Raw genomic sequence first — 224,846 nt, 5'->3', positions numbered from 1 at the left:
TCGTCAAAAGCGGACCTTGAGAGCGCCTGCAGAAGGCACCGGGAGCAGTACTATCACACCCTCAGCACAAGTGCCCCGGTTGTCCTCCTAGCCTCGAGGTCGCGATGAGCGTCGGCAGCCCGCGCCAGATCATATTGCCTGGGCGCGCCGATCTTGATCACACCTTGGCGCAAAGCGGCGAAAAACCGGTTTACGTGAGGCCCCAGCTTCTCAGGACTGTCCGTGTAGTGAGCGTAGTTCGGGCGGGAAATGGTGATCGACTTCGAAGAGAACCTGCCAATGTCCCAATTCCCCACAGGTCCTGAAGCTTGGCCAAAACTGACGAGATGGCCACGAACGCCCAAAGCCGCCAGCGACCCGCCAAACGTGTCATTGCCGACGGCGTCATAGGCCACATCCGCGCCCTTGCCGCCGGTCAGATGCATGACGGCCTCTGCGAAATTCTCTCTGGAGTAGACGATGACGTGATGGGCGCCGAGCCGTTCCGCGATCCGGGATTTGTCATCGCTCGAGACAGTGGCGATCACCGTCGCGCCGAGATGACGTGCCCATTGCACCAGCAACTGGCCGACGCCGCCTGCTGCCGCATGGATGAGCACAACTGACCCGGGTTTCACAGGATAAACGTCGTTCAGCAGGAAGCTCGCAGTAATGCCTTTCAAAAGACCCGCCGCAGCCGTTAGGTCTGAAATGTCGTCCGAAAGTTGAACCAAAAGGTCCGGTGCCATGTTGCGTCGTTCGCAGTAAGCGCCGACCGGCGGACATGCATAGGCAATCCGGTCGCCGACTGAAAAGCCCGAAACCTCCGGGCCGACCGCTGCGATGACGCCGGCGGCTTCCATGCCCGGAACGCCTGGCGGCTGCAGGAGGTCGAAATAGCCGGTCCTGCAATAGACGTCGATATAGTTGACACCAATGAACGTGTGACGGACCTGGATCTCGCCACGCGATGGCGGCGCCAGGCCGATCTCCGCAAGCTGCAGAACCTCGGGGCCTCCGTGGCGCTCGACAAGGATTGCCTTGGTCCGTGTGCCCTGGTCGTCGCCTCTAGGCAGCTCCCGCTCGCGCCTTTTGGGGATCAACTCCGCCGCCGGTTGCTGTGACCTGGCCTTGTTTGGTTCGCCAATAGGCCTTCCGGTCAAGAGCCGGCGAACGGCCTCAAAACCGGATTGGTAGATGCCTTCGGTGACCAGCTTGACCAGTTCATCACGGCGATGCGCGGGCGGATGGAACTCCGAGGACCATTCCCAGAAGGTAGCGTTGCCGTCTGTTACCGGCTTCAGCCGGATCGACGCGACATACCCCATCAAGGGCAACGGCGCCTCCAACAGACAATAGCTCAGCCGCCGGTCTTTGTCGGATAAGGCCAGGAGTTGTTCGCGCAGTTCGCTCCCATCGGTGAGACGGAAATGGCGAACCGCGCCGATCGCATCGGCCGGGTCGCCGCTCTCAATCTCGCTGAAGGAGATCGCCGGATGCCAGCGCTCATGCCCATTGAAATCGCGCAGAACAGACCAGACGTCCTCTACAGGCGCGTTGATGATCGTGCTCTGGCAAACCTTGACCATTCGTCGATGTCAGCGCGCGAAGCGCTGTTTGAGCGCCGTGAAGGCGCTCTGGAATACGCCTGTGCCGATCTGCTGCACCAATGCGCTTTCCCGCTCGGGTGCACAGTCGAACTCGGCCCGCCATTCGGCGAACGTCATGTTGCCATCGGTCACAGGGGTCAGGGAGAGCGTGGCTATGTAGTTCTCTACCCCCATCGGGCTCTCCAGCATCGCATAGCTGTAGGAGAGGTCGTAGTCAGACAGAGCCAGCAGTTTCTCCCGGATCCGGCCACCGTCCTTCAGCATGAAATTGCGTATGCAGCCGATCTGGTCCGGATGCGCGTTCTGTTCGATGCGGCTCTCCGCGACGAACGGTGTCCAGCTCGGCAAGCCATTGAAGTTTCGGACAAGTTTCCAAACGTCCACAGCTGGCGCATTGATCGTCGACGACACATAGATCTTCGGCATCGGGTGACCCTACGGCTTCACTGGTCGCGATCGTCATCGTCGGTTTCCTTGCCGCTCTTTGCTTTGCCTTTCTTGTCGCGGCTGAGGCTGGCTATGTCCTTGGCGTCTCGCAAAACATCGGTCATGCGGCCAAGCGATCCGCCCTCGATGCCGATCTCCTTCATCAGATTGTCGATCATTGGCGCCTGCACCCTGTAACGCAGCGCTGAATCGATGACCTCGTCGGTGACGTTGCGGCTGCCGCCTTGGCCACCGTTGATCCCGTCGACATGCAGGATTTTGATGCCTTCGATCTTCTCCATCGGTTTGACACTCTCGCGGATGATGCCTTCCATGTGGTCCAGCAATTTGCCGCGGAGGCGCCCGGCGCGAGCCTCGTCCGAAAGCAGGTTCTCGGCCTCGTTGAGCTGCCGGTGACCGGCGGCGTCGACCTCGTAGCGCTGGGCTGCGGCCAGGGCATGGATCTTCTCCGCTTCCGCCGAAGCGACAGCAGCGATCTTCTGTGCTTCCGCCAGGCTCTTTGCCGCTTTCATCTCAGCGTCAGCAGCCGAGGTGATGCGCAGGGCATCGCGCTCGGCTTCCCGGGCGGCACCGATAAGGTCGGTCAGCTTGCGACGCTCGGCAATCTCGCGCTCGCGGGCGGTGAAGGCCTGTTCCTCGGCCTGAATGGCCTTTGCACGAACGGCTTCCGAGGCTGCAATCGCGGACGAGCGTTCCTGGGTCTTCTTGGCGATGTCGATTGCCTTCTGAATCTCGGCGATTTCGATCTTCTGATCACGATCGACGCCCAACTGGCGCATGTCGCGGTCCTTGATTAGGCGGGCTTCCTCAATGCCACGCTCTGTAGTGATGCGGGCACGCTCCACCTCTTCGCCGGCAGAAATCTCGGCTTCCTCGAACGCCTGGCGCTTGGCGATCTGCAACGCTTCAAGGTGGCGCTCGCGAGCAATCCTCACCTCGTCAATGGCGCGCTCCTGCGCGATGCGCGCGGTTTCAGTGGCCTGGTTCTCAACAATCTCGGCGCGGCGCTTTTCAGCCTCTGCCTTCGTGACTTCCAGCGCCTTCTCCGCCAACGCGATCTGACGCTCAAGCTCCGCGATCTCGAGCACCTTTTTGCGCTCGATCTCCAGTCCGCTCTGCGCGCCTTCGCGCTCGATGCGGGCCTTTTCCAGCGACAGTTCCAGAGCGATCTGTTCGCGCTCTGTCAGTTCGCGCATTTTCATCTCAGTTTCATCGAGGGATCGGCGGCGGGCGATCTCGCGGCGTTGCGTGTCCTCTTCGCTCTTGATGCGCTCTTCCGTAATGTTCCTTTCCTGGTTCAGCCGAGATTTCTCGACGGCTTCGCGCGAGGACAGCTGCGCTTGTTCGGACTCCTGGTCGCGGAGCGCGCGCTCGATGGCCAGCTCAGAACGCTGCGAGGCACGACGGATTTCGACCTCGCGTTCCTGTTCGAGCCGGGCATATTCGGTGTCGCGGTCGATCTCCAAGACCTTGCGCTGCGTATCGAGGTTCTGGTTGCGGATATCGACGAGGGTGCGCTGTTCAATCTCGTTGCGCATGCGGCGGCGAGTTTCGATGGATTCCGTCAGTTGCGTCAGACCCTCGGCATCGAACGCGTTGGACGGGTCGAAATACTCCAGGCTGGTCTGGTCGAGATCGACGATGGCAACACTCTCAAGTTCGAGACCGTTAGCAGCAAGCGATTCAGAGGCGAGGGTGCGGACCTTGGCCGCGTAGTCGCCGCGCAACTCGTGCATTTCCTCTAACGTCATCTGGGCAGCGATCGTGCGCATAGCGCCGGCAAATTTACCCTCGAGTAATTCGCGCAGGCTTTCAGGCTCCAACGTGCGACGACCAAGTGTCTGCGCGGCGGCGGCGACCAGTTCGCGACTTGCTCCAACCCGAACGAAAAACTCGGCTATCAGATCGACGCGCATCCGGTTCTTGGTGATCAACGCGTGAGCGTCTTCGCGGCGCACCTCGATACGCAACACGTTCATGTTGACGGGCGTGATTTCGTGGAGGACCGGTATGACGAAAGCGCCGCCATTGACGACCACCTTCTCGCCCATGAAACCCGTTCGGACGAACGCTGTTTCCTTGGTGGAGCGGCGATACAGCCATCGCAGGATATAGACAGCAATCACAACGATGATCGCTGCAACGATCAACCATAAAAGGAACGTGCCAAAAGTCTGCGCGGCCATTTTTCTACCCTCCCAAACAGGATGCGATCGACCGAAGCCGACCGGCTTGATTTTCGTGAAGCTGTGGAACTGCAGATCGGGTCATGCGCGCCTCTGCAGTTTCGGTGCGATTGCATGGAATGCAGTGATCACCGCATCGATGAATGGCGCATCGTTGATGTTGGATCGGACCCGCTGAACCACACGCAGTGAGGTCTGGCGCACGGTTTTCTCGATCGCCTCGAAAAGCGCATTGTCGGCTTCCGGATCGTGGAATGGTTGCCCAGGTGCATCGAGCATCGAGATGCCGCCTTCAGGCAGAAGAAAGCGCACAGGCCCATTCATGGCATTCAGCCGCGTGCCGATCCATTCGCCAAACTGCCGGTTTTCATCCCTGGTGGTGCGCATCAGGGTGACATTGGGATTGTGCACAACGAACTTTCGGCTTTTGAATTTTTCCGGCACACTGTCGCGCGGGCCAAAATTGACCATGTCCAGCGCGCCGGTGGACCCGACATAGGGCAAGCCAGTGCGTATCGCCGCTCCGAAGCGATCATCGCTTGCCGGGAACACGCCACCGACCACCATGTCGGCGACTTCCGTCGTTGTCAGGTCGATGAAAGCCGACAGCATTCGGGAGTCGGCGAGGTTCTCCATGGCCCGGCCACCGATGCCGGTAGCGTGGAAAACCAGGCAGTCATAATCCGCTTCCAACCGTTTGGTTACGGCCTGCACAGCGGGCGTGGTGACGCCAAACATGGTGATGCCGACAGAAGGACGTGCCAGCTTTCGCTTGGCTTCCCAGACTTCGCCGGAAGGCAGCTGCGCGACCATACCCGCCATAGCGTGAGCAGCGTTGCCTAGGACGGCCTCAGTGATCGAGTTAAGGCCCTGAACATCCGCGACCGAGTGGAACATCATGATATCGGCGCCACCGACATACTTGCCGACGTCGCCGGCTGCCACGGTGGATACCATCAGTTTGGGGACACCCACCGGCAGGACGCGCATACCGGCGGTGGCCATTGTCGTTCCACCTGAGCCGCCGGCTGAAATCACACCGCCGAGATGTGGCTCGCGTTCGATCCAGCGAGCAAAGGCCTCGGCCATTGCGGCGACCGAGCCGCCGCGGTCGTTCGAAAACACAGCGGATGATCCTCGCGCATGCATGCCTGCGACCTGCATAGCGGGAACGTCCGCGCTCGACGGCTTTCCCGAGGTCGAGAGGTCGACTGTGCGAACGGGGATCCCCAGCGATTTCAGACGGTCGGCCACGAACCGCAATTCCTTCGCCTTCGTGTCGAACGTTCCGGCGACAAGAACGGTGCGGCCGATCCGCTCGGCGAAGGGGATAGCGAAGACCTTTTTCAGTTCGTCTTGAGGATTGTGTTTTTCGACTGCCGCTTGCCGCATGGCTGCAACCGGCACGTTCCACCGGTTTGGCAGCTCGGTGACCGGACGATAGACCCCATTCTGAACCGCCGGCTCTGTGCGTGTGCCTGCCCGATCAATGCGGTAGACCTCCGCCAGTTGCTCTTGCGCTTCGGCAATTGCGGCTGGAGTAACAGCAGGTTCATCGGAGTGGCGGCCAACGCCGAGCAGGCGTTGCTGCAAGTCGCGATCGGCAGCAAGCGCCGAGGCTTCCATGACCCGGTTGATGCGCCCGTTGACCATGATCGCGACGCGGTCCGACACGGCCGTTGCAACACCAATATTCTGTTCGATGACGAGGATCGCCATCTCGCCTTCTTCCGCCAGGCTGACAAGCATGCGCTCGACCTGTTCGACAATGACCGGCGCCAGCCCTTCGGTTGGCTCGTCCATGACCAGCAGTTTGGGGTCGCTCAGCAGCGCACGCGAAATGGCCAGCATCTGCTGTTCGCCACCCGACAGTTGAGAGCCGCCATTGCTTTTGCGTTCCGCCAGGCGTGGAAAGGTCTGGTATACACGCTCGACCGTCCAACTGGCGTCACGTTTCGACGACATCCGCAAGTGCTCGTCCACGGACAGGCTTGGCCAGACTCGCCTGCCTTGGGGGACGTAGCCGACGCCAAGGCGGTGGATCTCGTGCGGCTCGAGCGAGGATATCTCTCGACCGTTGACCCGGATGGAACCGGATTGTGCGCGCTTCAGGCCAGTGATGGTGTTGCACAGGGTCGTCTTGCCCATGCCATTGCGGCCGACGACCGACAACACGCCGGTTTCTAGAGTCAGTGCCACGCCCTGCAGCGCGTGGCTCTGGCCATAGTAGACCTGGAGGTCCTCGATCTTGAGAACCGCCTTGCCTGAGGAAGCGGCGCGCTCAGCCATGCTTGCCTCCAAGGTAGATTTCCTGGACCTCAGGATCGGCTTCGATCTCCTGGGGTGTGCCTTCCTTGAACAGGCGGCCATTGTGCATCATCGAGACGTATTCGGAGACCCGAAGCGCCACGTCGAGATCGTGCTCGATAATCACATAGCCGATGTGTTTGGGTAGGCCGTTGAGGATCGCGACCAGATCGCGGCGCTCGGTCGGAGACAAGCCCGCGGCGGGCTCATCGAACAATATGAATCGCGGCGCCCCTGCAAGCGCCAGCGCGATCTCCAGCTGTCTTTGCTGACCATGGCTTAGCGTCGCCACCAAGACATCGCGATCGCTGTCCAGGTGCACCGCGTGGAGAATTGACTCTGCTTGAACCCTGTTGACGTCGCTGTTACCGGGCCGAAGTAACGAGAACCTCCGGCGCGATACGCCCCGACACGCAAGGAAGATCGAATCGAGGACCGAGAGACCCTTGAATAGCTGTGAAATCTGATAGGTCCGCCGCAAGCCACGCCTGATGCGTTCATGTGGGGGAAGGTCGGTTATATCTTCGCCGAAGAAACGGATGCGTCCGGCGGTCGGCAAGAAGTCGCCGGTCACCGCATTGAAAAGCGTGGTCTTGCCGGCGCCGTTTGAGCCGAGGACCGCGCGCCGTTCGCCGGCCGCGATCCTCATATTGATGCCGGAAAGCGCCACCAGAGCACCGAAGTGACGCGCGACGCCGTCCAGTTCCAGAGCGTAAGCACCGGTTCCTTGCAGACGGGAAGCCATGTCATTCTCGGCCACTGGTGCGCGCTCCTGCGTTCGACCGATTACGGGCAGCTCGGATTGTCGCGGCTCACTGCGCCCAGCGCCGTGAAGTCCGCTTCAGCAATGCCGAGTGTCTGGTTTACCTGCGGAACCACCTTGATCAGCTTGTTCAACAGCGTCCCGTCTGCGTTTTCAGTCACTTCCGTCAGGAAGATGTCGGCAATCGCATTGCGGTTCTTGTCGAGCGAAACCTTGCCCGTCGGCGTCTCAAAAGACAGCGACGAAAGGGTTTCGCGAAGCTTCGCACCACCATCGGACACATCGCCACCGACCTTGTCGAGGCCAAGCAGCGCGGCTTTCATGTTGATGTAGTAGGCATGGGCAAACAGCGACGGCGACGGGAATGCACCTGGCTGCTTTTTGTAAGCCTCGACAAACTTGGTCCAGGAGGGGGTGTCATTCGTATCGGCCGTCGGACCGGCCGAAGGCGTTCCAACGAGCACGTCACGCAGCTTGCCCTTGGCCGTGAGCACCGTCTGATCGACAGTGATCGAGCCTCCGATTAGCGGGGCTGCACCGCCGGACTGTTGGTATTGAGTCAGGAAGTTCACGGCATCTGCACCGCCGAGTGCCACATAGATTGCGTCGACATTGTCGGGGATGGCAGCGATGACCGAGGAGAAATCCTTGTTACCGATCGGCACCCAGGATTTCGATGGCACGTGTCCGCCTGCCTTGCAGAATTCAGCCATAAAGCCGAACACCTGCGTGTAGGGGAAGGAGTAGTCCTCCGCGACGGTCGCCACAGTCTTGTAGCCCTTGTCCTTGAAAGCGTAAGAGCCGAGGCCTGCCATCCATTGCGCGCCATCGGTTCCAAAGCGGAAGAAATTCGGGGCAGGATCCCGGAAAGTCGTGTCCTGGGCAGCGGATGCGCCATTCAGGAACGTGACCGTCGGCTGGGTCTTGGCATAGTCCTTGACGGCCAGGCCTTCGTCACCAGAAAGCGGACCGATCAGAACCTTGACGCCATCCTGTTCGACCAGCTTGCGGGCCGCGCGCACCGCACTGTCGGGCGACGCGTCGGACGACCCCTTGATGATCTCGATCTTTTTGCCGGCCACGGTGCCGGCAACCTCTTCCACGGCAGTCATTGCGCCTCGCTCGCTGTCTTCGCCAAGCACCGTGAAGGGTCCTTCGAACGTTGCGAGCAGGCCGATCTTGATGGTGTCGTCAGCGGCGAGAGCCAAGGACGGAGCGGTCAGTCCGCTCGCCAATGCCAAAGCCAGTAATGTGCGTCTGTGCATCCTCATTATTTCCTCCCTTGATTGACAGAGTTGTGCAGTTCATTCCGCCCGGCCGTCACAGGCCGGGGCGCAAGGACTCCTGAGAAAAGTTGGGCTTGAACTTTGCCCACAACCCAAGAATTCCGTCTGGTGAAATGAAAACGATCACCAGGAAGACGAGGCCGATCAGCGTGTTGAAACGCTCGGCCCCGACGAGATCGATCGCGAACGTCTGCATCAGAACGACGACGAGGGCGCCAAGGAACGGCCCGATCGGATGCCGCAGGCCGCCAATGACAGCGATGATCAGAACATCGATTGCAGCGTCGACACCGATGGTGCCGGGCGATACGCGGCCGTTGAACCAGACCAGGAGCACACCGGCCAAGCCACCTATGATGCCGGCCAGAAACCAGGCGAACACCTTGTGCGCGGTGACGTTGAAGCCCAGAGCGCGCATCCGGCGCGGATTGTCGCGGATCGCCTGCAGGGTCAGCCCAAACGTTGACCTGGAGCCGTAGAGGATCGCGGCATAGGCAAGCACCGAGAACCCAAGGCACAGGTAGTAAAATGCCTTTGGATCGCGCCAGTTCACCCCCCAGAAGGCTGGCGCGCGAATGCCGGCATAGCCCGAATGGCCATTGAAGATCGCGTAGTTCTGCTGCGCGAAGTAGAAGGTGGCGGTGGCAATCGCCAGCGTGATCATGATGGTGTAGATGCCTTCGGTGCGGACCGATATCCACCCGATCAAGGACGAGGCGATCGCCGCGATCAGGATCGCAACCGGAGCCGCGATCCACCAGGGCCAGCCAAAGCCAAGAAGGTGGCTGTTGTTGTCGCCGAAGATCGCGATGCAATAGGCCGCGATGCCCGCGACGGTGATCTGAGCCAGGCTGACCATGCCGCCGTAGCCGGCGAGCATCATCAACGACAGGCCGAGCATGCCAAAGATCAAGGAGTAGCCGCCGATCTGCGTCAGGAAGAAATCCGTCGCCACCATCGGATACAGAACCAGCGCGATGCCGAGCAGGATATGTCCGGCGCCAATCTTGTCTACCCAAGTTGGCTGGCTTGCGGCAGGCATGGAATGGACGCTCATGGTCATCGTGATTTGCCCATGATGCCTTGCGGCCGGATCGCAAGTGTCACGACCATGATGATGAAGGTCAGCACGACGCCGTAGGTTGGGAAATAAACGAGACCGAGCTGCTCGGCCAGACCAATGAGAAGCGCACCAATGGCAGCGCCTGAGATCGAGCCCATCCCACCGACGATGACGACGACGAGCGAGGCCAAAAGATAGCGAATGTCTTCACCCGGAGCGACGGACAGCGCCGATCCACCGACGACTCCAGCAAAGCCGGCAAGTCCAGCACCTACCGCAAAGACGATGGCAAAGACAGCATGCACGTTGACGCCGGACGCTGAGAGCATTGCGCGGTCGTCGACGCCGGCGCGGATCATCATGCCCACGCGGGTCTTGTTCAGCATCAGCCACAGGCCGATGCCAATAACGACGGCTGCGGCCAACACGGCAATCCTATAGAAAGGATATGTCAGAAAGACCGATACACCATTGGATCGGACTGCCGTTATGATAGGCAAGGTCACTGCACCATCCAGCCATTCCGGCACGGCGATCTGGTAAGTGCCGCCTGCCCAGACGGCAAGCATCAGGTCAGCTGCGACAATGGAAATGCCGATGCTGACCAGGGTTTGCCTGAGATCGTCGCCCTCAAGGCGGCGGAACACAACGACCTGCATGACGACGCCGATCGCGGCTAGCACGATGAAGCCGGCGGCTACCCCCAGCAACCAGTAGCCGGTGCGGCTTGCCACTTCATAGCCGATATAGGCCCCTAGCAGGTAGAGCGAGCCATGCGCCAGATTGACGTTGCGCATGAGGCCGAAGATCAACGTGAAGCCGCTGGCAACCAGGAAATAGAGACCTGCCAGGGTAATGCCATTGAGCACCGCGCTGACGAAGGCTTTCTTCGAGATCAGGACTGCATTCAACCAATCCGGCCAGGGCGCGAAAACCAGCCAGGCGACGACCGCGGCAATCAGGAGCCAGAAAAGGCCCCATGCTTGCCGGCGCGTCACGCCACCGCCGGAAATTCCGGATGGGGATGGCCGGTCCAGGATGCTCATGCGGTCAGCCGCCGGCGCTGCTCGTTGATGCGCGGCGCCTTGTGGAATTTGCCATCTTTCATGATGGCGAGGATACGGTTCTTGTCCTGCAGGATGCGCACGTCAGAGATCGGGTCACCGTCGATCAGCAGCAGGTCGGCGAGATAGCCTTCCTTGATCAGACCGAGTTCGTCGCCCATGCCCATGATCTGGCCACCGAACTTGGTTCCGGCCTGTATCGCTTCCATTGGCGAGTAGCCAAGCATCTCGACAAAAGTCTGGATGTCCTTGGCGTTGGTGCCTTGCGGCGTCCATGCAAAACCGTAGTCGCCGCCAATGCAGACGCGGATACCGCGACGGTGCATCTTTTTCATCGTGTCGATGCACATTTCGAGCTCACGCTCATATTCGAGCGAAAGCGGCGAGCCCGGCTTGATGCCCCATTGCTCGGCATGGCGAGCGGTGTTGATGAGCCAGGCAATGCCGGGCGCTACGAAGTGCTTGTCCTTGGCAGCTTCGAGCATGTCGAGCGCCTCTTCGTCGGCGAAAGAGGCATGGTAGATGTTCTGGATGCCGTGGCGGATGCACTGCTTGACCGATCCGGACGAGCGGGCATGGGCCGACAGGACCTTGTTACGGCATCGTGCCTCCGAGGCAGCCATGGCAACCTCTTCTTCGGACATTGGTGTCTCTTCGGCGCCCATGCCGGTGATGCTCTCACCGGACAGGTTGAGCTTGATCGAGTCCACGCCATACTTAATCAGCTGGCGCACGGTGCGCCGAATTTCTTCCGGGCCTGAGACGACGATGCCAAGGTTGAGACCCTCATGCGGGATATGCGACGGCGATGAATCGCCAAGGCCGCCCACCGTGGTGATCTCCGGTCCCGCCGCGAGGTAACGCGGCCCGGGGAACCGGCCCTGATTGATGAACTTCTTGCACACGACGTCCAGCCTGGGCTTGGCTGCCGCAGCACCTCGGCCGGCCGTAAACCCCGCGTCCAGAACCAGCTTGGCCATTTCCATGGTGACCAGCATATGCTCCTCGATCTCCATCATCTGGATCGGGTCGATGCCGGGCGCATTGTTCCAGGATAGGTGCAGATGCGCATCAATCATGCCGGGCATCAGCGTCGCGCCCATGCCATCAATGACCGTCGCACCGCCGCCATATGATGGCGACGAAGACGAGCCAAACCGCGACGAACCCTTGGTGATCTGCTTGATCCGGTTGCCCTGCACCAGCACTTCACCCGTGTAGGGATACTCACCGGTCGCATCGAGCACGCGCACATTGGTGAAGAGCGTGCCGCTCGAGCCGTTTCCGTTCCAGCCGTCTTCTGCCATCATAACCTCCCAAAAACTTTCGAACGCGCAGTTTTACGCGCTGTTCAGGTCCTCACCTATCAACGCGTCGCAAAAAATCGGCGAGCTTCTGGCTGCTTTCGCGGGGGCACTCAACGGTAGCCCAGTGTCCGCACCGATCGAGTGATGAGATTACGGCTCCCTTGATCCCATCGGCAAGCGACTGCCCGACGCTCAGGGGATTGACCGTGTCGGCGTCGCCTGTGACCAACAATGTCGGGGCCGCAATCCGCCTGAGGTCGACGGCGACCGCCTTCGCCAGCGCCTCGCAAGTGCGTGCATAGGATTCGGGATCCTGCCGCGTTATCGACTCGCGCACGAAGGCAATCGCCGCAGGCGACGCTTCTCGCGTATGCGCCGAGAGCGCGTTGGCGACGATCTGATCGGCAATGTCAGCAATGCCGCCCGACCTGGCCAGCTGCGCACGCTTAGCAAGGCCTAGCCGTGTCGCTTCCGCAGGCTCCGCCAAAGCCCCGAACAAGGACAGCGAAGCGACCAGCAAGGGCTGCTTGGCAGCTATCTGCTGACAGACGATGGTGCCCATCGAATGGCCAACGAAATGTGCCCGCGTTACTCCCATGCCGTCCATGGCGCGGGTAACAGCCTCACTCATGATTTCCATTGTCAGCGGCTCAAACGGCCTTGGCGAGCGTCCAGAACCCGGAAGATCGAGCCGGACTATACGATAGGCCGAGAGTGCCGCCATTTGCGGCTGGAACATGTTCGACGTTCCGCCAAGGCCATGGATCATCACCACCGGCATGCCTTCTCCGGTGACTTCGGCTACGATCGGTCCGATCGTCACTGTTGTCATTGCGCACGCTCCGCAAACCGGTTCTCTAGGGAACCGATGCCATCGATCTCGACGCGGACAACGTCGCCGGCTTTCAAGTATCTAGGCGGATCAAACCCGATGCCGACGCCTGCTGGGGTTCCCGTTGCGATGATGTCGCCAGGGTTGAGTGTGATGCCTTGCGACAGCGTCGAGATGATCGTCGGAATATCGAATATGAGCAGCGAAATCTTCGAGTTCTGGCGCAGGTCGTCATTGACGAAACAGCGGACAGAAGCATTATCGAGGTCGAGTTCGTCCTTGGTTATGGCCCAAGGCCCCATGGGGCAAAACGTGTCCTGGGACTTGCCTATCAGCCACTGGCTGTATTTGCCCTGCAGATCGCGCGCGGTGACGTCGTTGACGATTGTGTAACCCCACACGTGATCGTAAGCGTCTTCCTTTGATATTCCGCGACCGCCTTTGCCGATGATGACGGCAAGCTCAGCCTCATAGTCGATGGCCGTCGACACGGAGGAGTCGATCAGTACATTGGTGTTGGTCGGTATCACCGACTCCGGAACCTTGGTGAAGATGATCGGGTACTTCGGGATGGTTCCCGCGGCAGCGCTTGAATCGAACCCGCTGCGGGAAAATTCGTGGGCATGCTCGTGGTAGTTCTTGCCCACACAGAAGATGTTGCGAGCCGGCAGCGGGATTGGCGCTTCTATCTCGACCTGTGCGAGCGGTATCGGCGAAAGAGTTCGAGGTATCCCCGCGCCATTGCGACGGATCAGGGCCAAAAGACCTGTCTTTGCCTGCTCGACGGGTAAGTCGAAAGGCGAAACAGTCTGCTTGTCGAGATCGACGTTGCCGACGCGACGCTCTCCGGCAATCGCGAATGTCGCAATTTTCATGCCTCTCTCCCTGAACCTTTTATGAGCCAATATGCGGCCTTTGAAGACAAAATTGCCACGATTGGTTGGGCTTGGCAATGGGTTGAGCGCAAGAATCTTTGCGTTTCTGACTGAAAAGGTCGTTTTTCGGCCTCTGGCGACTAGACCGAACGCCCATTGACTGATACTAATGGTCCACAATTGGATCAGATAGAAGCTTGATATGCCGAAGCTCGTAGCGAACGATATTGCCTTGATGCTCAAGAAGCGGATTTCATCCGGCGAATGGCTTGAGGACGGGCGGATGCCTCCTGAGCGTGACCTGGCGGTCGAGTTTGGGGTGGCGCGCAACACCGTGCGGCGAGCCGTTGGTTTCCTGGAGGGCGATGGGACGGTTGTTCGCCACGTCGGCCGCGGGACATTTCTAACCGCGACAAATCCCCTGTCGATTGCCTCGATGGTTGCGCGAATGGAAGGCACCAGCCCGGCCGATATGATGGAGATCAGGCAATTGCTGGAACCGGCCGCCGCTGCTTTTGCAGCGACGAATGCGAGTGCGGCCGAGCTAAATGCAGTGCGCGAAGCACATAAGACCGCCTGCGAGTCGCAAGACATGCCCACATTCGAGCATTGGGACGCGGAATTCCATCATCGCGTCTTCGCATGCTGCCGCAATGATTTTTTGAAGGAGATTCATAACCTCATGCGTGCGATCCGAAACCAGTCGCCTTGGTTCGAGATGAAGAAGCGGTCATTCTCCGAAGAGCGCCGTCAGGTGTATTGCGATGAGCATCAGGCCCTCCTGGATGCGTTGCTGCGTCGCGATCCCGACGGCTCCAAGACGGCGATGTTGATCCACCTTAGAACCGTCGAGAAGAACCTCCTGGGACGTTGAAGTCGGCCAAAGTCAGCGTGCTTGGCCATTCATCGCTTGTCTCTTCGACCCTTCAGTCTGTGGAGCGCGTCCACACGGCAGCTTTTGAACTGAACCGTGACTCAGCGGCCAGTCCGGTTACGGCCCCATTTCGGTCATTCATCACCAGGCAGTTCCTGACGACCTGCGGCTACATCGACGATATCTCGAAGCCTGTAATTAGTCGCGTTCATCGTCCTTAGGTTCGCCAGACCATACGAGAGAATACGAAGGAAACGGCTTGGCGAACCATCCGCTAACGTATTGATTTTGTGTAGAAAACGCTGACCCTCCGGGCCCACCATAACTATTGATTTTTGAGGCGGCAAATCACGGCTGCTTCATGCCACAATCATTCTCTGACGCAGCTGCGGAATAGAGAAGCAGAGAGAATGCTAAGCTTGGACGTCAAATCGCGCCGAGCAGACTCTGTTGTGGACAAGAAAACCCGGCGGCAACCCGCCGGGTTTCGGTTTCGCCGAAGCGAGACCTGTTAGAAGTCGCGCTGGAAGCGGAGCATACCACCGACGCTGTTCTCCTTGTCGGCAGGCGTAAACGCGGGGTTGACAAAGTCAACATCGCCAAACCGGCCTGCATGGAGATAGTCGACTTCGGCCGTGACCGTGAAGCCGGGAACAACGTTATAAGCGACGTTCGCTGCAACGCCGAGGTTCTTCCAGTCGTCAGCAGACACCTGAAGGTTGAACGAGGTCTTCTCGTTGAACTTGTAGGTGCCACCGCCCCACACTGCCCAGTTGCCGCCCCACTGCTTGTAGAAACCGCGACCGTTGGCCGGGAAAGCCAAGGTCGTGTCGCTGAGGTTGTCGTCGGTGCCGTAGCCGGCCATGACCCACAGTTGCAGAGCGTCAGACACGTTCACGTCCAAGCGGGCCTTGAAGGCGACTTCTTCGTAGTTGCTGTCATAAGCGACGACACCGGTGATGGCGCCCCAGCCCTGCGTCCACTTCACACCGCCGACGACATGCGGAACGTAGCTGTCGATCGTGTAGGCGCCATAGCCTTCTTCGAGCGAGACGACGGCTGAGAAGCCGTTGCCAGCGTCGAAGTAGTACTGGATGACGTTGGTATCGAAAACGCCGTAGGGAACCAGCGTATCCTGGAGGACGTTGCCGGCGTAGCCGATGAACGTATCGAAGGCCGATTCGTCCTTGCCGACGCGCAGACCACCGAGCTGGATCCAGGCGAAGTTCAGCTCGAGGTCCTTATTGTGAGCCTCGTTGCCGAACTCGTCACCGAAGCCGTTGGAATTACCGAATTTGAAGCGGGTCTCGGTGTAGGTCTTCAAGGTACCGAGTTCGGTTTCCTGGCCGGTCCAGGTCTTCAGCGTGAAGCGGGTGTTCTTGAAGTACGTGCTGTTGTCATCTCCATCCTGATGATCCGCAGATTTCGCACCGTCGAACGAGCCGGTGTCACCGATGCCGATGTCGTAGCGGACATAGCCGCCGATGCGCAGGCAGGTTTCGGTGCCGGGGATGTAGAAGTAGCCAACGCCGTAGACGTCGCAGATCTTGACGTATTCAGCGGGTTCCGGCTCGGCGACGACGACGGCGTCGGCGGCGCGCGCACCGGAAACAGCGATTAGAGCCGCAGCGGAGCTGAGAAGAAGGCTCTTGATGTTCATTTTCAACCTCCGGCTTCAAAGTGGGTGCCGTGGATCTACCGGCCTCCGAAAAGATGAGTCACACCCTTTCCAAGTGCGAGATTTACGCTCGCGCTTAGTCACCACAATCGAAATCGGCCGCAACGAAATCAGTCGAGACGACATTGCCCAAACGATGTGACAAAAAAGGCACTATTTCGTTTCAACCCTAGGTCGCAGTAACGATTTAACTATCTGAGCCAGATAGCGATAGCGGCGCGTTTAACGAAGAAGCCCATGAAGTTGGCCAGCAGCTTGTCGTAGCGGGTTGCGACACGGCGGAACTGCTTGAGCTTCGGAGAATGGCCCGCCGTCTTCGGCGACGCCAAGATGACGACAGCGCTCCTCGACCGTCTCACCCATCATTGCGAGATCATCGAGACCGGCAACGAGTCCTGGCGCTTCAAGAACCGCGCCTGATCACCCAATCAGCTGCCAAGCGCAATCCGCGCTCGCCGGGGCTGCGCAACCCTGACCAGGTCCGCCCGGGCGAACGTTGACCGCTCCGCACTACATAAAGGGGATCAAAATTGGACGCCGATCGGGGGGCAGTTTTGGAAGCCGTTTGACAAACGGGATCTGGCGGAAATGTGTGACCGAACCAACAGGCGGCGAAAAGTTCGCATTTGAAGGTGGAATTGCGCCGACAGCATTCCTCAAAAATCAGTGTTGCAAGTCATATGCTTGACCCGTCGATCGTAGTTGCTCAAGTGTTTTTCCTGCGCAACTTCCCGACCCGTCTGCGCCCACCGGATCGGCCTTGCCTCTTACAGTTATGGTGCCGGCCAGCCTGTCCGGCGAAATATAGACGGCAACCCCGTCTTGGCTAATTGTGGACAAATAGAAAGCACGATGCAGACCGCTAACCTCGCAATGCACCAAGAAGGGAAAGTCATCAAATGATCCCTCGCTGGAATGCGCGATGGCCGCAAACTGCGATAACGCAATGGCAGCAAAAGCTGCTCTTACGCGAGGATTCCGCCAAGACGCGACATATGCCATTGATTGGAACCCCGCTTGCTCGCCGTTATCCTTGATCGCCCGGTCGTGACGGTGGTGGTGCGGACAACAACGCCATTCCCGCATCCGCCCTATGAGCGGCTCTTCGAAAACCAAGTTCCGCACATAACAAGTTTCGCGCATATAGTGTCATTTGGCAAGTTCAGGCCCAGCGAGTGCAATCGGAAAATAGCGCTTCATGGTATGTGTCGTCCCAAAAATCCCCGCCTCAGTTGGGGCGCCTTCGGCTGCCTAGTGTCTCGCCCTTACTCTAAAAGTTTGGACCCTTGTTCCAGGGGCGCCGTGCCTGGGGTGTCGCCCAGAACGCTTCACCGTATCTGCCTTATCTAGTCGTGCGGCGAACAATGCCTGGATCGGCTCTGCATCGCGGATTGTGCGGGCATCGTGGATGTCCTTGATGGGCGATCAAGTCAATCACACGTGGCCGCAGCCTCAAGCGCTTCGGCACGGGAAGGTTTGTGCAAATCCGCGATCCGCCGAACAGAAGCGTAGAACCTTGGATAGTCGCCGGAACACAGATCGAACAAGCGAAGAAACGCCGGAACCTGTTCGCCATAGACAGTGGTCGCGGCGAGCTTTGCGTTGTTGATCGGGGCATCGAACCACGCGTCGTACCCCCGGTATCCGCCCCAGCGCCTGTCGCGCATTTGCCTGTAGCGCGTCCGGAGCTTGTCGATCGTGGCTGCCTTGGCAGCCGCCATCTGCTCCGGGGTACGGGGACTTGCATAGACCTGCCCCAACTCGTCCCGCGTTTTCGACAGCAGTCCAAGAAAATCGGCACGGCGCTTGCGATCGGCTTCGTAGCGGCGCAATCCGGCGCGATCGCCAGCAGCGCGCAGCCATTTCCTTACGCCGGTGGTTTCGACGGCAACCGCGAAAGCCTCATTGAATGCGGAATCGTCATTCACATAGATGCGCTGATGCGCCAGCTCATGAAAGACAAGGCTTGCGAGATACGTGTCATCCTGACGAAGCATGGTGCTTAGCAGCGGGTCACTGGACCAGCCCAGTGTGGAATAGGCGGTGATGCCTGTGACATAGACGTCCAGCCCCTGTCGATGAAGCTCGACAGCGGTGTCAGTCGCGGATTTCCGAGCAAAGTAACCCCGGTACGGAACGCAGCCGAAAACCGGAAAGCACCAGGTTCGTGGCGTCAGGGAGAATTGTGGCGCCGCAAAAACGGCCCAGGTCACAGCGTCCCGACCGATGTCAACATAGCTGCGGTAGCTGCTGTTGTCGGGCAGTGCCAGTTCATCTGTGGCAAACCGTCGTATGGCGCTCGCCGACGTCAGCTTGGCGCGCAATGCCTCGGGCGTCGAAGGATCATGGATCAGTTTTCCAACATTTTCGCGCGCCGCCATGATCTGCACATGACCTTCCAACGACTGCGCGTAGTAGGAAATGCTTGTGCAGCCGGACACCCCGGACGCCATGATCATCGCGGCAAGCAATCGAAAAACGCGCTTCACCAGCTTGCCCACCGCTTGCTCTTCTCCCCATGGAGCAAATATCCCCATTGCCCCGGTCTCAAACAGGCGCACCAATTTTCGTCAAGGTCTGGAAGGGGTCGCGGGGTCGAAATTTCGACTTTGGCAGGTTTGGCAAATGCGGGCCATTCGCCTGCGAGTTGACGGATGTCCCACCGCGGGACGGAGTCCGCAAGATGCGGACTGTCCACTGGGATGCTACATTCCCCCAAGCTGCCGGTCTGCTGCCGGTCCTACCTCAGTCCTTCGATGTTACCAGTAGTGTGGCTTTTCTGAGCGCGGAGCAGACAGGACGTTACGATGCGGATGCCGCGACCTTGGAAGGCACACCGCGTCCGAACTCGACGTCCCAGCTACGCTCCAAAGGTGCGGCTTCGCCACTCAACCCGAGTTTGGGGAAAAGCAGTTCGGCGACGTTGAACGCCTCTTCCAGGTGCGGGTAGCCGGACGCGATGATCGTTTCGATGCCGATGTCCTGATACTCGCGTATGCGCGCTGCAACATTGTCGGGATTGCCGACCAGCGCCGTTCCCGCGCCGCCACGCACCAGCCCAGGTCCAGCCCACAGATTCGGGCCGACAACCAGCCGGTCGCGCCGGCCCTGATGAAGTGCCGACATGCGCTTCTGCCCAACGGATTCCGAGATGTGGATAAATCCGTTCTGGGCTTCGGCGATCAGGTCGTCGGTGACGTGGCTGATCAGCCGGTCAGCGGCAGCCCAGGCCTCATCCTCCGTTTCGCGTACGATCAGATGAATGCGAAGGCCGAAACGGATCGTGCGGCCTTGTGCAGCCGTTGCTTTCCTCACGCGATCGATCTTCTCGGCAAGCTGGTCCACCGGTTCGCCCCAGCTCAGATAGGCGTCCACATGCTTGGCGGCGATCGCAATGCCGGCGTCGGAAGAGCCTCCGAACCAGAGTGGCGGATGGGGTTGCTGAACCGGCGGGAAGGAAATGTCGGTGCCGTGGGCAGAAAGGTACTTGCCCTCGAAATCCGCTGGCTCACCCGAAAGTATCCGCCGCCAAATGGTCAGGAACTCGTCGGTTTGCGCATAGCGCTCGTCATGGCTGAGCTTGTTGCCGTCGCCGGCGAGGTCGGCTGGATCCGCACCGGTGACGACATTGAGCAGGATGCGGCCGCCGGAGATGCGGTCCAGGGTGGCGGCATGACGGGCAAACAGGGCCGGCGTTCCGCTGCCCGGCCGAAGCGCGACGAGGAACTTCAGCCGCTCGGTAAGCGGGATCAGCCCGGCCGCCACGATCCAGGCGTCCTCACACCGCGTCCCGGTGGGCAGCAGCACGCCCTTGAAGCCAAGCCGGTCGGCGGCCTGGGCGATCTCCTTGAGATAGCCGAAGGTTGCCGGCCGGTGCCGCTCGTCGGTGCCGAGATACGGTCCATCGCCATGCGTCGGCAGGTACCAGTAGAGGTCGAGCGGCTTGCTGGGCATCGGATTGTTCCTTCAGCGACGGGGAATGTGTGGGCAGGCAAGCGTCAGAGCTTGCCCTTCCAGGGGATGAGACGGTGCTCCAGCCAGCGCATGCCGCTGGTGAAGGCAAAGGCAAGGATGGCGATGACGATGAGGCCGACGAAGACGACGTCGGTGGCGAGGAAATTGGCGGCCGACATGATCATGTAGCCAAGGCCTGACTGGGCCGCGATAAGCTCGGCCGCGACCAACGTCGACAATCCGGCACCGATGGCAATCTTCAAGCCGGTCATGATTTCCGGCAATGCGGACGGCAGGATGATGCTGGTGAACAGTTGCAGCCGGCTGGCGCCGAGCGACAGCGCGGCGTTGATGCGTTCAGCCGGCACTGACCGGACACCAGCCTGTGCGGCAAAGCAGATTGGGGCAAAGGTTGACAGCGACAGGAGCACGATCTTGGAAGTCTCGCCGATGCCCAGCCAGATGATCAGCAGCGGCAGGTAGGCCAGCGGCGGCAACCCCCAGTAGAGATCGATCGGCACGCTGAAGATGCCCTTGACCCAGCGATTGAGGCCCATCAGCAGGCCGAGCGGAATGCCAAGGAAAATGCCGACGCCGAGCGCCGCGGCGATGCGGCCCAGGCTTGCCAGTGTGTGGTCGAGAAGCGTGCCGTTGGCATAGCCGTCGGCCCAGACGGCGCTGAATTGGGTCAGCACCTCGGCCGGCGACGGCAGGAACAGCGGCGACGCCCAGCCAAAGCGCGCGGCGATGAACCACAACGCGATCAGTGCAGCCAGTGTGACCAGGCTTATGCCGAGCGTGCCTGTCGACGCGAATCGGCGTGGCTGGAGGGACGGCCTGCGCTGGGTCGTCGAAGGTGGGAACGAAGTCGGGGAATTGGCGGCAAGCGTCATTGCAAGGTTCCTGTGCGGGCGCCTTCCGGCTGGTGGATCAGCGAGCGGATTTCCTGACGCAGTTCAATGAAACGCGGGTGGGACTGGATCGGCCCGATGTCGCCGCTCCTGGCAAACTCGCGGACGAAATCGGCCTCGAACCGGGCAACGATACGGCCAGGCCGAGGCGACATCACAACGATGGTCGTGCCGAGCGTGAGGGCTTCCTCGATGGAATGGGTGATGAACAGGATCTGCTTGCCAGTCTTGGCCCAGACCGAGGCCAGAAGCTGCTGCATTGTCTCGCGCGTCAGGCTGTCGAGGGCGCCGAACGGCTCATCCATCAGCAGGATCTTCGGATCGGTGGCCAGGGCTCGCGCGATGCCGACGCGCTGGCGCATGCCGCCGGACAGTTCATAGGGCGGCTTTTCGGCGAAATCGGCGAGCCCGACCAGTTCCAGCAGACGCCTCGATCGCTCATGGCGTTCACTGCGCCGCACGCCCCGGTATTTCAGGCCGAGAGCAACGTTGTCCAGCACATTGGCCCAGGGCAACAAGGTATCCTTCTGGAAAACGACACCACGATCGCCGCCGGGTGCGACGATCTCCTTTCCATCCAGTGTGATCGTGCCCTCGGTGAGCGGCAGGAAGCCGGCGATCGCGTTGAGCAATGTCGACTTGCCGCATCCGGAAGCACCAACGGCGACGACAATGGAATCAGGTGCAATGTCGAGCGAGACGTGATCGAGCGCGTGAACGTCCTGGCCGTCGGAAGCTGGAAAGGTGACGCTGGCGTCGCGAATTCGAAGCATGGTGGCCTCCAGGCAGTTTGGCTGGCGAGATTGCCGCCAGCCAGAGCCGAATGTCGTTCAATGATTTTTAGTTGGAAGCCTTGGCGGCCTGCGCATATTGCGGATCGGCGGCTGAGGCGTAGCTGTCCTTGATGGCGGTGATCTTCTTCTGGTCCTTCAGGAAGCCCGCAGTGTCCTTGAGGATTTTCGCGACAGCACTCTTGTCGCCACCGCCCAGCCATTTGTCGGAAGCCTGTTCATCGAGTAGCGGAACCACCGTCGTCTTCAACTGCTCCGAATTCTCGGCCGCCGTGCCACCCTGCAATTTGGCGATCGCCTTGGCGCTCTCGGAGTCCGGTCCCCAGGAAGCTGGGTTGGTCAGGTATGACGTTGTGTAGCCGTCGATCAGCCGGACATACTGGCCGAGGAAGTCGGGATTGGCCTTGGCAAAATCGCCGGTCACGACAAGTGCGCTGAAGGTCGGAGCCCCACGATCAGCGACCTGGCCGGCTGTGAGCAGGACCTTGCCGTTCTTCTTGAGTTCGGAGAGTGCCGGATCCCAGACGAAGGCGCCATCGATGTCACCGCGCTTCCAGGCCGCGACGATTTCGGGCTGAGGAATGGCGATGACCTGGGTTTCCTTCTCCGTGATACCTTCCTGCTTGAGTACGGCGAGAAGCTGGTAATGGTCAGTCGAGACGGGTGCTGCGGCGAGCTTCTTGCCCCGCAAGTCGGCCGGCGACTTGATCTCGGGCCGCACCACCAGGGCTTCGCCGTCACGAGAGACCGAGGAGATGTAGAACGCCTTCACGTCGATGCCCCTGCTGACGGCGGCGGCGAACGGGCTCGATCCGACATCGCCGATCTGAACGTCGCCGGATGCGATGGCGGCAAAGATGTCGGCGCCTGAATTGAAGCGGCGGAATTCGATGTCCCAGCCGGTCTTCTTGGCAAGATCGCCATTGGCAATGCCGAGATTGTACGGATTGGCACCCGTCTGGTAGGCGATGACGACTTTCTTGTCGGCGGCAAGCGCTGCGGCGGAGCTGGCCGCCAGGGCAAGCCCAACAAGGGCAGCGGAAATCAGTTTTCGCATGGTATCTTAATCCTTTGGAACAGAGGGCACAGCTTCGATTGCCAGCCCTGAGCGAGGGGCTGAGGATTAAAGTCCACTAATGTTATAGACTTAGACAGGAATGAAATTCCGAAAGGCCGATCCTCCATAAAAAATTCGGCTTCGACGCGAACCGGCCCCAAAGGATAATTCTCACGCAACCCGAGGAGCCGGTCCGACGCACTATTTGTCGGGATCAGCTCGCTGTCGGCGGGTCGAATTTCTCTCGACTGCCGCGGCCGCCCTAGCTTGAACTATTGCTTGCTGTTCACCGGCTTGCGATTATGGTTGGCCAGGTTTTCTGAGGCGGCAGGGGAAACAGCATTTTGCCTCGTCGATCAGCTCGATCGCACCTGCTTGGTCTGATCGCGGCCGCGGTGATACCGGTCTGGCTCTTCGCGGCCTATCTGCTGGTCCAATATGCTGTGCATGAGCGGTCCCGCTTCGAACAGGACGCTCGCCAAACCGCCCGGCAGGTTTCGCTCGTTGTCGAGGGCGAACTAGCCAATCTTCAAACGACTCTCAACGGTCTGTCGAAATCGCCTGCTCTGGCCAATGGCGATCTGGAAACCTTTCGCGGCGAGGCGCTCAGCCTGGTCGAAGGGACGGACCGGATCATCGTCCTGCGCGATTTAGGTCGCAATCAGTTGTTGAATACAGGGATCGGGCACGGTGAAGTTCTGCCGCCGGTCGAACCGATGCCGGCAGGGGATCTGGAGAAACTCAGAGCGTCCGGCATTTTCGTCAGCGACGTCTTTGCCAGCAAGGATTCCAAAAACTACCGCATAGCCGTTGCCATACGGGTGCCGGCGCCGACGGGCGAAGATCTGGTCCTTTCGATTTCCATCCCGACCGCGCGCATCCGGGATGTGTTGATGCCTGCTGTTCTCGAGGGGTGGACGGTTGGTGTTGGAGATCGCCACGGAAGTTACGTGGCACGTTCCAGGTCGCATCAGGAGATGAGCGGCAAGCCTGGATTGCCGGAATATCTGGAAAAAATCGTTGGCCGCTCCGGCAGCTTCACATCCCGCAACTTCGAGGGCACCACGCTGCTGGCGGGCTACTACCGATCCTCCTTTTCCGATTGGTTCTATACCGCCAACGTACCGCTTTCCGAGGTGCAGGCGCCGCTATGGCGCTCGCTCGCGGCAATTTGCGGGATCGGCCTGCTGGCGCTTCTTGTGTCGATCGCTCTCGGCTACGTCGTGGGAAAGCGCTTCACTGGAGCGACCACCGACCTAGCTGCCCGCGCTGAGGCGCTTGGTCAGGGCCGCGCAGTTGAGCCCATGTCCACCACGGTTGCGGAGTTCGGCGCCATTGCGCAGGCGCTGGTAGACGCCGAGCGCGCCATCGCCGAGCGCCGGTATGAATTGGAGACAGTACTGGAGACGGTGCCGGCAGCGGTCTGGTTCACCTATGACCCCCAAGCCCTCCAGGTCATTCGCAATCGCTTCGCGGCGGAACTCATGGGTTTGCCGACCGACGCCCGCAAATCGTTTGGCGCGCCCGACCTCGTGATCAACACCGTTGCGGTCAAGGACGGGCATACGGTGAGCCGAGAGGACCGGCCTCTGAGCCGGGCCATGCGTGGAGAGCTGACAGACAACGAAGAATTCGCCTATACGCTTCCGTCTGGCGTGGAGCGCTTTCTGCTCTCGAGCGCGCGTCCGATCCGCAACCCGGGCGGCAGCATAATTGGTGCCGTGCAGATCAGCCTTGATATAACCGACCGCAGACGCGGCGAAGAGCATCGCAAATTGCTGGTCAACGAACTCAACCACCGCGTCAAGAACACGCTTTCGGTGGTCCAGGCAATCGCCAGCCAGACGATCCGCAACGCAACCACTTTGCCCGAGGCAGGACGGGTCCTGTCCGACCGGCTCATCTCGCTGGCGAAGGCGCACGATATCCTGACGCAGAAGAACTGGAGCGGCGCCGATCTCCATGATCTGGTCACAGCCTCGATCAAGCCACACGCTCCGATCGAACGATTTCAAATCAGCGGAGGCAAGGTTTGGCTTCCGCCCAACGTCGCCCTTTCATGTGCTCTAGCACTTCATGAACTTACGACAAATGCGATCAAATATGGGGCGCTGTCGAATGCAAACGGCAGGGTTTCGCTATGCTGGAAGCTTGTTGGTCAAAAACAGCAACGCCAACTTGAACTCGAATGGCGAGAGACTGGTGGCCCGACCGTCGGCCCTGTCGAGCGCAAGGGGTTTGGAACCCAGCTCCTGGAGCGCATATTCGACTCCGATTCCGCGGGACGCGTGGTGCTGACTTTCGAAAGGTCGGGACTGGTCTGCCTTTTCCAGGTGAACCTGTCTGAGCCGAATGAGGCTGAAGCCCATTTTCCAGGCAGCGAAACTTAGACCTCGCTGTTCAGTCCAAACTATTTTCGGGTGCGCCAATGGCGCATGGCGGACCCTTGGAAGTCATTCGCTTGAGGTGATTGCCGGCGTGTCGCTTCTGGCACCGTGTGATTTCAGGCTGCGTCGCAAGAACGGCGACAGATGGGATCGTCAGACCATCAATCCGCAGTCTTGCCCAATGTGTCGGCGACAACCGCACCGCGCTTGCCCATGGGCAGGGCAGGGCCCGTGGTCGAGTCGACGGCCGTCTGATGTTCCATCTCCGCGTTGATGGCGGCGCCGGCAATAAGGATGATGACTGAAATCCAAGTCCACATCATCAAGCCGACCACCGCGCCAAGCGATCCGTACGTGGCGTTGTAGTTGGCGAAATGCTGCAGATAGAACGAGAAGAGCCACGATGCCCCGATCCAGACAGTGGTCGCGATCAAGGCTCCCCAACTCAGCCATCGCCACTTGGCATACTCCCGACTCGGCCCGAAGCGATAGAGCAGGGAAATGCCGGTCAGCGTGGTGCAAACCAGGATCGGCCATCGGGACGCCGCAACAAGCGCTTCGGTCCAGGCATCAAGGTAGAAATAGCGCAACAATGCCGGAACGACGCCCACGGTTAGCAACAGCACGATGCCAATCAGCAAGGCTCCGACCGTAAACAGGATCGACATCAGGTTGAGGGTGATGAAGCTGCGTTTCTCGCGCTCTTCATAAGCTATGTTCATGGCGTCGAAGAGCGCCTTCATGCCGCTGTTGGCGCTCCATAGCGCGATGCCAAGGCCGATGAAGAAGCCGGTTCCGAGAGCACCCGGTTTCTGCTTGGCCAGGGCCTGCAATTGGTCGCGAATAAGATCGAGCCCGCCCGATGGCAGCAAACCGCCCAGATAGGCGACATGATCCGCGACCGTGACAGGATCCGCGACGAAACCATAGATCGAAATGAAGGCCGCCAGCGCCGGAAACAGGGCGAGCAATAGATAGAAGGTCGCGCCTGCCGCGACCAGCAGGACCCGGTCCTTGTTGAATTCTTCCCACAGCCGCCAGAAGATATCCTTCCAGCCCAGCGCCGGGATCTGTGATGGCCAGGCAGCATCGCGTCCACGGCCTCTAGGCTCCGATCGCAGGGTGGCTTTGCTGCCTTCTGTGGTTGATGCAGCACGACTGGCCGCTTCCCCATCGATGAGTGAGGGCTTCGTTCCGGTCGGCTGCTGTTTCCCTTCCGCCTTCGAAGCCACTGTGCGCGCCTTAATCAATCCCGCGTTCAACAGATGTCGTTGGGCGCCGCCAGTGCGGCATAGTACCTCTCGCCTGATCTGCCTTTGCTTTGCCGTCCAGCACCGCCTGCACCGCTATCCCTTGGCTTTGAAATTCTTTGCCCTTTCGGCGGCCTTCTTTTTGTCGCCGTTGTGCACGCGCAAAAGATCCTTCGCCTGGGATTTGATCTGGTCCTTTGCCATGGTGCTATCTCCGGTGTGTGAAGGACAACAACAGACTTGCAGGTCGGTTCCCCTTTGCTTTCAGATCGGCGCAGCTACGTCCCTTTCTGCGCGCTCTATTAGGCGACAAGCTATCCCCTAAGGACGGCCCGTCGCTGCCGTGAATGGAGCGACGGGCGTTATGATCAGTCGCGCTTGCGCGGGTCGGAGAATTCGAACCTACCACCCCTGCCGGCCATACCAGTCATCGATATCGCGACGGGCTCGATCCTTCTCGATGCCGTAACGCTCCTGGATCTTGCCTTCGAGCTGATCGCGTTTACCGGCGATTCGATCAAGATCATCGTCAGTGAGTTTGCCCCATTGTTCCTTGATCTTACCCTTGACCTGCTTCCAGTTTCCTTCGACGCGGTTCCAGTCCATGACACAGGGTCTCCTTCGTTTCACACAAGGCCAAACGTCGTCCGAAGAGGGAGGTTCCACGATGTCCTCGCCGTTCGGACTTTCTCAAAACGCTGTGTAGATGGCCGGAGCCTGTTGGGCTGGGCGGGCGGCAGGAACCATCCACCTCGCGGGCCGTTGGGTCACAGGAAGGGACATCCGACAGATGGTTGACGAGCAAGGAAGGCCACCGGCTGCGACGGACGGCATGGCTCGTCGTCTGGCTAGCGAGACCGGCATCACCGAAGCACAGGCCCGTGAGCTGATCGACTTCCTCGGGCTCAATTGGGCATCGCTTTTGCGGGAAGCGCGGATGCTGAAAAACAGGAAGCCTTAGACCGCAGCTTTCTGACTGGGATCATGTGGTGCCTGTCGGCAGCCAAGACAAACGGCCGAGCTTTGAGCCGTGTGATCCCGCTGACGGGATCACACGGCTCGATAGTATCAATATCCGTCGGGACACCGTGCGATGTAGACACGCCCATTGCGATCTCTGTAGCGGCACTGACCGGCTTCACTGGCATGCCCGATCACCGCGCCCGCGATGGCTCCAGCGGCACCGCCAACGATCGCGCCTTTCACGGGATCACCGGCTACGGCGGCACCAATTGCCGCTCCGCCCAGACCACCGACTGCAGCGCCCTGCTCGGTGCGCGAGCATGCTGCGAGCGGAATGATAAGGCTCAATATGAGCAATGTCTTTTTCATGAGTTGTCCTCCAGCGGCCCGACATTGAGCCCGGTGATAAATGCGCGATTTGTTTTTTCGATCCATCGATTTGCTAAATTAGCTTTTGATTGCGCGAGCCATCTTCAGCGAGGGCAGAAACGGAAGACCACGTACTGGCTCAAGCACGGGCTGCTCGGCGCATCTGTCCGGCGAGGAAAACCTTCGCATCTGGAAAAGGCGGCATGGGCATTGGAACATTAGACAGTTCCAAGTGTTCACTCGGTGCGAGGGTTGCCACCAAATCCTCAAAGACCGGGCAAGAGAGCTTGGTCTGCCAAATCATTTTGAGGAGATCGAACCGTGCACAGCATTATCTATCTCGTCGGGCTCGTCGTCGTCGTCCTTGCCGTTCTGAGCTTTTTTGGCCTCAGGAGGTAGCGCAAAGCCGACATGACCCAGACTGTTGAACCGCCAATATTGCCAGAGGGTAGCCCGGATCGGGAGATCAATTGTGAAGTCGCACTGGAGACCGCATTTGCTGCTTTGGTAACTGCCTCACAGGCGCAGGGATGGACACCCCACGAAACGGCCGTGACCCTGTTGAAGATTGCCACACAACATGGCCAGCAGGTCCAGGCTCTCGTTGCGGCAATCAAGAGCGAGCCGAAATGAGTCAATGGGTTGGCAACGCGGTAGTGGATCAGTTTGAACTCTGAAGCGCTGGCTATTTCTAGCGGCTTCGACCGCCGTCAAAGGTCGCCAATTTATGGATGTCTGCATCGCCCGAACACGGGACGACAATATCAAAACCGGCAAGAGCGGCTTGCTGCTCATCTCAGACAACTATGATGCCTTCGCCGCGCGTGTGTTGGCGGCAAGAAGCGCGGTTCGCACTCTCGATCTCATGTACTACCTCTGGCATGACGACCACACCGGCCGCTTGCTTCTGCAGGAAGTTTTCCGGGCCGCTCAGCGGGGCGTGCGCGTGCGAATGCTGCTTGATGACGTCAACCCGCGCAAAAGTGATTCTGCATATCTGGCGTTGAGCAGCCATCCAAACATCGAGCTGAAGCTGTTCAATCCGAGCGGCGTCAGAGCACGCGGCATTGTACGCAGCATGGAAGTTCTCCTGCGGCTTTTTGCATTGACGCGCAGGATGCACAACAAGGCGTGGATAGCCGACGACGACATCGCCATTGTCGGGGGGCGCAATGTCGGCGATGCCTACTTTGATGCGGCAGAAACAAATTTCCGCGACCTCGACGTTCTCCTCCTCGGCCCCGCCGTCCAGCAAACCGCCGAGATTTTCAAGGCTTTCTGGACGTGCCAGGACGCAAAACCAATTGGCGCGCTCGGTCCAGCCGCTGCGACCACGCAGGCCGAATTGTTTGGAGGAAGCGATGCTGAAACCGAGTCAAAACTTTTGAACGGGATCGGCGACCATGGGACCGTCGCTGAGTTCATTGCGGCCGGCAACGATGTGCACTGGGTGGAACGTGTTCGAGTGATTTCCGACCCTCCAGAGAAAGTGCGCGGCTGGAGACGTCGCAGTTGGCTGTTGAAGGAATTGCTTCCGATCATTCAGTCAGCGCGCAATTGCCTGGAAATTGTGTCTCCCTATTTCATTCCTGGCAAAAAGGGTTCCGCAATCTTGTCGGACCTCGTCAGCAACGGCGTTGAAGTTGCGGTTCTGACCAATTCATTGGCAGCCACTGATGTCGCAGCGGTCCACGGCGCCTATGCAAATTATCGCAAGCGATTGCTCAGGAACGGCGTCAAGATTTTTGAGCTTCAGCCCTTCAGCCGGCGGCAGGCGATCTCGGTATTTGGGTCCAAGGGCGCCAGCCTGCACACGAAGGCTTTCAGCGTCGATGACAAGACCGGTTTCGTCGGCTCCTTCAATTTTGATCCGCGGTCGGTGTCGTTGAACTCGGAAATGGGAGTGCTTTTTGAGGATGAGGAATTGGTCGCTGAACTGCGGCGCAGGTTCCAGGCAGAGATATCACCGGAAGCGAGTTATCGGCTCGAACTGAAAAACAACGCGCTCCACTGGCATGGATGCGACGAAGGCAGGTCCCAAAATTATTCTCACGAACCTGAAGCGGGGATTTTCCGCCGCATCCTGGCGATCCTGGTCCGCCATCTCCCAATCGAGTCCCAACTTTAGGCAGCAAAGCGACCATCGAGTCTCACCCTGCTACCGGTCACTCGCCCACGGTGCTCGAGGCATGTGCAGCGTAGGGTGAGCCCAAGCGCGTAGATCCCTGCGTTAACGCGTCTTCGTGCCGAGGGCAGCAGCCGGGTTGCCTACACGGAGTACACAACGATCGAACTAGACCAGAGCCCACAGCGCGGTCGGCGCGTCAGAGTCAAAGCTCGACTTTGGCGACGTTGTCTTTGTATTCGTCTTTGGGATCGAACCCGAGCAACATCTTGATCCCTGCCATTACGCTCGATCCATCCAGCCAAATCTCTGCCTCCCGCGGATCGAACCGCAGCAACGCTAGCCTCGGATCATCTTTCCCGCCCTCAAACCATGCGGCCACAAAGCGATTCCAAAGCCGATCGATCGTTGCACGGTCGTTGTCGAGCCAAAGATTCCCCTGCACAGTGGCGAACAGATCGTGGCCTTTGGACGTGAAGGTCGCGGTCGCTTTGCTGCCATCCGTCAGACCCTGAACGAGTTCGGTGTCTTTCGCCGTAAAGAACCAGACTGGACCATTTCCGTCAGTCTCCATTTGTGCAGTCATCGGACGAGGAATGACCTTGGAGTTATCGAGTCCGATCATCATCGTCATATCGGACTTCAAGGATGCCCAGAACTTGGATTTGAGTTCGGCGGGGGCTGGCATAGGCGTTTCCTTTCGAATTGGCGAAAGGGGACAAACGACTGTTGGGCATGTCGGTTCCGACGGGGCCGGCGATTGGTCCGGTGGTTCGTGTGCTTTGAGCACCACGTCTACGCGGCCGTGAGTACACACGAAGGTGGTCCGCCGCGTTCCAGGGCAGCCTTTCTGCAGTTTTCGCTTGCGAGAAAATGCTATGGTAGCTTATCAATTGGCTATGCCTTGGCGATGCCTTCTGTCCTCTTAATGAGCGTCCATCGGCGCAATTGGGATGGCCGAAAATAGAAGGTCCTTGGCCGCCACGGGGTGCGTAAGTTCGAATGCGGGAGATTGCGAATTGAGCCAGTCAGCGCCGAGACGCTTGGTGATCGGAATAAGTGGCGCTTCGGGAGTCGTGTACGGTGTACGACTGCTTGAGCTTGGACGAGAACTCGAGTTGGAGACGCATCTGGTCATGACGAAGTCAGCCAAGATTGCAACCGCTCACGAATCTTCAACGAAGGTCAAGGACATAGAAGCACTGGCCAGCGTCGTTCACTCGGCTGACGACATAGCGGCTTCCATTTCGAGCGGGTCCTTCAAGACCCTTGGTATGATCGTTGCGCCCTGTTCCATACGAAGCCTTTCCGAAATTGCCCATGGCACGACATCGAGCCTCTTGACCCGAGCGGCTGATGTGGTCCTGAAAGAGCGTCGCAGACTGGTGCTCATGGTGCGCGAAACGCCACTCCACCTTGGGCACCTGCGCAGCATGACCCTGGCGACCGAAGCCGGCGCTATCATCATGCCGCCGGTCCCGGCCTTCTACTCAAAGCCGGAGACCATCGCCGACATCGTCGACCACACTGTTGGGCGAGCACTTGACCTGTTCGGTTTCGATGTCTCGGGACTTCGGCGCTGGTCCGGACATTGACGCGACTGGTCCCAAGCAGATCCTAAGCTGCGCGCCGATCAATCCAAGGTGACATTGATGTTCTTGAGCTGCGTGCAGGCCAGAAGTTCCTCGATGGATTCCTCGCGGCCGAGCCCCGATTGCTTATAGCCGCCAAACGGTGCGCCCAAATAGTGTGCGCTGCTGTTGTTGATCCAGATGTAGCCGGCTTCTATACGCGCGGCCGCTTTATGAGCGGTTGATAGATCGCGGGTCCAGATCGAGGCGGTAAGGCCGAGGTCGGAGTCGTTGACGGCCTCGAACATCTCCTCCTCGTCTTGCCATTTGATCACCGACATCACTGGTCCGAAAATCTCCTCGCGGGCGATCCTCATTCCGGGATGCACATTCACGAAGACCGTTGGTGGATAGAAGAAGCCGCCCGAGAATTTCGGATCAACAGGCGCGAGACCGCCTGCAATCAGGGTGGCGCCGTCCTCGTGTCCGTACCGGACATATCTCTCAGTTTTCTCCAATTGCTGCTGGCTGACCAAACAGCCCATTTCAGTTGTCGGGTCGGTGGGAACACCGTAGGAAAACTTGGAAACTGCCGCGGTTATTTGTTGGACGACCGCATCGTGAATGGACTCATGCAGGAATATCCTCGATGTGGATCCGCAGGACTGACCGCACCAGGTGAAGTTCATTCCTTGGACGGCTCCCGCGGCGACCTTGGCCGGGTCAGCGTCGGGAAACGCGACAAGCGCGTTCTTGCCGCCGAGCTCCAGGCTCAACTTCTTCAACGTGCCGGCCGCAGATCGGGCAATCGCCTTGCCGGTCTCGACGGAACCTATCAGTCCGACCATCGCGACCTGTGGATTCTCGACGAGCGCCTCGCCGCATTCACGCCCGCCAGGAAGTACGCTCAACACACCGTCCGGAAACAGGTGGCCGATCAACTCGGCGAAGAGCAGGGTCGACAAAGGAGCCTGTACTGGCGGCTTGATGACAACAGCATTTCCAGCCACGAGAGGCGCAGCGGCACGTTGCGCGGCGAACAGGAAGGGGTGATTGAAAGCATTGATACGCACCACCACGCCCAATGGCTCTCGGACGGAATAATTGAGCGAATCGTGGCTGAACGGAATCGTGTTCCCTTTTAACTCGGTTGCCAGTCCCGCAAAAAACTCGAATGTCGCCGCACCTGCCTCGGCATCACGGATCATTCTCTTGAAAGGACCACCGGAATCGGCCGAGTCCGTCAGGGTAATCCTCTCCGAATTCGCGCGGATGATCCTCGCTGCCTCCCTGACAATAGCCGCTCTTTCAGACAATTTGACCTGCCGCCAGACCTTGAATCCCGCGGTGGCCGCGCGGACTGCCTTATCAACATCCGCTTTGCTCGCCGCTGCGGCATTTCCCAAACTTTCCCCCGTAGCCGGATTGATGATCTCGTCAACAGCGCCATCCAGCGCCTCGTGCCATTGGCCGCCATAAAAGAGGGTTCGGTGGGTTGGTAGAGCAGCCATGTACGACGTCATTCTGGTTCACTCCGCGCTGATTGGGTCGTGCCAGAACATGGTCCCGGCGAAAAATGTCGGCTTCGTCGAACCTTTCGAGTTCACCATAGCCTACAAAATGTATATTAATTCATAAGGCTTACCCGCGTCAACTCGTGGCTCGATCGCGGCTCGTGACCATAGGTCCGTGGTGAAGCGACCAGTTGATAAACTGGCTCGCAGGTTGAGAAGCTGACCGCTCTCAAGGCGGCGCGGCAAGATAGGAGACGCCATCCGAGTTTTCATCATGTCTGGCTGTACAACGAATTTCAGTGTGGAAAATGCTCCCACCGTAGCCGTCGAAATTGCTATCCGAAAGATTACCCTATAAACATATGTTTCGAATGTATTGTCTTCTTTGTTGTTTCACGGAGAGCGCGGTGGTCAAGCCTGCCTTTCACGATAGAGCTTATGCGATGAAGAATGTCATGGAGATGATTGGATAATGGCGGCGCTGAAGAAGAATTCCGTCGAGCGCCCTGCGAAGAAAGGCCCGCCTCCCAAGAGGAAGACCAAGCGTGCGTTCGTTCCTCCTGTGACGGTTTCCCATGCCGAGTTGCTGGTCGACGGAAGCGACGACAATTTTCGGCAAGTGATCTACCTGTTTGTCGAGGTGCTCGGCAGGCTGGCGATGTGCCGGGAAGCCTTTGGCCGGGCAATCGGGCTGACTGGGTCACAATTTGCGGTACTCGTTGGGGTTGCTTACCGCCAAGGCGAAGGCGGCGTCACCATCAAGCGGCTCTCGAACTATGTCCATCTCGCTTCCACGCATGTCACGACGGAAGTTGGACGCCTCATTCGCAAAGGGTTGCTGAACAAGGTTGCGGCAGACGATGACCGTCGCAGCGTCCTTGTCAGCCTCACGCCCGAAGGCGAAGCCGCCGTCATATCCGTGACCGCGTTCGTCCGGCAGGTAAACGACGTGCTGTTCGCGGGCATCACTTCGGCGGACCTGGCGTCCGCGCAATCCATGTTCACCAGATTGTCACGCAACAGCGAATTCGCCGTCGCCGAACTCAAGGTTGCCGAGCGCGACGACAGGTTCTTCGACAAGGATTGATGCGATGGTTTGTTGCTGTCGCAGCATTGACCTCACGGCATCAGTCGGACGTTTGTGCAGCGCGCTGGGACGGAATCCACAAATCGGACAGCTCGGTGCACACCACGCTGTCGTAGGCCAGATCTGCGTCGATGATACCCAGGTCGCGTGCAAAGCGGCTCATACCTTCAACAGCACGTCTTGAGATGGAGGCATCGTAAAACGGCAGGTCGCGACGAATGAGATCGACGATGAGGTCCGCCGCTCTGCCGGGGAAAAGCCTACGTCCGACTTTGCCTGCGAGGTCGACGTCCTGTTTTAGCGCCGCGTGGGTTTCAACGATCGCTGACACGATCGCGGCCGCCTCCTGTGGCCTGTCGGCAGCAAAGGACGCCCGCGTGGCGATCGACGCAAATGTGAAATCAAATGCAGAAGTTGGGCCGTCTCGCCGAACATCGGCAACGACCGTTCCTATCCCATCTCGAACAGCCAGTTCGGCGGCCATACCGTTTGCCCAGAACCCATCGATCAGCCGCTCTTCGAGCGCCTTGGCCGCGTTCAATCCGAAATTCACCGTCTGACCAGGCTTCGATGGAACCGGCATGATGGTCACGGTGTCGGTCTCGATCCCGCTCTCGACCAGCAGCCGACGCAACCCCATCTCGACCCACGGTGCAGCGCCAATGCGCTTGCCTCTCACCACCGACAAGTCGTGGCGTGATGCCTTGAAATCCGTATGCATGACCAGGAACCAGTACATGCCCTGGGCTTGGGCGCAGAGCAGCTTGGCACCTTCGAATCCTGGAAATGCCGCCAGCGCCGAATGCGCGGAACCGGCCACGATGTCGACGTCGCCGTCACGCAAGGCGTGGTAGGCCCGGTCGACCGGGAAGATGAGCTCGAGCGATACGTCGAGCCCAGCCTTCTTGAAGAAGCCGAGTTCGATCGCCGCTTCTGCGGGAAAGTACGAATTCGACACCAGATCTGGAACGGCGAGCTTCAACATGCGGCATTTCCTGTCCAAGGAGGCGACAGCCAAGTGGGTGATGTCACCCCGGTCGCATCCTAGTAATAGTGGGTCTCGAGAAGCAGGCAGCCGTGCTTCGACTTGAACGGGCCGTGGTAGACGCCGGGCGGGCGAACCGCATAGGTGTAGCCGGTGAATTCTTCTCCGCCCTCTCCGTTGATGTCGTTACCAACGATCAGGTCGCCCGCAAGGAGAAACACCTCTTCCCAATAAGCGTGAACGAACGGGGCGGTCGTATAGACACCAGGGTCGAAGCGCAGAAGGCGGGTGCGGTTTCCCTTACCCGCCGCCTCGTCCAGACTGCCGGCGACGATCTTCTGCTTGATGCCCGACGGATAGCCTTCGGGCGTGTGCCAGCCTTCGTCCAGGTCGAGCTTGAAGAATTCCTGATGAACCTTGGTCGTCGACATGCCGATTATCCTCGTTCGGGTAAGCTTATGGTCGAATAAGAGGCGGTCAGGCTCTCTCCGGTCAGCGGATCGCGAAGTGTCATCTCGAAACGCTCGGATGCGCCGATCTCTCCGTGCACCGCGAGCGTTCCGCAAAACATCGCAGAACCATCAGCCATCGTTTCCTTGCCCGTCCCAAGTCGGATCAGTTCCGCTGGCGGTCGCATCGTGCGCAGTGTTCCCTCCTGGTAGAGGCGTCGCTCGCCTCCAACGACGACATGAGATTGAATCTCGAGGTCGTCCCATCGATCGGCGACGTCGGCGAACCGCCACAGAATGCGCCCGACGGGTTTGGCGCACATCTGCTTGGACAAGGTGACGCCGACCGTCTCGGCCTTGCGGTCCGTATGATCGGAACCGATCCCCACCCAGAGTTCACCGGAAAGCGAGAAAATCACCGGTTCGACTTCGCCGCTGGAAGCTGTCCCCATCACCTCGATGGTCTCGTTCGTCGTCAGCAGGGACGACGCGACGCGATAGAAGATCGGGGTTGTTTCTGGACGCCGTACACCGAGCGCCTCAAGTTCGAGGATATGCTTTTCGACCGCCTCCTGATTGCGCCCGGTCCAGCCCGCGATCGTCAGGTGGGTGATCTTCTTCGGATCCAGTGCCCTTGTCTGTATCATTGGAATTCTCCGCCCGTGGCCGATTGCTTCGATGGATTGTCGCCAAGGCCTGCCAAGCAGGCCTCGACCGCGCGTGCGATGGAAAGAAGCCTGTCGTCCTGGCCGGCTCGACCGACCAACATGAGGCTGGCGCTTGAGCCTATGCCCGTCAGCGGCAGCGCTATGGCCGGACAGTCGAAGAAGTTCGCGACCGCCGTGTTGCGCAGCAACATAAGATTGCGCTCCGAGAAACCTTCAGCCGTGCTGACTTGATCGAAGGTCGGCGCGACAATCGGCACGGTCGGCATTACCAACACGTCCAATTCCTCGAAGTGCTGATCGAAGCTTCGCGCCAAGGACTGCCGTTCACCGATCATGTCGATATAGTCGGCAGCACTGATCGAGTTTCCTCTCTGAATGCGGCTCAGAATGTTTGGATCAATGTCCGGGTTCCCGTCCAAGCGATGCCGGTGAAGGGCGAAGGCCTCGGCCGCGGCGATGCCGCCGCGCTGGTTGACAGCGCGCATGCCATCGAACTCAGGTACCGCGACATCCCTGACCAGCACGGATGCGCATGAGAGCGCCGCAAGCGCTGCGTCGAAGCCTTCCGACACCACACCATCAAGACCATCGAGAACAAGGCCCTGAGCGACGCCAACGCGCAAGCCAGCCAGAGACGTCGCGCGGGACGAATGCGGCTCCTGACCCGACATGATTGCCACCGACACCGCGCAGTCGTCGATCGTGCGCGCGATCGAACCAACGGAATCGAGCGTCATCGAAAGAGGGTACGCACCCAGGGTCGGAATACGGGCCTTGGTCGGCTTGAACCCGACAAGACCACACAAGGCCGCTGGAATCCTGACCGAACCACCAGTGTCGGTTCCGATGCCGATGTCGCAGAACCCGTCCGCCACCGCGACCGCAGCCCCCGATGACGACCCTCCGGGTACACGATTCCTGTCGAGTGGGTTGCGCGGTGTGCCGTAATGGGGATTCGTGCCGATGCCCGAAAATGCAAATTCGCTCATGCTCGTCTTGGCGACGATAACGGCGCCGGCCGCTCGGAGCCGATGGATGGCCGGAGCGTCTGCCCTTGCCACTCGTCCCTCTTGCAACAGGGCCTTGGATCCCGCCCGTGTTACTTCGCCCCTGACGTCGAATAGATCCTTGATGCTGACGATGACACCATCGAGTGGACCCAAGGGCGTTCCTGTGCGCGAACGGGCGTCGGCAGCATCCGCGGCCTCCCTCGCGGCGTCGGCATAGACCGTCAGGCAGGCGCGGGAGCCTTCACCCGACGGATCGCCGATCCGGGCGAGTGCCTCCTCCAATCGCTCTCTTGCAAGGGTTGGACCGCTATGCATGGGGTCTGTTCCGTCGAACTTATTTGTATTAGATTGTTATCTACATTAGATAGCTTCATTGAACATATAAAAGCATGAGGCCAGTCTGTCCAGCCGTTTTCGCTCGGGGCTGGTCGCGGCGGGCCGACGCCAGGGCCCGTTGCGGTGGCTGCATGGCGTCTCTAGAATCGGATCGCCTGCTGTTGGGACGCCGGCCTCCAACTGCGCCGGAGAGAGGCTATCGATCGATGACCGGGAAAGCCGACAATTCCGACGAGAATGGGCTTTTCGCACCGCATCCGTTCTGGAGTTTCTCGCTCGAAATCTATGGTCGGCCCGAAATTGGCAGCGCCTGTCTGAAACTTCAGGAGAAATTGGGCGTCGACGTCAATCTGCTGCTCTTTTGCGTCTGGTGGAGCGCGCAGCCCAGGCCAGATCTCGACCGAGAGACGTTCGGCAACATCGTCGAAAGGGCCGATGCCTGGCATAGAGAGGTCGTCCTTGTCATGCGCGCTGCTCGCCGTGCCTGCAAGGCGGGAGCCGCGTCGCTCACTGCGGATGAGGCAAAGGGGCTGCATAGGCACGTGCTTGCCAGTGAGATCGAGTGTGAGCACGGCGAGCAACTCATCATCGCGAGGACTGCTGAGGAATTGACTGCAGGGAGGGCGCCGACAGAGGACAGCCGCCTCGCCGCACTGCATAGCAACCTACGGCACTACTTCACGCTTGCCGGCATTCGGCCTGATCGGGATGACCTCAAGGAATTGGAGCGTGTGACCGGCTGCTCCTTCACGGCGTGGTGAAATCACTCGGTTTCGCGCGAGGCCTGGCTTAACATAAGCTTCATAAAAAACATAAATTTCGTATGTTTTAATTGACTTTCGCGATGATGAAACGCAGACTTCTTCCAGCCGGTTAACGAGCCGAAAGACGCAAATCGCCGCGGACATAAGGCCCGGCGCGCGACCATCAAGATACATTCCGAGGAAGCGATGACGAACGAAGCCGGCATCTCCTATCCGTCAGTGCAGCTGTTCATCGGGAACACATGGCGCAACAGCGACGACGGAGGAACCTATTCGGTCGTCAATCCGGCGACGGGACAACCAATCGGCCATGTTGCCAGCGCAACTTCGACTGACCTCGAGCGCGCGGTGGAGGCGGCACGGTTGGGCTTCGCCGAATGGCGCGCCGTCGCACCTTACCAGCGATCGAAGATCATGCGCGCCGCGGCAGGACTGCTGAGGGAGCGTACTGCGATTATCGCGCGGCTTTTGACGCTCGAACAAGCAAAGCCTTTGGCCGAATCGTCCGCGGAAGTGCAGGTCGCGGCCGATACGATCGAATGGTTCGCCGAAGAAAGCAGGCGCACCTACGGCAGAGTCGTGCCGTCGCGGGCGCCTGCAACACAGCAACTCGTCCTGAAGGAGCCAGTTGGCCCCGTGGCCGTTCTGACGCCATGGAACTTTCCCCTGAACCAGGCTGCCCGCAAGATCGCCGCAGCCATCGGTGCCGGTTGCTCGGTGGTAGCCAAGCCTGCAGAAGAAGCGCCAGCATGCGTCGCGGAATTGGCCAGGGCTTTTCTGGATGCCGGGCTGCCGAAGGGTGTGCTCAATCTTGTCTACGGCAATCCTGCCGCCATTTCCGAATTCCTGATCGCCCATCCGGCTATTCGCAAGATTTCCTTCACCGGATCGACGGCCGTCGGCAAGAAGCTTGCTGCCCTTGCCGGCCAACACATGAAGCGCACGACGATGGAGCTTGGTGGACATGCGCCCGTCCTCGTGTTCGATGATGCGAACATCTCGGCGGCCGCCAAGGTCCTGGCGCAGGCCAAATTCCGGAATGCCGGACAGATCTGTGTTTCGCCGACCCGCTTCCTGATCCAGCAGGGCGCCTATGACGATTTCCTGAGCCACTTCGTGGCAGAGGCATCGACGCTGCGCATCGGCGACGGCATGAACGCCGACACGACGATGGGACCTCTCGCCAATGAGAGGCGTCTGCATGCGATGGAAGCTCTCGTCCAGGACGCGCTGGAGCAAGGTGCGCGGCTCCGCAGCGGGGGCCGGCGCCACGGGAATATCGGCTACTACTTCGAACCGACCATCCTCTCGGAGGTGCCACTTTCAGCGCGAGCAATGAACGAGGAGCCGTTCGGGCCGATCGCGCTGTTCAGGCCGTTCGAGACGCTGGACGATGCGGTGGACGAGGCCAATCGGCTACCCTATGGCCTCGCGGCCTTCGCCTTCACACGATCGAATACAATCATATCGCAACTTGGATCGCGACTTGAGACTGGGATGTTGAGCGTCAATGACAATCTGCTGGCCCTGCCGGAAGTACCATTTGGCGGGGTCAAGGATTCTGGCCACGGTTCGGAGGGCGGGAGCGAAGCGATGGAAGCCTACATGGTCACCAAGTTGGTCAAGGTGACCGAGGCCTGACCTTTTACGGGGCGCACAGCGCGGACCGCATCCAATGACGCTGCAGCCTTCGGCGCTGCCGATGGTATTCAGGGCGACCCCGTGCTGCCTATGCGTATGGTTCCCGCATCTACGTCGCCGGATTTACCAGGTTCTTGGCGAATGCGGCTTCAACAGCCGATACGATTTGTTCGCATTCCTCGCGCTGGATAATCAAGGCCGGTGAGAAGATCATCATGTGCCCGACGATTCTGACCAGAGCGCCGGCGTCATAGGCCAGTTGACCGAGCGCAGCCATGTACTGCTTTCCGGCGGGCGTCTTGGCCGCGCGGTCACAGACGACCTCGATCGCGAACATCAGACCCTTGCCACGGACGTTTCCGATCGTCTCGTGGCGATCAGCCATCGCCCGCATGGCTGGGATCAGGAAGTCACTTTGCACACGCGTGTTCGTGACCACGTCGAGCGCGACGGTTTCCTCGAGGCACGCAAGTGCTGCAGCGCAGCCGACCGGATGGCCTGAGTAGGTGTAGCCATGGGATATGATGCCCATTGCGTCTGTGTTGTTTCTGAAAGCCCGTTCGAGACGCTCGTTGACGACCAATGCGCCCATCGGAAAATATCCCGACGTGATTGCCTTAGCCAGGCAAATCATGTCCGGCTTGACGCCCCACCCCCGGCAGCCGAACCAGCTGCCAGTGCGGCCGAAGCCGGTGACGACTTCATCGGCGATCAGCAAGATGCCGTGACGATCGAGGATCTGCCGCAGCCGAGGCCAATAGATTTCCGGCGGAACGACGACGCCGCCGGCACCCAGCACTGGCTCGGCGATAAAGGCGGCGATCGTATCGGCGCCCTGGAACTGGATTTCGTCCTCCACGGCGGCCAGGCACAATTCCGCGAGCCTTGTCGGATCGGCCTCATTGAAGGCATTGCGATAGTCGAACGGGACCGGAACATGGAAACAGCCCGGTAGAAGTGGTTCATATGCCCGGCGAAACGTAGTGTTGCCGTTGACGGAGGCGCCGCCGAAATGGGTCCCGTGATAGCCGCGCTTGATGGACAGAAACTTGCTGCGATCCAGGTGACCCATCATCTTCCAGTATTGTCGCGCCAGCCTGAGCGCGGTCTCGACGGAATCCGATCCGCCCGACGTGAAAAAGGCCCGTCTCATGTCCTCGGGCTGCAGCATCTCCACGAGCACATGGCTAAGTTCGATCAGGCGCTCATTGGTTGAGCCCTTGAACGCGGAATAATACGGCAGTTGCGCCAGTTGTTCGGCGATAGCATCCTTGATGGCCTGGTTCGAATAGCCCAGATTGACGTTCCATAGGCCTGCCCCGGCGTCGACCGCTTTGCGTCCGTCGTCATCGAACACATAAACCCCTTCGCCGCGCGCGATGATGCGGGGAGGGTGGGCCTCCATATCATTGGGATGCGCCATAGGGTGGTAGACGTGCTTCGCGTTGCTATCGCGCAGAAAGTTCTTGCTGGGCTGTGGCCGCATGGTCTGCTCCTTGAGCGAAATGTTGGATCTGTCGTTCTGCGTTGGATCCGTCCAGCGCGAATGGGCACCGCGCACGGCCGTCACAGGGATAGGTTTGCCCCAATCAAGAGTAGTGGCCAAAGCCCGTTAGCTCGAGTTGATTGCGGGCCCGTTCGACGGGCTTCGGGGATTTGACCACCTCGTTTGGTGCAAGCACGGGGCGCGGCTCCTCTTTAAAGGCGACGCAATCTGTCCAGTCCCAATGCGCCGTGACGTCCTGTCCCGCGCGGTGGCCCCGGCTTTGACTGCTCGTCGGCATCTTGGCGATGAGGGCCTGGCCACCCTTGAGCCGCATGATGAGCTTCGTCTGGTCGCCGAGATACACGACCTCCTCCACCACGGCCGGAAAACTGTTCGCCGACTCGCTGCCGTCTTCGGGCAAAGCCAACCTGACCTTCTCCGGCCGGATTGAGACGACGGCATTCACGTAGTTGTTGCGGATATCGCCGACCCGCGCGACGAGCCGCCCGGATCCTGATACCTCCACTTCGCACGCGTCGCCGCGAAATTGGGTCGCCAATCCCGGGAGCAGATTGTTCTCGCCTACAAAACGCGCCACGAAGGCATTCTCAGGGTGCTCGTACAGCGTTTCCGGGCCCGCCAATTGCTCAACGACGCCGTTGTTGAAGATGGCAATTCGATCGGACATTGTCAGCGCTTCCCCCTGGTCATGCGTGACGTAGACAACGGTCACGCCAAGCCGCTTGTGGATGGCCCGAATCTCAAGCTGCATCTCCTCCCTCAGCTGCCGGTCGAGCGCGCCCAAAGGCTCGTCCATAAGGACGATCTTGGGCTCGAAGACGAGAGCACGGGCCAGGGCCACGCGCTGCTGCTGACCGCCGGACAACTCGGCAGGGCGCCGTCCCGACACCTGCGGAAGGCGGACCATGTCAAGGGCACGTGCAACGTGGGCATCGATCTCGCTGCGCGACATGCCTCGGATGACAAGGGGAAAGGCGATGTTCTGGCCGACGGTCATGTGCGGAAACAGGGCGTAGTTCTGGAACACCACGCCAATGTCGCGCCTATAGGGGGGCTGGCTGGAAAGCGACTTGCCTTCGAGCAGGATTTCGCCGGAGGAGGGCGCTTCGAATCCCGCCAGCATCATCAGGGACGTCGTCTTGCCCGAGCCTGACGGTCCGAGCATGGTCAGGAATTCGCCTCTAGCAACCTTGAGATCGAGGTTGCGAACGACCCTCGTCCGCCCGTCGTAGGTTTTCGTGATGTTGAGGAATTCGACAATCGTGTCCAAGGAAGTCTCCGGTTCTTTCATTCCGATCCCGGCCGGGGGGCCTTGGGTCAGAGATGTGGATTTGGCTTGTTTCACCGAGAGCCGTTCGCGGTCGGCGGAAGCCTCTCGCGCCTCTTGAGGAATTCGAGCGCCGTCATCAGCAGCACCGCGATGACCAGCATCACCGTCGCCGCGGCAGCGATCGTGAGTTCGAACAGATCCGTCGCCCGACTGTACATCTGCACGGGAAGGGTGCGCTGGCTCGGCCCAGCGATGAACAGGGCGGCGATGACGTCGTCGAAAGAGATTGCGAAGGCAAAAATGGCCCCGGTGACGATCCCAGGGAGGATGAGTGGAAAGGTGACGCGACGAAACGCAGTCAGCGGTCCCGCACCCAGGCTTCCGGCGGCGCGAAGCAACGTGGCGTCGAAGCGGGCGAGCGTCGCTGAAACTGTAACGACGACCATAGGCGAAGCGAGCGCCGTGTGTGCGAAGATCAAGCCCGTGTAGCTGTTGTCCAGCCCGACTTGTACCAGTGCTAGATACATGCTTACGCCGGCAATGACGCTAGGCACGATCATTGGTGTCAGGAAAATGACCATCAAGACATTCTTGCCCGGGAACCTTGCCTTCCAAAGGCCGACCGCGGCACTGACGCCCAATGCTGTCGCGAGCAATGTCGAGGCTGTGGCGACCACGACGCTGTTGATCAATGCCCGGCGCCACTCGAGCGACCCGATCAATTCCCGGTACCATCGGAGGCTGTACGTCTCGATGGGGTAATGGAAGAGCGCCAGGTCATTGAAGGACAGGGGGACAAACACAAAGATCGGTCCGATCAGGAATAGGCAAAACAGCACGCCAAAACCACGCAGGGCCCAGAAGGTAAATTTTTGCCCATTCGTTTCAAAGGGACGCGTCGACATAGGACTTACCCCACACTTAGTTTCGTGGTGCCGGCGAGCTTCGTGAACAGCCAGTAAAAGAGGTACACCGCGACGAGCAAGATCACGGATAGCGCCGCTGCAAGGCCCCAGTTCAAACTGCGGTTGACGTAGAAGACGATCATGTAGGGGATGCCTTGGTCATTCGGGCCGCCAAGAATGGCCGGAATAACGAAGACCCCAAGGCATTGTATGAACACCAGCAGAGCGCCTGCAGCGACACCCGGTCCGATCTGGGGCAGATAAACGCGACGAAAGGCGATCCAGGGGGGCGCACCCAACGATGCTGCGGCGCGCATGTGCGATTGCGGCACGGACTTCATGGCGCTGTAGAGCGGCAGCACCATGTAGGGAACGAAGATGTGCAACAACGAGACGTAGACCGCGAAGCGATTGAACAGGAGCTCAAGCGGCTGGTCGATCAATCCGAAGTCCATCAGGGCCTGGTTGACGATGCCATTTCGCTGCAACAGCACCATCCAGGACAAAGTGCGAACGAGGACGGCCGTCCAAAACGGCAGCAGGACCATGAAGATCAGCAATCGGGCCACGCGGTCTGAGACGCTCGCGGTTAGATAGGCAAACGGAAATCCAAACAGGAATGCCAGGACTGTGACGACGAGCGATATTTCGAAGGTGCGCATGATTGTGGGGACAAACACGCGATCCGATACGTCCACCAGCCGGACGTGATCCTGTGGATCCCGCCTCAGGTCCAGTGATGAGAGAAGATAGAAATCAGTCAGAGGCCCACCGGCCTGCCGAATGACCGACCAAGTCGCCACCTCTTCCCATTTGGGCGAGATGCCGGCCAGAACGTGCCGGGCGTCGGCGGAGGGGGAGGTACCTTGGACAGCCGTACGCGTTCTCATCAGCAGGGCGCGCATGCCTGGCAGGCCGTAGTTGAGACGCGTCCCGGCGCGCGCGACGATTTGCGTTGCTCCGCCACTCTTCAGGTCAGCAACGAGCGCCACGAAGGCGGCATCGGGAATGGGCTCGGCGTTGCTGGGGTTCCAGTCGGCGAGCGCGGCAATGGTTGCGGGAAGGGCCTCGGAGACCCCGCTGTCCACGACACTGCGGGTTAAAAGGTTTGCGACCGGCCCGATAAAGACCAGAACCAGAAAAACAAGGAGCGGAGCAATGAGGGCAAACGCGCGGATCTTGCCCGCGCGCTGCGATCTTTTGAGATCCCGGATCAGGTGCTTTGTATCGTCGGAGACCGTGGCATCGACCTCGACAAGCACTTGATTTCCCGAACCGTACAATGTCACTGACCTGCCACCCAGGTATCGAACCTCTTGGCGAGGGCGTCATAGTTGTTGATCCAGAAATCAGCATCCGATTTAAAGGTGCTTTTCAGGTTTTCAGGATCGGTGGACACGAACGGACGGATGTCGTCTGAGGTCAGCGGCAATGCGTTGCGGTTGGGAACCGAAATGGCGAGCATATTGGTGACCGCGGCCTGCGGTTCGGGCTGCGAAGCATATTCGAGGAACTTGTAGGCATTGTCGATCTGCGGGCTCTCCGTGATGATCGCCCAATAGTCCACATGAGTGATGGCATCCTTCAGCACCGCGCCCAGATTTGTTTTCTGTGTCTTGTTGAAAAAACGAATGCCGTTGTCGAAGGTAACCGTCATGACAACCTCGCCCGATGCCAGCATCTGCCTGGATTGGCCGACATTGGTCCACCACACGATGTCCTTCTTGAGTGCGTCGAGCTTCTTGAAGGCGCGGTCCACGCCCTCTGGCGTTGCCAGAACGCTGTAGACATCTGCTCCGGCGACACCATCAGCCAATAGTGCTATCTCCAGTGCATCGACCGGCGATTTGGCCATAGCCCGTTTCCCAGGCCACTTTTGCGTGTCCCAGAGATCGGCCCAGGATGTCGGCTCGGTCTTGACCACGTTCTTATCGTAGCCGAGGGCTGTGTTGTAAACCACGTACGGGATACCGCATTCGAAGCGTGGGTCTGCGATATTGTAGTCTTTGAGATTGGGAAGCTTCGATCTGTCGATTTTTGCGAAGAACCCTTCATCGCAGCCCTGCAGAACCTCGATATCCTCGGCCGCCACAACATCCCAGGTGTTGCCGCCGCCTTCCAGCTTGGTGCGAACGGCGCCGATGCCGGCGTCACGATCGTCGACGGCGACGTCGAGTTTACTCTGCTCCTTGAAAGGGGCCAGTACGGCCTTCTTGAGCGTCTCACCCAACGGTCCGAGGCTGACCGCCACGGTCAGGTCTTCTGCACGGCTGGCCTGAGAAGACAACAGCACCGCACCAAACGCGAGCGCAATACCAAGCTTGAGCGCTTTCGCACTCACTGCATCATTTCCGTTCATTTCATTCTCCCATTGTTTCGCCGCAAGGCGACCGTCTTCCACATACCAGACCAAGGCTTATGTCATTGTTTTATGTTATTATTTCTTGTCGTTCCCGGGGCGTTTTCCGATACAAAAGGTCTGCTGTCAGGCTTCGATAAAGCATACAGTCTGTAGATAATCTATTAGGTTTGTAATGGTGTCAAGGCAATGTGCCAACGACGCACTGCGCCCGGATGAACCCGGCCTTGTCTTTCGATTCTTTGCCCGAGAAATCCGGTTCCCGGGCGAGCGGATTTCCTCCCGCTTAGGGCAGGCGCAGATTGACAGCACCCGATAAATGTACAACATATAGCTACTTGTTGTATTTATAGTCGGACTGGAACGGTCTCTGCAGATGGAGGAAAAGACGATGATTGCGGCTACCCGTGCCTCTTCGGAGGCTACCACCCCGGCGTCATCTGGGCTGCGCACAGGCGATGAATACCTGCGTTCCCTGAATGACGGGCGCGTTGTCTACGTCGACGGCGAGAAGGTGGCCAACGTTGTAACGCATCCGGCCTTTGCCGCAGCTGCCCATTCGGCAGCGCGCCTCTACGACATTGCGTCGGACCCTTCGATGGCCGAGCGCATGACATACATCTCTCCGAGCTCGGGCGCACGCGTCCTGCGCGCCTACCAGATTCCACGAACCCACGCCGATCTGCGCGCCAAGCGGCTCGCTTCGGAAACTTGGTCGGAAGCGTCGTACGGCATGATGGGACGGACGCCCGACCATGTCGCCGGCTTCTTCTGCGGGTATGCAGCCGTTCCGGAAGTCTTCGCGTCAGCTGGCAAGGAATTCGGCGAGCGGGTCGTCAGTTTCTACGAGAAGATGCGCGAAAACCATCTGTGGGCCACCTATGCAATCGTTCCGCCGCAGATCGATCGATCCAAGCCCGCACACAAACAGAGCGACCCGACCCTCTACGCCGGCGTTGTCAAGGAGAAGGACGGAGGCATCGTTGTGGCCGGGGCCCAACAGCTGGCCACCGCGGGGATCTATTCCGACTATCTCTACCTGAGCTGTATCCACCCGTTGCAGCCAGGCGACGAGAACTACGCAATCGGCGTTGCCATCCCGATGAATGCGCCAGGCTTGAAACTTTATCCAAGGCGGCCCTTCGCCTTGCAGGCGAGCAACACTTTCGACCACCCCTTGAGCAGCCGCTTCGACGAGTCGGATTGCTTCGTGGTCCTCGACAATGTGTTCATTCCCTGGGAGCACGTCTTCATCTACCGCAACCTCGAAATCTGCAGGGATCAGTGGTGGAAGACGCCATCCCATCTCTACGGCAACCTTCAGGCCCAGGCGCGATATGCGACCAAGCTGCGCTTCATGATCGGCCTGGCAGCGCGGATGAACGAATCAACCGGGAATGCCAATTTGCCGCCAGTTATGGTGCAGATGGGCGAATTGGCGGCGCTGGTCTCGATCGTCGAGAACATGCTGGAGGCGCAAGAGACACTCGCCACGGTCGACGAGAAGGGCGTCCTCTGGCCGAGCAAGACTGCATTGTATTCCGTGATGGCACTGCAGTCGGAAATCAACCCACGGATGATCGAGATCATCCGTGAGCTGACAGGCTCCGCCATGATCACGATGCCATCGTCGGTCAAGGATCTGGAGAGCCCGGCAACCGCGGCCGACATGGACCGCTACATGGCGTCCGGCGTGAGCAGCGCGCGCGATCGGATCCAGCTTATGCGTCTGGCCTGGGATTTCGTCGGATCAGAGTTCGGCAACCGCCATCATCAGTACGAGAAATTCTACGGCGGTGCATCCTTCATCGTGAAACAGAACATGCTGAGGAGCTACGATATGAAACGTGCTACCGATCTCGTCGACGCCGCCTTGTCCGCGGTCTGACGCTGCATGACCGAAAGCGGGGATCGCACGATGGCGCACGAACATCTGAGTGTGGATTCAGCACGGATATTGCGTGACGCTTTCGGCACGTTCGCGACCGGGGTTGTCATCGTGACCGCCAATCACGCGGGAGAGAGGCTGGGGGCGACCGTCAGTTCGTTCAACTCGGTCTCGCTCGATCCGCCGCTAATCTCGTTCAGCATCGCGCGAAATGCCAAAGCCGTGCATGGCTGGAACAACGTCAACCAATTTGCTGTCAGCGTCCTGGCGCAATCACAGGCGGATCTGTCGACGCGCTTCGCCCGAAGCCTCGGTGACAAGTGGACGGGCGTCAGCACCTTCCTGGCCGGATCGATCGACGCCCGGTTGATTTCGGGCGCACTCCTCTGGTTCGAATGCGAGGTCTACAACCGATACGATGGTGGCGATCACATCATGATCCTAGGCAGGGTCGTCGCAGCAATGCGCAATAGCGAGGCGGCGGCGCCGCTGCTGTTCTTCGGCGGTGCCTATCGGAGCGTCGCGCCGCATACGCAAGGCGACAGGGTGCCTGACGAGGCGATGTGGCTACACGGTTGGTAAGATGTGACCGGCACCGGGCGCGTCGAGGTCAGGCGTTCCACCAATCAAGCCAAGCAGTGTTGAAAAAGTCGCCGTCCACGGTCGAAAACCCCGCGTACCACCTTCAACGAGTAGCGCTTCGGGGGCTCTGAGAACAGCAACCTCACTGTCACGGTTTCGCCGTGTCCCAGCCGACTTGCGTCTACGCTCGGATTGAGCGTTCATGGACCCGATGTGCCATGTCATCTTGCCATCGTAAACTGTAGATGGCGGATCTGTGAACAACAGTAGGTCGCCAAGAACGATCCATATGGAAGCGCCCAAGTGGTTCTCGGTCGTAGCCAATTTCCGTATCTTCGCATGTTTGGACCGTGACCACGTCTTACCAACTCAGCGCGTAACGAAGGCTTCGCGTGAGCTGTCGCTTAAGCTCCTTCGAAGAGGTGGTTCCATCGTTCTCTGATGTCATTGGCCTCTGTGATGCTGAGTGCGGATGTACGCGGGTAGCTGGCGAGGTGTTGGAACGGAATGCACGCGTCGATAATCATCTTGGAGTTGGAGGTCAGACCGATATCGCGATCCGCGGCGGAGATGCGGGGGTCAAGTGACGAACTCCAGGCATTGCGCACGATATCGACATCCTCCGACGGCTCCGCGCGCGTGGTCACCGCCCACATCACATCGGCAAGATTTGACGGATCGACATCATCGTCCACCAGCACGATCATGCGCCCCATATAGCTGTTGGCCGCAGCAATCAGACCAGCTCGTTTGGCATGCCCCGCATAGCGCTGTTTCAGTGAGATGACGGTCATCAATTGCGACACGTGCTGCCAGGCGCCGACGACATCGGCTACGCCCGCCGCCTCGATGTTGCCCCAGATGCTGGCCGCACGGAATGGCAGCCCGAAATGGAAACGCGGCGGCTTCATTGGCGGCGAGCCGAGCAGGATCGGGTCTGTGCGATGATGCGTGGCGTCGACCCGCATAACCGGCGCCGGACGCTTCTCCGCGGCGTAGTAGCCGGTGAACTCTCCGAACGGCCCCTCAGGCAAGCTCGTCTCGCTGAACGGCAGCAGCATCCCTTCCAGGACGATCTCGGCATGCGCCGGGATCGGCAGGCCCGTGACCGGACCCGGGTATACCTCGATCGGGGCACCCTTGATCGCGCCGGCGAAGTCGAGTTCGGACGCCCCCTCTGGAAGATACTCGAAGCCTGCGATGAAGATCGCCGGATCTTCGCCATTCACAATTGCGATTGGACATGGCTGACCGCGATCCCAGTACTTCTTCGAGATCATCGCCCCATGGCGGCCATTGTGATCGAATTGGACCGTCACGCGGTTCCTGTCGTGGACCTGGACGCGGTAGATCGAACAGTTGACCCAACCCGTGTCAGGATCGCGGGTGATAACGACACTACCGGATCCGATGTAGGCCCCGCCGTCGTTTCGATGCCAAATCGGGCTGGGATATTGCGATAGATCGACATCATCACCCGTCACGGAGTTTTCGAGATAGGGTGCATCCTTGATCTGGTTCGGTGAAACAGGTTTGAGACCGCCGCGCATGGTTTTCCAGGTCTTCAGGGCTTCCAGCGGTGGCAGGTTCGGATCGATGCCCAGGGCCAGAGCAGCACGGCGTGCGCTGACTGTCGCATTGGTGAAGATCCTATTGCCCGCTGGCTGACCTGGAATTGCATCGAACAGCAGTGCCGGGCAACGCGGGTGCCCGGCAGCTACCTCCGTGATGGCGCCGATTTCATGCTCGAGCGCTGCGCCGGAGACACGTCGCAGATCGCCGATTGCCTCAACGAGCGAAACGAAGTCGCGTAGATCTCTGTATGCAACGGCCATTTCAAACCTCGGTCTTTTTCTGTTCGCCCCGGCCCAGTTTCGGTGGACCGGTCATTTGTCAAATTGCCTGCCGGTTCAGCGCGTGACCACGATCAGCGGTCAACATTAATACAACACATAGATAAATCCATAGCTATGTTTTGTTGCTTTTTGTTGTCGACTTTTGATCGCGGCGCGTTCGGCCGAGGGCAGCGGTATCGTTGCAGTCGCGATGCCCTTCAAGCGCCACTTTCAGGCTTGAAGCCGGTCCTTACCGCTCGACCGTCCTGTTTGCGGATATTCCGATGATAGAGCGTCCGCAATTCGATCCAGTGCAGAGAACAGAACCTTGATTTCCTGTGCTGACATGCCTTGCTTGGCCGTGACATTCACGATCGAAGCTCGATCGAGAAGACGCGGGCGCAGCCCAGAACCTGCGGGCGTCAAGAACACGTTGATGTTTCGCCGATCCGACGAATTTCGCCGGCGCTCGACGAAGCCAAGGCGCTCGAGCTCATCCAGGATGGTGGTGGAAGACGCTGTTTCGACGCCAACCCGCCGAGACAACTCCGTTTGCGTCAGGCCATCCTCTTCCCAGAGCCGTTCAAGATGGACGAATTGCCCAAATGTTACGTCTTCCTTCGCCAATTCCAAGCGAAGCGCACGACTAAACGCCATGTGCGCCAACCTGAGTCGCTTGCCCAGGCCAATCTCCGATTTCGTGTCTGGCAACGGTTGTCCTCCTGCACCAATTGTGGACGTCGGCATTCGCCGATCTACCAAATGCCGCGACCCGACTACACGAAAATTGGCGCTGGTCCCTTTCAATTCATGCAGCAGGCGAGGCGATCCTCTCGGCCTTGCGGGCATGTTTCCATGGGGCGTAGCTCGGCTCCAGCTTGAAGAGCGATTGCGCGGTGCCGCCAAGGATGGCACGCTTGGCGCCTTCGGAGATAAACGGCAAGTCATAGATCGTGCTCGGCAGATCCATATCCCAGTGCGGATAATCCGACGAATAAAGCAACTGGCTTTCGGCCTTGATCATCTTGAAGGTCAGTTCAAGCGCTTCTCGATTCTCGACCATTTCCATTGGCTGAGACGTGTAGAACATCTCGCGCATGTAGTCGCTGGGCTTGCGCTTAAGCAAAGGCGCGTCGGAACTGCGCATCATATACTCGTTGTCCAGCCGCTGCATCAGGAAGGGCACCCAGGCCAGTCCGCTCTCGATCCATACCGTTTTCAAGCGTGGAAAGCGTTCTGGCAGACCATTGACCAGCCAGTTCGTCATATGCACCATATTGTGCCAGACGAAGCCCAGCGCATGAACCGAGATAAACCGGTTCATCAGGGCAGTCGATTTGTCGCCCCAGGTGTAGGCGGCGTGAAAGCCGAGCGGCAGGTCGCGTTCCTGCAGGGCCGCGTAAACCTTCATGTAGGCGTTGTCGTGAACGCCCTTGTAGTGGGTTGAGGTGACCATGAAACCGATCACCCCCTTCCGGTCCCCGAATTCCTCGATCACCTTCAGGCAGGCGTCGGGCTCGTTGAAGGGGAGATAGAGCATGGAAGTCAGGCGCGGCTCTTCGGCCAGAACATTGTCGCATAGCCAGCGATTGTAGGCTCGGGCGAGGGCGGTTTCGACCTCGATGCGCGGACAGGTAGCAATGTTGAGCATCGGCGTGGGGAACATGCAGGCCATGTCCACGCCCATCGAATCCATCCACCGCCGCATCAGCGTGATGTCGCGATGGATCGTTGGCGGAACCTTTTCGCGGCTGCGCATGGGATAGCGCGCCACGCGGCCGGTCATCTCCTGATAGGAACCGTCGACCGACGTCACCCCGCCTCGGGCCATGCCTTGGTATTTTGCCTCCATGCGCAACACCGGATCGTCGATATATTCGGCGATCTCCTGGAACGCTTCCGTTTCGTAGTGGTGGGAATCGACGTCAACGATCAGGAAATCCTCATAGCCGCGGGCAAGCGCCTGCTGCTTGGCATGATCGAGGTGAACCTCGGTATCGAAATTTTCGCGAGACGGCTCGATGAGATGGTTTCCGGGCGTGAAGGTCATGTCTCTGGATCTCCGTCTTGGATGTATTGGTTGTCACGCCGGCTGGAGCCGACCTTGGTCATCGCCTGCCAGGCCGCGAGCTCGAAGACTTCGATTCCCGCGCTTTCGAGGATAGCGGTACTGGCGATGACCGCATCGGTGGCCGAGAGGCGGCTGTTGCCGACTGCCAGCCGTATCGGGAGATTGCTCTGCGCTTTGGCCGCGAGGACACGAAGCAGCGCGGTAATGGTGCCAGCGAGCTGAGATTCCGAGATGCTCTCCAGATGGTCGGCATCGACTGCCAGTTCGCAGTGCCGGATGAGGTCTCCCGCCAGATCGTCGAAATATGGTGTGGGTGCGCTAGATGTCGACATAGATGCCGCCGTCACGGGTCACGACGTCGAATTTTCGCAGTTGCAATCGCGCGTCACAGACATGTTTTCCGGTTGCCAAGTGGAATTCATAGCCATGCCAGGGGCAGACGATGTGCATGTCGTCCGTGTTGAAGCGCTGCCCAATGAACAGGCCAGCGCCGTCGATGACGTCCTCGACCTGAGGGAGTTTGAGACCTTCGCAGGCCGGCCCGCCCTGGTGCGGACACAGGTTGCGGTACGCATAAAAGGCGTTGCCCTGGTGGATGACGCCGATCTCCAGCAAGTCGTGCTTGATGACGCGCGTCGTGCCCTCAGGCAGTTCGTCGATGTTGCAAACAAAATGCTCAGCCATGTATTTTCGACCTCAAATTGATAAGGTACCTTACTATATTCTTGTGTGACCGCGCGTCAAGTGCCGGCGCTTCCCCTGAGGCGAAGTTTTTCAGCCCGGGCTGCACGCTCCTTCGAATTCCAAGGAAAGAACGCGCCACGAGGGCGGGTGCGACCGCGCACAGGCGGTGTCGATCGCCCATCGCCCGCAATGTGCAGGGCCATGCCGAGAGCTCAGATCGACTGGCCCTTCTCGACTGATTTGCGAAAGAAGCGGACAGGATAGTCTTCGAACAGGCCGGCAAGGACGAACGGGTCGTCGCCAATGAGTTCTTCTGCCTCCTGCCTGTTGTCAGTATCGATGATCAACACCTGGCCGAAACGCTCGGACTGGTCGTCGGAAAGCATCGGCCCAGCCAGCCAGAGCTTTTCCATTCTGGTGATCCAGTATGCGTCATGGGCAGCGCGGTTGGCTGTCCGCAGGTCAATCGTGTTGGGCCGGCTTTTCATGATGGCGATGAACAATGCTATCTCCCTTCCGAGCGAGGATTTTGCGATTGGTACTCAACCTTGGATGCCGGCCCGGCAGGGCTTGCTCAAGGCGTTGTCAGGAACGATCTGTCGATTTCGCCGACCGTGTTTGCGCCGAGCATCGCCATGTCCCGGTCGATCTCCTGGCCGATCAACTGGATGGCATGGCGCACGCCCCCGCCGCCCAGCACGGCTGCGAACAGGAATGGCCGGCCGATGAAGACGAAGTCCGCACCTGCGGCCAGTGCCTTCAGCACGTCGGTTCCGCGCCGCACACCGCCGTCGAGCATGACACGCATGCCGTTGGCTTGCTGAACGATCTGCGGAAGCACATGCAAGGGCGATATCGCACCGTCCAACTGGCGCCCTCCGTGGTTCGAAACGATGATGCCGTCGACGCCGCATTCACGTGCCCTGGCCGCATCCTGAGCGGCAAGGATGCCCTTGAGAACGAAGGTGCCTTTCCAACGGTCGCGGATAGACTGGACATGGCTCCAGTTCAGCTGATCGCGCGCACCGATCGATCGCACCAGATTGCGTGAGAGAATCGGCGGGCCGCGGAAGGCGTCCATGTTCTCGAAACGCGGAACGCCAGTTGTCATCGTCCGTGCAAAAGTCCCGATCGACCAGCGCGGGTGAAGCAGGCCGTCGAGGGCCAGTCGAAGGCTCGGGCGAAGCGGAATGCTGAAGCCGGTCCGGATGTTGTTTTCCCGGTTGGCCGGGACTGGAAGATCGACGGTCAGCACAAAGGTTTCGTAGCCGGCCGCCGCGACGCGGTCGACCATCGCCTTGATCCGCTCGGGCTCGCCGGGAAGGTAAGATTGAAACCATCTGGCCGAACCCTCGGCGGCAAGCCGCTCGAGAGGCATGATCGATGTTGCGCTGACGATCATCGGAATGTTCTCGTCGGCGGCGGCCCGCGCAAGCACGAGGTCGCCTTCGAACGTCGACAAGCCGCTCAAGCCCATCGGGGCAATGCCGATCGGAAGTCGGTACTCGCGGCCAAACAACACGGTGGCCGGGCTGCGGGCCGAAACATCCACGAGCACTCTTGGCACCAACGCGGCCTTGAGAAAGGCGCTGCGGTTGGCGGCAAAGGACTGGCCCGTTTCCGCGGCGCCGGCATAATATTCGTAGATCGGACGCGGTAGCCTGCGGCGGGCGATGGTCTGGAAATCGTCGAGGTTCAGAACGGAAGTCAGCGCCCGCGCGGATCTCGACGATTGCCGTCTTCGTTCGGTGACAATTGTCGCCATTTTCGCGGAGTTGCCGGGAAGGTCGCCTGCCGGGGTCGATGCAGTCACCCCAGTGGTTCGCAGGTCGAGTTCCTGTTTTGGCGAGTTGCCGGCATTCACGCTACGGGTGCCAAGCAATGCGTTCTGGTCATCGGTCATGATCGCGCCGTCAACTGGTCGACATGACGAGCCCGGCTTGCTCGCGCTCGGTTGCATTCGACTGCCAGCCCGTATTCACATTGTTGCGCAGCTTTCCGCGCAAAAAGAAGTCGCGAATTACCTCGGCGGCGAGTGTGCGCATGTCGACGTAGGAAGCCTCGGAAAAGAACGCCGCGTGCGGCGTCAGCGCCAGGCGGCCTGCAAGCCATGGCTCCCGGCTCAACCACGCGGCGAGCAGCGGCGAGGCGACATCCGGCGGTTCGCTGGGGAGAACATCCAAGCCGGCAGCGCCGAGATGGCCCGACCGCAGCGCGGCCTCCACGGCATTCAAGTCGACCAGCTTGCCTCTTGCGATGTTGATGAGGATGGCGCCGGGCTTCATCTGCGCCAGCCGCTCCGCATTCACGAGCGAATGCGTCTCTGGCGTCAGCGGGGTATGAAGGCTCACCACATCGGAGGCGGCTAGCAATTCCTCAAGCGAACCCGCCCGCTTGAGGCCTATGCCCAGCTCGTGGCCCTCCGGCAAGAGCGGGTCATAGTAGACGACCTTCATATCGAATGCGCTTGCGCGCCGTGCCACGGCGGTTCCGATGCGGCCAAGGCCGACCGCGCCAAAGGTGGTTCCACGCAGACGGCGAACCACCGGAACGTTCTCGGCGAAATATTCGCCCACGAGGTTCGCCCTCAGCCGGGCTTCATAGCTTCCAAGCCCTCGAGCCAAATACAGCAACAGTGCCAGGGCGTGATCGGCCACTTCCGTTGTGCCGTAGTTCGGTACGTTGCAGACGGGGATGCCACGCCCGGTGCAAGCGGCCAGATCAATGTTGTCGAAGCCAACGCCGATCCGCACGATAAGCCGGCAGTTGTCCAGCATCGCCACAATGCCTGCGTCTATCCGCACGCGATGCCAGACAAGGAGTGCATCGCAGGATCGCCATACAGCTTCCGGAATCGCCCTGGCATCGTTCTCGTCGTGAACGTCGTATTCGAAGCTGTCTCCGGTCACCGACCGCTCGATGTCGAGGACCTTCACGTATGTATCGGGAACCAGTATCCTGAGTTTTGCCATGGCCGACGGATTCCGCCTGTAAAACAGTCTGTTAGGCGCGAGGCGCGCTTTATGAAGCGCCGCCGGCGGCGTAACCGGCGCCGATATGCACGTCGAGAACCACGACCTTGCCGGCTTGAACCGCAGCGACGGCTTTGCGCATTTCGCTAGCCAGTGTTTCCGCGTCGCGGATCGGCCCGACCCCCTCCGCGCCCTGAGCACGCGCCATCATTGCAATATCGGGAGCGGGGTCATCGATGCGCTGCCCAATCCATTTGTTTTCCACCGGCCGGTCTCTTCGACGTGCGACCCGTTCCTGGTGCAGTTCATCATTGAAGTACGAGCGGTTGTTGGCCACCACAACGAGCAGCGGGATGCCGTAGTGCACCGCCGTCCACAATGCCGTGATGCCCATCAAGGTGTCGCCATCGCCAAGGACGGCGACCGGCAAGCGGTCGGTACCCATCAGCGCCAGGGCCGAGCCGACGGCCATGCCCGGGCCGGAGCCGACACCACCGCCGCCGGAATGGCCGAGCTGATCCAGCGGATGGTTGAAATCGGTGAGTGCGCCGTCCCAGCCGAGCGGGATGCGCAGGAGCGATATCGGCGTTTCCCGCGCTGCACTGGCCATTGCGAAGGCGATGTCGGCAAGGCCAAGTTCCTCGGCCTTGCCGGGTTCTGCCGGCTGGCGTTTGAGCGCTTGATATGTCTGCTTGGCGGCGGGAAGGAGCGGCAACAAGCTCGAAACGAATGCTTCGGGTGTTGTTGCCAGGTGAATGTCGACGGGTGGCAGTGCCTGGTGGTCAAAGCTCCATCCGTTGTGCAACTGATGATCGACTGAAACCTGAATGATTTGCGCCTGGCAGGTCTTGCCCGGGAAATGCGTGGCGAGTACGCCCGCCAGATCGACCCAATCAAGCGACAGGATGACATCGGCCTCCTTCAGCCTTGTTGCGGCCGCCTTGGTAACCGACATGCCCGGAGCACCGGCATGAAGAGGATGCGCGGTCGGGAATGCGGCGCCGACCTTGAGGTCGGTAATCACCATGGCGCCAAGCCGCTCGGCCAGCGCGACGCGCTCCGCCCAGGCCTGCACATCACGCGAAACGCGGCCCATAAGGATGACCGGATGTTTGGCGCCAGCCAGGGCCGCAGCAGCAGCTTTCAGCATAGCCTCATTTGGCGCGGACGCCGCAACCGGTTGATAGCGATCGAGCGATGGCAAGGGAGAACCTGGAATAATGGCCTCCTCCTGAATCTCTGAATCCAGGTTGATATAGATCGGACCCTGAGGCGCCGTCATCCCAAGCTGCATACCACGCAGGATCGCCTCTTCGGCGGCCGCCAGGGAGGCAGGCTGGTCGTCCCATTTGACGTAGCCGCGGATCATCGATCCCTGGTCACGTGCGCAGTGGATCCAGTCGATGAACGGCCTCCGCTTGGCCGCGTCGACCGGACCGGTTCCTCCAAGAATAAGCATCGGCACGCGGTCGCACCAGGCGTTGAAGATGGCCATCGTTGCATGCATCAGTCCGACATTGGCATGGAGAGCGACCGCCAGCGGCTTTCCGGTAACCTTGGCATATCCATGCGCGATCGCCACGGCATGCTCCTCATGGAGGCAGACCAGCATCTGTGGATTGGCGTTGCCGCCGAAATTCACGACGCTGTCATGCAGCCCGCGGAAACTCGAGCCCGGGTTGAGACACAAATATTTCAGATCGAAGGCAGCCAGCAGACTGGCGACCCGATCGCTACCCCACAGCTCATCCCCCGCCTGGAACGACGCCGGAACCTCTGGCCGGCTCGGCCGCGTACGCGATGAATGTTCGTTTCCGGCGCTATCTGTCATGGCAAACCAACTCGAATATCGTGGCCGCGGCCAGCTCGGTTTACGTTCAATATGTAGATGAATAGTGAAGCTATTTCCCTGCATGTCAAGCCTCTCCGAGAACAAAGCGCGCATCGACCAATCGCGTATCCCAGGCGGACAGCGTTCATGGCCCCGGCCAGTCTCATCAGCCGAGGCCTTGAAGATCTGAAGCGCCATCAGGCGGGTACACACGAAACTGCACGGCGAGCCGACGCCTCGAGGAATCCGGGCTGCGGGGTTGCCCAAAATTAAGTGCCATTCGAGGCCTTGAATACACTTTGTATCTATGTAATGTTAGTTTCTGATGTAGCTAAATTAGGCCATAGAGCCTCGACGACCATTGGTTGATCGCAAGGGCTGCATCCGCGAGGCGAGCGTGCTCACGGCGCGATCGCTCTGTTGGGAACGGATGACTGTTATCTGCGCTGAAAGTCTTGGCCACCGATGCCTCGACGGCGCCCATCAATGGAGGTTGATATGCTCAATATGAGGGTTCTGCCGCTCTTCGCCGTCGGCGCGATGTTATTTGCGTCAAATCCGGCGGCAGCGCAGCAACTTGAGAAGGTTAAGGTCGCGACGACATTCCTTGGGCTTTGGGATACGTCTCAGCCAACGCTTTGCAAGCAGCGCGGCGAGTTCGAGAAGGCGGGCCTCGATGTTGAGGTCATTTCCACACGAGGGGGGTCGGAGAACGTGCAGGCCGTAGTGGCCGGCGGTATGGATATCGGCTACTCGCCCGGCATCAACGCCGTTCTGGCCGCGTCGATGCAGGGTGCGAAAATCAAGATCATCAGTGCGGAGTTCATGGGCCAGAACGACACGTTCTTCTATGTTCCTGCGGCAAGCCCCATCAAAGGCATCGACGACTTGACAGGAAAGACGGTCGCCTTCTCGCGTCCGGGAGGCGCCACCGAGGCGGCTCTGCTCGCTCTCAAAACCGAGAAGGGTATCGACTTCAAGCCGACAGCGACTGGCGGCATGGATGCCACTTTCACAATGATAATGACTGGTCAGATCGACGTGGGTTATTCAGTGCCTCCGTCCGTGCTCGGTTCGGTCGAGAAGGGCGAGGTGCGCGTGCTCTTCTCCGGCGATGACATCAAATCCCAGGCCGATTTGACCGGCCGTGTCATTATCGCGAATTCGGATTTTGTCTCCGGCCACCGGGATGTTGCCGAAAAGTTCCTCAAGGTCCTGGATGGGTGCATCGATTGGGCCTACGCGAACCCAGAGCCGTCTGCGAAGTTCTACGGCGAACTCAACAAGGTAGATGCGAACATCGCTGCGAAGGGCCTCGCCTTCTACAAACGGCCTGCCCTGGCCTTCGGACCGATTGCCCATCTGGACCGGGTTATTGATCAAGCTGTCGCAGGAAAGTCGATCAGCAGGCGTCTAACAGACGATGAGCAGAAACAACTAATCGACATTGTTTATTCGACTCCGAAGTAGGCATTCGAAAGAAGGCTTTACGAATAGGCGTCTTAAATACGGATGATAATTTTAGAAATGGATGGATCGTTGAAAGGCGATCCATCCACATGTTCTTTGATTGATGAAATCATCGCTTTAATATTTAAGTCTCGCATGTTGACAACGCCTTTATCCTCTCCAATGATAAGGTACCTTATGTTTGGTAGGCGACTGAGACGCGTTATCGAGCCGAAGCCATAAGAGCGATCCGCAATTGGGCCGCGCTCTGAAGATCGAAGACCGGAGGGATGAGAGTGTTCCCAGCCAGGGCCAAGAGCCGCCAGCTACAAACAGGGATTTGACACCCATGAACGTGCCTCAAACGCTCGTCACTCCGCCTGCCGCAGCCGACGCTCCCATTCCGGCACTTGCCCTGCGGAATGTCGGAAAATCCTATGGTGAAGGTGCTGCTGAAACCTGGGCTGTACGGGATTTCTCTTTCGACGTGCAGCCTGGTGAATTCATCTCGATCATCGGGCCAAGCGGCTGCGGTAAGTCGACGCTATTCAGCATCATAGGCGGGTTCTTCTCGCGCTATTCCGGTGAGGTTCTCGTCGAAGGGCAGACTGGTGCACAAATTCGGAAATCGATCGGCAGCGTTTTTCAGGAAGAATCCACATTTCCCTGGCGAACCGCCCTCGACAATGTCGCCTTTCCGCTCGAGGCCGCTGGTGTGCCGAAGCGCGAGCGGTTGGAGCAGGCGAGAGACCTGATCGCCTTGGTGGGTCTCAACGGCTTCGAGAACCATTATCCGTCAGAAATGTCTGGCGGCATGCGCCAGCGTATCGCCATCGCGCGAACTTTGGCGGCGAAACCAAAAATTCTTCTGATGGATGAGCCCTTCGCGGCGCTGGATGAGCAGACGCGCATGCTCCTCGGCGACAAGGTCCTGCAAATTCAGCAGTCGCTGAAGCAGACCACGTTGCTCATCACGCACAACATCACCGAAGCGGTTCAGCTCAGCGACCGCGTGATTGTAATGACCTATCGGCCCGGTCGCATCAAACGCATCGTGGAAATCGACCTGCCGCGCCCGCGTACGTCGGAGATCATCGGCAGCGAAAGATTCGGTCGGATCGTCGGCGGCATTTGGGCGGATCTTCGCACCGAAGCGAGCCTGGGGATGGCCGAGGCGGAAGTGAAGCAACAGACCGGCGCCTAGCCCGATTCTGGCCGGGGCGAGCAGCAGCGAAGTCATCGATACAGGAAAAGGTTGAGCGATGAAGTTGAGCGGAGACTATCCACTTCAGTTTCCTCCCGAAGTGGTATGGCACTACCTGAACGACGAACAGACCCTGCTGAAATCCATTCCCGGTTGTCAGTCCCTAACACGCACGTCGGATACGTCGTTTAACGCCGTCGTGTCCGTGAAGCTCGGTCCGGTCAGCGCCAAATTCAAGGGCGATGTCGAACTGACGGATCTCGACCCGCCTTTCGGCTACACGATCTCCGGCACGGGCAGTGGCGGCATCGCCGGCTTTGCCAAGGGCAGCGCGCGCGTTCGTCTGACACCCGTCAATGGTGGCACGACGCTCGCCTATGAGGTCGATGCTCAGATTGGCGGCAAGCTCGCGCAACTCGGTGCGCGGCTCATTGATTCCACCAGCAGGAAATTGGCTCTGGAGTTCTTCGAGAACTTTGGCGAGCAGGTGGGACAGCATGCTTCCGGCAAGGTTGCGGCGTCGCCGCGCGGTTGAAGCGCAATGCAGATGGTGGACCGCAGTTCAGTCCTCGTAGAAATAATAATTAAATAGCTTAATCATGTAGCTTTTTGATTGACCTAAATTGGCAGACAGGGTTTAATCCCACCAACGACGGAGTGCGAGAATGAAGTCCTGGTTGTCCTATGGCTTTAACGATATGCGGTTGGAAGATGCGCCCATGCCATCGGCGGATCCTGGCTGGGTGGTTTTGCGAACGCGCGTGCTGGAATTGTCCGTGACGGAAGTGGCCGAGTTTCGCGGCCTGCCGGTTTCGGGGCACGAAACCTTGAAGGCTATGTTCGCCAAGCAGCGCCCGGTCCCGCTTTTTGGGCATGAGTTCTGTGCTGAGGTCGTCGAGGTCGGCAAGGGTGTCGAGAACGTCAAGCTTGGCGAGCGCGTGTTCTACCATCGCGGCGTTCCATGCGGCGGCTGTAAATATTGCAATGCGGGACTGTCTACGCTCTGCCGATCGGTCATCAACGTCGGCGAAGATACGCCCGGCTGTCTCGCCGAGTATTTCGCGGCGCCGGCGCGGATGCTTGCTGCGGTTCCCGATGAGGTGTCGGACTTTGAGTGCGCGGCCCTTCAGCCTCTCGTGTCGATCGTCGGTGCGATCGAGGGCGTGGGCATATCCATGGGCGACACGGTCGCGGTCATCGGGCTCGGACCCATGGGGCTCGATTCGCTCCAAGTTGCGCGCGCCGCGGGGGCAGGCAAGGTTATCGCCATGGCGCGTCGCGAGCCGGTGTTGGAGCTGGCAAGAAAGCTCGGCGCCGACATTACCGTCAACGTGACTACGACCGACCCGGTCGCTGCCGTAATGGAGGCGACAAATGGCCTTGGCTGTGACGTGGTCATCGAGTGTGCCGGTGGCAGCCGCGAGCAGGGGCATGCCGGCACAGACGCATTCCAGCAGGGACTCCAGATGCTGCGGCATGAAGGACGCATCATGGAGGTCGGTCATCTGCCGGTGGGCACCGAGGTCGTCTATGGCCTGATCGAGAAGAAGGGGCTGCGCGTTTACGGACGCCGGTTGCCGTCCCCGAAGATGGTGCGATACGCGATCGACCTGGTCGCCTCGAAGCGAGTGCAGATCGAGCCCACAATCACGCACAAACTGGAGGGGATTGAGAAGGTACCCGATGCCTTTGAGATCCTCGGCAACAAGTCAGTCTATGGCGCGATCAACCCGCCTCAGGTCGTCGTCTGGCAATAACTCGGCTGTGGCCAATCGTGTCGTTGCCAGCCGCCGCACGGTCTGGCGGTAACAAAGTGGAGCGCTTTGATGATTTCGGAAGAAAGCTTGGCAGCCCTGTCCTATCCGATCATGCCGAGGATCGTAACCAACGAGTTTCCGGGACCGATCGCACGCACGCTGATCGAGCGGGCTCTCAAAGCCCAGAGTCCCACCAGGCCTTCCGTTCGTGGACGCCTGGTTGTGGAGGGCGGCAAGGGCGCCGGAATCCAGGATCCCGATGGCAACATCTTCCTCGACATGTCCGCCGGCGTTGCGGTGTCGAGCGTGGGACGGAACCATCCTAAGGTCGTGGCTGCGATCAAAAGCCAGTCGGAAAAATTGATGCATTCGGCCGGCCTGATCAATGAGACCACTGTAGCGCTGGCCGAGAAACTGGCTTCGACGATGCCGCGTGGTTTGCGCGACGAATGCTTCACCTGGTTCGGGATGAGTGGTTCGGGTGCGATCGAAACGGCTTTGAAATTTGCCAAGGCGATCACCGGCAAGTCACAGATTGTCGCCTTCGAGGGAGCCTACCATGGCGTATTCCATGGTTCGTTGGCACTCACGACCCGCGAGAACTTCAGGGCTGGGTTCGGTCCGCTGATGCCGGGCGCAATCCACATGCCGTATGCCTATTGCTACCGTTGCTTCGCCGACCTGCGCTATCCGGAATGCGAGGTGCGCTGTGCCAAGTACCTCGATTACAAGCTCACCACTCCGAACACGGGCGCCGACGACGTCGCGGCCGTGATCATCGAATCCATGCAAGCGGACGGCGGCTACATCGATCCGCCTGTCGAATTCATGCAGATGTTGCGCGAGACCTGCACCAAGAAAGGGATTCTGCTGATCGTCGACGAAGTGCAAGCGGGCGGCGGGCGGACTGGCAAGATGTGGGCAAGCGAGCATTTCGGCATTGTTCCCGACATGGTCGTATGGGCCAAGGCTATCGGCGGCGATATGCCCCTTTCCGGCCTCACGATTCACGAGCGGTATCGAGACAAACTTCCACTCGGCTCCCAGGTTCTAACTGCTGCTGAAAATGCTGTCGCCAACGTCGTCGCGCTGGCCAACCTGGAAATCCTGACCGACCCCGCGGACGACCTCATTGGTCGCGCGGCCATCGTGGGGGCCGAAATGAAGGCGGAGTTGACCGCAATTGCCGCCAAAAGCCGGTTCATGGACGATGTGCGCGGTCGTGGCTTCTTCATCGGTATTGAACTCGTTTCCGACAAGGCGACCCGCACGCCCCTCGACGCCAAACGGGTCGGAGCGATCCTCCAGCGCTGCGAGCAGCTCGGCGTACGTGTCATGGCGTGTGGTCGCTATGGTTCGACCATTCGTCTTATGCCGCCGCTGGTCACCACGAAGGCTCACCTGTGGGAAGGGATACGCATATTCGCCGCCGCAGTGGCCGAGGTGGAAGCGACGTCCCTTCACTGAGGGGCCGCAGTGTCAAGAGAAGAGCAAGTCTGCCGGGTGTAGCGAGGGAAATGTGAGCGAATTTACGTGCAATCAGGAAATCGTGACGCTCGCACGGCGCAATCTAACCCAGGATGTCTGGGACTATCTGACCGGCGGCGCGGAATCGGAAATGACGATGCGACGCAACCGGCACGCACTCGACAGCTACGCCTTTATTCCTCGCGTCTTGCGCGACATGTCCGAGATCGATGTGTCGACGACGGTCGTTGGCAACAAGGTCCGGATTCCCGTGCTGCTGGCGCCGATCGGTTCGCTGCAGGCGATATCTGTCGGCGGCGGTGTCAGTGCGGCACGTGCGGCCGCGGCTTTCGGAACCATCCCGATTATCAGCTCGATAACCGAGCCGTCGCTCGAAGAGATCGCCGCAGCAACGGACGAGCCCAAGATCTTCCAGCTCTACGTACGCGGTGATTTCGATTGGGTGAAGGCGATCCTTAGCCGTGTGAAGAATGCCGGCTACACCTCGCTCGCGCTGACGGTCGATTCCGCCTACTACGGAATCCGCGAGCGCCAGCTTATGAACCGGTGGTTGCCGCCCAGTGTGAAGGCCCAGAAGGACCGTCATCTGCAGGCAGCGATCACTTGGGATCTGATGGCCCGGATTCGGGATTTCTGGGATGGCTCCTTCATACTGAAGGGGATCGCCTCGGCCGAGGATGCCCAGATGGCGATCGAACGCGGCGTCGACACGCTCTATGTTTCCAACCATGGCGGACGCCAGTTGGACCATTGCCTGGGTGCGCTGGACACGCTGGCCGAAATCGCGCCGCACGTGAAGGGCAGGGCGGAACTGATTGTCGACGGCGGTTTTCTGCGAGGCACCGACGTCATCAAAGCCGTTGCCCTTGGCGCCAGTGCTGTGGCGATCGGTCGTCTTCAGGGCTGGGCGCTCGCCGCTGGCGGTGAAGCGGGTCTGGTGCGCTGCCTGGAACTCATCGAGCGGGAGATCATCAACGCCCTGGGTCTCCTGGGCGTGAATGACTTTTCGCAGCTGACCGCCAGCTACGTGCGCAAGGCCGATGTCATCGGACCCACGCATGAGCTCAGCACTTTCTACCATCTCAAAGATCGTTTGGTCTGAGGAACAAGCCATGCATGATCAGCTCGCGCACCTGATTGCAGGAGAGTGGACCAAGGGCAGCGGGCGCGAGACGCTGGCAGTTGTCAATCCCGCATCAGAAGTCGAACTCGGACGCCTTCCTGTCGCAGTGATGGCCGACCTGGATCGCGCGCTGGAATCTGCGGAACTCGGATTTGTCATGTGGCGCAAGGTTTTGCCGCAGGAGCGCGCCAAGGTCGTGCGGCGCTTTGCGACGTTGATCCGTGAGAATGCAGCACTTCTCGCGCCGACGATCACAGCCGAACAGGGCAAGCCGCTTACGGAGGCAAAGGCCGAGGTTGCCGCCACCGCTGAACTTATCGAGTGGCTATCAGAGGAGGCGCGCCGGATTTATGGGCGAGTGGTTCCATCCCGCTACGAAGATAGCAGGATCCTTGTCACGCATGAGCCGGTGGGGCCAGTCGCAGCATTCTCGCCCTGGAATTTCCCTTGCATGATGGCGGCCCGTAAGATCGCGCATGCTGTCGCGGCGGGCTGCTCGGTCGTCTTGAAGCCGTCCGAGGAAACGCCTGGCGCGGCAGTCATTCTGGGCCGGCTGTGCCTTGAAGCCGGGATCCCGAAGGATGTCGTCAATATCGTCTTCGGCAATCCTGCCGAGATTTCCGACTATCTCATTTCCAGCCCTGTGATCAAAAAGGTCAGCCTGACGGGATCTGTCGCGGTCGGGAAACATGTGGCGCAGATGGCAGCGCGCGCGTTGAAGAAGGTGACGCTGGAACTTGGCGGCCACTCGCCGGCGATCGTCATGGCCGATGCGGATGTGGATCGCGCCGTGGAACAATGCGTCAAGGCCCGCTTCCGCAATGCCGGACAGGTTTGCACGGCACCGACACGTTTCTTCGTCCAGTCCGAGGTCATGGAGCACTTTTCGCAGCGTTTCGTTGCAGCGGCAGCCAAGATCACCGTCGGCGACGGCGCGGAAGACAGGTTTCAGATGGGGCCGGTGGCGAACCGTCGAAGATTGGAGGCCATGGAAGGCTTCGTGCAGGATGCCGTCGACCGCGGCGCGCAGGTGGCCGCCGGCGGCGCCCGCGTCGGCAATCGCGGTTTTTTCTATTCGCCCACCGTTCTGACCGGCGTCCCCGATGGCGCCGACGTGATGCAGCAGGAACCGTTCGGCCCTGTCGCACCGATCGTAGCGTTCGACGATTTGGGCGAAGTCTTGAAAAGGGCAAACAGCCTTCCCTACGGTTTGGCCGCCTATGCATTCACGCGTTCTCACCGCAGCGCCGCAGTTCTGTCGGATGGGCTGAAAGCGGGAGTCGTCGCTGTGAACGGTGTGACCGTGACGGCGCCCGAAGCACCTTTCGGCGGCGTTGGCGACAGTGGCCTGGGCCGAGAAGCCGGGATTGAGGGGCTACTCGAGCACACCAACATCAAAACCATCGTCGAAACGTTCGCTTGACGGACGGCAGGGACCTCAAATGACACCCGACATTCCGCTTCCCGCTCAAGACGCCCGGATGGTCTGGGGGAGCGACGTTGCCGCCGAGATGCTCCGTCGGCTTGGGATTGAGTATGTATGCGTCAATCCCGGATCGAGCTTTCGCGGCCTGCATGACAGTCTGATCAACTATCTCGCCAACGAGTCGCCGGCGATGCTGCTGGCGCTTCATGAGGAAAGCGTCGTCTCTATTGCGCATGGCTATGCAAAGGCGACGGGTCGCCCGATGGCCGTGGTGTTGCACAGCAATGTCGGGCTGATGAACGGCATGATGTCGATATTCAATGCCTGGTGCGATCGTGTGCCGATCATGATGCTCGGTGCAACAGGCGCGGTCGACACCGCGGTTCGTCGCAACTGGATCGACTGGCTACACACCAGCCGCGACCAGGGTGCATTGATCCGCAATTTCGTCAAATGGGACGACCAGCCGACGTCGCCCTCCGCCATCGTCGAGGCAATGTTGCGCGCCCACATGTCGGCCTGCACGGCGCCGTGCGGGCCGTCCTATGTCGCGCTGGATCGGCGCCTGCAGGAAGATGCGTTGACCGGCAACGTGGAATTTCCGGATTTCGACTTGTTCCGCACGCCCGCGCCATCGCGCGCCGCCGATGAGACGATCAACGAGATTGCCGGTCTGCTCGTCGCCGCGCGGAAACCTGTATTGCTGGTCGGCCGCGTCTCGCGTTCGCCGCAAGATTGGGAACAAAGGATTCGTCTCGCCGAATTGCTCGACGCCCGCGTCATCACCGACCTCAGGATGGGTGCCAGCTTTCCGACCGACCATCCGCTTCACGGCGCGCCGCCCGACCTCTTTCTGACGCCGGTCAACCGGCAGATTCTGGCTGAAGCCGATGTCGTCCTCAGCCTGGATTGGGGCGATACCGCGGACGTCATGCGCCAGGCTGCCGTGGACGGAAAGCATCGGGCCAAATTGATCCAAGTTTCCATCGACCACCACGTCCACAACGGATGGTCTGGCGATCACCAGAGACTGGTCGGCGCGGACTTGCGCCTGGCTGTCGATCCGGACACCCTGTTGAGGTCGCTCTCGGATGCGCTCGAGCGGCTGGGCATGCAGCGAAGGCCCTATCCCGTGCCGAGCCCCGCTGAACGGTCCGGTCAACGACGCAGCAAGGGCACACCGCGCCTCGAGGATATCGGCACGGCGCTGTCGGCGGCACGCGGAGGGCGCAAACTATGCCTGGCGCGCGTGCCGCTGAACTGGCCGGCAGGATCCTACGTCTTCCACGAACCGCTCGATTATCTGGGCTATGACGGTGGCGGGGGTGTCGGCTCGGGCCCGGGCATGACGATCGGGACGGCGCTGGCCCTGAAGGACACGGGCCGACTGGCGGTTGGCCTGATGGGAGACGGCGAGTTCCTGGGTTCACCGACCGCGCTTTGGACTGCGTCCCACTACAAGATCCCGGTGTTGATCGTCGTCGCCAACAACCGGAGCTACTACACCGACGAGGTGCAACAGGAATCGGTCGCAAAGCAACGCAACCGACCCGTGGAGAACAAGTGGATCGGCCAACGCATAGACGATCCGCCCATCGATATTCCGGGCATCGCCAGGGATTTCGGCTTCTCATCTGAACCAACCGTCGCGGATGTTGCCGATCTTGGCGCTGCCATTGAGCGCGGGCTGAAAGCGGTCGAGGCCGGCCACTGCTACCTTCTCGACATCACCATCGACTCGTCAGAAGGGTCCAGCCTCGAATGGCTCAACCATCACTAGGAGGTCTCCTGCTTGAACCGGATGATCAGCCCGCAATGTCTTTGGTGAAGGAAAATTCCGCAGGACCGGACAACGCGACGTCGGTGACCGCAGTCACCGCGGGAAACGCTGGCGGCGGCCGCCCGGATGGACGCCGGCCGCGGTATGGTATCGGAAGGATCATTTCCCGCACACTCGATCCCGCGACCCTGTTCGGGATCGCCAGCGCGCTGGTGGCCCTGGCCATTGTCGAAGGACTGGTCCGATTGGATATCGTCTCGCCCGTGATCATTGCTCGGCCGAGCGATGCCATTGCCGGGCTCTTCGTGGGGGATCTGCGCGCCGAATTGTTCCACGGCGCAGAACTGACCTTCGCCCTGGTCGGCGCTGCACTCATCCTGGAGATCTGCATTGCGGTGCCGCTAGGCTACTTTCTCTACCGCTATCGCGATTTTGGACTGGCTTACGAAGGCTGGCTGGCGGCGTTGTTCGCGGCACCGATCTTTCTTCTCTACCCACTTTTCATGGTCATCTTCGGAAGAAACGATTTCACCCTGATCTTCATGGGCTTCGCCTCGGGCGTGATTCCCATTATCACGCATGTGAGGGCGGCCTTCATGTCCGTTCCCGAAACGCTGATAAAGGTCGGGAAAAGCTTCAGTCTTTCGGACGCTGCCATATTCCGCCAGATTATCCTGCCTAGCGGGGCGCCGACGATCTTCGCCGGAATCCGGCTCGGGCTCCTCTACACGCTGATCAACATTGTGGCGGTGGAATATCTCGTCGATGCCGGCGGCCTGGGGCGGATCGTGTCCGATCGCTACTACCGCTTCGACGTCATAGGCACCTATACCGCGATCATCGCCATTGCGCTCGTCAGCATCCTTGCAAACGCAATCGTCAACAGGCTCGAGAAGCTTGTGAGGTGACATGAGAATCGCCATCCCCTCCTCGGGAACCACGTTCTTGTCCAAAGTCGCTGTGATAAGGATATCCACCGTCGTCCTCCTGCTCGCGTTCTGGCAGGCAATCGCCATTTCGGGACTGCTCTACCAAGGCGTTGTTCCGCAGCCGCTCTCGGTCTTGAGCGCACTTGTGGCCGAATTCGGCGACGCGACCTTCTATCGCGACCTGGCGATCACCCTTTTCGAATCCTTCACAGGCTTCTTTGCGGGGTCGGCTATCGCTGTCGTGGTCGGCATATGGCTCGGTTCGAATCCGTTTATGCGCAGGGCCTTCGAGCCTTACATCCATGCCCTCGGAAGCACGCCCAAGATAATCTTCCTGCCCATCCTGTTTCTGGTCTTCGGATTGGGCATCGAATCGAAAATCGCCAAGGCCGCCATGTCGGCCTTCTTTCCCGTTGTTTTCAGCACGATCACAGGCTTCCTCCTGATCGACAAGGCGCTGCTGAACGTCGGGCGCAGCTTCAATCTGAGCCTCTGGCAAATGGGCCGTATGATCTATCTCCCTGCCATGTTGCGCCCCTTGTTCGTAGGGTTCCAACTCGGCATAGCGATGTCGATCATCGGCGTGCTTTCCGCCGAGATCGCCTACGCCAATATCGGTCTGGGCGCGCGCCTGATCCACTATTCCGATGCCTTCAACATCAGCGCGATGTACGCAGTGATCGTTGTGATCTTTGCGGTCACGTCGCTTGTGAATTCCGGTTTCTCCCTGCTTCAGCGGCCATTCCTGCATCACGAACGCTCGCGCGAGGGTGTCACGAGCGCCAAGCAGGGCCGATCGACCGCAGCTACGCCGTAACGGCATCCCGAGCCGACCATGACGGCATAAGAGGCAGACAGCTGATGGAAAATCGCGGCATCGGAGCATCCGTCGAAAGGCGGGAGGATCTGCGCCTCATTCGCGGCCTTGGCCGCTACACCGACGACGTGTCGACCGAATTTTCGCGGGTGCTTCATCTCGTCGTCGTCCGCTCGCCCCATGCGGCGGCGCGGATCGTTTCCATTGATGCCTCGCAGGCGCGAAGCGCGCCCGGCGTCAGGGCGGTGCTGACGCGCGAGGAGATGGCGACAGAAAATTTTCATCCCTTCCCAACGCGGGTGCGGCGCAATCAGCCCGATGGCCAACCGAGTTTCGTTCCACCATACCTTCCCCTGGCTGATGGCTGCGCGCGCCACGTCGGTGACGCGGTTGCGGCCGTCGTCGCCGACACGCTCAACGAAGCGAAAGATGCGGCAGAGCTGATTGAAATCGAGTACGAAAGCCTGCCCTTCGTGGTCGACACCGCCGAAGCGGCGAACCCCGATGCCCCGCTCGTTTGGCCCTCACAGCCGAGCAACATCTGCTTCGAGCAACGATCCGGGGACAGGTCGGCCTGCGACGCCGCCTTCGCTACGGCGGCTCACGTCGTGTCGGAGCGTTTCGTCATCAGCCGCGTCGCCACCAACGCGCTAGAGCCGCGATCGGCCCTGGGCGCGTTCGATGAACGAACGCAGCGATTCACACTTTACGCCGGCATGCAGTCGCCTCATGCGATGCGCCGCGAGATCGCTCAGGTGTTCGGTCTGCCACCAAGCCGTTTCAGGATTGTCGCGCCGGACGTTGGCGGTGCCTTCGGCATGAAGGCCAGTCTGCATCCCGAACTCATTCTTGTGCTGTGGGCATCCAAACTGGTCGGCAGTCCGGTCAAGCACATATGCGAAAGGTCGGAGGGTTTCTTGTCCGACCATCAATCACGCGACAACGTCTCCGACGTATCTCTTGCCTTGGATGAGAGCGGCAAGTTCCTGGGTCTTCGCGTTTCGACTTTGGCCAATCTCGGAGCCTATGTCGCATCCAATGGGCTTCACTCGCCGACCAACAATATCGGCGGACTGGCCGGCCAGTACACGACCCCGGCCTTCGACGTGGTCGTGCGCGGCGTCTTCAGCAACACGCTGCCGACCTGCCCATACCGCGGCGCGGGCCGCCCCGAGGCGTCGTTCTGCATAGAGCAGATCATCGACAAGGCGGCTCGACGGTTGAACATTGACAGGGTCGAGATCAGGCGACTGAACATGATCCCTGCAAGCGCGATGCCTTTCAGGACCCCGCTTGTGTTTACCTATGACAGCGGCGAGTTCGAGGCCGTCATGGACAAATGTGTGGCCGCCGCCGACTGGGGCCGGTTCGAAGAACGCCGGGAGGAAGCAAAGGCCCGCGGTTTTCTGCGAGGAATCGGCATCGCTTGCGTCATCGAGATCGCTGGCGGGCCATTCGAGCGTCCTTTCGAAGAGTCCGCGGAAATCCGCTTCGATTCGTCGGGCAATGTGACGATCCTGGCCGGCAGCCATTCGCAGGGACAGGGTCATGAGACTGCCTACCTCCAGATGGCGCAGGAGTTCCTCGGATTGTCGTGCGAGAACGTGCAAATCATCTTTGGAGATACCGACGCCGTGCCGCACGGGCGCGGAACATTCGGATCGCGAACCATGATGGCGTTTGGAGCGGCCTTCGTGCGCGCGACGCAGAAGGTCATCGAGAAAGGCCGCCTCATCGCAGCACACCTGCTGAATGCGCCGGGAAGTGCCATTGAATTCAGGGATGGCTATTTTTCAGTTGCCGGCACTAACCGGAACATTTCCCTGGCCGAGGTAGCGATCGCGTCCTTCGTGCCGTCCAGAATGCCTTTGGGACTGGAAATCGGCCTTCAGGAGACGGCAATCGTTGCGCTCGAGCAGGCCACCTATCCCAATGGATGCCACATCTGCGAAGTGGAAATCGATCCGCAGACGGGCATGACCGACATCGTCGCCTATAACGTCGTCGACGACGTCGGCGTGCTGATAAACCCGATGCTCGTCAAGGGACAGATCCAGGGCGGCGTTGCCCAGGGTGCTGGACAGATATTGAGCGAGCAGGTCGTCTACAGCGAGGACGGCCAGATCGTGACGGGGTCGTTTATGGACTACGGCATGCCTCGCGCCGACGATCTTCCCTCTATCAACGTCGAAAGCCATTCCGTCCCCACCACGACCAATCCGCTTGGTGTCAAGGGAGCGGGCGAGGCCGGGACGGTGGGCGCGCTGCCCGCGGTCATGAGCGCCATCAAGGATGCCCTGCTGCCGATGGGTGTTCAGCAACTGGAAATGCCGGCGACACCATCAAGGATCTGGGGAGCGCTTGCCGCGGCAAAGGAGGCTGCTCCAGTTTTTCAGGCCGGCGATCGGTGAACACATCACTGCTGTAGGTCGGATTGGCGACATGCAGCTTCCGGCTCCGCCAGGAGCGTTCAGATGTCCTGGTTCTTATTGGTGAGACCGTGGACAAGCAGCATGACCAGGATGATCGCACCGAAGATCATCTCGCGCGCGGCAGCGGGCATCTGCATCACCGAAAGGATCGACGACAGAAGCGTGATGAAGATCGCACCGGCGAAGGTGCCGACATAGTTCCCTCGACCACCCTGAATGGAGGTTCCCCCGACCACCACAGCCGAGATGACCGGCATAAGATAAGGGTCGCCCATGCCCTGATAGGCCTGGTTGGTGTAGCCGAGCAGCAGGATAGCGCCGAAACTCGAAAACACTCCGGCAAGGACGAAGGTCGCCACTGTTACCAGACGCACCCGCGCCCCGGCAAGAAACACTGCACGTCGCGAATTGCCCAGTGCATAGAGGTAGTTGCCATAGACGGTACGCCGGAGCATCCAGACTGTGATCACGGCGACACCGAGCCATACGAGAAAGGCGTTGGGGATGCCGAAGGTCCGACCGATCGCCGCCTGCGTCGCCAGCCAGGGGACCTCGCCGTTGGGACGGCTGTTTCCGGTGTAGAAAACCGTGGCGCCAAGCAGCATGGCGTTGACCGCTAGCGTCCAGACCATCGCGGGTACGCGAAAAACGGCAACACCGATGGCGTTCAAGAGCCCAACACCCATGCCAAAGCATAGGCCCAGCGGAATTGCCAGGCTGGCGATCACGGGGTTGGAGCTGCCAGAGGCCGAGATGACGACAATCGCCGTGCCAGTGATCGTCCACGGCACCGAAAGGTCGATCTCGCCCAGCAGGATCACCAGCATGGCACCGGTTGCGATGATACCAAGAAAGGCGGCGATCTGAAGCTGCTGTAGAATGTAGCCGGGCTTCAGGAAGCCGGGGTACAACAGCGAACCGCCCAACAGCAGAGCGACGCAGCCCAGCGCAATCAGCAGGACCGATACGTGGTCCCGGCTTAGCCAGCGACGGGATTTGTAGGACGTAGCGCTTCGTGCGGCTGCATCAGTCATCAGCGGTACAACTCAAGCCGGCTGCGCACCCGGAAAACGCCGAGCGCGCCGAGTGCAATTGCGGTTGCGAGGATCAATCCCTCGAAGAACGGTTGCGCCAACGGCGGCAGCCCGGAGAAGAACATCAGCGACGAGATCGTCTTGAGGATCAAAGCGCCGATAACGGCGCCGATGGGGCTGCCGACGCCACCGCTCAACGCCACTCCGCCCAACACGATGGCGCCGATCGAGTTCAGCGTGTAGGACGGCGCGATATTGGGATCGCCAGTAAGCGTGACCATGCTGACATAGATGCCGGCAAGGGCCGCGATAAAGCCGCTGCTGCCGTAGGCAATGAGCTTGAGCCGGTTCACGCGAAGGCCGGTCATGTAAGCCGACTGTTCCGACGATCCGACGGCATAGAGGCCGAGACCGATGTCCGACCGGCGCAGAAGGACCATCAGAGCGACAAGAACGATGACAAGAATAATCGCCGAGACCGGGGCGCCTGCCACTGCATAGGTGAGCGCATCTGACATTGTCTCATTGATGCTGCCTCCGGGCGTAGGCCGCAGAAGCAGAGCGATGCCACCGAAGATGCCACCCGTCGCAAGGGTGGTGACGATTGGCTGCACCCGGCCATAGACAACCACGATCCCATTCACCAGCCCGCAAGCCACCCCGACGGCCAGCACTGCAATCATACCAAGGGCAATCGAGGTCGGAGATCCATTGAGAAGGAACGAGGCCACCACGTTGGTCAGCGCAATAATAGACCCTACCGACAGATCGATTCCCTTGACCAGAACCACAAAGAACTGAGCGATCGCGGCAAGCCCAAGCAATGTCCCCTGGTTCGACCAGATGGTAACCACATAGGTTGAAAAGCCGCGTGGATGGATGGCTATATAGCCGGCGAAAAGTATCACCAGCGCGAGCGCGGCAATCGCTTCCTTTGCGTTTTGGCGTAGCCAGGTCATCATGCTCGGGCCTCAGCGTGAAGGTGCACGTTCATCGAGGCGGCGATGAGCGCATCGGCGGATAGCTGATCGCCCTTTAGTTCCTTGGCCACACTGCCCCGGTAGAAGACATAGACCCGGTCGCACAAGTGGATAAGTTCCTCATAGTCGGTCGATTGCAGGATCACAGCCATCCCCTCGGCCGCCAGGTCGGTGAGCAGCCTGTAGATCTGAGCCTTGGTCGGCAGGTCAATGCCTCGTGTCGGGTCCATCAGCAGCAGACATTTGGGCGACAACACCAGCCATTTGGCCAGCACCACCTTCTGCTGGTTGCCGCCTGACAGCGTCGAGACGGGGTCGTCGAGCGAACCGTAGGTCAGTGCCAGCCGTTCGATCAGTTCTTGGAGCCGGGCCTCGTTGTTGCCGTTCAGGTCGAGCAGGCCGAAGGGCGCGCGCCCAAGAACCGCCAAGCGCAGGTTTTGCGCCACCGACATGCTGGGGATCAACCCTTCGGTCTTGCGATCCTCAGGCACGAGCGCCAGACCGATATCGGATTGCTTCACCCTCGGCGGCTGCAGGCCATTCAGTCGCTTGCCATTGAGCGTGATGCGGCCCGTCACGCCGCGCAGCACACCGAAGACAGCATGCATGATCTGCTGCTGTCCCTGCGCGTCCAAACCGCCGAGCCCGACGATTTCGCCGGCGCGCGCGGCAAGCGACACGTCGACAAGCTGGCTTTGCCAACTGACGTTCGACACATCCAGAACGAGCGGCGCCGTGTCGGGCACAGGCGGGCGGCGCGGCGGAAACAGCTCTTCCAGCGAGCGGCCGATCATCAGGCCTACGATCTCATCGGTCGTGCGCGCGCCGACGTCGAAGGTCTCGATATGCTTGCCGTTGCGGAAGACGGATATGCGGTCGGCGATGGCGTCGACCTCGTGCATGCGATGCGAGATGAAAAGGATCGCGACGCCCTGCTCCTTCAGCATTCTGAGGACACCGAACACCGTTTCGACGAGTTCGCTGGTCAACGCCGAGGTCGCCTCGTCAAGGATAAGAAGCTTGGGCTTGCGGAACACGGCCTTGGCGATTTCCACAAGCTGGCGTTCGGACAGCGACAGGCCCGAGACGCGGGCGCCGAGCGGGATCGACCTGGCCCCTACGAGGTCCAGCGCCTCGCGCGCCTCCCGATAAACGCCGCGCTCGATCAATCCCATCCGGGTGCGAGGGGCGGCAAGCACGATGTTGTCGCCGACCGAAAGGTGCGGCATCAGTGACAGTTCCTGGAACATGCAGACCGTGCCCTGTTCGGCCGCCTCGCGCGGCGAGGAAAAGCGCACCGTCTGCCCGCCGATGGAGATCGTTCCTGTGTCCGGCTGGATGACACCGGCCAACAATTTCATCAGTGTTGATTTGCCGGCGCCATTTTCGCCGAGAATGGCGTGGACGCGTCCCGGCTCGCAGCGGAAATCCACCATGGTCAACGCCGGAACGCCACCGTAGGATTTCGACACCGATTTCAGTTCAACATAGCGGTCGGCCATGCGCGCTCCCTGCCGTCGACCTAGCCGGCGCAGACGCCGGCCAGGTTCGTGTGTCATTGCCTAGTTGGCGTTATCGGCCGTCTGGCCGTTCAGCTCATCCGGCGTGAATACGGGGAAGCACTGCGGAAAGCCGGTGGCCGTGTAGAAGGTCTTAGGCAGGTTGGGGTAGAAATCCTGGCCCTCCGCCAGGTCCGCATTGTTCTTCTGCGGGATAGGCAGGAAAACTTTCTGGGGCAGCGCATTGCCCTCCAGCAGCACGACCGAGGCCTCCAGCGCCATCGCGGCCAGCGCCGGCGCCTGGGCGGCAGTGATCCCCGGGTACTTGCCTTTGTTGACCAGCATCCGCGTGCCGTTGCCGGCGTCGAAGCCGACCGGTACGACCGGGTGCTTCGCGGCGGCCAGCGCCTCGAGAGCGCCAACGGAGCCCTCCTGGACAACGATACCGTCAAAATTGCCGTTGGTGGCGATGGCGTCGGACGTCACTTTCGACGCCGTACCCACGTCCCAGTCGCCCTCGACCTTGACCGCCTTTAGATCGGGGTACTTGGAGAAGACCTCGCTGAAGCCCGCTTGGTTGTCGCGGTCGACGCTGTTGCCGGGGACGCCATCGATCTCCAGAACCTGACCCGAAACATTGCCCTTCTTGGCCTTGATGCCATCGACCACGGCCTGCGCCTTGATCCGGCCCAGTTCGACCTGGTTTTCATTGATCTGCACGACCTGGTCGGAATCGAGGACGTTGTCATAGGTGACCAGCACTACACCGGCTTGCTTGGCACGCCTCACGACTGCGTCGAAGGCGGTGGGATTGACGGCATTGATGATCACGGCGTCGTAGCCGGCGGCGATGAAGTTGTCGATCGCAGAGATCTGCGCCGTGGAATCGTTGCCCACCGATATGATCTTCAGTTCGGACAGCTTGGACTTGTTCTCGGGACGGGCGCCCCAGGCTTTGGCGGTCTGGATTGAGTTGGCACGCCAATCGTTGCCGACATAGCCGTTGACCAAGGCAATCTTGTAGGGCCCGGACTTCTTCGGATACGAGATCACCGAAGCACTGTCTGGCGCAGAAGCGTAGCAGTCGGGCTTGTAGGTGTCCTGCGCCCAGGCGCTTGTGAACATTGCAGTGGATGCTGCAAGAGCGCCCATCATCAGAAGTGCAATACGTCTTTTCATTTCACTTTCCTCCCGTCTGTCGGCGACCATCGCCGGTTTTCAAATTGATCCCCCCGCAGTTACCGCCGCGGAGGCCGAATTCTTGGAATGAGCGCACATGGTCGGATCATGGGTTCTGCTGCCTTCAACGCCGGTTCAACGAGACGGCAATGATGATGATGGCTCCCTTGATCACCTCCTGGATGCTGGTCGAAAGACCGAGCACGAGAAGACCAAAGCCGAGAATTCCAATGAAGATTGCACCGACGACGGAACCGACAATTGATCCATAGCCGCCGAAGAGACTTGTCCCGCCTATGATCACGGCCGCGATGACGTCGAGTTCAAGACCCGCTCCTAGGCTGGGATTGCCGGCCGTCGAGCGGGCCGCGAGCATCATGCCTGCAAGGGACGCGGTCATGCCCGACAGGACAAAGGCGAAGATCTTCACGCCGTCCGTGCGCACTCCGGAAAAGCGGGCGGCTATGGCATTTCCGCCAGTCGCATAAACACGCCTGCCATAGGGCATCTGGTGCAAGAGATAGTAGCCGCCCGCGGTCAGGACGATGGTCCACCAGATTGGCGCCTGGATGCCTAGAAAACTGCCATTCCAGAACAGGTTCGAAAAATCATCATCGACGATAGACACCGGCCGAGTGCCGGTGATCGTTAGTGCCAATCCGGAAAAGATGGAGAGCATGCCAAGCGTTACGAGAAACGATGGAATGCGCAATTTTGTAACAAGGATGCCCGAGGTCGCTCCTATCGCGGCGCCGGCGCCCAGAACCAGAAGTGCGGCGACATAGGTCGGGACATTCTGCTCGAGCAACAGCGCCCCGATCATCCCTGAAAAGCTGGCGAGGGATCCGACCGAGAGGTCGATTTCACCGCAGATGATCACGAACGTCATGCCGATCGCCATTGCGGAGACGATGGCTGTGATGCGCAAAACCGCGCTTGCAGTTGAGACAGAAGCGAAGTGGGGAGCAAACAGGACGAAATAGAGGGTGATAGCCAGGAAGATTACATAGGTGATGTGATCGCGTAAGAAATTCATTGCACTTGCGCGCAAGGGCATCGACGACTGTTTCATGCTGCAACTCCCTGGGCGCGTATGCTGGTTTGTCTGGCGGCCTCGGCCTGCAGCATCGCGCGAAGTCCTGTCTCGTCATGCGCTTGACCGATGCTGCGCGTGATCCGTCCATCCGCCATCACAAGAATGCGATCGGACAGATCCAGGAGTTCCTCGAGTTCCGAAGAAACGAGCAGCACGGCGACGCCTTCGCCGGCTGTACGACGCACAAGTTCGCGCATATCGCGCTTGGCGTTGATGTCGACGCCCGAGGTAGGCTCGTCGAGGATCAACAGCTTAGGCTTCATTGCCAGCCATTTGGCGAAGACGATCTTCTGCTGATTGCCGCCCGAAAGCTCCTGGGCTTTCTGCAAGGGACCGCGACACAGGATATTGAGATCGTCTCGGCATTGTCGGAACAGAGCCGTCATCCGGGCCTTCGCCATCGGCCCGAACGGACCCGCCAGCGAGAAATCGGAAAGGCGGGGAAGCGAGAGGTTCTCCTCGATAGAGCGCCCGCCTACAAGACCTTCGAGCCGGCGGTCTTCCGGAACAAGCGCGACACCGGCAGCGATGGCCCCCGTGACACTGCCCAGCCGAACCGGTTCACCCGCGACGGCGATGTCGCCCGAGACATCGGGAAGGACGCCGAACAAGGCCTTGGCCAAGGTCGACCGTCCGCTGCCCACAAGCCCGGCAAGGCCGACGATCTCACCTGGGTCGATCGAAAGCGATACGCCAGCCAGCTTGCGTGACGTGGCAAGATTGCTGACCTCCAGGGCAGGGGTTCCCGCAGCCGTTGCCGGACGGCGCGTCGCGGGCGCTGCGGCGGCTGGCAAAGGCGCTTGGCCCTTTGGCCGCGACATCATCGCGGCGATATCCTCGATGGATGTCTTGCTCGGATCAAGCGGGCCAACCAGTCGCCCATCCTTGATGATCGAGATGCGATCCGAAAGCCGCAGCACATCGGCCATGCGATGGCTGATGTAGACGATACCGATCCCGTTCTGCTTGAGTTGGCCGATGGTGCGAAAGAGCGTTTCCTCCTCGTGGATGGTCAGAGATGAAGTCGGCTCATCCATCACGAGCAGCTTGGCGCCCCGCGAAATCGCCTTGAGGATCTCGACCATCTGGCGTTGGGCGAAGGCCAGATCGCCCACCCGCGCCGAGGCGTCGAGTGAGAATGCATAGCGCTCGATCAAAGCCCGAGCCTCGCGAACCATTTTTCTGCTGTCGACACGCCGGCCAAAGGCGAGGGGCTCGCGAAGGATAAAGAGGTTCTCGGCAACCGAGCGGTTCGGCAAGACGCTCAGTTCCTGGAAGATCATCGCGATCCCGCGATCGATCCTCTCTCGAAGCGACAAGGCGGTGACATCCTGTCCGTCAAACAGAATCCGGCCTTCATCCGTTCGATACGCCCCCATGAGAATCTTCATGAGCGTCGACTTGCCCGCGCCGTTTTCGCCGAGCAGTGCATGCGTTTCACCAGCCATGACATCGAACGAAATGTCCGAAAGCACGCGGTTGGCGCCAAACGACTTGCCGATGCGTTGCATCGTTACGATAGCGTTCTTGGACGTTGAAGTTGTCGCTTCGGGCATGACGATTTCTCGATCGCTCGGGGAGCGCCGGCGGACTGCTGCGGCCCGCCGGCGAAAGAAGGAGCTAGAAGCACTCGCCGTTGCAGATTTTCACCACCGAAGCCGGCGCATCTTCCTTTGTGACCTGCTTGAGGGCACTGAGGAGGTCGAGCTTCTTGACGCGCAATGTCGGCACCGAAATGTATGGCGGGACCTCATGTCCAAGCAACGCAAGCGCGGCCGCCTTGGCCTCGGCGACGCCCTGGTCATAGGGACGCTGCGCGCCTACGGCCAGAAATTCGCCACGTGCAACGTTCAGCGCGCTGTCCGCGGCGACGTCATTCGTGGTGACGACGATATCGCGCCCAAGTGTCTTGGCCGCGGCCACGACTTGCTGGGCGGGCGTGTCCCAGGCAACGAAAATGCCCTTCATGTCGGGATGCGCCGTCAACATGGCGGTGGCAACCTCGTAGGCCTTCTCCGGCGCGGTGAAGGTGCCGACATCCGCGACCTTGATGTCGGGATGTTCGCCGAAGGCCTTCAGTGCGCCGACCTTGCGGGCCGCAACGGAGTAGTAATAGTCATAAACCAGCGTGATGACGCCGACCTCGCCCTTGCCGCCAATCGCACTTACAAGTTCCTGCGCGGCGAAATAGGCGTTCTTCTCATTGTCGGAGGCGACAACGGACACATAGTCCTTGCCCGGCGCCATATCGACCGGGACATTGTCCATGAAAACCAGCTTGATGCCGGCGGCTGCCGCCTTCTTGTAAGCTTCGGATTCAGACTTCGGATCGATCGGGATCGAGAAGATCACATCCGGCTTACGGGCAATCATCTGCTCGAGATCGCTGATTTGCTGGCCGGGCTGGAACTTGGCGTCGGTGGTTCCGACAATCTCGATGCCAAAGTCCTTGAGTGTGTTGGTGATTCCGGCGACCTGCAACTGGGGCCAGCCGGCATCCATGGTATGCATCACCAGTCCTGCGGTGAACTTTCCGGCCTTGAGCTTGGCAAKGTCGTCGGCCGAAAATTTTAGCACATCTGGCGACACCGCCGGCGGGCCGTCCGGGAAGCCCGGGACGGGTTGGCCCCTCGGCGACAGGGGCAGCGGCTCGAGCAAGGCCTTTGCCTCAGGTGGAATGGTGTCATCGGCGATCGCCGAGGATGCGGCCATTCCTGACAGCGCCACGGCCAAAGCGGCCGCCATAAACCCACGATAGTGCATTTCATTCCTCCCGATCATATGAAACGGCCGTATCGGCCGGGTGGCGACCTGGCTGGTCGTACTGGTTGGGCGGTGTTCAGCGCCCGTAAGGCATCAATGCCGCCGTGGCGGCACCCGAGTAATTCACGTAGACCGTCTTCTTGCGCATGTAGCTCTCGAGCCCATGCACGCCGTCGTCACCGCCCAGTCCGCTTTCGCGGAAGCCGACATGGAAACCCTGCAGCATTTCCGGTCCAATCCGGTTGACGTAGATCTCACCGAACGAAACCTCGTTGACGGCGTTCATGACGCGGCTCAGATCATTGGTGAAAAGATAGGCCGACAGGCCATAGCGACTGGCATTGGTGATGCTGACCGCTTCCTCGAAGGTGTCGAAGGGCATGATCGGCACGACCGGGCCGAAGATTTCGCGCGTCATGATCGGCATGTCGGGCGTCACATCGGTCAATACGGTCGGATTGAGCCAGTAGCCGCCATCGATCGGCGCCTTGGTCGGGCGGCCACCGGCGAGAGCGAGCCTGGCGCCACCTGCGACGGCTTCGGCAAGAACCGCCTCGACCTTTTCCAACTCCTCACGGCTGACCTTGGGGCCGATATCGGTGTTTGCCTGCATCGGATCACCGACGACGAGCGACTTGGAGAATTCCACGAAGCGCGTGACGAACTGATCGTAAATCGAACGATGTACGAGCGTGCGTTCGTTGCAGATGCAGACTTGTCCGCAATTCATGTAGCGCGAGGTGGCTGCCGAACGCACTGCCAGGTCGAGATCGGCATCGGCCAGGACGATGAATGGCGCCTTGCCGCCGAGCTCCAGCGAAACCGGCGTCAGATTGCGCGAAGCGTTGGCCATGATGCGCTTGCCGGTCGGCACGCTGCCCGTCATGGTGATGAGGTCGATTCCGGGTTCCGTGCAGAGCACTTCGCCTATGGTTTCACCTCGTCCCGTTATGATGTTGACCACGCCAGCCGGCACGCCCGCTTCGACAAAGATGCGACCCAATTCAAGTGCCGATAGTGGCGTGTCTTGATGCGGCTTGAGGACGATGGTGTCGCCGGCGATCATGGCGGGCGCCACCTTTCGGCTGACCAGGGCGCTCGGGTAATTCCACGGAATGATGGCGGCGACGACGCCTACAGGCACGCGCTGGATCCAGACCTGCTCTCCCGCATAGTCGGATGGCAGGATCTCACCTTGAATGCGACGGGCAAACTCGGCGTAGTAGTCGAAGAACTCGGCCGCGCCGCCGACTTCACCTATTGCTTCATTAATCGGTTTGCCTTGTTCCCTGACCACCACCTCGGCCAGATGTCGGGCGTTCTCCCGGATCAAGACCGCGATCCGCTTCATGATCGCCGCACGGGCGAGAGGTGATTTGAGCCCCCAAGCCTTCTGCGCCTTGCGGGCGGCTTCTATCGCTTGGCGAGCCTGATCTGGGCTTGCCTCGGGCACGTCGACAAAGGCCTTGCCGTTGGCCGGATTGATCACCGGGCGCGTGCCGGCTTCGCCGGAGACAAACTTCCCGTCGATCAACATGTGATGGGATTTCTTGTCTTCTACTGCCATGGTTCAATCCGCTTCTGCGTGCGTTGCAGGCGTGCCGACGCCTAAGGGTTGGATTTTGCCGCGGCCATTTGGACCGCGAACTCGATCGCTTCGATAAGACTGTCCTCGTTGGCGATGCCCTTGCCGGCGATGTCGAAGGCCGTGCCGTGATCGACGGAGGTGCGGATGATCGGAAGGCCGAGCGTGACATTGACACCGGAGAGCGCCTTCCACTGACCGGTCGCGGGATCGACGTTGAAGCCGAGCAGTTTCACCGGGACATGGCCCTGATCGTGATACATCGCGACCACCGCGTCATACTGGCGGGCGCGCAACTTGACGAAAACCGTATCGCCCGGAACAGGCCCAAACACGGTAAAATCGGCGGGCGTGTAGGAAGCGACGACGGGGGTCGTGATGTCGATATCCTCACGCCCGAAAATGCCGCCTTCGCCGGCGTGCGGATTGAGCGCGGCAATCGCAATGCGGGGATGGGCAATGCCAAGGCCGTGCAACGCCTCGACCGTCAACTGGATTACCCGCCGCAACCGAGGTTCGGTCAGTTTCGACGGAACCTGTGCGAGCGCTACATGGGTCGAGACATGGCTGACGCGAAAATCGCCATGGGCCAGCATCATCACGGAATCGCGGGCGCCTGTCAGGTCTGCCAGCATGTCGGTGTGACCGGCATAGTGATAGCCGGCCAGATTGAGCGCTTCCTTGTTGAGGGGAGCCGTGACGATGCCTGCAATTGAACCGGCCTGTGCCAGGCGAACGGCTTTTTCGATCGCCAGATAGGCGAGGCGCCCGCCTTCGGCCGACATGACGCCCGTTTCAATGGGTGTCCGTTCAGGGCCGGCTTCGAGAAGGGCTACAGGCGGAAAAATCCCACCGGCGGAAGCCGACGGATCTTCCTCCTCGATGCGCCCGGAAATCGACTCCATTGCACGCATCGCGGTGACGCTGCCGATAATGAGAAGCGACAACGATCCTTCGGCAAGGCGCGGTTTCAGCCGTGCGCATGCCTTTGCGATGATCTCAGGGCCGATGCCCGCAGGATCACCCATTGTGATGCCGAGTCTTGGACCAGACATAAACGCCCCTAATCGGTCAATTGTGATCATCTTCTAATCCTTCTAACCATGAATGCGCAATAGTTTTCTTTTTCAGTCATTCGTAATCACCTGAATGGTGAAAATCCGGCTGTTTGCCTGCCTCTCCGTGGGTGCGATCCCGGTGTATTCGGCTGCTGAGACATCGTTTGACGCCATTTGACCGGCGGGGATGGACCCGCCGGTGCTTTTGGCCGGCGATTGTCTTGATCAGCGACGCGCGAGAGCCGCGAGCCTGCAGAGCAGGGCACTGTCGCCGAATGCGCCAGATTTCGAAATTGTGGCTAGCCCCTCGAAAACGCCGCCTTTGACTCTGGAAACCGGAAGCCCTGGCTCAATCTCGCATTCGACCGTGAGTTCGACGGCACCCAGGCTGTCGCACACCGATCGCAATGTTTCGCCGCCAGTGACGAGCAAGGTGCCGGGCTTTGGCAAGCCCGCGAGAAGCGAGGCAAACACCTTGCCGATATGATCTGCCACGACGTGGCGATCGCCCGATGCAACGACGCTGACAGCCGACGGCTCCCCGCGCATCATCCGTTTCGCCAAACGCATTTTCGCTTTGTCGACGTCGTGTTCCACGACGATATGCGCATCTGCATGCCTGGCGGCAAAGAGGGCTACCTGTCCCGCCGTGACCTCATGATTTGTGCCGACAAGGGCCAGGAATGGAGCGGAAAACGCAGGAACAGGCTTGTGCGGCGCATTCATGTGCCGTGCAAGTGCCGCCGCCAAGCCGCCAGTACCGACCCACAACGTCGCGCCCTTCGGCGCCGTCGCGACGATCTTGTCCAGGTCCGCATCCGTTTCGGCGTCATAGAGTGTGATGAAATCAACTGGGCGTGACCCTGGTGTTGAACGCCCAGCCGGAAAGCGCTGGCCTAGACCGGCGACAAGGTCGGGACCTACCATTTCGGGTTGATCGAGTCGCCATTGGCGCCCAAGGCGCGTAACACGTCCCTGAAATGGGAACGCAGGTGCCAGAACAACGCGCTGGTACGCCCCGTTGAGGATGCAGGCCTCGATTTCGGCGATGACGTGGCCGCGCAAGAGGCTGTCGATCTTCTTGAAACTCAGGTGTCCGGCGGCAAGCCATGGCGCAAGCGTCCGGTGTCGCTCGACGGCCGTCGCCACTGGCCCCTCCCGGGTGGCGGCATCGATAGCCATACGCCCCGCAAACGTACGGTCCAGCTGCCAGCTGACCCCAATGCCATTCCCAGGCGATGCGAAGGAAACCGCGCTGTCCAGGGCCCCGGTCAGGTCGTCGGCGACGACCCGGATATCCATAGCCTCAAGAGCGCTCAACTGAAGAACCCGAACGGCTGACGCGCACGACCCTGACGTCCACATCGAGCGTTCGAAGATTGGTGAGGTGAGCCTGATCGATGCCCTCGTCGGTAATGATCTGGTGGATGTCGGCCAGACGGCAGATGGTGCAAAAATTGGGCGCGGTGAACTTCGAATGGTCGGCAAGCACGACGACGCGGCGCGCCGCGGCGATCATCGCCTGCTTCATTGCCGCAACCTCCAGGGAGGTCTCCGTGAGCATGTCGCCGGTGATGGCATGCGTCCCCAGAATGGCTATGTCGGCGTGAATGGTTCGCAGGAAATTCTCGCCAGGCTGGCCGATAAGGGTCAGCGAACCAGGCTTGCAGGTGCCTCCAGGCATGACCAGGCGTACTTCCGGCACAGGTGCAAGGATCTGCGCGATCGCAAGGCTGTTGGTCACGGCCGTAAGCGGGATAGGCGCCGCAGCGATGGCGCGGGCGACTTCCAGAACGGTCGTGCTTGCGTCGAAAATGACGCTCTGGCCGGCTCGAAGTTCCGACATCATGGCAGCGCCTATGGCCTCTTTCTCAGCCCTGGCGAAATGCGCTGCAGTGGCGAGATCCGGCTCGAAGGTGGCCAGTTCCGTGCGTTGAAGCATCGCCCCGCCATGCGTTCGCTCCAATGCTCCTTGGCGTTCAAGCGTCTCGAGATCGCGCCGGATCGTCGAAGGCGACGCGCCGATGAGATCGATGAGTTCCTGAACGCCGACGGCTCCTTCTCGTTTCAGGCATTCAAGAATGAAGGCGTGACGCTTGGCCGGAATCAGATCGACCCGTCCGCGCCCGCCGTCGTCTTCCCATGACCCGGCGGACACGACAGGCGCCATGTCTTCCATCGCTGATTTTCGGACATTCCTTGCCACGTTCGCATCTCCGCATGGTGTCGCAACGCGCTCGCCTGAATCACAGCGCGCTCTGCATCGCGAATATCACGAATCCCTCAGGCGAGCCCAATGATTTGTCACCTTGGTGGGCAAATTGCTATCGTTTTTGGTTGACTTAGAATTATTTTGACTGATTTTGACCGCATATGGTAATCAAGTGTCGTCAATCGTCGTCATCTGGTGGTTGGAGAACGAGCAGTTCTGGTCAAAAAGTCTAAATGAATCAGCAATGCAAAGGGCCAGTGGGCTCCATTGCGAACCGGGTTGGAGGAACCATGTTTTTCTTGTCTAGGCTGAAATCGGCCGTCATCGGCGTCGCTGCTGCGGCCTTCTTGTCAACGGCGGCTGTCGCTGCCGACGGCCCCACGGTCGGCGTTGTCGTGCCGACCCTCGATGCGCAATTCTGGAACAGCTATGTCGCCTTCATGAAAAAGGGAGCGGATGAACTCGGCGTGAATCTCGTCGTGCTCAACGCCGACAACAAGCCCGACCAGATGGTCAAGTCGCTCGAGGATCTGGTGGCCCAGAAGGTCGATGGCATAATCTTCACGCCCTATTGGGCCACTGCCGCTCGTGGACTTACCTTGGCGAAGGAAGCCGACATACCGGTCATCCTCACTGACAGCTACCCGGATTTTTCGCCTCAAACCGAGCGTTTCCCAAACTACATCGCCTTTATCGGGCCGAGCGATGAAGACGCCGGATACCAAATGGCCAAGGCGCTGTTCGCTGCGATCGAGCCCGGGCCGGACGGTAAAAAAGTGATCGGCGTGGTCAACGGCACCGCCGGCACCTCGGTCGCCATTGATCGTCGCAAGGGTCTGGAAGACGCTCTCAAGGAAGCTCCCGATGTGCGTGTCGCTGGTGAGGTCGATGGCAATTTCGTCCGTGATACTTCGCAGACGGCATTTGAATCGCTCTTCCAGGGGAATCCGGAGATCACCGGCGTCTGGGCTGCGAACGGCGGCACTGCGACCGGCGTGATGGCCGCTCTCAAGAACCACGGGAAAACGCCGGGGAAGGACGTCATGGTCGTCGGAATGGATCTCAACCCTGAGAATGTCGAAGCGGTAAAGTCCGGCGATCTGCTCTTCGACATCGGCGGTCATTGGCTTCAGGGCGGCTTCGCCCTTGTCGCCCTCTTCGACCAGATCAAGGGCGTTCCGGTTCCCGCGGGCGCTGACAATGTCAAGCTGAAGCTGCTGCCGTTGACGAAGGATCGCGTTGCGCAGTTTGAAAAGGACTTTCCGGGCGGAGTGCCCACCTATGATTTCCGACAGCACTCCCGCTTCTACAACAAGGACGCCAAGCCAGCCGTTTTCGAGATGCAATACAGCAACTGAACGCAAGGTTCGGCCTGCCTGCAACCGCACGGTTGCCGGCAGGCTTCTCCCTGGCATTGGACGTATTCGATCCATGACGCTTACCGCGAGCGATCTGCGCAAGAGTTACGGCCAGACACGTGCCGTGGATGGCGTGTCGGTGGTGCTTCTGCCTGGTATGGTTCACGCCATCGTCGGCGAAAACGGAGCCGGCAAATCGACGACCCTGCGGATGCTCGCCGGTGCCGAACGGCCTGACAGCGGCGTGATGACGCTGGACGAAGCACGATATGCCCCACACAGTGTCAGCGGTGCGGCGGCCCTTGGTGTGTCGCTTGTTTACCAGGAAATCACGATCAACCGGTCGTTGTCGGTTGCTGAAAACATCTTTATCGATCGCCTGCGAAGGTTTGCCGGTCGCCTCGGTCTCATCGATCGCAGACGTATGGAATCGGCGGCGCAAGCGATCCTCGAGCGGATCGGCGCGCAAATACCAGTCTCTGCAGACACGGGCCGCCTCAATCTCGGCGAGCTGAAATGCATCGAGATCGCCCGAGCTCTGTCTACAAATCCGAAAATTCTCCTCCTCGACGAATCCACCGCCTATCTGGATCACCGCGAGGTTCAGGCGGTCCTTGGCGTCATCAACGAACTCAAGGTTCAGGGGATGACCGTAGCTTTCGTTTCTCATCATCTCGACGAGGTGCTTGCCGTCGCCGATGAACTGACGATTCTGAAGGATGGGCAATATGTCGGAACATATCGTACGGCCGAGATCGAGCCCAATGAAATTCATCGCCGCATGGTGGGACGCGACCTCGCGAAAGGTATCTATCCGTCTCGTCTGACGGCAGACCCAAGCAAGCCCGCGCGGGGCCCTGTTGTCTTCCAAGCCTGCGACGTGGCCGTTGGGCGCGAACTCAACGGCGTCAGCCTGGATGTTCATGCCGGCGAAATCCTCGGCCTTGCCGGATTGAAAGGCGCTGGCGCCGAGGCGCTGTTCGCAGCCATTTGCGGCGACCTGCCTTTAGGCCACGGCACGATGAGGCTTGCGGATGTTCCATTCGCGCCATCGAGCCCGACTGATGCTTGGCGGCAGGGCGTAGCCCATCTGCCCGGCGACCGTCACAATGAAGGGCTGATCGCTGAGTTCAGTGTCCTCGACAATCTGGTGATGGTCCGCCCACCCCGGCATGGGCCATTCTTCGACCGCCCCGCTGCCATCGCCATTGCGGCCGATCTCATCACTCGGATCGGAATCAAGACGCAGAGCATCGACGCGTCCTGCCGTTCTCTCTCGGGAGGCAATCTGCAAAAGGTGGTGATTGGCAAATGCTTGGCCGTACAGCCACGCCTGCTCCTGCTCAACAACCCAACGCGCGGCGTCGACATCGGCGCCCGCACGGAGATCTATCGAATCATACGGCAGAAGGCGGCGGAAGGCCTCGCCGTGATCCTTTCTTCGGAAGACATGCCTGAACTGATCGGTATGTCGGACCGCTTGCTGGTTCTCCGGCAAGGACATGTCACGCATCGCATCGAGACTGCAGCCGATGCCACCGAACACGACATCATTGGACATATGGCCTGACCATGGACACAAACGAGACCGCGAGCACCGCCATGACGCCGAGCGCAAGCGGCGAAAAAATCCGCAGCGCGAGCAGCTTCGAACTCCTCAAGCGCACTTTTCCGCTCGCGATGCTCGTTCTGCTCGTCGTCATATTCTCTCTGTCGTCGCCGCGCTTTCTCACCTTCAGCAACTTTCTCATCGTGCTTCAGCAGGGCACTGTGCTGCTGGTCGCGGCGCTGGGCATGACCTTCGTCATCATGGCGGGCTCGATCGATCTTTCGGTCGGTTCAATCGTCGCCCTCGCGGCATTGGCAACGGCCTTGACGGCCGATCGTCTCGGCGCTGCGGCAATCATTCCGGCCATTGCTGTTGGTGCGGTTGCCGGTTTGATCAATGGCGTGCTCCTCGCCAAGGGCAAGGTTCCTTCCTTCATAGCCACCATGGGTGCGATGGTGGTGTATCGCGGCATCGTGCTTCTGTTCACCCGCGGCGCTCCAGTGTCGATAGACGACGAGCAATTCCTCAACGCCTATGCCGAACGTACTTTGGGCATTCCCAATTCGGTGATCATTGGCCTGGTGCTGATGGTCCTTGCCTATGGCATCATCAACAGGACGGTGTTCGGACGCGAGGTCCGCGCCATCGGCGGTGGGGAACGCGTCGCCATCTTGACCGGCATTCAGGTCGCCCGCGTGAAAATCTACATGTATATGCTGCTCGGGGCCCTGTGCGGCATCGCGGGATTGCTGCAGGGGGCGCGCGCTATGGCCGCCACAGCGCAGCTCGGGGAAGGGCTTGAACTGGATGTCATTGCAGCCGTCGTGGTCGGCGGAACGCCTTTGACCGGAGGTGTGGGCAGTGTTGTCGGTACTGCGCTGGGCGTTCTGATCATCACGCTTCTGTCGAACGGCATGAACATGACCGGTGTCGATCCGTACCTCCAGAATATCGTCAAGGGGACGGTTCTCGTTTGCGCCGTATTCGTCACCATCGATCGCAAGAAGATTGGCATCATCAAGTAGCGACAGACCGGCTTCGGAGAGATCGCTAATCATAGTAACTATCGTCGTCTTTCGCTTGTCTGGATCGATCCGGCCCGTCTAGCGTGCCTATCACAGCCGCAAGGCGACCTTCCTCCCTTCGTGGAATGCGTAGGGCGCCTGGCGTGGAGCGGCGGCATCGCCGACCTCCGTGAAAGGTTGCGATGTGCCTTTCAACTCTTTCGCCAGCCAATCCGCCGCCACGTTGGTGGTTGCGAGAACAAGGCAATCGCCCGGTACGAAACTTTCTTCACGGGTGTTGTGGTCGACGACGGTCACGCCGTCCCCGTGCCATTCCAGAACGCTGACGTCCACGAACCATTTGACGCCAAGCTGGCGCAATGTCCGTCGCAGCGGGAAATCGGCAGCTGTCCGCTGCAGTTCCTTGCCGACCAGCGGATCGGGCGTGAGAATGGTCACTTGATGGCCATCCTCGGCAAGTTTCCAGGCTGTGCCACCGCCGCGCCAACCTCCGCCCTCGTCGAGCAAAAGCACGCGCTTGCCGGGTCGCGCATGGCGGGCCATCACGGCTTCGATCGAGAAGACATTGCCCTTTTCGATGCCTGGCAGGCTCGGCATTGCCGGCAGCGCCTTCTGAAATCCGGTTTCGGGAGACACCGACCCCGTGGCCAGGATGACGGTGTCGGCTTGGAATGAGGGGATTTCCGATGCCTCGACATAGGTGTTCAGCCGTATGTCGACATTCAATTTGTCAAGCTGGCGCTCATACCAAACGAGAAGGTCGAGGATTTGCCCCCGGCGCGGCTGCAGCCCGGCGAGCAGAAAGTTCCCGCCCAGTCTGCTGGAGGCTTCGGCCAGCACCACGTCGTGCCCCCGTTCGGCGGCAACGCGTGCCGTCTCGAGGCCAGCGGGCCCGCCGCCGATGACAAGCACCCGTTTTTTGATGGCGGCGGCCGTGAACCGGTCACCACCCCATTCAAACTCGCGTCCTGCCGAAGGATTGATAAGGCAGCTGATCCAGTAGTCGCGTGAACGGCGGCCCCAGCACATCTGGTTGCAGGATATGCAGCCGCGCACATCGTCCGGCCGGTCCGCCGCGGCCTTGCGTGCCAGATGCGGGTCGGCGATCTGGCCCCGCACGATCGAGACCAGGTCCGCAGCCTTTTCGCCGAGCACCGTTTCGGCATTTTCAGGCGTCCTGATATGGCTTTCGGCCACCACGAGGGCCGTCTTGACCACGCCCTTGAGGGTCGCCGCAAGATCGGCGCCAAGTTTCTCCGGGTAGAGAAAAGTCGGCATTATCTTGTAGAAATCGAGGTAGCTGCCGGTTCCGCAGGTCACGTAGTCGATCAGCCCCTGCTCATCATGCAACCGAATGATCTCCGCCAGTTCCTGCCGACTGAGCGCGACTGTGTAGTCGGGCTCATCGCTGACCGAGAGCCCAACGATAAAATCTCGGCCGCATGTTTCCCGGATGCGGGTCAGGATCTCGCGGGAGATCCGTGTGCGGTTTTCGAGCGAGCCTCCCCATTGGTCTTCGCGTTGGTTTGTCCAGGGTGTCCAGAATTGATCGATCAGTCCGACATAGGCAGCCCAGACTTCGACACCATCGAAACCGGCGTCCCGGCAGCGGCGCGCGGCCTGAACAAAGCCGTCGATGGTCTCCCAGATCTCATCCTGCGACATAGCGTGGGAGCCGTCGCTGTCGTGATAGCTTGGAAGGCCCGAGGGCGACCAATGCGCATGAAATGAGTTGTCCGAATCGCCATGCGCACCGACGTGGTAGAGCTGCTGGATGGCGATCGCCCCGTGGTCCTTGATCGCCCGCGTGACCTGCTGGAAATGAGGAATGACGCTATCGTCGCCAGGCCGGAAATTGCCGCGTGTCAGCACGGCGGCCTGATGGACGGGCATGGGTTCGACAACAATCATGCCGGCCCCGCCAATCGCTCGTTCGGCATAGTAGGCAACGTGCCGTTCGGTCGGCACGCCATTTTCGGCCATGTTGGCGGTGTGAGCTCCGAACACGATCCGGTTTCGCAGGGTGCGACTGCCCAGCTTTACGGGTGAAAACAGATGCGGAAAGAGTTTTGACATTGTATCTCACCTGCGGGTCGGAGGACGGCAACCCGCCTCGTGTGGCAATCAGGAGGCTTGTCCCATACTCACGGATTTCTGAAGCGCTGCAGCAAGGCCGTCTGCCACGGCCGCTTCAAACCCGGCTGCGCGCATGGCCTCGATTGCTGCTGCGGTGGTGCCGCGGTAGTCGAGGAAGGTCTGGACGATGTTTTTGGGATTGTCTGCGCGAGCCTCGAGGAGTTTTCCCGCTCCAATCAGCACCGCGCTGACGCTCCTTCGGGCAATGTCCGGGCTTATTCCTCGACCGACGGCATCGTCCATCATCGCTGCGGCAAGGAGGGCCGGAAAGGCCGGGCCGGATCCGGTGAGGCCCGTCAGATAGTCGATATCTGCTTCACTTTTGACTTCATCGGCGGCGCCACAGGCCTCCAGAATCCGACGGGCGACATCGCGGTCATCCGCAGTGACACCCCGAGAGCCTATCCAGGGAGTATAGGAATTGCGCACCTCTGCCGCAGCATTCGGAAGCGTGCGCACGACGCGTTCGGTCTTGAGACGTCGAGCCAGTTGGTCGAGAGGCACCCCGGCCATGACCGACATGGCGAGCTTGCCATACGCAGAGATGTCGATGGCAGGCCAGTCCTGGGGGCGGACCGATACGATAATGACATTGGATCGATCCGCCAGTTCCTGATTGTCCCTGGTCCATGCAGCGTTTGGCAGAAAGCCGGGTTGCCCGCTTCTGTAGGAAAGCGTGAGGTGCTCAGCGGCGACTATCTGTGCATCGATTATGGCCTCTGCGATGGCCCGTCCAAGCCATCCACCACCACCGATTATTCCGATACTCAAGGGTTCGCCCATCGTCGAAACTCTTCCTCAACCCGCCGAATGGCCATGTCTGGCGAAGAACCGATCCAGTTCGCGCTTCTGTGGGGCCTCGCCCGTAAAAATCTCAACGTACCCGGGAATGCGCTTCATGCGGACCGCGAGATCTTCCCTGGTCTGCATTGAGATGTAGCCGATCTGCACGAGGTAGATGGTGCGCGCTCGAACGTCGGCTGAGCTTTCCTCGTAACCGAAGCGGACGAACATCTGGCTCATCGCGTCGAGGCGCGTCTGATCGGCTGTCTGTACCTCCGCCAGGATCTCGGGAGATTGAAGCGCCCAGCTTCTGACTGCGAACTCGAACTGGGAGTCGAACAAGGTCATGTCGAGCCAGCAGTCGAAAACGTTGAGCATCGCTTCGGCCACAGTCTCGGCATAGGCCTCAGCCTGCTTGACGAGGTTGCCTGTGTTCTTGTCCCGCCAACGCGTCAAGAGGGCAGCCAGCAACTCCTCTCGATCCTTAAAGAACCAATAGAAGCTCGTGCGGGACAGGCCCAGCTTCTTGGCCAAGGGCGAAATTCTCACCGTGTCAACGCCGGATTCGAGAAGCAAGTCGTAGGCGGCTTCAAGCCACCCCTCTGGCGATCCGCGCCATCCGCTGTCGTTCGAAATCTGCTCCATGGGCGACCAACCTAACAAAATGAAAAAGTGAACACCAGAAAAATGTACACCTGTGTCGATTTGATCGACCTATGAGAACTCAAACTTGACATATCTGTACATTTTCAAATAGCGTTTGCGCCTGCCATCCCAGCCCGGAGTCCGTCAGATGTCGAACGATCCTCTTCTGCAGCCGTACAAACTCAAGCATTTGACCCTTCGCAACCGCATCATCGTGACGTCCCACGAGCCGGCCTATCCGGAGGATGGGATGCCGAAGGAGCGCTATCTTGCCTACACGGTGGAGCGGGCGAAAGGCGGTGTGGCGATGACGATGACGGCCGGGTCGGCGGCGGTCTCGAAGGACAGCCCCCCGGTTTTCAACAACCTGCTCGCCTACAAGGACGAGATCGTACCGTGGATCAAGCAAATGACCGATGCGGTGCACGAAGAGGGCGCCGCCATCATGATCCAGCTGACCCATCTCGGACGGCGCACCCGCTGGGACAAAGGCGATTGGCTGCCCGTTGTGGCTCCGTCCCATCATCGTGAAGCCTCGCACCGAGCGTTTCCCAAGAAAATTGAAGACTGGGATATCGAGCGCATCATCAAGGACTTCGCAGACGCCGCCGAACGGATGAAGGCAGGCGGCATGGATGGCGTCGAGCTCGAGGCCTACGGCCACCTGCTCGAACAGTTCACGTCTCCCCTCACGAACGAACTTGACGGTCCTTATGGCGGTTCGCTCGATAATCGCATGCGCTTCTGCATGGATGTCTTGAAGGCGATCCGGTCACGGGTGGGCGAGGACTTCATCCTGGGCGTGCGATATACTGCGGATGAATGTCTCCCCGGCGGCACTGGCAAGTCGGAAGGCCTTGAAATCTCCAAACGCCTCAAGGAAAGCGGACTTATCGACTACCTCAACGTGATCCGCGGCCACATCGACACCGACGCGGGCCTGACGGACGTCATTCCGATTCAGGGAATGGCGAACGCCCCACACCTTGATTTTGCGGGCGAGATTCGTGCCGCGACCAACTTCCCGACCTTCCATGCGGCGAAAATTCCGGATGTGGCGACTGCGCGCCACGCGATTGCGTCGGGCAAGGTCGACATGATCGGGATGACGCGCGCTCATATGACCGACCCACACATCGTGCGGAAGATCATCGAAAAGCGCGAAGACGAAATCAGGCCCTGCGTCGGCGCCAACTATTGCCTTGACCGCATCTATCAGGGCGGGGCGGCATACTGCATTCACAACCCCGCCACTGGTCGCGAGCTGACCATGCCGCACATTGTCGCCAAGGCCGAGACACGCAAGAAGATCGTCGTCGTCGGCGCAGGTCCGGCCGGCCTCGAGGCCGCCCGCGTGGCGGGTGAGCGGGGACACCAGGTCGTGGTCTTCGAAGCCGCGAGCGGACCGGGAGGGCAAATCCGCCTGACAGCACTGAGCCCGCGCCGCAAGGAGATGATGAGCATCATCGATTGGCGCATGGCCCAGTGCGAAAAACACGGAGTGAGCATCCAGTTCAATAGCTGGGCAGAAGCGGAAACCATCGAGGCTGAAAACCCGGACGTCGTCATCATTGCCACGGGCGGGGTGGCGCACACCGACGTCCTTTCGAAGGGCAACGAGTTGGTGGTGTCCTCATGGGACATCATCTCCGGAGACGTGAAGCCGGGAGCAAACGTCCTCATCTACGACGATGCGGGTGACCACGCGGCCCTCCAGGCCGCGGAATTTCTTGCGGGCGCCGGGGCGAAGGTTGAAATCATGACGCCGGACCGGTCCTTTTCACCCGAGGTCATGGCAATGAACCTCGTGCCGTACATGAGGTCGCTTCAAAAACTCGATGTGACCTTCACGGTCACGTATCGGCTGGAGTCTGTTGAAAAGAACGGCAACCAACTCATTGCCCATGTCGGCAGTGACTATGGCGGCGTGTCCAAACAGCGCATCGTGGATCAGGTTGTCGTCAATCACGGCACCATTCCGCTCGACGACATCTATTTCGAACTGAAACCGAAATCGACCAACCACGGCGAGATTTCGCACGATGAACTCATCACCGGACAACCGCAGTCGGTGGTGCGCAATGCGCAGGGCCAGTTCCAACTCTTCCGCATCGGCGACGCCGTTTCAGCTCGAAACACCCACGCTGCGATCTACGACGCACTTCGCTTGGCGAAAGATATCTGACTGGCGGGGCGGACAAACTCGTCCGCTCAATCACAAGAAGGGTTGGCCCGGCATCACCCGGCCACTCCAACGACGCCGCAACTGTCGTCAACCGGCAATTGGTACGGAATCGAACTATCGATTGATCTGCATCTTGGACGAGATCAAAATGAGCCGGAGGTGATCATGGGGAAGGAGCCACATGAGCATCGCCAGACGCACAACAGGACCTGTCGGCACTGCCAGGGACTTTCTGGCGGTAGAGCTGGCAAGTTCGCGGTACGGCGATATCATCTCGGTCAAAGCGGCAATCGAGGCAACCCGCAGGGACGCGCCTTATCTGCAGGATACAGATGACGAGTTGACGGAGGAGATCGTCGACTTGGCTAGGGAACTGGGACTGGCCGTCCTTTTTGACGCTCGCGATTGATCGATTGCCACGGGCTCCGCCAGCCGCCGGTGCCGGTCGGTGCGAAATCGGCAATTGGCTCATTGCCAACCCGGAAGGTGGAACACCGAGTAGACTCTCATGGTCTCGACCGGCCCGGCCTGGCGGTACCAAAGATTGATTCCTTCCCAGCGGTTGCCGGCTCTTGTCGAAGCATCATCGCGCGATAATTCCCTTGAAGGCGTGGGCGCTTCTCCCTCTTGACAGGAGACTGCCATGAAACATCAGACACTCGATCAACTGCATGCGGTCGCCAAGATTGAAACTTCGGCCGCATATTCGGAAATGACACGCAACCAGCGCATCGAACGCTGGGCGGAACTTCTGGAACAACATCCCGAGCGATGCCTTGCCGCGTTCACAGGTACCGAATATCTGCACATGGAGGATCGTGCCAGCGTGCGGGGGGACGGATCAGCACTTGCCGTTGCCTTCGACGATCCGGTGTTGCGTGCATGCGGCCTGAAGGATGACACGTATGGCGAGGCCAGGCGGTTCTTCAAACTGAGCGACTGGCAACTGCACGAAATCGTCTGCGATTGTCATGTCGGCGCAACCATGAAAGCACATTGGGCTGCGGCGCGGGTTCGCACAACGCTCGGAGGAAACGGATTCTTTGCATGGCTGAGGCAAAGGATCATGTACTGAATTGGCCGGTTTGAGGTGAGGATCGTCACCTGTCCGGACCTCGATACGATCCCCACCTGACCGGTTTGGGTCAAGCTGAAGACGGCGTAGGTTGCCGGGGCAACATCTTCGTAGTCATAGCTGTCGCCGCTTGGGACAAACCAGACGGAGAGCGTTCTGGTTGCCGGATCGTATTTGGTGTTTCGGATCACAGTCGACGGCATTTTGGGCACCCGTTGCACGCGTTGCTCTGCATCACCTACCCTGTGGATAGACCCCAAATACGCCCATCATTCCAAACATCCGCTTGCAAGAAGCCCTAGACTGGGAATCTAGGGGAATCGGGTGGATGTCGAGCAAGCCGAGTAGTCGCGTCGTGTTGTGCACGCTGCTGGCGATTGCCGGCTGCACTTCCGCGCCGGGCAAGGACTTCTTCACCGAGACCATCGACAGCCTGCATGCCAAGAACTCGCCCTTGCGGTCGGGATATACCGGGACTGGCGCCGTCACGTCGGCCGCCGGCCAGGCACAGCGCTTCAACGGCGCGCAATATCAGGGCTCGGGTCAGTTCGTCTCCTCCGGAGCCCCCGTCACCAAGGTGACGACCGATGGCTCGGGCCAGTTCGAGCTCAATCTGGTCAACGCGCCGATTGCCGAGGCGGCCAAGGCCGTGCTCGGCGATGCGCTTCACCTCAACTACATCGTCGACCCGCGCGTGCAAGGCACGGTGACGCTGCAGACATCGCAGCCGGTGTCGAAGGATGCGCTGGTCGACGTCCTGCAATCGGCGCTTGCGGTGAATGGCGCCGGCATCACCAACCGCGCCGGCACCTACCAGGTTGTGCCGCTTTCCGAAATCATGTCCAGCACGCCGCCGGTCAGCGTGCCGTCGACGTCACCGTCCGGCCCCGGCGTCAAGGTGCAGGTGCTGCAGCTGCAATTCATCGCGGCCGATGAGATGAAGACCATTCTGGAACCGATCACCCGCCAGGGCTCGGTGCTGCGGGTCGATTCCACCCGCAACCTGATCACCGTCGCCGGCAACGACAGCGACCTCAATGCCATTCGCGAAGCGGTTTCGGTGTTCGACGTCGACTGGATGCGCGGCATGTCGGTCGCGCTGCATCCGCTGAAGACCTCCAAACCGGAAGCGGTTGCCGCCGAACTCGATTCGATTTTCGGCACCAAGGATGGGCCAGGCGCCAAGCTCATCCAGTTCATCCCCAACGACAGGCTGAATTCGGTGCTGGTGATCACCTCGCGCCCGGCCTATCTCGCCCGTGCGGCGAGCTGGATCAACAAGCTCGACAGGCTGGCCGAGACCAACGAAAGCCAGCTTTTCGTCTACCAGATCCAGAACCGCCCGGCCAAGGAACTGGCCGCGGTGCTGAGCTCCGTTCTCGGCACCACCGTCAAGACCGAAGGCGACTCGGGCGGCTCGAACGTGTCGCCCGACCAGACCCCGATCGCCATGCAATCGGATGGCGTCACGCCGGTGCCGTTGACCGGGCCGTCGCCTTCGCTGCCCCCGCAGGACGGACAGCCGCCCGCCCACGCCACGGTCGTCGCCGATATCGAAAACAATGCGCTGCTGATCCAGACCACGGCGCGCGACTACGAACGCATCGAGCAGATCCTGGCCAAGGTCGACGTTCTGCCGACGCAAGTCATGCTGGAAGCCGTCATCGCCGAAGTCACGCTCAACGACGAGCTGAAATACGGCCTGCGCTGGTTCTTCGAGAATGGCGGCATGAAGATCTCGCTGTCCGACGTGGCGAAGGGAGCCGCCGCGGCGGCACTGCCGGGCTTCAACTGGAGTTACGCAACCGACAACATCCAGGTGACGCTGAACGCGCTCTCCAGCATCACCGACGTCAATGTCATCTCGGCGCCAACCATCATGGCCCTGAACAACCAGAAAGCGATCTTGCAGGTCGGCGACCAGGTACCGATCGCCACAAGACAGGTGGTGGACCAGTCGTTCGGCAGCGCGCCGGTCGTCTCGGTCGAGATGAAGGACACCGGCGTCATCCTGACAGTGACGCCTCGCATCAACAATGCCGGCAGGGTCATGCTCGACATCGAGCAGGAGGTCAGCAATGTGACGAAGACCACCAGCTCCGGCATCGATTCACCGACCATCCAGCAGCGCAAGATCCAGACTCGCGTGCTGGTCAACGACGGCGAGAGCCTGGCGCTGGGCGGCCTCATCCAGTCGCGCAACAATGTCGACCGCACGCAAGTGCCGATCCTTGGCGATATCCCGATCATAGGCAACGCGTTCAAGCAGAAGACGGACAGTATCGGACGCACCGAACTGATCATCTTCATCCGGCCGCATGTTGTCCGCGACATCAACGAAGCCCGCGAAGTGACGGACGAATTCCGCGGCAAGATCAGCCTGCAGACGCCGATCCAGAAGCGGCGCGGCGGCACCAAGCTGCAACAGGATCTGAAGAGGCTGGCGTATTGACGATGGCCACGCACCCATCTCTCGTGCTGGCTGCCACGGTCGCCCTGGCGGCGGTTCTGGCCGCGATTTCGATCGCCGATTTCCGCAGGCAGATCATCCCGGACGGGCTCAACCTGGCTCTGGCCGCCCTCGGCCTTGGCTATCAGATGGCGGCGGAGGCGGACGGCCTGCCGCTGCGGCTCCTGTTTGCAGCCATGACTTTTGCCGTTGCCTGGCTGATACGGCGCGGTCATTTCCTGATGACCGGCAAGATCGGTCTCGGCCTCGGCGACGTCAAGATGCTGGCCGCCGCCGCATGCTGGATCAGCCCGCTGCTGTTGCCGGTGCTGCTGTTCATCGCCAGCGCCAGCGCCCTGCTGTTCGTCGGCGGGCACGTGCTTGCGACAGGGCCTGCAGCGGCGCGGGCTCGTGTTGCCTTCGGTCCGTTTATCGCCATCGGCCTCGGCTGCAGCTGGGCGCTGGAGCAATTTGCAGGTTTGAACATGGGACTGCTCTGATGATCACTCAGCGCTTCACTCGACTTTCCGAAAAATCCGGCTGCGCCAGAAAATCTGTCGGTGCCAGAAAATCTGTCGGTGAAAGCGACCACCGCGAGGGCGGCTTCACCCTGGTCGAGCTCCTGGTCGTGCTCGCCATCATCGCGTTGATCGCGACACTGGCCGCGCCGCAGGTCCTGCGCTATCTCGGCTCGGCCAGGACCAACGCCGCCAAGGCGCAAATTCGCAACATCGAAAGCGCGCTCGAGCTCTACTATGTCGACAACGCGAAATACCCGACCGCGGAGGAGGGGCTCTCGGCCCTGGTCGCCGCGCCTGCCGGCGAAGCGCGCTGGAACGGACCCTATCTCAAGGGAACAACCGGCCTGAAGGATCCGTGGGGGAGGCCTTATTCCTACGAAGTGAAGGCCGATGCGAGCGGCGTGGTCATCCGCAGCCTGGGCAAGGACGGCAAGCCGGACGGAACCGGCGAAGACCAGGACGTCAGCAACTGATGGCGGCCGGGATTCATTTCGTGCGCGGCAGCACCTGGGCATTTGCCAGGTCGAGGCGTGCAAAACCTCTCGCTGAATAGGCCGCACCATCCCGCAGAACCGAGATGGTGAAGCGCACGGCGGCGGGCAGGCGCCGTGGCACGGTCCAGCTCGGCGACCATGACGAGGCCGCCGCCGCACCGTCGAGATATTCGAATTTCATGGCGCTCACGCCGCCGATCAACCGCACCGGTTCGCCCGGTGTCGATGTGCCGGGTTCGCTGCCGCGCCGTGTTTTCTGGACGATGGCCAGCGCGCCTCCGGCCTGTCCAAGCGAAACAGCAATTTCGCGCAGCGTGGAGGATTTGAAACCGATCGCCTGAACGGCGCTGAATTCGATCCGGGCACCGTTGCCGTTGAGATAAAGCACCATGTCCGGCGACGACTTGGACAGGGGCAACGGCTCGGCATGGCTGATCGCCGCTTCCAGAAACCGCGATGCGGCATCGACCTCCATCTGGAATTCGGTTGCCTTTTCGATGCGTATCATCGTTCGGGTCTGGCTGAGGAAGACCATCATCAGCGACGTAATCACGCCGATCAGGGCCAGCCCGACCAGCACGTCGATGAGCGCAAACCCCTCGACCGATGCCGATGGTCCCGGCGGCGATTTGCGGCCAGGCCGACGGGCGCCTGGAAGACGTTTCCGCAGCCTGCCGGCTCGGACCTTGGAACGAGTGCGCAAAAACGGGCCACTCATGGGATAGCCGGATCCCGCACGGGCACGAAGGTCAGAAACGGCCCGCCTGGAAACGCACCGCCGCTGCTCTCGATGACAACAGCGGTTACCCTTGCCTTCGACACGTCTATCGTGCGGGTCTTCAGGGTCCAGCCGGATTGAGCCGTGTGGATTTGGGCTTCGTAGTCGGCCAGCATCACACGCACGGTCCTGGCCGCTTCGGCCTGGCGCTTGGCCACGGCGATGCTGCGGCTCGCCAGCACGATCGACTGGCTGGCGATACCAAGCACAAGCGCCAGGATGGTCATGGCGACGATCATTTCGAGGATAGAGAATCCGTCTTCGGGGGAGGGCTGCGACGATGACCCGGTCATGGCAGCGCGCGCCATGTCGGAAGCCCGGTCAGCCAGTTGACCGCGATGCGCGCGGTCCGGCCTTTTTGCTGCAGCGAGATATCCATGCCGGAAGCGCTGCCGTCGGGAAGGAAGGTGAGGACCGTCTGCCGGTTGGCGACGGTCTCCTGGCCGGTGACCACGGTCATTTTGACATCGTCCGGCAGGGCGACAATGTCTCGTTCACCAAAACGGATGATGCGGGTGCCGAGATCGACAACGACCTGCTTCGGCCTGGCGGTGGCGATTGCCGATGTGCGCGACAGGCGCAGCCGCATGGTGATTTCGCCGGCCATCGTCTCCAGGTTCTTGGTGCGATAATTGCTGACGAGCCCCGGCGCGGCGATCGCCGCGACGAGGGCCATGATCGCCAGCACGACCAGCATTTCGACCAGGGTAAACCCGGCGGTTGCGTCCGCCGGTGCTCCGGCTCCCGGCGCGGCCGTCATTGCAGCGCCAGATCGTTGATGCTGAGGATCGTGGTCATCACCGAAATGACCAGGCTGCCGACGAGAAAACCGAGCGAAATCGTCAAGGCCGGCGTCAACAGCTTCAGCACCGTGTCGATCCGCCGCGTCAGCGTCAGCTGAAGCATTTTCGCGGCGCGATCCAGCACCACCGGAAGCGCATTCGCCTCTTCGCCGAGCGAGACCAGCGACATCGTCGCGTTGTCGAAAATCCCTGCCTTGACGATCGCGCCATGCAGGCGGGCGCCATTGGCGACGGTTTCTTCGATCGAAGCAAAGCTTGCCGCCAGTGAACTCTGCCTGGAAACGTTGGCGGCCAGCCCAAGCGCCTCGGTCATCGCCACGCCATTGCCGAGCAGCAGCGCAAGCGTTTCCAGGTAGCGCGCGACCACGGCATCCCTGACAAGCGCGCCGATCAACGGGACCTTCAACAGCCAATGTGAGAACTGTTTTCTGGCGCCTGTGGACCGGGACAGGAAAAGATAGGAAAGCAGGCCCAGCACCGCAGCCAGCGGGAAGACGAAGGGATAGTCCCTGAACACCGTGCCGAGCGCCGAAAGCACGGTCATGGTGAACGGCTTGGGGGCGGATGAGCCTTCGAAGATCGGTTCCAGCGCCGGCACCAGCACCGTCGCCAGAATGACCAGTGCGCCGCTCATGACCATGAGCAGGAAAGCCGGATAGGCCAGGGCCTCGACGATCGCCGCGCGGCGCTTGGCTGTTGCCTCGAACGTATCGGCCAGCCGCTGGCATATATAGGCCATCTTGCCGCTGCGCTCGCCGCTGGCGAGCAAGGCGGCAACGTCGGAGGTGATGCCCGGCAGGCCGGCAAATGCTTCGGCGATCGGCCGGCCGCCTGTCGTGAGATCGAGCACCGATTGCAGCTGTTGCCGCCGCTGGCGGTTGGCCTCGCCCGAGATAACCGCGTTCAAGGCACGGTCGACCGTGAAGCCGGCGTTCAGAAGCACTGAAAGCTCGGAAAACAGCCGGCTGAGATCGACCCTGCGGGTGAACGTCAGCGCGCTGCGCCCCGGCAGGCGAAGCTGGTGCCTTTCGCCGTTCACCGGGGCAAGATGGTAGGAGCGGCGGCCCTGCTGCGCCAGTTTGCGGGCGGCATCCTGCTTGGTCGATGCATCGAGGACGCCGGTCTCGGTGCTGCCGTCGACGAGATAGGCGCGATAGGCAAAGGCCGGCATCAGTCACCTCCTGCGAGATCTATGACGCGCCGGACTTCGTCCATTGTGGTGACCTGCGATCGGGCAAGTGCGGTTGCGTGAACCGACATCGGCACGAGATCGTCTTCGGCCGCAATCTTCCCGATCTCCATTTCGCCGGCACCCTGGTCGATAAGTTCGGCGATGCGCGGCGACACCTGCAGCATTTCGTAGGTCACCGTGCGCCCGCTGTAGCCGGAGCCGTTGCAGGTGCGGCAGGCCGGAACTGTTTGGTCGGCGCCATGGCAGGTCGGGCAGACACGTCGCAACAGCCTCTGTGCGATGACGCCTCTGATCGTCGCGCCGAGCAGATAGCCGTCGATGCCCATGTCGCGAAGGCGCGTGAGTGCACCCGCGGCACTGTTGGTGTGGAGGGTCGAAAACACCAGATGGCCGGTCAGGGCCGCCTGGACTGCGACTTGCGCCGTCTCGCGATCGCGAATTTCACCGAGCAGGATGATATCGGGGTCCTGCCGCAGGATCGAACGCAGGGCGGCGGCAAAGTCGAGGTCGATCGCCGGATTGACCTGCAGTTGCGTGATGCCGGCCATCCGGTATTCGACCGGGTCCTCGACGGTGAAAATCTTGACGTCCGGCCGCGAACGTTCCGCGAGGATGGAATAGAGCGTCGTCGTCTTGCCGCTGCCGGTCGGCCCGGTGATCAGCACGATGCCGTTGGCGGCTTGCGACATGGTGCGGATTTTCGCCTGCGCGCCGCCGTCGAACCCCAGCTTCTCCAACTTCAATTCGACGCCCGCGCGGTCGAGAATTCGAAGCACGATGGCTTCGCCGTGGATGGACGGAATGACCGAGACGCGCAGGTCAACGTCGCGGCCGCGCACGGCAATGCGCATGCGTCCGTCCTGCGGCAGGCGCCGTTCGGCAATGTTGAGCCGCGACAGGATCTTGATGCGGGTGGAGATGCCGGACAGCATCGCAATGGACGCAGTGTCGACGGTGGACAGCATGCCGTCATGCCTGAAGCGGATACGGACGTGATCCTCGAGCGGCTCGATGTGGATGTCGGTGGCTCTCGCATCGACCGCCTTGTGGATGGTCTCGGCGACGAAGCGAACGATCGGCGCCTCGCGCGCAAAATCCTTCAACCGTTCGAGGTCGTCGGGGCCGAAATCCAGGGTTTCGCCACCGTTGCCGCCATTTGCAACGGCCGCCACGGCCGATTGCTCGATGCGGTCGATGCATTCGGCGATCATGCGCCTTGGCAATATGCGCAGCGCCAGCGTCCGCTCATAGTGAAAGGCGAGCGCGTCGATGGTTGCCGACGAGAACGGATCGGCCACGGCGACGACCAGCCGCTCGGCGTCCATCTGCAACGGCAGGATCGCATTTTCACGCAGATAGGCCAGCGGCACGCCTGCCAGCATTTCGGGGCTGACCTGTTCGGGAATCTCGACCGGCGTCGGAGCGTTCAGGTAGCGGCTGAGGCTGTTGGCAAGGTCCTGCTCGCCGATCAGGCCGAGTTCGGTCATCACAGTATCGAACGGGTGTCCAGATGTTCGCGATGCCCCCAATGCGCGCTGGGCGGCGTGCGCGGTCAGCACCTTCTCGCCCTCGAGAAAGGCAAGGAACGCTTCGATCCCCTGGGTCTGGCCCCGGGTCTGGCCAACGGGCTGCGAAGACGCGTTCATGAGCTCCACCCGCGCAGGATCTGCGCCGCCTCGGCGCCGAAAAGCATCTCGCAGCCGGCTGTGCCGACGACTGACGGCAGTGCAGTGGCCGCAGGGACCGGGCTTCGGGCAACGCGCTGAAATGCCGTCGGGCTGAGCGGGGACCTCTCGATGATGAACCCGGCTTCGGCCGTGATCCCGGATCCGTCCCGCCTCACGACCACGTCGACAGTGTAGGCCGATGCGTCGGCCGGCGCTTCGGTGACCGATGCGCTGCTGGCGCCGGCAAGAGCAGCGCGAAGACGGTTCGGCGCGCGATCGGCGCTGATCGTGCCGCGCTTCGAGTTGACCGTGAAAACAGCGTGGAGGGTCTGCAAGGGCAACGACGCAAGGGCCGAAAACTCCTGCAGTTCGGACACCGATTCGAACGGCGCCTGCTTGTCTTGGGGCGGCCCGACAGGGCTTCTGGACTGGGGTTGGCCAGCGAACAGCGCGGCATTGTCACGAAACCGGATCGTGGCCTTGGCCAAGGCTTGCGCCATCTCCCGCTGGAAGCCGAGCGATGCGAAACCAAGCGCCAGCAATTGGTCGTCCGCGGCATTGAGATCGATCAGCCCGTCATGATCCTGGACGCGGACATCGAAGCTGAAGCCTCCCTCCCGGCACGCTGCGGGTGTGGAATCCAGCGGCAATGTTTTCGCCCCCGAGCCGCCGACCAATTCGCTTGCAACCACATTGCCCAGGCCTTCGGCAAGCAGCGACAGGCGTTCCTGCTCGACCTCGTTGTTGGCGATCATCAGCCGCGTTTTTGCCGTCACGGCAAAGGGGACGACGATGGCCGAGACGATCAGCATGAACACCAGCACGGCGACCAGCGAAAAGCCGCTGCTCGCGCTTTCGCCCCCTGCGTTCAGGCTTTCGTGGCGGTCGCTCATAGTTGCGGTTCGTTCGGCGCTGGCAGCGGGACATCCGGGGCCGCTGGCGGGGCATTTGGGGGTGGTTGCGGGGCGTTCTTCCATGGCGGATAGAGCGGGACCCGCGCCACCTTGCCATTGCGCTCCAGCACGGCCTGATCCTTGTCGATCGCCGACACCGTCCAGCCGTCGACGGTCTCGCCGCTGCCGTACCAGATCGCGGTTTCGCTGCCGGCGACGCGCATCAGGGCCTTCGCCGCCCCACCGTGAATGCTGATGCCCAGAAGTGCAGGCGCGGCGGCGGGCGCGGCCTCGGGCGGTGCCGGCGTCTGTTCGACGGCGGCCGCGACGACCGCAACCGGCGGCGGCCCGGCCGGCGGGGCGACGAATTTCCGGCGCATCGGCGTGAACAGCGGCCGCTCGAACGTCTCGCTGAAATTGCCGGCCTCGGGAAACTGCAGCGCGCCCGCCGCCGAGGCCAGGCCGCCGTCATGCCCCTTGCCGGAAGCGACCGGCGAGATGTCGACCGGCGTGTCGTAGAGGACGACATTGACCAGGACGAGGCCCGCGATCATGGCCGCAATCGCCAGCCCGGCGAATTTCCGGGTCATGGCTTGACCCCGCCCGGCGCCGGCGCCACCGGCGTTTGCAGCGGGCCGTAAAACAGGATTTCGGCAAAGATCTCAGGGTCGCCGGTGCGCCCGGCGACCGGCCCGACGTCGGTCGTGCGCAGAGTGGCCTCGCGAATGAAAAGCACCGGAAGCGACGTTTCGATGGCGAGAACGGCGTTGTGAATGCCCTCCAGCGGTCCCGAAAGGTTGGCCCGCAGTCCGATGAAATCGACGCCCGCTTCGCTCAGCACCGGCGCATTGCCGGCCGACAGCACGTTGACCCCGTTGGCGGTGGCAATCGCGTTCAGCCGGGTCTGCAGCCCGCCGCGAATGATCGCTTCGCTTTCGCCGGTGAGAAACTCGGGATTTGCCGCGGCCACGGGGCTGGCGGCGCTGTCGAGGCGCTTGGCCAGCGCCGCCACGCTCTGCAACTGGCCGAGAAGCTCGCGCTTTTCCTCGATCCCGGCTTGCGCCGAGGCGACGCTGTTGAGCCCCGCGAACACCGCCCAGGCCAGGACACAGGCCGTCACCGCCGCAAGGGCGAGCGCAATCAGGCGGCGGACCAGCGGGCTGGTGTTGAGGATCGCGGAGAGCATGGTCAGAGCGCTCCGATCTTTGCCGAAATGGTGAAGTGTTCGCCGTCCTGGCCGGGAACCCTGACCACCGGCGAGGCGAATTCGGGCGCCGAAAACAGCGGCGAATCGTCGATCGGCTTGATCAGTTCGGCTGCGGAAGCGGAAAAGCCAGTGATGGTCAGGTCGTCGCCCTTGGCCGAAAGATCGGTCAGCCAGGCCGAGTCGGGAAGTAGGTGCGTCAGTTCGGCCCAGACGCGCACCAGCGACGCGGTCGTTTTCTTTTCCGTGCGGATTTTTTCAATTTGCTCGATGCCGGTCTGGCGCTTCTGCAGCGCGGTGCGTGCCGCCTTGGCCAGCACTTGTGCATCGGCGATCTCTGTGTCCAGTTCCGCGCCGGCCTGCCAGGTGCGCCAATGCGCATGAGCGAATGTGACCAGCACTGCCGCGGCCAGCATCGAGCAGGCCGTCACCCAGACGGTCCTGGCGCGTCGGTCGCGCGCGGTCGGCGGCCAGATGGCGGCGAGGCTGAGCGGATCGGCCCGCAGCGTGCCCTCCGGCTGCGACAGCGACAGGTACCGGATCGACCCGCCGGCCCGGCGGACCGTGTCAAGGACCGCGGCAAGCGTCTTCGCCTTGACGACATGGTAGACGCAGTCCTGCCCGACCTGACTGGCGAAGACGACATGCACTTGCGCCGGGTCGATCGGCGTCGAGGCCAGAAGGTCGAGCTCGGCCATGTCGCGCGCCTGCCGAAGCGGCAGCCGCCGCGCCGCCAGTTGCCGGGTCAGGAACAGCCCGGGCTGGATGCGGATGTCGAAGCTCGGCCGCTTGCGCCGAGGCCCGCCCTGGAGCAGTGCCAAGATCTCGTCCGAGGACGCCTTGAGCGCCAACGGGATCGACTGGAACTCCGGCGTATTGGCCTCGCGGGCGCGGATGCCGTCATCCGCCAGGCTGATGATCCAGTCGCTTGTGGAAGATTGCTTTTGTCCGCGCGCGACCCGCGACCAGACCCCTCGCAGCTCATCGAGCCACCAGTCGAAAAAATCCAGAACCTGCGCGTTGAGTGTCGCCACAATCAACCACCCGCCACCCCGGCTGATTCTCAGCCAGGATTTTCAGGCTGAGACTACTACAATTGCTGGCGTGATGCGGATATTCGCGAAGGCGCGGAAGGGCGGTTGGCCACAGGTTTTGTTGGATAGCCGTGCCCAGGCGCAACGCTGTGGCAGGCAGGGACCACAATGCGGGTAGGCGATTAGTCTGCACACGGCGACAGGCGAATGTGGAAAAGTGCACTGTCACCGGAATTCGCTTGATCGTTGCCAACTTCAATGCCGTCGGAACGTTCTGAACGTCATCCCGGACGTCAGAGGCCATCCTCCAGGATAACCTGTCACAGAAATTACCGTGCCTCACTTATGGGGTGCAGCCCAGGACTGTCACCGTATTTCCGTCTTCCTCTCCGGGCCTAATCGCCCTCGTCGAGCAGCGTCTATCAACTGTCCAATCGTCATGACCTTCTTGGTACTCGTTTGCGCTGTCCGCATGGGCAGCAGTTTTCGCAAGACCGATACAATGGACGGCTCAGAGTGGAAATATTCTGAGGGATCGAAACCAGAAACATCCATCGAGAATGCTTTCGATACCTCAAGCAAGACCTCTATAGCGTCATCTCCGTCTAGCAACAGGTCTTGGACCAGTCGGGATTGGGTAGTCATCTGATCACGGCTCAATCCGCTCTTGCGTGCCATAATGGAGAACACACGCTCTTCAACACCCGCTTGCATGTCACTGCCCCTGATTGCATAATTCCAAAGAAGTTTACTGTCACTCAATTGGGAATCAGCGTGAGTGCTTCAAAAGGTCATGAATCCGCTGAAAATTCTCAACACAAGGGCCATTCTGCTGTAAAAAATCAACTTCCTCTTCGTCTACCTCGACTATTTCGATACAATGCAAATAGGGTGAGCCAAGTCCAACAAAATAACCGGTCGCTTGCGCCGCCATGACGTCCGCCTCTAATTTCAGGAGGGCTCCACTGTTGTCAGGTTCCAAAAAAGAGCCGTGCTCTGTATCTGATTGCTTCGAAATCCATTCGGTCTCCAGCCAATTTCCACCAATGGGTGCCAGCCCGAGGGCGCGAAAAAGGCGCGATCGGGAGTCACCGAGAGACCAAATTCTGACGGCTCCGCCAGACGAAAACAATGCCACTCCCGTTTCCAGGCCGTCGTAAAAGTCAAACGGTATTATCATCCTAAAATTGGGATTGCGATTTGATCCGCGATGTCGTGCGAACTCGCGCAAGAAATCAATTGAAGAGGTCATGCCACACCTATGCCAATTCCTTGGTGACAGCGCTTGTAAACATCGCTGTATAGTGGTTTTGGTCTTTTGCCGTCTTTTTAAGCCAATCTCAGCGAATTAATCGCTGTCACCGTAATTCAAGGCAGGAGAGACCACGGCTCTATTCATCTGGCAGTTTTTCTGGTTCCAATCGGCCACCTTTAAGAACCCATACGTTGTCCGGGGTGGAAGAAGTATCAACCCATTTTTGCCAGTGGCGAGCCAGCCATGTTGGTGAAATGGCCACCATACCTTCCAGTTTCGCTTCTATGGGAAAGACAACAAGGATATTCCCTGCGTCGTGGCCACAATCGCGAATGAAGCCCAAACTGGATTCTTCAAACGCCGTGAAAAGCATACAATCTAATATTTCTTCTCGCGGAATCATTCTTCGGAATCGAAACAATGATCCACGAAAGAGTGGGTCTTTGTCTTGTATATTAGTTAATTTTACCCAAGTCATTTTTATATATCCAAGTCGGAATACGGCGACAGTACATCATTTTCTTGTTCAATGCCGGCGCAGGCCCAGCGTACCGTCGCTGTAGATCATGCGGCCGGCGCGGAAGGTGGCGCGGACGCGTGCGACCGGCTGGCGGTCGGCCACGACGAGATCGGCCAGAAGTCCCGTCTCGATGGCGCCTCTGTCGTCAAGCCCCAATGCCTTGGCCGGGTTGGTGCTGGTCAGCGCGGCCGCCGCCACAAGGCCACCGTCACCCAGCGCCGCCAGGCTGAGAACAGCCGGCAGGATCGAGGCCGGGTGGTAGTCGCTGGCCAGCATATCGAGCAGTCCGGCCTCGTAGGCGTGCCGGGCGGAAAGATTGCCGGAATAGGAATTGCCGCGCAGTGCATTGGGCGCGCCCATGACGGTGTGCATTCCGAGCCTGCGGGCTTCTTGTGCCGCCTCCAGGGTCACCGGGAATTCGCTGAGCGCGGCACCCAGGCCATGGACGAATTCCACCTTCTCCAGCGTGTCGTCGTCATGCGAGGCGAGCACGATGCCGCGGGCACGTGCAAATGCCGACAGGGCCTGCAGCGTGCTGAGGACGTCGCCATGTCCGTTTCGACCGGCGATGCGCTGGCCGACGATCTCGGATGCCTTGGCAACGGACATGCCGCGCTCCTTGGCGATGCGGGCGATGTAGAGTTCGACGTCGCGGTACTGCCCCTGTCCGGGCGTATGATCCATCAGCGAGATCAGGTGCAGCTTGCCGGCGTCCATCAGCCTTTGCAGCACGCCGATGGCCGCGGCGAAAGTCACCTCGAACCGGGCATGGATGCGATGATCGACCAACAGGTCGTCCTTCAGTCCGGCAATGGTCTCGATGATATCAGACGTATGCTCTTCCGAGCGCAGCACGCCGCTGGTGACGCTGGCGCCGATGAAGGAGAGCGCGGCATAGGCCGTGGTCACGCCGCAGGAGGCCAGCTTCTTGTCGAGCTCGGCAATGCCGATCGTCATCGGTACGTGGACGCCGAGGCGTGGCTCCACTTCCCTCTCCACCATGTCGCCATGCATGTCGATGAAACCAGGCAGCAGCAGGCGGCCTCCACCCACGATATCAGCATTCTCGACAGGCTCGTCGCGGACTTCTTCGATGCGACCGTTTTCGATCCGGATGGCGCCATTGAGGACAACGCGGTCGCGCAGGATAATCTCGAATTCACTCAGCCACATCTCGTCTCTCTTTGGCTCTATCTCTGGGTTGAGCATGATCTTCCCCGAAACGGATTCGCTTTGCGGGATCAAGCTCCACGTCGGCGCGTTGCTGGGCACAGGGGCGCTGCGGATGCTGCAAGACCTGGTCGGCCCCTGTTCCACCACAAGCCCCTGCGCAGGCATAACCCGGTCGGCTATCGTTCTGATGACACCGAAATCATGCGAGACCACAACCATGGTGGTGTGGCGGTGCAGCCGTTTCAGCGTGCCATGCGCAGCGAATGTTGCGATCGCCGGGTTATCCCGCATTGCACAATTCCTTCGCTTGGGCACAATGCAGGCATGGTCCGAACCGCACTCGCCGTCCTGGTGATCGATGAAAACCGCATCCGCGCCGCGATCATCGAGGCGGGGCTGCGTGAGGCCGGCCATGAGCGGGTCACCGTCATCCATGACGTGACCGGCATTGCACGACGGATCGCCGAGATCGAACCCGACGTCATCGTCATCGATCTCGAAAACCCGAACCGCGACATGCTGGAAAACATGTTCCAGCTGTCGCGCGCGGTGAAGCGGCCGATCGCCATGTTCGTCGACCGCTCCGACCAGGCCTCGATCGAGGCGGCGGTCGATGCCGGCGTTTCGGCCTATGTCGTCGACGGCTTGCGGCAGGAACGCGTCAAGCCGATCCTCGACATGGCGGTCAGCCGTTTCAATGCCTTTTCGCGCATGGCGCGCGAACTGGAAGAGGCGCGCAGCGAGCTCGAGAGCCGCAAGGTGATCGATCGCGCCAAGGGTATCCTGATGAAGTCGCGCGGCCTCAGCGAAGAGGCCGCCTACACGCTGCTGCGCAAGACGGCGATGAACCAGAACCGCAAGATCGGCGACATCGCCCAGAGCCTGGTGACCGCCGCCGGGCTGCTGGGACCGGCGGAGGACGAATGAGCATGGGCGCCGAGCATCAGATCACCGCCGGTTTTATGCCGCTGTTCGACAGCGCGGTGCTGGTCGCGGCCGGCGAGCTTGGCTTTGCCGCGCGCGAAGGCATCGACCTCACGCTGCACCGCGAGACGTCCTGGGCCAACATCCGCGACCGCATCGCCATCGGCCACTTCCATCTAGCGCATATGCTGGGACCGATGCCGCTCGCCTGCAATCTCGGGCTGACGCCGCTCGCTTCAGAGACCATCGTGCCGTTCTCACTCGGTCTCGGCGGCAATTGCGTCACCATTTCCAATGCCGTCTGGGCCGGCATGGCAGCGCATGGTGCTGCACCCGATCTCGAACCGGCGCGCGCCGGTGCCGCACTTGGCGCGCTCATCCGCGAGCGCGCCGCTGCGGGGCGCGACCCGCTGCGCTTCGCCGTCGTGCATCCGCATTCCGGGCATAATTACGAGCTGCGCTACTGGCTCGCCGGCTGCGGCATCGATCCAACGCGCGAGATCGAGATCGTCATCGTGCCGCCGCCCTTCATGGCCGACGCGCTGGCCACTGGGCGGATCGATGGCTACTGCGTCGGCGAACCCTGGAACAGCGCCGCGGTGGCCGCCGGCACCGGCCACATCGTCACCGTCAAGGCGCAGATATGGCGCAACAGCCCGGAGAAGGTAATCGGCGTGCGCAAGGTCTGGGCCGAACAGTCCCCCGACGCCTTGGCGGCGCTGCTGCGCGCGCTGCATCACTCGGCGCGCTGGTGCCAGGATCCGGCCAACCATGGCGAACTGGCCGGGGTGATGGCGCAGCCCGGCTTCCTCGGCCTGCCGCCGGCGGTCCAGATGCCGATCCTGACCGGCCATCTCCAATTGGGTGGAGGAGCGGCGCTGGATATCGAAGACTTCTTCCTGCCCTTCGACAAGGCAGCGAACTTTCCGTGGAAGAGCCATGCGCTGTGGTTCTACACGCAGATGGTGCGCTGGGGGCATGTCGAACACACGCCTGGCAATCTCGCTATTGCCCGCGACTGCTACCGTCCCGATCTCTACCGTTCGGCGCTGAAGCCACTTGGCGTCGCACTGCCCGGCGCCAATTCGAAGGTCGAGGGGGCGCTCCGCGTGGCCACCGCGGTCGGCGCGACAGGCGCCGGCCTGGTGCTCGGCCCCGATGGTTTCTTCGATGGCCAGATCTTCGATCCCGACGAGATCGAAGGCTACATAGCCGGCCAGAAATCGGCCCGAGCGGAAGCCTGATTATTTCCGCGCCATTCTTGTGCATTGCACAAAAATTGTGCGTGCGATTGCTCTAATGAACAATCTTTGGCCTGCTCGCCGTATCGCCTGGTGCGTCGGTGGCCGACGGCTTTCATTGATTTCATTGTTATTTTTCCTTTCTCCCGAAACTGGCATGGTTCATGCTTTGAAATAGCCAAGCCCCCTTGGGGTCACGGAACAGGCGTCCAATGACGGGCGCCCACAGGCAAAGCTGCCGCTCAGGTCAAGACGCGATCCGGATTTCCGGACGCGAAGGCCTGGCCGGCGGCTTTTTTGTTTTGGACCAACAATCGACGGCGCGGACCGCGTTCAACCGGAGACGACGATGAAGAAGACGATGAAGACATGGATCGGGACTGGAACATCGCCAAAGGATGTGACGCGCCGCGATTTTCTGGTCAGCAGTGCGATGACGGCGGGGCTGTTCATGGCCGCCCGCAAGCTCTTCCCCTCCGGCGCCTATGCGGCCACGACCTCGCCGGAAGTCACCGGCGCCAAGCTCGGCTTCATCGCGCTGACCGATGCCGCGCCGCTGATGATCGCCAAGGAGAAGGGTTTTTTCGAGAAGTTCGGCATGCCCGATGTCGAGGTGCTCAAGCAGGCGTCCTGGGGCGCGACGCGCGACAATCTGATGCTCGGCGGCGCGGCCAACGGCATCGACGGCGCCCATATCCTGACGCCGCTGCCCTATTTGATGCACACCGGCAAGGTGACGCAGAACAATCAGCCGATGCCGATGGCGATCGTGGCGCGGCTCAACTACGACTGCCAGGGCATTTCGGTTGCCCAGGAATATGCCGGCACCGGTGTCGGCCTCGACGCCTCGAAGCTGAAAGACGCCTTCGCCGCCAAGAAGGCGGCCGGCAAGGACATCAAGGCCGCCATGACCTTCCCGGGCGGCACCCATGATTTGTGGCTGCGCTACTGGCTCGCCGCCGGCGGCATCGATCCCGACAAGGACGTCTCGACCATCGTCGTGCCGCCGCCGCAGATGGTGGCCAACATGAAGGTCGGCAACATGGACGTGTTCTGCGTCGGCGAGCCGTGGAACGAGCAGCTTGTCCACCAGGGCGTCGGCTTCACCGCCGCCACGACGGGCGAATTGTGGAAGGGCCATCCGGAAAAGGCGCTCGGCCTGCGCGCCGAATTCATCGACAAATACCCGAACGCCACCAAGGCGATCCTGATGGCCGTCATGGAAGCCCAGCAATGGTGCGAGGCCAAGGAGAACAGGGACGAGATGGCCGCCATCATCGGCAAGCGGCAGTGGATGAACGTGCCTGTCGCCGATATCATCGGCCGCCTCAAGGGCGACATCAACTACGGCAATGGCCGCGTCGCCACCGGCACCGATCTCTACATGAAGTTCTGGAAGGGTGGCGTGTCCTATCCGTTCAAGAGCCATGACTCGTGGTTCCTCGCCGAGAACATCCGCTGGGGCAAGTTCGCGCCGACCACCGACATCAAGGCGCTGGTCGATCAGGTCAACCGCGAGGACCTGTGGCGCGAGGCGGCCAAGGACCTTGGCGTGGCGGCAGCCGACATTCCGGCGTCCTCGTCGCGCGGCGTCGAGACCTTCTTCGACGGCAAGGTCTTCGATCCGGCCAACCCGTCCGCCTATCTCGACAGCCTGAAGATCAAGGCCTCGGCATAACCCGCGCAACGGCGCGTTGCGCCGTTGCGGAGATTCCGACCAAGGAGTTTTTCCCAGACATGTCGATCCAGACAATCGAGGACACAACGGTGAAAGCGTTCCCCGCCAAGCCAGCGGAGGTCATCGCTTTCACCGCCAAGGCGCGGCGCCGTTTCGATCCGATGGCGATCGCCGGCAAACTGGCGAGCGCGCTGGTTCCGCCGGCCATCGTCATCGCCCTCATGCTGGTCGTATGGCAGATCGCCTGCTCGTCGCCGACCGCCAGCCTGCCGCCGCCGAGCCAGGTGTGGAACGAGGCCTACGACCTGATCGCGCATCCGTTCTTCAACAATGGCCCGCAGGATATCGGGCTTGCCTGGCGGGTGCTGATCTCACTGCAGCGGGTCGCCATCGGCTTTGGCCTGGCGGCGATCGTCGGCGTGGCGCTCGGCGCGCTTGTCGGCCAGTCGATCTGGGCGATGCGCGGCCTCGATCCGGTGTTCCAGATCCTGCGCACCGTGCCGCCGCTGGCCTGGCTGCCGCTGTCGCTGGCCGCGTTCCGCGATTCCAGCCCGTCGGCGCTGTTCGTCATCTTCATCACCTCGATCTGGCCCATCATCATCAACACCGCTGTCGGCGTGCGCAACATCCCCGAGGACTACCGCAACGTCGCGCGCATCCTGCGGCTCAACCAGTTCGAATTCTTCGTGAAGATCATGGTGCCGGCCGCCGCCCCCTACATCTTCACCGGCTTGAGGATCGGCATCGGCCTGTCCTGGCTGGCCATCGTCGCCGCCGAAATGCTGACCGGCGGCGTCGGCATCGGCTTCTTCATCTGGGACGCGTGGAACTCGTCGCGGCTGCCCGACATCATCGTCGCGCTCGCCTATATCGGCGTCACCGGCTTCTGCCTCGACCGCCTGGTCGCTGCGGTCGGCGCCTTCGTCACCCGCGGCACAACGGCAAAGTGAGGACAGCGCCATGACGGCCTATCTGAAGCTCGACCATATCGACAAATCCTTTGCCCGCGGCAATCAGGTCAGCGAGGTGTTGAAGGACATCCGGCTGACCATCGACAAGGGTGAATTCGTCTCCATCATCGGCCATTCCGGCTGCGGCAAGTCGACCTTGCTCAATTTGATCGCCGGGCTGACCACAGTGTCCGCAGGCGCCGTGCTGCTCGAGGACAAGGAGGTCGACAGCCCCGGACCCGAACGCGCCGTGGTGTTCCAGAACCACAGCCTGCTGCCGTGGCTGACCGTCTATGAGAACATCAATCTGGCGGTGTCGAAAGTCTTCGGCCGCAGCAAAAGCAAGGCCGAGCGGCATGACTGGATCATGCGCAATCTCGACCTCGTGCAGATGGCGCATGCCAGAGAGAAGCGCCCGGCGGAAATCTCGGGCGGCATGAAGCAGCGCGTCGGCATTGCCCGGGCGCTGGCCATGGAGCCGAAGATCCTGCTTCTCGACGAGCCGTTCGGCGCGCTCGATGCGCTGACGCGCGCCCATCTGCAGGACGCGGTGATGGACATCCATTCGCGGCTCGGCTCGACGACGATCATGATCACCCACGATGTCGACGAGGCGGTGCTCCTCTCCGACCGCATCGTCATGATGACCAACGGCCCAGCGGCGACCATCGGCGAGGTGCTTGCGGTGCCGCTGGCGCGCCCACGCCGGCGCATCGAGCTCGCCTCCGACCGGACCTTCCTGCGCTGTCGCGAGGCGGTGCTGAAGTTCCTCTACGAACGCCACCGCTTCGTCGAAGCCGCGGAGTAGGACCATGAGCGAAAAACTCGTCATCATCGGCAACGGCATGGCTCCAGGGCGCATGCTGGAGCACCTGCTGGAACAGGCGCCGGGCCGCTACACCGTCACCATCTTCAACGCCGAGCCACGGGTCAATTACGACCGCATCATGCTGTCGCCGGTGCTGTCGGGCGAGAAGGCCTATGAGGAAATCATCATCCACGGCGATGGCTGGTACATCGCCAACAACATCACCCTCTACAAGGGCCACAAGATCATCGCCATCGACCGGGCGGCGAAGACCGTCACCTCCGATCACGGCGTCACCGAACCCTACGACAAGCTCGTCATCGCCACTGGCTCGGTGCCGTTCATCATCCCGGTGCCCGGCCATGATCTGCCGGGCGTGCTGACGTATCGCGACCTCGACGATGTCCAGGCGATGATGCTCGCCGCGCAGTCGCGGGCCAAGGCGGTGGTCATCGGCGGCGGCCTGCTTGGGCTGGAGGCGGCGGCCGGGCTGAACGCGCAAGGCATGGACGTCACCGTGCTGCATGTCATGCCGACACTGATGGAGCGCCAGCTCGATCCGGCGGCCGGCTATCTCCTGCAGCGCGCCGTGGAGCAGCGCGGCATCAAGGTCATCACCAAGGCCAACACAAAGGCGATCACTGGCAACGGCAAGGTCGGACAGGTGGAGCTCGCCGACGGCACCATCATTCCGGCGACGCTGGTGGTCATGGCGGTCGGCATCAGGCCGAATTCGGCGCTTGCCAAGGAAGCCGGCATTGCCGTCAATCGCGGCATCGTCGTCGACGCCGGCATGCGCAGCAACGATCCCGACATCTACGCGCTCGGCGAATGCGCCGAGGTCAACGGCCAGGTCTACGGCCTGGTCGCACCGCTCTACGAGATGGCGCGCGTTGCCGCCCAACAACTGGGCGGCAACGAGAAGGCGGCCTTCGTCCACATGGACACGCCGACCAAGCTCAAGGTCACCGGCATCGACCTGTTCTCGCTGGGCGACTTCGCCGAGGGAGAGGACCGCCAGGAGATCGTCCTGCGCGACGCGGCCGCCGGCGTCTACAAGCGCCTGGTGCTGAAGGACGACCGGATCATCGGCACGGTGCTCTATGGCGAGACCGCCGACGGCGCCTGGTTCAACGACCTCAAGAAGAAGCAGACCGACATTTCGCCAATGCGCGACACGCTTATCTTCGGCCAGTCCTACCAGGGGGGTGCCCCGCTGGACCCTATGGCGGCCGTTGCAGCCTTGCCGGATGATGCGGAAATCTGCGGCTGCAACGGCGTTTGCAAGAGCAAGATCACGGGTGCGATCACGGCCAAGGGCCTGACCTCGCTCGACGATGTGCGCGCTCACACCAAGGCGTCGGCCTCCTGCGGCTCCTGCACCGGGCTGGTCGAAAAGCTGATGGTACTGACGCTCGGCGACACCTACAACCCTGCGGCCGTGCAGCCGATGTGCGGCTGCACCACGCTCGGCCATGACGAAGTGCGCCGGCTGATCAAGGCCAAGCACCTGAAGACCATTCCGGCCGTCATGCAGGAACTGGAATGGACGACCTCCTGCGGCTGCGCCAAATGCCGGCCGGCGCTCAACTACTATCTCGTCTGCGACTGGCCGGACGACTATGCCGACGACTACCAGTCGCGCTTCATCAACGAGCGCGTCCACGCCAACATCCAGAAGGACGGCACCTATTCGGTGGTGCCGCGCATGTGGGGCGGCGTCACCAATGCGGCCGAACTGCGCGCCATCGCCGATGTCGTCGACAAGTTCGAGATCCCGATGGTCAAGGTCACCGGCGGCCAACGCATCGACATGCTCGGCATCCGCAAGCAGGACCTGCCGGCGGTGTGGGCCGATCTCGGCCAGGCCGGCTTTGTCTCCGGCCATGCCTATGCCAAGGGCCTGCGCACCGTGAAGACCTGCGTCGGCTCGGACTGGTGCCGCTTCGGCACGCAGGATTCGACGGGCCTCGGCATCCGCATCGAGAAATTCATGTGGGGCTCGTGGACCCCGGCCAAGGTCAAGATGGCGGTGTCGGGTTGCCCGAGGAACTGCGCGGAGGCGACCTGCAAGGATGTCGGCGTCATCTGCGTCGACAGTGGCTACGAGATCCATTTCGCCGGGGCGGCCGGTCTCGACATCAAAGGCACCGAAGTGCTCGGCCTGGTCAGGACCGAGGACGAGGCACTGGAGCATATCGTGGCGCTGACGCAGATGTATCGCGAGCAGGGCCGCTATCTCGAGCGTATCTACAAATGGGCCAAGCGCATCGGGATCCCCGAAATCAAGCGCCAGATCATGGACGACGATGCCAAGCGCAAGGCCTATTTCGACCGCTTCGTCTTCAGCCAGAAGTTCGCCCAGGTCGACCCGTGGTCGGAACGCGTGTCCGGCAAGGACAAGCACGAGTTCCGGCCGATGGCGACTGTCGGTTTTGCGCAGGCGGCAGAGTAGGGCCGATGGAAGCGTTTCTTCCCACCCCCCTCTGGCCTGCCGGCCATCTCCCCCACAAGGGGAGAGATCGGATGCTGTTTCGGCTTTCGCCAATCTTCAACGTTGCGGAGTGGGCGCTGTCAGTGCAACTGCCGATCTCCCTCCTTGCGGGGGAGATGGCCGGCAGGCCAGAGGGGGGTGGCTGGGCGCCTTCAGATCGAGCAAAGGCGAGGATGGCCACATGAACTGGGTATCAATAGGCTCCCTGTCGGACATCCCCCGCCGCGGCGCGCGCTGCGTCGACACGCCGGAAGGCAAGATCGCCATCTTCCGCACCGCCGACGACCAGGTCTACGCCATCGACGACCATTGCCCGCACAAAGGTGGGCCGCTGAGCCAAGGCATCGTGCACGGCACGGCGGTCACTTGTCCCTTGCACAATTGGGTGATTTCGCTGGAGACGGGCAGGGCGCTCGGCGCCGACGAGGGCGCGGTGCGCACCATCCCGGTGCGGGTCGAGGGCGAGCGTCTGTTCATTGCGCTGGAAGCGCTGGCCAGTCGCGCGGCCTGACACATGGAGATTGAGGCAGCGCGCGAGGTGAGGACCACCTGCCCCTATTGCGGGGTGGGCTGCGGCGTGCTGGCGAAGGTCGCCGCGGACGGGCAAGTGTCCGTCCGCGGCGACCCCGACCATCCGGCGAATTTCGGCCGGCTCTGCTCCAAGGGCTCGGCACTGGCCGAGACCATCGATCTCGACGGCAGGCTGCTTTATCCCGAAATCCACGGGCGCCGCGCCGGCTGGGACGAGGCGCTTGACCTCGTCGCCTCGACCTTCTCGCAAACCATCGCCGAGCACGGTCCGGATGCCGTTGCCTTCTACGTCTCCGGCCAGTTGCTGACCGAGGATTATTACGTCGCCAACAAGCTGATGAAGGGTTTTGTCGGCTCGGCCAACATCGACACCAACTCGCGCCTGTGCATGGCCTCGTCGGTCGCCGGCCACCGCCGCGCCTTCGGCTCCGACACCGTGCCGGGAAATTACGAGGATCTGGAGCTTGCCGACCTCATCGTGCTGGTCGGCTCCAATCTCGCCTGGTGCCATCCCGTGCTCTACCAGCGCATCGCGGCGGCCCGGGAAAAGCGGCCGGAGATGAAGATCGTGCTGGTCGATCCGCGCCGTACCATGACCGCAGACATCGCCGACATGCACCTGGCGATCGCGCCCGATGGCGACGTCGCTTTGTTCACCGGGCTGCTTGCCTATCTCGGCCAGCACAACGCGCTGGACCGCGCCTACATCACGGCGCACACAACCGGGTTCGGGCAAGCGCTTTTCGCAGCATCGGAGCTCGACCTTGCCGGCATCGCCGCCGCTACGGGGCTGAGCGAGGACGAGCTTGGCCGTTTCTACAGCCTGTTCGCCGCGACCTCCAAGACCGTGACCGTCTACAGCCAGGGGGTGAACCAGTCTTCTTCGGGCACCGACAAGGTCAACGCCATCATCAACTGCCATCTCGCCACCGGCCGCATCGGCAGACCCGGCGCCGGGCCGTTTTCGGTGACTGGCCAGCCCAACGCCATGGGCGGCCGCGAAGTCGGCGGCATGGCCAATATGCTGGCCGCGCATATGGAGATCGAGAATCCCGAACATCGGGAGCGCGTACGCCGCTTCTGGACTGCTCCGGCCATTGCCGAAAGGCCGGGCTTGAAGGCGGTCGAGATGTTTCGGGCGGTGGCCGACGGGCGCATCAAGGCGCTGTGGATCATGGCCACCAATCCTGTCGATTCGATGCCGGATGCCGATGCCGTCGAAGCGGCGATCAAGGCCTGCCCGTTCGTCGTGGTGTCGGACGTGCTGGCCAGAACCGACACCGTCCGCCACGCCCATGTCCGGCTGTCCGCCGCCGCCTGGGGCGAGAAGGACGGTACCGTCACCAACTCCGAGCGCCGCATCTCGCGCCAGCGCGCGTTCCTGGACCTGCCCGGCGAGGCGCGGCCCGACTGGCAGATCGTTGCCGAAGTCGGCAAGAGAATGGGTTTTGGCGAGGCATTTTCCTATGCGACGCCATCGGAGGTGTTTGCCGAACATGCTGCGCTGTCGGGGTTCGAGAATGATGGCGTGCGGGATTTCGATATTGGCGCTTATGCCGGGATTGATGCGGACGGGTATGAGGAATTGGCCCCGTTCCAGTGGCCGGCGCCGAGCCAAGGCACCCCCCTCTGGCCTGCCGGCCATCTCCCCCGCAAGGGGGGAGATCAGCCGTCGTGGCCGCCTTCGCCAATTGCCAACGTTGCAGAACGAGCGCCATCGGTGAAACTGTCAATCTCCTCCCTTGAGGAGGAGATGGCCGGCAGGCCAGAGGGGGGTAGGACAACTGGGCATCAACCTATCCGCTTCTTCGCCGACGGCAATTTCTTCACACCAGAACGCAAGGCGCGCTTCGTCGCCATTCGTCCCGCCGTCGAGACCCGCACCAGCCCGGACTATCCGTTGATCCTCAACACCGGGCGCATCCGCGATCACTGGCACACCATGACGCGGACCGGGAAAAGCCCGCGGCTGTCCCAGCACATTGCCGAGCCCTTCGTCGAAATCCATCCGGCGGATGCGCAGCGCTTCGGGATCGGCGACGCCGACATCGTGCGCGTTTCCAGCCCGCGCGGCGACGTGCTGGTGCGTGCACTGGTAACAGCACGCCAGCGCCAGGGCAGCCTGTTTGTTCCGATGCACTGGACGGATCAATTCGCTGCAAAAGGCCGGCTCGACGCGCTGACCGCGCCGCTGACCGATCCGGTCTCCGGCCAGCCGGCGCTGAAGCATGTCGCCGCCCGCATCGAGAAATTCGCCGCAAAGGCCTTCGGCTTCGCCGTGATGCGGCAGAGGCCGGAACCTGATACCGCAACCTACTGGGCCGCGGCCAAATGCAAGGGCGGCTGGCGGGTCGAGCTTGCCTTTACCGACGATGGCATCGACTGGGCCGGCTTCGCCGGGTCCCTGTTCGGCACGACCCCGGGCGGCGAAATCCTCGCTTATCATGACCGCGATGCCGGCCAGCATCGCATCGCGGCTTTCGACGGCGATCACTTGTCCGGCGCCTTGTTCGTGGCGCCAGGCCCGGTCGCGGTGTCGCGCGGCTGGGCGGCGGACCAATTGACCGCCGATCATGTCGATCGACGCGCCAGGCTGGCGATCGTGGCCGGGCGGCCGGGCGGGGTCGACGTCGATCGCGGCGCCATCGTCTGCTCCTGCTTCGGCGTCGGCGCCAACCAGATCGCGCAGGCGGTGCGAAGCGGCTGCGCCAGCGTCGAGGCGGTCGGGGCGGCGCTGCATGCCGGCACGAATTGCGGCTCTTGCCGTGCCGAGATCAGGATCATCGTCGCCGCACAAATCCTTCAAGCCGCCGAGTGACCGGTGCCAGCGTGTGCCGCGAAGGCGATGCAGGGACCGCACACTGCGGGGCGAGCTGTTCCTGGCCAAATTGGCCTGCGCGATGGTGCCAGTTGCGCTATGGTTTTGCCAAGCGCGCCGCCTCATCGGCGAGCGTGAGTCGTCTTCCAGTCAGGGTCACCCAATGGCAAATCCCCCGCGCCGACCGACAAATCCGATGACGGCGGCCGAAGCCGCCTTCAAGCCAGTCAAGAAGCCGGTTGCTCCGCCTCGCGAGCCCGCGGCCGCTCCAGGTGTCAGGGAGCTTGTTTCGATCAGGATCGATCGAACCGTGCTGGACCATTTTCAGGCCGATGGCCCCGGGTGGCAGGACCGGATCAACGACGCATTGCGGCAGGCAATCGAAGGCAAGCCGGTCGCCAGCGGTTCGGACGACGACTAGAGCGGTTCACCGTTTCACGGAAACGCCGAACCGCTCTATCCCTTTGTTTTGACGCAATTCCGGACGGAAAACCGTTTCACACTTTTCCTGGAATTGCTCTAGCTCACGCCGCTTCGAAGTGCAGGATGTAGAGCTTGCGCGTCGGTTCGTGGATCGTCCACTCGCCTTTCCAGCCTTTCGGAAGCACCAGCATTTCGCCGGCACTAACCTCCTTGCTGTGGCCATCGGGACCATGCAGCGAGACCCGGCCCGACAAGATGTGACAGGTTTCGGAATTCGTGTCGCGCGAGGCGGTGAAGCGGCCCGGCGTGCATGCCCAGACGCCGACTTCCAGCGACCCGTCCGGCGAGATCCACAATGTCCTCGACGCTTCGAGTTGATCGCCGCTGATCGAGGTCGGCTTGGGCTCGGGATCGCCGAGATCGATCGAGGCGAGATGGGCGAAGGTCTGGAAGTCGGTCATGGCAGTCTCCGGGCAGGCACTGAATTTTCAACTCGATATGCAATGTCGCAGGGCTCAATGCCCGGTGATGCGGTCGGCGATGGCGGCCAGTTTCGACGTGTGCTGGAGACCGGCCTCCTCGCGCTCGTCGGCGACGCGGTAGAGCTGGTACATCGAGTGGACGCCGAGCCAGCGCATCGGCTCCGGCTCCCACTTGCTGACCTGGCGGTTGACCCAGGGCAGGCGGGTCAGTTCGGTGTCGCGGCGCAGGATAAGGTCGCGCAGCGTCCGGCCCGAAAGGTTGGAGCTCGACACGCCGAGGCCGACATAGCCGCCGGCCCAGCCGATGCCGGTCTCAAGGTCGAGGCCGGCCGTCGTGCACCAGTCGCGCGGCACGCCAAGCACGCCGCACCAGGCGTGGTCGATGCGAAGCTTGCTGGTCTGCGGCAGCAGGCGGGTGAGGATCGCGTGCAGGCTTTCGATGGTCGCCTGCTGTGTCTGGCCGCGCACATCCGTCTGCGATCCGTAGCGGTAGGGCACGCCGCGCCCGCCCATGGTGATGCGGCCTTCGCGGGTGCGCTGGGCATAGCAATAGGCGTGTGCTGCGTCGCCCAGGAGTTCGTGGCCGTCCCAGCCGATTTCGTCCCACAGCGATTGGGGCAGCGGCTCGGTGATGATCTGCGCGCTGTTGAGCGGCAGCCAGATCCGCTCATTGCCCGATATGCCGGCCGTGAAACCCTCCGTGGCGCGGATGATGATGGGCGCGCGCACCGTGCCGCGATCGGTGGTGACCTTGCCCTTCTCAATACCCGTCACGGTCGTCTGTTCGTAGATCGGCACGCCGAGGCGCTCGACGGCTTCGGACAGTCCACGCACCAGCTTGGCCGGCTGCACGCGCGCGGTGCCGTGGTGGATGTAGCCGCCAAGCACGTTCCGGATGTTGATGCGGGCCTTGGCCTCTGCCTGGCCGATCAGGCTGACGCGGTCCTGAGGCACGTTCCAGCCGATTGCATCCGCATAGGCGGCCTTGATCCGCTCCAGCTGCGGCGGGTTGGTCGCAACCGTCAGATTGTCGACGCGGCGAATATCGGCATCGATGCCTTCGGCCTCGGTCACCGCGATCACTTCGTCGACCGTGCCATGCATGGCGGTTTCCATGTCGATGACGGCGCCACGGGTAGATGTCTGCAGGTATTTCTCGCGCGACCAGCTGAAGCCGCCGGACAGCCAGCCGCCATTGCGGCCGGACGCGCCGAAGCCGGCGAATTCCCGTTCCACCATGGCGATGCGGATCGAAGGATCGGGTTTCTTCAGATAGTAGGCCGTCCACAAGCCGGTATAGCCAGCGCCGACGATGCAGACATCGGCTTCGAGGTCGCCCGGAAGCGGCGCACGATAGGCTGGCAGGCCGATGTCGGCATACCAGAACGAGATGTTGCCGTTGACTTTGGCGTCCATGTCTAAAAATCCTGCGGGGGAAAGAGCGATCAGGTCATCGTCATGTCGGCGCGGTCGTCGTCGGCAAGAAGTTTTGCATCGACGACCGACCAACGCAGATCGACCGCGTCACCAATCGAGAAAGGTGTCGCCTCCAGCGTCGCACGCACGATGGCCACGGAACCATCGCCCAGTGTCACCTGGTATTTCGAACCCGAGCCCAGATAGATCGCTTCGCTGACCTGGCCAGTGAGGCTGTTCTGTCCGGCGGCTGCAGGCGTGTTGGTTCTGGCAAGGGAAAGCTTTTCCGGCCGCAGCAGGACCACCGGCTTCTGGCCGCCGGCGAGCTTGCCGCCGGCAACGACCTTCTGGCCGGCGATCGTCAGGCTGGTCTCGCCGCCCGACGTCTGGGCATCGCCACGCAAACTGGTCGATTCGCCGATGAACTTCGCCACGAACAATGTCGCCGGTTCATCGTAGAGCTGACGCCCGGTTCCGACCTGTTCGATGCGTCCCTGGTTGAACACGGCGATGCGGTCGGACAGAACCAGCGCCTCTTCCTGGTCGTGCGTCACATAGACGAAGGTGGTGCCAAGCTCACGGTGGATGCGCTTGATTTCCAGCTGCAGCCATTCGCGCAGTTTCTTGTCGAGCGCTCCGAGCGGCTCGTCCATCAAAAGCAGCGGCGGATCGAAGACGATGGCGCGGGCCAGCGCCACGCGCTGCTGCTGGCCGCCGGAAAGCTCGGCTGGATAACGATGCGCGAAGTCGGCCATCTTGACCATGTCCAGGGCGCGCGCCACGTGGCGGTCGCGCGCCTGCTTGTCCATGCCGCGCAGGGTGAGCGGATAGGCGACGTTCTTGCCGACGGTCATGTGCGGAAACAGCGCGTAGTGCTGGAAGACGACGCCGATGTTGCGCTTGTGCGCCGGCAGCGCGACGATGCTTTTGCCGCCGACGGCGAGGTCGCCTGAGGTCAGGTCGGTAAAGCCGGCCACGACGTTGAGCGTGGTGGTCTTGCCGGAGCCGCTGGGGCCGAGCAGCGTCATGAATTCGCCCGGCTCGATATGCAGGCTGACGTCGTCGAGAGCGGTGAAATTGCCGTAACGCTTGGTTGCGGCCTTGATGTCGATGGCCGCGCCACGTTCTTTGCTGTTGGACGCAGCCATCTCAACTCCTCGTCGATTTAGAGCTGATGATCAGCCCGGCACTGATCACCAGCGTCGTGGCAATGAAGATGATCGTTCCGACGGCCGTCACCGTCGGGTCGGCGTCGCGGGTGATGCTGGTGAAGATCTGCACGGGCAAGGTCTTCAAATAGGGGCTGGTGATGAACAGCGCGACGATGATTTCATCGAAGGAGGTGACAAAGGCAAACAGCAGCCCCGAAAGGATACCGGGCGCGATCAACGGCAAGGTCACGGTGCGGAATGCAGTGAAGCGGTCGGCGCCAAGGCTTGCCGCCGCCGTCTCCAGCCGCACGTCGAAGACTTCGAGGCTTGCCGACACGGCGATGATGACGAAGGGGATCGCCAGCATCGTGTGCGCAATGACGAAGCCGGTGGTGGTGCCGACGAGATGGTAGTCGAGATAGACGGCATAGATGCCGATCGCCAGCACCACGCCGGGCACGATCATCGGTGTGATCAGGATGGCGCGCAGCAGGCCGGCGCCGGAATGTTTCATGCGGCTGAGGCCGAGTGCCGCCAGCGTGCCGATCAGCGTGGCGGCGACGGCAACGAGGCCCGCGACCCTGAGCGAGTTGAAGAAGCTGGTCAGCCAGTCGGGGTTGGTGAAGAAATTCTCGTACCACTGCCAGGAGAAGCCGGATGGCGGGAAGGCAAGCGACTTCTTCTCGTTGAACGACATCGGGATGATGACCAGCGTCGGCATCACCAGCCACACGGCAACAAGCAGGCAGAACAGACCGAGCAGAATGCGGAACGGCGCCAGTTTCATGATCTGGACGCCTGTTTGTGGCGCTGGCGCATCAGCGGCGCGGCGAGCGCCAGAAGCACGAAGGTCGCGACCAGCAGCACGACACCCATGGCGCCGCCGCGGCCCCAATTGAGCAGGCTGAGCACCTGGCTCTGCACCAGCGTCGACAGCATGGTGCTGCGGGGGCCGCCGAGCAGGGCCGGGGTGATGTAGAAGCCGAGTGACAGGATGAAGACGATGATGGCGCCGGCGAATACGCCGGGCAGCGACAGCGGCAGATAGATCTGCAGGAAAGCCAGCGAAGGCCGCGCGCCGAGGCTGCGCGCCGCTTGCACGAGGCGCAGGTCGATGCCGCGCATGACCGAATAGAGCGGCAGGATCATGAACGGCAGCAGCACCTGCGCCATACCGATCACCACGCCGGTCTGGGTGCGGATCAGCTTCACGGTGTCAAGGCCGAACAGCCTGACGACGGAATTGATGATGCCGGAATCCTGCAGCAGGATGACCCAGGCCAATGTGCGCACCACGCCGCTGACCCAGAACGGCACCAGCACGCACAGGATGAGGACGAGCCGCATGCGCGGCCCGACCGCCGTCATCAGGTAGGCGTAGGGGTAGGCGGCGATAACGCAGACGATGGTGACCCAGGCGGCGATGGAAAAGGTGCGCCACAGAACCGTGACGTTCACCGGCGTGGAAAAGAACCAGACGTAGTTCTGCATTCCCCAGGCGGGGTCGGAGAAACTGCGCAGTGTGACAGTCAGCAGCGGATAGCCCATCGCCGCGATGAGCAGGAACAGCGCCGGCATCGCCAGCAGCGACGGATAGGCGGCGAGCCTCAGGCGCCGTTGCTGCCCCTGCACGCCACCCGCCGGCCGGGGATTGTCACCCCCGGCCGCCAGAGTATGTGATGTCTGGCTCACGCTTTTCGCCTTGGCGCTCGGCCGGCTCAGTTGCCGGCCATCAGCGCCGTCCACTTGTCGGACGCGGTGGCGAAATTGGCGACCCAGAACTTGATGTTCTGCTGGTAGCCCTGCTTGGCGTGTTCCGGCGTGTTGGTCAGGAAGGCGGCGACCGAAGCATCCACCTTGGGCTGCGCCTCGGTGTTGATCGGCGAGTAGGATGTCTGCTCGGTCAAGACCTCCTGCGACTTCTTGCCGAGATAGGCGTTGATCAGCGCATAGGAGGCGTCGGTGTCCTTGGCCCCAACCGGGATGGTCAGCTGATCCATGACGACCAGCCAGTCCTTCCACACCGGCGTATAGGCAGCGCCGTTCTTGACCGCCGTCATGGCGCGGCCCGTCCACATGATGATCATGTCGGCTTCACCGGATTCTGCCAGCTGCTGGGACTCGGCGCCGGTTTTCCAGAAGATCGTGTCCGGACCGATGGCCTTGATCTTGGCAATGCCCTTGTCGATGTCGGCCGGCGTCATGTTGTCGACCGAGCCACCGTCGGCCAGAATGCCCTGTTCGATCAGACCGCCGATCGGGCTTCCGCTGCCATCGATGGCGCGCGTGCCGGGGAATTTCTTGGTGTCGAAGAAATCCTTCCAGTCCTTCGGCGGATTGTCCTTGTAGGTCGAGTTCTTGTACATCAGGACGGTGCCGTAGTTCATCGCCGGCACGCTGCACTCGCCGACCTGTCCGGCCGGGATGTGCGAAACGTCGAGCTTGGTCAGGTCGAGCTTCTGAAACAGCTTGCCGCAATGCACGAATGGCGGAAAGTCGTCGGTATCGACGACATCCCAGGTCACATTGCCGGACTCGACCTGCGCCTGAAGCTTGGCGATTTCGGTCGGGCCATCGTTCAGCAGCTTGACGCCGCTCTTGTCGACGAATTCCTTGAGGGCGGCGACCTGGCCGTCCTGGTAGATGCCGCCATAGGAGACGAAGGTCAGCGTCTTTCCTTTCAGCGAACCGTCCACCACGGTGCCGGCCGGCGGCGCGCTCTGCGCATGAGCTGCGGCGGCTGCAATCAAGGCCAGTGCGGCGGCGCCGACAAGCCCGGACACTATTGATCTGCTTCCCATTTTTTTAACCCTCCGATGACTCGCTGTTTGATTTTGGCAGTCCGGGTGCGAGTGATTTCCGGGCCACATATTGGTCGAGATCGACGGCGCCGCTTGTCGACGGCGCGATGATCCACAGCACTTCGGCCACCGTGTCGCCGACATTGATGGTCCTGTGCGGCGTCGAGGTCGAATATTCGATGCTGTCGCCCTCTTCGAGTATGAAGCTCTCGTCGCCCAGCGTCAGCTGCAGCCGGCCGCGCAGCACGAGAAACATTTCGTGCGCGTTGCCATGTGTGTAGGGCAGGTTGCCGGTCGAGCCGCCAACGGCGAATTCGCCACAATAGACCTCCATCTCTCGGATTGGCCGGCGCGACAGCAGCGTCTTGCGATAGCCTTCGCTGGTCGGCAGCGCCGGTCGGTCGGCGCGTGTCAGCACCGCGTGCGGCGAGACTTCGCATTCGTCGAAAAGATCGGCGAGGCCGATGCCAAGCGCATTGGCGATCAGCATAAGCGTGCTGGTGTTGGCTCCCGAAAGACCGCGCTCGAGTTGGCTCAGGAAACTGGCGGTGGTGCCGATCAAGTCGCCGAGCTGGCGCAGCGTCAGGCGTCGTGCGGTGCGATAGGCCTTGATGCGATCGCCCAACACCGTGGAGCGGCGGGCTTCCGCGCCGGTTGCGGCGTTGTCGTTGAGTGCGTGATCCGCAGCGGTTTTCATGGTGATCTCAGGGTTCACTTAACATGCTATTAAGTGAGGCTTCGTGGCAAGCGGATTCGCTTGGCCACCTGAGAATCAGCGATGGGCCAGCCTATCTATCTCCTTGCCGGTGGAGGAATGTCGTCGAAAGGCGCTTTGGTTTGGCGATCGAAAACGACGGCCAGCCCGTTCTTGACGGCAAGCGAGGCGACCATGTCGTCCAGTTCGCGATCGGAAATGGCGGGTTTGAGGATCTGCCGTATGGCCAGATAGGCCTGCTCGGTCGACACATAGTCGTAGCGCTTTTTGCGCGCTTCCACATATTGCTCGATGAGAATGCCCAATCGGCGGGCGGCGATGTCTTCTGGTTGCTGCACGGGAGCCTCCTCAAGCTCGATCGTCTCCAGCCCCCTAAGATGTAAAAACCACGCCGTGAAAGTTAAGGCCGGAAGCCGAAAAAATCGGCTGTCATCGTCGACAAACCTGGTTACGTCGCCTTGCCGACCGCCGCGTCCAGTTCCAGCTCGCCTTCCGAAATGTCGTCGAAGGAAGCGTAGTTCATGTTGTAGAGGCGGGCGTAGAGCCCTTTTTGTGCCATCAACTGTTCGTGGTTGCCGCTTTCGACGATCTCGCCGTTCTGCAGGACGATGATGCGGTCGGCGCCGCGGATGGTGGCCAGCCGGTGGGCGATGACCAGCCCGGTGCGTCCTTCCAGCAGTTTTATCAGCGCTTTCTGGATCAGCATCTCGGTGTAGGAATCGATGCTGGCCGTGGCCTCGTCGAGGACGAGGATCTTGGCGTCGGCCACCAGCGCCCGCGCAAAGCTGATCAACTGGCGCTGGCCGAGCGAGAGATTGCCGCCGCGCTGCTCGAGCTCGGTGTCGTAGCCATCGGGCAAGTTCTCGATGAAGTCGTGCGCGCCGACGGCCTGTGCGGCGCGGACCACCTCGTCGCGGCTGGCGCCGGTCTTGTGATAGCGGATGTTCTCCAGCACCGATCCGGAGAACAGGAACGGCTCCTGCAGTACCATGGCCACCTGATCGCCGAGCGAATCCTGGGTCAGGTCGCGCACGTCGTGGCCGCCGACCAGGACCTGCCCGGACCAGACATCGTAGAAGCGGTGCACCAGCGCCATCGAGCTCGACTTGCCCGACCCGGTCGGGCCGACCAGTGCGACGGTCTCGCCCGGATGGACGCGGAAGGAGATGTTCTTCAGCACCGGCAGGTTCTGCCGGTAGCCGAAGGTGACGTTCCTGAACTCGACCGAGCCGTCCATGTCGCGCGACAGCGCCACGGCGCCGTCCTTGTCGCTGACATCCACCGGCACGTCGAGCACTTCAGAGATGCGCTGGCCCGAAGCCATGGCGCGCTGCATGACGCTGTATTGCATGGTGAGCGAGCGGATCGGGTCGAAGAAGCGCTGGATGTAGAACAGGAACGCCACCATGACGCCGACGTCGAGGCCGTGCGACAGCACCATCGAGCCGCCGACGACGATGACCGTCGCCATGGCGATGCCGGTCAGCGTGTCGACGATCGGCACCATCACCTGAGCATATTTCGCCGACGTCAGGTGGGCATTGAGATTGGCCAGCACCTTCTCGTCGTAGAGGTCGAAATTGACGTGCTGGCGTTCGAGGCTCTGCACCGTGCGCACGCCGTGGATGCCTTCGGCCAGCGCACCGTTGGCGATCGAGTTGGTCTCGTGCGCGGCCATGAAGGCGACCTTGGCGCGCGGCAGCCAGAACAGGCGCACGATGAACAGCACCGGCATGGTGGACAGCGTCAAAAGGCCGAGCCGGAAATCCAGCCACAACAGGACGCTGACGATGCCGAACAAGAGCACGATATCGCCCACCGACATCACCGACGTCTCGAGGAATTCCTGCATCGAATTGACGTCGCCCTGCAGGCGAGACATCAGGCGGCCGACCTCGGTCTTGTCCATGAAACTCAGCGAGACGCGCTGCAGGTGGCTGAACATGGCGCGGCGCAGGTCCGACAGCACGTTCTCGGCGACCTTGCCGACGACGCTTTCCTGTACGTGGCTGGCGGCATAGTTGATGAGGATGATCAGCGTGAAGGCGCCGATTGCAGAGATCATCACCGACTGGTCGAGCCTGCCCGCCGCCATGCCGTGGTCGATGGCGTAGCGGATGACCAGCGGGATCGCCAGTTGCGTCAGCGTGAACACCAGCACTGCGGCAACCGAGATGAAAATCCGGCTTTGATACGGCTTCACGAAGCTCCAGATACGCCGCACGATGCGCGGATCATAGGCCTTGCCGAAAACCTCTTCCTCGTCGCGGTGCGAGCCGACGACAGCCTTTGTCGGCCGTCCGCTGGTGTCTTCCTTCTCGTCGTCGCTCTGTGCCGACATCACGCGGCTCCCAGAGCCGTGGGCCGATCGTCGTCCGGCCGCAGCTGCAGGTCGTAGAGCGCGCGATAGCGCCCGCCGAGCGCCAGCAACTCCTCATGCGTGCCGCGCTCGACGATCCGGCCGTTCTCGACAAACAGGATCTGGTCCGCATGCATGAGCGAACTCAGCCGGTGCGAAATGATCAGCGTCACGCGATCCTTTGCGAAGCGCTTCATCGCCGCCCGGATGCGCTGCTCGGTGCCGGCGTCGATGGCCGCGGTGGAATCGTCGAAGACCAGCACCGATGGCCGCAGCATCAGGCTGCGCGCGATGGTCAGGCGCTGTCGCTGGCCGCCGGACAGCGAGGCGCCGCGTTCGCCGACTACCGTGGTGTAGCCGGCGGGAAGCCCGATGATGTAGTTGTGCAACTGGGCGAACTCGGCTGCCTGCCCGATGCGGGTCTCGCGTGCCCAGGGATTGCCATAGGCGATGTTGTTCTCGATCGAGGTGGTGAACAGGAACGCGTCCTGCTGCACCACGCCGACGGCCTTGCGCAGCGATTGCAGCGTGACCTTGCTGATGTCCTGGCCATCGATGGTAATGCTGCCCGAGGTGACGTCGTAGAAGCGCGGGATCAGGTGCGCGATGGTCGACTTGCCGCTGCCTGGCGGGCCGACGATGCCGATGGTCTCGCCGGACTTCGCCTCGAAGGAAATGCCGGACAGCGTCGGCCGGTCGCCCGCGCCCGCATAGCGGAAGCCGACATTGTCGAAGCGCAGCACGCCCCCGGTGACGACGAGGTCCCTGGCGCCCGGCGCGTCCTTTATGTCCAGTTCGGCGTCGAGCAGTTCGAACAGCCGGGTGCCGCAGGTCGAGGCGCGCGCGAAGGAATTGACCATCAGGCCGAGCTGGCGCACCGGCATCTGCAGGATGGTCATGAAGGTGAGGAACTGGGCCAGCGTGCCGACGCTGATTTGACCCGCAATCACCTTCTGGCCGCCGAACCACAGCACCAGGCCCATGGCGGCGAGGAACGAGAAGTTCATGGCGCCGGTGTTGCCGACGCGAATGTCGACGCGCTTGTTGGCAAGGTCGAGCGCATCCTGCTTGGCACGGTCGAATTTCTCCAGCTCATGCCGTTGTGCAGCAAAGGCGCGCACGACACGGATGCCGCCGAGATTCTCGTCCATCACCCGGCTCAGCACCGATAGGCGCTGCTGCAAGGTCAGCCAGGTGCTGCGCAACGCCAGCTGGGTGACCGAGGACCGCCAGGCGACGAACGGCACGAAACTCAGGCTCAACAGCCCGAGCACCAGGTCGGTGCTGATCAAGAGGTAGGCGCCGACGCCGATCAACACGCCGAGCAGGACGACGCGCAGGATGCCCGTGGAAAAGAACATGCGCACGCCGTCGAGATCGAGCAGGCCGAGCGTAATCAGATCGCCGGTGTGGACCCGGTCGTGGTAGGAGAAGCTCAGGCGCTGGATCTTCTCGTAGAAAGCCAGGCGCAGCTCATAGCCGGTTCGATGGCCGACAGCCTCGCCGTAGTAGTTCTGCGCCATGGTGAAGAGACCGCGCAGGATGCTGACGACGAGCAGCGTCAAGGCGGTGTTCCACAGAGCTTGCTCCGCCGCGGCACCGGCCCCGGCTGTCATGACGCCCTGCGCCTGGTCGATGGCGCGTCCCAGCAAGCGTGGAATGAAGAGCTGCAGCGTCGCGGCGATGAAGGTCGAGACGAGGGTGATCGCGACTTGCCAGGGATGGCGCAGCGTCATGCGCACGATCCGGAGCAAGGTGCTGAGGCCCTTGCCCCAGGAGGCTTCGGCCACATGGGCAAACGATTTGCCGCGCTCCGGCGCGCTGCCGATTGCTAGCGTATTCAAAGGAAAATATCCAACCCAATCCGGGCATTAGCCCGGACGAATAGAGCAGACTCAGTTCAGATGGCGTGATGTTACGCGGGTCCGGCTTGGCCGTTCAAGAGCCAATGACGGCATCACACTGTGCCTGAACGAAAGCAAGCAGACGGCGCGATGCATGGCCGGGCAGCACCAGCAGACGCCTGGCAAGTCGTGGAGGTCTGCCCACCTTGCCGAAGGCGTTAGCCGAGGCCAACAGCCGGCGATGCGCAGCGCCGGCCGGACAGCATGCAACCTTCCGTCCGGCCGTATGTGGTCTCCTAGGCAGGTATCAAAACGGCGATACGATGTATGCCGACCACTTTGCTTGTATTCGTGGCCTCGTCGGTCTTGCCCTTAGTGCATGTGTATATGCCGCCTTCCTCGAGCTTGAATTCCTTGTCCTGTTTCTTGATCGTGAATGCACCAGCGGTAATCGTGCAGACCATGTCATTGTCCATCATCATCGCGGGAGCGTGTGCTCCAGGCTGAAACACGACGTCGACGATTGAAATGCTCTTGTAGGCGGGAATGTCGGAGTTGCCGGTGCCGACCTCAACCACCCTGACACCGGGCGCAATCTCCTTGCCATCCTTCGGGCCGTATTTCTTGGTCTTCGCGGACGCCACCAGGGTGAACAGAGGCGTTATCGCGGCAGCCGTCACACCGAGAGCAATTGCAGACCTGCGATTCAGGGTTTTCATCGCGTCCTCCCACATATTGGTCACGAACGAATGTGCGTGACCACAATGTATTAGCACAAACGAATGTACGTGTATGCGAGGAAGCTCCCAAGCCCAGCACGGTGGCAGGAACTCCGGGCTTCCGGCTACGGCAAGTCAGGTTCTGGCAGGGCAATCCGACATATCGGCAGGCATCGTGGTTGCCCTTCAGTCGGTCGCGTAGACGGTGGGCGACTTGCCGTCCTTGGTGAAGGCGTAGACGATGAAAGGGCCAGCCTTCTCGCCACCCATGCCGGGAGCGCCGGTCGGCATGCCGGCCAAGGTGATGCCGGTGATGGCAGGCCGTTCGGTCAACAGTTTCTTGACGATATCGACCGGCACCAGCCCGTCGACGACATAGCCGTCGACCATCAGCGTGTGGCAGCCTTCGAGGTCGGCCGGCACACCCGCATCGCTGCTGATCTGGGACAGGCTGTTGACCGGCTTGATGTCGACCTTGAAGCCGTTGTGCTCCAGATACCTGGCGTAGGATTCACAGCAGCTGCATTGCGGGTTCTTGTACATCACAGCGGTGATGGTCGCTGCGACGGCAGGTAGCGGCATAGCGATCGCGACTGCGAAGGCGGCGAGGGAATAAGTCCGTTTCATTTGAGTTCTCCTTGAGTGAAAAATCAGATCGATGTCGCTGTCACTCGGTCGCGTAGACGGTTGGCGCCTTGCCATCCTTGGTGAAGGCGTAAATCGTCCAGGTCTCGGTCTTCTCGCCGCCCATTCCCGGCGAACCCATCGGCATGCCCGGCATAGCGATGCCTGTGATTTCAGGACGTTCCGCCAGCATCTTCTTGATAAGGTCGACCGGCACGAAGCCATCGACCACGTAATCGCCGATCACCACGGAATGGCAGCCCTGCAATTTCTCGGGAACGCCAAGGCCGGCGCTTATCTGGTCCAGGTCGTTGGACGGCTTGAGCTCGACCTTGAAGCCGTTCTTTTCGAGATAGGCGGCATAGGTCTCGCAGCAGCTGCAGCTTGGGTTCTTGTACATCACAGCATTGATTGTCGCCGCGAATGCGGGCAGCGGCGTTGCGGTCAGGACGGCAAGGGCGGCGAGGCGGTAGGTCAGTTTCATTGCAGTCTCCTTTGGGTAGCGTTCAATTTCAGCCAACTCGAAACACCGTCATGAGGCCGGCCATCTGATGGTCGGCGACATGGCAGTGCAGCATCCAGTCGCCGGGATTGTCGGCGACGAAGGCGCATTCGATCGTGTCTTTGGGGGCGAGCAGCACCGTGTCCTGCCACTGTCGGTGCGGCACCGGCGAACCGTTGCGCGCGAGCACCAGCATGCTGAAGCCATGGATATGCATGGGATGCCACCAGGCGGTTTCATTGTGCATGGTGAGATGACAGGTTGCGCCGCGCGGCAAGGTGAATTGTGGCGCCATGCCGGCATGGCCATCGCCGGTCATCGACATGCCGTTGATCGCCCAGGCAGCGCCACCGTTCATGCCGGGTGTCGCCATGCCCATCATGCCGCCGACGCCGGCGAGCTTGCCGCCACCCATCATGCCGCCTTGCAGGACGATCTCCTGGCGCTCGGCTCTCGCGAGATCGGGTTCGGGCAAAGGATTGCGGGGCAGGCCGACAAGCGCATCGAGCGGATGGGCACGCAGCGGTGTTGCAGTGTCATAGGCTAGAGTGGTCAGCGTGTAGGCGAGACCGTCATAGAACTCGTCGACCACCTCGTAGCGCTTGCCCGGGTCGCCCTGCATGTCGACAACGACGTCGATGCGCATGGCCGGGGCAAGCACAAGACGGCCATCTTCCGGTTCATGCGGATCGCAGGGTTGGCCGTCTATTGCGACGATGACCGGGCGGTGACCCTCGAAGCGCAGCGCCATGATGCGGGCAAGCGAGGCATTGGCGAGCCGTAGCCTGACGCGTTCGCCCGCCGTTACGCTCTGGTCGGCCGGCACCGTGCCGTTGACGGTGATGACGTTGCCGACACGGCCGGACATCGCCGCATCCATCGCGCTGCCGAAGCCGGGCGCCATCTGCCCATCCGCTGTAAGCCGCCAGTCCTGAAGCAGCCACATGAGGTCGCGGTCGACGGCGACGGGCTCGGCCTCCTCGACAATGATGGCGCCGGCAAGGCCACGGCCGAGCTGCACGAGACTGTTGGCATGCGGGTGATACCAGAAGGTTCCGGCGTCCGGCGGCGTGAATTCGTAGACGAAGCTTGTCCCCGGCTTGATCGGTGGCTGTGTCAGCCCGGGCACGCCGTCCATGGCGTTTTGCAGGCGGATGCCATGCCAGTGCACCGTCGTGTCCTCGCTCAGCCCGTTCTCGACAATGATGCGGGCGGGCTGGCCCTGGCGTAAGCGCAGCATCGGGCCGGGGACCGTCCTGTCATAGGCCCAGACAGGCGTAAGCGGGCCGCTGGAGCCTGTGAACCTGGCCTGGCTCGGCGCGACCCGGATGCGGCGCTCATCGACAGCGGATGCCATCGACGATGCGGGTCGCACCAGGGTGGCCGCAGCCGCTGCAAGGACAAACCTGCGGCGTGAAATGGAATGATTGAAATGGATGCTCACTCTCAAGCCCTTTGTGATCTCGATCGACGCCGAGCCTCGACGTCGAATTGCAGTGTGCTCGCCGGCGCAAAGCGCCAGCGGCAATCAAACGCCAGAAATCAGCCGTGAGATGGCTGAAACGGCGTCAGACGAGATCGGTGGATTTGGGAGGGAATGGGTCGGGCAGGGAACTTCGTCCGTGAAGGAACGGTGTCGGCAGCGCCGACGGCAACGGTACCCTGATCAGGGTCATCGCCGCGAACTCGGGAGGCAACACCGCAAGCACCGGTGCGATGCAGGTCGGCGGACAATGCATCGGTTTGCCGGTGTCGCCGGCGCCTTTAATGCACGCGTTGCAGTCGCCATTCATGGCGGTGTCGGCCATCTTGGCCATGCCAGTATCGGCAGGCATGGTCATGCCGCTGCCGGTCGTCATCATCTTCGCCGACATGGCGCTCGCCTGGACGGCAGACAGGCTGAACCCGGCGGTCAAGAACACCGCGAGCAGCATGACAAGGACATGTTTTGGCGACCAGCGTGCCATCATCCCCGAAGGCTGGCCTCAAAAGACGGCATTTGCAAGCGGGATTCCAATGCTGCGACAATGATGGCAGCGCACTGAGCCTGAACGGAAAGATGCCGTTGCGAGCCGTTGGGCTGCAGGGGATCGGTTCACGAACCCTGCCGCCAGCAGGCGATCAGGTGGCCGGGTGCGACCTGCCTGGCGGGCGGTTCGGCCTTTCTGCAGTCGGGCACGACCAGGGGGCAGCGATCGGCGAAGGAACATCCCTTGGTCTGCGTGCCGGCTGCCTCGATCTCCACCGGAGCGGATAGTTTCGGCGCGGCCTCATCGGAGGACGCGGCCAGGAGCAGTTGCGTGTAGGGGTGATTGGGGCCCTGGAAGATCTGGTCGGATGAACCGGTTTCGACCAGGCGGCCGCGATAGAGCACGCCGATCCTGTCGGCCATGTAGCGCACGACCCTGAGGTCGTGGCTGATGAACAGATAGGTCGTGTCCTTGTCACGCTGCAGGTCGTTGAGCAGGTTGAGAACGGTCGCCTGAACGGAAACGTCGAGCGCCGAGGTGGGTTCGTCGAGCACGACGACCTTCGGCACGCCGGCGAAGGCCCGCGCGATCGCGGCCCGTTGCCGCTGGCCGCCGGACAGCGATCGCGATTTCTGCTCGGCCGTGGTGGCGGCCAGACGGACCGACTGCAAGAGATCGCTGACGCGTGCTCTCACCTCGCCACGGCGCAGCCCGGCGAGCCGGCGCAGCGGGCGGCCGAGGATCCTGCCGATCCGCTGGCGCGGATTGAGCGTGCGATCCGGCGACTGGAAGACCATCTGCACGTCGCGCCGGTCGGCAAGGTTTCTCTTCTCGACGCGCGGCGCGACCGTCCTGCCGAACAGCTCGACCGATCCGGCGTCTGGTGTCTGCAGGCCGGTGACGATCCTTGCCAAGGTCGACTTGCCGGAGCCGGATTCGCCGATCAGCCCGAAGGTCTCGCCCTGGCCTATGTCGAGGTCGATATCGCTGAGCACTAGCTGGCTGCCGAAGGCATGGCTGATGCCTTTGCAGGCGATCGCGATCTGGCGCTCTGTCCGAGTGCCGGCGTCTTCATCGTTGGGCGTCGGGTGCACTGCCAGACCGGGTCCGTCCGTCTCAGCCAGTCTGCCGTCCCGCTTGGTGTAGTTGAGGGCCGGGATCGAGGCGATGAGCGCCTTTGTGTAGGCGTGGCGAGGATTGTCGAAGACATCAGCGGCGACGCCGCTTTCGACCACCGTTCCCGACTGCATCACCGCCACGCGGTCACAGGAGCGGCGGACCATGTTGATGTCGTGGCTGATCAGAAGCACGCTGGTTTTGTGATCCTTGCGCAGGTCGTGCAGGATGGCGATGATCTCCGACTGCACGCTGGCGTCGAGCGCCGTCGTCGGCTCGTCCAGCACCAGCAGCGACGGGTCGAGCGCAATCGCAATGGCAATGTTGGCGCGCTGCTGCATACCGCCGGACAATTCGTGCGGATAGAGATCCAGCACCCGGTTCGGACGGCTTACCCTGACGCGCCCGAGCAGTTCGGCGGCGCGCGCGCGGGCCTCGTCGTGGCGAACCGGGCGATGCCGCATGATCGTCTCGGTGATCTGCCGCCCGATCGTCATGCTTGGATTGAGGGCGGCGCCCGGGTGTTGATAGACGGCCGCGATGTGGTTGCCCCGCAACTGGCGAAGCTGCTCGGTGGAGAGGTCGCGGATTTCTCGGCCCTGGAATTCAAGCGCCGATGCCGCGATGCGGGCATTTTTCGGCAGATAGCGCAGGATGGCGAGCGCCACCGAGCTTTTGCCCGATCCCGACTCGCCGACCAGGCCAAGCGCTTCGCCTTGGCCTATGTGCAGCGACACGCCGCTGACGGCGGGATGCGATCCGTTGCGCCCGTCATAGGCGATGGAAAGCTGATCGACGTTGAGAACCAAGGAGGACATTGGGAGCTTGAAACCACTTTCTTCCAGCGCGGCCATCGAGGGCAATCGCTTCCGCTTTGGCAATACATAATCTCTATAAAATTACTCGAATTAAGCCGGAGCGCAATCTACCTTTCATCGTTCACGAGAGATTGTTGCCGTCTGCCAAAGCAGCGCGACGGTCTCCGGAGAGCAGATTTGGAAGGAGGCCGGCATGGCTCGAGATCACATGATCCTCAGCGCATTTTTCTTCAACCCGCAGGGCGATCACCGGATGTCGTGGCGTCATCCGCGGGCGCCGGGCCGGGAGGTGCTGGACTTCGACTTCTACCGCGATCTCGTACAGGCGGCCGAGCGCGCCAAGATCGATACCATCTTCGTCGCCGACCACGTGTCGATCTGGGATTCGGTCAAGAGCGGCGTCGCCCACTACGCCAATGCCCGGCTCGAGCCTTTGACGCTGCTGTCGGCGCTGGCCGGTGTGACCAGGCATATCGGCCTGATCACCACGGCGTCGAGCTCCTACAGCGAGCCCTACAATGTGGCGCGCATGTTCGCCTCGATCGATCATATCAGCAAGGGCAGGGCGTCCTGGAATGTCGTCACCTCGGCCATGGACGAGGAGGCACGCAATTTCGGCCGCGACGGCAATATCGAACATGCATTCCGCTACGAGCGCGCGGCCGAATTCCTCGATATCGTCAAGGCGCTGTGGGACAGCTGGGAAGACGAAGCGCTGCTGATCGACAAGGCATCGGGCTATTTCGCCGATCCCGACAAGGTCCACCCGATCGATCACAAGGGAAAGCACTTCAAGGTGCGCGGGCCGCTCAACGTCTCGCGGCCGCCGCAGGGCCATCCGCTGATCGTCCAGGCCGGATCGTCCGAGGACGGCAAGAACTTTGCCACCGCCCAGGCCGATGTGCATTTCGCCATCTTCAGCACCAGGGAAGACGGCATCAAGTATCGCCAGGACATCAACGAGCGTCTTGCCCGTCACGGCAGGCGGCCGGAGAGCTTCAAGATCCTGCCGGGCATCCTGCCGATCGTCGCCGCCTCCGAGGCGGAAGGCCGGGAAAAGCAGGAGTATCTGCAGACCTTGCTTCCCGACCAGGTCGGCATTGACCTTCTGTCGAGCTGGAGCGGCATCGATCTCTCCGCCTATCCGCCGGACGGGCCGCTGCCGGCGCTGCCGGACGAGAGCACCTTCAATGGCGGACGCACATCGCTCAACCGGGTCAGGCAGTGGTCGAAGCAGAATCTCAGCCTGCGCGAGATTGCCCGCAAGCTTGCCAACGGCGGTTCGGTGCCAACCGTGGCCGGCACGCCGACGCAGATCGCCGACCAGCTGCAGGACTGGTTCGTCTCGGGTGCCGCCGACGGCTTCAACCTGATGTTCCCGCTGCTGCCGGAGGATTGGGTCAACTTCGCCGAGCAGGTGGTGCCTGAGTTGCAGCGCCGCGGCGTGTTCCCGACCGAATACGCGCCGGGAACGCTGCGCGACCGCTTCGGCCTGGCGCGACCCGCCAACCGCTTCGCCGAGCAGCGCGATAATGCGCGCGCCGTGTCCTGACCCCGGAGACCGAAGATGACCGCCGCACCCAGACTGCAGCCGCGCGAAGCGACCGCGCCGCATCTCGTCAATGTCCTGCACAGTCCCAAGCGCGTGCGCGTCAAATTCGGCGGCCGCACCATCGCCGACAGCCGAAACGTGCTGGTGCTTCGCTCCAACCACTTCCTGCCGATCTACTTCTTCCCGGTGGCGTCGGTCGACGCGTCGGTGCTGAAGCCCTCGCTGCATCGCGAGCCGCACGCGGTCGGCGGCGAGACGGCCTACTGGGATATCGACACCGGCGACAGGCGCAGCGCCAACGCGGCCTGGTCGTTCGTGTCGCCGCCGGGTGAAGACCTGTCGCCGCTCGCCGGTCGCATCGCCTTCAGCTGGAAGCTCGTCGACCAGTGGTTCGAGGAGGATGAAGAGGTCTTCGTCCATGCCCGCGATCCCTATGCCCGCATCGATGTTTTGCAAAGCGCGAGCCATGTGCAGGTCTGGTTCGACGGCGCTCCGTTCGCCGACAGCCACCGCCCGGTGCTGCTGTTCGAGACGCATCTGCCGACGCGCTTCTACCTGCATCCGGATGACATCAATCTGGAGCGGCTGACGGCGTCCGCCACAACGACGCGATGTCCTTACAAGGGCATCGCTTCCTATTGGTCCGGGCTCTTGAGCGACGGTTCGGTGCGCCCGGACATCGCCTGGAGCTACCGCGACCCGATCGCCGAGATGCCCAAGATCAAGGGCCTCGTCGCCTTCTACCCGCAGGCCGTGGATCGCATCCATCTCGACGGCGAACCCGTCGCATAGAGCAGCTTTTCAATCTTCATTTCAGACAGGGGTTTAGAACATGACCAAACACAGAGATATCGACGCACTTCGCAATCTGTCGGGGGACATCTGGAATGTCGCCGTCGACGAATATCAGGGCGGCTTTCTCAAGCGCCGCGATCTGCTGAAATACGCAGCGCTGCTCGGCTTGACCGGGTTTGCCGCCTCGCAGGGACTTGGAGGCGCGCGCGCATCAGCCGCTGCCGGCGGCATTGTCCGCGTCGGGCTCGGCCAGCCGACCAAGGCGATAGATCCCGTATCGGTCACCGATCCGGCCAGCATCGGAGTGATCAGCCAGGTCGGTGAATATTTGATCCTCGACGATCCCAAGGACGGGCTGCAGCCTAAGCTCGCTTTGTCCTGGGAGGCCGACGAGACCGCCAGCCGCTGGACCTTCAAATTGCGTCCGGGGGTGAAATTCCACGACGGCCGTGCGGTCACCGCCAAGGACGTGGTGGCTAGCTTCGAGCGGCTTGTCGATCCGGCCAGCGGCTCATCGGCGCTGTCGGCCTACAAGGGCATCCTGTCCAAGGGCGGCGCCAAGCTGGTGGACGACGAAACCGTCGCCTTCGACCTCGACGGTCCCAACAGCAACTTCCCCTTCTATGTCTCCTCCGACGTCTACAATGCCGTCATCCTGCCGGCCGACTATGCCGGCGATTTCGAGAAGACCTTCAACGGCACCGGCCCGTTCAAGCTCGAATCCTTCCGTCCCAAGCAGGGCGCGAGCTTCGTGCGCAATCCGGATTACTGGGGCGACAAGGCGCTGCCTGACCGTGTCGAGATCAAGTTCTTCGACGACGAGCAGGCCCAGGTGCTGGCGCTGCAGGCCGGCCAGCTCGACGTCATCCCGAGCACGACGCGGCTGGAACTGGCGATCGAGGGCAATCCCAACTTCAAGCTGCTGAGCGTGCAGGCAAGCTCGCATGACCAGGTGCACCTGCGGACCGACCAGGCGCCGTTCACCGACAAGCGCATCCGTCGCGCGCTGGCGCTTACGCTCGACCGCGAGGCGATCGTAAAGGGGCTGCTGAAAGGCCGCGCCATCGTCGGCAACGACACCCCGTTCGCGCCGGTCTTCCCCTCCGCCGACCCGTCGGTGCCGCAGCGCAAGCAGGATATCGCCGAGGCCAAGCGGTTGCTGGGCGAGGCGGGCGTGCCGAATGGCTTCGAAGTGACGCTGACCACCGAGCGCGCCTATGACATTCCCGACTATGCGGTGATCATCCAGAACTTCGCCAAGAAGGCCGGCATCGACGTCAAGCTCAATGTCCTGCCACAGGACGCCTATTACGGCTCGGCGACCTTCGGCAGTTCGCCCTGGCTGGATTCGGTTCTCGGCATCACCGACTACGGCCATCGCGGCACGCCCGACATCTTCCTCAACGCGACCCTGAAGAGTTCGGGGGCCTGGAACGCGGCGCATTTCAGAAATCCGGCCTACGATGCTCTGCTGCTCGACTACTCCAAGGCACGCGATCTCAACGCCCAGCGCCTTGCCGCCGGCAAGATCCAGACCCTCCTGCTTGACGAAACGCCGGCAATCATCAGCTACTTCTCGCAGTACAGCCGGATCACCAGCACCAAGGTCGAGGGCGTGCGCTTCACGGCGATTTCGCACCTGTTGCTCGACCGCGTTACCTTCGTCCAGGCATGATGCTCAAGCGAGGAGACGTCCCATTCCGATTCCATCGGGATGGGACTGGTTCAAGGCAAGGCGGCAAGACGCGATGCTGAGTGGCCGCACCGTATCGGCGCGCGCGGGCACACTTCTGCTCACGCTGTGGCTGGTCAGCATACTGGTCTTCTTTGCCGGGCAGGTTCTGCCCGGCGATGTCGGCCGCGTCATGCTCGGGCCGTTTGCCGATGCGCAAGCGGTGGCGGAACTGAACAAGCGGCTCGGCGCCGACCAGCCGGTTCTCGTCCAGTACTGGCGCTGGTTCGGCAACGCACTCACCGGCGATTTCGGCACCTCGCTGTCGATGGGCGGACCGGTGGCGCCGTTCGTGCTGGAAAGCCTCAAGCGCTCCGCGGCGCTTGCCGGCATCATCCTGGTTTTCCTGGTTCCGTTAGGGGTCGGCGCCGGCGTCGTCGCCGGTCTCAATGCGGGCCGCTTCATCGATCGGCTGATCGTGATGGCGGGCGTTTCCTTCGGTATTGTCCCGGACTTTGTGTCCGGCCTGATGCTGCTTATCGTTTTCGGCCTGTGGCTGAACTGGTTCCCGATCTCGGGCGTCGCACCCGACGGTGCGGGCTTCTGGACGAATGGCTACTATTTGATCCTGCCGGCGCTGCCGCTGGTGCTGAACCTTGCCGGCTATATCGCCCGCATGACGCGGGCCGGCGTGATCGAGGCTATGGCCGCCGACTATACACGCACCGCCGTCTTGAAGGGACTCGAGCGGCGCGAGATCATTTTTCGGCATGTGCTGCGCAATGCGCTGACGCCGACCATCGCGGTGCTTGCGACCCAGACCGGCTACATGCTTGGCGGGTTGGTGGTGATCGAAGCGCTGTTCGGTATCCAGGGCCTTGGCAATCTGGTTCTGAATGCGGCCAAGGCACGCGATTTCCCGATGCTTGAAGCCGGTGTGCTGGTGATGGCGGCAATATTCGTGCTGTCGGCGGCGGCAGGCGACCTCGTGCTGGCCTTGCTCGATCCGCGACAACGCCGCCGGGTATCATCATGACAGACCTGGCGGAGTTTCCCGCACCGCGGCGCGCGGTGGTCGGCTTGGCGGCGACGCGCAGGATCGGCAGCGCTTTTGCCGGACTGCCTCCGTCGGTCGTGGCCGGTTCGCTGGTGCTGCTGTTCTGGATCGCGTGCGCGCTGTTCGGCAATCTCTTCGTTCCCTACGATCCCTATGCCGAGGATTTTCTGGCGATGCTGACGCCGCCCGATGCCGTGCATTGGTTCGGCACCGACCAGCTCGGCCGCGACGTGCTGTCCCGCATCGTCGTCGGATCGCGCGACATCCTGCTGGTTGCGCCGCTCGCCACGCTTGCCGGTGTCACCGCCGGCAGCATCATCGGGCTGGTGCTCGGCTATTTCGACGGCCTGGTCGATGCCATCGGGGCCCGGCTGCTCGACACGCTGATGGCGTTTCCGTTCATCGTTCTCGTGACCATGACACTTGTCGCAATCGGCCCATCGAACCTGACCGTTGTTCTGGTGATCGCCATCGCCTACGCGCCGTTGGTGGCGCGGACCGTTCGGGCCGCCGTGCGCGAGCAGAAGCAGCGCGATTATGTCAGTGCCGCCCGGCTCGGCGGGGAGGGTGCTCTCGCCATCATGTTCCTGGAGATATTGCCTAATGTTCGGGAAACGATCCTCATCGAGCTCGTCACCCGGCTGGGCTACGCGTTCTTCTCGATCGCCACCCTGAGCTTTCTCGGCCTCGGCATCCAGCCGCCTTCCGCCGACTGGGGACTGGCCGTTGCTGACGGCTACGGCTTCCTGACCGGCGGCAAATGGTGGGTCGTCGTCTTCAATTCCGCGGCAATCGTATCGCTGGTGATGGCGACCAACCTCATCGCACAAGGCATCGGTGCCTTCGAAAATAGCGATGTGTGAGCTTTGATGCCTCTCCGCCGGCGGCGGAGAGGGAAACCATCCCGTCACAATGATCGTCCCGCGACACCGGTGCATTGAACACCTGGAATAGGGCTCGACGCGATCCCTCCGCATCGCGATCCAGGTCCTTCCGCTGACGAAACCCTTCCCTCGTTGCCGCACCTTTCGACAAGGGCGGGAGCGTGCTTCATGGGGACGGCCGAACAGAGCCGTTGACGCTGGCCCCCTTTACCTCCTAGGATTAAATCAAATTGATTTACGTTACTCGCCCGAAGAGGCGGAAATGCCGATCAACAATGGGAGATGAAGTATGACTGACAGGCTGCCAGACCCGCATATGCGTTCCCTGCAAGACCCGTCGACGGCTGTTTCACGCCGGCGGTTGTTGATTGGCACGGCTTTCGTCGCCGCGACCATCGCCACGACTTTCTCCTTCGGCGCGCGACCGGCGTCCGCCGAATCGGTGCTCGCCATGCACATCGAGGAGCAGACGAGCTGGGTGCAGAACTTCAACCCCTTCGACCTTGGCGGGCGCCGCCAGAGCACGATGGATTTCGTCTACGAGCCGCTCGTCATCTTCAACGACTATGACAGCGGCAAGCCGATCTTCCGGCTGGCGACGGGCTACAAATTCTCCGACGATCTGAAATCGATCACCTACACGCTGCGCGACGGCGTCAAATGGTCGGATGGTCAGCCATTGACCTCGGCCGACATGAAATTCACGCTCGAGCTCATGCTGAAGAACCCGGCGGTCGACATTGTCGGCGTCGGCGGCAGCGTCGCCTCGGTCGAAGCGCCTTCGCCGACCGAAGTGAAGATCACTCTGAAGGATGTCGACACGCATTTCCCGGAATCGATGGCCGATTTCCCTGTCGTGCCCGAACACATCTGGAAGGATGTCGCCGATCCGCTTGCCTTCAAGAACGAGAAGCCGGTCGGCTCCGGCCCGATGACCGAGATCCGCCGTTTCACGCCGCAGGTCTATGAGCAATGCCGCAACCCGAATTACTGGGACGCCGCCTCGCTGCATGTCGACTGCCTGAAGCTGCCGCAGATCTCCGGCAACGACCAGATGCTGGCACTGCTGCCGGAAGGCTCGATGGACTGGATCGGCTCGTTCCTGCCCGAGATCGACAAGACCTATGTCGCGCTCGACAAGGACCACAATGGCTACTGGCAGCCGCCGGCCGAAACCATCGCCTTCCAGGTGAACTTCAAGACCGCCAATCCGGCGCTGGCCGAGGCCTTCAACGACATCAATTTCCGTCACGCTTTCAGCCTGGTCATGGACCGCACGGCGATGGTGGACATTGCCGGCTTTGGCTATCCGGTGGTCAACCTGCACGCCAGCGGCCTGCCGCCGCGCTTCGACGCCTGGCGCAACAAGGCGGCCGAAGGCGACAAAGATGTGTGGATGACCTACGACGTCGACAAGGCCAACAAGGTGCTTGACGACGCCGGCTACAAGAAGGGCGCCGACGGCATGCGCACCACGCCGAAGGGCCAGCCGATCGCCTTCGCGATCATCGTTCCCAATGGCTGGACCGACTGGATCGACGCTGTGCAGATCGCCACAGAAGGCCTGCGCAAGGCGGGCATCAACGCCTCGGTGGCGACACCGGAATACGAACAGTGGCAAAAGCAGATTCTCGACGGCTCATTCGATGCGGTCATGAACTCCCGCGCCGACGGACCGACGCCGTTCCGCGGCTACTACCAGTCGCTGTCGACGGCCTTTGCCGGGCGCATCACCAGTGCGCCGTCGCGCTACTCCGATCCGGAACTGGACAAGGTGTTCGACGCCTACCGCAAGGCGACCACCGACGAAGACCGCAAGAAGCTGTTCGACCAGGTGCAGGTGATCATCGCCGACAATTTCCCGGTGGTGCCGGTGTTCAACGGACCGACCTGGTATCAGTATTCGACCAAGCGCTTCACCGGCTGGGTGACCAAGGACGAACCGGTGATGAACCCGGAGAACCACGACAACAACCGCATGCGGTTGATGCATCTGCTGCGCCTGAAGCCGGTACAATAAGTCTGAAGTAACGCCCTTCTCCCCTCATGAGGGGAGAGGGGTCCGTGTCGCAAAATCCTGGCTTCGGCGGCGGTCGCCGCGAGGCCGGATGCCGGACATGGTAAGATGCCTGCAGCCGCTTCTTCGTCCGTCGCTTCCAGCGACAGCTTCTCCGCCAAACGGAGAAGGCAATCGAGCACAAGGAATAGCCGATGCGGATTCCTCTTCGACGGCTTGGGGTCTATTTCGTCGCCTTCCTGTTTGCCATCGTGATGAATTTCACCGTTCCCCGGCTGATGCCGGGAAGCCCGGTCGACGGCATGATCGCACAGCTTGGGCCGCGCGCGACACCGGCGGCGATCGAGGCGATCAAGGCCCGCTTCGGTGCCGTCGAACAGCCGATCCTGGGACAGTTCGTCGACTACATCACCGGCCTCGCCCGGCTCGATCTCGGCGTGTCGGTCAAATACTACCCGCAGACCGTCACCCAGGTCCTCGCCCGTTCGGCCGGCTGGACCGCCTTCCTGGTCACCACGGCGATCATCTTTTCCCTCTGCGTTGGAGTCTCCCTCGGCGCAGTGGCAGCCTGGCGGCGAGGCGGACGCTTCGATGCGTTCGTCTCGCCGTTTTCTGTCGTGCTGATCGCAATCCCGCCGGTCATCATCGGACTGGCGACCCTGTTCACCTTTGGCGTGACGCTGCGCTGGTTCCCGGTCGGCTATGCCTACAATCCCGATCTCGATCCGGGCCTGAACTTCACCTTTTTCGGCAGCGTCTTCTGGCACGCGGTGATGCCGGTGCTGACGCTGTCGCCCTATCTGATCGGTGAATTCCAGACGACGATGCGCTCCTCGATGATATCGGTGCTCGGCGAGGATTATGTCACCATGGGCCGCGCCAAGGGGCTGGGCGAGACCGTGGTGATGTTTTCCTATGCGGCGCGAAACGCGATGCTGCCGGTGCTGACCAATCTGGCGCTGATGCTGGGCGCGGTGTTCGGCGGCTCGATCGTCACCGAGATCGTCTTCAACTATCCCGGCCTCGGGCTGACGCTGTTCACCGCCAGCGTGGCGCGCGACTATCCGGTCATCCAGGGCCAGCTGCTGCTGATGACGATGGCGACGCTCGGCGCCAATCTGCTGGTCGACATCCTCTATGGTGTCGTCGATCCGCGCATCCGGGAGGAACGGGCATGAATTTCGGTTGGCAACTTCTGTGGCGGCAGAAGAAGGCCGTCGCCGGCCTGATCATCGTCGCCGCGCTCTGCCTGATGGCGCTCTTCGCACCCATCCTGGCGCCGACCGATCCGGGCGCGCGGGTCGGCCGCTCGCATCAGCCGCCGACCGTCGAGCATTATTTCGGCACCACCAAGATGGGCCGCGACGTCTATGCGCAATTCGTCTGGGGCGCGCGCCCGTCGTTGGCGGTCGGTTTTGCCACCGGGCTGTTCATCACCGCACTTGGCACCATCATCGGGCTGGTCGCCGGTTATTTCGGCGGGCGCACCGATGCGACGCTGGACCTGATCACCAATGCGGTGCTGGTCATCCCCAACATCCCGCTCTTGATCCTGCTTGCTTCCTTCGCCGGCACGGTCGGGCCGGTCGCCATCATGATGATCATCGCGCTGACCTCATGGCCGTGGGGCGCGCGCATGACGCGGTCGCAGACGATGGCGCTTCGCAACCGCGAGTTCGTGACCGCGGCGCGCATGGTCGGCGAGCCTTCCTGGCGCATCATCTTCGTCGAGATCCTGCCCAATCTGGTGCCGCTGATCGGCATCAACATCGTCGGCTCGATCATCTACGCCATCGTCGCGCAGACGACACTCGAATATCTCGGCTTCGGCGACCCGCTCAACGTCACCTGGGGCACGATGCTCTACAATGCGCAGAATTCCTCCGCCATCATCGTCGGTGCCTGGTGGGACATCAGCGCGCCGGCCGCCGGCATCGCGCTGGTCGGGCTGGGCCTTGCGCTGTTAAACTTCACCTTCGACGAGATCGCCAATCCGCAGTTGCGCTCCGGTCCGGCGCTCAGCCGCTGGCTGCGCCTCAGCCGGCTGCGCAAGCGCGAACTGGAGGCGGCACGGTGAACGAGGCGCTGCTGCAAATCCGCGATCTCAGCGTCGACTATCTCTTGGACAAGGGCGCCTTCCGCGCGGTCAAGAACGTGTCCTTCGACATCGGCCGCGGCGAACTGTTTGGGCTCGCCGGCGAATCCGGCTGCGGCAAGAGCACGATCGCCTACGCCATCACCCGGCTGGCCAAGGCGCCGGCCTGGGTGGCGGGTGGCGAGATCCTGCTCGACGGCCAGGATCTTTTGAAGCTGCCGGAAACCCGGCTGCAGGAGGTCCGCTGGCGACGGATCGGCATGGTGTTCCAGAGCGCGATGAATTCGCTCAATCCACTGATGCGGGTCGAGGCGCAGTTCCACGACGTGCTGCGCCGGCATACCGGCTCGTCGCGCGAAAAATCGCGGGCGCGCGCCGAAGAGATGTTCAAGCTGGTGGGCATTCCGGTCAGCCGGCTGACCGACTATCCGCACCAGTTCTCAGGCGGCATGCGCCAGCGTATCGTCATCGCCATCTGTCTGGCGCTCAAGCCGGAGCTGATCATCATGGACGAGCCGACGACCGCGCTCGACGTGGTCGTGCAGCGCGAAATCCTCGAACAGGTCATCGACCTGCAGCGCGGCTATGGTTTCTCGGTGCTGTTCATCACCCATGACCTGCATTTGATGGCGCAGCTCTGTCACCGCATCGGAGTGATGCTGAAGGGCGAACTGGTCGAGGTCGGCGATGTCAGGCAGGTCAGCCGCGCGCCGGCGCACGACTACACGCGAAAGCTTTGGGGCGCGATCCCGCAACTGCCCGGCCATCCCTCGGTGAAGGACGCGATCACATGAATGCCGTGATGACTGTTCCCCCAGCAGCCATCGCGGCCGAGCCGATCGTCAGGCTGGACGGCATCGAGCGCAGCTTCGGCCTGGTGCAGGCGTTGCGCGGTGTCTCGCTGTCGCTGAAGGGCGGCCATGCGCTGGCGCTGGTTGGAGAATCCGGCTGCGGCAAGACCACCTGCGCCCGCATCATCGCACGCATGGATAAGCCGACCGGCGGCGAGATGCTCTATCGCGGCCGCAACATCACGCGGACCGGCACGGCCGCCGAGGAAAAGGCCTACCGCCGCGCCGTGCAGATGGTGTTCCAGGATCCGTTCGCCTCGCTCAACCCGGTGTTTTCGGTACAGCATCATCTGGCGCGACCGCTGGCGCTGCATGGCCATGCCAGGAGCAAGGCGGAGCAGGTGAAGGGTGTCGCCGATCTCCTCAACTGGGTCGGCCTCGAGCCGGCGCTGACCGCGCACAAGTTTCCGCATGAACTGTCGGGAGGCCAGCGCCAGCGCGTCAACATCGCGCGAGCGCTCGCCGTGCAGCCCGACGTGCTGGTCGCCGACGAGCCGACCTCGATGCTCGATGTCTCGATCCGCCTCGGCATCCTCGAACTCCTGGCGCGCATAAAGCAGGAGCGGCAACTGGCGCTACTCTACATCACGCATGACATCGCCACCGCCGCCCATGTCGCCGAAGAGGTGATCGTGATGTTCGCCGGCCAGATGGTCGAGTGGGGTGATACACTCTCGGTGATCGGTGATGCCCGCCATCCCTACACGCAATTGCTGCTTTCGGCGGTGCCGGACCCCGATCGGCCGTTCGTGGCTGGTGACAGCGCCCGCTTTCTCGGTCACGCCGAGGAGGTGCGACGCCTGAGCCGGCCATCCTCGACTGTGGTCAACAAGGTCGGTCCCAACCATTTCGTGCGCGCGCTGGGCGCGGTGTCCTGAAAATCAACGCCATAGGGTCTCCATGGATTATCTGGTCAATCTTTCGCTGCTTTCGCCCGATCCCGAACTTGATGCGCGTGTCCGCCGTGTCGCCGTCACCATTCGCCGGGCGTTGGCGCCGGAACTCGAACTGGTGACTGGCTGGGTGCGGCAAACCTTCAACGCCGGCTGGTCGAGCGAGACGACGGTGGCATTTTCGCGCCAGCCGGCCTCGTGCTTCCTGGCGACACGCGACGGCGAGCTGGTCGGCTTTGCCGTCTATGATTCGATCGCGCGTGGCTTCTTCGGCCCGACCGGCGTCGGCGAGGCCGCGCGCGGCGCCGGCATCGGCCACGCGCTGCTGCTGGCAACGCTGCTCGACATGCGGGTCATGGGCTATGGCTACGCCATCATCGGCGATGTCGGTCCGTCCGAATTCTACGAGCGCACCGTCGGCGCGACGCAGATCCCGGACTCCGAACCCGGGGTCTATGCCGGCTTGCTCAACACCCATCCCTGATCTCTTGTTCGAAAGCTTGTCATGACGCTTCAATCCAAATCCGCATTCCGTCTGGAAACGACCTGGGCACCGGCCACCGCCACCGACAAGCTCGCCTATTCGCTGACGCTCACCAATTTGTCGTCGAAGGCCATCGAAGGTTTTCGGCTGTGCGTCAGCGGCCCGGCCCGCATCGATCCGGCCGTCACCGTTGAAGGCGGCAGGCTTTCGGAACGGCTGTCCAACCATTCCGAATTCGCGCCGCCAGACGGTTTCGTGCTGCAGCCGCGTGAGACATGGACCGTCACCGCGCACGGGCTGAGCTATCCGCTGCGGCACTGGACCGACGGCGCCACCGCTGCCTACCTCGTGCTTGCCGATGGCACCGTTGCCCCAGTTGCGTTAGGTCCGACCAAGGCGATCGGCGACAATGCGGTGTTGAAGCGCGGCGCCGAAATCTATCCGGTGCCCGCGCAGGCGCCTGTGCCGGTTTCGATCATACCGTGGCCGCGCATCGTTTCCGTCTCCGGCCGACGCGCTGTTGCGCAAGGTCTGGCACTTCGGCCGAAGGGAACGGCAGCCGCCGATGCCGCCGGCGCGTTCGGTGACCTTGTCGACAGCCTGTTTGCCGTCGAAGGCATTGTGCGCAACGAGGCCGAAGGCGGCTTGCCGGTCGATCTCGGCATCACGGACGGATTTGGCCCGGAAGCCTATGCGATCCGCTTTTCAGCTGATGGGGTCGCGGTTTCGGCGGGAACGAGAACCGGATTGTTCTACGGGCTGGTCACGCTCGGCCAGATCCTGCGCGGGGCGCGATCGCACCCCGAGACGTTTCTCTTCCCGGCCGAAGGCGAAATCCGCGATGAGCCGGCGCTGGGCTGGCGCGGCACGCATCTCGACGTCGCCCGGCAGTTCTACGCAACGGCCGAGATCAAGACCTTCCTGCGCATCCTTGCCTGGAACAAGCTCAACCGGTTCCACTGGCATCTGTCCGACGACGAGGCGTGGCGGGTCGAAATATCGGCCTATCCCGAGCTGACGAAAGTCGGCGCGTGGCGCGGCCATGGGTTGCCGGTGCCGCCCTTGCTGGGCTCGGGCCCCGAGCCGAGCGGGGGCTACTACACCAAGGCTGCCGTGCGCGAGGTCGTCGACCTTGCCGGCCAACTCGGCATCGCGGTCGTGCCGGAGATCGACGTACCGGGGCATTGCTATGCGATGCTGCAGGCGATACCGGAGCTGCGCGATCCCGGCGAGAGCGGCGAGTATTTCTCGGTGCAGGGGTTTCCCAACAATTGCATCAATCCGGCACGGCCGGAGACCTACATTGTGCTGGAGAAAATCCTCGACGAATTGATCGAGCTGTTTCCGTTCAAGACCATCCATGTCGGCGCCGACGAGGTGCCGCTGGGCGCCTGGTCCGGTTCGCCGCAAGCGCTGGCGCGGCTCACCGAGGTTGGCGGCGAGGGGCTGGCGGTCGCTCATGCCAAGCGTCTCAACGTGGTCACCAACACGCACGGCGCCGATGAGATCGACGGCTCGGGCGCGGCGGTGCTGCAGGCCGAGTTTCTCAAGCGCATACAATCGTTCCTTGCGTCTCGCGGCTGCGTCACCGGCGGCTGGCAAGAGGCGGCGCACGGCAATGTCATCGACAAGCAGAAAAGCTACCTCTGCGGCTGGCGAACGGTCGAAGCGTCGGCCGCACTTGCGGGCGAGGGCTATGCGATGGTGGTGTGCCCCGGCCAGGTCTATTACCTCGACATGGCCAACAGTCCGGCCTGGTCGGAACCGGGTGCGGCCTGGGCCGGCTGGTCCGATCCGGAAAAGCTGTATGGCTTCGATCCTGTCGAGGGCTGGACGGACGCGCAGAAGACGAAACTGCTCGGCGTGCAGGCCTGCATCTGGTCGGAGCCGATGACCGACCGCGCCGTCTTCGACCGGCTGGTGTTTCCCCGCATCTCGGCGCTGGCGGAAACAGGCTGGACGCAGCCGGAGAGAAAGTCCTGGGAACGGTTCAAGGCGCTCGCCGGGCTGATGCCGGTGCTCTACGGGGCGACCTAGCAACCTCCAGTTCGCCTAGCCGGCGTGCGGCTTTTGCAGGACGTCGAACTGCGGGTTGGTCTCGGAAAAGATCGGCAGCGCGGCGGCACCAAGAACCGAAGTGTCCTTGCCGGCGGCGCCGACAAGGACACGCGGCACGGTGCGGGCGCTGGTCGAGCTGACCGAGAGGTACAAGGGGTCGAGCCGGCTGGCCAGGAGCTCGATGACGCCGACCGGCATGAAACCGCCGAGGACCACGGTTTCGGGATCGAGCGCGAGTTCGAGCATGTTGATCGCCTGGCGCAGCGGATCGATTGCCTGGACGACCCATGCTTCCAGACTGTCGCCATTGGCCAGCAATGCCTGGAGCAATTCCGGCGAGGCATGATCGGGGTCGGGGATTTCCAGGCACTCATAGGCGGCGCGCAACGAGACATAGCGTTCGAGACAGCCGCGCTTGCCGCAGCCGCATTCGAGGCCGCCGGGCTTGACGATCATGTGGCCGATCTCGCCGGCATTGTGGCGGCTGCCCTTGTAGAGATGGCCGTCCAGGAACAGGCCGGCGCCAAGGCCGGTGCCGATGAACAAATAGACGAAGCTGCCGAGGTTGCGGGCAACGCCATAGAGCCGCTCGCCGATGGCGGCGGCGGTGGCATCGTTCTCGACCGTTACTGGAATGCCGGTCAGCCGCTGCAGCTCTTCGGCGACGGGGAAATCCTGCCAGCCGGGCAGCGCGGTCGGCCCGACCGAGGTCATGCCCTCGACGTCGAACGGACCCGGCATCGCCATGCCGATGCCAAGCAGGCGGCCGCGGTCGAAACGAAACTTGCGCATCAGGTCGCCGGCTATCGCTGCCAGCAAGGGCATCGCCTGCGCCGGCGTCGGCCGGTCGACCGGGCGCTCGATGCGAGCGCGAACCGTGCCGGACAGATCGGTGATGACGCCGACCGCCAGCTGGTGGTCGAGCTGCAGACCGATCGAATAGCCGCCGTCGGGATTGATCGAGTAGGGGACCGCCGGCTGGCCGCGAGCGCCCTTCAGCGTGGCTTGCGCGCGAAGCAGCTGTTCCCGCTCGAGTTCCTCGACGATGTTGGAGATGGTCTGCGTGCTCAGTGCCGTCAGGCGCGCGATCGCCGCCCGCGACAAGGCACCGTTGGTCCTGATCGCTTCGATCACGACGCGGCGATTGTGTGACTTGGCCTGTTCGAGATTGGTGCCAGCGATGGCTTTTCTAGGGGGCATGTGCGCGTTACCAACGAACCTTCCGCAGAAAACAAATCAAGTTGATTTAATTATACGCAATGGTAGCTACCACTTCTAGCGGGTTTCGCAATGGCAGCGCCATCGTGCCACGCGCGGATCAGCATTATTTGATGCCATCAGCGCAGCCGGCCGACGCCGAGATCGGCGAGCAACGGCTTTGCATTCCATCCGCCACTTCCATATATCGCAAGGCATGAAAAAAATCGGTTTCCTGTCATTCGGGCACTGGACGCCCTCATCGCAATCACAGACGCGGTCGGCATCGGACGCGCTGCTGCAGTCCATCGACCTCGCCGTCGCCGCCGAGCAACTGGGCGCGGACGGCGCCTATTTCCGCGTCCATCATTTCGCTCGTCAGCTCGCTTCGCCGTTCCCGCTGCTGGCAGCCGTCGGCGCGAAGACCAGCCGCATCGAGATCGGCACCGCGGTCATCGATATGCGCTACGAAAATCCGCTCTACATGGCCGAGGACGCCGGTGCTGCCGACATCATCGCCGGCGGCCGCCTGCAGCTTGGCATCAGCCGCGGCTCGCCGGAGCAGGTGATCGACGGCTGGCGCTACTTCGGCTACGCCCCGGCGGAGGGACAGAGCGACGCCGAGATGGCGCGGCATCACGCCGAGGTCTTCCTCGATACGCTGCGGGGCGAGGGGTTCGCCCAGCCCAATCCACGGCCGATGTTCCCCAACCCGCCCGGCCTGCTGCGGCTCGAGCCGCATTCTGAAGGCTTGCGCGAGCGGATCTGGTGGGGTGCGGCCACCAACGCCACTTCGGAATGGGCGGCGAAACTGGGCATGAACCTACAGAGTTCGACGCTCAAATTCGACGAGAGTGGCAAGTCGTTCCACATCCAGCAGGCCGAGCAGATCCGGGTCTACCGCGAGGCCTGGAAGGCGGCCGGCCATCAGCGCGAGCCGCGCGTGTCGGTCAGCCGCAGCATCTTCGCGCTGGTCGACGATCGCGACCGCGCCTATTTCGGGCGCGGCAACCAGAGCAGCGACCAGATCGGCTTCATCGAGGAGAACACCAAGGCGATCTTCGGGCGCAGCTACGCCGCCGAACCGGATGTGCTCATCAAGGAATTGGCGCAGGACGAGGCGATCGCCGAGGCCGACACACTGCTGCTCACCGTGCCCAACCAGCTCGGCGTCGACTACAATGCCCATGTCATCGAGGCGATCCTGACCCATGTCGCTCCGGCGCTGGGCTGGCGCTGACACCGATCGATCAAGGCGGATTGCTACAAGGAGGACAACATGCCGAAGAAAGCCTTGATCGCCTGGGGAGGTTGGCAAGGGCATACGCCGGAGCAGAGTGCGAAAATCGTGCGCGATCTGCTCGAACGCAACGGTTTCGACGTTACGCTTGGCGAGGGCACCGCGATGTTCGCCGATCCGAAGCTCAGCGCATTCGATCTCATCGTGCCCGTGATCACCATGTCGACAATCGAAAAGGCCGAACTTCAGAACCTGGTTCTCGCGGTTCGCCAGGGCAGTGGCCTTGGCGGCTTTCACGGCACGATGTGCGACAGCTTCCGCAGCGAAACCGATTATCAGTTCATGACCGGCGGCCAGTGGGTCGCGCATCCCGGCGACATCATCGACTATACGGTCGCCGTCACCAAGCCGGATGATCCGATCACAACCGGCGTCAGTGATTTCGCCTACCGATCGGAGCAGTATTACATGCATGTCGATCCGGGCAACGAAGTGCTGGCCACAACCACCTTCACTGACCAGCATTTTCCGGGAATAGGCGGCATCGTGATGCCGGTGGTCTGGAAGCGTCGCTATGGGGCTGGGAAGGTCTTCTACAGCGCGCTGGGACACAATGCCGGCGAGTTCGCGGTCCCGGAAATGGCCTTGATCGTCGAGCGCGGCCTTGTCTGGGCCGCCCGCTAGGTTGGTTTCGGAAGGGAGGACGGGATCTTGACGGTATCGGTTAAAGACCTGCCCCTGCACACGCCTATCGATGGCCGGCACCGCAAGATGCTGATCGATGGCCTCTGGTGCGACGCGCTCGGTGGCCGCAGCTTCGAGACGCGCAATCCCGCCACCGGCGCCGTGATCGGCACCGTGCCGCTCTCCGATTCAGGCGATATCGACCTCGCGGTGGCGGCGGCGCGGCGCGCCTTCGACGGACCATGGAGCCGGTTCAAGCCCTATGAGCGCCAGCTGCTGCTGCTCAGGATTGCCGACCTGATGGAGCGGCATTGGGAGGAGATCGCGCTTTCCGACACGACGGACATGGGCATGCCCATCGTGCGCACGCTCGCCAACAAGAACCGCGTGCTCGGCATGCTGCGCTTCTACGCCGGCATGGCGACGTCGATCCATGGCCACACGATCGGTAATTCGCTGCCGGGCGAGATCGTCTCCTACACGCGCAAGGAGCCGGTTGGCGTGGTCGGCGCGATCATTCCCTGGAATGCGCCGACCGCAGCGTCGATCTGGAAGATCGGCCCAGCGCTGGCGGCCGGCTGCACCATCGTGCTGAAGCCTTCCGAGGAAGCGCCGCTGACGCCGCTGCTGATTGGCGCGCTGATGATGGAGGCCGGCGCGCCTCCCGGCGTTGTCAACGTCGTCACCGGCACCGGCGCGGAAGCCGGCGCGCCGCTCGCCGCCCATATGGACGTCGACAAGATCGTCTTCACCGGCTCCACAGTGACCGGCCAGAGCATCCTGCGCGCCTCGGCCGGCAACATGAAGCGCGTCTCGCTGGAACTCGGCGGCAAGTCGCCGGTCATCGTCTGCGCCGATGCCGATCTCGAGCGCGCCGTGCCTGTAGCGGCAATGTCTGTGTTCGCCAATTCCGGCCAGATCTGCATCGCCGGGTCGCGGCTGTTCGTCGAACGGCCGATCTACGAGGAATTCGTCGAGCGGGTCTCGGCCTATGCGGCAAAACTCAGGATCGGCGACGGCGCCGACCCTGAAACCGAGATCGGGCCGCTGATTTCGCCCAAGCAGCTCGAACGCGTCGCCGGCTTCATCGAGGACGGCACGAGGCAAGGTGCCCGGCTGGTCACCGGCGGCAACCGCATCACTGAAGGCGGGCTCGGTGCTGGCAATTTCATGGCGCCCAGTGTGTTCTCAGGCGTTACCGATGACATGCGCATTGCCCGCGAAGAGATCTTCGGCCCGGTCATCTCGGCGCTGCCCTTCGACACGCTGGACGAGGTGGTGCGGCGCGGCAACGACACGCCTTATGGGCTGGGTGCCGGCGTGTTCACCCGCGACATCGGCAAGGCGCACCAGCTGGCAAACCGCCTGCGCGCCGGCTCCGTCTGGGTCAACACCTATCACGCCATCGACCCCGCGGTGCCCTTCGGCGGCTACAAGATGAGCGGCTACGGGCGCGAGGGCGGGGCCGAGCATCTCGACGAATATCTCAATACCAAGGGCGTCTGGATCAGGACGGACTGAGAGACCGTCTGGAAACTCTACTCCCGCGAGTCATCTGGCGGCACTTTCTGCGCTTCCGGTGCTGACGTACTCAAAGTACCCTTCGCTCCGGTTCTCGAAAACGCCAGCATATGACTCGCGGGAGCGAGTTTCGAAACTGGACGCCGCGCGATCCGAAAGGCCGCAGTCACTCGATACCACCCGTGACCGCGTAGGCGCCGGCGGTGCGGCCATCCTCCAGCCGCACCACCGCTGTCACGATCGAGCCATACGAGCCGCGCCAGACACTGTGGAAGCGGTGATGCTCGGCGGCCGGGACAAGCGCACTCCCGCTGAAGCGCGCGCCGCTTCGCTGCAGCGCGACGGCCTTTCCGTTGACGTGCAGCTGGATGCTGGCCGTATCGGTCGCTTCGCCAGGCAGGTCGAGCGTGATGACAATCTCGTCGCGATCACCCGAAGCCCGCGTCTCGGCGGCAAGCGTGATGGCGAGCGGGGGCGCCTTGCTGTTCGGGGCTTGGCCGGGACGGCTTGGAAAGACATCGTCGGCCAATTCGGGCGTGCGCGGAGGACGGGTGCGGCGCTGACTGGAGCGCTCGAAATCGCCGGCCATGCGCAGCAGCTTTTCGTCATCATAGGCCTTGCCGGCAAAAGTGATGCCGACCGGCATGCCGATGTCGGCCATCGTTCCCATCGGTACGGTGACGGTCGGAATGCCGAAATGGCGCCAGACCAGATTGCCGTTGGCGACCCAGGTGCCATTGCGCCAGGCAAGCGCGGCCGACGCCTCGTTGACATCGGCATCGGCCGACCCGACATCGGCGGCGGCGGGCAGCACCACGGCATCGATGCCGTGGAGGTCCAGCCAGTCCTCGAAATCGATCCGCCTTGTCGTTTCTAGTCCCTTCAGACCGTCCTCGAGTGTCGGAATGTCCACTGCGGGCGTGACACCGGATCGCGCCCGCTCAACGTACTCCGCCAAGTCAAAGCCGCCCTCATAGCGGTCGGGCAGTGTGCCCGGCGGCTGTGGAAAGATCTTTGCGCCGTCGACCGAGACGAGATCGGGCAGTGCCGGGTCGGCATTGGCGCGCAGAAAATCGTCCCAGCCCCAGATGCAGAGATCCCAGATTTCGCGGTTGGCGAATTCTTCTGGCACCAGGCCGCGCTCGGCCATGGTGCGCGCGCCGGGGCGGTCGCGCTCATAGTTGGAGACGACGGGAAAATCGACCTCAATCACCTCGGCGCCTAGCCGCGTGAGATCCGCCGCCGCCTGTCCCCACAGCGCAAGCACCGAGGCGCGGGTCTCGATCGGCCGATCCGCCCCGCTGTCGCGGCCGATATACATTTTGGGCACGCCGAGGCGCATGCCTTTCAGCGACCCCGCAAGCGCCAGATCAGTATAGCGTCGCGGCCGCACATCGGAGCTCTTCGGCAACTTGACCCAAGGCTGCGCGCGCCAGAAATCCCCTCGCGTCTCGGGATCGTCGGCAACGATGATTTCGAGCAGTTCGAGCATGTCGGGCACGCTGCGCGTATGCGGCACCACGACATCCATGGTCGGCACCAGCGGCCAGTTGCCGCGCACCGAAATGACGCCGCGCGACGGCGTGTAGGCGACCAGCGCGTTGTTGGTGGCTGGTGCGCGGCCGGACGACCAGGTTTCCTCGCCCAGCCCGAAGGCGCAGAAGCTGGCTGATGTCGCCGTGCCGGAGCCGTTGGACGACCCCGACGCGAAGGCGGCGGTCAGGAAGTCGGCATTGTACGGGCTTTCCGCGCGGCCATAGACGCCGCGCTGCATGCCGCCATTGGCCATCGGCGGCATGTTGGTGAGGCCGATCAGCACGGCGCCGCCGGCGCGCAGCCGGGCGATGGTGAAGGCATCCTCGTTGGCAACGAGATGCTCGAAGGCCGGCGAGCCGGCGGCCACGGTCAGACCGGCGACCTTGTAGCTGTCCTTGGCGGTGTAGGGGATGCCGTCGAGCGGTCCGAGCGTGGCACTGTTGCGGCGGCGCTGGTCGGAGGCGGCGGCCTCCTCGAACATCGCTGGATTGAGCACCGGGACCGCGTTGAGGGTAATGCCGTGGCGGTCGAAATGCGCGATGCGCCTGAGATATGCGCCGACCAGTTCGACGCTGGTGACAGCGCCGCCATCGAGCGCGCGGCGCAATTGCTCGATCGTCGCTTCGACTAGATAAAGGCTGGCATCGGTCATCACTGGTTCCAAGCTGTCGTTGCAATCCCATGGATGAGCGAGGCCGCCGGCTTCGGCAAGAGCCAATCGCGATGGGTCTTCGTCGGCATTTGGTATTCCTGCGGCTCGGCGTCCGGCTGGGCTTGCCCAACCGCGCCGTTTGGAACTTTTGTCCGGCTGGCGATTTTGGATGTATGGTGTGATTCAGAATAGCCAGGAGGGTGTTGCCGATGACCACGAAATGCTTTGCGATCTTGGCTCTCGCTATCGCGATAGGCTCAGGCCTTTGCGGTTCGGCGTTCGCCGGTGACCGGCATCACCACCAGGCCCAATCCGAACGCTACGTCCCCGCCGATGACAACCTCATCAACTTCCTTTTCGGCGGCCCGCGTTATTATGACCAGCTGTTGGTCACCACGGCGGCCGGACCGTGCTCCTACGACCGCGTTGGGCCCGACGCGAATGCGCTGAACAAGATCAACGATCATCATTGCGGCAAATAAGCCGCTCAGCGCCTGTTTGGAAACTCTATTCCGGCGGTCATCTGAAGGCGTTTTCTGCGCTTCCCTACAGCGCATTCCTGGGCTTGCGGGATACAAACCCACCCCGTGCGCCACCGCCGTCGAAGCCATCCAGCCCGGCAACGAGCCGTTGCTGCCGTCCGCGTGAGCACAGCCGCGGATGTGGCGTCAAAAAATCATACCGTAAGAGAAACCACGCCCTGTCGTTGAAAGCGCGGGTGAGGCATGGGGAGCATGAGGGAGGCTGCATTGCGAGATGACACGATGTCTGATCGGGACGACCTGATCCGCACGGCCATCGGGCGGCTGCTTTCCGAGAAAACCGGCGCCGCCGTCATATCGATGAGAGAGTGCATTGCCGAGCTTTTGGTGCTGACCGGTGCCAAGCTGGACGAAAACCTGCAGGACCTGCTCCTGGAGATGGCCGAAGTCCGCGGCATGATCGTCACTCTCGATGTTTAGAGCAACCCAAGGCGCCGGGCTTCGGCGAGATCGTCAAGGTGTGGCAGCCGAGGACTTGGCGCGCCGCCCTAGCTCTGCTGGATCAGCGTCCGCGCCACATCTTTGCCCGCCGCAAGAATGCGATCCGACAATTCGGTTCCTTCCACCGCGCGGGCCAGTTGCAGCGCGCCGATGAGCGTTGCAAAGACACCCAGTGCGGTGCCTTCCGGGTCCTTGGCCTGCGGCAGTGCTGCAGCCAACTGGCGCACCAAGGTCAGCAAGTGGTCGGTATAGACTTTGCGCGTTTCAGGTGGCTGACGCCCGAGTTCCGGCAGCAGCGCGGCGGACGCGCAGCCCTTTCCCGGATTGTCCCGGTGCTCGGCGGACAGATATGCCTCTATGCCCATCTCCGGGCCGCCGGAGGCCAGTGCTTCCGCCAGCTGCTGCGACTGGATCTCCATAGCTGCCGCCACGCTTTCGCGCACAAGCTCCGCCTTTGATTGAAAGTGCGGATAGAAGGCGCCGTTGGTCAGCCCGGCGTCGCTCATGATGGTTGCCAGCCCGGACGCGGCTATGCCGTCACCGCGAAAACGGTCGGTGGCAACCTCCATGATCCGGCCCCGTGACGCGTCCTTTCGGCCCTTTTCGTAGCGCATGGCTGCGATTCCTTTCTGCTATTGCATTATGACTATAATTTGATATTATGAGTGTAATTCAACTGGCACGACAAAGCTAGCCCTCATGAGTTTGGAGCACGAAATGAATATGAATTCCGGAAAAACTGCTGTCGTGACGGGAGCCTCCTCGGGCATTGGCCGCGCCACCGCCGAGGCCTTGGCGCGGGCAGGGTTCACCGTCTTCGGTACGAGCCGCCGCAAAGCCAGGAACGACCCGGACGGCGTGACCATGCTGGTTTGCGACGTGACCGACGGTGAGGCCGTCGCTGCGCTCGTTTCGACTGTGCTCTCACAGACCGGTCGGATCGATCTCCTGGTCAACAATGCCGGTGTCGGCCTGCTTGGCGGCGCGGAGGAATCCTCGGTCGCACAGGTGCAATCCCTGTTCGACGTCAATCTGTTCGGCGTCATGCGCGCGACCAATGCGGTGTTGCCGTCGATGCGGGGGCGCGGCGAAGGCCGCATCATCAACATCGGCTCGGTGCTGGGCCTCGTACCGGCACCGTATGCCGCGCACTATTCGGCGGCCAAGCACGCGCTCGAAGGCTATTCGGAATCGCTCGATCACGAGGTTCGTGCCTTCAATATTCGCGTCTCGGTCATCGAGCCGGCATTCGTGCGCACCGTCTTCGACCAGAACGGGATTGAGCCGGATTCCTTGTTGAAAGAATACGATCTGGCTCGGGCCGGGGTCGACGCTCTGCTTCGTGATGTGATGCCAAAGGCCGATCGGCCGGAAGTGGTGGCGGAGGTCGTCGTCAGGGCCGCGACCGATGCTCGCCCGCGACGCCGCTACACCGCCGGCAGGGCTGCGCGGCAGGTCAGCATCCTGCGCCGTTTTGCGCCCGCGGCGATATTCGACAAGAGCTTGCGCAAACAGTTCCGCCTGCCGGTCTGAACATCAGCGGGGCAAGAGATTTCACGCCCATGAGAAACACCAAAATCCCTTTCAGAAAGTCACTGCCATGAAGGCATTCGTCGTCGATAAATATAACAAGAAGGGCATTCTGCGGCTGGCCGAGATGCCCGAGCCGGAGCTCGGGGACAACGATGTCCTGGTCGAGGTCCATGCCGCAGGGGTGAACCTCCTGGATGCCAAGATCAAAACCGGGGAGTTCAAACCCATCCTGCCGTATCGCCCTCCGTTCATCCTGGGCCACGACGTGGCCGGGAAGGTGATCAGCGTGGGATCAAAGGTCCGCAAGTTCAAATCCGGCGACGAGATCTACGCGCGGCCGCGCGATGGCCGGATCGGGACATTCGCCGAGTTCATCGCCATCAACCAAGCCGACGTGGCCTTGAAGCCCGAGAATCTCAGCATGGAAGAGGCGGCCTCGATCCCCCTGGTCGGTCTGACCGCCTGGCAGGTTCTTGTCGAAAGGGCAGGTTTGAAGAAGGGGCAAAAGGTCTTCATTCAGGCTGGCTCCGGCGGCGTCGGGACATTCGCGATACAGCTGGCGAAGCATCTCGGCGCGACGATTGCCACAACCGCTGGTGCGGCGAGTGCCGATCTGGTCAGGGGTCTCGGCGCCGATGTCGTCGTCGATTACAGGAAAGACGATTTTGAGAAAGCCCTGTCGGGCTACGACGTCGTCTTGAACAGCCAGGACGCCAAAACGCTTGAAAAATCCCTGAATGTGCTGAAACCGGGTGGGAAGCTCATCTCCATCTCCGGCCCACCGGATCCCGAATTTGCCAGGGAAAAGGGCCTGAACCTGATGCTGAGATTGATACTGCGCCTGTTGAGTCGCGGTATTCGGACCAGGGCCAGGCGCCGTGGGGTGAAGTTTTCGTTCCTTTTCATGTGGGCGCAGGGCGATCAACTGGGCAAGATCACCTCTCTCATCGAATCCGGAACCATCCGCCCGGTTGTCGATCGGGTCTTTCCATTCGAAGCGACCAATGAGGCTCTGGCTTACGTCGAGAGCGGGCGTGCGAAGGGCAAGGTCGTCATCAAGGTGAGATAGCGCTACATCGTTCCTGCGGTGCCGGTGCTCGGCCAACACCTGGGACACGGCGTGCGCGACATTCGAGCGGATTTGCGCCGAGGACAAGAACGAGCGGAGAGCTGGCGTTGACGTTGATCGACGGCCAGTCTCCGGCCGGCGCATCCACCGCCGCAGCTATTTGTTTTTACGCAATTGCGCTGCGCAGTTTTCCTGGAATTGCTATCATTGATTGATCTCGGGTTCGACGAGCCTTGCCAGGTTCCTGAGCGACTCCTGCCAGCCGAGATAGCAGGCCTCGACCGGAATGACGTCCGGAATGCCTGCCTGGGTGATGTCAACTTCGGTGCCGACCGACACTTTTTTCAAGATTACGGTCACCTGGATCTCGCCGGGCAGGTTGGGATCGTCGAACCTGTCAGTGTAGCGCAGGCGTTCGGCCGGAACGAGTTCGAGATACTCGCCGCCGAAGGAATGGCTGTTGCCGGTCGTGAAGTTGCGGAAGGACATCTTGAACGTGCCGCCGACCTTTGCCTCGAAGTGATGGACAGTGCAGGTGAAGCCGTTCGGCGGAAGCCATTTCGCCAGCGCGTCCGCTTCAACGAAGGCGCGATAGACCTTCTCAGGGCTGGTCGTCAGAACGCGATGCAAACGTACGGTGCCGGGCATATCGTGTATCCTTTCATGATGGCTGTTCGATGTTCCTAGGACGAACGAGACTTGGCCAGTCCGACACGCGCTCTCGGATTTTTGAAGGCCTGGCCGCAAGCCCGTCCGGCTTCGCACGGCTTGGCATACGCCGGTTCAGGTTGATGTGGGACTCGATTTTGCGGCCCCTGGCCTAATCGACGCAAATGAGGAACCGGATAGCCATTATGAGGAGACTGTTTATAACGGTCGCTGAGATCGCTAAGACCAAGGGGAGACGATGCGCTACATACGTCCGCTTTCAATCGAAGATGCCGTTGGCCTGCTGGCCGGGTCGACAGGTACGGCCGCCATTCTTGCCGGGGGCAGCGACCTGCTGGTGAGGATGAAGGGCGGCTTTGTCGAACCCGACCTGATCGTCGACATCAAGGCGATTGAGGCTTTGAGTGAAATCAGGGAAACGGCCGACGGCTTCAGCATAGGTGCCGCTGTTCCCTGCGCCGTCCTCGGCGAGAGCTCTGCCCTGAAGAAGGCATGGCCCGGCGTCGTCGAGGCGGCCAAGCTGATAGGCTCGAAGCAAGTGCAGGGGCGCTGCACGATCGTCGGCAATCTCTGCAACGCCTCGCCGGCTGCCGACAGCGTGCCGGCGCTGGTCGCGGCCGGCGCCAGGGCATCGGTCGTCGGGCCGGGGGGCAGGCGTACGATTCCCGTGGGGAGCGTGCCGACCGCGCCGGGCAAGACGTCGCTGGCCAAAGGCGAAATCATCGAGGCGATCCTGCTCGACAAGCGCGCACCGCGCTCGGGCGATGCCTATCTGCGCTTCATTCCCCGTACGGAAATGGATATCGCGGTGGTCAGCGCCGGCGTGAACCTGACGCTCGACGAACGGGGCGTCGTCACAGCGGCCCGTGTGGCGCTGGGCGCCGCGGCCCCGACGGTGCTGCTTGTGGAAGAGGCGGCCGAGGCCATTATCGGCAGGACGCTGGACGAAGCCGCGCTTGAAAGGCTCGCCAAGGTCTGCTTTGGCGCCTGCCGCCCCATCGACGACAAGCGGGGCACCATCGAATTCAGAAGGAAAGTTGCGGGTGTGCTGGCCAAGCGGGCCGCCACGACCGCCTATGCTCGTGCAGGAGGCAAGTGATGGCTGGTGTAGCAGTCTCAACCACAATCAACGGCGACAGCGTCGAGTACCTTTGCCAGCCGGACGAGACGCTGCTCGACGTCTTGCGCGATCGCCTGGGGCTGACGGGCGTCAAGGAAGGCTGCGGCACCGGCGACTGCGGCGCCTGCAGCATCATCCTCGATGACCGGCTGGTGTGCTCGTGCCTGGTGCTCGGCGCGGAAGCCGAGGGCCGCCGCGTCGAGACCGTCGAGGGTATGGCGCATGGCGACAGCCTGCACCCGCTGCAGAAAAAATTCCTCGAACATGCAGCACTTCAATGCGGCATCTGCACGCCGGGCTTCCTGATCGCGGCCAAGGATCTGCTGGCCAAGAACCCCGATCCGACCGAGGAGGAAATCCGCTTCGGCCTCGCCGGGAACCTCTGCCGCTGCACCGGCTACGACAAGATCGTGCGTGCCGTTCAGGACGCGGCAAACGTGATGAAGGGAGCATGACGATGAATTTCGATCCGCGTTACTCCAATCGCAACTTCGCCTCCGTCGGCACACGTCCTATCCGCCCCGACGGCGTCGACAAGGTGACGGGCCGCGCGCGCTATGGCGCGGATTTCAACATGGCCGGCCAGTTGGTCGGGCGCGTCCTCAGAAGCCCCCACGCCCACGCCACGATCAGGAAGATCGACACGTCGAAGGCGGAGAAGCTCGCCGGCGTAAAGGCGGTGATTACCGCGGCCGACCTGCCAGACCTCACCGATGGCGATGCCGCCATGTACGACATCCTCGACAATTGCATGGCGCGCACTAAGGCGCTCTATGACGGCCATGCAGTGGCCGCGGTGGCAGCCGTCGACGCCCGCACAGCGAGGCAGGCGCTGAAGCTGATCGAGGTCGACTACGAGCTTTTGCCGCATGTCACCGATGTCGACGAGGCGATGAAGCACTCCGCGCCGCTTATCAACGACGCCATCTTCACCGAGGGCCTCGAGGAGAAGCCGGTAAAGCCGTCCAACGTCACCAAGCGCAGCCAGTTTGGCCATGGCGATGTCCATCAGGGTTTCGGGCACGCCGATTTCATCGTCGAGCGCTCGTTCAAGACCGAGCAGACGCACCAGGGCTATATCGAGCCGCATGCCTGCGTGGCGAGCGTCAGCTCCGACGGCACCGCCGACCTCTGGGTCTGCACGCAGGGGCATTTCGTCTATCGCCAACACTGCGCCCAATTGCTTGGCATGGAAGCCTCTAAGCTGCGCGTCACCTCCTCGGAGATCGGCGGCGGCTTCGGCGGCAAGACCCATGTCTGGGCCGAGCCGGTGGCGCTGGCGCTGTCGCGCAAGGCGGGGCGTCCGGTCAAGCTGGTGATGACCCGCGACGAGGTGTTCCGCGCCTCGGGCCCGACCAGCGCCACCTCGATCGACGTGAAGATCGGCGCCCGCAAGGACGGCACCATCACCGCCGCCGAAGCGACGCTGCGCTATTCCTGCGGCCCGTATCCGGGCTCCTGGGCCGAGATCGGCGCCATGACGGCGTTCGCCTGCTACAGGCTCGAGAACGTCAAGACGGTCGGCTACGAAGTGCTGGTCAACCGGCCGAAGACGGCGGCCTATCGCGCGCCCTCCGCACCAATGGCGGCGTTCGCGGTGGAAAGCGCGGTCGACGAACTGGCCAAGGAGATCGGCATGGACCCGGTCGACTTCCGCATAAAGAACGCCGCGCAGGAAGGCACCAGGTCGTCCTACGGCCCGGTCTATGGCCCGATCGGCATCGGCCCGACGCTGGAGGCGGTGAAGAACCATCCGCACATGAAGGCGCCGCTCGGAAAGAACCAGGGCAGGGGCATGGCCTGCGGCTTCTGGTTCAACTTCGGCGGCCAGACCTGCACCGACCTCAACATCGGCATGGACGGCTCGGTCTCGCTTGCCGTCGGAACGGTCGATGTGGGTGGTTCCCGCGCGTCGCTGTCGCTGGTGGCGGCGGAGGAGCTCGGCATCGCCTACGAGCAGGTCAAGGCGATCGTCGCCGACACCTCCAGCCTCGGCTACAACGACATGACCGACGGCAGCCGGGGCACCTTCTCGTCCTCCATGGCGACCATCTCGGCCGCCCGCAACGCGATCAAGATCCTGCGCGAACGCGCCGCGCAGATGTGGGACATTGCCGTCGACGACGTGGTCTGGGAACAGGGCCACGCGGTTGCCAAGGGCGAGCAGCACGGCAATCTCGGCAAGCTGTCGCTGAAGGAGATTGCCGCCGCTTCGGGCACGACCGGCGGACCGATCGCCGGCCACAGCGAACTTGTTGCCGACGGCGCCGGCGTCTCCTTCGCCACCCATATCTGCGATATCGAGGTCGACCCCGAGACCGGCGCTACGAGAGTGTTGCGCTACACGGTGGTGCAAGATGCCGGCAAGGCGGTGCACCCGACCTATGTGGAGGGACAGTATCAGGGCGGTGCCGCGCAAGGCATCGGCTGGGCGCTCAACGAGGAGTATATCTACGGCAAGGACGGGCGGCTGCAGAATCCTGGCTTCCTCGACTACCGCATCCCGGTCTGCTCTGACCTGCCGATGATCGACACGCAGATCCTCGAGATCCCCAACCCCAACCACCCCTATGGGGTGCGCGGCGTTGGCGAGACGTCGATCGTGCCGCCGCTGGCGGCGATCGCCAATGCGGTGTCGAATGCAGCCGGCGTGCGGATGGCGCATATTCCGATGTCGCCGCCGCGCATCCTGGCGGCGATCGAGGCGGAACGGGCAGGCTGATGGTCGAAGTGACGCTCTGGGGATCGCTTGGCGCGGCCGCCGGAGGCAAGAACAAGGTCGAGATCGAGGCCAAGGACATAAGGGAGCTGTTCAGGAAACTGGCTGAACAGTATCCCGGCATCGAGCCCTTGATCGACCGCGGCATCGCTGTCGCCATCGACGGTACGATCTATCGCGACACCTGGTCGAAGGAATTGCCAAAGGGATCGGAAATTTTCCTGCTGCCGAGGCTGGCAGGGGGATAGTTGGACAAGCGTCTCGATGCTGTCGCTTAGCAACGAGCCCTACACCATGCCGCAGGCGATCGACGCGACGGGCGCCGAGGGCCGTACCCGACTCTATGTTGCCTTCACGATTCTCGGTTTAGTCGGTCGGCGGGATTGAGCCGCGCTCTCGAGGGCCAAGGCCAACCGCTTCTCGTCTTCGATGGCGCGGTCGACTGCCTCAATTTCCTCTTGGAGCGCCTTCAACTCGGCTCCGTAGCTGGAGCCGTCGCTATCCCCGATCTGAAAGCCACTTGCCCGCATTGCGTCGCGGGTATGGTGCACGTTACGGACTCCTTCGCGTCGAGTCGCGACCAGGATTTCTCTGAACTCTCCAAGACGTTCAACGTGATTGCGAGTCATTGCGTTCTCCTTACAGCGTAGAAGGTTTGAATGACTACAGGAGATACTCTCGACAAAGCATGAGTGCGAAAGCTCAAATTTGAACGTCTTGCAATAACGTGGAGCGCAGCAGCCGGAAATTGGGTTGGGACCCAGGTGTTAGACTCTTCCGCCGAGCGCGTCTGCTGCTCGGCTCGCTTGCTCGTCGGCGCGCTTGCTGGTCCATCCAGCTGCGGTTCTGGATCGCGAGAGTCCGTTTCTGAGCGCACAGCGACGCTGGTCTCAATGTCCGAAAAGAGGCGCAAGGCGGACCTGCCCGATGTTTCATGCGCGAACGCCTGAGGTGCGAGCGCCGCCATTAACCATCGATTAACTATCCGGTCGCCTTTAATTCAAATTTGCAGCATACTGATCTGGGTAGCGAGGCTATTCAAGGAGACTGGAACAAGAGGTAATTCTCCTTTTCGCGCACACCTGCCACTCGCGACAGTCGAAATTGAAAAGGAACGACGGAACACCGTCGTCTCATAGGGAGGCGCCAGCATCATGTTTGATGAGGAGCGCCAGAATGAAGATCGAAGATGCAGTTACGGCAGTGACGTCAGAGGCGAGCGCGCTCATGTCTTGCCTCGGCCAGCCCGTTATCGCTTACCACGTCACGGAAATCATGAGAGAGGCAGACCTTGCACACGCCCGCGAGATGCAACTCGCGCTGCTGCGACGAAGCATCGAAGCTCTTGTCGATGACGGCCTGGAAGGCGTCGCCGCCGAACATTTTGCATCCCAGTTCGACGGCCGCATCGGCTTGACCTGGAGACTCCTGCACGCATCCGACGGCGTGGCGCATTGATCAAGACCAGAGCGGTAGGTCGCGCCGCGGCGCGCCGGAGCGCAGAACCCAGTAAGATCCATTCAGCACGCGCCGATCATCAACGCGTGGCGGCGAAATCGCTTTCGTCCAACCCGCGGGCCGATAGCCTACATTCCACAATCCACCAATATCGACCATTTTCCCGGTTTATGGGTTCACGGCCTAGATCAGTTGTGTGTGGTGTTCCTCACATCGGAAGGTCCGGGTTATTCTCAGCAAAGTATTCGTGATTATCAGCGTTTGATGTGGCTCTAGGCGGGTTTTCGGCCGCGAGGACCTTGGCGGCATCCTGACCATAGACATAGTCGTTTGTTGATGCGACGATGAAAAAGTGACTTATTTCATGTATAATCGTTCCAGACCTTGAATCCGTTCCTTTCAGAGCGGCTAGCCAGAACTTGGGACAAACAAAGATACTGTAAGGTTGATTACGGTACACATATGCATAGTCTCCCGATTCGCAGTCGCTGCCGTGGCATCCAAACGATATTGCTTTGTTTGCAAGAGCATCCGTAATCTTCGAGAAATTTCCAGTGGCCTTTGCGTACAGTCCTACGGTATGCGCCCCAAACCATGTCAGATATCGTTGGGAATTCGGTTGCTGGGCCGAGGGCGTGGCCTGCAAAACCTGCAGGGCAGCCGATGCTATGTTATTTGCTTCCGCCAGCGCAGCGCCAATATCATCCTGTTGAGGGCTGTCACACTGGTCGAATTTGGGAGCCGAGAGCGGTATCCGTTCCGGAGGAATCCGACCTGACAGAAGCCTGAACGTGGCGGCGTTGCTCAAAACTGCTGCCCGTCTCAGGGCACCTGGACGGCCAATCAGCAGACCCACTCCCTCTGTATCGTAGGTAACCGCATAGTTCCCTGCTTCATAGATGGCGTAGTACAATGACAGATCGACGGGCACCGAAATCGATTGTCCGGGTTCAATATTGATAAAATCAGCCTCAGTCGGTTCTCCTCGCTTCACCAAACGGCCGATATACTGAATTGGCTGCGACCCTCTCGTCACTGAAAATATTTCGCCGGAGACGCCGTTGATTGGCGTGGTCCACCTGAGCACCCTGATCGGGCTGCCTGATCGGTTCGTGAGAGTAAAGTCAATAATTAGGGGGGTATCGTTTCCATAAGAAGGCAGGCGCGATTGCAGAACTATCTCAATTTCCTGATTCTGCTGCGCAAACGCCAAAGGCACAACGCTAAAAAAACATGAAAGTGCCAATACAATATTTCGAACAATACTCAGCATTTTTATGCTCCTATATAACCACGATTAGACTCTATTGCTTCGTCTAAGTGAGTTTTTAGTTAGCGATAACATACCGGAAACGCCAACGGCCTACCTTGCAAGTTAGGAATGAAATTGCTGCAGGCCGGGCATTGCAACTTACCGCAAATTCAAAAAAACAGGAACACGAAATCATGTCCGTGGCCTCGTATGCCATCGATTTCGGCTGACACCTTCTTTGGGGTGGTATAAGATGAATGGGTACTTTTCCATCAAGCTCCATAAGAGGGGGCCGTCATGAGCGAGCGTCGGAAAGGCATAATAACCAGTTGCGCGATTTTGAGGTTTTTTGCCCTGGTTTTCGGGTTCTGTTTTGCTTTCAGCGGCACTGCTTCAGCTGATTCCTGCGGAACAGAAGCTACTCCCGGTTGGAATCTCGAGAATCCTCCGGCCGAAGATCGTCAAGCAATTCAAGATCTTTTGTCCCGCTATGCCTGGACGATCGACGAAAGAAATGCAGCCGCGTTCACCGCCCTCTTTGCGAAACCGCAGTCGTCTTACTATGAGATTTGCAGTACAAGCAGCAGTATCCTCAAGTTGACACTCGATCTTGGTCCGGAGTCGCCAGACGATCTTCTTGAGCAGATGAAAATAATAGTTAAGAAACTGGAGACCGATAAGCTCCAGACCCGGCATCTCGTGACCAACACCTTGTTCGATGTGGTTGATGGTAAGACAGTGAATACCAAATCGATAGTCCTGGTCACTCTGCAGGACTCCCACTCTCCAGCACCGGTTCTTGACTATTCGGCGGATGCCCGGGCCTCTTTTGTAAAGGGCGACGACGACATCTGGCGATTTCAATCGCTTACTGTCCACGCCGACTATGCTGCTGGCTCTGTCGCAGCCAAGAAGCGATGACGCCCAAAGATCGGCTATGGGTTCACTGGCACGCTCCAGTGGGCTGAAATGCGTGCCGTTGCGCTGATCGCTGCTGTCCTCGGCATTGCGCTTCTCCTGCTGTCCGGGACGATCGGGCTTCGACATGCAGCTTTTGTATCGACGCCGCGAGCCGGCGAGAGGCAAGGCTCCGATCAGGCCGACGTGGTTTGCAGCAAGGCGAGCGGCTGCGCGGTGTCACAATTGCCGCGCGGTTCCGCTGTCAAGCTGCTGCGACCTCGCGGCGTCGATTTCGCTCCGGCTGAACTCGATGGGAAGTCGTTTGCCGAAGCCGTTACGCGATGGAACCCTGACATCTTTTGGGCGCCAGCCTCAAAGAGCACCGACGTCATAACCAGGTCTGGCGATGAAGCGCGGGCGGTGTTCGGTCCTATTCCCGACGGCGATTGCGACAGCCCACAAATGAAGGTCATCCCACTGGAAGTTGATGGCAATGTCGTCGACCTCAAGCCCAATCCGACAAAACCAGGTTCTCCGCTGGAGTTCGAGCACAGGAACGAAAACGGAGAGGTGGTGAAATGGACGGCGACATTGCCCAAATGCGACAAGCCTTCGCTGACTGGCAGCACGACCTACTGTGGGCTGAACTCGCGTGTCGTAAGGGTCGTGCGCGGCAACGTTGAATGGCTGTTCCTCTGCAGAAAATCCAATATCAGCCAGGAGGTCAGCGCCGATCCCTACTGGACGCGGTCGGATCCGAGATTTTCTGTCTTCGGCACAATCGGATTCAATCGGAAATCCGGAGAAATCATCTTCTTCGACGGCCGCAAGGACCAGAGCGTGTTCGACTGGTCAAAGCCCTTCGTTCCGCCAGGCGGGCGAAACTATTCCGATAATGTCGGAAGGACTGCGGCGGAGAAAATCTATGATTCGACGTTCAAGATCTCGTGCCATGCATGCCATGACAACAAAAGCCCCTATGTGATTGATCCGCACATTGCACAGAGCAGGGTAGGGTTCCGTTCAGCCGACGATCCCAAATCGACCGCCTTCAGCCTGGGAGATTTTCTACCGCATCGGCCGCGGTTGCCGGGCGCGCCGTTCCGCGTGGTCGGCTCCGGCTACACCAGCACCTACCCCAATGAACTTCGCCATGCCAGGACGGTCGACGATCCAACGGGCAACTGCACAAGCTGCCACACGCTTACCACACAAATCACGGGCCGCCGTTTTGCCGCGGACGCAGTGGGGCATGAGCCGACGGTCACGTCGCCAACCTGGGTCCAATTGCTCGAGCTGCGCGAGGAAGAGATCATCTACGCAGGGATCGCCGCACACCGGACGGATTGGGCGGCCGGCAGCGGTGGCATCCATCCCTGGATGTTGCCGGGGTCCGGCAATGACCTGTCCTCCCGCGCGCCTCGCCTGAGCTCAGAGGACTGGCGGAAGCTGAGCGACTGTCTATGGGGAGCCGGTGGCTCCGAATGTGGCTACCGCCCACTCTACACTGGCTGCCCGGCGCCAGAGGCGGAGGATGAAGGCTCTTCGCTCGCCGATTCCAGGCTTCAGCTGTTGCCTCGGCCGCCCGGAGAGGAGGCGAAGACGCGTGTCCTTCGTGCAAGCTGGACCTTTCGCAACAGCTACGGTGGTGTTCCGGAGCGCGACGATATCAGGATCAATGTGGCCGTCAGGACGGACGCGATTCCGGCAAATGGGGAACCGCCACAAAGTGGCGACTATCCGAGCATCGAACAGGCAAAGGGTACCAACGCCGAGGCCATCTCCGGTTCGGTCAGCGCAGCCGGTTCCAGCTTGTTGGTTGAGAACGTTTCGTTTGCCGGTCACACGAAGTGGAGCGATCCGACGCCGTCGATGTCGCCGCGCACTTTCCAAGTCGATCTGCCTGGTGAGTGCAACCGACGCACCTTGATACGCTTGGTGCCCAAACGGTTCTGCTTCGACCAGAGCGAAGCGGCATTTAGCGCGGCAGATCACTTGATCTACGCCGACGTTCAGTGTGACGAGCTGCGATGATCCGCTCGACGCGATCGAAAGCGGCTGATGAGCGCCGGTATTTGCGATAACATGACTGGTGCTACATGGTCGCCGCACCAAGGAGGGTCCCAGAGCCGTGACCACACCGGTTCCATTGGCTAGCCCGATTTTGCCCGGCAGCCCAGGGAAGTCTGTTGCAGAGCGGCGTTATCTCACCATTCTGTTTTGCGACATGGTGGGGTCAACCGAATATGCCGACCGCCTGGATCCCGAGGACTTCCAACGCCTGATCGAGAGCTTTCTGCAGACCTGCAGCAGCGTCATCCGCCGCCGCAAGGGTGTGACGGCCAGCTATATCGGCGACGCCGTCCAGGCCTATTTCGGTTATCCAATTGCTGGCGAGGACGACAGCGAGTTCGCCGTGCTGGCGGCACTCGAGATCGTCGATGCGGTAGGCACCATCTCGGCAAGTCAGGGATATCCGTTGCAAGTGAGGGTGGGTATCGCGAGCGGCCAGGTCGTGGTGGGGGAGTTCGTCGGCGCGCCGAGCGGCGTGTCCACCGTCGCCTTCGGCCACGTCGCACATCTAGCGGCACGGCTGCAGGTCCTGACCAAGCCGAACACGATCCTTGTCGACGCGGCGACCTTCGAGGCAGCGAGCGGCGCGATTGATTTCATCACGTTCGGCAAACATGAGCTGAAGGGATTCGCCGAGCCAGTCCAGGTTTGGCAGGTACAACGGGCGCGCATGGTGCCGACCCGCTTTGCAAAGCGTGCGCGCATGACCAAGCTGTGCGGCCGCAATGCCGAATTGCGACTGCTGATGGAGCGCTGGGAGACCGTCGTGCGCGACAGGCGTGGCAATGCGGTGTTGGTCTCGGGGGAGTCGGGAATCGGTAAATCCCGGTTGCTCAACGAGATCCAGCAGCGCCTGCGCAGCTTTCCGCAGCTGACCATGCAATGTTCTCCGACCTTTGAGAACAGCACCCTTTATCCATTCCTCGCGGAGTTGCAGAGGATCGCAACGATCGAGGACGGTGACTCGACGGAAGAAAAGCTGCGAAAGCTCAGCAACGGATTGTCGATAGGTTCTGTGTCCAGCGACGTCGCGCTGGCAATCTTCTCAAGCCTGCTCGGCTTACCGACGACTATGCCGGACAGGCTTGAAGGGATAAGCGCCGAACGACAGCGCAACATTGCCGAGCAAGCGTTCATCGATTTGGTCAGTTATCTCGCGCGTGCTACCCCGATCCTGATCTTGTTCGAAGATGAACAATGGGCCGACGCGACCTCGCGCGACCTTCTCCACAAGATCGTCGCCAGCCTGGCTTCGACTCCTGCGCTGTTGCTTGTGTCGAGCAGGAACCACTCAAGCGTTCCGTGGGTCGACGGGCCGGACGTGCATCACATCAGTCTTGAAGCGCTCGGCCGCGAGGATGCCGAAGCGATTGTCCATGACATCAGTCCGAATGCGCTCGCTGCTGACGTTTCGGTGGTGCTCGACCGCAGTGAAGGCGTCCCTCTCTATATCGAAGAGCTTACGCGGAGCGTGGTCGAAACAGGATTGCGGCTGGACGTATCGCAGCCGAAACGTCTGTCACCTACGACCAACATTCCGAACTCCCTGCAGTTCTCGCTGCTTGCCCGCCTCGACAGGCTGGGGCCCGCCAAGGAAATTGCGCAGATCGCAGCGGCGATCGGCCGCGAATTCGATTTCGACATATTGCGCGAGATCTGCGATTGGCCCGAAGCGGAGTTGCGCGCCGCAGTTGGCGACCTGGTGCGCACGGGGCTGATCGTCGCCGAACGGGGGACAGCCGGCGCGGGCTTTTCGTTCACCCACGTGCTCCTGCAGCAGGCCGCCAGAGGCACGATGCTGCACGAGCGCGCGCAGCAGATTCACCGATTGATTGCCGAATGTATCGAACTGCGCGACCACAACGCGGCTTTTGCCTATCCCGAAGTGCTCGCTGAGCATTTCGCAGACGCAGGTCTGTTCGACCGCGCCGCTGACTACTGGCTGCTGGCAGGGCTGAAGGCGGCCAAGACTTGGGCAAAAGTCGACGCGGTGCGTACCTTCAGGAAGGGGCTTGAAGCCGCGAAACTCTTGCCCGAATCCGACGATCGTAGCCGCAGGCTGCTTCGCTTCGAGCTGGAGCTGGGCGACGTGCTCTACGCTGCGCTAGGCTACGTGACGGGCGAGGGTAGTGCCGCATATCAGAGGGCCATAGAACTGAGCGGGAAGCTTGGCGAGCCGGAATCGACGATCAGGGCGCTCGACGGGCTTTTCGGCACCCATTTCAACTCAGGTCAGTTCGGTAAGGCCCTCGCGGCCAGTGATGAGTTAATTCGGGTCGGGGAGGAGGGCGGTTACCTAAACGCGCTCGTCATAGGTCTGCAGTTCAAGGGGATGAGTCTGTTCTCTCAGGGCGAGTTGGTGGCGGCCCGGCAATATCTTGAGCGCGCTCTCAGCCACAAGGACAGCGCAGACAAGGTCGGCAGCGACTTTCCGAGCATGGCCATGATCTACCTTTCCTGGACCTTGCATATTCTGGGATATCGCAGCCAAGCGCTGAAACTCTACCTCGAGGCGGAGGCGACCGTTCGGCAGCAGTCCGCCTATCGTCTGGCCGCCTGCCTGGGAAACGGGTGCGTGTTGTTCGCCTTCCGCGAGGAGAGCAGTTCGATCGCTCGACTGGCGGATGAACTCCTGCCGCTGGCGCAGGAAAACGGTTTCAATCTCTGGGCAAGGGTGGCGCGCTTTTTTGGCGGCCTGGCTGCGTCGAGCCTCGATGACAGTCTGGTGGGTAGCCACATGATGGCATTGACCGAGAGTGATCTTGAAGATGAGGAGGTCGACAAATCGTGTTATTTAGGCTTACTGGCCAAAGCTTTCATGAACTCCGGGCAATTCAGTATAGCGGCAGTGACCGTTGAGAAAGGTCTGCGTGAAGCCGAAAAGATTGGCGAACATTACTTTACAGCCGCCTTGCTTCGCATTCGCGGTGAGATCGAACTTGCAAATGGAGCAGGCGACAGAGCGGCGGAGGCTTCTTTCCGCGAGGCGATTGCCTTTGCCAGGCAGCAGAACGCCAGGAGTTGGGAGTTGCAGGCGACCAACAGTCTGGCGAAGCTGTTGCGGTCACAGGGTCGGTTCGAAGAGGCCCGTGCGGAATTGCGGGAGGTCAACGATTGGTTCACCGCAGAAGACGTGGAGTAATCAGCAGTGCATCACGTCTGTGCCGGCAAATCTCGACGAGCGGCTTCTTTTCGTCGCGAAAATTGTAATCATGGGTCGAGAGCGGAACGCCGCGCTCGACAGCATGCAACGGGTCGCGATTGAGAAATGCGCGCTTGAACTAAATCCGCAGGCAAACGCACCGGTGACGCCACCGCCGTCTCGGCGGCGCCGATGTGCCCGCCGTCGGCAGGATCGGCGGCAGGAATGGTCGGCTATTTGATCTAATTTCTTTGCAAGCCGTTAATGCGGCCATGCTGTTAATCAGCATTTGCTAATGAATTATTCAAAGCTAAGGCAAGCAATGACCAAGAATCTCGGCAATGCACGCCACACCCCGGCGAAGGCCCAGCAGGTTTCCCTTCTTGGCAAGGTCGCGCCGACGCTGTTTCCGCTGGTCGCGGCGGCGCTGGGCTACATGATCGGCAGGCAGTTCTTCGGCATCTAGCGGGCTTGCCGCTGCCCGGCTTGGCGCCCTCGAACGCCTCAGCGAACTGACCAGAACAGCGCGCGGACCGGCATTTGTTCTGCAGCCGCCGGTCGCCAGAGTTCGACGTCAGACGTGGACGTCGCCGAAGGAAAGTTCGCCGTCGTCGCCGGCCGCGAAAAAGACGATAGCAAGCAGCCAGGCATAGAATGCCGCCACGACGACCACGATCACCACACCGGGAATGGGGCCAAGGGCGGCGCTTTCGACGGCCTCACGAAGCGAACCGACAAACCCGGTCTTGAGGCCCACCGTCTGAAGGCTGGGGGTCGATATCTTGACCACCCAGGCCAACAGCAGGATCAGGAACAGGTAGATGTAGTTTCGCCGCAAGCGGCGCGCCAGTGCAGCGCGCTGCGACAGCAAGAACTTCGGCGCGCGCAGGCCTTCGCCTACGATGAGCAGCCAATCAGAGGCAAAGTCGGGCTGCGGGGAGAAGATCTGCGCGAAATAATGACGCTCGAACTGCCGCACGCGAGCCCGGTAGAAGTCGAAGAACCGATAGCGGCGCGCCTCGATCCACAGCAAAAGCAGGATCAGCAGCATGGCGAACAGCAGCACGCCGTGGTGCGCACTGGCCGTGGACAGCGATACCGAAAGCAGCGCCGCCACCACCGTGATCGCCCAGTTCGTCGTCCGGTCGAGCCGGTCGCGCCATCCCGCCATGCGGGCGATCTCGGCGCGGTGAAAATGCGACAGCGTATTCACGCGCTCCGTCGATGAAAGGACGAGGCCCGTGGGTTTTGCCGACGCATCGTTCATGACATCCTCCGGCAAGGACTAGAACACTTTGCCGGCAACATTGTTCCCAGGCGCTCATTTTGGCCCGCCGATTCAGTCGACCAGAAGGACAACGAGCCAGGCCGACCCATCGCGCGCTGTTCGCGACGCGCTGATCGAAGGGGCTTGAGGTGCCGATGCAGCTGGTGTCGGTAGTGTTGACCGCAATTTGGGAAAACGACGCCAAAATGATTGAGATGCAAATATTTCCTTCAGGCCTACATCAATAAGACGGCACAATTTTTAGGAAATATTTAGGAAATGTTGTCGAGGTGGCCGCGTACCGCAGGTCAGGCGGTAAAATGGTTCCTTGTTGGATTCATCCGGGACGGCAATGATTCATGGCTTGACACTGGGTCAAGATGAAGAGCTATGTTGGATCACACTCAAAAGTTCGCACGGGGGAATCTGTACATGGATTTCATCGAGAGGTGGTTAGTTATTTCACCTGACGGCGGCGACGGATCGACCGAAGCTCTCTACATACTTGCCGTTATCGCAATATTGGCGCTCGTCTTTCACAAGCGCATCGTACAGTTCGCGCGCGGTTTCTTCGCGCGGAAATAGCCAGCGTACCATTCAAGTTCCGCTTTATTCGTCTGACCAGAGTTACAAGCGGCACCAGTCGTCCAACCAGTCCAAAGCGCTGTTGCCGCGCGAATCCCGTCGTTAATCAGGCGTTGCCCTGCGTTAGCTTCAGAAAGGGAGTCGATGCGTGGAATAGCGGCGATCCTGCGAGCACTGTTCTCCGCTTGGATTCCGGCGCTGATCGAGATGGCTCACCGCTTCTGTCGCCGGTGGCGGCTGGGGGGTGACCGTCGGGTCGACCAGAAGGGGTCCCGGGCACATTGCGTGCCGATCGACCATCCTGCATTCTGCCGGCCCGATCCGCTGATCTACGATCAGTACTATCTGATCGGCCTTGGCCTCGCGGTGACCTGGGACAATCCCGATATCGAGGTGCGCCAGGGTGGGGTGCCCGTTCCTGCCGGCAAGTTGCAGGCTGACACCGACTACGAGGTGCGCGTCCGCGTCTGGAACGCCTCCAACGATGCCGTCGTCGTCAAGATGCCGGTTCATCTGTCCTATCTGTCGTTCGGCATCGGCACCGTGTCGAACCCGATAGACACCCGGCCTGTCTCGGTGGGGGTGATCGGATCCGCCGGCCAGCCCGGGTTCGTCTCCTTCGACTGGCATACGCCTCGGGAAGCAGGTCACTATTGCCTGCAGGCCTTGCTCGACCCGGCCGACGATGCCAACTTCGCCAACAATCTCGGACAGAAAAACACCGACATCGGGCTGGCGCAGTCGCCGGCGACATTTCAATTCGAGCTGCGCAACGCCACCCGCCGGCCGCACCGGTATCGCTTCACCGTCGACGCCTACACCATTCCGCCGCTCAACCCCTGTCGTGACGACCGGCAACCGACCGAGGAGTCTGTCAAGGCCGAGCAAAAGCGCCGGCTGGCGGCACATTTGCCGGCGGTTCATCCGCTGCCGCCTGGCTGGAAAGTCGAGATTTCGCCTGACCAGCCGTCGCTGGCGCCGAGCGAACAGGTGACGATCACAGCGGTCGCAACCCCGCCGAACGGCTGGACCGGCCGGCAAGCCCTCAATTTGAATGCGTTCGACGAGGGTGAGCACGCCAGTGGCGGCGTCACCTTGACCGTCCTCAGCAGCCTGGAGCCGTGATGGCCACCGACGACAAATCCTGGACCACGTGCACGACCGCGGACAAGGTGATCTCGGTCAACCAGTACATCAGCGCGGCAATCACCAGCGGCATATTCGCGGCCGTCATGGCTGTGGTGCTGATCGCGATGGGCGAACCGTGGTGCTTGCCGATTGCGCTTGTGGTGACCGGGATTGTCTGGATTCTCGCCTATTGCGACTGGTGGCTCAACAACCGGCTGGTTTGTCTCGGCGACAAGAGCCCGGTCAGCGTCGTCGGGATGGTCATCAGCATCGAGCCGCCGTCGGAGAAGACATGGCCCGGAAGCCTGGACTCCGACTACAGCCTAAACCTGCTGCTGCCGAACAACCCAGTGGGCGTCAGCCAGGCCGTTGCCGGCGCCAGCGTTCCGTTCGGCTATCTGATGGCTGAAACCGCCACCACCTCCTCGCACGGCTTGCTATTCACCGGGAATCCGGCCGAGGACAAGGCGACCGGGGTAAAATCAGAGGCACTGCATGTGGAGTTCGAGGGCGCGTCGATCCACGACCTGCAGACCGTCAACATCCTCGCCCTGATCGCAGCCCTGACGGCGCTGGCACTCTGCATGTCGGGCGTCGGCGTGGTCGTTGCCTACATCCTGGCGCTTCTAGCCTTGCTTGCCGCGCTGCTCGGCGCGGCCTTCAGCAGTTCGGACACGGCCAGCCCGAGCGATGCCGGCCTGCCCAGCATCGAGGTCAACAAGGGCGATGGAACCGGAGCGACAATCCTGGGTGTGACCGGCCGATGGGTCTATGACGCCGGACATATCCACGACAGCTTTCATGAAGGCCACAACGAACTGCATCCGGTCCAGCAGGCCCAGATCCTGGGAGGGCCGTGGGACGGTGACTGGCCCCCCGATATCGACGGGATCATTCGCGGCTACCAGGATGGCTACGCGCAATCCCAGGATCCGCTCACCAAGGAGCAGCAGGCGCGGCCCGGCTCCAAATGGTCGGTGCATCCCTATGTCGACGGCTGCAACGACCGGCCGGATCATCCTCCGCACTAGGTCGTTGCAGGCGACGACGCCGAGGAGCTTCGGGGTGCGGTCCCGAGCTTGTGCATGCACGCATATAGGCAGGGCGGTCGCGTCCGGCGCGTTGGGGCAGTCGATACTTGCGAATCCTTTCAAGCGGTTGTGCGCGCCGGTTCAGATTTTGAGTCCGCGCCTTGAGAATCTCCTCGCCCTTGGGCAACATGGCGGCCATGCCTGAGATGCGAGAATGAACAAGCCGATTTCTGCCGCATCGCCGCGCAAGGCGACGATGACGCTGACCGAGGCGCTCGTTGCCCGCACGATGCGTGCGGTCGAAGATGCCGGGCCGACGCCGGGCATGGTCTACATGACCGACGCCGACTATGCGCGCATCCGCGATGAGGTGCTGGCCGGCGCGCCGCCTGGACCCGTAAAACTGTTCGCCTATGGCTCGCTGCTGTGGAAGCCGGTCGGCGAGGTGAGCGGCGGCGAGCGTGCGGTTGCGACCGGCTGGCATCGTTCGTTCTGTTTTACGGTCAAGCGCTTCCGGGGCACGGTCGAGCAGCCAGGTCTGATGATGGCGCTCGACCGCGGCGGCCAGTGCCAGGGCATGGTTTTTGAGATCGCCGAGCCGGTGGCAGCCAACCTGGAAGCGCTGCTGCGCCGCGAGATGACCGTCCTGCCGGCTGTCAACGTGCCGCGCTGGCTGCAGGTCAGGACAGAAGGCGGCATGAGCCGCGCGCTCGGTTTCGTCGTCGATCCGGCCAATCCGCGCTATGCCGGCAAACTCGACAAGCAGGCGATCGCGGCAACCCTGGCCAGGGCCGTCGGCCACTGGGGTTCGGGTGCGGAATATCTGTTTGAGACGATCCGCCATCTCGAAGCCTGCGGCATCCGCGACCGCAATCTGTGGCAGTTGCAGGAACTGGTGGCCGAGGAGATCGGTCGCACCGACGCCGGCTAAGGCACAAAGGCCAGCCATTTTCAACGCCGCCAAATAATATTCAACCAAACGGTTGACAATCAAAAGCAGCGCTCGCATATTCAACCACATGATTGAATTACTTACATACGAGATGGATCAGGTCTTTCACGCCCTTGGCGACGCGACGCGCCGGCAGATGCTGCGCGAACTCGCCGGTGGCGGGCGCACGGTAAGCCAGCTGGCCGAACCGTTCGCGATGTCGCTGGCGGCTGCTTCCAAGCACATCAAGGTGCTGGAAAATGCCGGGCTGATCCGTCGCGAAGTGCTCGGCCGCACGCATATCTGCCACCTCGAGGCTGGTCCGCTGGCCAGTGCGCATGAGTGGCTTGGAGCCTACTCACGCTTCTGGACGGGGCGGCTCGACATATTGGAACGATTGCTGCGCGAAGACGACGCGCGCAAATCCTCCACACAGAAGAAGGGAGACGAGACATGACCGATCGACATGCCGAGAATGGCTATGGCGTGCTGACCGAGCCGGCCACGTTGACGATCGAACGGCTGCTGCCCGGCCCGGCCGAGCGCATCTGGGGCTACATCACCGACCCAGAACTGCGCCGCCAATGGCTGGCCGCCGGTCCGATGGGAAGCGAGGCCGGCTCGCCCTTCGAACTCACCTGGCGCAACGACGAACTGACCGAGCCGGCCGGCGAGCGCCCGCCAGGATTTCCGGCTGTGCACACCATGCCGGGTGAGATCACCGAGATCGATCCGCCGCACCGGCTCGGCATCACCTGGGGCAGCACCGGCGGCGTCACTTTCGCACTGACCCCGCAAGGGAAGGATGTGCTGCTTACCATCGTCCATCGCCGCCTGGGTGACCGCTCGCTGATGCTCAACATCGCCCCCGGCTGGCACATGCATCTCGACATTCTCGCCGCGAGGCTGCGCGGAGAACAGCCGGAGCCGTTCTGGGACGGCTGGGCGAGATTGAGGCTGGACTACGACCGACGCCTGCCGGCCTGAACAGGAAAAACACGAAACCCGTGGAAAGGAGACGATAGCGCCGGACACTTCGAGACTTGCCTGACCGATGCTTGACGAGCGGGCGATTGCCCGCATGACGACCGCTGCCCCGCAGCGGCATTTCCCAACATTTCCCGAAATTTTCGAACCGCCGGCCCGCGGGCCGCACAACCGCGCCTTTGTGCGCCAAGGAGAATGCCATGCGTAAATTGATCGCCGCCATGAAGATTTCCGTCGACGGCAAGGCGGAGGGACCGACCGGCATCGCCGACTGGGTGCATGCCTGGTCGGAGGATTATGGGCTGACGGATCAGGTCGATGCCTGCCTGCTTGGTGGCCGTATGTATCCTGGCTACGAGCAGTACTGGACCGCGATCCAGAACGCGCCCAACGAGCCGCTGCCGATGACCGGCAAGCCAGCGGCGCGGGAAGAGCTGCCCTGGGCACGCTTTGCCGCCAAAACGCCGCACTATGTGCTGTCGAACACGCTGAATTCAGCCAACTGGCCGATGACGCGTTTTCTCAGGTCCAACGACGATGTCGCGGCACTGAAGCGCCAGCCCGGCAAGGACATTTACTTGATGGGCGGCTCGACCATCGTCGACAGCCTTACCGAGGCCGGGCTGGTCGATGAGCTGCGCCTCGTCCTCTATCCGCTGATTGCCGGCGAGGGCAAGGTGCTGTTTTCGACGACGGCTCAGCGGCGCGACCTGGAACTGACCAAGGTCGAGCAATTGCCGGGCGGGCGGCTGAGCCTGGTCTACAAGGTCGGCTGAGCGCTCAGAACCCGTTTGGAGACTCCGCAGGCTGTCTCACCCGTCCCTGAGCCAGACCAGCATTTCGCCGGGCTCGCGGTTGTCCCAGGCGAAATAAGGAATGGCGGTCAGGCGGGTTTGGGTGATGGCCGGCGGCGCGGGCCGGTAGAGCCCGCTTTGCCAGCCGTCGCCGGCATCGGCTTGCGCGGTGGCCGACAGCGTCACCACGCCGCCGAGAAGCTCCGGCCGCTGCTGCGCTTCGACGCTTGCCGTCCTCGGTAGCGTCAGGCGATGCAGCTGGCTGTCATTGTCGGTCGCCTCGACGCAGTAGATCAGTGGACCGCGCGACAACGCGACACGGCCGGCATCCTGCCGCACCTGCGGGTTGGCGTAGAGCCGCTCGATCGGCATTTCGAGACCGAGAAGGACGCGGTCGCCCCTTTTCCATGTGCGCCGGATTGCGGCATAGCCGTCGCTGGTGACATCCTCCAGGCCGACCGGGTCGCCGTTCACCGTCAGTTCGGCTCCGGTGCTCCAGGCCGGGATGCGCAGGTGGAGCGTGAACTCCACCGGTGCCTGCGGTTCGAGCGTGACCTCGACGGCGCCGCGCCAGGGATAACGGCTCGCCTGCGTCAGGCTCACCGGGGTGCCCGATATGTCGAAACGGGCGGTAGAGTCGCCATAGAGATGCACGGCAACAGCATCGTCGGCCAGGCTGTAGAAATAGCTGCCGATCGAGGCGACCATGCGCCCGATATTGGGCGGGCAGCAGGGGCAACGGTGCCATTTCCAGCGGTTGTGCTTGCCCCGGCTTTCGAGTGGATTCTCGTAGAAGAACAGCGAGCCGTCGAGCGACAGGCCCGAGATCGAGCCATTGTAGAGGGCGCGCTCCATGATGTCGGCGTAGCGGGCGTTCGGCCCCATGCCGAGCATGCGGCTGGCCCAGAACACCAGCCCGACCGCGGCGCAGGTCTCGGCATAGGCGCTCTCGTTGGGCAGGTCGTAATCGCTGGTGAAACCCTCATTGTCCGCCGACGGCCCCAGTCCGCCGGTGATGTAGAGGCTCTTGGTGGTGACATCGTCCCACAGCCGGTCGAGAGCCGTCCGCAGCGTGTCGTCGCCATATTCGGTGGCGATGTCGGCCATGCCCGAATAGAGGTACATTGCCCTGACCGCATGGCCGACGACCTTGTCCTGCTCGCGCACCGGAATGTGCGACTGGTTATACTCATAGGTCTTGAAGTGGAAATCCTTCGGATCGGCACCGCGGGCGCGCGCCTCCTCGTCGAAGTAATGTGGCTGCTGGCCGCGCTGGTCGATGAAGTATTTCGCCAGCTCCATGTATTTCTGCTCGCCGGTCACCCTCGCCAGCTTGACGAGCGCCAACTCGATCTCCTCGTGGCCGCAATAGCCGTGTTTCTGGCCGGATCGCGGTCCCAGCACCGTGGCGATATGGTCGGCGAAACGGCACATCACATCGAGCAGTTTGCGTTTTCCCGTGGCCTGGTAGTAGGCGACGGCGCCTTCGATCAGGTGGCCGGCGCAATAGAGTTCATGGCAGTCGCGCAGATTGGTCCAGCGCTGGCCAGGCTGGATGCGCTGATACCAGCTCGAGAGGTAGCCGTCCGGCTGCTGCAGCTTCTCATACATGTCGATGACGGCATCGATCTTCTTCTCCAGCTCGGGGTTCTTGCGCCGGTAGAGCGAATAGGCTGCGGTCTCGATGGTTTTGCCCCAGTCGGAATCCCAGAACATCTGCGTCGTCACCGTGCTGGCGGTGAAGCCGTCGCTGACATGGAAGGGGATGACGACACCGGGCGAGGGCCGGTCCGGGTCGATCTGCTCCAGCATTCGGGCCTCGACACAGCGGTCGTAAAGGATGCCGGCGGTGGCGCTGGCGACGGCGTCGGCGCGGTCGCCCCAGAAACCCTGCACGTCGACCTGCGGCACCGGCAGCGGCCGGAAGGCGAGCTTGGGTTTGCCCGTCTTGCCCGCTCCGACGGTTTGGGTGGATGGCGATGCGGTCATGAACTTACTCCATTCGGTCGAATTACTTGACGGCTCCGGCCATCAGGCCGCGGATGTAGAAGCGCTGCAGAACCAGGAACAGGATGAGGCACGGCACCATCATCACGGTGACGCCCGCCTGCACCGCGCCCCAGTCGATGGCGCCGAAACGGCCCGACTGAAGTGCTGTCATCATCACCGGCAGCGTGAATTTGGACTGGTCGGTCATGAGCACCAGCGCGGCGAGGAACTCGTTCCAGGCGCCGAGGAAGGCAAACAGCGCGATGGTGACGACACCCGGCCAGACCAGCGGCAGCATCACCTTCACAAGCATGGTGAGATTGCCGGCGCCGTCCATGCGGGCGGCTTCCTCGATCTCGCGCGGCACCGCGTCGAAGGCGTTGCGCATCATGAAGATCGAGAACGGCAGCTGCAGCGTCACATAGACGCCGACCAGGCCGGTCAGCGTGTTGTGCAGGCCAAGCTTGGTCAGCACCAGGAAGATCGGCGTCAGGATCGACTGGAACGGGATCATGATCGTCGACAGGATGAGGACGAAGAACAGGTCCTTGAACGGGAACCGGAACCGCGAAAAGCCATAGCCGGCCAGCACGCTGACGGCGACCGACAGCCCGACGGTCATCACCGAGACATAGATGCTGTTCTGCGCCGAGATCCAGAGTCCGTCACCGAAGCTGTTGAGCGTGACATAGTTCTCCAGCGAGATGCCCGACGTCGGCCAGGGCGGCAGCGGCGGCAGGCGCGCTTCCTGCGCTGGCTTGAAGGCCGACAGCACCGCCCACACGATCGGCGCCGCAAACAGCACCGAGGCGATGATGCCGGTCGAATGCTCGGCGATGCGGGCAGCGAGCTTGCGGTTGCGGGAGGCCGCCTGCGCCATCAGTCGAGACCCTCCGGCTTGCGCAGCAGCCACAGCTGGACGAGGCTGAGCGCCACCAGGATGACCAGCAGGACCATGGACAGCGCGGCGCCATAGCCGAGCTTGAACGACACGAAGGACTGGTTGAAGATCCAGTAGACTGCCGTCAGCGTCTGGTTGCGCGGGCCGCCGCGCAGGATGATGTAGAACTGGTCGAAGGCGAGGATCGAGCCGGCGACCGACAGGATCAGCGCCAGCGCCAGCGTGCGGCGCATCAGCGGCAGCGTGATCGCCCTGAACCGGGCGAACGGCCCGGCGCCGTCGATGACCGCCGCCTCCTGCAGATCCTGCGGGATCGATTGCAGGCCGGCCATCAGGATGATCATGGTGAAGCCGGCGACCTTCCAGACGACCATGGCGATGATCGACCAGAAGGCAGGCTGGAAAGTGGCCAGCAGGTTGAACTTCTTGTCGATCAGGCCGAGATCATAGGCGGCCGGGCTGAACAGGCCGGAATCGACGTTCAAGAGCCATGACCAGAGCAGGCTGGCCGAAGCAAAGCCGACGACCGCCGGCATGAAGAACATTGTGCGATAGAGATTGGTCAGCGGACGCGGCCGTTCGACGAACAGCGCCAGCGGAAACGCCACCGCGAAGATCGCGATGGTGACGACCAGTGTGTACCAGCCAGTGAAGCGCAGTGCATTCCAGAACCTGGTGTCGTGCAGGATCGCGACATAGTTGCCGAGGCCGATATAGCTCCGCTCGCCCATCAGCGGCCAGTTGTGCAGCGACATCCACGCCGTCATGCCAAGCGGGATGAGGAAGAAAACGACCACCAGCGCGACGGCCGGCGCGACATAGAGCAGGCCGATCCACTGCCGGCGGCCGGCGCCGGTGAGCTTTCGGGCGCTTGGTGGGGCAGGGGTTTCTGCTGTGATGGAGGTCATGCTTGCTCTTCCGTTGCATCCGGCGCACCGCCCTACCTCCCCCTTATGGGAGGTCGGACCGCAGATCCGGGTGGGGGTCGGCGCCGCCCCCCACTCCGCTGCTTCGCAGAGACCCTTCCCACATAGGGGGAGGGTAAGGAGCGGCGCGCCGGCCACCCGCCCAGGGAGACAGGCGGGCGGCCGGGAGGCGTCCGCTACTTCTGCGGCGCCTGGTCGATGATCGACTGCATGGTCTCCTGGGCATTGGCGATGGCGCCGTCGACATCGTCGCCGAAGAAGACCTCGTTGATCATCTGCGTCCACGGACCGTTGGCGGAGTTGATCAGATCGTTGAACACCACGGAATAGGGCGTGCGGCCCTTGGCCATGGCCTCGGCGGCGATCTGGTAACGCGGATCGAGATCCTTCAGCGCTTCCTTGGCGATGTCGCCGCGCACCGGCAGGCTGCCGTACTTGGCCAGGATGGTCTGGCCCTCGAGCGAATAGGCGAAATCGAGGAACTCCTTCACCACGGCGAGTTTCGGGGTACCCTTGGTGACGACGAAATTGTCACCGCCAGCAAAGGACGACCAGCCGCTGTCCTTGCCCGGCAGGAAGGTAACGCCGTAGTCGACATCGGGATACTGGGTGTTGAGCGCGCCGATGGCGAAGGCGCCGGACGGCGAGATGCCGATATTGCCGGCGGCGAACGCGGCAAAGAAGTTGGCACCGGTATCGGTCTGCGCGCCTGCCGGCACCAGGTCCTTCTTGACCATCGAGCGGTAGAGGTCGATGGCGCCGCGCAGTTGCGGGCTGTCCAGCGTCGCCTTCGAGCCATCCTCGCTGAGGATATCACCGCCCGACGCCCAGATCAGCGGCGTGAAGGTGAAGATATTGCAGCCGCCGCAATTGCCGGAGAAGTAGAAGCCCTTGATGTTGCCGCCGAGCGCGTTGACCTTCTCGGCGTCGGCGGCGATCTCGGCCCAGTTGGTCGGGCCTTTTTCGGGATCGAGGCCGGCCTGCTTGAACAGCTTCTTGTTCCAGATCAGCACCGAGGCGTCGGCCGAGAACGGCAGGCCGTAGATGTGGTCCTTGTAGGTGCCGGTCTTCACATGCGCCGGCGACAGGCTGGAGAAATAGGGCAGCGACTTCGCCCAGTCGGTGATGTCCTCGAGCTGGCCGGCGGCGGCGAAGGACGGGGTGTAGATCAGGTCGAGCGACAGCGCGTCGGGCGCCGTGCCGCCGGCGGCCGCCGCACCATATTTCGGGATAATCTCGGCATTGGGGATGATGTCCAGCTTGATCTGGTTGGTGTGCGCCTTGTTATAGGCGTCGACGATCCTCGGCATGAAATTCGAGCCGTCGGCACGCACCCAGATGTTGGCCGTCTCGGCGGCCGCGGCACTGATGCCGCCACCCAGTACGGCAGCGGCCAGGGCCAGTTTGGCAATCAGGTTCCTCATGTTCTCCTCCTCCAGGGTTCGCCGCGGTCCGCGGCTCGGCGCCGATCGCGCGGCGCGTGGTTTTCAGCCATCCAGCGGATGGCCGCATGACTGCCGCACCACCAGCCGGCACGGCAGTTTTCGAATGCCCGGCGCGGCGGGCTGGCCGCCGACCAGCGACAGCAGGGTCAGCCCCGCCTCGCGCCCGAGGGCGACCAGGTTCATGTCGACGGAGGTCAGCGGCGGGCGCGTCGCTTCGGCCACGATCTCCCAATTGTCGAAGCCGATGACGCCGACATCGCCGGGAACGTTGAGGCCGCGTTCGCGCAAGGCATCGATGACACCGCGTGCGATCTGGTCGTTGCCGCAAAAGACGGCGTCCGGCCTTTCATTCTTGCTGTCGAACAGCTGTGCCACCGCCTCGTGACCCCAGCCTTCCGACCAGGCGCCGAGCAGCGGCTCGGTGACCGGCAAGCCGTTCTCGGCCAGCACGTCGCGGTAAGCCTGCGCCCGCGCATGCACCACGGCGAAGCTCGCCGGCCCCGTCACGTGGGCGATGCGCTGGCGGCCGAGCCGGCACAGATGCTCGACGGCCAGCCGCGCGCCGTCGGCATCATCCGAGACGAAGGCGATGGCGTCGGGATCGGGCTGCGTGAAGGCATAGATCACCGGGACGCGCAGATTGCTGAGGTCGACCGGCAGATGGCGGTCGATGCGCTTGCCGGTGGCGATGATGCCGTCGACGCGCTTGTCGAGCATGGCGTCGACATGCATCTGGCCGAGGCGCGGATCCTCCTCGACATTGCACAGGAACACCGAGACGCCATTGTCGACCAGCGCGTCCGAAATGCCCGACATCAGCGGCAGCGAAAAGCGGCCATAGGTATCGTTGGTGAGCAGGCCGACGGTGAAGCTGCGCCGCCTGAGCAGGCTCTGCGCCAGGCTGTTGGGCCGGAAGCCGAGACGCCTCGCCGTCTCGCGAATGCGCTCGCGCGTCTCGGCGGTCATGCGCCCCTGGTCGTTGAGCGCCTTGGAAGCGGTGGCGACGCTGACGCCGGCCTGCGCCGCCACGTCACGCAAGGTGACTGGCTTGGAAAAGACCGGGACAGGCTCCGATGCCATCGCGCCAAAATCCTTAGTTGGGAAAAGGTTTTCCCTTACAGTCCAGAGAAAGAGCCAACCTTGCGGCCAACTCGGTCAAAACTTTTGGAAAAACCTTTTCTCAAGTAAGGCTAGGCTACATCCAGAGCTTGTTCAAGGGAAAAATTGCCGGCGCCCGTGGGTGGGATTTTCGCGGCAAAATTCCGGCGAAGTCCGGCCACCCGTCAGTGAAGTGTTAATCGCTTGCGCGTCATGGTGGTCGCTCGCCAGGACAGCAGAGCTCCGCCATGCCCGATACGCCCTACACCCCGAAAGGCCTGGCGCGAACCGATGTCTCGCAGCCCAGCAGGGGGGCAAGGCACGACAGCCGCTCGGACGAACGCCGCCGAGAAGCCGCCACGATCGCCCGGCTCAAGGCGGAAATCGCGGCGCAGGCCGAACTGATTGCCAAGCAACAGCTTTCACTGGCCCACAGCCGCAAAATCTTTGACCGCGCCTCGGCAGCCGCGCGCCTCGGCGTGTGGGAATGCAGCCTGCCCGACGAGCGGCTTACCTGGACCGACGTGGTCTATGACCTGTTCGACCTGCCGCGCGGCTCAGCGCTCGATCGCTCGGAGATCATCAAGTGCTACCCGGCGGAGTCGCGCAAGGCGTTGGACAGCCTGCGCGGCCGGGCGATCGCCGAGCGCAACGGCTTCACCCTCGATGCCGAGATCACCACCCTTGCCGGCTGCAGCCGTTGGATCCGCATCACCGCGACGGTCGAGTGCGAGGACGGCGTTCCGGTGCGGATCTTCGGCATGAAGCAGGACATCACCGAGGAAAAGATCCTGTCTGACCGGATGCGCTATCTGGCCGAATATGACGTCATGACGGGGCTGGCCAATCGCGGCCGGTTCCAGGCGCGGCTTGCGCATACGGACGAGGGCCGCCCGCTCGGCGCGCTGCTGCTGATCGATCTCGACGGCTTCAAGGCCGTCAACGACACGTTCGGCCATGTCGTCGGCGACGAATGCCTGAAGGCGGCGGCTGAGCGGCTTGCCGGCAGCTGCGGCGAGGCGGATCTGGTGGCGCGCGTCGGCGGCGACGAGTTCGCGGTCTTGCTCGGCCCGCATCTCGACCGCGGCGCGGTCTCCGGCCTGGCGCGCGGCATCATCGAGGCGATGGGCAAGCCGGTCAGCGCTTGCGGCCAGTCGCTCAGGCTCGGCGCCTCGGTCGGCATCGCCTTCGCCCAGGCTGGCGCCCCATGCGACCTGTTCATGCAGGCCGATACCGCGCTCTATGCCGCCAAGGCGGCAGGGCGCAACACGTTCCGCATCTTCAAGTCCGACCCCGCCGCAAAGGGTCGCAGCGCCGCGGCCTGAGGGCCGGCGTGTTGTCCGGCCTTAGTCGACGGGCGCCGCGCATCTTTCACCAACGCCGTCCCTATCCGCATTTGGCATGCAGGGCGCTCGAGAAAAGGGTGCTATGCAAGGCAAGGGAGCATTCTTGCTCCGGCTCCTTCCCCGACATTCGAGGTCATTTTCGTGCGTGAACCGTCACTGCTGCCTGTGTTTGGAAAACTTGGCGTCAAGGCGCCTGTCGCCACCGTCGCGGCGCCGGCTTCGTCGGCAGGTGTCGCGTTGCGGCTGCGGGAGTTTCTGGCCACACATGGCGGCATGGTGCTGAAACTGTCGGTCATCGCCTGGACGGTGCTGATCCTGGCGGCGGTGTTTTTCATGATGCAGGGCTGACCGGCATGGCCAACCGCTACGCGCTGCGCATGGAGCTGCCCCAGAGCTGGACCATCATCGATGTCTTCACCGGCCAGCCTGCCGTGATCCGGCAAAAGGTGATGGTCGGGATGGGCCCGCGCGAGGCCGAGGACATGGTCGTGCAGATGAACGTCCGTGACGTCAAGCGCCGGGAGAGGGCAGAGCGCAAGTCCTGACCTGTGCAGCCGCCGAGGTCGGCACTATGCCGCCGGCAAGAGCTCGCCACACCGCAAACCGAGGATTCCCGTGAGAGCCAGCCTGAAGCAGAAGATACTGGAGGTCTGTGACCGCAAGATTTCCGAGAAAGGGCCTGGCGTCGGCGTATCGTTCTACGCGTTCTTCACCAACAGGAACGACGACCCCGATCTTTTGATGGAAGCCGCCGAATGGTGGATCAGAACCCACCGCCTCGACCATTTTGAAAAGGCTGAAAAGATACGCACCATGGTCGAGAAGATGGATCATTGATCTTCGTTTCCATGGATGTTCTTTCCATGGATGTCGTCGTCTCGAAACCGGGACCGGTTTTGAGCGGCATGCACCAGGCTGATCAGCCGAAATCGGCGGCCGTCAGCACATACATGCTCTTGCGGGTGCGGTCGTAGGCCTTCGACGCCACGTCGCGGATGGCGCTGCTCTCGGTATCGAATGTGGCGAGATAGCCGGCTTCATTGGTCGCGGTCGCCGGTTGCATCCTGGTCATCGCATCGGCGGCGACGGAGAATGAGATCTGGAACATGCCGTCATGGCCGACGAAACGGATGCGCCTGCCGGCTTCGTCATAGCTGCGGCTGCGGTTGGGGAAGGTCAGGCTCATGTCTTGGCCTCCGTGGCTTTCTTGACCACCCGCTTCTTCTTCGGCGTCGGGTTCAGCGCTTCGGCGACGCGGTCTGCCTCTTCCTTGGCCAGCCGCAGCTCCCGCAGCCTTGCGGTCTTGATCTCCCTGGCCCGTGCCTCGGACATGTATTCAGCGGTTGCCTTGTTGCGCTCCGCCGTTTTCTTCTGCTTGTCGACAAAGCGGGCTTCAGCTTTTTCCATGATCGTCTGATTGCCTTCGGCCATCGAAGAAATCTCCCTTGTGCCTGAAATCGTGAAAACGAACTTGTCCGATAAATAGGCACTCAATCGGCAAAATTCAATTTTTTGAATTATTTGACCAATCGGCGATATCACGAAACGGCTAACCAAAATAATACTTTTGAATATTTAATTCCGGCGGCGAATAATTTTTGGCACTCCTATCTATCGAGTGCCAACGCGTCTATATAGGACGGGCGTGGCCGCCTGTGCCGGCCCCAGAAAGAAGTTCCCATGAAATTTCGGCCACTCCACGACCGCGTCGTCATTCGTCGCGCTGAAGGCGATACCAAATCCAAGGGCGGCATCATCATCCCCGACAATGCCAAGGAAAAGCCACAAGAAGGCGAAGTCATCGCCGTCGGCCCGGGTGCACGCGACGAAAGCGGCGCGCTGATCGCACTCGACGTCAAGGCCGGCGACTTCATCCTGTTCGGCAAATGGTCGGGCACCGAGGTCAAGATCGACGGCGAGGACCTGCTGATCATGAAGGAAGCCGACATCATGGGCGTCATCGAGAAGGCCGTCGAGGCCAAGAAGGCCGCCTGACCAATGAGGAGCCGGCTTTTGCCAGGCTCCGGCGAGCGGTTCACTCCACCACACGAACGGGATTAAAAAAATGTCTGCCAAGGAAATCAAATTCTCCACCGATGCACGCGACCGCATGCTGCGCGGCGTCGAGATCCTCACCAATGCGGTGAAGGTCACGCTCGGCCCCAAGGGCCGCAACGTCATCATCGACAAGGCCTATGGCGCGCCGCGCATCACCAAGGATGGCGTCACCGTCGCCAAGGAAATCGAGCTTGCCGACAAGTTCGAGAACATGGGCGCGCAAATGGTGCGTGAAGTGGCCTCGAAGACCAACGACCTCGCCGGTGACGGCACCACCACCGCCACGGTGCTGGCCGCCTCGATCCTGCGCGAAGGCGCCAAGCTGGTCGCTGCCGGCATGAACCCGATGGACCTCAAGCGCGGCATCGACCAGGCGGTCACCGCCGTGGTTGGGGAAATCAAGGCGCGGGCCAAGAAGGTCAAGTCGTCGGCCGAGATCGCCCAGGTCGGCACCATCGCCGCCAATGGCGATGCCAGCGTCGGCGAGATGATCGCCAAGGCGATGGACAAGGTCGGCAATGACGGCGTCATCACCGTCGAGGAAGCCAAGACCGCCGACACCGAACTCGACGTCGTCGAGGGCATGCAGTTCGATCGCGGCTATCTCAGCCCGTATTTCGTCACCAATGCCGACAAGATGCGCGTCGAACTGGAGGAGCCCTATGTCCTCATCCACGAAAAGAAGCTCGGCAATCTGCAAGCGATGCTGCCGATCCTCGAAGCCGTGGTGCAAAGTGGCAGGCCGCTGCTGATCATCTCCGAGGACGTCGAAGGCGAGGCGCTCGCCACGCTGGTCGTCAACAAGCTGCGCGGCGGCCTCAAGGTCGCGGCCGTCAAGGCGCCGGGCTTCGGTGATCGCCGCAAGGCGATGCTGGAAGACATCGCCGTGCTCACTTCAGGCCAGATGATTTCCGAGGATCTCGGCATCAAGCTCGAAAACGTCACCATCGAGATGCTCGGCCGCGCCAAGCGCGTGCTGATCGACAAGGACACCACCACGATCATCGACGGCGCCGGCACCAAGGCGACCATCCAGGCGCGCGTCGCCCAGATCAAGGGCCAGATCGAGGAGACGACGTCCGACTACGACAAGGAAAAGCTGCAGGAGCGGCTGGCCAAGCTCTCCGGCGGCGTTGCCGTCATCCGCGTCGGTGGCGTCACCGAGTCGGAAGTCAAGGAAAAGAAGGACCGCATCGACGACGCGCTGAACGCGACCCGCGCGGCGGTTGAAGAAGGCATCGTGCCCGGCGGCGGCGTGGCTCTGCTGCGCGCAAGGTCGGCGCTTGCGGGTCTCGCTGGCGCCAATGACGATGTCACGGCAGGCATCTCGATCGTGCTGCGGGCTCTTGAAGCGCCAATCCGGCAGATCGCCGAGAATTCCGGCGTTGAAGGCTCGATCGTGGTCGGCAAGCTCACCGACAGCAAGGACCCCAATCAGGGCTTCGACGCCCAGAACGAGGTCTATGTCGACATGATCAAGGCGGGCATCGTCGACCCGGCGAAAGTGGTGCGCACCGCATTGCAGGACGCCGGCTCGATCGCGGCTTTGCTGATCACCGCTGAAGCCATGATCACCGACATCCCGGCCAAGGATGCCGCACCTGCAGGCAATGGCGGCGGCATGGGCGGCTACTAAAGTTTCAGGTGATGCCGGCCTGCTCGGAAACCACCGTTTTCGACTCGGCCTGACCTGAATCTACGCCGGTTCTGGGAGCCGGATATTACCGCCGGGGGCAGTCTCCCCCGGCGCGCAGGCCTCTAGCCCAGGAGACGGATCCATGATCACGTTCGTGCAGAAGCCAGAGACGGTCGTTACGACCGAAATCACCGAGGAAAGCCGCTTCGACCGCATCCGCAGGATTGCCGCCGACAAGCACAAGAAATCCGATTCCGACACGGCAGCGCCTTCAAAGAGCGAGCCCAAACGCCCGATGTGAGCACTGCGGCGCCGTCGCTGCTTGCGCGCAACGCCAGTATCACATAGCGCGTCAGCGGCGCGGGCCCATCGCGCCGGCCGAGCGCGTCCAGCCAGTTCCTGTAGGCGGTGTCGGCGTGTCCGGTATTGTCATTATATTAGCTTCAGCGCATATTTGGCGGGCAGTGGGCCCTTGGCCGTCAAGGCGTCCAAGGGCGCCTGCAGTTGCTACCGAAAAAATCACTCCGTGCCGGCTCGAATTGTTGAGCAGTCACGAGACAATGACATTGGGAGGAATAGTCATGAAAGTGACCATATTGGCAAGCTATGCGCCTCACGCCGCCAAAGGATTGATGCAGGGGTCAGACAGGCAAGCTGCGGTCAAGGCGCTTTTTGAAAGCGTTGGCGGCAAGATGACCAGCGTGATGTTCACGCGCGGCATTTATGACGTCGTCGTCAATGGAGAGGTGCCGGACCAGGTCGCAGGGATGGGCATATCCCTTGCGGTGCGAGCGAGCGGCTCGCTGACAGATATGGTTGTACTGGAAGAACTCGATATGAAGGCAGTGCTCGCGGCTGCCAACAAGGCTGCAGGCGCGTACAAGCCCGCCGGCTGATGGACTTGCCTTCTTGATCAAGGCAGCACGGTTCGATGGACGTGCCGTGCTGCCGAGTATAGGACCGGGCATCCTTCTCGCGACTTTCGCAGCGACCGGAATTCACGCTAGTATCGTCCGGTGGTCGTTTGGTGCAGAGAGCTTGCGGAAACGAAACCGCGATCCTCGATACGGAGACAAGCCATGTTTGCGGCCAAGGCCATCGACACCTCGGACAAGGCCGCGTTCTACCGCGACCTCGCCGCGCAACTGAAGGCGCTGCTCGAGGGCGAACGCGATTCGATCGCCAACGCCGCCAACACCGCGGCGCTGATTTTCCAGATGGTGCCCGACCTCAACTGGGCCGGCTTCTATTTCCTGCAATCCGACCAGGAAATGGTACTCGGTCCCTTCCAGGGCAAACCGGCCTGCGTGCGCATCGCGGTCGGCAAGGGTGTCTGCGGAACAGCGGTGGAACTGGGCACCTCGATGCTGATCGAGGACGTGCATGATTTTCCCGGCCATATCGCCTGCGATGCCGACTCGCGTTCGGAGCTGGTCGTGCTGCTCGAGGACGATGACGGCGTCTTCGGCGTGCTCGATCTCGACAGCCCGTTGCCCGGCCGCTTCGACAAGGCCGACCAGGCCGGTATCGAGACGCTGGCGGCGATCTATGCCGCCGCGAGCTCGTTCGAGGACTGAAGGTTCGAACGCCCTAGAGCGCCTCAGACGAGCTTCACCAGCATCAGGCTGAAGCAGCCGATGAACAGGAAGGCCGAGAAGGCGAGCGCCAGCGGGCGCAGGCCGCGCGAGCGCAGCTGTGAAATGTCGGCCTGCAGGCCCATGGCGGCCAGCCCCATGGTCAGCATGATGGTGGTGGCGAGCGCCATAGTCGACTTCACCTCGGGCGGCACAGTGACCAGGCTGTTCAGCGCCACGACGGCGACAAAGGCGGCGACAAACCAGGGCATAGGCGGCCGTGCCGCCGACTGATTTCTGCTCTTGCGGCGCGCCATCAGGCCGAGCGCGATGACCATCGGCGCCAGCATGGCGACGCGGGTCAGCTTGGCGACAGTGGCGATCTCGCCGGACTGGGTGCCGTTCTGGAAGCCGGCGCCGATGACTTGCGCCACCTCATGGATCGAGGCGCCGGCCCACAGGCCGAAAGCGTGCTGATCGAGGCCGAGCACGGGCGCCAGCAGCGGGAAGCCGAGCATGGCGACGGTGCCGAACAGCGTGATCGAGGCGACGGCATAGGTGACGTCCTCATCGCGCGCATCGGTGACGATGTTGGTGGCGACGATGGCCGAGGCGCCGCAGATCGAGGTACCGGCGGCGATCAACTGCGCCAGCTTGGCGTCGACGCCGATCAGCCGGCCGAGCGTGATGGTGAAGAGGAAGGTGGAGCCAAGCGTCAGCGCCACGATGCCGACGCCGCCGGCGCCGATCGACACCACCTGGCCAAGCGTCAGCTGGAAGCCGAGCAGCACGATGGCGAAGCGCAGCAGCCGGCGCTGCGAAAACGCGATGCCGGCCTTGGCGTGGGCGGGGGTGCCGAGCACGTTGGAATAGATCATGCCGGCGACGACAGCGAGGATCATCGGGCTGAAGAGAGCGAAGCCGGACACATTGCGGGCCGAGAAGGCGACGCCTGTGATCATCGCGACCAGCACGATGCCGGGCACAACGCCGTTCCACACCGAATTGAGGGACTTTCGTCCTTGGGCGAGTTCGGCGGAAATCAGGCCATTCGGAATATCGTTCGCGATGTGTGTAAGGGTAGACAATGCAATGCTCCAGGCGGGTATGCCGGAGGAATGCCATTCCTGAACCGATCTTTCCAACGAATTATTTTCGTTAGAATGATCGATTTTAGCGAACGGTTGCTTCTCATTGCGGAAGCCGCCGCTGTGCTCATCCCCTATAGCTGCGCTTCGATGGCCGCCTTGTCGATGACCGACCAGACGTGCCTGATCCTGCCGTCGAGAAATTCATAGAAGACGTTCTCGCTGAAGGAGACCTTCCTGCCGTTGACGGGCAGGCCAAGGAAATTTCCCTTGGGCGTGCAGTTGAATTGAAGCCGGCTGGCTATGAAGGGCGTGTCGGAGATCAGCAGCTGGATGTCGAAATAGAGGTCAGGGATCTCGGAAAAATCCCGCTCCAGCATCTTGCGATAGCCGGACAGCCCAACCCGGTCGCCATTATAGTGCACCTCGTCATGGACGAACCGGTGCAACGTGCTCCAGTCCTGATTGTTGAGGCAAGCGATATAGCCGCGATAGGTGTCGGCAAGCTTGGTGTCGGTCACGGCGATTGCTCCGATGATTTATGCCATGCCGACTTCTATCAACTCCGGTGCCTTGGCTAAAGCGCGTCGCGACTGAACGGAATCATGCGCCTTAGGTTTCTGTCGATGCACCAACACCGCAGCATGCTTTGGACGGCATGCACTAGTGCCTGTTTCTCGCGACCTTTTGCCGACGAGATCTGACGGCTTCCAGCAGTTCGTGCTCGCTGGTGTGCGCTTTTCGAACAAGGGCGACAACCATCATCGCCAAGATTTCGGCTTTCGGATCCAAAGGATCGAGATCCTCATCCGCGCATACCTGGTTGAACACACGTTCGCAAATCGCCAGATCGTGATGGCTCAGGCAGGTGCGATTGGAGCGCCGGCGCAGCATCTGCGCGAACCTTTCAGAGCCCGCCGCCCGTGCTTGCGGAGGGTCTTTTGCTGATGAACCGCCGAGGCGATGGACTGTTCGAGTGACAATATCGGCGATAGTGTATTGGAAACAGTTTACTCGCCGCTGGATGATTGATGTGTTAAGAGACCCAGAATCAGCGCGCACTCGCGAGCTTTATACTGTCCAACAGTCATGAGTTGATGGTAGTCCTGCCGTTTGTCCTCCGGGATATGAAAGCCACGTCGAAAGTCGGCCGCCTCTTTCGGAGTTCGAGTGCAACCGATCTTGCTGGCGGTGACTTTCAAGCTGGCCAGTGAACACCCTATTTTTGCCGCAATATCCTTCAACGGTTCGTTGTTACCGTATCCATCAAGAATGATCTTGCGACGAGCTTCGCTGTCGAGCTTTGTGTTCATTTTGACGGCCTCCTCAACTACGATTCCATGATGCCCGATTCTATAAGCATCAGGTTGAAGAGTGTCGTTAGCTTCGCATCCAGAAACTTATCTCGGCATTTATTTCTTACTGTAATCCAGCGTGATCGCCTTTTCAGTGGACTCGAGTTTCGCCAGTCTTGCTAGAAGCCTGAGGTACACCACATGATTGAGAGGGGCATGGGCATACCGGAATCGGATATGGCACCATACGATGGACACTAAGAGGCAAGACGAGCCCCCTGGGCAGACGCCGGAGCGTGATCGACGTCGTTGGCCGCGCGAGGCTCAACCCCACAACGAGGCTGCCCCGTCACTCGCGCCGGCGCTCGAACCGCTGTCCTTTTCAACGCTCGAACTGGCGCCGCAGGATCAATTCGCCGCCTGGCAAGCGCATATGGCACCGCTTGTCGAGGTCAGGTTGCCGGATGACAAATCGCTGGACGATGGCTTTCCCGCCGACCACACGGCTTGGAATCTCGGTGGCATGCTGATCGTTCAACAGCACGCGCCGGCGCATAGTTACATGCGTTCTGCCGCGAAGCTTCGGTCCAGCGCGATCGATCACTGGTATATCGCCTTGCCGCGTACCGGCCGCTCGTGGACGGAGGTCGATCGCCGCATTGCAGAAGGCCAACCGGGCAAATTGGAGATCAGATCGCTTGGCTACCCGTTTCGCGGGAGGACAACAGACTCCGAAAGTCTCCTCCTCTATCTGCCGCGTGATTTGTTCTCCGACGCCGCGGCAAACCTCGACGCAAGGAACAATTCAATTCTGTCGGGCAACTTTGCCAACCTTCTGGTCGACCACGTCAACAGCATCGAAGGCAGCCTGCCCAGTCTCACGGCAGATGACCTGCCCCGCATCGTACATGCAACACGCAGCATGATCATTGCCTGCCTCGCGCCTCCGGCCGAACATGCCGCGGCCGCCGAGCAGTTGGCGAGTGTCGCGCTGATGGAGCGAGCGCGTCGATACGTCCAGAACAATCTGGATGCGGCTCATCTGACACCGGATTCAATGTGCCGGGCGCTCGGCGTCTCGCGCTCTCGTCTCTATCAGCTGTTCGAACCGAGCGGTGGTGTTCTCCATTACATACAAAGCCGCCGCCTCCTGGCAGCCCATGTTGCGCTTAGCGATGCGGCGGACAGGCGGCGCATTGTCGAAATTGCCGAAGCCTTCGGGTTTAGTTCTGCGGCTAATTTCAGCCGGGCATTCAGCAAGGAATTCGGCTACAGCCCCCGCGAAGGCCGCGGCACTGTGGTGTTGCCGCGCTCCGCCCACTCTGTTTCGCTTGCTGGGCACGAGAAGGGCTCTTCCTTTGAAGGTTGGCTCAAGGCGCTCGGAAACTGAATACGGGGATCGGCGTTGCTGACGGGGCGGGCTCAAAAGAGGCTTGCCCGGGGCGGGGAAGGCTACGCGGCCTCATGGACCACGATATCGTCGACCACAATATCTTCTTGCGGCATCCACCGCGCTATCAAATCGCATAGCTGATTCCCGTCAATTCACGATCTGTTAACGAACTGTGACTGTTGATCGTTATCGACAATTTACCGCCAATCACAGCGGAGCATTTATGGCAACTATGCTGCTTGCGGCGCTTGTTAAGACTGTGAGTTGAAAGTTTGCCAAGCTTGACGTTTATGCTATTTTTAGACTGGGCGGCGCGAATCTGCATCGCTTATGGAGGTGGCTCTTGCGCCCAGAGGCATCAGGCGTCGGCACGGAGAGCGAGGGGCCTTCCTCGGTCGATGCTCCACGTGCCGGCGAAGGGGTTCTCTTCGACCTTTTGGCGAACACGACCGAACTTTTGTCGTTCTATGACCGCGACTTCCGGCTGACGCACTACGCAACAAGGCTCAAAGGCGTGTACGGAGCCGCGGTGGCGCTGGGCGCCGCCGTCTGGGAGATCTACCCGAGCTTTCTCGATGCGAGGTATCGCGACGAATTTCTTCGTGTGTTCCAGGGTGGCCCTCCGGCAAGCCTCGACCTGCCGCGATCATCGGGCGGAGCGCCCCGGTCGGTTTTTGTCTTCAGCACTGTAAATGGTGCCGGAATCATCGAATCAAGGGACCATGGCGGGCGGAGCATTGCGGAGGAGCAAGAGCATGTAATTCTGCTCCATCAGGCAACGCACGACGCGCTGACCGGACTGCAGAATCGGCGGCGATTCGGCGAGCGGCTGCAGCAAGCAATGGTGGCCCTCGGCGGACCAAAGCCGAAAGCCGCCCTGCTGCAAATCGACCTTGACGATTTCAAAGCGGTCAACGACACGCTCGGCCACGGGGCAGGCGATACGCTTCTTCAGCTCGCGGCGGGTCGTATCCGCGACGCGCTGCAGGACGGCGAATCGGCGTACCGGTATGCCGGCGACGAGTTCGCCGTCATCCAATTGGGAAAGGAGCAGCCAGCAGAGGCTGAGCGCCTCGCCGGGTCGCTGGTCGACGCATTCAAGCAACCGTTCGTCATCAACGGCATTCCCGTCTTCGTCGGCTCGAGTATCGGAATTGCTTTCGGGCCCGAGCACGGGACCGATGGCGAGCAGCTGATGAAAGCCGCTGACATTGCTCTTTACGCTGCCAAGACAGATGGACGCGGCTGCGCTCGAACATTCAACCGTTCGATGCTGCTCTTGCTCGAGCAACGCGAGAATCTGAGGCGCAGCCTTCGAACCGCACTGGAGCGAGGCGAGCTTTATCTGGAGTACCAGCCGCTCATTCGGCCTCCCTCGTCGACGATCGGTTTCGAAGCGCTGCTTCGGTGGCGGCATCCCGACGTCGGAACCATTCCACCCAGCGTGTTCATACCGATCGCCGAAGCCGACGGTCTGATGGATGAGATTGGACGATGGGTGCTCGAGCAAGCCTGTCGGCAGGCCTTGAAGTGGCCTTCTTCGCTGACAGTCGCAGTGAACCTCTCGCCGGCTCAGTTCCTCAGCGGTACGCTGACGGACACGGTCGCCCAGATCATCGACGCAGTTGGAATCCGGGCCGACAGACTTGAACTAGAGATAACCGAGACCGTTCTTCTTGAGAAGACGATCGACAATATCGACACGTTGAATACCCTGAACGTCTTGGGGATACGAATTTCGCTCGACGATTTCGGCACATACTATTCGTCGTTGAGCTACCTCAAGAACTTTCCCTTCGACACCTTGAAGATAGATCAGTACTTCATTGCGGACCTGGAGACCGATCTCAAAAGCCAAACGATCGTGCGATCTATCATAAATCTGGCGCACGGCCTGGGAATAAGCGTCACTGCCGAGGGGGTCGAGACGTCGGCACAGGCACGGTGGCTGATCAAGGAAAATTGCGATTGCCTGCAAGGTAATCTCCTGGGGCGACCGCTCGGAGCCGAGGCAACCAGCGATTTCATCAGGCGGTCCCCGCCGAAGGTGGTACGGGAGATGGAGAATTCAAATCGGGCGCTCTAGCGCCTTGCACCCTTTGTAAGTGGACAGTTGTGGAAACGATCGACGCAGACGCCACGCAATTCTTTGAGGCAGTGCGGGACTGACTGATTACGAGGCGGTCAAATTTCCGCTTCGGAGGCCATCGCCCCACCAGGGCTCAAATACTGATGGAATAAGTGAGGATGCCGATGGGACCTGTTCAACATGACCTGGCTGGCGAGCCGACTTTTGAGCCCATGATCCAGATCGACATGGAAATCAAAGCCTTTGTCTCAGCTTGGAGGCACTGCGATTATGTCTCGACATATATGGCCCGGATGATCAGTCAAAATAGATCAGACTCGGTCCGGCATTCAAATCTCTTTTCCTCCGCCTTCAACGAACTGCTGGAAATTGCCTTTCGTACGCGCCATGCCGACGGCGAGTTGGCATGCCGGGTGTCTCGCCATGGCGCCACGGACAGGATCGAGCTGACATTCCCATGCGTGCCAGGGGAGCGCCAATTCTACGAAGAAGCGATGTCGCAAGTCGCAGGATTCGAGGCCAGGGAGCGATACCTCAATTCGGTGTCTGGGGATATCGCGCCAAGCCGGGAGGTCGTACTCCTGGAACTGGCTGTCGACTACAACGCCACACTCAGGGTCGAGGAAGCCGATGGGGATGCAATCAAGCTTGTCGTGGATCTTCCTCTCGAAGGCCTGCAACATTGAGCCCTTACGACCTTCACCCACGCTTCAAGGCGCAATACGACGCGAACAATCAGGAGTTCTCCATATCGGGGGTGGTCCGGCCTCAGGCGATCGATGAGCTTGGGCCCAGCATAGCGTTGCTTCGCGATGCGATCAGTCGTGTGCGCGGCGTTCTCTACGTCAATGTCAGACGCCTGACGCAGATGAACAACGCCGCGTTTCACGCCTTTTCGCAGATCATCCTTGACGCCTGTCGCGCTCGACCCGATCTCAAATTCGTCGTCATCACGTCAAGCGTCGTCGGATGGACCTCACGAAAATTCGGTCGCTTGAGCGGAATCGAACCGAACATCACGGTCGAGGAGTATGACAGTAAATTCTATCCTGGGCAGGGCTTCCTCGAGGAAGGCGGGTTCGTTCCGATCCTGCGCACACAGACAAAGATGACCTGGCGCCACGAGCGTGCAATCTTGCCGCGACATGGCATGAGGCCCGGGATCGTCATGGCCGACATCTGTTGCGGGATCGGTGATTTCGCCTTGCTGGTGCAGAAGGAGTTCGAGCCATCGCGGATCGTCGCCCTCGACCACTCCATGTCAAGCCTCAACTATGCTCGACGCGTGATGCGGGAGTTCGATATCCGGGGCGTGGAATATACCTATGGCGATGCGTCGGAGATGCTGCTTGACGAAGCGCAGTTTGACTTGGTCACCTGCCGGCATTCCCTTCAAATCTTCAATCGACCTGAACTCATCCTCAAGGAGCTCTACCGCATATGCAAGCCAGGCGGTCGGGTCTATATCACCAACGAGAAGAACTCGCATTGCCTCGGCGAGCCGCGCGCCGAGAGCATTCGTTGGACCTACAACGAGGTGGCGAAGCTGTTCGGGTATTTCGAGATGGACGTCGAGCTTGGGCCCAAGAGCCGACGATACCTGATCGAAGCCGGATTCGAAGATATACGTGTCGAGACCTTCATGGTCACTAACCTGGACGGTGATCCGCAGGACTTCGCCGATGTCATTGTAGCCTGGGCGGATGTCTATGCGGGCGAGATGGCGACCAGACGCGGCGACGGACCGGAGTTCGTTGCACGGTTCCGGCAGGGCTTCCAGGACCACATTTTCGCTGCGCTCCACCCCAAGGGTTATGCGGGTTGGCCGATTTGGGTTGCATCGGGGCGACGGCCGCAATGAACGCCAGCGATGAGCCCACACCGCGCTTCGGCCTGCGCTCCTTTCGAGCGAAATTCGTATTGGTCGTTGGCGGCGCCGTCTTGTTCGACCTCCTGCTGAGCGGTGGTCTGGCGCTCTGGAACGTTCAGAAGCTGTCGCGCGATGCCACATCGGAAGTCGGCGAGGGCCTGACGACCGCAAACCAGGAATACATTCGTTCGTACGCCCAATCGACGGCGTTGAGCGTCGACCTGCTGCTCGACCGCGTTCATGGCGACGTCAAGGCGCTGGCCGGCGTGCTGCAGGCCCAGATCGACGATCCGAGCAGGCAGCAACAGGTCGGAGCGACGCTTTCGCATGAGGCGCCCGGCTCCGTGAAGGTCGTCTACGACGCGCGGGGCGATTGGGCGCAGAATCTGCCGGGCGCGCCTTCGGTGGTAAGCGTCTGGGGCTACCTGCTGGGTGCCGACCACACCCCGCTGCCGAGCGTTCAGAAGGAAATAGAAGACAGTACCGTGATCGATCTCGTCGCGCCGACTCTCATGGCCAGCGGGTCGTCCAAGTTGCAGATGTACTATATTGGCCCAAAGGAAAGGCCGATCTTCAGGACGGTTCCGTATACGGACCAGGCACAGACCTTCGACAAGCTCTATCCGGGCCACAACAAGGCGGAGTTCTGGGAGTTCTTCTTTCCGGGTATCTATGGTTCATGGCAGCAATGGGCCGGGAATCCGGCCTCTCGTCCCGTCCCTGACGACATTACCCAGACAGCGCCTTACACCGATGCAATCACGGGAAAGCTGATCGTCAGCTTTTTCCATCCGCTGTGGACGCGCGATCGCACCGGTATCGCCGGTACGGCGGGGGCAGACATTACTCTCGACCAGCTCGCGCAAGTCGTCGAACGTGTGAAGATCGCTGAAACCGGGTTCGGCTTCCTCACGATGTCGACTGGCAACGTGGTGGCGATCAATCCGTCGGGCCAGGCCATCATCGGCCTGACTTCTTCGAGCGATGCGGGCACGCAAGGCGTCACTGGCCTGGAGAGGTCCCTGCGGGGAAGTGTGCAGCCGGCAATCGCGTCGCTGCCTCTCGACCAGAACAATGACGGCGTCATTCAACATATCATGCTCGACAATAAAGGCGAGCGCGTACCCTACATCGTTGTCCTCAAGAGATTGAAGCCAACCAATCTGTGGAGTTCGGGACCGATCAAGTCCGAAACGATGTCGGTCGGGATCGTCGTTCCCGAACGGGAGATCTATGCGTCCCTGTTCGCCGCGCAACAGAGTATTTCGCGGGCAACCAATCGTATCCTGCTCTTTCAGATCGGCGCGATCATCGTTTCGCTTCTGATTGTTTTCGCGGCCGTGCTCGGAATTTCGAAGCGCATCACCGCAGGCCTCAGAGCGCTTGCCAGCGCGGCCCAGCGGCTCCAGTCCAAAGACTATTCAGTCCGCGTGAGCATTCCGACGCGCGACGAGGTCGGAGCGGCAGGGATCGCTTTCAACCGGATGGCCGAGCAGATCAGCTTTCACACGGAAAACCTCGAGCAGCTCGTCGACGACCGAACCAGGGAGCTCGGGGACGCAAATCAGGAAATATCCGCACTCAACGAAAAGTTGCGGGACGAGAACGTCCGCCTCGGTGCCGAGCTCGCAGTCGCCAGGCATATCCAGATGATGGTGCTGCCGAAACCATTCGAACTCCGAGCGATTCCAGGGCTGGAGATCGCGGCCTACATGCGACCGGCCGACGAGGTCGGGGGTGACTATTACGACGTCCTGCAAAATGGATCACGGGTCAAGATCGGCATCGGCGACGTGACCGGTCATGGTCTCGAGAGCGGCGTGCTGATGCTGATGGTCCAATCCGTTGCACGCGCGCTGCAGGAGACCAACGAAGCGGATCCACACCAGTTTCTGGATCGGCTGAACAGAGCGATCTATAAGAATATCGAGCGGACGAACACCGACAAGCATCTCTCGCTGGCCTTTCTTGATTTCGAGGATGAGCGGGTAACGCTATCGGGCCAGCATGAGGATGTTCTCGTTGTCCGTGCGGGTGGCGAAGTCGAACGCATCGATACGATAGATCTGGGTCTGCCAGTTGGTCTGGAGAAAGACATCTCGAAGTTCATTGCCACGCGGAACATCCTGTTTGGGATTGGCGATGTGATCGTGCTGCACACCGACGGTGTGACCGAGGCGGAAGACCATGACCGAAAACTGTTCGGGTTCGAGCGCCTCTGCCAGAGCGCCCGAAAACGTCATGGCAGCAGCGCCGAGGAAATCAAAACCGGGATCATCGAGGATCTGATGGCCCATATCGGAATCCAGAAGATCCACGACGACATCACCCTCGTGATCATAAGGCACACATAGGATGACCACGCTGTTCGGTACCCCTGACCTTGCAATCGGAATGATGGAAAGCGTCAGCCGGGTGCGGCTGTTCGACGGACCTCTCGACTTGAGTTGGCGTCATTGCGCTACGACTTCGGACTTCATCGCCGATCTTTTCGCATTGCGCTTTCAGTCGTCCCGCAATGACTACAGGGAAGTGCGGCACAGCATCGGATACCTGGCCAACGAGCTCATCGAAAATGCTGTCAAGTTTCGCGCACCGGGTGAAATCGTGATCGAGGCGTCGATGGATTCGGAGTGCTTCAAGCTCAAGGTGTCGAATGACCTCGATGGTGAAGACGCGTCCGAGTTCCAAAGCCTCCTGGCGGACATCACGGTTGGGGACCCCAGAGACCTGCTGATACAGCGAATTGAAGCGAATGCTGCCAACCCCGACGTGACAGGCTCCGGACTCGGATTGCTGACGTTGATGAGCGACTATGGCGCACGCCTGGCCTGGATATTCAGCTCCGTCGACGAAACCGATCGGATTTGCCTGGAAACATATGCCTCCATTCCGATCTCGCAAACTCACAACTAGGTCACGAAGCAAGGCCATGGAAATCAAGACAGACGACTACCGCGTGTGGATCGAAGGAAGCGAAATTTTCTTCGACGGCGCCATGCGGCTTGCAAGTTCCGAAGCCGGTGCGCCTGTCACGGCTTTGGCGACCAGTGTTCTTGCCGCAAATCCCCCTTCCATTACGCTCAACTTGAAGGACCTTCACTTTCTCAACTCTTCCGGCATCAACCTGCTGGCGAAATTTACTATCGAGGTGCGCAAGCATCCCGATGTTCGGCTCGTCGTGCGTGGAACGCCCGACATACCCTGGCAATCGAAATCATTGCCGAATCTGAAGAAGCTGCATCCCGCCCTGGTGCTTCTGATGGACTAACCAGGGTCACCCTAAATTTGCCAGAGGACTGCGTGGGCCGGCGGCAATCCTGGATAGGACAGGCCGGTCGGTGATGATGCAAGAGCGCCGCACCGAGTGCGATATGTACGCCAGGATAAATTTTTGGATGCGAAGCTAACGACAATCCGGCCCCGTGCGCAGATGCTGGCAATGCTCGGCGGGGGCTCGGCACAGGCGGCAGGCGTCCAGGTTGGGAGGATGTCGGGCTGCCTGTGCCGATCAGCCGCCGCTGCTCGGTCAAAGGTGGCGTCATTGAGTAAGCGTGCCAAGGTCATCGGCGGCCGGCTGGAATTTATTCCGCCGCAGATCCCGACTCTGGTCGAGCGGCCGCCCGAAGGTGAGGGATGGGTTCACGAGGTCAAGCTTGACGGGTACCGAACGCAGATCATCATCGATAAAGGCGGCGTGCGTCTCTACAGTAAGAACGGCCGAGACTGGACCACGAAATACTGGCCCATCGCGCTGGCCGCCGAGCTGCCATGCCGGTCTGCCATTATCGACGGCGAGGTCATTGTGCCGGGCGAGCAGGGGGCTCCCGATTGCCCTGCGCTGGAAGCGGCTATCTGGAACGAACCGAGCCGGCTGGTGTTCGTCGCGTTCGACATCCTCCATCTCAACGGTCGCAATCTAACGTCCTTGCCCCTGCTGCAGCGCAAGCAGGCGCTGTGGCAACTGGTCGAGCACGGCCTCGGCAAGATCCAGTACAGCGAGCATTTCGAGGGCAATGCGCTCGCGATCTTCCGCGCCATCGACAAGATCGACAAGCTTGAGATCATCATCTCGAAGCGCACCGACAGCCGCTACAGGAGCGGACCGTCGAACACATGGCTGAAGGCCAAATATTTCGAGGAGGCCGGTTCCTGAATTGGGCGCTTCACCCAAAACCACTGCGCACCTTTGGGTGACATAAGTTAGAACATGCCGAGGTCGTTGCTCGGCCGCTCGGCTTCCACCAGATACTTTCGTCAACTCCATCTAGCCGCGGTAGCGCAAGGCATCGACCAGCAGCGAGAAAGCCGGCGTCGCTTGTCGCCGGCTGGGGTAATAGAGGTGGTAGCCGGCGAAGGGCGGGCACCAGTCGGCCAGCACCCGCACCAGCCGGCCGTCGGCCAGATAGGTCGTCACCTGGTCCTCGGGCAAATAGGCAAGACCCAAGCCGGCAAGCACGGCATTCAGCCGCAGCGCGGCAGTGTTGAACACCAGCTGGCCCTCGACCCGCACCTTCAGCTCGCGATCCGCCTTCTCGAATTCCCAGGCATAGAGCCCGCCATAGGTCGGTAGTCGCAGATTGATGCAATTGTGCGTGGTCAGGTCCTGCGGCGCGCGCGGCTTTGGCCGGGCGGCGAAGTAGGCCGGCGCGCCGACCACCGCCATGCGCATGTCGGGGCCGATGCGCACCGCGATCATGTCGCGCGCCACCTGTTCGCCAAGCCGCACGCCGGCGTCGTAGCGCTCGGCGACGATGTCGGTCAGGCCGTAGTCGACGATGATCTCGATCCTGATGTCGGGATAGTCGGGCAGCAGCCTGGCGATCGCCGGCCACAGGACCGCATCGGCGGCGTGCTCGCCCGCGGTGATGCGGATGGTGCCTGCGGGTTTTTCGCGCAATGCGCTCAAGGCGGCGAGTTCCATCTCGATCTCGTCGAGCCTCGGCCCGATGCTGCGTGCCAGGCGCTCGCCCGCCTCGGTCGGCGAGACGCTGCGCGTGGTGCGGGTCAGAAGGCGCACGCCCAGCCGCTCTTCCAGCGCCCGCAATGTGTGGCTGAGCGCCGATTGCGAGACGCCGAGCCTGGCTGCCGCTCGGGTGAAGCTCCGCTCACGCGCGACGGCGAGGAAGGCAGTCAGCTCGTTCAGATTGTCGCGCGGCATTCATGAGTCCTTCTCATAAGTACATGCCGGATATAGCAGCTAATCGCGATCAATCGCAGGCCCTAAATAGGCATCATCGCAATCGGGCGGCCCAAAGGCGGCGGTTCCGAGGCCGGCGGCCGTGCCTGCCCCGCGTCGAGAAGGGATAAACCATGGAAATCAAGCGAAGCGGCTCTCAAGCCTCGGGCAAGGGGCCGGGCGACTGGTTCACCGGCACTGTGCGCATCGATCCGCTGTTTCAAGCCATCGCGCCGGCGCGTGCGGCCGGCAACGCCGTTACCTTCGAGCCCGGCGCGCGCACCGCTTGGCACACCCATCCGCTCGGCCAGACGCTGATCGTCACCGCCGGCTGTGGCCGCGTGCAGTGCGAGGGCGGCCCGGTCGAAGACATCCGGCCGGGCGACGTCGTTCGCTTCGAGCCGGGCGAGAAGCACTGGCATGGCGCGGCACCGACCACCGCGATGACCCACATCGCTGTCCAGGAAGCGCTGGACGGCAAGGCCGTCGACTGGATGGAGCACGTCGGCGACGCGCAGTATGGTAGGTGACAAATGACGTGGTCGAAGGACGAACTCGGCAGGATCGCCGCGACCGACGATCTGCACATCGCGCCGCTGCGCGATGATCGCGTGACCTTTGGCACGCCGACCTGGATCTGGTCGGTGGTGACCGAAGGCGAACTCTATGTGCGCGGCTACAACGGCCAGAAGTCGCGTTGGTACCAGGCTGCGATCAAGCAGAAGGCCGGTCGGATCACCGCCGCCGGCATGACCAGGGATGTCGCCTTCGAAGCAGTCGATGGGCCGGTCAACGACCGTATCGACGATGCCTACCGGGCGAAATATGCGGCAAGCCCGTACCTCGCCCCAATGATCGGTGCGCGCGCCCGCGCCGCGACCGTCAGAATCCTAGCGAAGACATGAAGGAGAACTGAGATGCAAAAGCGCAAACTGGGCCAGGGTGGCCTCGAAGTCTCGGCCATCGGGCTGGGCTGCATGGGGATGAGCCATTCATACGGGCAACCGATGGACACGCCGGATGCTGTCCGCCTGATCCGCTCCGCGTTCGAGCGCGGCGTCACCTTCTTCGACACCGCGGAGGTCTATGGCCCGTTCAAGAACGAGGAGGTCGTCGGCGAGGCGCTGCGGCCGATCCGCGACCAGGTGGTGATTGCCACAAAGTTCGGCATCGACATTGCCGGTACAGCCGGACACGACGGCATGGACAGCCGGCCGGGGCATATTCGCGAGGTCGTCGAGGCGTCGCTAAAGCGGCTTAGGACCGACCATATCGACCTCCTCTACCAGCACCGCGTCGATCCGGTCGTGCCTATCGAACAAGTGGCGGGAGCGGTGAAGGACTTGATCAGCCAAGGCAAGGTGAAGCATTTCGGCCTCTCGGAAGCGGGCGTGCGCACCATCCGTCGTGCGCATGCGGTGCAGCCGGTCACGGCGTTGCAGAGCGAATACTCGCTGTGGTGGCGTGAACCCGAGGAGGCGATCCTGCCGGTCTTGGAAGAACTGGGGATCGGCTTCGTGCCCTTCAGCCCGCTGGGCAAGGGCTTCCTCACCGGCGCCATCGACGCCAGCACGACGTTCGACAGCAGCGACTTCCGAAACACGGTTCCGCGTTTTGCAGAGGAGGCCCGCAAGGCGAACCAGGCGCTGGTCGATGCGATCGTCGCGATCGCAGCCGGGAAGAAGGTGACCCCCGCACAGGTCGCGCTCGCCTGGTTGCTGGCTCGCAAGCCATGGATCGTTCCGATCCCCGGCACCACGAAGCTCAATCGCCTCGAGGAGAACATCGGATCGGCCGCCGTTGTGCTGAGCGTGGACGATCTTCGCGACATCGAGAACGCGGTCTCGGCGATTGCCGTGCAGGGAGAGCGCTATTCGCCACAACAAGCGGCGAGGATCGATCGCTGAAGCGGAAGGAAAATCCCATGACAGAGAACATCAAGGGTAAGGTCGTCGTCATCACCGGCGCCAGCAGCGGGCTCGGTGAGGCCGCCGCGCGGCTTCTGGCAAAAGAGGGCGCGAAACTGGTGCTGGGCGCGCGCCGCCTCGACCGGCTGCAGGCACTCGCCGAAGAACTGTCGCTCAGCAAGGACGCCATCCTGGCGACCGACGTGACTGATGTCGGCCAGGTCCGGCGGCTTGTCGACCATGCGGTCGAAACGGATGGCCGCGTCGACGTCATCATCAACAATGCCGGCCTGATGCCGCACTCGCCGCTGGAACGCGGCAAGGTCGAGGACTGGGACCGGATGATCGACGTCAACATCAAGGGCGTGCTCTATGGCATAGCCGCGGCACTCCCGCACATGAAGACGCAGAAGAGCGGCCATATCATCAACGTCTCGTCGGTCGCCGGCCACAAGGTGGGGCCGGGCGGCGCCGTCTATGCCGCGACCAAGCACGCGGTGCGCGTCATCTCGGAGGGCCTGCGCCAGGAGGTAAAACCCTACAACATCCGCACCACCATCATCTCGCCGGGTGCCGTGGCGACCGAATTGCCGGACAGCGTCACCGAGCCCGATGTCGCCGAAGGCGTGCGCGCACTCTACGACCGAGTGGCCATACCCGCCGATTCCTTCGCCAGGACAGTGGTGTTCGCCATGAGCCAGCCGGACGAGGTCGACATCAACGAGATCCTGTTTCGACCGACGGCGCAGGAGTATTGAAGGCGCAGTGCGTCAGCTTGAAATATGGCTTTGCGCGAACTCGCGCCTTGCAGCCGTGAAGACCTCGCGGGCGGCATCCGCATTCATGACGGCGATTGCAAGGCCAACGATGATATCTGGCCAGGCTGAGTTCCACACGAAGGCCGTGACCAGGCCGGCGGCAATGATCGAGACATTCGCCAGGACATCGTTGCGGGCCGACAGGAACGCCGCATGGGTAAGACTGCCGCTGTGATGGCGATAGCGAGCGAGCAAGAGCGCGCATGTCAGGTTGACGAGGATCGCGCCGGCCGCGGTAAGCGTCAGCGGAACGGGCGCTGGCGGGATTGGAACGTTGAATTTCTCCCAAGCGGTCCAAAGGGTCGCCAAAGCCGGGATCAGAAGTACGCCCGCCAGCGCCATCCCGAGCCGCGCTCGATTGCGGATAGTCCAGCCCAGCGCGACCATGATCAGCAGGTTGACGGATGCGTCCTCCAGAAAATCGATGCTGTCCGCGAACAGCGATACCGATCTGATCCAAACGGCCACGGCAAACTCGATGCCGAAATAGCCAAGGTTCAGGATGGCGACCATCCGCACCGCTTTGCTCAGCGTCCCCGTCATCCCTTGTCCATCGATCAATTGCCGTTGCCGCAAGGCATACAGGGATTCCATGACGTGAGACATTGCCGATTGAGCGGCCGTCTTGACAGCGGCGCGCTTCCTGCTCCAGCTTGACCCCCATGTTCGTCTTTGCGCCCGCCAACACCAAGCGACGCCGCCCCTGCACAGTGCGGAGCGGCAAGCTGATTGCGCGACGACAAAGACCGGCACGATAGATCCGGTTCGTTCGTTTTCAGCCCGCCCGCGACATCCGCCGGCGGGTTTTTTCATGCCCTGGAGCATTTTCATGACGATCAATTCTTCCATCCGGCTTCGGCCGGCCGAGCCGGCGGATGCCACCGCGATCAGGGATATCGTGCGCGCCGCCTATGCCAAATGGGTGCCGGTGATCGGCCGCGAGCCGCTGCCGATGCGCGCCGATTAAGACAAGGTCGTCGCCGAGCATCAGTTCGCTCTCGCTGTCGAGGCGGACGGCATTGTCGGGATGATCGAAACGATCCTGGCCGACGACCATCTCTGGATTGAGAATGTCTGCGTCGCACCGCGGGCACAGGGCAGGGGCATCGGCCGGCTTTTGCTGGAGCATGCCGAGCGGAGGGCGACCGAAGCCGGCCGCCCCGCGCTTCGCCTGCTGACCAACGGCGCCTTCGAGGCCAACGTGTCGCTCTACAAAAAGTGCGGCTACACAATCGACCGGGAAGAGCCGTTCATGAACGGGGTGACGGTCTATATGAGCAAGAAACTGGCAGGCTGATGTGGGTGGCCAGTACACGGCGCAAAGGTAGCGCCCTGTGGCGCCCCCCTCTGTCCTGCCGGACATCTCCACCTCAAGGGGGGAGATCGGCCGCCACCACACGGCCTTTGCTAATCGCGGATGTCGCAGGAAGAGCGCCGGCGCCCAAGCTGCCAATCTCCCTCCTTGTGGGGGAGGTGTCCGGCAGGACAGAGGGGGGCGCGAAGGAACTCGACGGCGGGTTCTTCACCGCTTCCGCTAAAGCGTAACGGGCATATTGCACACGGCTGGCTCAATCACTTGGCTCTTGCGTTTGACAGCGGCGTTTGTGCATCGTTATCTCCAGCCACATATGACGGCCGGCAAAGCCATGCGGCGCACCCCAAGGAGAAAACCATGTCACACAATCTGCAGTTCTATATCGATGGCGCGTGGGTCGATCCTGTTGTGCCCAACACATTCGACGTCATCGACCCATCGAACGAGGATGCCTTCGCGCAGATCTCGCTCGGCTCCAAGGCCGATGTCGACAAGGCGGTGGCCGCCGCCAAGCGCGCCTTCAACACTTTTGGCTTCACCGAAGTCGGCGAGCGGCTCGAACTGTTGAACCGCATCATCGAGGTCTACAAGAAGCGCAGTGCTGATCTGGCGCTCGCCGTGTCGCGCGAGATGGGCGCGCCGCGCCAGTTCGCGCTCGACAGCCAGGTCGGCGTCGGCCTCGCGCATCTGCAGAAGATGGCCGACGTGCTGAAGTCGTTCGAGTTCCGCCATGTCAAGGGCAGCTCGCTGGTGGTCAAGGAGCCGATCGGCGTCGTCGGCCTGATCACGCCGTGGAACTGGCCGCTGAACCAGATCACGTGCAAGGTCGGTCCGGCCCTTGCCGCCGGCTGCACCATGGTGCTGAAGCCGTCCGAGATCGCTCCGCTCGACGGCATCATCTTCGCCGAAATCCTGGACGAGGCCGGCGTGCCGAAGGGCGTCTTCAACCTCGTCAATGGCGACGGACCGGGTGTTGGCCAGGCGCTGTCCAGCCACCCCGACATTGACATGATGTCGTTCACCGGTTCGACCCGCGCCGGCATCCTGGTGGCCAAGGCCGCCGCCGACACGGTCAAGCGCGTGCATCAGGAGCTCGGCGGCAAGTCGGCCAACATCCTGTTTGGCGATGTCGACCTCGCGAAGGCCGTCACCAAGGGCGTCGCCGGCTGCTTCGGCAACAGCGGCCAGTCGTGCAATGCGCCGACGCGCATGTTCGTGCCGCGCGACCGCCATGACGAGGCTGCCGGCTATGCCAAGGCAGCGGCGGAAAAGTTCACAGTCGGCCCGGCCGATGCGGCCGGCACCAAGCTCGGGCCGGTCGTCAGCCAGGTCCAGTTCGACAAGATCCAGGAGCTGATCCAGAGCGGCATCGAAGAAGGTGCGACGCTGGTCGCCGGCGGCCCGGGCCGTCCCGCCGAACTCAACCGCGGCTACTATGTCCGGCCGACCGTGTTCGCCGACGTCACCCACGACATGCGGATCGCGCGCGAGGAGGTCTTCGGACCGGTGCTGGCGATCATGCCCTATGACAGCGTCGAGGAGGTGATCGAAACCGCCAACGACACGGTCTACGGCCTTGCCTCCTACATCCAGGCCAAGGACATGCAGAAGGCGCGCGAAGTGGCGGCGCGCATGCGCACCGGCAATGTCTACATCAACTATCCGACCTGGGACGCCGGCCTGCCGTTCGGCGGCTACAAGCAGTCGGGCAACGGCCGCGAATATGCCGAATACGGTCTTGAGGATTTCCTCGAAATCAAGGGCATCGCCGGCTACGAGGCGGCGGAGTAGGCACGACGCAGTTCCGGGCCGGCGGCAACGCCGGCCCGCCCTGCAATTCAGGGCGCGGTCCGCACGGTTGGCCGCGCCCTTGCTGTTTGGAGGCCTCGGGCTGCCTGCCTGGATGCAACGCAAGCAAGCCGCCGGGGCGACATGGCTTCGTTGCTCGCGGAAAACGACTGGTGATAGGCTGGATTGCCGGCAGCGGAGGATTCGAGCCTTGAGTGTGGGGAGCTCCCAGCCGAAGCTGGAAGGACAAGAGACCGACGAGAGCCACTACCAGGTTTTTGTCGACGATCATTTTCATTATCGCGATGAGAGCCACCGTTACCTCGACGGAAAATTTCCAACCTACGATGGGGCTTTGGAGCGCTGCCGCGCCATAGTCGACAGCGAACTGGAAGATGCTTTCAAACCCGGAGCGACTGCCGAAGAGCTGTTTGAGAAATACAGTTTGTTTGGCTCGGATCCGTTCATAAAGACACCGCCGGGGCTGCGGGTTGATCCGCCTTTCTCCGCCTGGAATTATGCATTGGAGCGGTGTGAAATCCTGGCTCGCGTCTCGACTGTTCCAAAAACCTGATTGCGCGCGGCCCAGAGGTTTTGGCTAAGCGCTGATGGGGATTCAAGGAATGCGTCTGATCCACCATTGGATCTGTTTCTTGCCAATTGGCAAATACATGCTATATATCTGCCAATAGCGAGGACGCAAAAGTGCAACTTCAGCCCATAGTCACCACGCCGGCCACGGTTGGAAGTGCCATTTCGGATGAAGAGGCGGGCGCGCTGGCGCGCACCACCGTCAACCTGTTCAAGGCCTGGAACCTCACCGACCTGGAGGCCTGCATCCTGCTCGGCGGCATGTCGGCGCGCACATGGGCACGTTGGAAGACTGGGGCACGCTGGAAGGAGGGCGGCATCGGCAGGATCGACCGCGACCTGCGCACCCGCATGGCGCATCTGATGGGCATCCACAAAGGCCTGCGCTATCTCTTTACGGAGCCGGCGCGCGGCTATGCCTGGATCCGCAAGCCCAATGCCACTTTCGGCGGCCAGTCGGCGCTCGACTTGATGCTGCGCGGTGAAATCTCCGACCTTGCCGCGATGCGCGAATGGCTCGATGCGGAGCGTGGTGCATGGTGAGTGGGCTTGCGGTCCGGCGCCGCGTCCACTGGCAGCAGACCTTCCGCATCATCCGCTCCATCCATCCGCCCATCGACCTCTTCGAGGACATTGCCGACCCGCGCGACTGGGAGGCGCTGGCAGCGGTCGAGGCGAAGACCAACCCGCGCATCAGGCTCGAGATCGGCGACCTTGGCAAGGTGGCCGCCACAAGGCGGGTCTCCGGTCCTGGCGCCAGCTTCGTGATGGCGCCCTTCGTGCATTGCTCGACCCTGCGGCCCGGTCGGTTCTCGGATGGCAGCTACGGGATCTACTATGCCGGCGACAGCGAAGAGGTGGCGCTCGCCGAGACCATTCACCACCATCAGAAGTTCATGCGCGCCACCAACGAGGATCCAGGCTGGACGGCGGATTTCCGCGTCCTGGTCGGCAGCGTCGACCGCGACCTCGACGACGTGAACGCGGTGCCCGGCGTGCTCGATCCCGACGACTACACCGCCTCGCAAGCAGAGGGGCGGGCGCTGCGGGCGGCCGGCAGCGACGGGCTGGTGTGGAACAGCGTGCGCATGCCGGGCGGCGGCTGCATCGGCATCTTCTGGCCGGACGCCATCACCATTCCGGTCCAGGGCCGGCATTACAGCTATCACTGGGACGGCGCCCGCGTGGATTTCGTGCGCGAGCACGATACGGGCAAGGTTCTGGCCGTCACCTGATGGCTGGCGAGAGCGAATTGCATCCGCGGTGAAGACCCGCTTGGTTGCAACCGCCCCGCTTTACAGGTCGCGGGTAAGCCGATATCCATAAATCCAAGGATTCGGATATATGGATAAAAAAGGCACGTTGAACGCGCTGGCGGCCCTTGGCCAGGAGACGCGGCTGGATGTTTTCCGGCTGCTCGTCCGCGCCGGTCCGGAAGGCATTCCGGCGGGCGAGATCGCCACAAGGCTGGATACGGTCCAGAACACCATGTCGGCGCATCTGAAGGTGCTCGCCCATGCCGGGCTGATCCACCCCCAACGCGATGGCCGGATCGTGCGCTACGTCGCCGACATGACCGGGTTTCGGGACCTGCTGGCCTATCTGATGGAAGATTGCTGCAACGGCGCGCCGGAACTCTGCCGTCCCGTCATCAATGCCGTGACCTGTGACTGCTAGGAGCACGCCGATGAGCGAAGTGGCTGTACGAGATCGCCCGCACCCTGCCGAAGGCCAACTGAGCGCCGTGGCGAACGACCTGCCACGCCGCTGCGTTGCCGAAGCGCTGGGAACCGCGCTGCTGGTCGCGACCGTGGTCGGCTCCGGCATCATGGCATCCCGGCTGACGCACGACATTGCCATGTCGCTGCTCGGCAACACGTTGCCTACGGGAGCGATCCTTGTCGTGCTGATCACGATACTCGGGCCGGTTTCAGGCGCGCATTTCAATCCGGCGGTCACGCTGGTGTTCGCGCTCCGCCGCGAAATCGACACGAGGGCGGCGCTCGCCTATGTCGTCGCCCAAATCGTCGGCGGCATCGCCGGGACGTTCCTGGCGCACGCCATGTTCGAACTGCCGATCCTGCAGGCCTCGGTGACGGTGCGGACCGGAGCCGGGCAATGGCTCGCCGAGGCAGTCGCAGCTTTCGGCCTCGTCTTCACCATCCTGGCAGGCCTGCGCTTCCGTTCCGACGCGATCCCCTGGCTGGTCGGGCTTTACATAACGGCCGCCTACTGGTTCACGGCCTCGACCTCATTCGCCAATCCGGCCGTCGCCATCGCCCGTGCGTTGTCGGACACGTTTTCCGGCATCCGCCCGGTCGACCTGCCGGGTTTCATATCAGCCGAATTGCTGGGCGCGCTGCTGGCCATGGCCCTGGCGGGCTGGCTGCTTGCCGAACCGAAACCAACCAGACAGATGAAGGCCGCGAAATGACCATCACCATCTATCACAATCCCGATTGCGGCACCTCGCGCAACACGCTGGCGATCATCCGGCAGTCGGGCGAGGAACCAGAGGTGATCGAGTATCTGAAGACGCCGCCGTCACGGCAAAAGCTGGTCGAGTTGATCGCTGCCATGGGTATGACACCGCGCGACCTTCTGCGCGACAAGGGCACGCCCTACGCAGAACTCGGGCTCGCCGACCCGAAATGGTCCGACGACGAGATCCTCGATTTCATGCTGGCGCATCCGATTCTGATCAACCGGCCGATCGTGGTGAGCCCGCTCGGCGTTGTGCTGGCCCGGCCGTCGGAAAAGGTGCTGGACATCCTGCACAACCCGGACATCGGCGCGTTCATCAAGGAAGATGGCGAGGTGGTCATCGACGCGTCGGGCAAGCGGGCCAGCTGATGCTATTTCCATATTTCTCGAAATTGGGTTGACGACTCGACAGGCGCCGCGTAACTTATTTCCATGAAACTCGAAAAAGCAGCCGCCCAGCTCGAAGCGCTCGGCAATCCGACGCGGCTTCAGCTTTACCGCATCCTCGTGCGCGCCGGTGACGACGGGCTTGCCGTCGGCAGCGTACAGGGCAAGCTCGATATTCCGTCCTCGACGCTGTCGCATCATCTCAAGCGCCTAGTCGACACCGGCCTTGTGACGCAGGAACGGCAAGCGACGACGCTGATCTGTCGCGCCAACTATCCCGGCATGAATGCGCTGATCGGCTATCTCGCCGACGAGTGCTGCGCGGATGCCGCCTGCGCGCCTGCCGTCGTCAAAGCGCTGGCCTGATTTTTTTCGCTTTGTAATTCGAAGATACCGGAAGGATCGAACATATGGACTTGATGGCAAACCTTCCCGTCGCGGTGATCGGCGCAGGCCCGSTCGGCCTCGCCGCCGCCGCGCATCTGGTCGAACGCGGCATCCGTCCGCTGATCCTGGAACGCGGCGAAAGCGTAGGTGCTGCATTGCTCGAATGGGGCCATGTGCGGGTGTTCTCGCCATGGCAATACAATATCGACGCGGCGGCGCGGGCGCTGCTCGACCGTTCCGGCTGGACGGCGCCAGACATGCGAGGCCTGCCGAGCGGCGGCGAGATCGTGCGCGATTATCTGGCGCCGCTTGCCGCACTTGCCGGCATCGCCGCCAATTTGAAGCTCGGCGCCGAGGTCACCGCCATCACCCGCCAGGGACATGACAAGGTCGCCAATGAGGGTCGCAAGGACGCTCCCTTCGTCATCCGCTACCGCGATGCGGGCAGCGAGCACCGCGTTCTCGCGCGCGCCGTCATCGACGCGTCCGGAACATGGTCGCGGCCAAACCCCATCGGCGTCGACGGTCTGCCGGTTGCCGGCGAAGGCGCGGCTTGCGGGCGCATTGCCTATGGCATTCCCGACGTGGTCGGCAAAGCCAGGGACAGCTATGCGGGCAAGCGTGTCCTCGTCATTGGCGGCGGGCATTCGGCGATCAACGTCGCCCTGGCGCTCATGGAGTTGCAGGACGCTGCACCTGGCACCGAGATTTTCTGGGCGCTGCGTCACGCCAGCGTCGACCGGCTGCTTGGCGGCGGGCTGAACGACCAGTTGCCCGAGCGTGGCGCGCTTGGCCTCGCCGCCAAGCAGGCGATGGCGGATGGAAGGCTGAACATGCTGGCGGCCTTCGCCGTCAACCGCATCGAAATGCAAGGCGAGGGGCTTGCTGTCGACGCCAGCCTGGCCGGCAAGCCATTCAGCCTTTCCGTCGATCGCATCGTCGTCACCACGGGCTTCAGGCCCGACCTGTCGTTCCTCGGCGAAATCCGCCTCGCGCTCGATCCCGCCGTCGAAGCGCCGCCGGCGCTGGCGCCGCTGATCGATCCGAATTTCCACTCGTGCGGCACGGTTCCCGCGCATGGCATCCGGGAACTTGCACATCCCGAACCCGGCTTCACCATCGTCGGCTCGAAATCCTACGGCCGCGCCCCAACCTTCCTGATGGCGACCGGCTACGAGCAGGTCCGCTCGGTGGTCGCCGACATTGCCGGAGATCATGTCGCGGCCCGCGAGGTGCGGCTGGTGCTGCCGGAGACCGGCGTGTGCAGCGCCGATGTCGTGGCGGGATCGGACAGTGCTGGCTGCTGCGGCGGGCCCGCGCCTGCCGGTGTCGACGCCTGCTGCGCAGAGGATGCGGACGCCAAGGCAAAGGGAGCGTCGGGCTGCGGCTGCGCAACAGGCCCATCGGTTGGCGCCAAGGCGACGGAAGCCGTGGGCGTCGATGCCTGACCGGTCTGTCCTGCGCAAGGCGATATGGGCGCTCGGGCTGACGCAGATCATCGGCTACGGCACGCTCTATTACAGCTTTTCGATCCTGGCGCCGGCGATGGCCAGGGAGTTCGGCCTCACGGAAGGGTGGGTGTTCGGCGCGTTGTCCGCCTCGCTGTTTGCCGGCAGCCTGTTCGCGCCCACGGCCGGGCGCTGGGCCGACCGCTTCGGCGCCGGGCGCATCATGACCATCGGCTCGGTCGCGGCAGCCGTCGCGCTGGCGCTGTGCGCCGTCTCGCCCGGCCGCGTGACCTTTGTTCTGGCCTTGCTGGCGATGGAGCTGGCCTCCAGTTTCGTCCTCTACAGCGCCGCCTTCGTGGCGATCGTGCAGATCGGGGTTCCCCGGCCGCAACGCAGCATCACCCACCTGACGCTCATCGCAGGGTTCGCCTCGACGCTGTTCTGGCCGCTGACCTCGGCGCTGCATGCGCATTTGACATGGCGCGAGGTCTATCTGCTGTTCGCGGCGCTCAATCTCGGACTCTGCCTGCCGATCCACGCCTGGCTGATGCGCCTGTCGCGCCGTCACGCGACGGCCGCGCCGCAAGAGCGCGGGCCGGCCCATGAAGCCGGCGCGGCATTCGATCCGCGACACGGAAAGGCAGCGTTCCTGCTGATGCTGGCAGGGTTCGCCTCCGAGGGCTTCGTGCTGTCGGCGATCCTCATCCACATGGTGCCGCTGACGGCGGCACTTGGGCTCGGCACGGCCGGCCTCTTCGTTTCGACCCTGTTCGGGCCGGCGCAGGTCGCCAGCCGGCTGATCAACATGCTGTTCGGCGGGCGCCTTCGGCAAACGCATCTCGCGGTCATTGCCGCGTCGCTGCTCACGGCCGGGCTGTGCGCGCTGCTGTTGACCACGCCATGGCTGCCCGGCGCTTTCCTGTTCGTGCTGCTGTTCGGCCTCGGTTCCGGCCTCACCAGCATCGTCGGCGGCACCTTGCCGCTCGAACTCTTCGGCCGCCAAGGCTATGGCGCGCGGCTGGGATGGGCGAGTGCCGCCCGCCAGTTCACCTCGGCCTTCGCGCCGTTCGCGCTCGCCTTCATGATGGCGCGGACATCCGTCGCCAATTCGCTGTGGGTCCTGGTGGTCGTCGCCGCGAGCGGCGTCATGGCCTTCCTCGCCATCGCGCTGCTGAGACGGCGCGCCGGCCGGGTTGCGTTTGCGATTGGCGGCAGTCCGGAAGAGGCGAGCTAGCCCGGATACTCAATGCCGCAAAATCTTGCTCAGGAAAGCCCGGCTGCGGTCGGTCTTGGGGTGCGAGAAGAATTCGTCCGGCGTGCCGCTTTCGACGATGGCGCCGGCATCCATGAACACCACGCGCTGGGCGACCTTGCGGGCAAAGCCCATCTCATGCGTCACCACCATCATGGTCATGCCTTCCTCGGCGACCGCCACCATGACGTCGAGCACTTCCGATATCATCTCGGGGTCGAGTGCGGAGGTCGGCTCGTCGAACAGCATGATCTTGGGCCGCATGCCGAGGCAGCGCGCGATCGCCACGCGTTGCTGCTGGCCGCCGGAGAGCTGCGCCGGATAGGCGTTGACCTTGTCGGCCAGCCCGACCTTGGCCAGCAATTCGCGCCCGGCCTTTTCGGCTTCAGTGCGCGGGATCTTGCGGACATGGATGGGCGCCAGCGTGACGTTCTCGAGCGCCGTCTTGTGCGGATAGAGGTTGAACGACTGGAAGACGAAGCCGATCTCGGTGCGCAGCTGCGTCATGTTGGTGGCGGGGTCGCCGAGGCGTTGGCCGTCGACGACGAGATCGCCGTCCTTGATCGCCTCCAGGCCGTTGACGCAGCGGATCAGCGTGCTCTTGCCCGAGCCGCTCGGGCCACAGACGACGACCACCTCGCGCGGCTCGACGCTGAGCGTGATGTCCTTGAGCACGTTGAGCGCGCCGAACCATTTGTTGACGCCGCGAAAGTCGATCATACCGGTTTTGGTCATATTTGCCGGACCTTTGGGGTTCGCTGTCATAGCTGCACCTCGCCATGCGCCGCGCCCATGCGGCGCTCGAGCCGGCGGGCGAGCATGATCAGGGGATAGCAGACGATGAAATAGCCGACGCCGACGAGGAAGAAGACCAGCAGGCCGTTGGGCACACGCTGCACCACCAGCCAGCCGACGCGGGTGAGGTCGGTGAGCCCGATCGCCGAGACGACCGAAGAGTCCTTGATCAGCAGCACATACTGCCCGACCAGCGGCGGCAGCACGATGCGCATCGCCTGCGGCAGCACCACCTGGCGCATGCGCTGCCAGCGCGACAGCCCGGATGCCAGCGCTGCCTCGACCTGGCCGGTTGGCACCGAGCGAATGCCGGCGGCGACGATCTCGCAGATGAAGCAGGCGGCAAGGTTGGTCAGCGCGATGATGCCGGCGGTGAAGGCGTCGAGCTCGATGCCGAGCTCCGGCAGGATGAAGAAGATCAGGAAGATCTGCACCAGGAACGGCGTGCCGCGGATCTGGTCGACCCAGGCGCCGATGAATCTGCCCACCAGCCGGTTGCCGCCGGTGCGCAGGATGCCGAGACCGAAGCCGAGCAGTGTGCCGAGCACCAGGCTGATCAGCGACAGCACCACCGTCATGCCGAGACCGCGCAGCGCCAGCGGATAGCTGCCGGCGAGGCTTTGCAGCTGTTGCCAGATCATGTCCGCGCCCCCGCTGTGCCGAGCCAGCGACCGGAGAGAGCGGCCAGCCCTTTCAGGCAGTAGTAGAGCAGCAGGTAGAAGGCGGCGATGGTGAGGAAACCTTCCGCCGGCATGAAGCGGTCGGAGGCGAGCAACTGGCCGGCGCGGGTCAGCTCGGCGACCGAGATCAGCGACAGCAATGCGGAATCCTTGACCAGCACGATCGCCTGGCCGAGCAGCGGCGGGATCGTCACCTTGAAGGCTTGCGGCAGGATGACCAGGCGCATGCGCTGGACATAGGTCATGCCCGAGGCGACGCTGGCTTCGACCTGGCCACGCGGGATCGACAATATGCCGGCACGAATAATTTCAGCGACATAGGCGCCGCTGTTGAGCGATAGCGCGAGGATGCCGACGACCAGCTCGGGCAGGACGAAGCCGAGCCGGGGCAGGCCGAAATAGAGGAAATAGAGCTGCGCCAGCAAGGGCGTGGCGCGCACGGCGTCGATATGGGCCTTGGCCGGGGCACGAAACAGCCAGCCGCGCTGCAGATTCATGGCGCACAGCACGATGCCGACGGCGAGCGCGCCGAGAAAGGACAGCGCCGACAGCCACACGGTCGTGACCAGGCCCTGCCCGAACAGGGGCAGGTACTCGACGATGGTGCGGAAACTGAAATTCTCGAGCATCGCTGGGCGGTTCCCCAAAGCGGGCGAAACGAAAGGTCAGGCGGCTTCGCGGCGCTCAAGACGCGCGCAAAACCGCCTGGATCCCAAGGCTGGTTAGTGGTCCTTCTTCCAGGCGTCGGAATTGACCCAGTAGTCCAGGTTCTTCTGCAGGCGCCCATCGATGCTGACCTGGTCGAGGAACAGGTTCATCCAGACCAGCAGGTCCGGCTCGTCATAGCGGGTGGCGAAGGCAAGCGGTTCCTTCGACAAAAGCTCCGGCATGATGGTGAAGGTGCCGGCCGGATAGGCGGTCGACTGGCCTTTCACCGCCGAGACGTCGTTGACGCCGCAATCGGCCTGGCCGTTGTTGACGGCGTCGAGCAGCAGCGGACCGCCGCCCTTGTAGCTCTTGACGTCGGCATCGGTGAAGACGGCCTTGGCCTCCTTCTCGCCGGTGGCGCCGAGCAGCACGGCGATCTTGGTGCCTTTGGCCTTGCAGTCTTCGGTGGTCTTGAACTTGCTGTCGGCCTTGGTGAACACGGTGCTGCCCGTATACATGTAAGGTTTGGTGAAGGCGACCTTCATGCCACGCGCCAGCGTCGGCGTCATGTCGGCGACCAGAAGGTCGGCCTTGCCCGACAGCAGCGCCGGGATCAGGCCGTCCCAGTCGAAGTCGAGGAAGGTGATCTTGACGCCCATTTCCTTGGCCATCAGCTCGGCCAGTTCAAC

Annotated in this window: 215 protein-coding genes and 4 pseudogenes (1 of these 219 cut by a window edge); 109 read left to right on the top strand and 110 right to left on the bottom strand. The window is 61.7% G+C overall.

What is annotated here, in order from left to right; translation table 11 throughout:
- Positions 1-53 precede the first annotated feature (53 nt).
- The 11 genes from AC1D2G_RS15535 to AC1D2G_RS15485 form a co-directional block, all read right to left on the bottom strand.
- Entirely contained in the window at positions 54-1,568 is a 1,515-nt protein-coding gene (locus tag AC1D2G_RS15535; protein ID WP_477415024.1) for an SRPBCC family protein, read from the bottom strand.
- Between the two features lie 9 nt (positions 1,569-1,577).
- The gene (locus AC1D2G_RS15530; RefSeq protein ID WP_477224617.1) at positions 1,578-2,015 is read right to left on the bottom strand and encodes an SRPBCC family protein; all 438 of its coding nucleotides are present in this window, start codon (positions 2,013-2,015) and stop codon (positions 1,578-1,580) included.
- Between the two features lie 17 nt (positions 2,016-2,032).
- Positions 2,033-4,222, bottom strand: coding sequence for a flotillin domain-containing protein (locus AC1D2G_RS15525; RefSeq protein WP_477415023.1), 2,190 nt, complete (start codon positions 4,220-4,222; stop codon positions 2,033-2,035).
- An 81-nt stretch (positions 4,223-4,303) separates the two neighbouring features.
- Positions 4,304-6,511 (bottom strand): Tm-1-like ATP-binding domain-containing protein, encoded by a 2,208-nt coding sequence (locus tag AC1D2G_RS15520; RefSeq protein WP_477415021.1) that lies wholly within the window; start codon positions 6,509-6,511, stop codon positions 4,304-4,306.
- On the bottom strand, positions 6,504-7,274 hold the full coding sequence (locus AC1D2G_RS15515; protein ID WP_477415158.1) for an ABC transporter ATP-binding protein: 771 nt from the start codon (positions 7,272-7,274) through the stop codon (positions 6,504-6,506). The genes AC1D2G_RS15520 and AC1D2G_RS15515 overlap by 8 nt, the downstream gene beginning before the upstream one ends.
- Before the next feature lie 41 nt (positions 7,275-7,315).
- A complete protein-coding gene (locus tag AC1D2G_RS15510; RefSeq protein ID WP_477415156.1) occupies positions 7,316-8,557 on the bottom strand; it encodes an ABC transporter substrate-binding protein in 1,242 nt (413 codons plus the stop codon).
- Between the two features lie 55 nt (positions 8,558-8,612).
- Positions 8,613-9,641, bottom strand: coding sequence for a branched-chain amino acid ABC transporter permease (locus AC1D2G_RS15505; RefSeq protein WP_477415019.1), 1,029 nt, complete (start codon positions 9,639-9,641; stop codon positions 8,613-8,615).
- Positions 9,638-10,687, bottom strand: coding sequence for a branched-chain amino acid ABC transporter permease (locus AC1D2G_RS15500; protein WP_477415017.1), 1,050 nt, complete (start codon positions 10,685-10,687; stop codon positions 9,638-9,640). Before AC1D2G_RS15500 ends, AC1D2G_RS15505 begins: the two co-directional genes overlap by 4 nt.
- A complete protein-coding gene (locus AC1D2G_RS15495) occupies positions 10,684-12,012 on the bottom strand; it encodes a metal-dependent hydrolase family protein (protein ID WP_477415015.1) in 1,329 nt (442 codons plus the stop codon). Before AC1D2G_RS15495 ends, AC1D2G_RS15500 begins: the two co-directional genes overlap by 4 nt.
- A 52-nt stretch (positions 12,013-12,064) precedes the next feature.
- Positions 12,065-12,844 (bottom strand): alpha/beta fold hydrolase, encoded by a 780-nt coding sequence (locus tag AC1D2G_RS15490; RefSeq protein ID WP_477415013.1) that lies wholly within the window; start codon positions 12,842-12,844, stop codon positions 12,065-12,067.
- Positions 12,841-13,962: a fumarylacetoacetate hydrolase family protein gene (locus AC1D2G_RS15485; protein WP_477415012.1), complete on the bottom strand. Its 1,122-nt coding sequence runs from the start codon at positions 13,960-13,962 to the stop codon at positions 12,841-12,843. Before AC1D2G_RS15485 ends, AC1D2G_RS15490 begins: the two co-directional genes overlap by 4 nt.
- Here AC1D2G_RS15485 and AC1D2G_RS15480 point away from each other — a divergent pair.
- A complete protein-coding gene (locus AC1D2G_RS15480; protein ID WP_477224610.1) occupies positions 13,922-14,593 on the top strand; it encodes a FadR/GntR family transcriptional regulator in 672 nt (223 codons plus the stop codon). The genes AC1D2G_RS15485 and AC1D2G_RS15480 overlap by 41 nt on opposite strands.
- A gap of 511 nt (positions 14,594-15,104) precedes the next feature.
- On the opposite strand, the gene AC1D2G_RS15475 is transcribed toward AC1D2G_RS15480, so the two are convergent.
- Together AC1D2G_RS15475 and AC1D2G_RS15470 are read right to left on the bottom strand one after the other, a co-directional pair.
- Positions 15,105-16,253: a porin gene (locus AC1D2G_RS15475; protein ID WP_477308032.1), complete on the bottom strand. Its 1,149-nt coding sequence runs from the start codon at positions 16,251-16,253 to the stop codon at positions 15,105-15,107.
- A gap of 209 nt (positions 16,254-16,462) precedes the next feature.
- Positions 16,463-16,567: pseudogene (locus AC1D2G_RS15470) on the bottom strand (IS5/IS1182 family transposase); the annotation flags it as partial.
- Here AC1D2G_RS15470 and AC1D2G_RS15465 point away from each other — a divergent pair.
- Positions 16,560-16,691, top strand: a pseudogene (locus AC1D2G_RS15465) (ATP-binding protein); the annotation flags it as partial. The pseudogenes AC1D2G_RS15470 and AC1D2G_RS15465 overlap by 8 nt on opposite strands.
- Positions 16,692-17,701: 1,010 nt before the next feature.
- Here the strand turns inward: AC1D2G_RS15465 and AC1D2G_RS15460 are convergent.
- The 5 genes from AC1D2G_RS15460 to tauA form a co-directional block, all read right to left on the bottom strand.
- On the bottom strand, positions 17,702-18,724 hold the full coding sequence (locus AC1D2G_RS15460; protein ID WP_477415154.1) for an aminopeptidase: 1,023 nt from the start codon (positions 18,722-18,724) through the stop codon (positions 17,702-17,704).
- A gap of 349 nt (positions 18,725-19,073) precedes the next feature.
- Entirely contained in the window at positions 19,074-20,225 is a 1,152-nt protein-coding gene (gene ssuD / locus AC1D2G_RS15455) for an FMNH2-dependent alkanesulfonate monooxygenase (RefSeq protein WP_477308030.1), read from the bottom strand.
- A gap of 44 nt (positions 20,226-20,269) precedes the next feature.
- Entirely contained in the window at positions 20,270-21,118 is an 849-nt protein-coding gene (locus AC1D2G_RS15450; RefSeq protein ID WP_477415010.1) for an ABC transporter permease subunit, read from the bottom strand.
- Positions 21,115-21,909, bottom strand: coding sequence for a taurine ABC transporter ATP-binding protein (locus AC1D2G_RS15445; protein ID WP_477308026.1), 795 nt, complete (start codon positions 21,907-21,909; stop codon positions 21,115-21,117). The genes AC1D2G_RS15450 and AC1D2G_RS15445 overlap by 4 nt, the downstream gene beginning before the upstream one ends.
- 67 nt (positions 21,910-21,976) lie before the next feature.
- Positions 21,977-22,984: a taurine ABC transporter substrate-binding protein gene (gene tauA, locus AC1D2G_RS15440; RefSeq protein ID WP_477415008.1), complete on the bottom strand. Its 1,008-nt coding sequence runs from the start codon at positions 22,982-22,984 to the stop codon at positions 21,977-21,979.
- A gap of 344 nt (positions 22,985-23,328) precedes the next feature.
- Here tauA and AC1D2G_RS15435 point away from each other — a divergent pair, with 344 nt between their 5' ends.
- Complete coding sequence (locus AC1D2G_RS15435) at positions 23,329-25,374, top strand: sensor histidine kinase (protein ID WP_477415006.1); 2,046 nt, start codon at positions 23,329-23,331, stop codon at positions 25,372-25,374.
- A 158-nt stretch (positions 25,375-25,532) separates the two neighbouring features.
- Here the strand turns inward: AC1D2G_RS15435 and AC1D2G_RS15430 are convergent, their stop codons facing one another.
- Together AC1D2G_RS15430 and AC1D2G_RS15425 are read right to left on the bottom strand one after the other, a co-directional pair.
- Positions 25,533-26,549 (bottom strand): YihY/virulence factor BrkB family protein, encoded by a 1,017-nt coding sequence (locus AC1D2G_RS15430; protein ID WP_477415152.1) that lies wholly within the window; start codon positions 26,547-26,549, stop codon positions 25,533-25,535.
- A gap of 474 nt (positions 26,550-27,023) precedes the next feature.
- Complete coding sequence (locus AC1D2G_RS15425; protein ID WP_095091057.1) at positions 27,024-27,227, bottom strand: CsbD family protein; 204 nt, start codon at positions 27,225-27,227, stop codon at positions 27,024-27,026.
- Positions 27,228-27,411: 184 nt separating this feature from the next.
- Between AC1D2G_RS15425 and AC1D2G_RS15420 the strand changes: the two genes are divergently transcribed.
- The gene (locus AC1D2G_RS15420; protein ID WP_477282740.1) at positions 27,412-27,582 is read left to right on the top strand and encodes a hypothetical protein; all 171 of its coding nucleotides are present in this window, start codon (positions 27,412-27,414) and stop codon (positions 27,580-27,582) included.
- Between the two features lie 107 nt (positions 27,583-27,689).
- On the opposite strand, the gene AC1D2G_RS15415 is transcribed toward AC1D2G_RS15420, so the two are convergent.
- Positions 27,690-27,953, bottom strand: a complete 264-nt coding sequence (locus tag AC1D2G_RS15415) for a YMGG-like glycine zipper-containing protein (protein WP_095091059.1) — start codon at positions 27,951-27,953, stop codon at positions 27,690-27,692.
- Positions 27,954-28,364: 411 nt separating this feature from the next.
- Between AC1D2G_RS15415 and AC1D2G_RS15410 the strand changes: the two genes are divergently transcribed.
- Entirely contained in the window at positions 28,365-28,586 is a 222-nt protein-coding gene (locus AC1D2G_RS15410; protein WP_095091060.1) for a hypothetical protein, read from the top strand.
- A gap of 94 nt (positions 28,587-28,680) precedes the next feature.
- Positions 28,681-30,081 carry a phospholipase D-like domain-containing protein gene (locus AC1D2G_RS15405; RefSeq protein WP_477415004.1) on the top strand — a complete coding sequence of 467 codons (1,401 nt, stop codon included), beginning with the start codon at positions 28,681-28,683 and terminating at the stop codon, positions 30,079-30,081.
- Positions 30,082-30,283: 202 nt separating this feature from the next.
- Here AC1D2G_RS15405 and AC1D2G_RS15400 read toward each other — a convergent pair whose 3' ends face one another.
- Positions 30,284-30,766, bottom strand: coding sequence for a pyridoxamine 5'-phosphate oxidase family protein (locus AC1D2G_RS15400; RefSeq protein ID WP_477226541.1), 483 nt, complete (start codon positions 30,764-30,766; stop codon positions 30,284-30,286).
- 331 nt (positions 30,767-31,097) lie between these two features.
- Between AC1D2G_RS15400 and AC1D2G_RS15395 the strand changes: the two genes are divergently transcribed.
- A complete protein-coding gene (locus AC1D2G_RS15395) occupies positions 31,098-31,673 on the top strand; it encodes a UbiX family flavin prenyltransferase (protein WP_477226542.1) in 576 nt (191 codons plus the stop codon).
- 38 nt (positions 31,674-31,711) lie between these two features.
- Here the strand turns inward: AC1D2G_RS15395 and AC1D2G_RS15390 are convergent, their stop codons facing one another.
- A complete protein-coding gene (locus AC1D2G_RS15390; RefSeq protein ID WP_477415002.1) occupies positions 31,712-33,172 on the bottom strand; it encodes an aldehyde dehydrogenase family protein in 1,461 nt (486 codons plus the stop codon).
- Between the two features lie 463 nt (positions 33,173-33,635).
- Here AC1D2G_RS15390 and AC1D2G_RS15385 point away from each other — a divergent pair, with 463 nt between their 5' ends.
- On the top strand, positions 33,636-34,250 hold the full coding sequence (locus AC1D2G_RS15385; protein ID WP_477415000.1) for a MarR family winged helix-turn-helix transcriptional regulator: 615 nt from the start codon (positions 33,636-33,638) through the stop codon (positions 34,248-34,250).
- 40 nt (positions 34,251-34,290) lie between these two features.
- Here the strand turns inward: AC1D2G_RS15385 and AC1D2G_RS15380 are convergent, their stop codons facing one another.
- The 4 genes from AC1D2G_RS15380 to AC1D2G_RS15365 are packed head-to-tail and all read right to left on the bottom strand — an operon-like array spanning position 34,291 to position 37,677.
- The gene (locus AC1D2G_RS15380; RefSeq protein ID WP_477414998.1) at positions 34,291-35,235 is read right to left on the bottom strand and encodes an ABC transporter substrate-binding protein; all 945 of its coding nucleotides are present in this window, start codon (positions 35,233-35,235) and stop codon (positions 34,291-34,293) included.
- A 59-nt stretch (positions 35,236-35,294) separates the two neighbouring features.
- On the bottom strand, positions 35,295-35,666 hold the full coding sequence (locus tag AC1D2G_RS15375) for a cupin (RefSeq protein WP_477414996.1): 372 nt from the start codon (positions 35,664-35,666) through the stop codon (positions 35,295-35,297).
- A 5-nt stretch (positions 35,667-35,671) separates the two neighbouring features.
- Positions 35,672-36,331 (bottom strand): DUF2848 domain-containing protein, encoded by a 660-nt coding sequence (locus AC1D2G_RS15370; RefSeq protein ID WP_477414994.1) that lies wholly within the window; start codon positions 36,329-36,331, stop codon positions 35,672-35,674.
- Positions 36,328-37,677, bottom strand: coding sequence for an amidase (locus AC1D2G_RS15365; protein WP_477414992.1), 1,350 nt, complete (start codon positions 37,675-37,677; stop codon positions 36,328-36,330). Before AC1D2G_RS15365 ends, AC1D2G_RS15370 begins: the two co-directional genes overlap by 4 nt.
- Before the next feature lie 227 nt (positions 37,678-37,904).
- Here AC1D2G_RS15365 and AC1D2G_RS15360 point away from each other — a divergent pair, with 227 nt between their 5' ends.
- Together AC1D2G_RS15360 and AC1D2G_RS15355 are read left to right on the top strand one after the other, a co-directional pair.
- The gene (locus tag AC1D2G_RS15360) at positions 37,905-38,459 is read left to right on the top strand and encodes a TIGR02444 family protein (protein ID WP_477414990.1); all 555 of its coding nucleotides are present in this window, start codon (positions 37,905-37,907) and stop codon (positions 38,457-38,459) included.
- Positions 38,460-38,648: 189 nt separating this feature from the next.
- Positions 38,649-40,103, top strand: a complete 1,455-nt coding sequence (locus AC1D2G_RS15355) for an NAD-dependent succinate-semialdehyde dehydrogenase (protein WP_477414988.1) — start codon at positions 38,649-38,651, stop codon at positions 40,101-40,103.
- 109 nt (positions 40,104-40,212) lie between these two features.
- Here the strand turns inward: AC1D2G_RS15355 and AC1D2G_RS15350 are convergent, their stop codons facing one another.
- From AC1D2G_RS15350 to AC1D2G_RS15330, 5 genes are all read right to left on the bottom strand, one after another.
- A complete protein-coding gene (locus AC1D2G_RS15350) occupies positions 40,213-41,589 on the bottom strand; it encodes an aminotransferase class III-fold pyridoxal phosphate-dependent enzyme (protein ID WP_477414986.1) in 1,377 nt (458 codons plus the stop codon).
- A 103-nt stretch (positions 41,590-41,692) separates the two neighbouring features.
- Positions 41,693-42,880, bottom strand: a complete 1,188-nt coding sequence (locus AC1D2G_RS15345; RefSeq protein WP_477414984.1) for an ABC transporter ATP-binding protein — start codon at positions 42,878-42,880, stop codon at positions 41,693-41,695.
- Positions 42,881-42,951: 71 nt separating this feature from the next.
- Positions 42,952-43,785 (bottom strand): ABC transporter permease, encoded by an 834-nt coding sequence (locus AC1D2G_RS15340; protein WP_477414983.1) that lies wholly within the window; start codon positions 43,783-43,785, stop codon positions 42,952-42,954.
- Between the two features lie 5 nt (positions 43,786-43,790).
- Entirely contained in the window at positions 43,791-45,047 is a 1,257-nt protein-coding gene (locus AC1D2G_RS15335; RefSeq protein WP_477414982.1) for an ABC transporter permease, read from the bottom strand.
- Positions 45,048-45,070: 23 nt separating this feature from the next.
- Positions 45,071-46,144 (bottom strand): extracellular solute-binding protein, encoded by a 1,074-nt coding sequence (locus AC1D2G_RS15330; protein WP_477414980.1) that lies wholly within the window; start codon positions 46,142-46,144, stop codon positions 45,071-45,073.
- A 391-nt stretch (positions 46,145-46,535) separates the two neighbouring features.
- Between AC1D2G_RS15330 and AC1D2G_RS15325 the strand changes: the two genes are divergently transcribed.
- Both AC1D2G_RS15325 and AC1D2G_RS15320 read left to right on the top strand, forming a co-directional pair.
- Positions 46,536-48,032, top strand: a complete 1,497-nt coding sequence (locus tag AC1D2G_RS15325) for a 4-hydroxyphenylacetate 3-hydroxylase family protein (RefSeq protein ID WP_477226555.1) — start codon at positions 46,536-46,538, stop codon at positions 48,030-48,032.
- Between the two features lie 30 nt (positions 48,033-48,062).
- Positions 48,063-48,614, top strand: a complete 552-nt coding sequence (locus tag AC1D2G_RS15320) for a flavin reductase family protein (protein WP_477414978.1) — start codon at positions 48,063-48,065, stop codon at positions 48,612-48,614.
- 404 nt (positions 48,615-49,018) lie between these two features.
- On the opposite strand, the gene AC1D2G_RS15315 is transcribed toward AC1D2G_RS15320, so the two are convergent.
- From AC1D2G_RS15315 to AC1D2G_RS15275, 9 genes are all read right to left on the bottom strand, one after another.
- Entirely contained in the window at positions 49,019-50,449 is a 1,431-nt protein-coding gene (locus tag AC1D2G_RS15315) for a UbiD family decarboxylase (protein ID WP_477414976.1), read from the bottom strand.
- A gap of 231 nt (positions 50,450-50,680) precedes the next feature.
- The gene (locus AC1D2G_RS15310) at positions 50,681-51,160 is read right to left on the bottom strand and encodes a MarR family winged helix-turn-helix transcriptional regulator (RefSeq protein WP_477414974.1); all 480 of its coding nucleotides are present in this window, start codon (positions 51,158-51,160) and stop codon (positions 50,681-50,683) included.
- 97 nt (positions 51,161-51,257) lie between these two features.
- Positions 51,258-52,499, bottom strand: a complete 1,242-nt coding sequence (locus tag AC1D2G_RS15305) for an amidohydrolase family protein (protein ID WP_477414972.1) — start codon at positions 52,497-52,499, stop codon at positions 51,258-51,260.
- Positions 52,496-52,852: a hypothetical protein gene (locus AC1D2G_RS15300; protein ID WP_477414970.1), complete on the bottom strand. Its 357-nt coding sequence runs from the start codon at positions 52,850-52,852 to the stop codon at positions 52,496-52,498. Before AC1D2G_RS15300 ends, AC1D2G_RS15305 begins: the two co-directional genes overlap by 4 nt.
- Positions 52,839-53,204 (bottom strand): Rieske (2Fe-2S) protein, encoded by a 366-nt coding sequence (locus AC1D2G_RS15295; RefSeq protein WP_477414968.1) that lies wholly within the window; start codon positions 53,202-53,204, stop codon positions 52,839-52,841. Before AC1D2G_RS15295 ends, AC1D2G_RS15300 begins: the two co-directional genes overlap by 14 nt.
- A gap of 212 nt (positions 53,205-53,416) precedes the next feature.
- Positions 53,417-53,707, bottom strand: coding sequence for a YciI family protein (locus AC1D2G_RS15290; RefSeq protein ID WP_477414966.1), 291 nt, complete (start codon positions 53,705-53,707; stop codon positions 53,417-53,419).
- A 71-nt stretch (positions 53,708-53,778) separates the two neighbouring features.
- Positions 53,779-54,969 (bottom strand): alpha-hydroxy acid oxidase, encoded by a 1,191-nt coding sequence (locus AC1D2G_RS15285; RefSeq protein WP_477415150.1) that lies wholly within the window; start codon positions 54,967-54,969, stop codon positions 53,779-53,781.
- Between the two features lie 148 nt (positions 54,970-55,117).
- A complete protein-coding gene (locus AC1D2G_RS15280; protein WP_477414964.1) occupies positions 55,118-56,176 on the bottom strand; it encodes a C-terminal binding protein in 1,059 nt (352 codons plus the stop codon).
- A 49-nt stretch (positions 56,177-56,225) separates the two neighbouring features.
- Positions 56,226-58,121 (bottom strand): thiamine pyrophosphate-binding protein, encoded by a 1,896-nt coding sequence (locus AC1D2G_RS15275; RefSeq protein WP_477414962.1) that lies wholly within the window; start codon positions 58,119-58,121, stop codon positions 56,226-56,228.
- Between the two features lie 384 nt (positions 58,122-58,505).
- Here AC1D2G_RS15275 and AC1D2G_RS15270 point away from each other — a divergent pair, with 384 nt between their 5' ends.
- From AC1D2G_RS15270 to AC1D2G_RS15220, 11 genes are all read left to right on the top strand, one after another.
- Positions 58,506-59,477, top strand: coding sequence for an ABC transporter substrate-binding protein (locus AC1D2G_RS15270; RefSeq protein ID WP_477414961.1), 972 nt, complete (start codon positions 58,506-58,508; stop codon positions 59,475-59,477).
- 328 nt (positions 59,478-59,805) lie between these two features.
- Positions 59,806-60,660, top strand: a complete 855-nt coding sequence (locus AC1D2G_RS15265; RefSeq protein WP_477414959.1) for an ABC transporter ATP-binding protein — start codon at positions 59,806-59,808, stop codon at positions 60,658-60,660.
- Positions 60,661-60,718: 58 nt separating this feature from the next.
- The gene (locus AC1D2G_RS15260) at positions 60,719-61,195 is read left to right on the top strand and encodes a CoxG family protein (RefSeq protein ID WP_477414957.1); all 477 of its coding nucleotides are present in this window, start codon (positions 60,719-60,721) and stop codon (positions 61,193-61,195) included.
- A gap of 130 nt (positions 61,196-61,325) precedes the next feature.
- A complete protein-coding gene (locus AC1D2G_RS15255; RefSeq protein WP_477226567.1) occupies positions 61,326-62,417 on the top strand; it encodes a zinc-dependent alcohol dehydrogenase in 1,092 nt (363 codons plus the stop codon).
- 69 nt (positions 62,418-62,486) lie between these two features.
- On the top strand, positions 62,487-63,884 hold the full coding sequence (locus AC1D2G_RS15250; RefSeq protein ID WP_477226568.1) for an aspartate aminotransferase family protein: 1,398 nt from the start codon (positions 62,487-62,489) through the stop codon (positions 63,882-63,884).
- A gap of 52 nt (positions 63,885-63,936) precedes the next feature.
- Entirely contained in the window at positions 63,937-65,007 is a 1,071-nt protein-coding gene (locus AC1D2G_RS15245) for an alpha-hydroxy acid oxidase (RefSeq protein ID WP_477226569.1), read from the top strand.
- Positions 64,964-66,451, top strand: a complete 1,488-nt coding sequence (locus tag AC1D2G_RS15240; RefSeq protein WP_477226570.1) for an NAD-dependent succinate-semialdehyde dehydrogenase — start codon at positions 64,964-64,966, stop codon at positions 66,449-66,451. Before AC1D2G_RS15245 ends, AC1D2G_RS15240 begins: the two co-directional genes overlap by 44 nt.
- 19 nt (positions 66,452-66,470) lie before the next feature.
- Positions 66,471-68,234 (top strand): thiamine pyrophosphate-binding protein, encoded by a 1,764-nt coding sequence (locus tag AC1D2G_RS15235; protein ID WP_477414955.1) that lies wholly within the window; start codon positions 66,471-66,473, stop codon positions 68,232-68,234.
- Between the two features lie 35 nt (positions 68,235-68,269).
- The gene (locus AC1D2G_RS15230) at positions 68,270-69,142 is read left to right on the top strand and encodes an ABC transporter permease (RefSeq protein ID WP_477414953.1); all 873 of its coding nucleotides are present in this window, start codon (positions 68,270-68,272) and stop codon (positions 69,140-69,142) included.
- Positions 69,143-69,308: 166 nt separating this feature from the next.
- The gene (locus AC1D2G_RS15225; RefSeq protein ID WP_477414951.1) at positions 69,309-69,980 is read left to right on the top strand and encodes an ABC transporter permease; all 672 of its coding nucleotides are present in this window, start codon (positions 69,309-69,311) and stop codon (positions 69,978-69,980) included.
- 44 nt (positions 69,981-70,024) lie between these two features.
- The gene (locus tag AC1D2G_RS15220) at positions 70,025-72,391 is read left to right on the top strand and encodes a xanthine dehydrogenase family protein molybdopterin-binding subunit (RefSeq protein WP_477414949.1); all 2,367 of its coding nucleotides are present in this window, start codon (positions 70,025-70,027) and stop codon (positions 72,389-72,391) included.
- A 59-nt stretch (positions 72,392-72,450) separates the two neighbouring features.
- Here AC1D2G_RS15220 and AC1D2G_RS15215 read toward each other — a convergent pair whose 3' ends face one another.
- The 11 genes from AC1D2G_RS15215 to AC1D2G_RS15165 form a co-directional block, all read right to left on the bottom strand.
- Positions 72,451-73,446: an ABC transporter permease gene (locus AC1D2G_RS15215; RefSeq protein ID WP_477226575.1), complete on the bottom strand. Its 996-nt coding sequence runs from the start codon at positions 73,444-73,446 to the stop codon at positions 72,451-72,453.
- Entirely contained in the window at positions 73,446-74,405 is a 960-nt protein-coding gene (locus AC1D2G_RS15210; RefSeq protein WP_477344651.1) for an ABC transporter permease, read from the bottom strand. The genes AC1D2G_RS15215 and AC1D2G_RS15210 overlap by 1 nt, the downstream gene beginning before the upstream one ends.
- Positions 74,405-75,928: a sugar ABC transporter ATP-binding protein gene (locus tag AC1D2G_RS15205; protein ID WP_477414947.1), complete on the bottom strand. Its 1,524-nt coding sequence runs from the start codon at positions 75,926-75,928 to the stop codon at positions 74,405-74,407. The genes AC1D2G_RS15210 and AC1D2G_RS15205 overlap by 1 nt, the downstream gene beginning before the upstream one ends.
- Positions 75,929-75,988: 60 nt before the next feature.
- The gene (locus tag AC1D2G_RS15200; RefSeq protein ID WP_457154889.1) at positions 75,989-77,104 is read right to left on the bottom strand and encodes a sugar ABC transporter substrate-binding protein; all 1,116 of its coding nucleotides are present in this window, start codon (positions 77,102-77,104) and stop codon (positions 75,989-75,991) included.
- A 124-nt stretch (positions 77,105-77,228) separates the two neighbouring features.
- A complete protein-coding gene (locus AC1D2G_RS15195) occupies positions 77,229-78,176 on the bottom strand; it encodes an ABC transporter permease (RefSeq protein ID WP_477414945.1) in 948 nt (315 codons plus the stop codon).
- Positions 78,173-79,756, bottom strand: coding sequence for a sugar ABC transporter ATP-binding protein (locus tag AC1D2G_RS15190; RefSeq protein ID WP_477414943.1), 1,584 nt, complete (start codon positions 79,754-79,756; stop codon positions 78,173-78,175). The genes AC1D2G_RS15195 and AC1D2G_RS15190 overlap by 4 nt, the downstream gene beginning before the upstream one ends.
- Before the next feature lie 64 nt (positions 79,757-79,820).
- Positions 79,821-80,963 carry a substrate-binding domain-containing protein gene (locus tag AC1D2G_RS15185; protein WP_477414941.1) on the bottom strand — a complete coding sequence of 381 codons (1,143 nt, stop codon included), beginning with the start codon at positions 80,961-80,963 and terminating at the stop codon, positions 79,821-79,823.
- Between the two features lie 76 nt (positions 80,964-81,039).
- The gene (gene aldA / locus AC1D2G_RS15180) at positions 81,040-82,530 is read right to left on the bottom strand and encodes an aldehyde dehydrogenase (protein WP_477414939.1); all 1,491 of its coding nucleotides are present in this window, start codon (positions 82,528-82,530) and stop codon (positions 81,040-81,042) included.
- Positions 82,531-82,571: 41 nt separating this feature from the next.
- Positions 82,572-83,603, bottom strand: coding sequence for a 4-hydroxythreonine-4-phosphate dehydrogenase PdxA (gene pdxA, locus AC1D2G_RS15175; RefSeq protein WP_477414938.1), 1,032 nt, complete (start codon positions 83,601-83,603; stop codon positions 82,572-82,574).
- Positions 83,604-83,831: 228 nt separating this feature from the next.
- Positions 83,832-84,926: a four-carbon acid sugar kinase family protein gene (locus AC1D2G_RS15170; RefSeq protein ID WP_477301197.1), complete on the bottom strand. Its 1,095-nt coding sequence runs from the start codon at positions 84,924-84,926 to the stop codon at positions 83,832-83,834.
- Positions 84,913-85,812, bottom strand: coding sequence for a DeoR/GlpR family DNA-binding transcription regulator (locus AC1D2G_RS15165; protein ID WP_477414936.1), 900 nt, complete (start codon positions 85,810-85,812; stop codon positions 84,913-84,915). Before AC1D2G_RS15165 ends, AC1D2G_RS15170 begins: the two co-directional genes overlap by 14 nt.
- 239 nt (positions 85,813-86,051) lie before the next feature.
- On the opposite strand from AC1D2G_RS15165, the gene AC1D2G_RS15160 reads away from it, so the two are divergent.
- The 3 genes from AC1D2G_RS15160 to AC1D2G_RS15150 all read left to right on the top strand — a co-directional run bounded on the left by AC1D2G_RS15160 (position 86,052) and on the right by AC1D2G_RS15150 (position 89,750).
- Positions 86,052-87,176: an ABC transporter substrate-binding protein gene (locus AC1D2G_RS15160; RefSeq protein ID WP_477414934.1), complete on the top strand. Its 1,125-nt coding sequence runs from the start codon at positions 86,052-86,054 to the stop codon at positions 87,174-87,176.
- Between the two features lie 73 nt (positions 87,177-87,249).
- Positions 87,250-88,746, top strand: a complete 1,497-nt coding sequence (locus AC1D2G_RS15155) for a sugar ABC transporter ATP-binding protein (RefSeq protein WP_477414932.1) — start codon at positions 87,250-87,252, stop codon at positions 88,744-88,746.
- Between the two features lie 2 nt (positions 88,747-88,748).
- Positions 88,749-89,750, top strand: coding sequence for an ABC transporter permease (locus tag AC1D2G_RS15150; RefSeq protein ID WP_477414930.1), 1,002 nt, complete (start codon positions 88,749-88,751; stop codon positions 89,748-89,750).
- A 90-nt stretch (positions 89,751-89,840) separates the two neighbouring features.
- On the opposite strand, the gene AC1D2G_RS15145 is transcribed toward AC1D2G_RS15150, so the two are convergent.
- Genes AC1D2G_RS15145 through AC1D2G_RS15135 form a run of 3 tightly spaced genes read right to left on the bottom strand, consistent with a single transcriptional unit; the run spans position 89,841 to position 93,314 of the window.
- Positions 89,841-91,826: an oxidoreductase gene (locus AC1D2G_RS15145; RefSeq protein WP_477414928.1), complete on the bottom strand. Its 1,986-nt coding sequence runs from the start codon at positions 91,824-91,826 to the stop codon at positions 89,841-89,843.
- Between the two features lie 48 nt (positions 91,827-91,874).
- A complete protein-coding gene (locus AC1D2G_RS15140) occupies positions 91,875-92,669 on the bottom strand; it encodes a pyrroline-5-carboxylate reductase family protein (protein ID WP_477414926.1) in 795 nt (264 codons plus the stop codon).
- A 15-nt stretch (positions 92,670-92,684) separates the two neighbouring features.
- Entirely contained in the window at positions 92,685-93,314 is a 630-nt protein-coding gene (locus AC1D2G_RS15135; RefSeq protein ID WP_477414924.1) for a TetR/AcrR family transcriptional regulator, read from the bottom strand.
- A gap of 148 nt (positions 93,315-93,462) precedes the next feature.
- On the opposite strand from AC1D2G_RS15135, the gene AC1D2G_RS15130 reads away from it, so the two are divergent.
- The 3 genes from AC1D2G_RS15130 to AC1D2G_RS15120 all read left to right on the top strand — a co-directional run bounded on the left by AC1D2G_RS15130 (position 93,463) and on the right by AC1D2G_RS15120 (position 96,574).
- Positions 93,463-95,499 carry an oxidoreductase gene (locus AC1D2G_RS15130; protein ID WP_477414922.1) on the top strand — a complete coding sequence of 679 codons (2,037 nt, stop codon included), beginning with the start codon at positions 93,463-93,465 and terminating at the stop codon, positions 95,497-95,499.
- 181 nt (positions 95,500-95,680) lie between these two features.
- Complete coding sequence (locus AC1D2G_RS15125; protein ID WP_477399682.1) at positions 95,681-95,908, top strand: hypothetical protein; 228 nt, start codon at positions 95,681-95,683, stop codon at positions 95,906-95,908.
- A gap of 234 nt (positions 95,909-96,142) precedes the next feature.
- On the top strand, positions 96,143-96,574 hold the full coding sequence (locus AC1D2G_RS15120) for a hypothetical protein (protein ID WP_477399683.1): 432 nt from the start codon (positions 96,143-96,145) through the stop codon (positions 96,572-96,574).
- Here the strand turns inward: AC1D2G_RS15120 and AC1D2G_RS15115 are convergent.
- On the bottom strand, positions 96,469-96,777 hold the full coding sequence (locus AC1D2G_RS15115) for a KTSC domain-containing protein (protein WP_477399685.1): 309 nt from the start codon (positions 96,775-96,777) through the stop codon (positions 96,469-96,471). The genes AC1D2G_RS15120 and AC1D2G_RS15115 overlap by 106 nt on opposite strands.
- A gap of 125 nt (positions 96,778-96,902) precedes the next feature.
- On the opposite strand from AC1D2G_RS15115, the gene gspD reads away from it, so the two are divergent.
- From gspD to gspG, 3 genes are read left to right on the top strand one after another with little or no spacing between them, the layout of a single operon-like run.
- Positions 96,903-99,026, top strand: coding sequence for a type II secretion system secretin GspD (gene gspD, locus AC1D2G_RS15110; protein ID WP_477414920.1), 2,124 nt, complete (start codon positions 96,903-96,905; stop codon positions 99,024-99,026).
- Between the two features lie 2 nt (positions 99,027-99,028).
- Positions 99,029-99,523 (top strand): prepilin peptidase, encoded by a 495-nt coding sequence (locus tag AC1D2G_RS15105; RefSeq protein ID WP_477399689.1) that lies wholly within the window; start codon positions 99,029-99,031, stop codon positions 99,521-99,523.
- On the top strand, positions 99,523-100,017 hold the full coding sequence (gspG, locus tag AC1D2G_RS15100; protein ID WP_477399691.1) for a type II secretion system major pseudopilin GspG: 495 nt from the start codon (positions 99,523-99,525) through the stop codon (positions 100,015-100,017). Before AC1D2G_RS15105 ends, gspG begins: the two co-directional genes overlap by 1 nt.
- 13 nt (positions 100,018-100,030) lie before the next feature.
- On the opposite strand, the gene AC1D2G_RS15095 is transcribed toward gspG, so the two are convergent.
- The 13 genes from AC1D2G_RS15095 to AC1D2G_RS15035 form a co-directional block, all read right to left on the bottom strand.
- A complete protein-coding gene (locus AC1D2G_RS15095; RefSeq protein WP_477399693.1) occupies positions 100,031-100,756 on the bottom strand; it encodes a PulJ/GspJ family protein in 726 nt (241 codons plus the stop codon).
- Positions 100,753-101,109 carry a PulJ/GspJ family protein gene (locus AC1D2G_RS15090; protein ID WP_477399695.1) on the bottom strand — a complete coding sequence of 119 codons (357 nt, stop codon included), beginning with the start codon at positions 101,107-101,109 and terminating at the stop codon, positions 100,753-100,755. Before AC1D2G_RS15090 ends, AC1D2G_RS15095 begins: the two co-directional genes overlap by 4 nt.
- Positions 101,106-101,576 (bottom strand): GspH/FimT family pseudopilin, encoded by a 471-nt coding sequence (locus AC1D2G_RS15085; RefSeq protein ID WP_477414918.1) that lies wholly within the window; start codon positions 101,574-101,576, stop codon positions 101,106-101,108. Before AC1D2G_RS15085 ends, AC1D2G_RS15090 begins: the two co-directional genes overlap by 4 nt.
- Positions 101,573-102,790 carry a type II secretion system F family protein gene (locus AC1D2G_RS15080; RefSeq protein ID WP_477414916.1) on the bottom strand — a complete coding sequence of 406 codons (1,218 nt, stop codon included), beginning with the start codon at positions 102,788-102,790 and terminating at the stop codon, positions 101,573-101,575. The genes AC1D2G_RS15085 and AC1D2G_RS15080 overlap by 4 nt, the downstream gene beginning before the upstream one ends.
- Positions 102,790-104,457, bottom strand: coding sequence for a GspE/PulE family protein (locus AC1D2G_RS15075; protein WP_477414914.1), 1,668 nt, complete (start codon positions 104,455-104,457; stop codon positions 102,790-102,792). Before AC1D2G_RS15075 ends, AC1D2G_RS15080 begins: the two co-directional genes overlap by 1 nt.
- Positions 104,454-105,371, bottom strand: a complete 918-nt coding sequence (locus AC1D2G_RS15070) for a hypothetical protein (protein WP_477414912.1) — start codon at positions 105,369-105,371, stop codon at positions 104,454-104,456. The genes AC1D2G_RS15075 and AC1D2G_RS15070 overlap by 4 nt, the downstream gene beginning before the upstream one ends.
- Entirely contained in the window at positions 105,368-105,961 is a 594-nt protein-coding gene (locus AC1D2G_RS15065) for a hypothetical protein (protein ID WP_477414910.1), read from the bottom strand. The genes AC1D2G_RS15070 and AC1D2G_RS15065 overlap by 4 nt, the downstream gene beginning before the upstream one ends.
- On the bottom strand, positions 105,958-106,557 hold the full coding sequence (gene gspM / locus AC1D2G_RS15060; RefSeq protein WP_477414908.1) for a type II secretion system protein GspM: 600 nt from the start codon (positions 106,555-106,557) through the stop codon (positions 105,958-105,960). The genes AC1D2G_RS15065 and gspM overlap by 4 nt, the downstream gene beginning before the upstream one ends.
- Positions 106,558-106,559: 2 nt before the next feature.
- A complete protein-coding gene (locus tag AC1D2G_RS15055; protein WP_477414906.1) occupies positions 106,560-107,609 on the bottom strand; it encodes a PilN domain-containing protein in 1,050 nt (349 codons plus the stop codon).
- 366 nt (positions 107,610-107,975) lie between these two features.
- Complete coding sequence (locus AC1D2G_RS15050) at positions 107,976-108,254, bottom strand: DUF1493 family protein (RefSeq protein ID WP_477415148.1); 279 nt, start codon at positions 108,252-108,254, stop codon at positions 107,976-107,978.
- Between the two features lie 124 nt (positions 108,255-108,378).
- The gene (locus AC1D2G_RS15045; protein ID WP_477414904.1) at positions 108,379-108,861 is read right to left on the bottom strand and encodes a hypothetical protein; all 483 of its coding nucleotides are present in this window, start codon (positions 108,859-108,861) and stop codon (positions 108,379-108,381) included.
- Positions 108,862-109,000: 139 nt separating this feature from the next.
- Complete coding sequence (gene imm45 / locus AC1D2G_RS15040; RefSeq protein WP_477414902.1) at positions 109,001-109,342, bottom strand: Imm45 family immunity protein; 342 nt, start codon at positions 109,340-109,342, stop codon at positions 109,001-109,003.
- A 48-nt stretch (positions 109,343-109,390) separates the two neighbouring features.
- The gene (locus AC1D2G_RS15035; RefSeq protein ID WP_477415146.1) at positions 109,391-110,557 is read right to left on the bottom strand and encodes an alpha-D-ribose 1-methylphosphonate 5-triphosphate diphosphatase; all 1,167 of its coding nucleotides are present in this window, start codon (positions 110,555-110,557) and stop codon (positions 109,391-109,393) included.
- A 324-nt stretch (positions 110,558-110,881) separates the two neighbouring features.
- Between AC1D2G_RS15035 and AC1D2G_RS15030 the strand changes: the two genes are divergently transcribed.
- The 9 genes from AC1D2G_RS15030 to AC1D2G_RS14990 all read left to right on the top strand — a co-directional run bounded on the left by AC1D2G_RS15030 (position 110,882) and on the right by AC1D2G_RS14990 (position 122,422).
- Positions 110,882-111,484: an ANTAR domain-containing response regulator gene (locus tag AC1D2G_RS15030; protein ID WP_379022504.1), complete on the top strand. Its 603-nt coding sequence runs from the start codon at positions 110,882-110,884 to the stop codon at positions 111,482-111,484.
- A 2-nt stretch (positions 111,485-111,486) separates the two neighbouring features.
- Positions 111,487-112,725: a CmpA/NrtA family ABC transporter substrate-binding protein gene (locus tag AC1D2G_RS15025; protein WP_477415144.1), complete on the top strand. Its 1,239-nt coding sequence runs from the start codon at positions 111,487-111,489 to the stop codon at positions 112,723-112,725.
- A gap of 346 nt (positions 112,726-113,071) precedes the next feature.
- The gene (locus AC1D2G_RS15020; RefSeq protein WP_477414900.1) at positions 113,072-114,400 is read left to right on the top strand and encodes a CmpA/NrtA family ABC transporter substrate-binding protein; all 1,329 of its coding nucleotides are present in this window, start codon (positions 113,072-113,074) and stop codon (positions 114,398-114,400) included.
- 59 nt (positions 114,401-114,459) lie between these two features.
- Positions 114,460-115,350, top strand: a complete 891-nt coding sequence (ntrB, locus tag AC1D2G_RS15015; protein ID WP_477414898.1) for a nitrate ABC transporter permease — start codon at positions 114,460-114,462, stop codon at positions 115,348-115,350.
- Between the two features lie 10 nt (positions 115,351-115,360).
- Complete coding sequence (locus tag AC1D2G_RS15010; RefSeq protein WP_477414896.1) at positions 115,361-116,158, top strand: ABC transporter ATP-binding protein; 798 nt, start codon at positions 115,361-115,363, stop codon at positions 116,156-116,158.
- A 4-nt stretch (positions 116,159-116,162) separates the two neighbouring features.
- The gene (gene nirB / locus AC1D2G_RS15005) at positions 116,163-118,613 is read left to right on the top strand and encodes a nitrite reductase large subunit NirB (protein ID WP_477414894.1); all 2,451 of its coding nucleotides are present in this window, start codon (positions 116,163-116,165) and stop codon (positions 118,611-118,613) included.
- 220 nt (positions 118,614-118,833) lie between these two features.
- A complete protein-coding gene (gene nirD / locus AC1D2G_RS15000; RefSeq protein WP_477414892.1) occupies positions 118,834-119,163 on the top strand; it encodes a nitrite reductase small subunit NirD in 330 nt (109 codons plus the stop codon).
- 3 nt (positions 119,164-119,166) lie between these two features.
- On the top strand, positions 119,167-122,001 hold the full coding sequence (locus AC1D2G_RS14995; protein ID WP_477414890.1) for a nitrate reductase: 2,835 nt from the start codon (positions 119,167-119,169) through the stop codon (positions 121,999-122,001).
- A gap of 163 nt (positions 122,002-122,164) precedes the next feature.
- A complete protein-coding gene (locus AC1D2G_RS14990; protein WP_095091088.1) occupies positions 122,165-122,422 on the top strand; it encodes a BrnA antitoxin family protein in 258 nt (85 codons plus the stop codon).
- Between the two features lie 103 nt (positions 122,423-122,525).
- On the opposite strand, the gene AC1D2G_RS14985 is transcribed toward AC1D2G_RS14990, so the two are convergent.
- The 16 genes from AC1D2G_RS14985 to AC1D2G_RS14910 all read right to left on the bottom strand — a co-directional run bounded on the left by AC1D2G_RS14985 (position 122,526) and on the right by AC1D2G_RS14910 (position 138,941).
- Positions 122,526-122,885 carry a cupin domain-containing protein gene (locus AC1D2G_RS14985; protein ID WP_477414888.1) on the bottom strand — a complete coding sequence of 120 codons (360 nt, stop codon included), beginning with the start codon at positions 122,883-122,885 and terminating at the stop codon, positions 122,526-122,528.
- Between the two features lie 54 nt (positions 122,886-122,939).
- Positions 122,940-124,322 (bottom strand): NAD(P)/FAD-dependent oxidoreductase, encoded by a 1,383-nt coding sequence (locus AC1D2G_RS14980; RefSeq protein ID WP_477414886.1) that lies wholly within the window; start codon positions 124,320-124,322, stop codon positions 122,940-122,942.
- A gap of 29 nt (positions 124,323-124,351) precedes the next feature.
- A complete protein-coding gene (locus tag AC1D2G_RS14975; RefSeq protein ID WP_095091091.1) occupies positions 124,352-125,470 on the bottom strand; it encodes an ABC transporter ATP-binding protein in 1,119 nt (372 codons plus the stop codon).
- Between the two features lies 1 nt (position 125,471).
- Positions 125,472-126,260, bottom strand: a complete 789-nt coding sequence (locus AC1D2G_RS14970) for an ABC transporter permease (protein ID WP_477414884.1) — start codon at positions 126,258-126,260, stop codon at positions 125,472-125,474.
- Entirely contained in the window at positions 126,257-127,165 is a 909-nt protein-coding gene (locus AC1D2G_RS14965; RefSeq protein ID WP_477414882.1) for an ABC transporter permease, read from the bottom strand. The genes AC1D2G_RS14970 and AC1D2G_RS14965 overlap by 4 nt, the downstream gene beginning before the upstream one ends.
- Before the next feature lie 26 nt (positions 127,166-127,191).
- A complete protein-coding gene (locus AC1D2G_RS14960) occupies positions 127,192-128,274 on the bottom strand; it encodes an extracellular solute-binding protein (protein ID WP_457150707.1) in 1,083 nt (360 codons plus the stop codon).
- Between the two features lie 4 nt (positions 128,275-128,278).
- Positions 128,279-128,971: a helix-turn-helix domain-containing protein gene (locus AC1D2G_RS14955; protein WP_477414880.1), complete on the bottom strand. Its 693-nt coding sequence runs from the start codon at positions 128,969-128,971 to the stop codon at positions 128,279-128,281.
- 95 nt (positions 128,972-129,066) lie between these two features.
- Positions 129,067-129,327, bottom strand: a complete 261-nt coding sequence (locus AC1D2G_RS14950; RefSeq protein WP_184874435.1) for a hypothetical protein — start codon at positions 129,325-129,327, stop codon at positions 129,067-129,069.
- Positions 129,328-129,437: 110 nt separating this feature from the next.
- Positions 129,438-131,330, bottom strand: coding sequence for an ABC transporter ATP-binding protein (locus tag AC1D2G_RS14945; RefSeq protein WP_477414878.1), 1,893 nt, complete (start codon positions 131,328-131,330; stop codon positions 129,438-129,440).
- The gene (locus AC1D2G_RS14940; protein WP_477414876.1) at positions 131,330-133,192 is read right to left on the bottom strand and encodes an ABC transporter ATP-binding protein; all 1,863 of its coding nucleotides are present in this window, start codon (positions 133,190-133,192) and stop codon (positions 131,330-131,332) included. Before AC1D2G_RS14940 ends, AC1D2G_RS14945 begins: the two co-directional genes overlap by 1 nt.
- A 296-nt stretch (positions 133,193-133,488) precedes the next feature.
- A complete protein-coding gene (locus AC1D2G_RS14935) occupies positions 133,489-133,911 on the bottom strand; it encodes a hypothetical protein (protein ID WP_457153855.1) in 423 nt (140 codons plus the stop codon).
- 186 nt (positions 133,912-134,097) lie between these two features.
- Positions 134,098-134,538 (bottom strand): DUF411 domain-containing protein, encoded by a 441-nt coding sequence (locus AC1D2G_RS14930; protein WP_477414874.1) that lies wholly within the window; start codon positions 134,536-134,538, stop codon positions 134,098-134,100.
- 40 nt (positions 134,539-134,578) lie between these two features.
- Positions 134,579-135,019 (bottom strand): DUF411 domain-containing protein, encoded by a 441-nt coding sequence (locus AC1D2G_RS14925; RefSeq protein WP_477301270.1) that lies wholly within the window; start codon positions 135,017-135,019, stop codon positions 134,579-134,581.
- Positions 135,020-135,047: 28 nt separating this feature from the next.
- Complete coding sequence (locus tag AC1D2G_RS14920; RefSeq protein WP_477414872.1) at positions 135,048-136,394, bottom strand: multicopper oxidase family protein; 1,347 nt, start codon at positions 136,392-136,394, stop codon at positions 135,048-135,050.
- 211 nt (positions 136,395-136,605) lie between these two features.
- Positions 136,606-136,971, bottom strand: a complete 366-nt coding sequence (locus AC1D2G_RS14915; protein WP_477414870.1) for a hypothetical protein — start codon at positions 136,969-136,971, stop codon at positions 136,606-136,608.
- Positions 136,972-137,132: 161 nt separating this feature from the next.
- Positions 137,133-138,941 carry a dipeptide ABC transporter ATP-binding protein gene (locus AC1D2G_RS14910; protein WP_477414868.1) on the bottom strand — a complete coding sequence of 603 codons (1,809 nt, stop codon included), beginning with the start codon at positions 138,939-138,941 and terminating at the stop codon, positions 137,133-137,135.
- Between the two features lie 193 nt (positions 138,942-139,134).
- On the opposite strand from AC1D2G_RS14910, the gene AC1D2G_RS14905 reads away from it, so the two are divergent.
- The 12 genes from AC1D2G_RS14905 (at position 139,135) to AC1D2G_RS14850 (ending at position 153,278) form a co-directional block, all read left to right on the top strand.
- Entirely contained in the window at positions 139,135-140,493 is a 1,359-nt protein-coding gene (locus AC1D2G_RS14905) for an LLM class flavin-dependent oxidoreductase (protein WP_477414866.1), read from the top strand.
- 15 nt (positions 140,494-140,508) lie between these two features.
- Positions 140,509-141,285: a DUF427 domain-containing protein gene (locus tag AC1D2G_RS14900; RefSeq protein WP_477414864.1), complete on the top strand. Its 777-nt coding sequence runs from the start codon at positions 140,509-140,511 to the stop codon at positions 141,283-141,285.
- A 40-nt stretch (positions 141,286-141,325) separates the two neighbouring features.
- The gene (locus AC1D2G_RS14895) at positions 141,326-142,963 is read left to right on the top strand and encodes an ABC transporter substrate-binding protein (protein WP_477414862.1); all 1,638 of its coding nucleotides are present in this window, start codon (positions 141,326-141,328) and stop codon (positions 142,961-142,963) included.
- A 73-nt stretch (positions 142,964-143,036) separates the two neighbouring features.
- Positions 143,037-143,996, top strand: a complete 960-nt coding sequence (locus tag AC1D2G_RS14890; RefSeq protein WP_477414860.1) for an ABC transporter permease — start codon at positions 143,037-143,039, stop codon at positions 143,994-143,996.
- On the top strand, positions 143,993-144,880 hold the full coding sequence (locus tag AC1D2G_RS14885) for an ABC transporter permease (RefSeq protein ID WP_477414858.1): 888 nt from the start codon (positions 143,993-143,995) through the stop codon (positions 144,878-144,880). The genes AC1D2G_RS14890 and AC1D2G_RS14885 overlap by 4 nt, the downstream gene beginning before the upstream one ends.
- A gap of 310 nt (positions 144,881-145,190) precedes the next feature.
- Positions 145,191-146,921: an ABC transporter substrate-binding protein gene (locus tag AC1D2G_RS14880; RefSeq protein ID WP_477414856.1), complete on the top strand. Its 1,731-nt coding sequence runs from the start codon at positions 145,191-145,193 to the stop codon at positions 146,919-146,921.
- Between the two features lie 191 nt (positions 146,922-147,112).
- The gene (locus AC1D2G_RS14875; RefSeq protein ID WP_477414854.1) at positions 147,113-148,096 is read left to right on the top strand and encodes an ABC transporter permease; all 984 of its coding nucleotides are present in this window, start codon (positions 147,113-147,115) and stop codon (positions 148,094-148,096) included.
- Positions 148,093-148,995, top strand: a complete 903-nt coding sequence (locus AC1D2G_RS14870) for an ABC transporter permease (protein ID WP_477414852.1) — start codon at positions 148,093-148,095, stop codon at positions 148,993-148,995. Before AC1D2G_RS14875 ends, AC1D2G_RS14870 begins: the two co-directional genes overlap by 4 nt.
- Entirely contained in the window at positions 148,992-149,807 is an 816-nt protein-coding gene (locus tag AC1D2G_RS14865; RefSeq protein ID WP_477414850.1) for an ABC transporter ATP-binding protein, read from the top strand. The genes AC1D2G_RS14870 and AC1D2G_RS14865 overlap by 4 nt, the downstream gene beginning before the upstream one ends.
- Positions 149,808-149,815: 8 nt before the next feature.
- Positions 149,816-150,742 carry an ABC transporter ATP-binding protein gene (locus tag AC1D2G_RS14860; protein WP_457152019.1) on the top strand — a complete coding sequence of 309 codons (927 nt, stop codon included), beginning with the start codon at positions 149,816-149,818 and terminating at the stop codon, positions 150,740-150,742.
- A gap of 22 nt (positions 150,743-150,764) precedes the next feature.
- Complete coding sequence (locus tag AC1D2G_RS14855) at positions 150,765-151,241, top strand: GNAT family N-acetyltransferase (protein WP_457152018.1); 477 nt, start codon at positions 150,765-150,767, stop codon at positions 151,239-151,241.
- A 21-nt stretch (positions 151,242-151,262) separates the two neighbouring features.
- Positions 151,263-153,278: a beta-N-acetylhexosaminidase gene (locus tag AC1D2G_RS14850; RefSeq protein ID WP_477414848.1), complete on the top strand. Its 2,016-nt coding sequence runs from the start codon at positions 151,263-151,265 to the stop codon at positions 153,276-153,278.
- Between the two features lie 15 nt (positions 153,279-153,293).
- Here the strand turns inward: AC1D2G_RS14850 and AC1D2G_RS14845 are convergent, their stop codons facing one another.
- A complete protein-coding gene (locus AC1D2G_RS14845) occupies positions 153,294-154,499 on the bottom strand; it encodes an ROK family transcriptional regulator (RefSeq protein WP_477414846.1) in 1,206 nt (401 codons plus the stop codon).
- Between the two features lie 214 nt (positions 154,500-154,713).
- On the opposite strand from AC1D2G_RS14845, the gene AC1D2G_RS14840 reads away from it, so the two are divergent.
- From AC1D2G_RS14840 to AC1D2G_RS14830, 3 genes are all read left to right on the top strand, one after another.
- Positions 154,714-155,736, top strand: a complete 1,023-nt coding sequence (locus tag AC1D2G_RS14840; protein ID WP_477414844.1) for an LLM class flavin-dependent oxidoreductase — start codon at positions 154,714-154,716, stop codon at positions 155,734-155,736.
- 39 nt (positions 155,737-155,775) lie between these two features.
- Positions 155,776-156,420, top strand: a complete 645-nt coding sequence (locus AC1D2G_RS14835) for a ThuA domain-containing protein (protein ID WP_477301300.1) — start codon at positions 155,776-155,778, stop codon at positions 156,418-156,420.
- An 87-nt stretch (positions 156,421-156,507) separates the two neighbouring features.
- Positions 156,508-157,941: an aldehyde dehydrogenase family protein gene (locus tag AC1D2G_RS14830; RefSeq protein WP_477302185.1), complete on the top strand. Its 1,434-nt coding sequence runs from the start codon at positions 156,508-156,510 to the stop codon at positions 157,939-157,941.
- 166 nt (positions 157,942-158,107) lie between these two features.
- On the opposite strand, the gene AC1D2G_RS14825 is transcribed toward AC1D2G_RS14830, so the two are convergent.
- Positions 158,108-160,129, bottom strand: a complete 2,022-nt coding sequence (locus AC1D2G_RS14825; RefSeq protein ID WP_477414842.1) for an amidase — start codon at positions 160,127-160,129, stop codon at positions 158,108-158,110.
- Between the two features lie 209 nt (positions 160,130-160,338).
- Between AC1D2G_RS14825 and AC1D2G_RS14820 the strand changes: the two genes are divergently transcribed.
- Complete coding sequence (locus tag AC1D2G_RS14820; protein WP_477302187.1) at positions 160,339-160,611, top strand: hypothetical protein; 273 nt, start codon at positions 160,339-160,341, stop codon at positions 160,609-160,611.
- Between the two features lie 282 nt (positions 160,612-160,893).
- Positions 160,894-161,091 (top strand): hypothetical protein, encoded by a 198-nt coding sequence (locus tag AC1D2G_RS14815; RefSeq protein ID WP_477414840.1) that lies wholly within the window; start codon positions 160,894-160,896, stop codon positions 161,089-161,091.
- A 68-nt stretch (positions 161,092-161,159) separates the two neighbouring features.
- Here AC1D2G_RS14815 and AC1D2G_RS14810 read toward each other — a convergent pair whose 3' ends face one another.
- On the bottom strand, positions 161,160-161,726 hold the full coding sequence (locus AC1D2G_RS14810) for a TetR/AcrR family transcriptional regulator (RefSeq protein WP_477414838.1): 567 nt from the start codon (positions 161,724-161,726) through the stop codon (positions 161,160-161,162).
- Positions 161,727-161,829: 103 nt separating this feature from the next.
- On the opposite strand from AC1D2G_RS14810, the gene AC1D2G_RS14805 reads away from it, so the two are divergent.
- Both AC1D2G_RS14805 and AC1D2G_RS14800 read left to right on the top strand, forming a co-directional pair.
- Positions 161,830-162,645, top strand: a complete 816-nt coding sequence (locus AC1D2G_RS14805) for an oxidoreductase (protein ID WP_477414836.1) — start codon at positions 161,830-161,832, stop codon at positions 162,643-162,645.
- A 67-nt stretch (positions 162,646-162,712) separates the two neighbouring features.
- Complete coding sequence (locus AC1D2G_RS14800) at positions 162,713-163,714, top strand: NADP-dependent oxidoreductase (RefSeq protein WP_477415143.1); 1,002 nt, start codon at positions 162,713-162,715, stop codon at positions 163,712-163,714.
- Positions 163,715-163,918: 204 nt separating this feature from the next.
- Here the strand turns inward: AC1D2G_RS14800 and AC1D2G_RS14795 are convergent, their stop codons facing one another.
- Positions 163,919-164,362 carry an SRPBCC family protein gene (locus AC1D2G_RS14795; protein ID WP_457155191.1) on the bottom strand — a complete coding sequence of 148 codons (444 nt, stop codon included), beginning with the start codon at positions 164,360-164,362 and terminating at the stop codon, positions 163,919-163,921.
- A gap of 259 nt (positions 164,363-164,621) precedes the next feature.
- Between AC1D2G_RS14795 and AC1D2G_RS14790 the strand changes: the two genes are divergently transcribed.
- The 4 genes from AC1D2G_RS14790 to AC1D2G_RS14775 are packed head-to-tail and all read left to right on the top strand — an operon-like array spanning position 164,622 to position 168,470.
- Positions 164,622-165,482, top strand: a complete 861-nt coding sequence (locus AC1D2G_RS14790; protein WP_477414834.1) for an FAD binding domain-containing protein — start codon at positions 164,622-164,624, stop codon at positions 165,480-165,482.
- Positions 165,482-165,958, top strand: a complete 477-nt coding sequence (locus AC1D2G_RS14785) for a (2Fe-2S)-binding protein (protein ID WP_477414832.1) — start codon at positions 165,482-165,484, stop codon at positions 165,956-165,958. Before AC1D2G_RS14790 ends, AC1D2G_RS14785 begins: the two co-directional genes overlap by 1 nt.
- Positions 165,959-165,960: 2 nt before the next feature.
- Positions 165,961-168,225, top strand: a complete 2,265-nt coding sequence (locus AC1D2G_RS14780; protein WP_477415141.1) for a xanthine dehydrogenase family protein molybdopterin-binding subunit — start codon at positions 165,961-165,963, stop codon at positions 168,223-168,225.
- Positions 168,225-168,470, top strand: a complete 246-nt coding sequence (locus AC1D2G_RS14775) for a MoaD/ThiS family protein (protein ID WP_095091116.1) — start codon at positions 168,225-168,227, stop codon at positions 168,468-168,470. Before AC1D2G_RS14780 ends, AC1D2G_RS14775 begins: the two co-directional genes overlap by 1 nt.
- Positions 168,471-168,563: 93 nt before the next feature.
- Here AC1D2G_RS14775 and AC1D2G_RS14770 read toward each other — a convergent pair whose 3' ends face one another.
- On the bottom strand, positions 168,564-168,851 hold the full coding sequence (locus tag AC1D2G_RS14770; protein WP_095091117.1) for a hypothetical protein: 288 nt from the start codon (positions 168,849-168,851) through the stop codon (positions 168,564-168,566).
- A gap of 547 nt (positions 168,852-169,398) precedes the next feature.
- On the opposite strand from AC1D2G_RS14770, the gene AC1D2G_RS14765 reads away from it, so the two are divergent.
- Positions 169,399-169,680, top strand: a complete 282-nt coding sequence (locus AC1D2G_RS14765; RefSeq protein WP_245331352.1) for a hypothetical protein — start codon at positions 169,399-169,401, stop codon at positions 169,678-169,680.
- A gap of 12 nt (positions 169,681-169,692) precedes the next feature.
- Here the strand turns inward: AC1D2G_RS14765 and AC1D2G_RS14760 are convergent.
- Both AC1D2G_RS14760 and AC1D2G_RS14755 read right to left on the bottom strand, forming a co-directional pair.
- Positions 169,693-169,770, bottom strand: a pseudogene (locus tag AC1D2G_RS14760) (IS5/IS1182 family transposase); the annotation flags it as partial.
- A gap of 118 nt (positions 169,771-169,888) precedes the next feature.
- On the bottom strand, positions 169,889-170,953 hold the full coding sequence (locus AC1D2G_RS14755; RefSeq protein ID WP_477414830.1) for a M35 family metallo-endopeptidase: 1,065 nt from the start codon (positions 170,951-170,953) through the stop codon (positions 169,889-169,891).
- Positions 170,954-171,229: 276 nt separating this feature from the next.
- Between AC1D2G_RS14755 and AC1D2G_RS14750 the strand changes: the two genes are divergently transcribed.
- The 4 genes from AC1D2G_RS14750 (at position 171,230) to AC1D2G_RS14735 (ending at position 177,513) form a co-directional block, all read left to right on the top strand.
- Positions 171,230-171,853: a nuclear transport factor 2 family protein gene (locus AC1D2G_RS14750; RefSeq protein ID WP_457153842.1), complete on the top strand. Its 624-nt coding sequence runs from the start codon at positions 171,230-171,232 to the stop codon at positions 171,851-171,853.
- Positions 171,854-171,901: 48 nt separating this feature from the next.
- Positions 171,902-173,866 carry a hypothetical protein gene (locus AC1D2G_RS14745; RefSeq protein WP_457153843.1) on the top strand — a complete coding sequence of 655 codons (1,965 nt, stop codon included), beginning with the start codon at positions 171,902-171,904 and terminating at the stop codon, positions 173,864-173,866.
- 97 nt (positions 173,867-173,963) lie between these two features.
- Complete coding sequence (locus AC1D2G_RS14740) at positions 173,964-177,047, top strand: ATP-binding protein (protein ID WP_477414828.1); 3,084 nt, start codon at positions 173,964-173,966, stop codon at positions 177,045-177,047.
- A gap of 322 nt (positions 177,048-177,369) precedes the next feature.
- The gene (locus AC1D2G_RS14735) at positions 177,370-177,513 is read left to right on the top strand and encodes a hypothetical protein (protein WP_095091124.1); all 144 of its coding nucleotides are present in this window, start codon (positions 177,370-177,372) and stop codon (positions 177,511-177,513) included.
- 108 nt (positions 177,514-177,621) lie between these two features.
- Here AC1D2G_RS14735 and AC1D2G_RS14730 read toward each other — a convergent pair whose 3' ends face one another.
- Entirely contained in the window at positions 177,622-178,314 is a 693-nt protein-coding gene (locus AC1D2G_RS14730; RefSeq protein ID WP_477301325.1) for a DUF2270 domain-containing protein, read from the bottom strand.
- A gap of 432 nt (positions 178,315-178,746) precedes the next feature.
- Here AC1D2G_RS14730 and AC1D2G_RS14725 point away from each other — a divergent pair, with 432 nt between their 5' ends.
- The 7 genes from AC1D2G_RS14725 to AC1D2G_RS14695 all read left to right on the top strand — a co-directional run bounded on the left by AC1D2G_RS14725 (position 178,747) and on the right by AC1D2G_RS14695 (position 183,752).
- Positions 178,747-178,899 (top strand): hypothetical protein, encoded by a 153-nt coding sequence (locus AC1D2G_RS14725; RefSeq protein ID WP_477414826.1) that lies wholly within the window; start codon positions 178,747-178,749, stop codon positions 178,897-178,899.
- A gap of 144 nt (positions 178,900-179,043) precedes the next feature.
- Positions 179,044-180,024 (top strand): hypothetical protein, encoded by a 981-nt coding sequence (locus tag AC1D2G_RS14720; RefSeq protein ID WP_477414824.1) that lies wholly within the window; start codon positions 179,044-179,046, stop codon positions 180,022-180,024.
- Positions 180,024-181,058, top strand: a complete 1,035-nt coding sequence (locus tag AC1D2G_RS14715; RefSeq protein ID WP_457151669.1) for a hypothetical protein — start codon at positions 180,024-180,026, stop codon at positions 181,056-181,058. The genes AC1D2G_RS14720 and AC1D2G_RS14715 overlap by 1 nt, the downstream gene beginning before the upstream one ends.
- 214 nt (positions 181,059-181,272) lie before the next feature.
- On the top strand, positions 181,273-181,989 hold the full coding sequence (locus AC1D2G_RS14710; protein WP_095091130.1) for a gamma-glutamylcyclotransferase: 717 nt from the start codon (positions 181,273-181,275) through the stop codon (positions 181,987-181,989).
- A gap of 88 nt (positions 181,990-182,077) precedes the next feature.
- The gene (locus AC1D2G_RS14705) at positions 182,078-182,446 is read left to right on the top strand and encodes an ArsR/SmtB family transcription factor (RefSeq protein ID WP_477414822.1); all 369 of its coding nucleotides are present in this window, start codon (positions 182,078-182,080) and stop codon (positions 182,444-182,446) included.
- Positions 182,443-182,976 carry an SRPBCC family protein gene (locus tag AC1D2G_RS14700; RefSeq protein ID WP_477226654.1) on the top strand — a complete coding sequence of 178 codons (534 nt, stop codon included), beginning with the start codon at positions 182,443-182,445 and terminating at the stop codon, positions 182,974-182,976. The genes AC1D2G_RS14705 and AC1D2G_RS14700 overlap by 4 nt, the downstream gene beginning before the upstream one ends.
- Before the next feature lie 200 nt (positions 182,977-183,176).
- The gene (locus tag AC1D2G_RS14695) at positions 183,177-183,752 is read left to right on the top strand and encodes a dihydrofolate reductase family protein (protein ID WP_477414820.1); all 576 of its coding nucleotides are present in this window, start codon (positions 183,177-183,179) and stop codon (positions 183,750-183,752) included.
- Positions 183,753-183,788: 36 nt separating this feature from the next.
- Here the strand turns inward: AC1D2G_RS14695 and AC1D2G_RS14690 are convergent, their stop codons facing one another.
- The 5 genes from AC1D2G_RS14690 to AC1D2G_RS14670 all read right to left on the bottom strand — a co-directional run bounded on the left by AC1D2G_RS14690 (position 183,789) and on the right by AC1D2G_RS14670 (position 190,111).
- Positions 183,789-185,759, bottom strand: a complete 1,971-nt coding sequence (locus AC1D2G_RS14690) for a glycoside hydrolase family 127 protein (protein WP_477414818.1) — start codon at positions 185,757-185,759, stop codon at positions 183,789-183,791.
- Positions 185,760-185,781: 22 nt separating this feature from the next.
- The gene (locus tag AC1D2G_RS14685) at positions 185,782-186,639 is read right to left on the bottom strand and encodes a carbohydrate ABC transporter permease (protein WP_477414816.1); all 858 of its coding nucleotides are present in this window, start codon (positions 186,637-186,639) and stop codon (positions 185,782-185,784) included.
- A complete protein-coding gene (locus tag AC1D2G_RS14680) occupies positions 186,639-187,568 on the bottom strand; it encodes a carbohydrate ABC transporter permease (protein ID WP_477414814.1) in 930 nt (309 codons plus the stop codon). The genes AC1D2G_RS14685 and AC1D2G_RS14680 overlap by 1 nt, the downstream gene beginning before the upstream one ends.
- Positions 187,569-187,762: 194 nt before the next feature.
- Complete coding sequence (locus tag AC1D2G_RS14675) at positions 187,763-189,010, bottom strand: ABC transporter substrate-binding protein (RefSeq protein WP_095091745.1); 1,248 nt, start codon at positions 189,008-189,010, stop codon at positions 187,763-187,765.
- A gap of 63 nt (positions 189,011-189,073) precedes the next feature.
- Positions 189,074-190,111, bottom strand: coding sequence for a LacI family DNA-binding transcriptional regulator (locus AC1D2G_RS14670; RefSeq protein WP_477414812.1), 1,038 nt, complete (start codon positions 190,109-190,111; stop codon positions 189,074-189,076).
- Between the two features lie 266 nt (positions 190,112-190,377).
- Between AC1D2G_RS14670 and AC1D2G_RS14665 the strand changes: the two genes are divergently transcribed.
- The 4 genes from AC1D2G_RS14665 to AC1D2G_RS14650 all read left to right on the top strand — a co-directional run bounded on the left by AC1D2G_RS14665 (position 190,378) and on the right by AC1D2G_RS14650 (position 192,312).
- Positions 190,378-191,454 (top strand): diguanylate cyclase domain-containing protein, encoded by a 1,077-nt coding sequence (locus AC1D2G_RS14665; RefSeq protein ID WP_477414810.1) that lies wholly within the window; start codon positions 190,378-190,380, stop codon positions 191,452-191,454.
- Positions 191,455-191,616: 162 nt separating this feature from the next.
- On the top strand, positions 191,617-191,823 hold the full coding sequence (locus tag AC1D2G_RS14660; protein ID WP_477414808.1) for a hypothetical protein: 207 nt from the start codon (positions 191,617-191,619) through the stop codon (positions 191,821-191,823).
- A gap of 5 nt (positions 191,824-191,828) precedes the next feature.
- Complete coding sequence (locus AC1D2G_RS14655) at positions 191,829-192,020, top strand: hypothetical protein (RefSeq protein WP_095091138.1); 192 nt, start codon at positions 191,829-191,831, stop codon at positions 192,018-192,020.
- A gap of 70 nt (positions 192,021-192,090) precedes the next feature.
- On the top strand, positions 192,091-192,312 hold the full coding sequence (locus tag AC1D2G_RS14650) for a DUF6500 family protein (RefSeq protein ID WP_477414806.1): 222 nt from the start codon (positions 192,091-192,093) through the stop codon (positions 192,310-192,312).
- Between the two features lie 82 nt (positions 192,313-192,394).
- Here the strand turns inward: AC1D2G_RS14650 and AC1D2G_RS14645 are convergent, their stop codons facing one another.
- Together AC1D2G_RS14645 and AC1D2G_RS14640 are read right to left on the bottom strand one after the other, a co-directional pair.
- Positions 192,395-192,661: a DUF1488 family protein gene (locus AC1D2G_RS14645; protein ID WP_477414804.1), complete on the bottom strand. Its 267-nt coding sequence runs from the start codon at positions 192,659-192,661 to the stop codon at positions 192,395-192,397.
- On the bottom strand, positions 192,658-192,906 hold the full coding sequence (locus AC1D2G_RS14640; protein ID WP_457153813.1) for a hypothetical protein: 249 nt from the start codon (positions 192,904-192,906) through the stop codon (positions 192,658-192,660). The genes AC1D2G_RS14645 and AC1D2G_RS14640 overlap by 4 nt, the downstream gene beginning before the upstream one ends.
- A 249-nt stretch (positions 192,907-193,155) precedes the next feature.
- Between AC1D2G_RS14640 and AC1D2G_RS14635 the strand changes: the two genes are divergently transcribed.
- The 5 genes from AC1D2G_RS14635 to AC1D2G_RS14615 all read left to right on the top strand — a co-directional run bounded on the left by AC1D2G_RS14635 (position 193,156) and on the right by AC1D2G_RS14615 (position 196,746).
- Positions 193,156-193,470, top strand: coding sequence for a co-chaperone GroES (locus AC1D2G_RS14635; RefSeq protein WP_379020208.1), 315 nt, complete (start codon positions 193,156-193,158; stop codon positions 193,468-193,470).
- Between the two features lie 70 nt (positions 193,471-193,540).
- Complete coding sequence (gene groL, locus AC1D2G_RS14630; protein ID WP_477414802.1) at positions 193,541-195,169, top strand: chaperonin GroEL; 1,629 nt, start codon at positions 193,541-193,543, stop codon at positions 195,167-195,169.
- Positions 195,170-195,311: 142 nt separating this feature from the next.
- Entirely contained in the window at positions 195,312-195,470 is a 159-nt protein-coding gene (locus AC1D2G_RS14625) for a hypothetical protein (protein ID WP_167458376.1), read from the top strand.
- 280 nt (positions 195,471-195,750) lie between these two features.
- Positions 195,751-196,065 carry a GYD domain-containing protein gene (locus AC1D2G_RS14620; RefSeq protein WP_095091143.1) on the top strand — a complete coding sequence of 105 codons (315 nt, stop codon included), beginning with the start codon at positions 195,751-195,753 and terminating at the stop codon, positions 196,063-196,065.
- 183 nt (positions 196,066-196,248) lie between these two features.
- On the top strand, positions 196,249-196,746 hold the full coding sequence (locus tag AC1D2G_RS14615) for a GAF domain-containing protein (protein ID WP_477414800.1): 498 nt from the start codon (positions 196,249-196,251) through the stop codon (positions 196,744-196,746).
- A gap of 23 nt (positions 196,747-196,769) precedes the next feature.
- Here the strand turns inward: AC1D2G_RS14615 and AC1D2G_RS14610 are convergent, their stop codons facing one another.
- The 4 genes from AC1D2G_RS14610 to AC1D2G_RS14595 all read right to left on the bottom strand — a co-directional run bounded on the left by AC1D2G_RS14610 (position 196,770) and on the right by AC1D2G_RS14595 (position 199,144).
- A complete protein-coding gene (locus AC1D2G_RS14610; protein WP_477414798.1) occupies positions 196,770-197,831 on the bottom strand; it encodes a YeiH family protein in 1,062 nt (353 codons plus the stop codon).
- 134 nt (positions 197,832-197,965) lie between these two features.
- Complete coding sequence (locus AC1D2G_RS14605) at positions 197,966-198,352, bottom strand: ester cyclase (RefSeq protein WP_477396896.1); 387 nt, start codon at positions 198,350-198,352, stop codon at positions 197,966-197,968.
- A 142-nt stretch (positions 198,353-198,494) separates the two neighbouring features.
- The gene (locus tag AC1D2G_RS14600; protein WP_477301364.1) at positions 198,495-198,725 is read right to left on the bottom strand and encodes a hypothetical protein; all 231 of its coding nucleotides are present in this window, start codon (positions 198,723-198,725) and stop codon (positions 198,495-198,497) included.
- A gap of 116 nt (positions 198,726-198,841) precedes the next feature.
- Positions 198,842-199,144 (bottom strand): hypothetical protein, encoded by a 303-nt coding sequence (locus AC1D2G_RS14595; protein ID WP_477414796.1) that lies wholly within the window; start codon positions 199,142-199,144, stop codon positions 198,842-198,844.
- A 232-nt stretch (positions 199,145-199,376) separates the two neighbouring features.
- Here AC1D2G_RS14595 and AC1D2G_RS14590 point away from each other — a divergent pair, with 232 nt between their 5' ends.
- The 8 genes from AC1D2G_RS14590 to AC1D2G_RS14555 all read left to right on the top strand — a co-directional run bounded on the left by AC1D2G_RS14590 (position 199,377) and on the right by AC1D2G_RS14555 (position 208,634).
- On the top strand, positions 199,377-200,516 hold the full coding sequence (locus AC1D2G_RS14590) for a helix-turn-helix domain-containing protein (RefSeq protein WP_477414794.1): 1,140 nt from the start codon (positions 199,377-199,379) through the stop codon (positions 200,514-200,516).
- 439 nt (positions 200,517-200,955) lie between these two features.
- Complete coding sequence (locus tag AC1D2G_RS14585; RefSeq protein WP_477415139.1) at positions 200,956-202,605, top strand: putative bifunctional diguanylate cyclase/phosphodiesterase; 1,650 nt, start codon at positions 200,956-200,958, stop codon at positions 202,603-202,605.
- A gap of 167 nt (positions 202,606-202,772) precedes the next feature.
- Positions 202,773-203,294, top strand: coding sequence for a ubiquinone biosynthesis methyltransferase UbiE (locus AC1D2G_RS14580; protein ID WP_477415137.1), 522 nt, complete (start codon positions 202,773-202,775; stop codon positions 203,292-203,294).
- Complete coding sequence (locus AC1D2G_RS14575) at positions 203,291-204,469, top strand: methyltransferase domain-containing protein (protein ID WP_477414792.1); 1,179 nt, start codon at positions 203,291-203,293, stop codon at positions 204,467-204,469. Before AC1D2G_RS14580 ends, AC1D2G_RS14575 begins: the two co-directional genes overlap by 4 nt.
- Entirely contained in the window at positions 204,466-206,832 is a 2,367-nt protein-coding gene (locus AC1D2G_RS14570; protein ID WP_477414790.1) for a SpoIIE family protein phosphatase, read from the top strand. The genes AC1D2G_RS14575 and AC1D2G_RS14570 overlap by 4 nt, the downstream gene beginning before the upstream one ends.
- A 1-nt stretch (position 206,833) precedes the next feature.
- The gene (locus AC1D2G_RS14565; protein ID WP_206073834.1) at positions 206,834-207,394 is read left to right on the top strand and encodes a slr1658 superfamily regulator; all 561 of its coding nucleotides are present in this window, start codon (positions 206,834-206,836) and stop codon (positions 207,392-207,394) included.
- Between the two features lie 16 nt (positions 207,395-207,410).
- A complete protein-coding gene (locus AC1D2G_RS14560) occupies positions 207,411-207,749 on the top strand; it encodes a slr1659 superfamily regulator (RefSeq protein ID WP_184875499.1) in 339 nt (112 codons plus the stop codon).
- Between the two features lie 162 nt (positions 207,750-207,911).
- Positions 207,912-208,634, top strand: coding sequence for an ATP-dependent DNA ligase (locus AC1D2G_RS14555; RefSeq protein ID WP_477414788.1), 723 nt, complete (start codon positions 207,912-207,914; stop codon positions 208,632-208,634).
- 111 nt (positions 208,635-208,745) lie between these two features.
- Here the strand turns inward: AC1D2G_RS14555 and AC1D2G_RS14550 are convergent, their stop codons facing one another.
- Entirely contained in the window at positions 208,746-209,639 is an 894-nt protein-coding gene (locus tag AC1D2G_RS14550; protein ID WP_477414786.1) for a LysR family transcriptional regulator, read from the bottom strand.
- A 152-nt stretch (positions 209,640-209,791) separates the two neighbouring features.
- Here AC1D2G_RS14550 and AC1D2G_RS14545 point away from each other — a divergent pair, with 152 nt between their 5' ends.
- From AC1D2G_RS14545 to AC1D2G_RS14530, 4 genes are read left to right on the top strand one after another with little or no spacing between them, the layout of a single operon-like run.
- On the top strand, positions 209,792-210,187 hold the full coding sequence (locus AC1D2G_RS14545) for a (R)-mandelonitrile lyase (RefSeq protein WP_477414784.1): 396 nt from the start codon (positions 209,792-209,794) through the stop codon (positions 210,185-210,187).
- A gap of 3 nt (positions 210,188-210,190) precedes the next feature.
- Entirely contained in the window at positions 210,191-210,562 is a 372-nt protein-coding gene (locus tag AC1D2G_RS14540) for a DUF2255 family protein (protein ID WP_477414782.1), read from the top strand.
- Between the two features lie 12 nt (positions 210,563-210,574).
- Positions 210,575-211,564, top strand: coding sequence for an aldo/keto reductase (locus AC1D2G_RS14535; RefSeq protein ID WP_477414780.1), 990 nt, complete (start codon positions 210,575-210,577; stop codon positions 211,562-211,564).
- 17 nt (positions 211,565-211,581) lie between these two features.
- On the top strand, positions 211,582-212,322 hold the full coding sequence (locus tag AC1D2G_RS14530; protein ID WP_477414778.1) for an SDR family oxidoreductase: 741 nt from the start codon (positions 211,582-211,584) through the stop codon (positions 212,320-212,322).
- A 12-nt stretch (positions 212,323-212,334) separates the two neighbouring features.
- Here AC1D2G_RS14530 and AC1D2G_RS14525 read toward each other — a convergent pair whose 3' ends face one another.
- Positions 212,335-212,925 carry a cation efflux transmembrane domain-containing protein gene (locus AC1D2G_RS14525; RefSeq protein WP_457153586.1) on the bottom strand — a complete coding sequence of 197 codons (591 nt, stop codon included), beginning with the start codon at positions 212,923-212,925 and terminating at the stop codon, positions 212,335-212,337.
- A gap of 286 nt (positions 212,926-213,211) precedes the next feature.
- Between AC1D2G_RS14525 and AC1D2G_RS14520 the strand changes: the two genes are divergently transcribed.
- The 12 genes and pseudogenes from AC1D2G_RS14520 (at position 213,212) to arsK (ending at position 222,016) form a co-directional block, all read left to right on the top strand.
- Positions 213,212-213,349, top strand: a complete 138-nt coding sequence (locus AC1D2G_RS14520; RefSeq protein ID WP_477414776.1) for a hypothetical protein — start codon at positions 213,212-213,214, stop codon at positions 213,347-213,349.
- Between the two features lie 30 nt (positions 213,350-213,379).
- Positions 213,380-213,679: pseudogene (locus AC1D2G_RS14515) on the top strand (GNAT family N-acetyltransferase); the annotation flags it as partial.
- 375 nt (positions 213,680-214,054) lie between these two features.
- Positions 214,055-215,488, top strand: a complete 1,434-nt coding sequence (locus AC1D2G_RS14510; RefSeq protein WP_477414774.1) for an aldehyde dehydrogenase family protein — start codon at positions 214,055-214,057, stop codon at positions 215,486-215,488.
- Between the two features lie 208 nt (positions 215,489-215,696).
- Positions 215,697-216,059 carry a hypothetical protein gene (locus AC1D2G_RS14505; protein ID WP_477414772.1) on the top strand — a complete coding sequence of 121 codons (363 nt, stop codon included), beginning with the start codon at positions 215,697-215,699 and terminating at the stop codon, positions 216,057-216,059.
- 131 nt (positions 216,060-216,190) lie between these two features.
- Complete coding sequence (locus AC1D2G_RS14500) at positions 216,191-216,619, top strand: antitoxin Xre/MbcA/ParS toxin-binding domain-containing protein (RefSeq protein WP_477414770.1); 429 nt, start codon at positions 216,191-216,193, stop codon at positions 216,617-216,619.
- The gene (locus AC1D2G_RS14495) at positions 216,613-217,311 is read left to right on the top strand and encodes an RES family NAD+ phosphorylase (protein ID WP_477414768.1); all 699 of its coding nucleotides are present in this window, start codon (positions 216,613-216,615) and stop codon (positions 217,309-217,311) included. The genes AC1D2G_RS14500 and AC1D2G_RS14495 overlap by 7 nt, the downstream gene beginning before the upstream one ends.
- Positions 217,312-217,420: 109 nt before the next feature.
- On the top strand, positions 217,421-217,753 hold the full coding sequence (locus AC1D2G_RS14490; RefSeq protein WP_095091162.1) for an ArsR/SmtB family transcription factor: 333 nt from the start codon (positions 217,421-217,423) through the stop codon (positions 217,751-217,753).
- Between the two features lie 67 nt (positions 217,754-217,820).
- A complete protein-coding gene (locus AC1D2G_RS14485; RefSeq protein ID WP_477415135.1) occupies positions 217,821-218,510 on the top strand; it encodes an aquaporin in 690 nt (229 codons plus the stop codon).
- Positions 218,507-218,929: an arsenate reductase (glutaredoxin) gene (gene arsC / locus AC1D2G_RS14480; RefSeq protein ID WP_477414766.1), complete on the top strand. Its 423-nt coding sequence runs from the start codon at positions 218,507-218,509 to the stop codon at positions 218,927-218,929. Before AC1D2G_RS14485 ends, arsC begins: the two co-directional genes overlap by 4 nt.
- 63 nt (positions 218,930-218,992) lie before the next feature.
- Positions 218,993-219,313, top strand: coding sequence for an ArsR/SmtB family transcription factor (locus AC1D2G_RS14475; protein WP_457150583.1), 321 nt, complete (start codon positions 218,993-218,995; stop codon positions 219,311-219,313).
- 44 nt (positions 219,314-219,357) lie between these two features.
- Complete coding sequence (locus tag AC1D2G_RS14470) at positions 219,358-220,782, top strand: NAD(P)-binding domain-containing protein (protein ID WP_477414764.1); 1,425 nt, start codon at positions 219,358-219,360, stop codon at positions 220,780-220,782.
- A complete protein-coding gene (arsK, locus tag AC1D2G_RS14465) occupies positions 220,775-222,016 on the top strand; it encodes an arsenite efflux MFS transporter ArsK (protein ID WP_477414762.1) in 1,242 nt (413 codons plus the stop codon). Before AC1D2G_RS14470 ends, arsK begins: the two co-directional genes overlap by 8 nt.
- Positions 222,017-222,025: 9 nt before the next feature.
- Here arsK and AC1D2G_RS14460 read toward each other — a convergent pair whose 3' ends face one another.
- The 4 genes from AC1D2G_RS14460 to AC1D2G_RS14445 form a co-directional block, all read right to left on the bottom strand.
- A complete protein-coding gene (locus AC1D2G_RS14460; protein WP_477301403.1) occupies positions 222,026-222,769 on the bottom strand; it encodes an amino acid ABC transporter ATP-binding protein in 744 nt (247 codons plus the stop codon).
- A 26-nt stretch (positions 222,770-222,795) separates the two neighbouring features.
- Complete coding sequence (locus AC1D2G_RS14455; RefSeq protein WP_477414760.1) at positions 222,796-223,470, bottom strand: amino acid ABC transporter permease; 675 nt, start codon at positions 223,468-223,470, stop codon at positions 222,796-222,798.
- Positions 223,467-224,138, bottom strand: a complete 672-nt coding sequence (locus tag AC1D2G_RS14450) for an amino acid ABC transporter permease (RefSeq protein ID WP_477414758.1) — start codon at positions 224,136-224,138, stop codon at positions 223,467-223,469. The genes AC1D2G_RS14455 and AC1D2G_RS14450 overlap by 4 nt, the downstream gene beginning before the upstream one ends.
- 93 nt (positions 224,139-224,231) lie before the next feature.
- Positions 224,232-224,846: the 3' portion of an ABC transporter substrate-binding protein gene (locus AC1D2G_RS14445; RefSeq protein WP_477414756.1), read on the bottom strand. Its footprint extends 174 nt past the window's final position; the window shows 615 of its 789 coding nt (coding positions 175-789); its start codon lies off the right edge, out of view; it ends in the stop codon at positions 224,232-224,234.

The sequence above is a fragment of the Mesorhizobium sp. P2_C7 genome (assembly GCF_056404515.1).
This window is presented reverse-complemented; position numbering and strand designations above follow the sequence as displayed.

What these genes read in the sequence shown, in the direction of transcription:
- AC1D2G_RS14560 (WP_184875499.1), top strand. Translation starts at nt 207,411, where the DNA reads ATGGAAATCAAGACAGACGACTACCGCGTGTGGATCGAAGGAAGCGAA.
- AC1D2G_RS15330 (WP_477414980.1), bottom strand. Translation starts at nt 46,144, where the DNA reads ATGAACGGAAATGATGCAGTGAGTGCGAAAGCGCTCAAGCTTGGTATT.
- AC1D2G_RS14535 (WP_477414780.1), top strand. Translation starts at nt 210,575, where the DNA reads ATGCAAAAGCGCAAACTGGGCCAGGGTGGCCTCGAAGTCTCGGCCATC.
- AC1D2G_RS14785 (WP_477414832.1), top strand. Translation starts at nt 165,482, where the DNA reads ATGGCTGGTGTAGCAGTCTCAACCACAATCAACGGCGACAGCGTCGAG.
- AC1D2G_RS15370 (WP_477414994.1), bottom strand. Translation starts at nt 36,331, where the DNA reads ATGATACAGACAAGGGCACTGGATCCGAAGAAGATCACCCACCTGACG.
- AC1D2G_RS15235 (WP_477414955.1), top strand. Translation starts at nt 66,471, where the DNA reads ATGACACCCGACATTCCGCTTCCCGCTCAAGACGCCCGGATGGTCTGG.
- AC1D2G_RS15020 (WP_477414900.1), top strand. Translation starts at nt 113,072, where the DNA reads ATGAAGAAGACGATGAAGACATGGATCGGGACTGGAACATCGCCAAAG.
- AC1D2G_RS14990 (WP_095091088.1), top strand. Translation starts at nt 122,165, where the DNA reads ATGGCAAATCCCCCGCGCCGACCGACAAATCCGATGACGGCGGCCGAA.
- AC1D2G_RS14705 (WP_477414822.1), top strand. Translation starts at nt 182,078, where the DNA reads ATGATTGAATTACTTACATACGAGATGGATCAGGTCTTTCACGCCCTT.
- AC1D2G_RS14745 (WP_457153843.1), top strand. Translation starts at nt 171,902, where the DNA reads ATGCGTGCCGTTGCGCTGATCGCTGCTGTCCTCGGCATTGCGCTTCTC.
- AC1D2G_RS15070 (WP_477414912.1), bottom strand. Translation starts at nt 105,371, where the DNA reads ATGAGCGACCGCCACGAAAGCCTGAACGCAGGGGGCGAAAGCGCGAGC.
- AC1D2G_RS14980 (WP_477414886.1), bottom strand. Translation starts at nt 124,322, where the DNA reads ATGGACGCCAAAGTCAACGGCAACATCTCGTTCTGGTATGCCGACATC.
- AC1D2G_RS15295 (WP_477414968.1), bottom strand. Translation starts at nt 53,204, where the DNA reads ATGGCTGAGCATTTTGTTTGCAACATCGACGAACTGCCTGAGGGCACG.
- AC1D2G_RS14870 (WP_477414852.1), top strand. Translation starts at nt 148,093, where the DNA reads ATGAATTTCGGTTGGCAACTTCTGTGGCGGCAGAAGAAGGCCGTCGCC.
- AC1D2G_RS14545 (WP_477414784.1), top strand. Translation starts at nt 209,792, where the DNA reads ATGGAAATCAAGCGAAGCGGCTCTCAAGCCTCGGGCAAGGGGCCGGGC.
- AC1D2G_RS14750 (WP_457153842.1), top strand. Translation starts at nt 171,230, where the DNA reads ATGAGCGAGCGTCGGAAAGGCATAATAACCAGTTGCGCGATTTTGAGG.
- AC1D2G_RS15420 (WP_477282740.1), top strand. Translation starts at nt 27,412, where the DNA reads ATGGTTGACGAGCAAGGAAGGCCACCGGCTGCGACGGACGGCATGGCT.
- AC1D2G_RS14680 (WP_477414814.1), bottom strand. Translation starts at nt 187,568, where the DNA reads ATGACCTCCATCACAGCAGAAACCCCTGCCCCACCAAGCGCCCGAAAG.
- AC1D2G_RS15475 (WP_477308032.1), bottom strand. Translation starts at nt 16,253, where the DNA reads ATGAACATCAAGAGCCTTCTTCTCAGCTCCGCTGCGGCTCTAATCGCT.
- AC1D2G_RS15250 (WP_477226568.1), top strand. Translation starts at nt 62,487, where the DNA reads ATGATTTCGGAAGAAAGCTTGGCAGCCCTGTCCTATCCGATCATGCCG.
- AC1D2G_RS15145 (WP_477414928.1), bottom strand. Translation starts at nt 91,826, where the DNA reads ATGTCAAAACTCTTTCCGCATCTGTTTTCACCCGTAAAGCTGGGCAGT.
- AC1D2G_RS15385 (WP_477415000.1), top strand. Translation starts at nt 33,636, where the DNA reads ATGGCGGCGCTGAAGAAGAATTCCGTCGAGCGCCCTGCGAAGAAAGGC.
- AC1D2G_RS15525 (WP_477415023.1), bottom strand. Translation starts at nt 4,222, where the DNA reads ATGGCCGCGCAGACTTTTGGCACGTTCCTTTTATGGTTGATCGTTGCA.
- AC1D2G_RS15215 (WP_477226575.1), bottom strand. Translation starts at nt 73,446, where the DNA reads ATGACTGATGCAGCCGCACGAAGCGCTACGTCCTACAAATCCCGTCGC.
- AC1D2G_RS15095 (WP_477399693.1), bottom strand. Translation starts at nt 100,756, where the DNA reads ATGAGTGGCCCGTTTTTGCGCACTCGTTCCAAGGTCCGAGCCGGCAGG.
- AC1D2G_RS14475 (WP_457150583.1), top strand. Translation starts at nt 218,993, where the DNA reads ATGAAACTCGAAAAAGCAGCCGCCCAGCTCGAAGCGCTCGGCAATCCG.
- AC1D2G_RS15205 (WP_477414947.1), bottom strand. Translation starts at nt 75,928, where the DNA reads ATGGCCGACCGCTATGTTGAACTGAAATCGGTGTCGAAATCCTACGGT.
- AC1D2G_RS14800 (WP_477415143.1), top strand. Translation starts at nt 162,713, where the DNA reads ATGAAGGCATTCGTCGTCGATAAATATAACAAGAAGGGCATTCTGCGG.
- AC1D2G_RS14590 (WP_477414794.1), top strand. Translation starts at nt 199,377, where the DNA reads ATGGACACTAAGAGGCAAGACGAGCCCCCTGGGCAGACGCCGGAGCGT.
- AC1D2G_RS15240 (WP_477226570.1), top strand. Translation starts at nt 64,964, where the DNA reads ATGAGCTCAGCACTTTCTACCATCTCAAAGATCGTTTGGTCTGAGGAA.
- AC1D2G_RS14910 (WP_477414868.1), bottom strand. Translation starts at nt 138,941, where the DNA reads ATGTCCTCCTTGGTTCTCAACGTCGATCAGCTTTCCATCGCCTATGAC.
- gspD (WP_477414920.1), top strand. Translation starts at nt 96,903, where the DNA reads ATGTCGAGCAAGCCGAGTAGTCGCGTCGTGTTGTGCACGCTGCTGGCG.
- AC1D2G_RS15210 (WP_477344651.1), bottom strand. Translation starts at nt 74,405, where the DNA reads ATGACCTGGCTACGCCAAAACGCAAAGGAAGCGATTGCCGCGCTCGCG.
- AC1D2G_RS15275 (WP_477414962.1), bottom strand. Translation starts at nt 58,121, where the DNA reads ATGCGCGCTTTGTTCTCGGAGAGGCTTGACATGCAGGGAAATAGCTTC.
- AC1D2G_RS14845 (WP_477414846.1), bottom strand. Translation starts at nt 154,499, where the DNA reads ATGCCCCCTAGAAAAGCCATCGCTGGCACCAATCTCGAACAGGCCAAG.
- AC1D2G_RS14675 (WP_095091745.1), bottom strand. Translation starts at nt 189,010, where the DNA reads ATGAGGAACCTGATTGCCAAACTGGCCCTGGCCGCTGCCGTACTGGGT.
- AC1D2G_RS15320 (WP_477414978.1), top strand. Translation starts at nt 48,063, where the DNA reads ATGGCGCACGAACATCTGAGTGTGGATTCAGCACGGATATTGCGTGAC.
- AC1D2G_RS15105 (WP_477399689.1), top strand. Translation starts at nt 99,029, where the DNA reads ATGGCCACGCACCCATCTCTCGTGCTGGCTGCCACGGTCGCCCTGGCG.
- AC1D2G_RS15305 (WP_477414972.1), bottom strand. Translation starts at nt 52,499, where the DNA reads ATGACCTTCACGCCCGGAAACCATCTCATCGAGCCGTCTCGCGAAAAT.
- AC1D2G_RS15405 (WP_477415004.1), top strand. Translation starts at nt 28,681, where the DNA reads ATGGATGTCTGCATCGCCCGAACACGGGACGACAATATCAAAACCGGC.
- AC1D2G_RS14995 (WP_477414890.1), top strand. Translation starts at nt 119,167, where the DNA reads ATGGAGATTGAGGCAGCGCGCGAGGTGAGGACCACCTGCCCCTATTGC.
- nirD (WP_477414892.1), top strand. Translation starts at nt 118,834, where the DNA reads ATGAACTGGGTATCAATAGGCTCCCTGTCGGACATCCCCCGCCGCGGC.
- AC1D2G_RS14720 (WP_477414824.1), top strand. Translation starts at nt 179,044, where the DNA reads ATGCGTGGAATAGCGGCGATCCTGCGAGCACTGTTCTCCGCTTGGATT.
- AC1D2G_RS15415 (WP_095091059.1), bottom strand. Translation starts at nt 27,953, where the DNA reads ATGAAAAAGACATTGCTCATATTGAGCCTTATCATTCCGCTCGCAGCA.
- AC1D2G_RS15340 (WP_477414983.1), bottom strand. Translation starts at nt 43,785, where the DNA reads ATGTCGACGCGTCCCTTTGAAACGAATGGGCAAAAATTTACCTTCTGG.
- AC1D2G_RS14570 (WP_477414790.1), top strand. Translation starts at nt 204,466, where the DNA reads ATGAACGCCAGCGATGAGCCCACACCGCGCTTCGGCCTGCGCTCCTTT.
- AC1D2G_RS14555 (WP_477414788.1), top strand. Translation starts at nt 207,912, where the DNA reads ATGCTGGCAATGCTCGGCGGGGGCTCGGCACAGGCGGCAGGCGTCCAG.
- AC1D2G_RS15130 (WP_477414922.1), top strand. Translation starts at nt 93,463, where the DNA reads ATGTCGAACGATCCTCTTCTGCAGCCGTACAAACTCAAGCATTTGACC.
- AC1D2G_RS15460 (WP_477415154.1), bottom strand. Translation starts at nt 18,724, where the DNA reads ATGGCGTCCGGGGTGTCCGGCTGCACAAGCATTTCCTACTACGCGCAG.
- AC1D2G_RS15010 (WP_477414896.1), top strand. Translation starts at nt 115,361, where the DNA reads ATGACGGCCTATCTGAAGCTCGACCATATCGACAAATCCTTTGCCCGC.
- AC1D2G_RS15490 (WP_477415013.1), bottom strand. Translation starts at nt 12,844, where the DNA reads ATGACAACAGTGACGATCGGACCGATCGTAGCCGAAGTCACCGGAGAA.
- AC1D2G_RS14670 (WP_477414812.1), bottom strand. Translation starts at nt 190,111, where the DNA reads ATGGCATCGGAGCCTGTCCCGGTCTTTTCCAAGCCAGTCACCTTGCGT.
- AC1D2G_RS14875 (WP_477414854.1), top strand. Translation starts at nt 147,113, where the DNA reads ATGCGGATTCCTCTTCGACGGCTTGGGGTCTATTTCGTCGCCTTCCTG.
- AC1D2G_RS14690 (WP_477414818.1), bottom strand. Translation starts at nt 185,759, where the DNA reads ATGACCGCATCGCCATCCACCCAAACCGTCGGAGCGGGCAAGACGGGC.
- AC1D2G_RS15360 (WP_477414990.1), top strand. Translation starts at nt 37,905, where the DNA reads ATGACCGGGAAAGCCGACAATTCCGACGAGAATGGGCTTTTCGCACCG.
- AC1D2G_RS14625 (WP_167458376.1), top strand. Translation starts at nt 195,312, where the DNA reads ATGATCACGTTCGTGCAGAAGCCAGAGACGGTCGTTACGACCGAAATC.
- AC1D2G_RS15480 (WP_477224610.1), top strand. Translation starts at nt 13,922, where the DNA reads ATGCCGAAGCTCGTAGCGAACGATATTGCCTTGATGCTCAAGAAGCGG.
- AC1D2G_RS14900 (WP_477414864.1), top strand. Translation starts at nt 140,509, where the DNA reads ATGACCGCCGCACCCAGACTGCAGCCGCGCGAAGCGACCGCGCCGCAT.
- AC1D2G_RS14530 (WP_477414778.1), top strand. Translation starts at nt 211,582, where the DNA reads ATGACAGAGAACATCAAGGGTAAGGTCGTCGTCATCACCGGCGCCAGC.
- AC1D2G_RS14985 (WP_477414888.1), bottom strand. Translation starts at nt 122,885, where the DNA reads ATGACCGACTTCCAGACCTTCGCCCATCTCGCCTCGATCGATCTCGGC.
- AC1D2G_RS15500 (WP_477415017.1), bottom strand. Translation starts at nt 10,687, where the DNA reads ATGAGCATCCTGGACCGGCCATCCCCATCCGGAATTTCCGGCGGTGGC.
- AC1D2G_RS14735 (WP_095091124.1), top strand. Translation starts at nt 177,370, where the DNA reads ATGACCAAGAATCTCGGCAATGCACGCCACACCCCGGCGAAGGCCCAG.
- AC1D2G_RS14495 (WP_477414768.1), top strand. Translation starts at nt 216,613, where the DNA reads ATGGTGAGTGGGCTTGCGGTCCGGCGCCGCGTCCACTGGCAGCAGACC.
- ssuD (WP_477308030.1), bottom strand. Translation starts at nt 20,225, where the DNA reads ATGCCCAGCAAGCCGCTCGACCTCTACTGGTACCTGCCGACGCATGGC.
- AC1D2G_RS15230 (WP_477414953.1), top strand. Translation starts at nt 68,270, where the DNA reads ATGTCTTTGGTGAAGGAAAATTCCGCAGGACCGGACAACGCGACGTCG.
- aldA (WP_477414939.1), bottom strand. Translation starts at nt 82,530, where the DNA reads ATGGCAGTAGAAGACAAGAAATCCCATCACATGTTGATCGACGGGAAG.
- AC1D2G_RS15115 (WP_477399685.1), bottom strand. Translation starts at nt 96,777, where the DNA reads ATGCCGTCGACTGTGATCCGAAACACCAAATACGATCCGGCAACCAGA.
- AC1D2G_RS14640 (WP_457153813.1), bottom strand. Translation starts at nt 192,906, where the DNA reads ATGGCCGAAGGCAATCAGACGATCATGGAAAAAGCTGAAGCCCGCTTT.
- AC1D2G_RS15030 (WP_379022504.1), top strand. Translation starts at nt 110,882, where the DNA reads ATGGTCCGAACCGCACTCGCCGTCCTGGTGATCGATGAAAACCGCATC.
- AC1D2G_RS14970 (WP_477414884.1), bottom strand. Translation starts at nt 126,260, where the DNA reads ATGAAACTGGCGCCGTTCCGCATTCTGCTCGGTCTGTTCTGCCTGCTT.
- arsK (WP_477414762.1), top strand. Translation starts at nt 220,775, where the DNA reads ATGCCTGACCGGTCTGTCCTGCGCAAGGCGATATGGGCGCTCGGGCTG.
- AC1D2G_RS14710 (WP_095091130.1), top strand. Translation starts at nt 181,273, where the DNA reads ATGAACAAGCCGATTTCTGCCGCATCGCCGCGCAAGGCGACGATGACG.
- AC1D2G_RS15380 (WP_477414998.1), bottom strand. Translation starts at nt 35,235, where the DNA reads ATGTTGAAGCTCGCCGTTCCAGATCTGGTGTCGAATTCGTACTTTCCC.
- AC1D2G_RS14725 (WP_477414826.1), top strand. Translation starts at nt 178,747, where the DNA reads ATGGATTTCATCGAGAGGTGGTTAGTTATTTCACCTGACGGCGGCGAC.
- AC1D2G_RS14765 (WP_245331352.1), top strand. Translation starts at nt 169,399, where the DNA reads ATGAAGATCGAAGATGCAGTTACGGCAGTGACGTCAGAGGCGAGCGCG.
- AC1D2G_RS15150 (WP_477414930.1), top strand. Translation starts at nt 88,749, where the DNA reads ATGGACACAAACGAGACCGCGAGCACCGCCATGACGCCGAGCGCAAGC.
- AC1D2G_RS14520 (WP_477414776.1), top strand. Translation starts at nt 213,212, where the DNA reads ATGACGATCAATTCTTCCATCCGGCTTCGGCCGGCCGAGCCGGCGGAT.
- AC1D2G_RS15285 (WP_477415150.1), bottom strand. Translation starts at nt 54,969, where the DNA reads ATGGCGACAATTGTCACCGAACGAAGACGGCAATCGTCGAGATCCGCG.
- AC1D2G_RS14655 (WP_095091138.1), top strand. Translation starts at nt 191,829, where the DNA reads ATGGCCAACCGCTACGCGCTGCGCATGGAGCTGCCCCAGAGCTGGACC.
- AC1D2G_RS14805 (WP_477414836.1), top strand. Translation starts at nt 161,830, where the DNA reads ATGAATATGAATTCCGGAAAAACTGCTGTCGTGACGGGAGCCTCCTCG.
- AC1D2G_RS14565 (WP_206073834.1), top strand. Translation starts at nt 206,834, where the DNA reads ATGACCACGCTGTTCGGTACCCCTGACCTTGCAATCGGAATGATGGAA.
- AC1D2G_RS15495 (WP_477415015.1), bottom strand. Translation starts at nt 12,012, where the DNA reads ATGGCAGAAGACGGCTGGAACGGAAACGGCTCGAGCGGCACGCTCTTC.
- groL (WP_477414802.1), top strand. Translation starts at nt 193,541, where the DNA reads ATGTCTGCCAAGGAAATCAAATTCTCCACCGATGCACGCGACCGCATG.
- AC1D2G_RS14700 (WP_477226654.1), top strand. Translation starts at nt 182,443, where the DNA reads ATGACCGATCGACATGCCGAGAATGGCTATGGCGTGCTGACCGAGCCG.
- AC1D2G_RS15450 (WP_477415010.1), bottom strand. Translation starts at nt 21,118, where the DNA reads ATGACGCTTGCCGCCAATTCCCCGACTTCGTTCCCACCTTCGACGACC.
- AC1D2G_RS14770 (WP_095091117.1), bottom strand. Translation starts at nt 168,851, where the DNA reads ATGACTCGCAATCACGTTGAACGTCTTGGAGAGTTCAGAGAAATCCTG.
- AC1D2G_RS14810 (WP_477414838.1), bottom strand. Translation starts at nt 161,726, where the DNA reads ATGCGCTACGAAAAGGGCCGAAAGGACGCGTCACGGGGCCGGATCATG.
- pdxA (WP_477414938.1), bottom strand. Translation starts at nt 83,603, where the DNA reads ATGTCTGGTCCAAGACTCGGCATCACAATGGGTGATCCTGCGGGCATC.
- AC1D2G_RS14955 (WP_477414880.1), bottom strand. Translation starts at nt 128,971, where the DNA reads ATGAAAACCGCTGCGGATCACGCACTCAACGACAACGCCGCAACCGGC.
- AC1D2G_RS15075 (WP_477414914.1), bottom strand. Translation starts at nt 104,457, where the DNA reads ATGAACGCGTCTTCGCAGCCCGTTGGCCAGACCCGGGGCCAGACCCAG.
- AC1D2G_RS15425 (WP_095091057.1), bottom strand. Translation starts at nt 27,227, where the DNA reads ATGGACTGGAACCGCGTCGAAGGAAACTGGAAGCAGGTCAAGGGTAAG.
- AC1D2G_RS14665 (WP_477414810.1), top strand. Translation starts at nt 190,378, where the DNA reads ATGCCCGATACGCCCTACACCCCGAAAGGCCTGGCGCGAACCGATGTC.
- AC1D2G_RS15400 (WP_477226541.1), bottom strand. Translation starts at nt 30,766, where the DNA reads ATGCCAGCCCCCGCCGAACTCAAATCCAAGTTCTGGGCATCCTTGAAG.
- AC1D2G_RS15155 (WP_477414932.1), top strand. Translation starts at nt 87,250, where the DNA reads ATGACGCTTACCGCGAGCGATCTGCGCAAGAGTTACGGCCAGACACGT.
- AC1D2G_RS15160 (WP_477414934.1), top strand. Translation starts at nt 86,052, where the DNA reads ATGAATCAGCAATGCAAAGGGCCAGTGGGCTCCATTGCGAACCGGGTT.
- AC1D2G_RS15410 (WP_095091060.1), top strand. Translation starts at nt 28,365, where the DNA reads ATGACCCAGACTGTTGAACCGCCAATATTGCCAGAGGGTAGCCCGGAT.
- AC1D2G_RS14815 (WP_477414840.1), top strand. Translation starts at nt 160,894, where the DNA reads ATGTCTGATCGGGACGACCTGATCCGCACGGCCATCGGGCGGCTGCTT.
- AC1D2G_RS14780 (WP_477415141.1), top strand. Translation starts at nt 165,961, where the DNA reads ATGAATTTCGATCCGCGTTACTCCAATCGCAACTTCGCCTCCGTCGGC.
- AC1D2G_RS14620 (WP_095091143.1), top strand. Translation starts at nt 195,751, where the DNA reads ATGAAAGTGACCATATTGGCAAGCTATGCGCCTCACGCCGCCAAAGGA.
- AC1D2G_RS14880 (WP_477414856.1), top strand. Translation starts at nt 145,191, where the DNA reads ATGACTGACAGGCTGCCAGACCCGCATATGCGTTCCCTGCAAGACCCG.
- AC1D2G_RS14715 (WP_457151669.1), top strand. Translation starts at nt 180,024, where the DNA reads ATGGCCACCGACGACAAATCCTGGACCACGTGCACGACCGCGGACAAG.
- AC1D2G_RS14490 (WP_095091162.1), top strand. Translation starts at nt 217,421, where the DNA reads ATGGATAAAAAAGGCACGTTGAACGCGCTGGCGGCCCTTGGCCAGGAG.
- AC1D2G_RS15140 (WP_477414926.1), bottom strand. Translation starts at nt 92,669, where the DNA reads ATGGGCGAACCCTTGAGTATCGGAATAATCGGTGGTGGTGGATGGCTT.
- AC1D2G_RS14925 (WP_477301270.1), bottom strand. Translation starts at nt 135,019, where the DNA reads ATGAAACTGACCTACCGCCTCGCCGCCCTTGCCGTCCTGACCGCAACG.
- AC1D2G_RS15300 (WP_477414970.1), bottom strand. Translation starts at nt 52,852, where the DNA reads ATGTCGACATCTAGCGCACCCACACCATATTTCGACGATCTGGCGGGA.
- AC1D2G_RS14775 (WP_095091116.1), top strand. Translation starts at nt 168,225, where the DNA reads ATGGTCGAAGTGACGCTCTGGGGATCGCTTGGCGCGGCCGCCGGAGGC.
- AC1D2G_RS14855 (WP_457152018.1), top strand. Translation starts at nt 150,765, where the DNA reads ATGGATTATCTGGTCAATCTTTCGCTGCTTTCGCCCGATCCCGAACTT.
- AC1D2G_RS15325 (WP_477226555.1), top strand. Translation starts at nt 46,536, where the DNA reads ATGATTGCGGCTACCCGTGCCTCTTCGGAGGCTACCACCCCGGCGTCA.
- AC1D2G_RS14890 (WP_477414860.1), top strand. Translation starts at nt 143,037, where the DNA reads ATGCTGAGTGGCCGCACCGTATCGGCGCGCGCGGGCACACTTCTGCTC.
- AC1D2G_RS14460 (WP_477301403.1), bottom strand. Translation starts at nt 222,769, where the DNA reads ATGACCAAAACCGGTATGATCGACTTTCGCGGCGTCAACAAATGGTTC.
- AC1D2G_RS14615 (WP_477414800.1), top strand. Translation starts at nt 196,249, where the DNA reads ATGTTTGCGGCCAAGGCCATCGACACCTCGGACAAGGCCGCGTTCTAC.
- AC1D2G_RS15190 (WP_477414943.1), bottom strand. Translation starts at nt 79,756, where the DNA reads ATGCCCGAAGCGACAACTTCAACGTCCAAGAACGCTATCGTAACGATG.
- AC1D2G_RS15510 (WP_477415156.1), bottom strand. Translation starts at nt 8,557, where the DNA reads ATGCACAGACGCACATTACTGGCTTTGGCATTGGCGAGCGGACTGACC.
- AC1D2G_RS14600 (WP_477301364.1), bottom strand. Translation starts at nt 198,725, where the DNA reads ATGCTGCGCCGGCGCTCCAATCGCACCTGCCTGAGCCATCACGATCTG.
- AC1D2G_RS14835 (WP_477301300.1), top strand. Translation starts at nt 155,776, where the DNA reads ATGCCGAAGAAAGCCTTGATCGCCTGGGGAGGTTGGCAAGGGCATACG.
- AC1D2G_RS15270 (WP_477414961.1), top strand. Translation starts at nt 58,506, where the DNA reads ATGCTCAATATGAGGGTTCTGCCGCTCTTCGCCGTCGGCGCGATGTTA.
- AC1D2G_RS15350 (WP_477414986.1), bottom strand. Translation starts at nt 41,589, where the DNA reads ATGCGGCCACAGCCCAGCAAGAACTTTCTGCGCGATAGCAACGCGAAG.
- AC1D2G_RS14595 (WP_477414796.1), bottom strand. Translation starts at nt 199,144, where the DNA reads ATGAACACAAAGCTCGACAGCGAAGCTCGTCGCAAGATCATTCTTGAT.
- AC1D2G_RS15065 (WP_477414910.1), bottom strand. Translation starts at nt 105,961, where the DNA reads ATGACCCGGAAATTCGCCGGGCTGGCGATTGCGGCCATGATCGCGGGC.
- AC1D2G_RS14685 (WP_477414816.1), bottom strand. Translation starts at nt 186,639, where the DNA reads ATGGCGCAGGCGGCCTCCCGCAACCGCAAGCTCGCTGCCCGCATCGCC.
- AC1D2G_RS14450 (WP_477414758.1), bottom strand. Translation starts at nt 224,138, where the DNA reads ATGCTCGAGAATTTCAGTTTCCGCACCATCGTCGAGTACCTGCCCCTG.
- gspG (WP_477399691.1), top strand. Translation starts at nt 99,523, where the DNA reads ATGATCACTCAGCGCTTCACTCGACTTTCCGAAAAATCCGGCTGCGCC.
- AC1D2G_RS14455 (WP_477414760.1), bottom strand. Translation starts at nt 223,470, where the DNA reads ATGATCTGGCAACAGCTGCAAAGCCTCGCCGGCAGCTATCCGCTGGCG.
- AC1D2G_RS14790 (WP_477414834.1), top strand. Translation starts at nt 164,622, where the DNA reads ATGCGCTACATACGTCCGCTTTCAATCGAAGATGCCGTTGGCCTGCTG.
- AC1D2G_RS15200 (WP_457154889.1), bottom strand. Translation starts at nt 77,104, where the DNA reads ATGAAAAGACGTATTGCACTTCTGATGATGGGCGCTCTTGCAGCATCC.
- AC1D2G_RS15085 (WP_477414918.1), bottom strand. Translation starts at nt 101,576, where the DNA reads ATGACGGCCGCGCCGGGAGCCGGAGCACCGGCGGACGCAACCGCCGGG.
- AC1D2G_RS15445 (WP_477308026.1), bottom strand. Translation starts at nt 21,909, where the DNA reads ATGCTTCGAATTCGCGACGCCAGCGTCACCTTTCCAGCTTCCGACGGC.
- AC1D2G_RS14885 (WP_477414858.1), top strand. Translation starts at nt 143,993, where the DNA reads ATGACAGACCTGGCGGAGTTTCCCGCACCGCGGCGCGCGGTGGTCGGC.
- AC1D2G_RS14850 (WP_477414848.1), top strand. Translation starts at nt 151,263, where the DNA reads ATGACGCTTCAATCCAAATCCGCATTCCGTCTGGAAACGACCTGGGCA.
- arsC (WP_477414766.1), top strand. Translation starts at nt 218,507, where the DNA reads ATGACCATCACCATCTATCACAATCCCGATTGCGGCACCTCGCGCAAC.
- AC1D2G_RS15505 (WP_477415019.1), bottom strand. Translation starts at nt 9,641, where the DNA reads ATGACCATGAGCGTCCATTCCATGCCTGCCGCAAGCCAGCCAACTTGG.
- AC1D2G_RS14930 (WP_477414874.1), bottom strand. Translation starts at nt 134,538, where the DNA reads ATGAAACGGACTTATTCCCTCGCCGCCTTCGCAGTCGCGATCGCTATG.
- AC1D2G_RS14905 (WP_477414866.1), top strand. Translation starts at nt 139,135, where the DNA reads ATGGCTCGAGATCACATGATCCTCAGCGCATTTTTCTTCAACCCGCAG.
- AC1D2G_RS14960 (WP_457150707.1), bottom strand. Translation starts at nt 128,274, where the DNA reads ATGGGAAGCAGATCAATAGTGTCCGGGCTTGTCGGCGCCGCCGCACTG.
- tauA (WP_477415008.1), bottom strand. Translation starts at nt 22,984, where the DNA reads ATGCGAAAACTGATTTCCGCTGCCCTTGTTGGGCTTGCCCTGGCGGCC.
- AC1D2G_RS14635 (WP_379020208.1), top strand. Translation starts at nt 193,156, where the DNA reads ATGAAATTTCGGCCACTCCACGACCGCGTCGTCATTCGTCGCGCTGAA.
- AC1D2G_RS15255 (WP_477226567.1), top strand. Translation starts at nt 61,326, where the DNA reads ATGAAGTCCTGGTTGTCCTATGGCTTTAACGATATGCGGTTGGAAGAT.
- AC1D2G_RS15535 (WP_477415024.1), bottom strand. Translation starts at nt 1,568, where the DNA reads ATGGTCAAGGTTTGCCAGAGCACGATCATCAACGCGCCTGTAGAGGAC.
- AC1D2G_RS15195 (WP_477414945.1), bottom strand. Translation starts at nt 78,176, where the DNA reads ATGAAACAGTCGTCGATGCCCTTGCGCGCAAGTGCAATGAATTTCTTA.
- AC1D2G_RS15260 (WP_477414957.1), top strand. Translation starts at nt 60,719, where the DNA reads ATGAAGTTGAGCGGAGACTATCCACTTCAGTTTCCTCCCGAAGTGGTA.
- AC1D2G_RS15355 (WP_477414988.1), top strand. Translation starts at nt 38,649, where the DNA reads ATGACGAACGAAGCCGGCATCTCCTATCCGTCAGTGCAGCTGTTCATC.
- AC1D2G_RS14920 (WP_477414872.1), bottom strand. Translation starts at nt 136,394, where the DNA reads ATGGCATCCGCTGTCGATGAGCGCCGCATCCGGGTCGCGCCGAGCCAG.
- AC1D2G_RS15220 (WP_477414949.1), top strand. Translation starts at nt 70,025, where the DNA reads ATGGAAAATCGCGGCATCGGAGCATCCGTCGAAAGGCGGGAGGATCTG.
- AC1D2G_RS14645 (WP_477414804.1), bottom strand. Translation starts at nt 192,661, where the DNA reads ATGAGCCTGACCTTCCCCAACCGCAGCCGCAGCTATGACGAAGCCGGC.
- nirB (WP_477414894.1), top strand. Translation starts at nt 116,163, where the DNA reads ATGAGCGAAAAACTCGTCATCATCGGCAACGGCATGGCTCCAGGGCGC.
- AC1D2G_RS14915 (WP_477414870.1), bottom strand. Translation starts at nt 136,971, where the DNA reads ATGCTGCTCGCGGTGTTCTTGACCGCCGGGTTCAGCCTGTCTGCCGTC.
- AC1D2G_RS14945 (WP_477414878.1), bottom strand. Translation starts at nt 131,330, where the DNA reads ATGTCGGCACAGAGCGACGACGAGAAGGAAGACACCAGCGGACGGCCG.
- AC1D2G_RS15280 (WP_477414964.1), bottom strand. Translation starts at nt 56,176, where the DNA reads ATGGCAAAACTCAGGATACTGGTTCCCGATACATACGTGAAGGTCCTC.
- AC1D2G_RS14895 (WP_477414862.1), top strand. Translation starts at nt 141,326, where the DNA reads ATGACCAAACACAGAGATATCGACGCACTTCGCAATCTGTCGGGGGAC.
- AC1D2G_RS15375 (WP_477414996.1), bottom strand. Translation starts at nt 35,666, where the DNA reads ATGTCGACGACCAAGGTTCATCAGGAATTCTTCAAGCTCGACCTGGAC.
- AC1D2G_RS14550 (WP_477414786.1), bottom strand. Translation starts at nt 209,639, where the DNA reads ATGCCGCGCGACAATCTGAACGAGCTGACTGCCTTCCTCGCCGTCGCG.
- AC1D2G_RS15315 (WP_477414976.1), bottom strand. Translation starts at nt 50,449, where the DNA reads ATGGCCGTTGCATACAGAGATCTACGCGACTTCGTTTCGCTCGTTGAG.
- imm45 (WP_477414902.1), bottom strand. Translation starts at nt 109,342, where the DNA reads ATGACTTGGGTAAAATTAACTAATATACAAGACAAAGACCCACTCTTT.
- ntrB (WP_477414898.1), top strand. Translation starts at nt 114,460, where the DNA reads ATGTCGATCCAGACAATCGAGGACACAACGGTGAAAGCGTTCCCCGCC.
- AC1D2G_RS15050 (WP_477415148.1), bottom strand. Translation starts at nt 108,254, where the DNA reads ATGACTACCCAATCCCGACTGGTCCAAGACCTGTTGCTAGACGGAGAT.
- AC1D2G_RS15135 (WP_477414924.1), bottom strand. Translation starts at nt 93,314, where the DNA reads ATGGAGCAGATTTCGAACGACAGCGGATGGCGCGGATCGCCAGAGGGG.
- AC1D2G_RS15090 (WP_477399695.1), bottom strand. Translation starts at nt 101,109, where the DNA reads ATGACCGGGTCATCGTCGCAGCCCTCCCCCGAAGACGGATTCTCTATC.
- AC1D2G_RS14840 (WP_477414844.1), top strand. Translation starts at nt 154,714, where the DNA reads ATGAAAAAAATCGGTTTCCTGTCATTCGGGCACTGGACGCCCTCATCG.
- AC1D2G_RS14525 (WP_457153586.1), bottom strand. Translation starts at nt 212,925, where the DNA reads ATGACGGGGACGCTGAGCAAAGCGGTGCGGATGGTCGCCATCCTGAAC.
- AC1D2G_RS14830 (WP_477302185.1), top strand. Translation starts at nt 156,508, where the DNA reads ATGCTGATCGATGGCCTCTGGTGCGACGCGCTCGGTGGCCGCAGCTTC.
- AC1D2G_RS14755 (WP_477414830.1), bottom strand. Translation starts at nt 170,953, where the DNA reads ATGCTGAGTATTGTTCGAAATATTGTATTGGCACTTTCATGTTTTTTT.
- AC1D2G_RS15125 (WP_477399682.1), top strand. Translation starts at nt 95,681, where the DNA reads ATGAGCATCGCCAGACGCACAACAGGACCTGTCGGCACTGCCAGGGAC.
- AC1D2G_RS14935 (WP_457153855.1), bottom strand. Translation starts at nt 133,911, where the DNA reads ATGAAAACCCTGAATCGCAGGTCTGCAATTGCTCTCGGTGTGACGGCT.
- AC1D2G_RS15530 (WP_477224617.1), bottom strand. Translation starts at nt 2,015, where the DNA reads ATGCCGAAGATCTATGTGTCGTCGACGATCAATGCGCCAGCTGTGGAC.
- AC1D2G_RS15025 (WP_477415144.1), top strand. Translation starts at nt 111,487, where the DNA reads ATGGGCGCCGAGCATCAGATCACCGCCGGTTTTATGCCGCTGTTCGAC.
- AC1D2G_RS14820 (WP_477302187.1), top strand. Translation starts at nt 160,339, where the DNA reads ATGACCACGAAATGCTTTGCGATCTTGGCTCTCGCTATCGCGATAGGC.
- AC1D2G_RS14695 (WP_477414820.1), top strand. Translation starts at nt 183,177, where the DNA reads ATGCGTAAATTGATCGCCGCCATGAAGATTTCCGTCGACGGCAAGGCG.
- AC1D2G_RS15035 (WP_477415146.1), bottom strand. Translation starts at nt 110,557, where the DNA reads ATGTGGCTGAGTGAATTCGAGATTATCCTGCGCGACCGCGTTGTCCTC.
- AC1D2G_RS14825 (WP_477414842.1), bottom strand. Translation starts at nt 160,129, where the DNA reads ATGACCGATGCCAGCCTTTATCTAGTCGAAGCGACGATCGAGCAATTG.
- AC1D2G_RS15265 (WP_477414959.1), top strand. Translation starts at nt 59,806, where the DNA reads ATGAACGTGCCTCAAACGCTCGTCACTCCGCCTGCCGCAGCCGACGCT.
- AC1D2G_RS14540 (WP_477414782.1), top strand. Translation starts at nt 210,191, where the DNA reads ATGACGTGGTCGAAGGACGAACTCGGCAGGATCGCCGCGACCGACGAT.
- AC1D2G_RS14975 (WP_095091091.1), bottom strand. Translation starts at nt 125,470, where the DNA reads ATGGCTGCGTCCAACAGCAAAGAACGTGGCGCGGCCATCGACATCAAG.
- AC1D2G_RS14510 (WP_477414774.1), top strand. Translation starts at nt 214,055, where the DNA reads ATGTCACACAATCTGCAGTTCTATATCGATGGCGCGTGGGTCGATCCT.
- AC1D2G_RS15045 (WP_477414904.1), bottom strand. Translation starts at nt 108,861, where the DNA reads ATGACCTCTTCAATTGATTTCTTGCGCGAGTTCGCACGACATCGCGGA.
- gspM (WP_477414908.1), bottom strand. Translation starts at nt 106,557, where the DNA reads ATGCTCTCCGCGATCCTCAACACCAGCCCGCTGGTCCGCCGCCTGATT.
- AC1D2G_RS15365 (WP_477414992.1), bottom strand. Translation starts at nt 37,677, where the DNA reads ATGCATAGCGGTCCAACCCTTGCAAGAGAGCGATTGGAGGAGGCACTC.
- AC1D2G_RS15120 (WP_477399683.1), top strand. Translation starts at nt 96,143, where the DNA reads ATGAAACATCAGACACTCGATCAACTGCATGCGGTCGCCAAGATTGAA.
- AC1D2G_RS14795 (WP_457155191.1), bottom strand. Translation starts at nt 164,362, where the DNA reads ATGCCCGGCACCGTACGTTTGCATCGCGTTCTGACGACCAGCCCTGAG.
- AC1D2G_RS14580 (WP_477415137.1), top strand. Translation starts at nt 202,773, where the DNA reads ATGGGACCTGTTCAACATGACCTGGCTGGCGAGCCGACTTTTGAGCCC.
- AC1D2G_RS14860 (WP_457152019.1), top strand. Translation starts at nt 149,816, where the DNA reads ATGACTGTTCCCCCAGCAGCCATCGCGGCCGAGCCGATCGTCAGGCTG.
- AC1D2G_RS15080 (WP_477414916.1), bottom strand. Translation starts at nt 102,790, where the DNA reads ATGCCGGCCTTTGCCTATCGCGCCTATCTCGTCGACGGCAGCACCGAG.
- AC1D2G_RS15520 (WP_477415021.1), bottom strand. Translation starts at nt 6,511, where the DNA reads ATGGCTGAGCGCGCCGCTTCCTCAGGCAAGGCGGTTCTCAAGATCGAG.
- AC1D2G_RS15515 (WP_477415158.1), bottom strand. Translation starts at nt 7,274, where the DNA reads ATGGCTTCCCGTCTGCAAGGAACCGGTGCTTACGCTCTGGAACTGGAC.
- AC1D2G_RS14730 (WP_477301325.1), bottom strand. Translation starts at nt 178,314, where the DNA reads ATGAACGATGCGTCGGCAAAACCCACGGGCCTCGTCCTTTCATCGACG.
- AC1D2G_RS15390 (WP_477415002.1), bottom strand. Translation starts at nt 33,172, where the DNA reads ATGACGTCGTACATGGCTGCTCTACCAACCCACCGAACCCTCTTTTAT.